The 230,686-nt window shown below is 46.1% G+C and carries 202 protein-coding genes, 2 tRNA genes, 1 pseudogene, 2 riboswitches and 1 other annotated feature (2 of these 208 only partly in view); of the genes and pseudogenes, 52 read left to right on the forward strand and 153 right to left on the reverse strand.

Annotation, left to right across the window (positions count from 1 at the left end):
- Window positions 1–368, forward strand: partial view of a sulfurtransferase gene (locus MNQ98_RS23085; protein ID WP_241930341.1) — the final stretch only. It extends 469 nt beyond the left edge of the window; the window shows 368 of its 837 coding nt (coding positions 470–837); its start codon lies off the left edge, out of view; it ends in the stop codon at window positions 366–368.
- Between the two features lie 163 nt (window positions 369–531).
- Here the strand turns inward: MNQ98_RS23085 and MNQ98_RS23090 are convergent, their stop codons facing one another.
- Together MNQ98_RS23090 and MNQ98_RS23095 are read right to left on the reverse strand one after the other, a co-directional pair.
- Window positions 532–978 (reverse strand): hypothetical protein, encoded by a 447-nt coding sequence (locus tag MNQ98_RS23090; RefSeq protein ID WP_241930342.1) that lies wholly within the window; start codon window positions 976–978, stop codon window positions 532–534.
- Between the two features lie 415 nt (window positions 979–1,393).
- Complete coding sequence (locus MNQ98_RS23095; protein ID WP_241930343.1) at window positions 1,394–2,059, reverse strand: hypothetical protein; 666 nt, start codon at window positions 2,057–2,059, stop codon at window positions 1,394–1,396.
- A 114-nt stretch (window positions 2,060–2,173) separates the two neighbouring features.
- On the opposite strand from MNQ98_RS23095, the gene MNQ98_RS23100 reads away from it, so the two are divergent.
- Window positions 2,174–2,350: a hypothetical protein gene (locus MNQ98_RS23100; RefSeq protein WP_241930344.1), complete on the forward strand. Its 177-nt coding sequence runs from the start codon at window positions 2,174–2,176 to the stop codon at window positions 2,348–2,350.
- Window positions 2,351–2,376: 26 nt separating this feature from the next.
- On the opposite strand, the gene MNQ98_RS23105 is transcribed toward MNQ98_RS23100, so the two are convergent.
- The 14 genes from MNQ98_RS23105 to MNQ98_RS23170 form a co-directional block, all read right to left on the reverse strand.
- The gene (locus MNQ98_RS23105; RefSeq protein ID WP_241930345.1) at window positions 2,377–4,767 is read right to left on the reverse strand and encodes a helix-turn-helix domain-containing protein; all 2,391 of its coding nucleotides are present in this window, start codon (window positions 4,765–4,767) and stop codon (window positions 2,377–2,379) included.
- A 91-nt stretch (window positions 4,768–4,858) separates the two neighbouring features.
- Entirely contained in the window at window positions 4,859–5,737 is an 879-nt protein-coding gene (locus MNQ98_RS23110; protein WP_241930346.1) for a carbohydrate ABC transporter permease, read from the reverse strand.
- A gap of 14 nt (window positions 5,738–5,751) precedes the next feature.
- Window positions 5,752–6,669 carry an ABC transporter permease gene (locus tag MNQ98_RS23115; RefSeq protein WP_481856786.1) on the reverse strand — a complete coding sequence of 306 codons (918 nt, stop codon included), beginning with the start codon at window positions 6,667–6,669 and terminating at the stop codon, window positions 5,752–5,754.
- A gap of 171 nt (window positions 6,670–6,840) precedes the next feature.
- Window positions 6,841–8,463 (reverse strand): type 2 periplasmic-binding domain-containing protein, encoded by a 1,623-nt coding sequence (locus MNQ98_RS23120; RefSeq protein WP_241930347.1) that lies wholly within the window; start codon window positions 8,461–8,463, stop codon window positions 6,841–6,843.
- 280 nt (window positions 8,464–8,743) lie between these two features.
- Entirely contained in the window at window positions 8,744–10,504 is a 1,761-nt protein-coding gene (locus MNQ98_RS23125) for an alpha-L-fucosidase (RefSeq protein WP_241930348.1), read from the reverse strand.
- A gap of 15 nt (window positions 10,505–10,519) precedes the next feature.
- Entirely contained in the window at window positions 10,520–11,707 is a 1,188-nt protein-coding gene (locus tag MNQ98_RS23130; RefSeq protein WP_241930349.1) for a glycoside hydrolase family 88 protein, read from the reverse strand.
- Between the two features lie 889 nt (window positions 11,708–12,596).
- Complete coding sequence (locus MNQ98_RS23135) at window positions 12,597–13,130, reverse strand: hypothetical protein (protein ID WP_241934015.1); 534 nt, start codon at window positions 13,128–13,130, stop codon at window positions 12,597–12,599.
- 358 nt (window positions 13,131–13,488) lie between these two features.
- The gene (locus MNQ98_RS23140; RefSeq protein WP_241930350.1) at window positions 13,489–16,188 is read right to left on the reverse strand and encodes a cohesin domain-containing protein; all 2,700 of its coding nucleotides are present in this window, start codon (window positions 16,186–16,188) and stop codon (window positions 13,489–13,491) included.
- Between the two features lie 50 nt (window positions 16,189–16,238).
- Window positions 16,239–17,426 (reverse strand): cohesin domain-containing protein, encoded by a 1,188-nt coding sequence (locus MNQ98_RS23145; RefSeq protein ID WP_241930351.1) that lies wholly within the window; start codon window positions 17,424–17,426, stop codon window positions 16,239–16,241.
- Window positions 17,427–17,438: 12 nt separating this feature from the next.
- The gene (locus MNQ98_RS23150) at window positions 17,439–19,391 is read right to left on the reverse strand and encodes an S-layer homology domain-containing protein (RefSeq protein WP_241930352.1); all 1,953 of its coding nucleotides are present in this window, start codon (window positions 19,389–19,391) and stop codon (window positions 17,439–17,441) included.
- Between the two features lie 27 nt (window positions 19,392–19,418).
- Entirely contained in the window at window positions 19,419–21,665 is a 2,247-nt protein-coding gene (locus MNQ98_RS23155; RefSeq protein WP_241930353.1) for a dockerin type I domain-containing protein, read from the reverse strand.
- Window positions 21,666–21,885: 220 nt separating this feature from the next.
- Window positions 21,886–23,418, reverse strand: a complete 1,533-nt coding sequence (locus MNQ98_RS23160) for an extracellular solute-binding protein (protein WP_241930354.1) — start codon at window positions 23,416–23,418, stop codon at window positions 21,886–21,888.
- A gap of 63 nt (window positions 23,419–23,481) precedes the next feature.
- The gene (locus MNQ98_RS23165) at window positions 23,482–24,363 is read right to left on the reverse strand and encodes a carbohydrate ABC transporter permease (protein ID WP_241930355.1); all 882 of its coding nucleotides are present in this window, start codon (window positions 24,361–24,363) and stop codon (window positions 23,482–23,484) included.
- 37 nt (window positions 24,364–24,400) lie between these two features.
- Complete coding sequence (locus tag MNQ98_RS23170; RefSeq protein WP_241934016.1) at window positions 24,401–25,312, reverse strand: ABC transporter permease; 912 nt, start codon at window positions 25,310–25,312, stop codon at window positions 24,401–24,403.
- 443 nt (window positions 25,313–25,755) lie between these two features.
- On the opposite strand from MNQ98_RS23170, the gene MNQ98_RS23175 reads away from it, so the two are divergent.
- From MNQ98_RS23175 to MNQ98_RS23185, 3 genes are all read left to right on the forward strand, one after another.
- Window positions 25,756–28,065 (forward strand): helix-turn-helix domain-containing protein, encoded by a 2,310-nt coding sequence (locus MNQ98_RS23175; protein ID WP_241930356.1) that lies wholly within the window; start codon window positions 25,756–25,758, stop codon window positions 28,063–28,065.
- A 735-nt stretch (window positions 28,066–28,800) separates the two neighbouring features.
- Window positions 28,801–29,637 (forward strand): YitT family protein, encoded by an 837-nt coding sequence (locus tag MNQ98_RS23180; RefSeq protein ID WP_241930357.1) that lies wholly within the window; start codon window positions 28,801–28,803, stop codon window positions 29,635–29,637.
- A 190-nt stretch (window positions 29,638–29,827) separates the two neighbouring features.
- Entirely contained in the window at window positions 29,828–30,559 is a 732-nt protein-coding gene (locus tag MNQ98_RS23185; RefSeq protein WP_241930358.1) for an MORN repeat-containing protein, read from the forward strand.
- Window positions 30,560–30,650: 91 nt separating this feature from the next.
- Here the strand turns inward: MNQ98_RS23185 and MNQ98_RS23190 are convergent, their stop codons facing one another.
- The 5 genes from MNQ98_RS23190 to fabV form a co-directional block, all read right to left on the reverse strand.
- Window positions 30,651–31,343, reverse strand: a complete 693-nt coding sequence (locus tag MNQ98_RS23190; RefSeq protein ID WP_241930359.1) for a copper homeostasis protein CutC — start codon at window positions 31,341–31,343, stop codon at window positions 30,651–30,653.
- Window positions 31,340–32,824 carry a leucyl aminopeptidase family protein gene (locus MNQ98_RS23195; RefSeq protein ID WP_241930360.1) on the reverse strand — a complete coding sequence of 495 codons (1,485 nt, stop codon included), beginning with the start codon at window positions 32,822–32,824 and terminating at the stop codon, window positions 31,340–31,342. The genes MNQ98_RS23190 and MNQ98_RS23195 overlap by 4 nt, the downstream gene beginning before the upstream one ends.
- A 17-nt stretch (window positions 32,825–32,841) precedes the next feature.
- Window positions 32,842–33,849, reverse strand: a complete 1,008-nt coding sequence (locus MNQ98_RS23200; RefSeq protein WP_241930361.1) for an asparaginase — start codon at window positions 33,847–33,849, stop codon at window positions 32,842–32,844.
- 31 nt (window positions 33,850–33,880) lie between these two features.
- A complete protein-coding gene (locus MNQ98_RS23205) occupies window positions 33,881–35,065 on the reverse strand; it encodes an ROK family transcriptional regulator (RefSeq protein WP_241930362.1) in 1,185 nt (394 codons plus the stop codon).
- 276 nt (window positions 35,066–35,341) lie between these two features.
- Window positions 35,342–36,532, reverse strand: a complete 1,191-nt coding sequence (gene fabV, locus MNQ98_RS23210; protein ID WP_241930363.1) for an enoyl-ACP reductase FabV — start codon at window positions 36,530–36,532, stop codon at window positions 35,342–35,344.
- A 277-nt stretch (window positions 36,533–36,809) separates the two neighbouring features.
- On the opposite strand from fabV, the gene MNQ98_RS23215 reads away from it, so the two are divergent.
- Window positions 36,810–37,973, forward strand: a complete 1,164-nt coding sequence (locus MNQ98_RS23215; RefSeq protein ID WP_241930364.1) for an MFS transporter — start codon at window positions 36,810–36,812, stop codon at window positions 37,971–37,973.
- A 189-nt stretch (window positions 37,974–38,162) separates the two neighbouring features.
- Here the strand turns inward: MNQ98_RS23215 and MNQ98_RS23220 are convergent, their stop codons facing one another.
- From MNQ98_RS23220 to MNQ98_RS23230, 3 genes are read right to left on the reverse strand one after another with little or no spacing between them, the layout of a single operon-like run.
- A complete protein-coding gene (locus tag MNQ98_RS23220; RefSeq protein ID WP_241930365.1) occupies window positions 38,163–38,741 on the reverse strand; it encodes a DUF4825 domain-containing protein in 579 nt (192 codons plus the stop codon).
- Window positions 38,738–39,412 carry a permease prefix domain 1-containing protein gene (locus tag MNQ98_RS23225; protein ID WP_241930366.1) on the reverse strand — a complete coding sequence of 225 codons (675 nt, stop codon included), beginning with the start codon at window positions 39,410–39,412 and terminating at the stop codon, window positions 38,738–38,740. The genes MNQ98_RS23220 and MNQ98_RS23225 overlap by 4 nt, the downstream gene beginning before the upstream one ends.
- Window positions 39,413–39,760 carry a PadR family transcriptional regulator gene (locus tag MNQ98_RS23230; RefSeq protein WP_208918209.1) on the reverse strand — a complete coding sequence of 116 codons (348 nt, stop codon included), beginning with the start codon at window positions 39,758–39,760 and terminating at the stop codon, window positions 39,413–39,415.
- A 237-nt stretch (window positions 39,761–39,997) separates the two neighbouring features.
- Here MNQ98_RS23230 and MNQ98_RS23235 point away from each other — a divergent pair, with 237 nt between their 5' ends.
- From MNQ98_RS23235 to MNQ98_RS23260, 6 genes are all read left to right on the forward strand, one after another.
- Complete coding sequence (locus tag MNQ98_RS23235) at window positions 39,998–40,555, forward strand: DUF2062 domain-containing protein (RefSeq protein ID WP_241930367.1); 558 nt, start codon at window positions 39,998–40,000, stop codon at window positions 40,553–40,555.
- A gap of 331 nt (window positions 40,556–40,886) precedes the next feature.
- A complete protein-coding gene (locus tag MNQ98_RS23240) occupies window positions 40,887–41,282 on the forward strand; it encodes a hypothetical protein (protein WP_241930368.1) in 396 nt (131 codons plus the stop codon).
- A 130-nt stretch (window positions 41,283–41,412) separates the two neighbouring features.
- Entirely contained in the window at window positions 41,413–41,718 is a 306-nt protein-coding gene (locus MNQ98_RS23245) for a hypothetical protein (RefSeq protein ID WP_241930369.1), read from the forward strand.
- Window positions 41,719–41,778: 60 nt separating this feature from the next.
- The gene (locus MNQ98_RS23250) at window positions 41,779–43,032 is read left to right on the forward strand and encodes a Tle-like phospholipase domain-containing protein (protein WP_481856787.1); all 1,254 of its coding nucleotides are present in this window, start codon (window positions 41,779–41,781) and stop codon (window positions 43,030–43,032) included.
- 48 nt (window positions 43,033–43,080) lie between these two features.
- Entirely contained in the window at window positions 43,081–43,353 is a 273-nt protein-coding gene (locus MNQ98_RS23255; RefSeq protein WP_241930371.1) for a hypothetical protein, read from the forward strand.
- Between the two features lie 266 nt (window positions 43,354–43,619).
- Window positions 43,620–43,961: a hypothetical protein gene (locus MNQ98_RS23260; protein ID WP_241930372.1), complete on the forward strand. Its 342-nt coding sequence runs from the start codon at window positions 43,620–43,622 to the stop codon at window positions 43,959–43,961.
- Window positions 43,962–44,065: 104 nt separating this feature from the next.
- On the opposite strand, the gene MNQ98_RS23265 is transcribed toward MNQ98_RS23260, so the two are convergent.
- Window positions 44,066–45,142 carry a copper amine oxidase N-terminal domain-containing protein gene (locus MNQ98_RS23265; protein WP_241930373.1) on the reverse strand — a complete coding sequence of 359 codons (1,077 nt, stop codon included), beginning with the start codon at window positions 45,140–45,142 and terminating at the stop codon, window positions 44,066–44,068.
- A gap of 116 nt (window positions 45,143–45,258) precedes the next feature.
- Complete coding sequence (locus MNQ98_RS23270) at window positions 45,259–46,401, reverse strand: GntR family transcriptional regulator (RefSeq protein WP_241930374.1); 1,143 nt, start codon at window positions 46,399–46,401, stop codon at window positions 45,259–45,261.
- A gap of 295 nt (window positions 46,402–46,696) precedes the next feature.
- Here MNQ98_RS23270 and MNQ98_RS29940 point away from each other — a divergent pair, with 295 nt between their 5' ends.
- The 3 genes from MNQ98_RS29940 to MNQ98_RS23280 all read left to right on the forward strand — a co-directional run bounded on the left by MNQ98_RS29940 (window position 46,697) and on the right by MNQ98_RS23280 (window position 48,884).
- Complete coding sequence (locus MNQ98_RS29940) at window positions 46,697–46,753, forward strand: hypothetical protein (RefSeq protein ID WP_481856788.1); 57 nt, start codon at window positions 46,697–46,699, stop codon at window positions 46,751–46,753.
- Window positions 46,754–47,195: 442 nt separating this feature from the next.
- Window positions 47,196–48,161, forward strand: coding sequence for a sugar kinase (locus MNQ98_RS23275; RefSeq protein ID WP_241930375.1), 966 nt, complete (start codon window positions 47,196–47,198; stop codon window positions 48,159–48,161).
- 51 nt (window positions 48,162–48,212) lie between these two features.
- A complete protein-coding gene (locus MNQ98_RS23280) occupies window positions 48,213–48,884 on the forward strand; it encodes a bifunctional 2-keto-4-hydroxyglutarate aldolase/2-keto-3-deoxy-6-phosphogluconate aldolase (RefSeq protein WP_241930376.1) in 672 nt (223 codons plus the stop codon).
- Window positions 48,885–49,060: 176 nt separating this feature from the next.
- Here MNQ98_RS23280 and MNQ98_RS23285 read toward each other — a convergent pair whose 3' ends face one another.
- Window positions 49,061–49,657, reverse strand: a complete 597-nt coding sequence (locus MNQ98_RS23285) for a YitT family protein (protein ID WP_241930377.1) — start codon at window positions 49,655–49,657, stop codon at window positions 49,061–49,063.
- Between the two features lie 243 nt (window positions 49,658–49,900).
- On the opposite strand from MNQ98_RS23285, the gene MNQ98_RS23290 reads away from it, so the two are divergent.
- Both MNQ98_RS23290 and MNQ98_RS23295 read left to right on the forward strand, forming a co-directional pair.
- Window positions 49,901–50,821, forward strand: a complete 921-nt coding sequence (locus tag MNQ98_RS23290; RefSeq protein ID WP_241930378.1) for a molecular chaperone DnaJ — start codon at window positions 49,901–49,903, stop codon at window positions 50,819–50,821.
- Window positions 50,822–51,016: 195 nt separating this feature from the next.
- A complete protein-coding gene (locus MNQ98_RS23295; RefSeq protein ID WP_241930379.1) occupies window positions 51,017–51,874 on the forward strand; it encodes a DegV family protein in 858 nt (285 codons plus the stop codon).
- A 259-nt stretch (window positions 51,875–52,133) separates the two neighbouring features.
- On the opposite strand, the gene MNQ98_RS23300 is transcribed toward MNQ98_RS23295, so the two are convergent.
- Together MNQ98_RS23300 and MNQ98_RS23305 are read right to left on the reverse strand one after the other, a co-directional pair.
- Window positions 52,134–52,310 carry a GapA-binding peptide SR1P gene (locus MNQ98_RS23300; RefSeq protein ID WP_241930380.1) on the reverse strand — a complete coding sequence of 59 codons (177 nt, stop codon included), beginning with the start codon at window positions 52,308–52,310 and terminating at the stop codon, window positions 52,134–52,136.
- A 211-nt stretch (window positions 52,311–52,521) separates the two neighbouring features.
- Window positions 52,522–54,318: a S9 family peptidase gene (locus MNQ98_RS23305; RefSeq protein WP_241930381.1), complete on the reverse strand. Its 1,797-nt coding sequence runs from the start codon at window positions 54,316–54,318 to the stop codon at window positions 52,522–52,524.
- Window positions 54,319–54,561: 243 nt separating this feature from the next.
- On the opposite strand from MNQ98_RS23305, the gene MNQ98_RS23310 reads away from it, so the two are divergent.
- Complete coding sequence (locus tag MNQ98_RS23310; RefSeq protein WP_241930382.1) at window positions 54,562–56,868, forward strand: helix-turn-helix transcriptional regulator; 2,307 nt, start codon at window positions 54,562–54,564, stop codon at window positions 56,866–56,868.
- A gap of 348 nt (window positions 56,869–57,216) precedes the next feature.
- On the opposite strand, the gene MNQ98_RS23315 is transcribed toward MNQ98_RS23310, so the two are convergent.
- From MNQ98_RS23315 to MNQ98_RS23340, 6 genes are all read right to left on the reverse strand, one after another.
- On the reverse strand, window positions 57,217–58,392 hold the full coding sequence (locus MNQ98_RS23315) for a GNAT family N-acetyltransferase (RefSeq protein WP_241930383.1): 1,176 nt from the start codon (window positions 58,390–58,392) through the stop codon (window positions 57,217–57,219).
- 67 nt (window positions 58,393–58,459) lie between these two features.
- Window positions 58,460–59,467 (reverse strand): hydroxyacid dehydrogenase, encoded by a 1,008-nt coding sequence (locus MNQ98_RS23320; RefSeq protein WP_241930384.1) that lies wholly within the window; start codon window positions 59,465–59,467, stop codon window positions 58,460–58,462.
- A 15-nt stretch (window positions 59,468–59,482) separates the two neighbouring features.
- Window positions 59,483–60,988 carry a hypothetical protein gene (locus MNQ98_RS23325; protein ID WP_241930385.1) on the reverse strand — a complete coding sequence of 502 codons (1,506 nt, stop codon included), beginning with the start codon at window positions 60,986–60,988 and terminating at the stop codon, window positions 59,483–59,485.
- A gap of 14 nt (window positions 60,989–61,002) precedes the next feature.
- Window positions 61,003–62,643 (reverse strand): extracellular solute-binding protein, encoded by a 1,641-nt coding sequence (locus MNQ98_RS23330; RefSeq protein WP_241930386.1) that lies wholly within the window; start codon window positions 62,641–62,643, stop codon window positions 61,003–61,005.
- Window positions 62,644–62,709: 66 nt separating this feature from the next.
- Window positions 62,710–63,609: a carbohydrate ABC transporter permease gene (locus MNQ98_RS23335; RefSeq protein ID WP_241930387.1), complete on the reverse strand. Its 900-nt coding sequence runs from the start codon at window positions 63,607–63,609 to the stop codon at window positions 62,710–62,712.
- 13 nt (window positions 63,610–63,622) lie between these two features.
- Window positions 63,623–64,588 (reverse strand): ABC transporter permease, encoded by a 966-nt coding sequence (locus tag MNQ98_RS23340; RefSeq protein ID WP_241930388.1) that lies wholly within the window; start codon window positions 64,586–64,588, stop codon window positions 63,623–63,625.
- Between the two features lie 344 nt (window positions 64,589–64,932).
- Here MNQ98_RS23340 and MNQ98_RS23345 point away from each other — a divergent pair, with 344 nt between their 5' ends.
- Window positions 64,933–65,838: a hypothetical protein gene (locus tag MNQ98_RS23345; protein ID WP_241930389.1), complete on the forward strand. Its 906-nt coding sequence runs from the start codon at window positions 64,933–64,935 to the stop codon at window positions 65,836–65,838.
- Window positions 65,839–65,890: 52 nt separating this feature from the next.
- On the opposite strand, the gene MNQ98_RS23350 is transcribed toward MNQ98_RS23345, so the two are convergent.
- From MNQ98_RS23350 to MNQ98_RS23380, 7 genes are all read right to left on the reverse strand, one after another.
- Window positions 65,891–66,430 (reverse strand): RNA 2'-phosphotransferase, encoded by a 540-nt coding sequence (locus tag MNQ98_RS23350; protein ID WP_241930390.1) that lies wholly within the window; start codon window positions 66,428–66,430, stop codon window positions 65,891–65,893.
- A 173-nt stretch (window positions 66,431–66,603) separates the two neighbouring features.
- Entirely contained in the window at window positions 66,604–66,792 is a 189-nt protein-coding gene (locus tag MNQ98_RS23355) for a hypothetical protein (protein WP_241930391.1), read from the reverse strand.
- A complete protein-coding gene (locus MNQ98_RS23360) occupies window positions 66,789–67,547 on the reverse strand; it encodes a hypothetical protein (RefSeq protein WP_241930392.1) in 759 nt (252 codons plus the stop codon). Before MNQ98_RS23360 ends, MNQ98_RS23355 begins: the two co-directional genes overlap by 4 nt.
- 96 nt (window positions 67,548–67,643) lie before the next feature.
- Entirely contained in the window at window positions 67,644–67,802 is a 159-nt protein-coding gene (locus MNQ98_RS23365; protein ID WP_241930393.1) for a hypothetical protein, read from the reverse strand.
- An 88-nt stretch (window positions 67,803–67,890) separates the two neighbouring features.
- The gene (locus MNQ98_RS23370) at window positions 67,891–68,949 is read right to left on the reverse strand and encodes a GNAT family N-acetyltransferase (protein WP_241930394.1); all 1,059 of its coding nucleotides are present in this window, start codon (window positions 68,947–68,949) and stop codon (window positions 67,891–67,893) included.
- A complete protein-coding gene (locus MNQ98_RS23375) occupies window positions 68,936–69,151 on the reverse strand; it encodes a hypothetical protein (protein WP_241930395.1) in 216 nt (71 codons plus the stop codon). The genes MNQ98_RS23370 and MNQ98_RS23375 overlap by 14 nt, the downstream gene beginning before the upstream one ends.
- A 150-nt stretch (window positions 69,152–69,301) precedes the next feature.
- Window positions 69,302–70,135 (reverse strand): hypothetical protein, encoded by an 834-nt coding sequence (locus MNQ98_RS23380; protein WP_241930396.1) that lies wholly within the window; start codon window positions 70,133–70,135, stop codon window positions 69,302–69,304.
- Window positions 70,136–70,373: 238 nt separating this feature from the next.
- On the opposite strand from MNQ98_RS23380, the gene MNQ98_RS23385 reads away from it, so the two are divergent.
- Window positions 70,374–71,765 carry a SpoVR family protein gene (locus MNQ98_RS23385; protein ID WP_241930397.1) on the forward strand — a complete coding sequence of 464 codons (1,392 nt, stop codon included), beginning with the start codon at window positions 70,374–70,376 and terminating at the stop codon, window positions 71,763–71,765.
- Between the two features lie 138 nt (window positions 71,766–71,903).
- Here MNQ98_RS23385 and MNQ98_RS23390 read toward each other — a convergent pair whose 3' ends face one another.
- The 3 genes from MNQ98_RS23390 to MNQ98_RS23400 form a co-directional block, all read right to left on the reverse strand.
- Window positions 71,904–72,062 (reverse strand): hypothetical protein, encoded by a 159-nt coding sequence (locus MNQ98_RS23390; RefSeq protein ID WP_241930398.1) that lies wholly within the window; start codon window positions 72,060–72,062, stop codon window positions 71,904–71,906.
- A gap of 15 nt (window positions 72,063–72,077) precedes the next feature.
- Window positions 72,078–73,115, reverse strand: coding sequence for a globin-coupled sensor protein (locus MNQ98_RS23395; RefSeq protein WP_241930399.1), 1,038 nt, complete (start codon window positions 73,113–73,115; stop codon window positions 72,078–72,080).
- Window positions 73,116–73,377: 262 nt separating this feature from the next.
- Window positions 73,378–75,273, reverse strand: coding sequence for a PrkA family serine protein kinase (locus MNQ98_RS23400; RefSeq protein ID WP_241930400.1), 1,896 nt, complete (start codon window positions 75,271–75,273; stop codon window positions 73,378–73,380).
- Between the two features lie 263 nt (window positions 75,274–75,536).
- Here MNQ98_RS23400 and MNQ98_RS23405 point away from each other — a divergent pair, with 263 nt between their 5' ends.
- Window positions 75,537–76,379: a DUF2161 family putative PD-(D/E)XK-type phosphodiesterase gene (locus MNQ98_RS23405; RefSeq protein WP_241930401.1), complete on the forward strand. Its 843-nt coding sequence runs from the start codon at window positions 75,537–75,539 to the stop codon at window positions 76,377–76,379.
- Window positions 76,380–76,493: 114 nt separating this feature from the next.
- Here MNQ98_RS23405 and MNQ98_RS23410 read toward each other — a convergent pair whose 3' ends face one another.
- Complete coding sequence (locus MNQ98_RS23410; RefSeq protein ID WP_241930402.1) at window positions 76,494–77,708, reverse strand: aminotransferase-like domain-containing protein; 1,215 nt, start codon at window positions 77,706–77,708, stop codon at window positions 76,494–76,496.
- A gap of 100 nt (window positions 77,709–77,808) precedes the next feature.
- Window positions 77,809–78,465, reverse strand: a complete 657-nt coding sequence (locus MNQ98_RS23415; RefSeq protein ID WP_208918171.1) for a response regulator transcription factor — start codon at window positions 78,463–78,465, stop codon at window positions 77,809–77,811.
- Between the two features lie 380 nt (window positions 78,466–78,845).
- Between MNQ98_RS23415 and MNQ98_RS23420 the strand changes: the two genes are divergently transcribed.
- Window positions 78,846–79,259, forward strand: coding sequence for a hypothetical protein (locus MNQ98_RS23420; RefSeq protein ID WP_241930403.1), 414 nt, complete (start codon window positions 78,846–78,848; stop codon window positions 79,257–79,259).
- Between the two features lie 14 nt (window positions 79,260–79,273).
- Complete coding sequence (locus MNQ98_RS23425) at window positions 79,274–80,341, forward strand: phosphodiester glycosidase family protein (RefSeq protein ID WP_241934017.1); 1,068 nt, start codon at window positions 79,274–79,276, stop codon at window positions 80,339–80,341.
- Between the two features lie 299 nt (window positions 80,342–80,640).
- Here the strand turns inward: MNQ98_RS23425 and MNQ98_RS23430 are convergent, their stop codons facing one another.
- From MNQ98_RS23430 to metA, 25 genes are all read right to left on the reverse strand, one after another.
- Window positions 80,641–80,895 (reverse strand): AbrB/MazE/SpoVT family DNA-binding domain-containing protein, encoded by a 255-nt coding sequence (locus MNQ98_RS23430; RefSeq protein WP_208918169.1) that lies wholly within the window; start codon window positions 80,893–80,895, stop codon window positions 80,641–80,643.
- Window positions 80,896–81,093: 198 nt separating this feature from the next.
- Window positions 81,094–81,558 (reverse strand): tRNA (uridine(34)/cytosine(34)/5-carboxymethylaminomethyluridine(34)-2'-O)-methyltransferase TrmL, encoded by a 465-nt coding sequence (trmL, locus tag MNQ98_RS23435; protein WP_241930404.1) that lies wholly within the window; start codon window positions 81,556–81,558, stop codon window positions 81,094–81,096.
- 115 nt (window positions 81,559–81,673) lie between these two features.
- Window positions 81,674–82,762 (reverse strand): 3-phosphoserine/phosphohydroxythreonine transaminase, encoded by a 1,089-nt coding sequence (serC, locus tag MNQ98_RS23440; protein ID WP_241930405.1) that lies wholly within the window; start codon window positions 82,760–82,762, stop codon window positions 81,674–81,676.
- A 448-nt stretch (window positions 82,763–83,210) separates the two neighbouring features.
- Window positions 83,211–84,635 (reverse strand): type I glutamate--ammonia ligase, encoded by a 1,425-nt coding sequence (glnA, locus tag MNQ98_RS23445; protein WP_241930406.1) that lies wholly within the window; start codon window positions 84,633–84,635, stop codon window positions 83,211–83,213.
- Between the two features lie 228 nt (window positions 84,636–84,863).
- Window positions 84,864–85,919, reverse strand: coding sequence for a 3-deoxy-7-phosphoheptulonate synthase (aroF, locus tag MNQ98_RS23450; protein ID WP_241930407.1), 1,056 nt, complete (start codon window positions 85,917–85,919; stop codon window positions 84,864–84,866).
- A 169-nt stretch (window positions 85,920–86,088) separates the two neighbouring features.
- Complete coding sequence (locus MNQ98_RS23455; RefSeq protein ID WP_241930408.1) at window positions 86,089–87,879, reverse strand: sensor histidine kinase; 1,791 nt, start codon at window positions 87,877–87,879, stop codon at window positions 86,089–86,091.
- Between the two features lie 24 nt (window positions 87,880–87,903).
- Window positions 87,904–89,475: a response regulator gene (locus tag MNQ98_RS23460; protein WP_241930409.1), complete on the reverse strand. Its 1,572-nt coding sequence runs from the start codon at window positions 89,473–89,475 to the stop codon at window positions 87,904–87,906.
- 80 nt (window positions 89,476–89,555) lie between these two features.
- Window positions 89,556–91,223, reverse strand: a complete 1,668-nt coding sequence (locus MNQ98_RS23465; RefSeq protein WP_241930410.1) for an extracellular solute-binding protein — start codon at window positions 91,221–91,223, stop codon at window positions 89,556–89,558.
- Between the two features lie 76 nt (window positions 91,224–91,299).
- Window positions 91,300–92,196: a carbohydrate ABC transporter permease gene (locus tag MNQ98_RS23470; RefSeq protein WP_241930411.1), complete on the reverse strand. Its 897-nt coding sequence runs from the start codon at window positions 92,194–92,196 to the stop codon at window positions 91,300–91,302.
- A gap of 34 nt (window positions 92,197–92,230) precedes the next feature.
- Entirely contained in the window at window positions 92,231–93,187 is a 957-nt protein-coding gene (locus tag MNQ98_RS23475; protein WP_241930412.1) for an ABC transporter permease, read from the reverse strand.
- Window positions 93,188–93,397: 210 nt separating this feature from the next.
- Window positions 93,398–94,357: a 4-hydroxy-3-methylbut-2-enyl diphosphate reductase gene (locus tag MNQ98_RS23480; protein WP_241930413.1), complete on the reverse strand. Its 960-nt coding sequence runs from the start codon at window positions 94,355–94,357 to the stop codon at window positions 93,398–93,400.
- A 48-nt stretch (window positions 94,358–94,405) separates the two neighbouring features.
- The gene (locus MNQ98_RS23485) at window positions 94,406–95,866 is read right to left on the reverse strand and encodes a sensor histidine kinase (protein ID WP_241930414.1); all 1,461 of its coding nucleotides are present in this window, start codon (window positions 95,864–95,866) and stop codon (window positions 94,406–94,408) included.
- A gap of 1 nt (window position 95,867) precedes the next feature.
- Window positions 95,868–96,554 (reverse strand): response regulator transcription factor, encoded by a 687-nt coding sequence (locus MNQ98_RS23490; protein WP_208918159.1) that lies wholly within the window; start codon window positions 96,552–96,554, stop codon window positions 95,868–95,870.
- A gap of 117 nt (window positions 96,555–96,671) precedes the next feature.
- Window positions 96,672–98,294, reverse strand: a complete 1,623-nt coding sequence (locus MNQ98_RS23495) for a S1C family serine protease (protein ID WP_241930415.1) — start codon at window positions 98,292–98,294, stop codon at window positions 96,672–96,674.
- A gap of 146 nt (window positions 98,295–98,440) precedes the next feature.
- On the reverse strand, window positions 98,441–99,097 hold the full coding sequence (locus MNQ98_RS23500; RefSeq protein ID WP_208918157.1) for a response regulator: 657 nt from the start codon (window positions 99,095–99,097) through the stop codon (window positions 98,441–98,443).
- Window positions 99,098–100,192: a sensor histidine kinase gene (locus MNQ98_RS23505; protein WP_241930416.1), complete on the reverse strand. Its 1,095-nt coding sequence runs from the start codon at window positions 100,190–100,192 to the stop codon at window positions 99,098–99,100.
- 4 nt (window positions 100,193–100,196) lie between these two features.
- On the reverse strand, window positions 100,197–101,204 hold the full coding sequence (gene liaF, locus MNQ98_RS23510) for a cell wall-active antibiotics response protein LiaF (RefSeq protein WP_481856789.1): 1,008 nt from the start codon (window positions 101,202–101,204) through the stop codon (window positions 100,197–100,199).
- A 192-nt stretch (window positions 101,205–101,396) separates the two neighbouring features.
- Window positions 101,397–101,597 (reverse strand): hypothetical protein, encoded by a 201-nt coding sequence (locus MNQ98_RS23515; RefSeq protein WP_241930418.1) that lies wholly within the window; start codon window positions 101,595–101,597, stop codon window positions 101,397–101,399.
- A 120-nt stretch (window positions 101,598–101,717) separates the two neighbouring features.
- The gene (locus MNQ98_RS23520) at window positions 101,718–102,299 is read right to left on the reverse strand and encodes a 3D domain-containing protein (protein WP_481856790.1); all 582 of its coding nucleotides are present in this window, start codon (window positions 102,297–102,299) and stop codon (window positions 101,718–101,720) included.
- Window positions 102,300–102,608: 309 nt separating this feature from the next.
- On the reverse strand, window positions 102,609–104,546 hold the full coding sequence (gene thrS, locus MNQ98_RS23525; protein ID WP_241930419.1) for a threonine--tRNA ligase: 1,938 nt from the start codon (window positions 104,544–104,546) through the stop codon (window positions 102,609–102,611).
- 380 nt (window positions 104,547–104,926) lie between these two features.
- The gene (locus MNQ98_RS23530) at window positions 104,927–105,865 is read right to left on the reverse strand and encodes a putative sporulation protein YtxC (protein ID WP_241930420.1); all 939 of its coding nucleotides are present in this window, start codon (window positions 105,863–105,865) and stop codon (window positions 104,927–104,929) included.
- A 212-nt stretch (window positions 105,866–106,077) separates the two neighbouring features.
- Window positions 106,078–107,211, reverse strand: coding sequence for a cyclic dehypoxanthinyl futalosine synthase (gene mqnC, locus MNQ98_RS23535; RefSeq protein WP_241930421.1), 1,134 nt, complete (start codon window positions 107,209–107,211; stop codon window positions 106,078–106,080).
- 133 nt (window positions 107,212–107,344) lie between these two features.
- Entirely contained in the window at window positions 107,345–108,517 is a 1,173-nt protein-coding gene (locus tag MNQ98_RS23540) for an aminotransferase class I/II-fold pyridoxal phosphate-dependent enzyme (protein ID WP_241930422.1), read from the reverse strand.
- A gap of 2 nt (window positions 108,518–108,519) precedes the next feature.
- On the reverse strand, window positions 108,520–109,698 hold the full coding sequence (locus MNQ98_RS23545; protein WP_241930423.1) for a PLP-dependent transferase: 1,179 nt from the start codon (window positions 109,696–109,698) through the stop codon (window positions 108,520–108,522).
- 37 nt (window positions 109,699–109,735) lie between these two features.
- Entirely contained in the window at window positions 109,736–110,653 is a 918-nt protein-coding gene (gene metA / locus MNQ98_RS23550) for a homoserine O-acetyltransferase MetA (RefSeq protein WP_241930424.1), read from the reverse strand.
- A gap of 124 nt (window positions 110,654–110,777) precedes the next feature.
- Window positions 110,778–110,909, reverse strand: a riboswitch (SAM riboswitch).
- 438 nt (window positions 110,910–111,347) lie between these two features.
- Between metA and corA the strand changes: the two genes are divergently transcribed.
- Window positions 111,348–112,283 (forward strand): magnesium/cobalt transporter CorA, encoded by a 936-nt coding sequence (corA, locus tag MNQ98_RS23555; protein ID WP_241930425.1) that lies wholly within the window; start codon window positions 111,348–111,350, stop codon window positions 112,281–112,283.
- 53 nt (window positions 112,284–112,336) lie between these two features.
- Here the strand turns inward: corA and MNQ98_RS23560 are convergent, their stop codons facing one another.
- Entirely contained in the window at window positions 112,337–113,344 is a 1,008-nt protein-coding gene (locus tag MNQ98_RS23560) for an HRDC domain-containing protein (RefSeq protein ID WP_241930426.1), read from the reverse strand.
- A gap of 242 nt (window positions 113,345–113,586) precedes the next feature.
- Between MNQ98_RS23560 and MNQ98_RS23565 the strand changes: the two genes are divergently transcribed.
- Complete coding sequence (locus tag MNQ98_RS23565; protein ID WP_241930427.1) at window positions 113,587–113,889, forward strand: DUF3055 domain-containing protein; 303 nt, start codon at window positions 113,587–113,589, stop codon at window positions 113,887–113,889.
- A gap of 465 nt (window positions 113,890–114,354) precedes the next feature.
- On the opposite strand, the gene MNQ98_RS23570 is transcribed toward MNQ98_RS23565, so the two are convergent.
- The 14 genes from MNQ98_RS23570 to MNQ98_RS23635 all read right to left on the reverse strand — a co-directional run bounded on the left by MNQ98_RS23570 (window position 114,355) and on the right by MNQ98_RS23635 (window position 127,062).
- Window positions 114,355–116,286, reverse strand: a complete 1,932-nt coding sequence (locus MNQ98_RS23570) for an ABC transporter permease (RefSeq protein WP_241930428.1) — start codon at window positions 116,284–116,286, stop codon at window positions 114,355–114,357.
- Complete coding sequence (locus MNQ98_RS23575; RefSeq protein ID WP_241930429.1) at window positions 116,276–117,037, reverse strand: ABC transporter ATP-binding protein; 762 nt, start codon at window positions 117,035–117,037, stop codon at window positions 116,276–116,278. Before MNQ98_RS23575 ends, MNQ98_RS23570 begins: the two co-directional genes overlap by 11 nt.
- A 98-nt stretch (window positions 117,038–117,135) precedes the next feature.
- The gene (locus MNQ98_RS23580) at window positions 117,136–118,143 is read right to left on the reverse strand and encodes a sensor histidine kinase (RefSeq protein ID WP_241930430.1); all 1,008 of its coding nucleotides are present in this window, start codon (window positions 118,141–118,143) and stop codon (window positions 117,136–117,138) included.
- On the reverse strand, window positions 118,136–118,831 hold the full coding sequence (locus MNQ98_RS23585) for a response regulator transcription factor (RefSeq protein WP_241930431.1): 696 nt from the start codon (window positions 118,829–118,831) through the stop codon (window positions 118,136–118,138). The genes MNQ98_RS23580 and MNQ98_RS23585 overlap by 8 nt, the downstream gene beginning before the upstream one ends.
- 790 nt (window positions 118,832–119,621) lie before the next feature.
- Complete coding sequence (locus MNQ98_RS23590) at window positions 119,622–120,506, reverse strand: ROK family protein (RefSeq protein WP_277883689.1); 885 nt, start codon at window positions 120,504–120,506, stop codon at window positions 119,622–119,624.
- Between the two features lie 222 nt (window positions 120,507–120,728).
- Window positions 120,729–121,592 (reverse strand): 5'-3' exonuclease, encoded by an 864-nt coding sequence (locus MNQ98_RS23595; RefSeq protein WP_241934019.1) that lies wholly within the window; start codon window positions 121,590–121,592, stop codon window positions 120,729–120,731.
- 377 nt (window positions 121,593–121,969) lie between these two features.
- Window positions 121,970–122,335 (reverse strand): arsenate reductase family protein, encoded by a 366-nt coding sequence (locus MNQ98_RS23600; RefSeq protein WP_241930432.1) that lies wholly within the window; start codon window positions 122,333–122,335, stop codon window positions 121,970–121,972.
- 27 nt (window positions 122,336–122,362) lie between these two features.
- On the reverse strand, window positions 122,363–123,391 hold the full coding sequence (locus MNQ98_RS23605; protein ID WP_241930433.1) for an RluA family pseudouridine synthase: 1,029 nt from the start codon (window positions 123,389–123,391) through the stop codon (window positions 122,363–122,365).
- Between the two features lie 3 nt (window positions 123,392–123,394).
- The gene (locus MNQ98_RS23610; RefSeq protein WP_241930434.1) at window positions 123,395–123,955 is read right to left on the reverse strand and encodes a cob(I)yrinic acid a,c-diamide adenosyltransferase; all 561 of its coding nucleotides are present in this window, start codon (window positions 123,953–123,955) and stop codon (window positions 123,395–123,397) included.
- A 157-nt stretch (window positions 123,956–124,112) separates the two neighbouring features.
- Window positions 124,113–124,376 (reverse strand): aspartyl-phosphate phosphatase Spo0E family protein, encoded by a 264-nt coding sequence (locus MNQ98_RS23615; protein ID WP_208918137.1) that lies wholly within the window; start codon window positions 124,374–124,376, stop codon window positions 124,113–124,115.
- Between the two features lie 118 nt (window positions 124,377–124,494).
- Window positions 124,495–125,700, reverse strand: coding sequence for an aminotransferase class I/II-fold pyridoxal phosphate-dependent enzyme (locus MNQ98_RS23620; protein WP_277883690.1), 1,206 nt, complete (start codon window positions 125,698–125,700; stop codon window positions 124,495–124,497).
- A 13-nt stretch (window positions 125,701–125,713) separates the two neighbouring features.
- On the reverse strand, window positions 125,714–126,214 hold the full coding sequence (locus MNQ98_RS23625) for an Lrp/AsnC family transcriptional regulator (RefSeq protein WP_241930435.1): 501 nt from the start codon (window positions 126,212–126,214) through the stop codon (window positions 125,714–125,716).
- A 179-nt stretch (window positions 126,215–126,393) separates the two neighbouring features.
- On the reverse strand, window positions 126,394–126,777 hold the full coding sequence (locus MNQ98_RS23630; protein ID WP_241930436.1) for a spore coat protein: 384 nt from the start codon (window positions 126,775–126,777) through the stop codon (window positions 126,394–126,396).
- Between the two features lie 39 nt (window positions 126,778–126,816).
- Window positions 126,817–127,062 carry a hypothetical protein gene (locus MNQ98_RS23635; protein ID WP_425298574.1) on the reverse strand — a complete coding sequence of 82 codons (246 nt, stop codon included), beginning with the start codon at window positions 127,060–127,062 and terminating at the stop codon, window positions 126,817–126,819.
- Window positions 127,063–127,212: 150 nt separating this feature from the next.
- Between MNQ98_RS23635 and MNQ98_RS23640 the strand changes: the two genes are divergently transcribed.
- Complete coding sequence (locus MNQ98_RS23640; protein WP_241930437.1) at window positions 127,213–128,436, forward strand: NAD(P)/FAD-dependent oxidoreductase; 1,224 nt, start codon at window positions 127,213–127,215, stop codon at window positions 128,434–128,436.
- A 52-nt stretch (window positions 128,437–128,488) separates the two neighbouring features.
- Here the strand turns inward: MNQ98_RS23640 and MNQ98_RS23645 are convergent, their stop codons facing one another.
- The 4 genes from MNQ98_RS23645 to MNQ98_RS23660 all read right to left on the reverse strand — a co-directional run bounded on the left by MNQ98_RS23645 (window position 128,489) and on the right by MNQ98_RS23660 (window position 133,628).
- The gene (locus tag MNQ98_RS23645; RefSeq protein ID WP_241930438.1) at window positions 128,489–129,694 is read right to left on the reverse strand and encodes an MFS transporter; all 1,206 of its coding nucleotides are present in this window, start codon (window positions 129,692–129,694) and stop codon (window positions 128,489–128,491) included.
- A 319-nt stretch (window positions 129,695–130,013) separates the two neighbouring features.
- The gene (locus MNQ98_RS23650) at window positions 130,014–130,571 is read right to left on the reverse strand and encodes a hypothetical protein (protein ID WP_241930439.1); all 558 of its coding nucleotides are present in this window, start codon (window positions 130,569–130,571) and stop codon (window positions 130,014–130,016) included.
- A 151-nt stretch (window positions 130,572–130,722) separates the two neighbouring features.
- Window positions 130,723–131,142, reverse strand: a complete 420-nt coding sequence (locus tag MNQ98_RS23655; RefSeq protein WP_208918130.1) for a DUF350 domain-containing protein — start codon at window positions 131,140–131,142, stop codon at window positions 130,723–130,725.
- A gap of 116 nt (window positions 131,143–131,258) precedes the next feature.
- Window positions 131,259–133,628, reverse strand: coding sequence for an endonuclease MutS2 (locus MNQ98_RS23660; protein WP_241930440.1), 2,370 nt, complete (start codon window positions 133,626–133,628; stop codon window positions 131,259–131,261).
- A gap of 162 nt (window positions 133,629–133,790) precedes the next feature.
- Here MNQ98_RS23660 and MNQ98_RS23665 point away from each other — a divergent pair, with 162 nt between their 5' ends.
- Window positions 133,791–134,150 carry a phage holin family protein gene (locus MNQ98_RS23665; protein ID WP_241930441.1) on the forward strand — a complete coding sequence of 120 codons (360 nt, stop codon included), beginning with the start codon at window positions 133,791–133,793 and terminating at the stop codon, window positions 134,148–134,150.
- 185 nt (window positions 134,151–134,335) lie between these two features.
- On the forward strand, window positions 134,336–134,725 hold the full coding sequence (locus MNQ98_RS23670) for a cupredoxin domain-containing protein (RefSeq protein WP_241930442.1): 390 nt from the start codon (window positions 134,336–134,338) through the stop codon (window positions 134,723–134,725).
- A 133-nt stretch (window positions 134,726–134,858) separates the two neighbouring features.
- On the opposite strand, the gene MNQ98_RS23675 is transcribed toward MNQ98_RS23670, so the two are convergent.
- From MNQ98_RS23675 to MNQ98_RS23710, 8 genes are all read right to left on the reverse strand, one after another.
- Window positions 134,859–136,682 (reverse strand): cell division protein ZapA, encoded by a 1,824-nt coding sequence (locus MNQ98_RS23675; protein WP_241930443.1) that lies wholly within the window; start codon window positions 136,680–136,682, stop codon window positions 134,859–134,861.
- Window positions 136,683–137,024: 342 nt separating this feature from the next.
- A complete protein-coding gene (gene pheT, locus MNQ98_RS23680) occupies window positions 137,025–139,475 on the reverse strand; it encodes a phenylalanine--tRNA ligase subunit beta (protein WP_241930444.1) in 2,451 nt (816 codons plus the stop codon).
- A 29-nt stretch (window positions 139,476–139,504) separates the two neighbouring features.
- Window positions 139,505–140,539, reverse strand: a complete 1,035-nt coding sequence (gene pheS, locus MNQ98_RS23685; protein ID WP_241930445.1) for a phenylalanine--tRNA ligase subunit alpha — start codon at window positions 140,537–140,539, stop codon at window positions 139,505–139,507.
- 76 nt (window positions 140,540–140,615) lie between these two features.
- Window positions 140,616–140,888, reverse strand: a binding site (T-box leader).
- A gap of 96 nt (window positions 140,889–140,984) precedes the next feature.
- Complete coding sequence (locus MNQ98_RS23690; RefSeq protein ID WP_241930446.1) at window positions 140,985–141,824, reverse strand: nucleotidyltransferase domain-containing protein; 840 nt, start codon at window positions 141,822–141,824, stop codon at window positions 140,985–140,987.
- 102 nt (window positions 141,825–141,926) lie between these two features.
- The gene (gene abc-f / locus MNQ98_RS23695) at window positions 141,927–143,780 is read right to left on the reverse strand and encodes a ribosomal protection-like ABC-F family protein (protein WP_241930447.1); all 1,854 of its coding nucleotides are present in this window, start codon (window positions 143,778–143,780) and stop codon (window positions 141,927–141,929) included.
- Window positions 143,781–144,165: 385 nt separating this feature from the next.
- Window positions 144,166–145,140 (reverse strand): 2,3-diaminopropionate biosynthesis protein SbnB, encoded by a 975-nt coding sequence (locus MNQ98_RS23700; protein WP_241930448.1) that lies wholly within the window; start codon window positions 145,138–145,140, stop codon window positions 144,166–144,168.
- A 3-nt stretch (window positions 145,141–145,143) separates the two neighbouring features.
- Complete coding sequence (gene sbnA / locus MNQ98_RS23705) at window positions 145,144–146,121, reverse strand: 2,3-diaminopropionate biosynthesis protein SbnA (protein WP_241930449.1); 978 nt, start codon at window positions 146,119–146,121, stop codon at window positions 145,144–145,146.
- Window positions 146,118–147,428: an AMP-binding protein gene (locus MNQ98_RS23710; protein WP_241930450.1), complete on the reverse strand. Its 1,311-nt coding sequence runs from the start codon at window positions 147,426–147,428 to the stop codon at window positions 146,118–146,120. Before MNQ98_RS23710 ends, sbnA begins: the two co-directional genes overlap by 4 nt.
- Window positions 147,429–147,661: 233 nt before the next feature.
- Here MNQ98_RS23710 and MNQ98_RS23715 point away from each other — a divergent pair, with 233 nt between their 5' ends.
- Complete coding sequence (locus MNQ98_RS23715) at window positions 147,662–148,441, forward strand: YheC/YheD family protein (protein ID WP_241930451.1); 780 nt, start codon at window positions 147,662–147,664, stop codon at window positions 148,439–148,441.
- A gap of 235 nt (window positions 148,442–148,676) precedes the next feature.
- On the opposite strand, the gene MNQ98_RS23720 is transcribed toward MNQ98_RS23715, so the two are convergent.
- From MNQ98_RS23720 to ilvB, 13 genes are all read right to left on the reverse strand, one after another.
- Window positions 148,677–148,750, reverse strand: a tRNA-Gly gene (locus MNQ98_RS23720).
- A gap of 11 nt (window positions 148,751–148,761) precedes the next feature.
- A tRNA-Pro gene (locus MNQ98_RS23725) sits at window positions 148,762–148,835 on the reverse strand.
- Window positions 148,836–148,949: 114 nt separating this feature from the next.
- Window positions 148,950–151,046: a putative bifunctional diguanylate cyclase/phosphodiesterase gene (locus tag MNQ98_RS23730; RefSeq protein WP_241930452.1), complete on the reverse strand. Its 2,097-nt coding sequence runs from the start codon at window positions 151,044–151,046 to the stop codon at window positions 148,950–148,952.
- 309 nt (window positions 151,047–151,355) lie between these two features.
- Complete coding sequence (locus MNQ98_RS23735; RefSeq protein WP_241930453.1) at window positions 151,356–152,312, reverse strand: aldolase catalytic domain-containing protein; 957 nt, start codon at window positions 152,310–152,312, stop codon at window positions 151,356–151,358.
- A gap of 90 nt (window positions 152,313–152,402) precedes the next feature.
- A complete protein-coding gene (locus tag MNQ98_RS23740) occupies window positions 152,403–153,932 on the reverse strand; it encodes a leucyl aminopeptidase (protein WP_241930454.1) in 1,530 nt (509 codons plus the stop codon).
- 153 nt (window positions 153,933–154,085) lie between these two features.
- Window positions 154,086–155,174, reverse strand: coding sequence for an ATP-binding protein (locus MNQ98_RS23745; RefSeq protein WP_481856791.1), 1,089 nt, complete (start codon window positions 155,172–155,174; stop codon window positions 154,086–154,088).
- 475 nt (window positions 155,175–155,649) lie between these two features.
- The gene (locus tag MNQ98_RS23750) at window positions 155,650–156,057 is read right to left on the reverse strand and encodes a hypothetical protein (protein ID WP_241934021.1); all 408 of its coding nucleotides are present in this window, start codon (window positions 156,055–156,057) and stop codon (window positions 155,650–155,652) included.
- Window positions 156,058–156,326: 269 nt separating this feature from the next.
- Complete coding sequence (locus MNQ98_RS23755) at window positions 156,327–156,866, reverse strand: peroxiredoxin (protein WP_208918116.1); 540 nt, start codon at window positions 156,864–156,866, stop codon at window positions 156,327–156,329.
- A 178-nt stretch (window positions 156,867–157,044) separates the two neighbouring features.
- Window positions 157,045–158,127: a 3-isopropylmalate dehydrogenase gene (gene leuB / locus MNQ98_RS23760; protein ID WP_241930456.1), complete on the reverse strand. Its 1,083-nt coding sequence runs from the start codon at window positions 158,125–158,127 to the stop codon at window positions 157,045–157,047.
- Between the two features lie 629 nt (window positions 158,128–158,756).
- Complete coding sequence (locus tag MNQ98_RS23765; RefSeq protein ID WP_241930457.1) at window positions 158,757–160,295, reverse strand: 2-isopropylmalate synthase; 1,539 nt, start codon at window positions 160,293–160,295, stop codon at window positions 158,757–158,759.
- A gap of 101 nt (window positions 160,296–160,396) precedes the next feature.
- A complete protein-coding gene (gene ilvC, locus MNQ98_RS23770) occupies window positions 160,397–161,389 on the reverse strand; it encodes a ketol-acid reductoisomerase (RefSeq protein ID WP_208918113.1) in 993 nt (330 codons plus the stop codon).
- Window positions 161,390–161,536: 147 nt separating this feature from the next.
- Entirely contained in the window at window positions 161,537–162,022 is a 486-nt protein-coding gene (gene ilvN / locus MNQ98_RS23775; RefSeq protein ID WP_208920108.1) for an acetolactate synthase small subunit, read from the reverse strand.
- A 4-nt stretch (window positions 162,023–162,026) separates the two neighbouring features.
- The gene (gene ilvB / locus MNQ98_RS23780; RefSeq protein ID WP_241930458.1) at window positions 162,027–163,769 is read right to left on the reverse strand and encodes a biosynthetic-type acetolactate synthase large subunit; all 1,743 of its coding nucleotides are present in this window, start codon (window positions 163,767–163,769) and stop codon (window positions 162,027–162,029) included.
- Window positions 163,770–164,366: 597 nt separating this feature from the next.
- On the opposite strand from ilvB, the gene MNQ98_RS23785 reads away from it, so the two are divergent.
- Window positions 164,367–164,810: a GNAT family N-acetyltransferase gene (locus tag MNQ98_RS23785; RefSeq protein ID WP_241930459.1), complete on the forward strand. Its 444-nt coding sequence runs from the start codon at window positions 164,367–164,369 to the stop codon at window positions 164,808–164,810.
- Between the two features lie 10 nt (window positions 164,811–164,820).
- On the opposite strand, the gene MNQ98_RS23790 is transcribed toward MNQ98_RS23785, so the two are convergent.
- The 5 genes from MNQ98_RS23790 to MNQ98_RS23810 all read right to left on the reverse strand — a co-directional run bounded on the left by MNQ98_RS23790 (window position 164,821) and on the right by MNQ98_RS23810 (window position 167,923).
- Entirely contained in the window at window positions 164,821–165,144 is a 324-nt protein-coding gene (locus MNQ98_RS23790; protein ID WP_241930460.1) for a hypothetical protein, read from the reverse strand.
- Window positions 165,145–165,285: 141 nt separating this feature from the next.
- Window positions 165,286–165,645 carry a 50S ribosomal protein L20 gene (rplT, locus tag MNQ98_RS23795; protein WP_208918109.1) on the reverse strand — a complete coding sequence of 120 codons (360 nt, stop codon included), beginning with the start codon at window positions 165,643–165,645 and terminating at the stop codon, window positions 165,286–165,288.
- Between the two features lie 30 nt (window positions 165,646–165,675).
- Window positions 165,676–165,876, reverse strand: coding sequence for a 50S ribosomal protein L35 (gene rpmI / locus MNQ98_RS23800; RefSeq protein WP_046678638.1), 201 nt, complete (start codon window positions 165,874–165,876; stop codon window positions 165,676–165,678).
- Window positions 165,877–165,903: 27 nt separating this feature from the next.
- A complete protein-coding gene (gene infC / locus MNQ98_RS23805) occupies window positions 165,904–166,398 on the reverse strand; it encodes a translation initiation factor IF-3 (protein ID WP_241930461.1) in 495 nt (164 codons plus the stop codon).
- A 286-nt stretch (window positions 166,399–166,684) separates the two neighbouring features.
- A complete protein-coding gene (locus tag MNQ98_RS23810; RefSeq protein WP_241930462.1) occupies window positions 166,685–167,923 on the reverse strand; it encodes a glycosyltransferase family 2 protein in 1,239 nt (412 codons plus the stop codon).
- 777 nt (window positions 167,924–168,700) lie between these two features.
- Between MNQ98_RS23810 and MNQ98_RS23815 the strand changes: the two genes are divergently transcribed.
- Window positions 168,701–169,828 (forward strand): MGDG synthase family glycosyltransferase, encoded by a 1,128-nt coding sequence (locus tag MNQ98_RS23815; protein ID WP_241930463.1) that lies wholly within the window; start codon window positions 168,701–168,703, stop codon window positions 169,826–169,828.
- 107 nt (window positions 169,829–169,935) lie between these two features.
- On the opposite strand, the gene trmB is transcribed toward MNQ98_RS23815, so the two are convergent.
- Window positions 169,936–170,649, reverse strand: a complete 714-nt coding sequence (gene trmB / locus MNQ98_RS23820; RefSeq protein ID WP_241930464.1) for a tRNA (guanosine(46)-N7)-methyltransferase TrmB — start codon at window positions 170,647–170,649, stop codon at window positions 169,936–169,938.
- A gap of 279 nt (window positions 170,650–170,928) precedes the next feature.
- Complete coding sequence (locus MNQ98_RS23825; protein WP_208918104.1) at window positions 170,929–171,111, reverse strand: hypothetical protein; 183 nt, start codon at window positions 171,109–171,111, stop codon at window positions 170,929–170,931.
- Window positions 171,112–171,371: 260 nt separating this feature from the next.
- On the opposite strand from MNQ98_RS23825, the gene mnmL reads away from it, so the two are divergent.
- The 6 genes from mnmL (at window position 171,372) to MNQ98_RS23855 (ending at window position 177,482) form a co-directional block, all read left to right on the forward strand.
- Window positions 171,372–172,325, forward strand: coding sequence for a tRNA modification radical SAM protein MnmL/YtqA (mnmL, locus tag MNQ98_RS23830; RefSeq protein WP_241930465.1), 954 nt, complete (start codon window positions 171,372–171,374; stop codon window positions 172,323–172,325).
- Window positions 172,325–172,915: a tRNA 5-(aminomethyl)-2-thiouridylate-methyltransferase MnmM gene (mnmM, locus tag MNQ98_RS23835; RefSeq protein WP_241934022.1), complete on the forward strand. Its 591-nt coding sequence runs from the start codon at window positions 172,325–172,327 to the stop codon at window positions 172,913–172,915. The genes mnmL and mnmM overlap by 1 nt, the downstream gene beginning before the upstream one ends.
- Window positions 172,916–173,012: 97 nt before the next feature.
- Entirely contained in the window at window positions 173,013–173,981 is a 969-nt protein-coding gene (locus tag MNQ98_RS23840; RefSeq protein WP_241930466.1) for a type I phosphomannose isomerase catalytic subunit, read from the forward strand.
- Between the two features lie 58 nt (window positions 173,982–174,039).
- Window positions 174,040–175,005, forward strand: coding sequence for an alpha/beta hydrolase (locus MNQ98_RS23845; protein WP_241930467.1), 966 nt, complete (start codon window positions 174,040–174,042; stop codon window positions 175,003–175,005).
- Window positions 175,006–175,276: 271 nt separating this feature from the next.
- The gene (locus tag MNQ98_RS23850; protein WP_208918099.1) at window positions 175,277–175,603 is read left to right on the forward strand and encodes an ArsR/SmtB family transcription factor; all 327 of its coding nucleotides are present in this window, start codon (window positions 175,277–175,279) and stop codon (window positions 175,601–175,603) included.
- Window positions 175,604–175,742: 139 nt separating this feature from the next.
- The gene (locus tag MNQ98_RS23855; protein ID WP_241930468.1) at window positions 175,743–177,482 is read left to right on the forward strand and encodes a SulP family inorganic anion transporter; all 1,740 of its coding nucleotides are present in this window, start codon (window positions 175,743–175,745) and stop codon (window positions 177,480–177,482) included.
- Window positions 177,483–177,553: 71 nt separating this feature from the next.
- Here MNQ98_RS23855 and MNQ98_RS23860 read toward each other — a convergent pair whose 3' ends face one another.
- The 4 genes from MNQ98_RS23860 to recQ form a co-directional block, all read right to left on the reverse strand.
- Window positions 177,554–179,023 (reverse strand): chitinase, encoded by a 1,470-nt coding sequence (locus MNQ98_RS23860; protein ID WP_241930469.1) that lies wholly within the window; start codon window positions 179,021–179,023, stop codon window positions 177,554–177,556.
- A 512-nt stretch (window positions 179,024–179,535) separates the two neighbouring features.
- Window positions 179,536–179,700: a hypothetical protein gene (locus tag MNQ98_RS23865; RefSeq protein WP_241930470.1), complete on the reverse strand. Its 165-nt coding sequence runs from the start codon at window positions 179,698–179,700 to the stop codon at window positions 179,536–179,538.
- A 45-nt stretch (window positions 179,701–179,745) separates the two neighbouring features.
- Entirely contained in the window at window positions 179,746–181,518 is a 1,773-nt protein-coding gene (locus MNQ98_RS23870; RefSeq protein ID WP_241930471.1) for a B12-binding domain-containing radical SAM protein, read from the reverse strand.
- A gap of 84 nt (window positions 181,519–181,602) precedes the next feature.
- Complete coding sequence (gene recQ / locus MNQ98_RS23875) at window positions 181,603–183,486, reverse strand: DNA helicase RecQ (RefSeq protein WP_241930472.1); 1,884 nt, start codon at window positions 183,484–183,486, stop codon at window positions 181,603–181,605.
- A 180-nt stretch (window positions 183,487–183,666) separates the two neighbouring features.
- Between recQ and MNQ98_RS23880 the strand changes: the two genes are divergently transcribed.
- The 6 genes from MNQ98_RS23880 to speD all read left to right on the forward strand — a co-directional run bounded on the left by MNQ98_RS23880 (window position 183,667) and on the right by speD (window position 189,037).
- A complete protein-coding gene (locus MNQ98_RS23880; RefSeq protein WP_241930473.1) occupies window positions 183,667–184,740 on the forward strand; it encodes an RluA family pseudouridine synthase in 1,074 nt (357 codons plus the stop codon).
- Window positions 184,737–185,528 carry a helix-turn-helix domain-containing protein gene (locus tag MNQ98_RS23885; protein ID WP_241930474.1) on the forward strand — a complete coding sequence of 264 codons (792 nt, stop codon included), beginning with the start codon at window positions 184,737–184,739 and terminating at the stop codon, window positions 185,526–185,528. The genes MNQ98_RS23880 and MNQ98_RS23885 overlap by 4 nt, the downstream gene beginning before the upstream one ends.
- Window positions 185,529–185,598: 70 nt before the next feature.
- Entirely contained in the window at window positions 185,599–185,967 is a 369-nt protein-coding gene (locus MNQ98_RS23890; RefSeq protein WP_241930475.1) for a VOC family protein, read from the forward strand.
- Window positions 185,968–185,971: 4 nt separating this feature from the next.
- Window positions 185,972–186,376: a VOC family protein gene (locus MNQ98_RS23895; protein ID WP_241930476.1), complete on the forward strand. Its 405-nt coding sequence runs from the start codon at window positions 185,972–185,974 to the stop codon at window positions 186,374–186,376.
- A gap of 169 nt (window positions 186,377–186,545) precedes the next feature.
- Window positions 186,546–188,006: a serine hydrolase domain-containing protein gene (locus MNQ98_RS23900; RefSeq protein WP_241930477.1), complete on the forward strand. Its 1,461-nt coding sequence runs from the start codon at window positions 186,546–186,548 to the stop codon at window positions 188,004–188,006.
- Between the two features lie 218 nt (window positions 188,007–188,224).
- Entirely contained in the window at window positions 188,225–189,037 is an 813-nt protein-coding gene (gene speD / locus MNQ98_RS23905) for an adenosylmethionine decarboxylase (RefSeq protein WP_241930478.1), read from the forward strand.
- 42 nt (window positions 189,038–189,079) lie between these two features.
- Here speD and MNQ98_RS29945 read toward each other — a convergent pair.
- Window positions 189,080–189,197, reverse strand: a pseudogene (locus MNQ98_RS29945) (response regulator transcription factor); the annotation flags it as partial.
- A gap of 192 nt (window positions 189,198–189,389) precedes the next feature.
- Between MNQ98_RS29945 and MNQ98_RS23910 the strand changes: the two are divergent.
- Window positions 189,390–190,439, forward strand: coding sequence for an IseA DL-endopeptidase inhibitor family protein (locus MNQ98_RS23910; RefSeq protein WP_241930479.1), 1,050 nt, complete (start codon window positions 189,390–189,392; stop codon window positions 190,437–190,439).
- A gap of 91 nt (window positions 190,440–190,530) precedes the next feature.
- Here the strand turns inward: MNQ98_RS23910 and MNQ98_RS23915 are convergent, their stop codons facing one another.
- Window positions 190,531–191,328, reverse strand: a complete 798-nt coding sequence (locus MNQ98_RS23915; RefSeq protein WP_241930480.1) for an MBL fold metallo-hydrolase — start codon at window positions 191,326–191,328, stop codon at window positions 190,531–190,533.
- A 20-nt stretch (window positions 191,329–191,348) separates the two neighbouring features.
- Window positions 191,349–191,954 (reverse strand): ArsR/SmtB family transcription factor, encoded by a 606-nt coding sequence (locus MNQ98_RS23920; protein ID WP_241930481.1) that lies wholly within the window; start codon window positions 191,952–191,954, stop codon window positions 191,349–191,351.
- Window positions 191,955–192,154: 200 nt separating this feature from the next.
- On the opposite strand from MNQ98_RS23920, the gene MNQ98_RS23925 reads away from it, so the two are divergent.
- Entirely contained in the window at window positions 192,155–192,670 is a 516-nt protein-coding gene (locus tag MNQ98_RS23925) for a hypothetical protein (protein ID WP_241930482.1), read from the forward strand.
- Window positions 192,671–192,681: 11 nt separating this feature from the next.
- Here the strand turns inward: MNQ98_RS23925 and MNQ98_RS29950 are convergent, their stop codons facing one another.
- The 5 genes from MNQ98_RS29950 to MNQ98_RS23945 form a co-directional block, all read right to left on the reverse strand.
- Window positions 192,682–193,008, reverse strand: a complete 327-nt coding sequence (locus tag MNQ98_RS29950) for a TIGR04104 family putative zinc finger protein (RefSeq protein WP_481856668.1) — start codon at window positions 193,006–193,008, stop codon at window positions 192,682–192,684.
- 350 nt (window positions 193,009–193,358) lie between these two features.
- On the reverse strand, window positions 193,359–194,228 hold the full coding sequence (locus MNQ98_RS23930) for a VOC family protein (RefSeq protein WP_241930483.1): 870 nt from the start codon (window positions 194,226–194,228) through the stop codon (window positions 193,359–193,361).
- 226 nt (window positions 194,229–194,454) lie between these two features.
- Window positions 194,455–194,916 carry an Rrf2 family transcriptional regulator gene (locus MNQ98_RS23935; RefSeq protein WP_241930484.1) on the reverse strand — a complete coding sequence of 154 codons (462 nt, stop codon included), beginning with the start codon at window positions 194,914–194,916 and terminating at the stop codon, window positions 194,455–194,457.
- 95 nt (window positions 194,917–195,011) lie between these two features.
- The gene (locus MNQ98_RS23940; protein WP_241930485.1) at window positions 195,012–195,935 is read right to left on the reverse strand and encodes an AEC family transporter; all 924 of its coding nucleotides are present in this window, start codon (window positions 195,933–195,935) and stop codon (window positions 195,012–195,014) included.
- Between the two features lie 105 nt (window positions 195,936–196,040).
- Complete coding sequence (locus tag MNQ98_RS23945; RefSeq protein ID WP_241930486.1) at window positions 196,041–196,616, reverse strand: GNAT family N-acetyltransferase; 576 nt, start codon at window positions 196,614–196,616, stop codon at window positions 196,041–196,043.
- Between the two features lie 104 nt (window positions 196,617–196,720).
- Between MNQ98_RS23945 and pdxR the strand changes: the two genes are divergently transcribed.
- On the forward strand, window positions 196,721–198,166 hold the full coding sequence (gene pdxR / locus MNQ98_RS23950) for a MocR-like pyridoxine biosynthesis transcription factor PdxR (RefSeq protein WP_241930487.1): 1,446 nt from the start codon (window positions 196,721–196,723) through the stop codon (window positions 198,164–198,166).
- A gap of 81 nt (window positions 198,167–198,247) precedes the next feature.
- Here the strand turns inward: pdxR and MNQ98_RS23955 are convergent, their stop codons facing one another.
- Window positions 198,248–198,757 (reverse strand): N-acetyltransferase family protein, encoded by a 510-nt coding sequence (locus tag MNQ98_RS23955; RefSeq protein WP_481856669.1) that lies wholly within the window; start codon window positions 198,755–198,757, stop codon window positions 198,248–198,250.
- 156 nt (window positions 198,758–198,913) lie between these two features.
- Between MNQ98_RS23955 and MNQ98_RS23960 the strand changes: the two genes are divergently transcribed.
- Complete coding sequence (locus tag MNQ98_RS23960) at window positions 198,914–200,002, forward strand: M24 family metallopeptidase (RefSeq protein WP_241930488.1); 1,089 nt, start codon at window positions 198,914–198,916, stop codon at window positions 200,000–200,002.
- A gap of 390 nt (window positions 200,003–200,392) precedes the next feature.
- Here the strand turns inward: MNQ98_RS23960 and MNQ98_RS23965 are convergent, their stop codons facing one another.
- The 4 genes from MNQ98_RS23965 to MNQ98_RS23980 all read right to left on the reverse strand — a co-directional run bounded on the left by MNQ98_RS23965 (window position 200,393) and on the right by MNQ98_RS23980 (window position 204,858).
- Window positions 200,393–201,787, reverse strand: coding sequence for an L-cystine transporter (locus MNQ98_RS23965; protein WP_241930489.1), 1,395 nt, complete (start codon window positions 201,785–201,787; stop codon window positions 200,393–200,395).
- Window positions 201,788–201,992: 205 nt separating this feature from the next.
- Complete coding sequence (locus MNQ98_RS23970) at window positions 201,993–202,814, reverse strand: ABC transporter ATP-binding protein (protein ID WP_241930490.1); 822 nt, start codon at window positions 202,812–202,814, stop codon at window positions 201,993–201,995.
- Window positions 202,811–203,857 carry a FecCD family ABC transporter permease gene (locus MNQ98_RS23975; RefSeq protein WP_241930491.1) on the reverse strand — a complete coding sequence of 349 codons (1,047 nt, stop codon included), beginning with the start codon at window positions 203,855–203,857 and terminating at the stop codon, window positions 202,811–202,813. Before MNQ98_RS23975 ends, MNQ98_RS23970 begins: the two co-directional genes overlap by 4 nt.
- Window positions 203,854–204,858: an ABC transporter substrate-binding protein gene (locus MNQ98_RS23980; protein WP_241930492.1), complete on the reverse strand. Its 1,005-nt coding sequence runs from the start codon at window positions 204,856–204,858 to the stop codon at window positions 203,854–203,856. The genes MNQ98_RS23975 and MNQ98_RS23980 overlap by 4 nt, the downstream gene beginning before the upstream one ends.
- A gap of 240 nt (window positions 204,859–205,098) precedes the next feature.
- Window positions 205,099–205,305: riboswitch (cobalamin riboswitch) on the reverse strand.
- Window positions 205,306–205,566: 261 nt separating this feature from the next.
- Here MNQ98_RS23980 and lplA point away from each other — a divergent pair.
- The gene (gene lplA, locus MNQ98_RS23985; RefSeq protein WP_241930493.1) at window positions 205,567–206,568 is read left to right on the forward strand and encodes a lipoate--protein ligase; all 1,002 of its coding nucleotides are present in this window, start codon (window positions 205,567–205,569) and stop codon (window positions 206,566–206,568) included.
- 203 nt (window positions 206,569–206,771) lie between these two features.
- On the opposite strand, the gene MNQ98_RS23990 is transcribed toward lplA, so the two are convergent.
- Window positions 206,772–207,485: a metal-dependent hydrolase gene (locus MNQ98_RS23990; protein ID WP_241930494.1), complete on the reverse strand. Its 714-nt coding sequence runs from the start codon at window positions 207,483–207,485 to the stop codon at window positions 206,772–206,774.
- Between the two features lie 224 nt (window positions 207,486–207,709).
- On the opposite strand from MNQ98_RS23990, the gene MNQ98_RS23995 reads away from it, so the two are divergent.
- Window positions 207,710–208,516, forward strand: coding sequence for a Cof-type HAD-IIB family hydrolase (locus MNQ98_RS23995; RefSeq protein ID WP_208918062.1), 807 nt, complete (start codon window positions 207,710–207,712; stop codon window positions 208,514–208,516).
- A 121-nt stretch (window positions 208,517–208,637) separates the two neighbouring features.
- Here the strand turns inward: MNQ98_RS23995 and MNQ98_RS24000 are convergent, their stop codons facing one another.
- The 4 genes from MNQ98_RS24000 to MNQ98_RS24015 all read right to left on the reverse strand — a co-directional run bounded on the left by MNQ98_RS24000 (window position 208,638) and on the right by MNQ98_RS24015 (window position 211,164).
- A complete protein-coding gene (locus MNQ98_RS24000) occupies window positions 208,638–209,411 on the reverse strand; it encodes an MBL fold metallo-hydrolase (protein WP_241930495.1) in 774 nt (257 codons plus the stop codon).
- Between the two features lie 136 nt (window positions 209,412–209,547).
- Window positions 209,548–209,778 (reverse strand): hypothetical protein, encoded by a 231-nt coding sequence (locus MNQ98_RS24005; RefSeq protein ID WP_208918060.1) that lies wholly within the window; start codon window positions 209,776–209,778, stop codon window positions 209,548–209,550.
- Window positions 209,775–210,806: a TIR domain-containing protein gene (locus tag MNQ98_RS24010; protein WP_241934024.1), complete on the reverse strand. Its 1,032-nt coding sequence runs from the start codon at window positions 210,804–210,806 to the stop codon at window positions 209,775–209,777. The genes MNQ98_RS24005 and MNQ98_RS24010 overlap by 4 nt, the downstream gene beginning before the upstream one ends.
- Before the next feature lie 100 nt (window positions 210,807–210,906).
- The gene (locus MNQ98_RS24015) at window positions 210,907–211,164 is read right to left on the reverse strand and encodes a serpin family protein (protein ID WP_241930496.1); all 258 of its coding nucleotides are present in this window, start codon (window positions 211,162–211,164) and stop codon (window positions 210,907–210,909) included.
- A 219-nt stretch (window positions 211,165–211,383) separates the two neighbouring features.
- On the opposite strand from MNQ98_RS24015, the gene MNQ98_RS24020 reads away from it, so the two are divergent.
- Window positions 211,384–211,971 carry a GNAT family N-acetyltransferase gene (locus tag MNQ98_RS24020; protein ID WP_241930497.1) on the forward strand — a complete coding sequence of 196 codons (588 nt, stop codon included), beginning with the start codon at window positions 211,384–211,386 and terminating at the stop codon, window positions 211,969–211,971.
- Window positions 211,972–212,092: 121 nt separating this feature from the next.
- On the opposite strand, the gene MNQ98_RS24025 is transcribed toward MNQ98_RS24020, so the two are convergent.
- The 7 genes from MNQ98_RS24025 to MNQ98_RS24055 form a co-directional block, all read right to left on the reverse strand.
- Window positions 212,093–213,157 carry a sulfate ABC transporter substrate-binding protein gene (locus MNQ98_RS24025; RefSeq protein ID WP_241930498.1) on the reverse strand — a complete coding sequence of 355 codons (1,065 nt, stop codon included), beginning with the start codon at window positions 213,155–213,157 and terminating at the stop codon, window positions 212,093–212,095.
- Between the two features lie 21 nt (window positions 213,158–213,178).
- Complete coding sequence (locus MNQ98_RS24030; protein WP_241930499.1) at window positions 213,179–214,243, reverse strand: sulfate/molybdate ABC transporter ATP-binding protein; 1,065 nt, start codon at window positions 214,241–214,243, stop codon at window positions 213,179–213,181.
- A 1-nt stretch (window position 214,244) separates the two neighbouring features.
- Window positions 214,245–215,042, reverse strand: coding sequence for a sulfate ABC transporter permease subunit (locus MNQ98_RS24035; protein ID WP_241930500.1), 798 nt, complete (start codon window positions 215,040–215,042; stop codon window positions 214,245–214,247).
- Window positions 215,039–215,854 carry a sulfate ABC transporter permease subunit CysT gene (gene cysT / locus MNQ98_RS24040; RefSeq protein WP_241930501.1) on the reverse strand — a complete coding sequence of 272 codons (816 nt, stop codon included), beginning with the start codon at window positions 215,852–215,854 and terminating at the stop codon, window positions 215,039–215,041. The genes MNQ98_RS24035 and cysT overlap by 4 nt, the downstream gene beginning before the upstream one ends.
- 297 nt (window positions 215,855–216,151) lie before the next feature.
- Entirely contained in the window at window positions 216,152–216,745 is a 594-nt protein-coding gene (locus MNQ98_RS24045; protein ID WP_241930502.1) for a TetR/AcrR family transcriptional regulator, read from the reverse strand.
- A 5-nt stretch (window positions 216,746–216,750) separates the two neighbouring features.
- On the reverse strand, window positions 216,751–217,383 hold the full coding sequence (locus tag MNQ98_RS24050; protein ID WP_241930503.1) for a YigZ family protein: 633 nt from the start codon (window positions 217,381–217,383) through the stop codon (window positions 216,751–216,753).
- A gap of 100 nt (window positions 217,384–217,483) precedes the next feature.
- Window positions 217,484–218,839 (reverse strand): glucose-6-phosphate isomerase, encoded by a 1,356-nt coding sequence (locus MNQ98_RS24055; protein WP_241930504.1) that lies wholly within the window; start codon window positions 218,837–218,839, stop codon window positions 217,484–217,486.
- Between the two features lie 217 nt (window positions 218,840–219,056).
- Between MNQ98_RS24055 and MNQ98_RS24060 the strand changes: the two genes are divergently transcribed.
- Window positions 219,057–219,956 (forward strand): NAD(P)-dependent oxidoreductase, encoded by a 900-nt coding sequence (locus MNQ98_RS24060; protein ID WP_241930505.1) that lies wholly within the window; start codon window positions 219,057–219,059, stop codon window positions 219,954–219,956.
- Between the two features lie 156 nt (window positions 219,957–220,112).
- Complete coding sequence (locus MNQ98_RS24065) at window positions 220,113–221,063, forward strand: stalk domain-containing protein (protein WP_241930506.1); 951 nt, start codon at window positions 220,113–220,115, stop codon at window positions 221,061–221,063.
- Between the two features lie 195 nt (window positions 221,064–221,258).
- Here MNQ98_RS24065 and tkt read toward each other — a convergent pair whose 3' ends face one another.
- The 5 genes from tkt to MNQ98_RS24090 all read right to left on the reverse strand — a co-directional run.
- Complete coding sequence (gene tkt / locus MNQ98_RS24070; RefSeq protein ID WP_241930507.1) at window positions 221,259–223,274, reverse strand: transketolase; 2,016 nt, start codon at window positions 223,272–223,274, stop codon at window positions 221,259–221,261.
- Between the two features lie 470 nt (window positions 223,275–223,744).
- Complete coding sequence (locus MNQ98_RS24075; RefSeq protein ID WP_241930508.1) at window positions 223,745–224,791, reverse strand: 2,3-butanediol dehydrogenase; 1,047 nt, start codon at window positions 224,789–224,791, stop codon at window positions 223,745–223,747.
- Window positions 224,792–225,028: 237 nt separating this feature from the next.
- Complete coding sequence (locus MNQ98_RS24080; RefSeq protein WP_241930509.1) at window positions 225,029–228,052, reverse strand: VWA domain-containing protein; 3,024 nt, start codon at window positions 228,050–228,052, stop codon at window positions 225,029–225,031.
- Complete coding sequence (locus MNQ98_RS24085; protein WP_241930510.1) at window positions 228,036–230,045, reverse strand: vWA domain-containing protein; 2,010 nt, start codon at window positions 230,043–230,045, stop codon at window positions 228,036–228,038. The genes MNQ98_RS24080 and MNQ98_RS24085 overlap by 17 nt, the downstream gene beginning before the upstream one ends.
- A gap of 79 nt (window positions 230,046–230,124) precedes the next feature.
- A protein-coding gene (locus MNQ98_RS24090; RefSeq protein WP_241930511.1) for a DUF58 domain-containing protein crosses the window boundary here: on the reverse strand, window positions 230,125–230,686 show its 3' portion. It continues 404 nt past the right edge of the window; 562 of the gene's 966 nt are visible here — the last part of the coding sequence; its start codon lies beyond the right edge, outside the window; its stop codon occupies window positions 230,125–230,127.

Genomic DNA, 230,686 nt, shown 5'->3' on the forward strand with positions numbered 1-230,686 from the left:
AGGACGTCATACAAGCAATCAACAACGGATCGGCTTATCTCATCGATTCCCGGGAACAACGCCGTTATGAGGGCGTCGAGGAGCCCATTGATCCCGTCGCTGGTCACATTCCAGGAGCTGTGAATTACTTCTGGAAAGAGCTTTTGAATGAACAAGGACGCTGGATCAGCATCGAGGAAATTCTGCAGCGCTTCCACGACGTTCCGAAGGATAAGGATGTAATTGTGTACTGCGGATCCGGCGTCTCTGCCTGCCCGAATGTGCTCGCACTGGAAGAAGCAGGCTTCAAGGATGTGAAGCTGTACGGGGGCAGCTGGAGTGATTGGATTAGTTATCCGGAAAATCCGGTGGCTGGTAGGAAGAAATAGAGTTAATAGCCCGCGTCGGACGCGGGCTATTTTGTTTATTAGTGTAAGGGTCTTACTGCCTGCTCCGCTCGCGTATCACCATAGTCATAAACTGACACAACTTACGGGGGACCTAAAAGTGGCGAATATACTAGTAATTGAAGATGAAAAGCCGATCAGCGATCTAATTACAATGAATTTGAAGCTGGTGGGACATCGTTTCTGCAAATCTTTTAGCGGGACCGATGGGTTCAGATTCTCGAACAGGAGAAATTTGATTTGATACATCCCAAAAAGAGTGCGCAAATCTCTGCGCACTCTTTTTGGGTGGACTTATGCTGCAGCTACGCTTAGCTGCTATTGCTTCTTTCATAAGTACAGTCTGCTGTTCTCCTTGATCGCCAGCTATTTGAACTGGATGGTTGAGTCGAAGTTTATTTCGCCCGATATACTCAAAGATTCCATGATAATGAGGATTACCGCCGCCGAAGTCTAGTTCGTTCCCCTTCGCGTAATAAACCGTTTCGAAGCTCCCAGCCACTACAAAACCTATGTTAATGTCCACAAAATTCACAAACGATTCCGTAACAATTTCATCTTGCAATTGCTGTTCCCGATTGGTCAATGCCAACGATCTGATGTCTCTTTTGAGTCAAGGAAAATGAATTGCGACTCAACTATTTACACATCTATTCCCTCCTACCGTTCTATCGGCCTAGCTTTGTTTGCTGATAGAACAAGGGTACTCCATAATTTCGTACATACTCAGCTCAATACAATACAATTGGTTGTAGGAAGTTGTACAGAGTGCAACATTACTTCGTGACTCAGCGCCAAAGGCTACATTGTTGCACTTTGTACAACAATATGGATATTAAATAATTTGTTAGTCTCTCAACAAGGGAAATTACTGTAGAATCTACAACAATATCAGTATAATCAGGCCTTCTTTCAGTCCATTGTTGTATAAAATACAAGATTAAGATGCCATAACCAATATCATGTCAGCGTATACGTGCGATACAGCATCGTTAACCATACTCCTCTTACAACAACTGCTCCGGGATGTTTTCCCTCACTTCATAGTAACAAGTATATTTGCCTTGAATGATCGAACGGAGCAACCCTTTCTCCACTAATGCCTGCAACCATTTGCGGGCTGTGCGAAAGTTTACTTGATAACGGTCGATAACATCTTTTGGGCGCAACGGTTTTCCCATGCTCCATGCCAGCCGGAGTACATCTCTTTCAACTGGTGAGATTGAAGACACAGTCTTGTTGCGAAGTAGATACGGACTTATGATTAATTGCAGTAGCATTCGGCATACTTCGGGACGGTTTTGCACGTCGTCAAAGGAAAAGTGAATCATTTTCCATCCCATTCCTGTAAGAAATGTATCTCGATTCAGAGCGTAGCTAAATCTTTCACGATCCATGTCTTTGACATGACTTTGAAAGCCGTCACACTCTATTCCGAAACGACCAAACGGCGGCATAAACGCGAAATCTAGAAATTGTGATTTGCGGTTCCAATCATAAATCTCATACTCGGGGTGCAGATGATCCAGATTACCGAACATAGGCCACCACACATTTTGGAGCAGTAGCTTTTCAGCATAATTGTGTCCTCTGAGAAGTCGCCCTCTTCTCTCACCTGCTCGAGAGGCGAGGTGTCGGTCGATGAATGCTTGATGCGCTTGCTCAAAGTTCATTCGAATACGCTCCCCTTTCAATAGAAATAAAAAACGCCCTTCAGCCGCTAGGCAAAAGGACGTTCTTCGTCTATAAAAAGTATATCATTGAACGGGATTGGGATGTTACTACAATTGGCAGAGCGCCGGCGCGCGTCTTATAGCGACAAGTCTGAAAGAGAAAATTGCCCTTATCAAGGCAATATCGATGGAATGAAGGAGGCTGTTTCTTTGGGGATTCCCAAGGAAACAGCCTCCTATTTTTTTCTGATCGAAAAAAACGCAACATTGGCACCAAATGGCAGTGAGTAGTATGGTGGTTGAACAATGGCATCCCATTATCCGGCGTCATCGGAAGCATAAGACAGCATGTTCTCACGGTACCTGCCCGGCGTAACCCCTTCAAGCTTTTTAAAGGCACGGATAAAAACAACGTCGCTTGTATATCCGATAAGCTGCGCGATCCGGGCGTTGGTGAGGTCCTTGTCGCACATATGCTGCTTGGCAAGCTCAATTCTTTTTCTGGTAATATAGTCGCTAAGGTTAATGCCGCTATGCTTTTTGTAAAAAGTAGATACATATTGAGGCGTCATCTCAAAGCGTTCGGCCATCATGCCAAGGCCCATATTCGGGTCCGTGAAATGCTCCTCCAAAAATTGCTCCATATCCTGCAGCAGCTGAATGCAATGATCGGTACGATCCGTAACAAGCGATTCGGTCAGCAATTCATACAGTTTTTTGATGCGCTGCTGCATGCCTTCCGCGGTCTCATACGAAAAAACATCCTTTACAAGGTCAATATCCTGTCCTAAAATATCATGCTGGTCCGTCCCGGTTGAATTGATGATCTTCAGGAACGTGCTTGTGATGTTAAAGAACAGGCATCTGCCGAATTCCGGCGTAATGCTGCCTGACTCAAAGTTCATCATGTAAATCGTGTCCAGCAGCTTAAGAACATTTTCCGTGTCCCCGCTGCGGACGAAATTGATCAGCTGCACCTCGATGTCGATCGGATAATAATAATGCGAGTGGACGTTCGTAATATCCTGGAAGTAGATAATCGTCCCTCCGCCTTTAATGATGCGGTATTCAAGCGCCGCCACCGCTTCCGCATAACTCTCGCCAACGCTCTTCGCCCCGGCGTGCGGAAGACCGACGGCCACGGTAATATCAATTTTGAACCGCTGCTCGATCAGGTCTTTCAGCGACTCAGACATCTCCTTGATGACTTGCTCCGCATCCCTGGGCTGTTCCGACGAAAAGTTGTTCAGCAAGGCCACCCGGTCGTGGTCCAGTTCGACGGCAAAAGCCTTATGCGGCCCTTGGATGATATCCATGCCGATGTTGGAGACGATAAATCTGGCGAGCGCCCACATCTCCTCGCTTTGCTCCTCGTTGAACCTCAAAATGCTGTCAAGCTGGACAACGATCACTGCGAAGTAATCGCTTACAAATGAAATGTCCATAAACATCAGCGCTTGCCCGCCCTTCTCCGAGGTATCCACGTCCATTTGCCCCCGGATCAGACGCGAAAGATAATTGGAACGTATGACAGGAGTTTGCTGGGCCAACATGCTACGCAGCGTCTTTTCTTCATGAAAAGAGCCTTCAATGGTTTGCAAAATAAAGTCGTATTCATTTACAGACGGTTTGCCGCTCCAATTTTTCCCTCTGAGAATGGCGTTCACCGCTCTTCGCAGCGGGCTGTAGTTTCGGTATGTAAAGATAAAAGCGGCCGACAAGCCGACGGTAAGACATAAGGCAAACAAAATGATCGTCCAGTTTTTAATCAGAATAACTTGCTGCATAAAAACGCTTCTTGGCGTAACTAAAACATATTTCCAACCTTCCTCTTGGGAAGGGGTATACGAAATAACTTTCGGGTCCCCGTTCAAGGTTTCGTTGAACAGACCTCCATTCCCGTTGATCCGTGACAAAAGCTGCGAAGGGAGTGGCTCCTTATCCGATGCCATGATGGTTCTCCCAGCGCCGTCAACGATATAGATCGAACTGTCGCTTGCGGATTCAATCTGGGCAAACATCGCTTTGATTTGACTTTCATCGATCAAAATGACAAAACTACCCGTAATGTCGCTCCGGTCGCGTCCGGGGAGAGATTGCGTAAACGTAATGACGTTCAGCGGAGTTTTCTGGATGCTTTGCATGGGATCATATTCCGCGCGCCGGAGCAGCGTAGCCGAAGGCAGATATGCCATCGTGTGAAAGCTGGTTAGCATCCCTTCCCGCCACTGATCATATGACATGCCCTGGTAGCTGTAATACATATCATAAAATTTATGCGAGTCCGTCAACAGACCGGACTTCAGTACCAGATCGCTATTGCGGAAGTATACGTAATAATCCAATATAAAGTTGGTAATGTTGCCCGGCCGGGACATCGTGTCCCGCATAAATTCGATAAATTTATAGCGATCCGGGCTGTTTTGATCCTCATTCAGCTTTAATAAATACTCGAGCTTCGGATCGAAAACAATCTGCTGCGCAAGTTTTTTCACTTCGTTCAGTTTGCTGTCCAAAGACAGCTTAAGCTGCTCCAACATCGCTTGGTTAGAACGGTTAGCCTCATTTTGCAGGCTTGCTTCCACTTTGGTATACAAAAAAGCTCCCATCGATACAGGGATCAGCAGAAGAACCAGGTTGGAGATTAACATCGTCATCCATACACTTCTCAAATTGCGGAATCCAAGCGGACGAAGCAGCCGTTTCAACAAGCATCCCCCCTACCATTTCATGCATTTAATGCGTTAAAATGTATATCTAAATTCATTATAATGCAATCGGTAAGGGGTGGGCACCATTTTATTCCTTAATGGCGCCGATCAATACCCCTTTGACGAAGTATTTTTGCAGGAAAGGATACAAGCAAATAATCGGCAGCGTGGAAACGATAATCGTTGCATATTTGATCGTCTCGCCAATCGCATATTTGTCGTCCGCTGCGACGCCCGTTGACATCGAGTCGGTCGAATTGGCAATCAAAATTTCACGCAAAATCAGCTGCAGCGGATACATGGTGCGGTCCCGCAAATAGACCAGCGCCGAAAAGTAAGAGTTCCAATGCCCAACCGCATACCATAAAATCATGACCGCAATCACCGGCATAGACAATGGAATGACGATTCGGAACAGAATGGTAAGTTCCCCCGCTCCATCGATTCTAGCCGACTCTTCCAAGGAAACCGGCACTCCCTGAAAAGCGGTTCTCATAATGATCATATTAAAGGTGGAGATGGCGCCGGGAATCAGCAGAGCCCACGGTGTATTCATCATCCCCAGCTTATTGATCAGAATATAATTCGGAATCAATCCGCCGCTGAAAACCATCGTCAGCACAATCCCGAACATCATCACATTTTTGAAATACAAATTTCGGCGGGAAAGCACGTATGCCCCAAGTGCCGTCATCAACAGATTGATTGCCGTTCCGGCCGTCACGTAGAAGAGCGTGTTCCTGTAACCGCTCGTAATCATCGGATTTTGGAAAACCGCTTTGTATGCTTCCAGGTTGAATCCGAGCGGCTTCAGCAGCATGCCCCGGTGTTGAATAAAACTCGATGCCTCACTTAAGGAGGCAAACAGAACATACAAAAACGGGTATAACGTAACGAAACAAAGAAGCAGCATCAGCAGCGTATTAATAACGCTAAATACTTTTTCACCTGTTGTTTGTGCGCCCATTGTTTGATTCCTCCTTACCACAATTTATTTTCGGATACACGTTTACTGATGGCATTCGCTGACACGATCAAAATCAAACTGATGACGGAGTTAAACAAACCAACCGCCGCCGAGAAGCTGTAACTTGCCTCCAAAATACCTTTGCGGTATACGTAAGTGGAAATCACGTCCGCCGTTTCATAAGTGAGCGGGTTATACAGCAGGAGCACCTTTTCGCTGCCGACCGACAACAGGCTGCCCATATTCAGAATGAACATGATCACAATCGTAGGCATAATTCCCGGGATCGTAATATGGAAAATTTGCTTCCAGCGGTTCGCCCCATCAATTTTGGCCGCTTCATATAACGTCGGATCGATATTGGCAATCGCAGCCAAATATATGATGGAGCCCCAGCCCACACCCTGCCAAATGCCGGACGATACGAAAATAAACCGGAACCAGCCGGCTTCCTTCAGGAAGTCAATCGGTTCAACCCCGATAAAACCTAACAGTTGGTTGATCAGGCCGTCACGGCTCAAAAAATCAAACAGCATGCCCGCAACAACAACGATCGATATAAAATGCGGCAAATAAGAAATCGTTTGAACAACGCGTTTGAACATCATTTTTCGGATTTCATTCAACAGAATGGCCAAGATGATCGCTGACGGGAACCCGAAAATCAGGTCGTAGACATTGATCAGCACGGTATTCCGGATCAGTCTCCAGAAATAGATGCCGTTAAAAAAACTATCGAAATGCTTGAATCCGGCCCATGGACTTCCCCATATGCCGTCGGCAGGCGTATAGTCTTTAAACGCGATTTGCAAACCGTACATCGGACCGTAGTGAAAAATAAGATAATAGGCAATGACGGGCAGCGCCATCAAGTAAATGATCCAGTTCCGGCGCAGGTCCTTCCGTATGATTTGACCTTTGGAAAGATCCATGTTGCTTTTCACCGGCCGCTTGTTCATCCGCCTTTTATTTATTACCTGCCACATTCGTCTCCCTGCCTTTCCATGTCGTAATTCTCGTAAAGTTTTTCCGGAATTTTTGAAAAACCGGGAGATGAACCGCTCATCCCCCGGGCCGAAAAGGCACTTGCCTTGCTGGAACAATTACCGCTTGTTGAACCGGTCAAGAGCTGCCTGTTGAATTTTGATCGCATCTTCGATACCCATGGTCTCAATTTTCTTCACGTATTTATCGAAGTTCTCGAGCGGCTCGGCGCCCATAATAAACTTCAAGAACATTTCATCCCGGTAAGTGTTGATATCCGTCATGAGCGAAGCGTACTGCGAGCTTTCATCTTTGGTTGGCGTGACGAGCGGCATTCTGCGTTCACCTGTCGGCTGAGACCAAACCTCCAGCGCCTCCCGCTGGTTCGGCAAAGCCAGATATTGCATTTGGAAATCATCACTCAGAACGAAAGGCGCGCTCCAGGTTGAACGGTTATGCTTGGCAAACGACTGCTGCAAGCTGACCCCGCTTGGAGGATTCAGCACTTCCGGCAAAAAGACCGCCTTGCCGTTTTCCATTTTGTAAGCTTCGCCTTCCTTGCCGTAGTTGAACAGCAGATCTCCTTTTTCACCATAAGCATAGTCAAGCCATTTTACCGTTTCGATCGGATTCGTATTGCTTGTCGTGATGGCGGCACCAAAGCCGTTCGTGGCGAAATCCTTTTGTCCCCAGATCGCCTTGTCGCCCTTGTTCAGTACCGGATACGGAGCAGCCACCAGATTGAAATTCGGGTCTTTATCCTTCATCAGATTGGCATATTTACCGATACCGCCACCATTATATGTAGGAGCCGCACCAAGTTGGTCGCCTGTCAATTTGGCGTCAAACAGCTTGTCGTTCGGAGCCGCAAAATCCTTATCCAGCAGGCCTTCTTTATACCACTGATTCAACGTGACCAGAAACTTTTTATATTCCGGCTGGATCGGACCGTATTTCACTTGATTATCGATTTGATAGAAACCGTAGTTGATTCCCCAGGCTCCCAGGAAAGGAGCGCCAACGCCCACGTCATCCTTGGTGAGATAAAGCGGAATTTCATCCGCCTTGCCGTTACCGTTCGGATCTTTTTCTTTAAAAGCCTTCAGTACTTCATGCCATTCATCAATGGTTGTAGGAACTTCCAGTCCAAGCTTATCCAGCCAGTCCTTGCGGATCGAAGGTCCATAGAACACCTGTACCTTTTCGCCGCCCCGGAAGAACGGAAACATAAACAAGCTTCCGTCATCCGTCGTCACCTGCTTTTTCCAATCGGGATTCTCTTCCAGCAGCTTTTTCAAATTCGGTGCATGTTGATCGATCAGATCATTTAATTTAATAATTTTATTGTCTTGAATGGCTTTCTCCGGTCCTCCCGGATATCCAATCCATGAAGTTTCGATCACATCTGGTAGCTTTTCGGAAACCATCATCAGGTTAAACTGCTCTTGCGCTTGGGCCGCATCTGTCGGCGGATGCTGGAATTCCACTTTCACGCCGGTAATGTTCTCCAGCTCCTTGTACATGCCCATCTCGGCATATGTTTTCATTTGAGCCGCTACTGCGGAATGCATGCTTACCCAATAGGTGAGATTTGTAAGCTCTTTCGTCTCGCCCGCCTGATTCTCTGCTGATGTGCCCCCTTTGGCTTGTTCATTTCCAGAACTGCTTCCGCATGCCGCAAGCGATAAAACCAAAGTAGCTGCTAATACAACGGTTCCTAATTTTTTGCCTTTCCCCATCATGTAAGCGCCTCCTTTTTGATTGTTACTAAATCGCCGGACTTTGGTTTTATTTCGATCAAGCCGGTATCTAAAGTATAGGGAGTGGTCCCCTTCGCAAGAAACTGGAACATTTTCATCAGCCTTGTATTTTCGTAAGATTTCCGGACTGACGAATCTTCATTTTTCTATCTTTTCTTAAGATCGCTTCATCGCAACCAGGCTGAAATAGCCTGTCGTGTCGGGTTTTTCAGCAATCTGTATCATCTATGTGTATCATCTGATTCATGCGAAGTAATTTTTCCTAATCAGCGACGCGTACAAGCCGTATTGCCCGGAGTTTGACCGAATCGGCATGCCATATTTCTGTAAACCGGGGGGATGGATCCTTCAGTTTGGACGAACCAATCATCAACGTTTGCATTCCAGCCTGTTCCCAGGTGATATATCCGATCCGAGACAAAACGGCGGTATACGGATGCTGGCATGACGGAGAATGCTCATCCACCGCGTCTTCCACAAGATTTTTGACGATACTTTGCCCGGCCGCTTCGAGCAGAATGGGCTCCGTATACAAATCAGCCAATTCCTTGTCATAACGCTTAAAACTGACGAGCATCAATTCGTATGTGCCAGGCGCGATCAGCTTGAAATTCCATTCCGCACACCGCAGCGCGGGAAGTTCCTGCTCTTCGTCAGCAGCCCGGAGAATGCTTATTTGCGCATGCGGGACATCCAGCTGAAAAACGCCGTCCGGCATTTGGGTCAAAGTACGGTCAAAGTCGTTTTCGCCTTCAAGCTCCAGAACGATGACGGATACATGTTGATCCGTTGGATGCGGCGGCAGGTGAAGCTTCAAAGTATGCAAGTTCAGCTTTCTATCGTAGGTCTGCTCGACCTCAAATCCTGCTTGATTCGGATCTGCCAATGGATAGGCGCGCGATACCTTATTTCGGATACCGCACAACCGCAGACTGCCCGCCGGCCACTTGGCATTATGCATATGGAGATACATCCGTCCCGGCTTTGTTGTGATTGCCCCCCAATCCAGCTCACATGGGAAAGGGCTACCTTCCGTACTGTATACCGCTTCCGCATTACGGTGGGTCCACTCGCCGACCTCCCGCAGACGTTCCGCAGACCGTTCCGGGATGGTTCCTTGCGGAGTCGGTCCGACATTAAGCAGCAGGTTGCCTCCTTTCCCGATGACATGGACGAGCTTTTGAATTAATGCATCCGCCGTTTTCCATATCTGATCTCGAGTCGTATATCCCCAGGACTGGTTCAGCGTCATCGGCGTCTCCCAAGGTCTGGTGTCCTCGCCGCTCATTCCGATTTCATTGTCTCCCTTGGACACGTAATCGCCCATTCCCATGTAATGGGACACCCTGGAATTGATTAGACAATCCGGCTGAAGACTGCGCACATGTTCTACGATGTCCTTGCTGTCCTCCTCGGACAAACCTCCGGCCGTATCGAACCACAATAGGCCGACCCGGCCGTATTCCGTAAGAAGTTCCTTTAATTGCGGTTTTGCTTTTCCTTCCCAATATTCAGTAAATCGCTTCTCCTCCAGCTTGTAATCCCATGTATTGTTATGCTCTTTATGAACGGCATGCGGATGATGCCAATCGATCACATGCGAATAATAGAAACATAAGACGATGCCCGCTTCCCGGCAGGCCTCGGCCAGTTCCTTCATCGGATCCCGGCTGAAAGGCGTCGAGTCCACGATATTAAATGGATCTGCTTTCGAGTGATACATCGTGAAGCCGTCATGATGTTTGGCCGTAATGACGATGTACCGCATGCCCGCATCCTTCGCCAGGGATACCCAAGCTTTGGCATCGAACTCCGTTGGATTGAATTGCTTCCCCAGCTGCTCATATTCAAGTACCGGCGTCTTTTGCGCATACATGATCCATTCGCCTTGCGCCGGAAGCGCATATAATCCCCAATGGATGAACATGCCGAATCTCGCCTCGGTCCACCATGCCGTCCGCGGATCCCTCCCGTTTATCCCTGCATGATTGTTCCCGTTCTCCGCGCCACTTGCTTTCCCCATCGTTACCGCTCCCTTCTACCAATATGGCTTCCAGTCTTTGGTGACCCGAACAAGCGCTTCATACATGTAGTAATCGCCCCAGATACAGCACTCGTCCACGCCGTTATCTCCCGGCTTGCTGTACACCGCATGCAGCAGAATGCCGTTGGATTCCGGCGTTTCGCGCGTCATGTAATTGTCGATCAAGGATTCCAGTATGAGCAGGGCTGCGTTTTCATACAGCCGTTTAAGGGAATCGGCCAACGGCAGATGCCCGGCGGTTTCCAGCAGGCCGCAGGCGGCAATGGCGGCGGCGGAGCTGTCCCTCTCTTCTTCGCCCTCCGTAAAGATCAAATCCCAATAGCTGACGTAGTCTTGCGGCAGCCGGTTTAAGAAATAATTCGTAATTTTTTTCGTCAGCTCAATCAGCTCGAAATCATCCGTATAGCGGTAAGATAACGGGAAGCCGTACATCCCCCAGGCTTGCCCGCGCGACCAGCAGGAACCGTCCGCATACCCTTGGGCGGTGGAGCCATACTTCGGTTCACCCGTTTCGGTATCCATATAAAAGGTATGGAAGCTGGATGCATCCTCCCGGATCAAATATTGTGCCGCCATCTGGACATGGGAAGCCGCAGCATCATGATATTTATGTTCACCGGACACTTCGCTGGCCCAATATAACAGCGGCAGATTCATCAAGCAGTCGATAATCATTCGGCCCTGCTGCCTTGGATCGCTTAAATTCCCCCATGCCTGAATGATCCCCGCTTTATCCAAATAGCGGATGTAAAGAAGCTCCGCGGCTGCCAAAGCGAGGTCCTTGGCCTCTTCATTTCCAGTCAATTTGTAAGCGGAGACGCAGGACAATGTGTAGAGAAAACCCAAATCATGCGTATCTGTGTAACGGCGTTCTTCTACCCGCTGCTTGTAGCTGCCCAGCTGATTTTCGGCCGCCAGGCGGTATTTCGCATCCCCTGTCGTCTCATAGGCAAGCCATAGCATCCCCGTCCAGAACGCCGGCGTCCATTCGGTATTTCCAACCTGCCTGTAAACGTTATTCGTACTGGCTTCGGAAGGAAAAGTGCCTTCGAATGTTTCAAGATTACGGTCCACCTGTCCCACAATAAAGTCCATCGCCTCTTTGCAGCGCTCTTTGGTCAGCTGCGGTGCACGATCATACCTGCTGGCATCCTGAATACCTTCATCTTTAATCTGCTTCATGTTTGCGTTCCTCCCCGGTATGGATATGGTCTTACGGATTGAATTGTAACTAGAGAAGGACGAAGACGACAATCGTTATCTTTTCGTATGGACTGCTGTTTTTACTTCGCATGCGTGCAGTTGTAAAAAAGTTGATACGGTTGAATAATCGTTGGTACGATCAAAGCTTATGAAGAGGAGCATAAAAGTGGTTAATAGAGTTACATGACTTATTAATAGATTGTACAATCACCACAGCTATAAACTGATACAACTTAAGGAGGACCTGAAAGTGGCGAACATACTGGTAATTGAAGATGAAAAGCCGATCAGCGATCTAATTACAATGAATTTGAAGCTGCACCGGCTTTGAACATGGGGCAGAGGATGCTGCTATATCGATTGTCAGGATTATTCGCTCAGGAACGATCCTGAGGCCAGAATCCACTTGTTCTGGTTCTACTCGGAAGAACTGGCGAACTGGATGGAAGGATACAGCGAGGACTTTTACGACATCAGCGTGAGCATTGATGCGAAAACGGGAAAAGTACTGAAAGTGTGTGGGCAAGCCGCTGAGTGTTACATCCTGCAAGCTTTAACTACGCACTGATAGTGCTATATCTGGCTCAAAAAATTCGGTTCTACACAATTGGATGTAGAAAGTTGTACAAAGTACAACATCACTTCGTGACTCTGCGCCAAAAGCCGCATTGTTGCACTTTATACAACAAAGCGGATAATAAATAATCTGTTAGCCTCATGTGAGGGGGAATTATTGTAGAATTTACAACAATATTAGTATATTCAGGCCTTCTGCCAGTCCATTGTTGTATAACATACAAGATTAAGACGCCATAATCGTTTAGGTCAGCGTATACGTGCAGATACAGCATCGTTAACCATACTCCTCTTACAACAACTGCTCCGAAATGTTTTCCCTCACTTCATAATAACAAGTGTATTTGCCTTGAACGATCGAACGGAGCAGCCCTTTCTCCACTAATACCTGCAACCATTTGCGAGCAGTACGAAAATTTACTTGATAACAGTCAACAACATCTTTCGGGCGCAACGGTTTTCCCATGCTCCATGCCAGCCGGAGTACATCTCTTTCAACAGGTGAGATTGAAGACACAGTCTTGTTGCGAAGTAGATACGGACTTATGACTAATTGCAGTAGCATGCGGCATACTTCGGGGCGGTTTTGCACATCGTCAAAGGAAAAGTGAATCATTTTCCATCCCATTCCTGTAAGAAATGTATCTCGATTCAGAGCGTAGCTGAATCTTTCACGGTCCATGTCTTTGACATGACTTTGAAAGCCGTCACACTCTATTCCGAAACGACCAAACGGAGGCATAAACGCGAAATCTAGAAATTGTAATTTACGGTTCCAATCATAAACCTCATACTCGGGGTGCAGATGATCCAGATTACCGAACAGAGGCCATCACACATTTTGGAGCAGCAGCTTTTCAGCATAGTTGTGTCCTCTGAGAAGTCGCCCTCTTCTCTCACCTGCTTGAGAGTCGAGGTGTCGGTCGAGGAATGCTTGATGCGCTTGTTCAAAGTTCATTCGAATACGCTCCCCTTTCAATAGAAATAAAAAACGCCCTTCAGCCGCTAGGCAAAAGGACGTTCTTCGTCTATAAAGAGTATATCATTGAACGGACATAAAATGATCCTGGTCACCAGATTTTTGTACGGAAGCCATTAGTCTCAACTATTTTGATTGAACGCAAAACATCAAGCTGAGCAATTGGATTAGCTATCCGAACAATCCGGTGCGGTCAATGCCGGACTTAATTCATAATCTTAAGACCGACAAGTGCCATGTCTGCTACATCGATCTTTCCATCCCCATTCAAATCCATATGGCGGTTATGATCTTGAATCGAAAGTCCAACCTGTTTCGAAATCAGCATCAGATCAAGCACATCAACCTTGCCGTCGCCATTGAAGTCTTCTGGAATTTTCGGTAAACCTATTGAAATTTTTACGGGCTTATCCTGCCCAAGCACATCGATATGTCCTGTCTGATCACCGTCTAAACGAATCGTTTCCGCTCCCTTTAACAGCGTAACAACAGTATCACCTTCAGTACCGATGGCTTTTAATGTAATTTCAGCAAGGCTGGCATCACCGTTAATACTATTCTCTTTTAATTGGGTTCCTACCAGCGTAAGGATGCCGCCTTCATTAGCCCATGTCATGTATCCCTGCTCTTTCCAGGCCTCGGTTGCACTGACATTAACGACTTCCCATTTATCTGTTTCATATTGAATTTTAGCCTTGAAACCATATAATTGCGACGCCTGTTCCATCTGAAGTGTCATGGAAACCGTCTGTCCAGGTCTCGCTGAGGCCGGAGCGGCAAGCTTTAATTGACCGGCATTTTCATATTCAGCATCCGAAATTGGGATCATCATCAGATTCCCCATGCTGGATGCATCTGCATAATAAATATTTTCACTGCCGTTAGCATCTTTCGCTATGTTCATGAATTTCACTTCCATGCTGTCAGGAACTAAACGAACATGATCCATGGTTTTGGGATCGATGATTGTAATCCGGTCGGCAAGATCCATGTACAGCAGTCCGTCTTTGCTCCAGTAGGAATGATAAGGACGCCACATGCCGTAATTGTTAATGTCCGAATAAATATTTTTATAATCGATCAGTTCATAGGTTTTCGGATCCAGCTTAAACAAAATCCCGTTCACGCCGCCCCAAATATTCCCGTCCAGCCCCACCGTCAGTCCGCTGATCATCGGCGGATTGCTTAACCCCGGAATATCCAGCGTAAATTCGGTCACTTTCTTCTTGTTAGCCACATCCCAAACGAACATTTTTGCGGATCGTTCCGATGGCGAAATGCCCAATCCGCCATGCACCGTCGTGGAGCCGTAAATATACCCATCCTTATAGGCGAGTCCAACAATGCTCTGGTTTTTGACGATATCCCGGAATACCTCATGCTTGTCTGTAACCGGATCGTAAATCGTAAGTGCTCCGCCAAGCTGCCCGTAGTCCGGAATGGTCCCGATCATGATTTTGTCTTCCATCGTCTTCATGATATAAGGCCGATCCTGATGATCACCAATGGTAAATACCTTTTCGGCTTTGGGTACAGATTGTGTCGTATCTGCTTTATAAACATGTCCTCCCGGATATACGCCAAAATACATATCATTTCCATGGGCGATCATACCCTCGGCTTGTTCCAAGACAAACATTGTGTATTTAAGAGTTACTGGATCGAATTGGGCGGCTATGCCTCCCGGATAACCGGACATATACAGCTTTTCGTCAGGTCCCTGTTCGATATTGTGAATCGGATTCGGCTGCCCCTGCAGAACGGACGGGAAGTTTTCAATCGTCTCGTCCACGACATTAAAAATGCTGTAGTCGCCGTTGCCCTTCATCGTCGCAAAGGACTGCTCTTTGCCGTTCGTATCGAATTCCACCCATCCTGCGCCCCGGAACGACGTTCCATACTTGATGGCGGTCAGACGCGTTTCGAACGTATCCAGATTGACTTCCGTCACATGACCATTGGCGGGTACATACAATTTGTTGTCTCTCGCAACCAGCTGGTTGAATGAAAAGACGCCTGCACCTGTAACGCCTCCCGCATCCTTCCCGACTTTGTGGGGCAGCCACTCTTTTGTTATCAAATCGTAAAACAGCAGCGTCATGGCCGGATCACCAAACTTAACTACCAATAGTTCATTCACGACTGTCATGTCATAGGCAAAAGGAACAGCACTCGCTTCTACACCGAGTAGGGCTGCCACTCCATCGGAGATGACCTGCTTCTCGCCGGTCTCCACGTTCAGGCGGACCACATCGCCTTTTGTTCCGATTCCGGCATATACATAACCTTCATGATATGCAATGGACCGGACATATTCTTGTCCTTGAACCATACTGCCATAATCACGGAACTTTTTGTTCACGGGATCATACTTAAACACTTTGCCGCTTTGAAAGGTACCGCCATACACATTCCCCTTCTCATCCGTGGTCAAGGTCCAGATCGATTTCTCTCCTTTAATCGGCTCTCCTAAATTTTGTACGGTTTTCGTAAGGGGCGAATATGCCCATAAGTCGCCTTTGGTTTGTCCGGATGTCGTAATCCCGCCGATATACACGGTTCCGTCCGGGGCGATCGTATGTCTCCAGCTTTGCTGGGTTCCGTCTAATGGAAAAGAACGGATTAATTTGTTGTCCATAACATCCACGACATTGAAAATAGCCGTGTCACCATTAACGGTTGTATAAAATACATCTCTTCCATCCTCTTTGCCGACCACAGCATCACTAACGGCTACTCTGGATACAGGCACACCGAGATCTACCGGTTGTCCAAAAGTTTCACCCTTGAAACGAACAGCTTCCCCGCTCGCCGCTCCAGCGGGTAAAGCGCCGGAGAACGTTACAGAAGATATTATTAAGATAGCGAATAATAGCATCATCCATTTTTTCAGCTTCATATGCATCGTATTCCTCCTCAAAAATTTTGTAGCAACCTCGTTATTCCATAAGAAAATTAGTTTTTCATCACTTTAAGAGCAACTAAGCCAACATCCGTGATATCGATAATTCCATCCCCATTCAGATCATAGTGTTGAATAGCTCCATCCGGCTTCTTATCTACGTTTTTTCCGATCAGCAACAAATCAACCAGATTCACCACCCCGTCGCGGTTCAAGTCTTCCTCACTATCCATGATTGTAATCCTGGCTTTGACATCACTCGGCAGCAGGACAAGATCTTGATCAACCTGGGCATTAATAGGTGCAAGAATAGAGTCTCGCTGAATAGTAAGCGTTGTATTTCCTGTCTGGTTCAGTACCTGGAATGTTATATTCGCGATGGTCTTATTACCGTTTAAAGAATGGTTTTTGAGTTGAGAAGCTATAATCCGAAGTTTTCCATTTTGATCCTTCCAAGTCAGAAAAGCCTCCTGACCATCTTCAAATTCGGGATCAAGCTTAACCTCGGTAACCTTCAGAGCCTTTGTATCATAGGTGAGACTCAGGTCAGCCGCATAAAGATTCACGGCATCATTTACCGAAATATTTACCGTAACCGGTTTGTCTTTCGTTGTTGAAGCAGGTGCGAGCAGCGAAAGACTCATATCCTGCTGTTCATAGGTCAATTTGAAGTCATCATAATAAGCGACCGCGGTAAAAAAATTACTAAGTGATGCAAAGACGGATGCATATTTTGCGTTTTCAGGTGCAATCCCCTTTACCTCGCCTTTAAACCACTCATTTTTAGGACTTCGATAATGGAATAAAGCATCAGCGCCTACCTGCTTATTATTCTCATCATAAAAACGAAGGAGCAGTGTTGCCGCTACGGTAGGTTCTTCAAGATACATCATTGCAGAAGCAGTGTATTCTGTTCCCGGTTTGACTGGCAAGAGAGCGCTCTGAATGATTGCTCCTCTTGTTGTTGATGTATCTCTAAATCTCACGCTGCTTTTCCCCGAATAAGCGCGGTCAGTTGTCACTTCATAGTAAGCATCTTCATAAGGCTTCCACAAAGGTGTCCATCCCGGTATAACAGAATCGATAACCTCTTCTTCAAATCCGGCATTTGGAATTTCAATCTCTTTTGTTTGGAATCCACTCGCAGCATCAGCCGTTGGAGCATCAGTGACAGTGAGCACCGTTGTCATCAAGAGAATAAAAGCGGTAAATATAATCAACACTTGCCGTAAAAGTTTCAATAGACTCCCTCCTTATATTTGGTTTAGCCAGCGAAGCAATATGATTGCCGCTTCTGAACGGGAAGCATGTTCCTTTGGAGAATAGTGATGAAGTGCATTACCTTTAATGAATCCTTTTTCCTTAGCGGAATAGATGGCTTCTTTCGCCCAGCTGCTAATCTGATCATCATCCCGGAATTTGTTATGGCCTTCTGAAACCGCGGATTTTCCGGCAGCGCCGGTTGCATTCATCAGCATAACGGCCATTTGCTCCCGGGTCAGTTTCTCATTAGGTTGGAAGCTATTGCCGTTCCCTTTGACGATTCCCGCTTTCCAGGCAGCATACACTTCTCCGGTATACCAAGCCCCCGCTTTCACATCCTTAAATACATTCGGTGTATTTGTTGGAACCTCAAGATTCATCGCTCTTACCAGTAACGAAGTGAATTCAGCGCGCGTTATTTCTTGGTTAGGTGAAAATTTCCCCTCCCCTGTTCCGAACATTAAATGCTTCGCTGTTAATGCTTCAACGGCGTGTTTTGCCTCGTTATATAATTTCTGAATGTCTGTATAATCCACGGAATATTCCATAATCGCATAAGTACCCGGTTTATTGACTCCAAGCTCATACAGCCCATTCGTCTGCTTGGCGTTCCGCATGTATTTCCAAGAACCGGTTTGCTCGTCCCACTCATAAACGCCCAGTTTATGAAGCTGTCCATCAACTGCTTTGAATGGAAGGACAAGGCCCATGATACCCGGCAATTGAGTAACAGATACGTTCTCAGCCCCTGCCACCGTCGACACATCCAGGTTATAGGAAACAAGATGACGCAGTTCATTGCTGTATCCTTTAACCGTTGATGACGAGGAAGAAAGACTTATCCGTACAGCACTTTTCTTCGGAAGCGATTCAGGATAAACCTTCACCTTACTCTGTCCCCACTCCAATACCATCGTCATTCCGTTTTTTTCTAACAGCACCATTTGTTCTGGCGTCATGTGAAGTGACGTCGCCGGTTTTGTATTTGAAGCAAGCGGTAAGATGATAAGCTTGTCTCCTTCTGTTTGCAGGCCAAGCCTCTTGGACAGTGCTAGCAGATCCGATATTGATTTCACGGCAAACTGCAAGGATTCATCGTTTATTGTGGCAGATCCGTCTGAGGAATCTGTTCCCAGGGCTACACTCCGTTGAAGATCTTCGATCAGTTTCTTAAACGTGGCTTCCCACTGCGTCCGCTTGTCGACCGAGAAAGAAGGGATTTCTTTGGCAAACAAGCTGCTGACCGCAGATACCGCCTCTTTCAACTGACGTTTATTAAGCATTTGTTCAATTTCCTTGAGAGCCTTCGTTAAATCACCATGTGCTGTATTCTGACCCCCAGGGTTTACCGGTGTGCTTGGAGATGAGGGAGTATCGGGATTTGAAGGCACGCCTGGATTCGTGGAACCCTGGACGGATATGCTCAATGGACCCTGAACGATCATTGTAATTGCCTTCAAATCTTTCAATCCTGCTTCATTCTTAAAAGACTCCGTTGAAACTGCCTTTATCTCTAGCAGCTCGACAGTTGCCTTACCCGCCTCATGAGCGGTAAAGCTTAGTTCAGCGATGTCTAGAGCAGGTACTTCTGACACATTTGACACTTGCTCCCGCAGCAGAGGCAGGAGAACCGTTCCATTATCGGCATCTGTCTTCTTACCGCCAAAATCGTTATATCCACCAACCGCTACAGCTTCTTTCAATGCCAATTTTGATGCATCATACTTCACGCGGAACTGAATACCATATAAATCTGTAACATGGTGGACCGAAACTTTTATTTTCACCACATCACCTTTGGATACTGTAGAAGTTTCAGCTTTTAGTGAGATAACGCTTTCATTTCCTCCTTTAGTAACAGCATCCGCCTCAGCTGGGGAAGCAACTGCTATGATAAGGCACAGCATAATAGCAGGTATGGTGGTTCGCATCCATTTCATCATTGATCTACCCTCTCCTCATTCTTGGAATCAATTCTCCATCATCGATAAGCCTATTAATCCGACATCTGTCACATCTATCATTCCGTCTCCATTCATATCTAAATAAGAGATTGTATCCGAAACAGGACTGCCAGTATGTTTTGCAACCATCATTAAATCGAGGAGATTGACCTTACCATCGCCATTCACATCTGTGGAAGGTTTAGTTCCGGGTTGTTCTGTTCCGCTATCATTGACTGGAATCATTTTTAGACGGGTTCCTTCAACATAATAGATGTTTCCATCATCTCCGATGGTCATATAGTTGGTTTTAGGACCAGTGTACACAACTTCCATCGTACTGATATCGAGCACTGTTATCTTTCCGTATAGATCTGTATATAACAGTCCATCTTGTCCCCATCGAAGGTGAATAGGATTCCACATGCCGTAATTTTGCGCTTCCGGATATATTGAAGCTTCTTTCTCAATTTCCAGCGTTTCCGGGTTCACCGCAAAGATGATTCCGTCTGCCGCTGCCCAGAGCAACCCGTCAGGACCAAAGGTTAAACCGCTGATCATAACCGGCTTTTTAAGAGCAGTTGCCAGGTCTGGAGTAAATTCGGTTAATTTGCTATCTGTTACCGTATCCCAGACAAACATTTTAGCCTCGGTTGCTGTAGGTTCTACGCCAAGTCCGCCATGAATACTTGTGGATCCATAAACCTTTCCGTCTCTGTATGCCAGACCGACAATGCTCTGGTCCTCGACAACATTTCTGTAAACCGAATATGTAACCGATGTAACAGAGGCAGGCTCGTAAGTAACTAATGAACCTCCAAGTTTACCGTATAAAGGCACCGTTCCGAAAAACACTTTGTCATCCCCTGCCGCAAACACATACGGCCGATCCTGTTCTTCACCAATGCTGAACTTGTAAATCGGATTTTCATTTGGCTTGATAGGAAGGTCAGGAGTGAGTTCATGGATCTGAGCGCCAGGGTATATGCCAATATAAAGCTTATCCCGGTAGGCCCCCATACTCTCCGCCTGATTCATTGTAAACATTTCGCGGGACTTGGTTACCGGATTATAACGTGCACCATTTGCGCTAGGATAAGCACTCATGTACAGATTCCCGTCTGGACCCTTTTCAAGAATATGGAGAGGTGCACTTTGCCCTTCCACAATTGGATGAAGTTCTTCACGAACGCCTTGTTCAGGCTGCATCAAAGTGACAATTCCATTGAATTGGATGCTGGCTAGTTTCATATTTTGAATGTCTGAACCAATCCAACCGGAATTTTTCATAGACATGACCTGGGAAATGCCCGTATCTCTCACTTCATGAGAGGTAAGATCAAAGGACACTAGTTTTTGGCTTTTCAAAAAATAAACTTTTCCGTTCAGTTCAGGAGATACTTTAACACCGTCAAATCCATCTACAGCAGCGTCAAGCCACTCCTTCTTGACCAGATCATAGATAATCAACTGCTTTATAGAACCGCCTGATAAATGGGCAAACAAGTAGTCTCCCGCCACATCAAGATTGTAAACAAACGGATAATCACTTACGCCCGGTATTGGTTTCAGCGGAATTTCTTCTTTCGCGCCACTTGTCGGATCCATCTTAATCAAATGTCCGGTTGAGCCTGTGCCAGCATAGATCGATCCGTTATGGTAAGCCATTGACCGAACATATTGTTGTCCTTCAACTGCGCTGCCGAAATTAATAAATTGTTTTTGAGTAACATCATACTTAAAAATTTTCCCGCCAGGAAAAGTTCCTCCATATACGTTCCCATCATCATCAAGTGTCATAGACCAGATGCCACCTTCTCCTGGTATCGGCGTTCCCAGCTCTTCAATCTTCCCGCTTGATGAGTCATAACGATACAATATGTTGGAGGTCGACCCCACGTAAACGCTTCCATTTTTATCCGCCTTATGTACCCATGCCTGTGCACTGCCCTTCAGTGGTAGTGTATCTACGATTTCATAAGTGCTAAGATTGATTACGTTCAGCACTGCGGGTGTACCGCTCACTGTTGTATACATATAATCATTGCCATTAACCTTGTTATACGCACTATCGAAAATGCTGATCTGTTGTATCGGAGATCCCAGATCAACCGGCTGTCCGAATGTGGTATCGGTGTTGCTTGCTTCTGCTCGTCCGGAACTGCTCAAAAACATAGAGATTGGAATAAGTACCGATAGACACCAGAGCATTGATTTCCGAAATAAGGAATACATCATTTCATCTCCCTTTCTCACATTAGTATTCTGTTTCATCTGCTTTTCCCCAATAACACTCCTTTCACTATTGTTAGATGTTTCGACTTCACATTCATTGGTGTACATTTTGATAGCTGACTTTAATACTAGTAGAGCCTAATTATAACTGTCAACGATTTTACATTTACAGACTTTTTAAGGACACAATATCAATACCTGTGTGTGCAAAAAATACAAAGAGGAGCGCCAAACTATGGCACTCCTCTCTATCAATTACTTACTTCGCAATCTTCTTCTCATATTCCTTGTTCATTTCTTCAGTAATGAGCTGCAAGTTTTTATCCTGCTTCAACTGCTCGATGAATTGATCGTACGCCTCGATCGTCTCTTGGCCGATGATGACCTTCGTACGTATGTCAGCGACTTTCTTCTCAATCTCCGGATAGAGACGGTTATATGCATCTGAATACAATCCTCGCGCTGGCTCCGGCACCGCAATCTTCTTGCGTTCGTTCACGATCTGCACGTTGCGCTCATACAAGTCGTCCGGCATGCCGACTTCGCCGATCGACATTTCGTCACTGATGAGATGGAACAAGCTCGACATATTGCCATCGCCCACCATATCTTTTTTACCCTGTTCCGTAAGTACTTTCTTTCCATTTTCCTCATTGTAGTGAACACCTTGCATGCCATGATACAGCATAACGTTACCTTCCGGACTGTTGCCATAATCGAACACCTCAAGAATCTTCTTCACTTTCTCTTCAGGCACTTTCTTCGGAATGAGATACACCCCATAATACGACGAGCCAGATGGCGTAAATTTGTAGCCGTTCGGGTTCTCTAAATACGCAGTTGGAATAAGTTCAGCTTTCGGAATCGCATCACGGATTACCTTACCGTGTCCCCATACCGCATTCATCGAAAAGTCACTCGCACCCACCTTGCCGCCGCGCACGAGATCAACGACTTGGGAAAACTTCATAATGGCAAAATCTTTTGGTAACAGCCCCTCGTCGAATGCCTTTTTAATCCAGAGAAGCGCGTCGCGGGATGCATCCTCTGTAATGACTGGTACAAGCTTGCCATCCTTCAACTTCCAGTTGCCTAATGTTTCGTTATAAATGCCGTACATGAAGAGAAGCGAAGCTGGTGTCGTTGCGTAAGGGATTTCATCTTTCTGACCATTTCCGTTTGGATCCTTGTCTCTAAACGCCACCAACACGTCGAACAACTCGTCCATCGTTGTCGGCGCCTCTAAGCTCAGCTTGTCTAACCAATCCTTGCGCAGCATCGGGAACATCCCCCCGCCATAGCTCGGATAATAGCGCGGAATGGCATAGTTTTTGCCGCCGACCTTCGAATCCTCCCACATCTGTGCGAGCTGCGGGCTGCTTAGATTCGGGTAATCCTTAATATACGGCGTCAGATCCCAGAACACTCCCTGCTGGATCATCTTCTGAAGCTGCGAGTTGTTGAGGGTTTCGACAAACGTCACGTCCGGCAGGTCACCCGAAGCAAGCATCACGTTCACTTTGTCCTGGATCGTCGTCGGCGTGAGCCACGTAATGTCGAGCTCCGTATTCGTCTTCTTCTCGAGCTCCTGCCAGAGCGGACTGCTCTTGTCCACCATATCCTGCGCGTAGTTCAGTGTCTGCATCGTAATCTTTATTGGGCCGCCTTCGCCTGCTTGACCAGACGCATTGTCCTTACCGCCGCCGCACCCCGACAGCAGCACCGAGCTTGCCAACAGAAGCAGCATCGACGTTTTGAGCACTGATGTCAACTTTTTGTGTTTAATTTGCATGTGTGGACCCTCCCCTTTTTCACCTTGTCATGGTATTTAACCTTGTGCATCCTTATATCATTATCATTCTTTGACAGAACCGACCATCGCGCCTTTGGCGAAATGCTTCTGTAAGAATGGATACACCAGCATAATCGGCACGGTCGCGATAACGACCGCCGCCATCTTGAGCGTCTCTGAAGGCATTTGACGGTTTAAGCGAAACTCCAGCCCCCCTGTTCCTCCACCCATCGTCGACGGATCCACCAACATATTCTGTAGCAGTACCTGCAGTGGCCACTTCGTCTGATCGTTGATGAACATAAGGGCGTTGAAGTACGTATTCCAATATCCGACCGCGAAAAACAGTCCGAACGCCACCAACGCCGGCAGCGACAACGGTAACATAATACGCCAGAAGACACCGATTTCATTGCAGCCGTCAATGCGTCCCGCTTCTTCCAGACTGTCCGGAATGCTGTCAAAGAAGCCCTTCATCAAAAGTACGTACCAAGCGCTCGTGAGAGCCGGGAGGATAAGCGACCACGCGCTGTCTATGAGCCCCAAATTGCGGACAATCAAGTACAGCGGCACCAGGCCCGGCTGGAACAGAAACGTCAGTAGAATAAGAAACATAATCGTTTTGCGGAACGGGAGGCGCTTTCGCGACAAGGCATAAGCCAACCCGCCCGTTACAATAAGGCTAAACGCCGTCCCCACTGTAGCGAGAAACGTGCTCATGCCAAGCGAGCTCATAAACAGACCGTTCGACAACAGATGCTTGTAGGCATCAAGCGTCCAATTCTGCGGAAACAGGATAAACGGCCGGCTGTAATACTCCGTTGGATCCGTAAAGGACAGTACAACCGTATAATAAATGGGAAATACAGTTGCCAAACTGATCAGTAGCAATAACGATACGTTGGTAATGTTAAACAGGCGGTCTTTCCAGCCTAAATCTCTCATGAAGCTCGACTCCTCTCATGCGCATTACTTTCACCCGTCAATACAGGCTGTCTTGCCCGAATTTCTTCGCTACTTTGTTGGCCGTCACGACCAGAATAACGCCGACAAGCGATTTAAACAGGCCGATGGCCGTACTGTAACTAAATTCCCCTTGCTTGATGCCGACTCGGTACACATACGTGTCGAACACTTCAGCCACATTCGACACCGCTGCGTTCATCATAAGATAAATCTGCTCGAAGCCCGTATCCATAATCGTCCCGAGACGAAGAATGAACAGAATCATAATGACGTTGCGCATGCCGGGCAGCGTAATATGCCAAATGCGGCGCATCCGTCCCGCCCCGTCCATGACGCCTGCTTCATACAACTGCGGATCGATACCAGCGATAGCCGCGAGGAAAATAATCGTACCCCAGCCGACTTCTTTCCATATGGACTGCGCAGTCAGCATTCCCCAGAAATAATTGGGGTTGGACAAAATATCTATCGTGTCATTACCCATGGAAATCATAAATTTGTTCACCAAGCCCTCGGATTGAGAGAACATGAGGAACGTCAAGCCATAAATGAGTACCCAAGACAGAAAGTGCGGAATGTAAATCAGCGACTGCACGGTCCGCTTGACGATGGCATTGCGCACTTCATTCAGCATGATGGACAAAATGATGGGTGCCGGAAAGAAGAAAATTAAATTGAGAAAACTTATGGCCAGCGTGTTGCGCAGCAGCATATAAAAATCTTCATTGCTGAAAAAACGGCTGAAGTGTTCGAATCCGACCCATGGACTCCCCGTTATACCGAAATACGGTGAATAGTCCTGAAAGGCAATAACCAAGTTCGTAATCGGAATATACTTAAAAATAATGAAGAAAATGACGCCTGGCAAAGCTAGCAAAAGTAGATACTTCTCCCGCTTGACATCCGCCCAAACGCTCCGTCGCCCCATCCGTTTAGTAGAGACAGAGCCACCCTTCTTCCCCGCGGCGGTTGCGGCGATATCTTGTCGATTCATATAAAAACCTCACTTTCATGTTCATGCTAACGATGTCATTTCCGAAACGGTTAACCACAATGTAAACGCTATCACAATTCCATGCAATTTGACTTTTTTTCCGCTCGGAGCGTCATGGTGCTCCCCATCCGCTTCAACGGCTGAAAGCCTCATCGGACAAGGCTTTTCTATGTTGCTATCGCTGTGAAGCAGGTATCAATTTCCCCGGATTGCACTTTTTTTCTGTAGCGGAAATCGAACGCACCTGTCTTGTGAAATCAATGAAAGCCTTTTCAAGCTGATTCCGATTAAGTATATTTATGATATAAACGAGTTGTACCGAAGTACAGGCATTCGTGGGAGCGACAAGGAGGAACTTATAGATGAGGCATCCTTGGATGAAGCAGTTCACACAGAAAGGAGTGTTCTATTGGCAGAGCATGGTTCTTGCCGTGCTGCTGACATCTCTGCCGATAACAGTCATTAGCGCGGCCTATTTGTATTTCGGCAATCAGCATTTGGTCAAGCAGTTTCAATTGAAGAACGAGGAAGCCCTGATGGATGCGGCCAAGCAAATCGACAATCAGTTCGGACAGCTTATCCAATACGCGGTACAGATGGTCGTGAAGCCGCATTTCAAGCCGACATTGTCCGACATGGACTTCGCCAATCGCTTCGAAGAGACGAATCAGCTCCTGGATATGCTGTCGCTCGTTCAGAACGCTGATCCTCTTATCGACCAGGTGTATTTGTATGTGGACAAGCAAGCCAAGGTGCTGCAGACGTCGCTCGGCGCCCGTACATTGGAGGACACAGTGGAGTTGAAACAGTGGCAGGCACTTATGGATGCCGACACCGGCATCTTCTGGACACATCAGTTGGATACCCCGTTCCAGCAAGGCGGCTCCACCCATGCCATCGTCATGAAACTGCCTTATAACGGCGCAACGCCGTATGGGGCGATCGTCATTTATTTGAATCCGTCAAAGCTGCATCTCTTCACCGATACGGATAAGGTGGCAATCCTGCTCGACAGCGAAGGGCACGTCATCGGCCAGTCCGATCGTGCTGCCCAATCCCCCGAAGCGCTTGATGCTATCCGCAGCAAGCTGTCTGAAGCTGAGGAAGGTAGCTTGCTGCCAGAAGGCTGGGAAGTTCCCTTGAACGGAGATGCGCTGCTCGTTAACGCCGTCACGTTCGAGAAGCTCGGCAGCGGCTGGACGTTCGTCTCCGGCACGCCGCGATCGGTTATCACTGCTCCGACCCAGGCGTACACGCACATTATTCTTATCTGTTTCTCCGTAGTGCTGGTAGCCGCTCTTGTGCTGAGCTGGTACGCAACAAGACGGATTTATAATCCGATCCGGCGGGTCATGGATATGCTTGCCGGCTGGCGGAAACCGGACACGGCCGTGCGCAACGAGCTCGATTATATCGAGCACGAGTGGAAGCAATACCGGTTCGCGAACGAGTCGCTGCAGAGCCAGTTGAATCAGTCCGTGCCTGCCCTTCGCGAGGCATTCATCAACCGCTTCGTCACCGGACAGGCCACGCACTTGACGGAGGCGGAGTTGACGTCAAAGCTGCATAACTTCGACGTGGACATCGAGGGCAAGCGATTCGCCGCCGTCGTCTTCCGCCAGCACCCGCTCGGCGAAGAGCGTACTCCTCTGTCTGACAAGGACGATGATTTACTGGCGTATGCCGCCATTAATGCCGTAGAGGAATTGTCCGAGGATGTTTCTGAATTCACGCATACACTTGCCTTCGACGATGGATCCTTCGGTGTCGTGCTCATTCTACCGCAGCCTGCATCGGAAACGGAGGGGCGGGAGTCGCTCCGCCGACTGTGCAGGCAGTATGAGCGCGCTCTACGCGACGTGCTCCGTCTAAAGGCGACCATCGTAATGAGCGGCCCGACCGAACGATGGACAGACGTGCCGTATGCTTTGGAGCAGGCGCGGCGGGCATTGCGTTATCGTGTCTTCGACGCCGCTAGCCAGCTGCTCGAAGCGGAGCAAGTATTATCTCAGCCAGAGCTGGTTGATCGGGTCCAGTTCCCAATTGAACTAGAACAGGACTTGATACATGCGCTCAACATGGGACTGGAAGACGAGGCAATGAAAGGACTCGAGCGTTTCGTTGCCGCCATGCAAGCAGGTGGAGCGGCCGAATGGCTCGTGCATCAGGGGCTGATGCGGCTTATGGGCAACATTCACCGCGCCATGCTGCAGGCCGGACATAATCCGTATGCCGTCTATGACGGCGCCCGGCTGTACGAGGAGCTGAGCGCGCTCCGCGATACGAAGGCGTGCCTCGACTGGTTCCAGAGTAAAATTATCCGGCCGTATATCGATTCGCTTACCAAGAGCTACAACACGACGATGAAGCAGCTTGTGGAAGATGTCCTTGCCCGCATTGAGGACAACTTCATGAACGAACTGTCGCTCGAGACGATTGCAGCCGAAGCGGGGGTCAGCACTTCGCAGTTGAGCCGTGCGTTCAAGCAAATGATCGGCTCTAACTACGTAGATTATGTCACGGCCTTGAAAATAAACCGCGCGAAGGAAATGCTTGTCAAGACCGATATGATGATGAACGAAATCGCGGAAGCAATCGGCTATCAGCCGTCATACTTCAACCGAACGTTCAAGAAGCTGGAGGGTATAACCCCGGGTCAGTATCGGCAGCGGCACGAGCAAACGTAGGAATAGCGGCGGAATAGGAATGAAGTTAGCAACCGGATAAGACCCGATAAACGTTCTACCCCATTGTTACATGGTGCGACTCTTGTTTCTTCTTGGCTCTCTGATGGATTGAAAAATAAGAGTTGATTGTCCTCTTACAGAAGGTCTTATACTTTGAACCAGAAGGCACCAAGAACAGTAACTGGGAGGTTTTATTCTTATGAGGTCTTTTGAAATGTTGTTAATCATCTTTAATGTCTTATTGCTCGGTTGGTTAATATTTGCTCGGAACAAGTCGCTGCGAAGCCTGCTCATTAGTTTCGGTATTTCCGCCGTATTAGTGCTAACACACGGACTCGTCGAAGGCATGCGTTGGCAGATGATCCCGGCCTATGTAATGACATTCATTCCTATCGCTTTCCTCACTATCAGGCACTACCTTAAACCGAAGGAAGTGAAAAGAAAGCATCTCCTGTTCGCCTTGTACTTATTACGACGCCAGCAGCTCTTTATTCTATCATCGCCGTGGCGCTGCCTCTCCTGCTCAAGATGCTATCTTTCATCTCGAAATACTGCTCTTCTGTTCGCTAGTCAGAATTAACTTATAATCATTTACATTAACTGCATTGTTCATTATAATGAGATTATCAAAAGAGCTGCGCAATCTATGTTTGTTTGCATAAAGCGATTAAAGGATGATTTTTTTCCTTTAATCGCTTTTTTTGTGAGTTTATTGAAGTGATGGAGGTATTTTGAATGAAAAAAAGAGCTTTTGATATGCTTATGCTGCTCATCGGAGGATTTATTTTCGCTCTGGCGGTGAATCTGTTTGTCATTCCCAATGATCTCGGAGAAGGCGGAGTTACCGGGATTTCAATCATTCTGTATTATTCATTGCAGTGGTCCCCGGCACTTGTCAGCATCGTTATCAACGGAATTTTGCTGATCATCGGATACAAATTGCTGGACAAGAGAACGACGTACTATACCATCATCGCTGTTGCTTTTAACGCCCTGTTTTTACACTTAACAGAGAACTGGCAGATATCCTCGAGCGAGCCTTTAATTAATGCTATTTTTGCCGGACTGTTTGCCGGTGTCGGGATTGGACTTATTATCAGAGTTGGAGGCACGACGGCAGGTACAGTAATTTTAGCCCGCCTCGCGAATAAATATTGGGATTGGAATGTTAGCTATGCCCTACTGTTTTTTGATCTCATCGTTGCCGGAATGTCCATCTTTGTCATTGGGGTGGAGAAGGTCATGTTTACGGTTGTCCTCCTCTATATCGGGACCAAAGCTATGGAGTTCATCATTGAAGGCTTGAATCCTAAAAAAGCGGTGACCATCATTTCGGCCCATCACGAACGCATCGCAAATCACGTTACGGAGGTCATGGATCGCGGGGTGACCGTATTACGAGGGTACGGTTATTACACCGGACAAACGAAAGATATACTCTACATTGTGATCAGCAAGCAGGAGGTTTCCAGTCTTAAAAAAATCGTTCGGGCTGAAGATGTAAACGCCTTTGTCACGATCCACGATGTACGAGATGTGTTTGGAGAAGGTTTTATTGATATTTCAAAATAAAAACCGGAAATTATCGCTGAATTCCTGGTCACCTCGATTTCCCAAGGGTTACCGAACCGCCGTTGTTGCCTGCCGTAGTAGTCTGGTAACAACGGATGGAAGCCGGGGGCCTACTTGTATATGATGCTCCCGATCCGAAAGGAGTATAATAATCTAAGACGGAATGAGAACTAAAAGGAGAATATAAACCATGAACAAAATTGCTGCTTTATCCCTGTCATTGGCGCTCTCTGCGTCACTTACAGCCACCTCGTTTGTTTTAGCTTCACCTTCTGCCGAGGCCGCTTCCTCCAAGGAATGGATACATATCTCAGAACGTATGACTTACTATGGCGATGTTGAGAATGGCCAGCCGAACGGACGCGGAACCATTAACTGGGGAGATGGCAAACAATACTCAGGTGACTTTAAATACGGTATGCGTTCCGGTAACGGAAAATATATCAATCAATATACAAAAGAAGGCGAGCAGCACAAAGTGGTATACAGCGGGTCCTGGAGCGGGGACAAAATGGAGGGTACGGGTACACTGACCCATAAAGTGACCCTAGCAGACGGCACCGTACGATGGAACCAGATTCAGACCGGCACGTTCAAAAGCAATCAGCTTCAAAGCGGTTATGACGTCATTCATGCGCTAGCCGATCCGGATTACAGTTTCAGCTATAAAAACGGTACTGAGTCACTAACCATCATGGGTAGTAATACGAACATGAAGGAAGCTTGGAAAACGGGAAGGATGTTTAGCGCGCAGTATAAAAACGGGTCTGTCAACAAGGAATACTCCTTCTTCCCAGGCGACACGAAAGCAGAGCAGCGTAAACATGAAGCGGTGCTGAAATATTTTCAAAGCATCCAATCCAAAGTTACACCGCACCTGCAGCAGTTCGAAAAATTATCCAAGCAGGTTCCATTGAAATAAGCGAGTGTGCATCTCATAAAAATAGAAGAACCCGTCTCTCCATCAGTGAAGAGGCGGGTTGTTTGGTATACCGATTAAAACCGTCAACATCTTAGTTTATTTGATGCAGCTTATCTGCTAAAGACCGAAGAAGCGGTCTGTCAATCAATCCAAGACCCCGGCGTCCTTCCCGAATCGAAGAGCCGAAATGAACCTCCTTCACACCCGTTTCTTCAATAAAGGATAGGATCCCTTCCGGCGTCAAACCGTAACCGGCAAGAATTCGAGGCCCGCCTTCCTGCGAACGTTCTACAAGCCGCTGTAGTTGTGGAACCGACTCTGGTGCAGGCGAAGGACCACCAGAAGTCAAGATACGGGAAATTTGCGGATAGACGCTAAGCACCTCATACGCCGCTAGTTGATCCAATGCTTCGTCAAAAGCCCGGTGATAGGTAACATCCAGAGGTCCCGCCTCAGCCAATAGCTTTTTCAGCGCCGGCACATCAATCGTACCCTCCAATGTCAAAGGCCCCATAACAATTCCTGCCGCTCCGGTAGTTTTAATTCGAGTTATATCTGCCAGCATCGTTTCCAAATCCTCGTCATCCATAATAAATGACCGGCTGTGAGGACGAATCATCACATTAACCGGAATATTAACTCTTTCAGTTACCCGCTCGATTAATCCTATGCTGGGGGTCAATCCCCCTTCCGTTACCGCTGTAATTAGTTCAATTCGATCCGCACCGCACTCTTCTGCAATCAAAGCATCCTGAAGCGTAGTCGCGATTACTTCCAATATCATAACAATACCTCCTTACCATTCTCGTCAAGTGTACCCGTACAATGCCGCGATAAGACATAGTCGGCGAGCAAACGCGCACCATAGCCGGTAGCACCTGATGCCGAATAGCCCGCATCCCCTTTATACTGTACGGTTCCAGCCATGTCGATATGAACCCACTTCATAGGCTTGGTGACGAACCTGCGTATAAAGAGCGCTGCGGTAATAGCCCCAGCCAGTGATGAGGAACCAATATTACTAAGATCCGCATAATCGCTATGCAGCTCCGACTCATATTCATCCATAAGCGGCATCGGCCACAGTCTCTCCCCATTTCGATCACCGATGGAAACTAGGCGTTGTGTCATGGCCTCATCACCCCATATACCCGCAATGCCAAGTCCCAGCGCTGCGCCTACGTTGCCCGTAAGCGTCGCAATATCAATCGCTTCAACCGCTCCAAGTGCTGCGGCGTGTAGCAGTGCATCCGCAAGCACCAGCCTTCCTTCTGCATCTGTATTAGCTGCCTGAACCGTTATACCATTAGGGAATGTAACGATTGAAGAAGGTAGCATAGCATGGGCATCCGGCACATTTTCGGCGACTGCGATCAACGCCACCACATTGACCTTGGCACGTTGTGAAGCAAGAATATCCATTGCACCAGCAACTGCGGCTGCACCTCCCATATCCATTCGCGCATCACTTAGATCTTTACCGCTCTTTACATTCATGCCGCCCATATCAAATGTGATTCCTTTGCCGACAAGACTTATAAGCGGCAGTGACGCATCCCCTTCATACCGGAGCTCGATCATGGCAGGTGGGTAAACGCTCCCTGCCCCCACTTTGAGAAGGCCGTTCATTTGACGTTCCGCTAATTGCTCACCGCTATAAACCGTGACCTTTACGGGTATATCCTTAAAACGAGCTTTTATCCACTCAACCATCCGGTCTGGATGCAAATAATCAGGTGTTTCATTTACGAGGTCCCTCGCAAACACAGTCCCGGCCGCCCGGATTTTAGCCGTTCTTATGACCTGCTGTAGTTCGTTCTCCGTCATCTCCGGCCAGTCTCCCGGATGAATTTGCAGGGTTACCTCCACAGGCAGTGGGAATAAGGTGCGGTATTTATGAAATCCGTACAGCCCGAGCAACCAGCCTTCCAACCAAGCTTGAATCCACTCCGATGATGTCACTGAACTGAATGAACAGCATCCGGGATCTGCCTTTCGAACGAGACAAGCCGACACCAATCCTTCCTTCTGAATCTTTCGTGCGGACAAACCTCCCGCCCGCCGTACGGTTTCCAGATCCAGCCTGTTACGTTCACCCAAACCGACAACGAGGATATCTCTATCTTCCTCACTGCGGCTGAGAAACCAAACCGTATGGCCTGCTTCCCGGTATGCATCGCGGATCGGGTAAATAAACTCTTCTTTCTGATATAACGGGTATATCTGAACATCTGTTTTCCGGTCCGCAATCAACTTAATATGCATATTTATCCCCTCCCTGCTTAACCTTGTAACGAGAATACCGCCTTGCGCTCACCGACTACCAGACCGTTATCATTTACGATCTGGTTCGGAATCAACTCATATAGACTGTCGATCGTATGCTGGTTGCTATATCCAATAAACCTCAGGATAGATGCAATGATACTCGGCCACACCTGCTCCGATCCATCGGATACCTTCAGCGATATTCCGATTCGTTCTTTACGAAGTCCAATTCCATAAACACCTTTTGCGCCGCCTTTAGCTGTCAAATTTGAATCTTTTAATAGCGTGGAACAAACAAACCGGGTATCAGCTATCATGTTCGGATGATTATTCATCAGCTTAGACATCCGCTCTGCCGCAAGGCGTGTCTCCTCATTCGGGATCAGATCAGGACAAGCCAGCTTCAGATATGCTAAAGCAATCGACTTTAACGGTACCGCAAAAATCGGAAGCCCGCAGCCATCTACTCCCAGACCAATCTGCTCTTGCGAAACCCCGGTAAACAGAGCAAGCGTTTCAATGATTTCCTGCTGAACAGGATGCTCCAGTCTGTAATACGTCTCAGAATCCCAACCCATATGTTTGCTAAGGGCGATCAATCCTGCATGCTTACCGGAGCAGTTATGAAATACTCGGCGCTTCTCTTCGTTCCCACGCAGTCGTTGAGACTTAGCATCTTCATTCAATGGATAGGTCGGACAGCAGTGTAATTCTTCCTCCTGAATGCCTGTTTTACGCAAAATGGATTCCAGAGCGTGAATGTGAAAGACTTCACCCCGATGTGAGGCTGCAAATAGCGCGGCTTCTTCCCCAGTTAGTCCGTACTTCTCATCTATACGACGCTTTATTACCGGTATGGCCTGAAACGGTTTAGCAGCAGAGCGGAGAAATGTCACATGCTCAGGATCCCCTGTGCTGTAAAGTACTTTCCCTGTCTCATCCACAACACTAATTGCCCCGTAATGCACATTTTCCAGCAACCCGCCCCGATATTCCTCAACCAAAGCAGTAAATCCAGTCATTTTCAATCCACCTTTTCATCAATTTTTCGTTCTATTCCAATGAAAAAAAATGCGTCTGAGCCAGCAAACCGGAACCGATCATAACACCCACTTCTCCAAGGGCAGTGTATTGCAGGCTGAATGAATTCCGCAGCGGCTCCCACACAAATCGGTTAAAGCACAAATCCTCAATCTCCTGTCGAATCTCTGGAAAATTCTCGATCAACTCACCGCTTAAAATAACAATGTCGGGATTATATACACAGAGTACATTGTTCACAGTAATCGCGATATAAGTGAGTGCACGCTCAATCAGTTGTACAGCCCACATCTCTTTGGACCGCCGTGCTTCAAAGAGCTCCTCCAATGTATCCACCTTGCGGATCTTGTTCGCTTCAAGCAGCAACGCGCTTGTAATGATATACGTCTGCAGACAACCTGCTTTGCCGCATTCACACATCGCACCGTTCGGATCAATGGTCGTATGCCCGATTTCACCGGCACTATTGGATTCCCCCCGGTAAATCTCGCCCTCAATTATAAGAGCCGAACCCACACCTGTTCCGAAACCAAGCAATGCTGTCCGCTTGGACCCAGCAGCAGATCCTCGAAGATGTTCGGCAAGTGCCTTCACCTTAAGCTCGTTATCTATCGCCACCTCATATCCTGTTAACGCTTTCAAACGATGCGCAATGTCGATATTTTTCCAACCCAGCTGTACTGAGAAGACGACTATGCCGTTCTCATTGTCCACGATTCCAGGAAGGCCTACTCCAATTCCGGCGATACGGGCGGAATCAAGACCTTCCGACTCGACGATCTCCTGCAGCATACGGGCAATGGTGGTAATTATCATCTCCACGCTATCCTCGGGCATCCGGCGATAAACCTTGGAGTACATTAACGAGCCATTCACATCCACAACACCAAGACTGATGCGTTGCCTATCGAGCTCCACTCCAACAGACAAAATAGATTTTTCCACCAGTCCTAGCATTGTTGCTTTACGTCCTAGACCAGAAGATACCTGCTCAAATTCCGCTACATACCCCTGCTGAGTCAATTCTCCAACAATCCGGCTGACTGTTGTCGGGCTCATTCCTGTCTTCTTTGCTATGGAAGCTCTGGATATCGGACTGTCATTCTTAATCAACTCATAGACGGTTATTTTGTTTTGCTGTCTCATAAAATCCTTGTCGTGCTTTTTCATTGAAACGCCCCTATTTATTTTCTTCATTGGATTAATACTCCTCATACAATGTCAATAGCAGGCGTATAACGAGCGAATTTCATGATAAAAATTATTCATTTCTAAATTCACCAACCTATTTACTCCAGTCACGATAATAATAATCCGGCTCGAATAGATCGTCAACTATATAACACATTATTGATTCTAAAATTCTCGAAACTTATTTATCTGCCCGAATAAAGTTGGCAATACAAAAAAACGAGAAGATCCCGCTTCATTCGGGATCTTCTCGCCTTATAACTTGCTGCTGTTATGAATAGCTTATCGTGCCTCAGGAATGTCCACAACTGGATTAACATCCGCGTCGTAATCCACGCCTTTGGTTTCAAAACCAAACAACTGGAAGAACTCACGGCGGTATCCTTCAAGATCCGTAAGCTCATGAATGTTCTCGCTGCTCACCTGGTCCCACAACTTGATCACTTCCTCTTGCACATCCGGACGGAGCTCCCAGTCATCAATACGGATGCGGCCCTTCTCATCCATCGGGGTTTCTTGACCGGAGTACAAACGCTCTGTAAACAACCGGTAGGTCTGTTCGATGCAGCCTTCATGAAGCCCTTTCTCTTTCATGACCTTATAAAGGGCAGACACATAGAGAGGAACAACAGGAATCGCTGAACTAGACTGCGTTACCAGTGCTTTGCTGACCGATACGAATGCTCGGCCTCCACCGTCTGAGAGCTCCTCATTCAATTTCTGAGCTGTCGCCTCCAGATGATCCTTCGCCTGTCCGATTGAGCCATCCCGGTAAACGGCTTGTGTGATATCCGATCCGATATAGGAGTACGCAATCGTTTTGACGTTATCTGTCAACACACCAGCTTCGCGAAGCTGATGGATCCACATTTCCCAATCCTCGCCTCCCATAACCTCAACCGTGTCACGAACTTCCTGCTCCGTCGCCGGCTCGATCGTTACTTCACTTACTTCCCCAGTATGGAAATTGACCGTTTTGTTCGTATACGTCGCTCCAATAGGTTTAAGAACAGAGTTTACAGCTTCGCCAGTCTTCGGATTTGTGCGTCGAGCCGATGCCACACTGTACACGACCAGATCCACTTGACCCAGTTCACTTCGGATCAGCTCGATCACTCTTTGTTTTGTCTCATCGGAGAACGCGTCTCCGGTTACACTGAATGATTTAAGGTTGGCTTCCCGGGCCGCTTTCTCAAACGCAGCTGAATTGTACCATCCGGCTGATGCCGTTCTCTTCTCGGTTGCCTGACTCGGACGATACACCCCGACCGTATTGGCGTGCGCCCCAAATGCCGCAGCGATACGCGCTGAAAGACCGTACCCCGTTGAAGCACCAATGACGAGTACATTGCGAGGACCTTTAATCTCAGGTTTGGACTTAATATACTCCACCTGCTCCAGCACCTGACGAGCGCAGCCTTCCGGATGGGCGGTCGTACAAATAAAACCGCGTGTTCTAGGTTTAATAATCATAGGTTTAATATTCCTCTCTTTTAAATCGAATGATATCTTCCTTATTCTTGAGATCCTGCTATTCCTATTCTAACAATTTTTTCGAAAACGAAAACCTTTCATAGCGAAAATGTTTGCGATTTTAGTGTATTACTGGATTTGCCGGGATATGGAGTGATAATCTGCATAGAAATCTAAAACCATGTTATCATGTCATATGCAGACCTATAAATCACTTTTGAAAAAGCCCAACGGATAAATCTCCTCCAAATCTAACAAGTGAGGTTATGGACATTTTATGAAAGCAACTACATCATTACGAGCATTCAACTTCTTATACTTTGCACTGCTGGCGATTTTCATTCCCTTTCTACCTGTATATCTAGCCGAGCAAGGATTAAACCCTGCACAAATTGGATTTATCGTAGGCAGCGGCGGTATTATAACGATATTTGCCCAGCCATTATGGGGGATGATCAGTGACCGGACCAAAACAGTCCGCAAGGTTCTTCTCCTACTGCTTATTTGCTCCAGTGTAATCGGGTATTTGCTGTATGCATCAAGCAGTTATTCCATACTCATTATATTCGCCATGCTGTTATATTTTTTCCTGATGCCGATTGATCCCTTAACAGAAAGTTTAAACTTTCGCGTATCGGAGGCTGCCGGAATCAGTTACGGCTCCATTCGTACATATGGTGCACTCGGCTATGGCGTCATGGCGCTATGTTCCGGCTATTTCATGTCCTATATGGGTGCCCACAGTCTTGCCTATCTGTTCGCTGGAATCGGACTTGTCGGCTTTATCATCATTATAGGAATGCCCGATGCTCCGGTAACAGGGAAGCCGGTTACCCTCAGCAGTCTGAAAAAATTTCTGAGCAACAAAGAGACCTTGCTGTTCCTCGTGCTTGTCTTCATCAGCTCCGTCCCTGCACGAATGAATGACACGTTCCTCGGTGTCTATATCAAAGAGCTGGGAGGGAGTTCAGAGCTAGTCGGGCAAGCCTGGTTTATTGCTGCCGGGAGCGAAATTGCAATTTTTGCCCTAAGCTTCTGGTGGCTTCGGAAAGGAAAAGAGCTTATCATCATTACGATAGCCGGCGCCTTTTATTTCTTGCGTTTTTTCATCTCGGCATGGGTTACAGATCCTTATGTGCTTGCCTACCTGCAAGTTCTGCAGCTGTTTACTTTTCCAATCTTCTACTCGGCCGCAATCCAGTATCTGTACCAAATCGTTCCTGAGGAATGGCGTGCAACAGGCCAGACCGTTCTGGCTCTCCTGTTCTTCGGGGTTTCTGGCATCATTGCATCATATGTAGGGGGAGCTATCTATAACGCCTTCGGCGGACAAACGCTGTACTTATCCGTCTCCGTCATGTCGTTTATCGGTATGCTATTCGGTGTGGCACTCACCTTCAAGTATGGCCGCCGTGTAAGAGCGGGCAGGACAACACAATAATGTAAGAAAAACGTCAATCGACGTACCTCAAAGAAGACAGACCGCACTTAGCAGTAGTTTTTCTTGCGAGATAAGGGTGCTATTTACTCCGAAGTTTATACATCCTTATCTCTAAAGAAAACGGCTCGCCATTGAAACCCCTAGCGAGCCGTTTTTCTAATCCCGAAGCTTGCATCACCGTACTCAACGTTATTGAACTGCTTCGCGTTTCACCAATTGATCATTAAACTTTTGAGTGAACTCTCGATCCTTCATTTTGTCTTGAACGAGCTCACGCCAGTTCTGTTTATTTTGCAAAAGAACCAGACTTCCCTCTCCACCATACCATTCCTCGACTGCCTTTCTTTGAATCGTAAAGACAGCATCTTCGAACGTCAAGCGCAGTGCCTGCAAGTTATCAATCATTGCAAAATTCGCAGTAGCAACATATAAGAGCATTTCCTGTAGCTTCGCAGTTTCAAGCTCAGCCGATAAGACTTTATATTTCAATTCCGCAGTCAATTCATCAGGATACAGCTGGAACGTGTTGTTCATATCGCTATAAGGAAGAGAGTTGTTGAGATTACCAATATTCCCGGCGTTACCCATGTATTTGCTCCTAAACTTCAAAGAGCGCGATATATCGTGAGTATAAGGACTCTTCTGTTCTATTTCATATCGCGCTTCCTGCTCTCTCACTTTTGGCTTCGCATACCCCTCCACAGCAACAATACCGCCTATACCAATGATAACCAGAATAAGAATCCATATATTCTTCTTATTCATCATTCTCTCACCTCATATTTCTGAATAAGTCTGTCCGCCTTATGAAACAACAGTGGAATGATTACAGTAATCAGAGGGATGACAAACTCCAGTACAATAACGTAAAAAGTATAGGGTCCATCGATCCGGATACTTCGTCCGAACCATAAGTCGCTACCAAAGCGGGTCATCAACGTAAAAGCTGTAATTGCGGCTGCATATATTCCCCAGATGACCCACACCGCATAACTCAATCGCTGCACCCTCAATGTATTGATTATGGCAGTGCGGTGATCATCTTTTTGACTATGGGACAGGAAGAAGAAAATCCCTGAAAGAACGATCAATAAAATAAGCAAGTTGTTCGCCATCATGCCCATCGGCATAAGCCGCAGCGGAATGGTCAGAATCCAAGCAATCAACGTGTGCAAGAGCACATTCTGCGCAATGTCATATCGGAATTGGTTAACATATATTTTCTGATGGTCATCAATTAAATTGTCAATCGCTTCAATATCCTCTATAGCAAGACAAACGGCATGCTGATACTCCATTCCGTTATCCATATAATCCGTTACTTTAGCCTCCAAATTACTAAGGACCTCGTTTCGGAGATCTAATACGGCTTTGGTCTTTCTATGATTCGCAAATAAACGGTCTACAAAAATTTCCAAATCATTTCTGCTTGTCATCATTTACTGCTCCTTTCCATAACCAATCAGGACGTCAATAATTTCCCTCGCTGCCTTCCACTCTTCCCAATTCTGAGTGAATCTGTCCTGTCCCTCCGCTGTTAACGTATAATATTTGCGCCGTCCTCCTTGCGTCTCTTCTCCCCAATAGGAAGTAATGAAACCCTGCTTCTCCAATCTTCTTAGACTTGAATACAAGGTGGGCTCCTTCAGCTCGAAGCGATTGTTGCCGCGTAAAGATATTTCTTTAATAATCTGGTAACCGTAATTATCTCCGTCTTTTAGCACCCTCAATATAAACGTATCAATATTACCGCGAACCAGATCGCTGTTATGTAATGACTCAATCATCTATTTTCCTCCCTCATTTTGGGATGAGTACAACTTAACACATATAACTATGCGTGTCAAAGTAATATTCGTGTCACATATCTTTTGTTTTAACGATCCTGTATACTATAAATAAGGCAATATTTAATGAAGGGGCCGCGTTCAACACGGCCCCTTCTTCTGTCTGTGTTTTGTATAGCCACTTTATCATGTAATCATCCATGCCTGCCATTCTGCAACTTCTGGAGGAAACTTCAATTGCTTCGAAAATTCTTGAGAACACTTAAATATTACTTTTTATCGCTGCTTCGTATGAAAAACAGCGACCATCAAATTGCTATCGGTTTTTCTTCCGGTTTTTTTCCTTGCTGGTACCCTACCTTTGGGATCGATATATTAATTGCCATGGCATTTAGCCGGATGGTTCGGGGCAATATGGCAGCCGCTGTAATTGCCGCATCCATCGGCCAATTGCTCTGGCCTCTGCTTTTTTTCATTAATTATAAAATCGGCGTCCTGGTCAGCCATCTCTTCTCTTCTCCGACACCTATCAAACTCCAAGATGTAATCCACATACCTGTTCCGGATAGAAAGTATTCCGTCCTAGCCGATTATTTTAGCAAACTCGGCGATATGGGCTTAAACTTCCTAATCGGATCTATTGTAAATAGTCTTATATCCTCTGTCGTAGTTTATTTTATATTCCGTCTGTTATTGTGTTACTACCGTAAACCCCTACTCTTAAAAATAAAAAGAACATCCAAAAGGAAACGTACCCAAGTAGAGCAAATTAAAGATGAAGAAGCCTCCTGCTGATCGAAAGACAGCGTGAGGCTTCTTTATTTTATTTATTGTTTTACCCTTCAGAGCTTGAAAAGATAATCCTAGCCAATGGATTTGATCTTTACAAATAAATACAACTAACACGTAAAAAACAGAGAAAAAAGCAACTGAGTATTTTGTCATGAGTCCAAAGTTGTAAAAATAACCTAAAAAAGGAAGTCCCCGTTTGAGTCCTGCATTTATTTGAGCATCTATTCCTATAGAAATAAACAATTCCAGATTGTAGAATTCAAGGTTAAACACATCCAATTATTGGATTGATATTTATCATAACCTAAGTAAGGTTACCTCGAAGGGGTTGATCATGATTATAGCCAGATCTCGTTCCATAAATATAATTCTTGGCTTATTCGTAATCGTATTATTGCTTGGAGGATACCAATCCATAGCTAACAAGACCTCGACCAAAAATAGCAGCAATGAGGAAAAAATCATTGATCAAGCCAAGGCTACGACCATCAAACATTTAATAGATAAGTATAAGCTGGATGTCGAGATAACGGGAGAAAAAATACTTCCATCATATAAAGCTGACGAAATAATATTGGAGGGAAATGTAATAGGAAGTGAAGAACACGCTTTTACTATTAGTGTGAATTACGAAAAAAACGAAGTATTTTATTTCGGCATGAGCCCGGAGCTGGTTACAACGATAAGAGCCAAGGTTTATGAACCTTTTGTCGAAAAAAATAAATATTAGAGGGCCACAAACTTGTTTGTTTTATCATCAAACTTCGAAGGGGTTGATCCTTATTAATGCCAGATCTAGATCGTTAATAGCACTGCTTGGTTTTCTCGTTATTATTTTATTGCTTGGAGGATGTCAACAAATGGACAAAAACAATGCCACTAAAAACGATGAAAATGAAGAAATCATTAGTCAGGCCAAGACCACTGCTATCAAGCATTTAAAAGATAAGTATGAGCTAGATGTTGAAATTACGGAGGAAAAAATACTTCCAGCATATATAGCCGACGAAGTCAGATTGAAAGGAAATGTAATCGGAAGTAAAGATCAATATTTCAATATTACTGTCAATTACAAAACCAATAAAACATCAAATTTCGCTATGAGCCCAGACCTCGTTAAAGCGATAAGAGACAAAGGTTATGAACCGTTTATCAAAAAAAAATAATTTCTGGAGGTACGTAACTTGACTACATCGTCCAGAATCGATGATGAGACGTACAAATTAATGTCCAGCTCAGCCTATGATGATCTAGAAAAGGATCAAGAACTTGAAGAACTTCCAGGATGGAAGGTATTAGAAGATACTGAAAGCAAAGCATTTTCCGGATTTGATGCCGTTACTTTCGTAAACAATGATACAAATCAGGCAGTAATAGCTTTTAGGGGGACGGAAGGAAAAGCCGAACTAGCTCGGTCCGGACCGGATTTTATAAACGATATTGATATCGGTCTCAATGAACTAAACAGAAAGTCAGAAATTAAGCTCCCTTGGGATGAACAGGTTAAGAAATTTGAAGATGCCGTAGGTATAACCCAACTAAATAACTGGATGGGCGAAGCTTCAAAAGAAGTAGATAAATTCTTCCAGTTCCCAGGAACAAATCAGCTCTATCAAGCCGAGGATTACGCTAAAGAAATGCAGAGCAAATACGAGCACCTTAACTTCACCTTGACTGGCCACTCTCTGGGAGGAGCAAATGCTCAATATGCATCGGCCTATACAGGAATGGATGCCGTTACCTTCAGTGCACCTTCGGTTGTGGGTAGTCTGACCCCAGAAGCTAGAAGAAAAGCGGAAGAGGGTCATTTTGACTCCCAGATTATCAATTTCGCTCATCCCGGAGACATTATTGCTAGTGGTGAATTTGGCGGTTATGAAGGCCATGTAGGTTCGACCTATTATATTGACTCCAACTATAAAGATGCTAACGATGGTGTCAGTATGAAAGAGAAAATCAACAATACCTTAGACGGCCCTAACTATCATGATCTTGATCGCTACAAGTTTGAAGATGGATACATATCGAATCCATTATTTGACGGAGAAACTGGCGAACCCGTGGATTCACCACGAATCCCTTCTTCCTTCAACCTCTTCGATGAAGTGAAGGATATGATTAGCGGAGTTGGCAGTGCATTGACTGCTTTTCAAAAAATGGCTCTTGCCACCGGAGCATCTGTATCCGCAGCTGGAGGGTCAGCTTCTGTAGGAACCATCCAGGTTACGCCAGCAGAGCTTCGAAGTGTCGCAGAACGGTGGAAGTTAAATGCCCAGCAATGTCATGCTGAGTTGGAAGGAATCCGGCAGCGTCTCTCCAGATACATGTATTCCAGCCATAGCCGGCGTCTTCAGCCGATCGTTCAGCAGCTTGATACCTCCATTGTCTCCATGAGTCAGTCGCATCTCCAGCATACGAATGAGATATTATACTATATCAATCATAAAGCAGACTTGTTCGAACAGACAGACAATAGCTGATTGCGACAGATAACAGAGTATATATAACAATCGGGGGAGGAGTCAGATTTGAACGGGGAAATTCTTCTAGAACTGAACGACCTGCTGCAGGCGGAACGAGAATTGTCAGGTCTACTTGCAGGCATGCGTACAGATGTACAGGAAGCCAGAACACTATACGACCGACTGCACGATTGGAAGGGACATTCAGCGAATGTGGTCAGGAACCAGATCGAAACTTTTTTTGAAGATATGTCACGCAGGATCCATGAGATCGAACAGCAAAAAATGGAACTGGTTCGATATGTTCAACACATGAGGCAAGTAGACGGCATATCGTGACTGACCTGTATTAAATAAAGAAAACATAAATCAATAGATGAATGATATAAAAAGAACAAAGAAAAATTGCACTGTCAGAAGATGACTCCTTAACTCGTTTGGGCTCATCTTCTTTCTTGTTTGTCTTTTTCAACGAATATCTAAAGTTGTATACCTCTTATTTGTGCACCTCTGGGGCAGATTGCTACACTTTTTACAACAACAAGGAAAAGGAGCTGGTTATAATTAAAATAAAGTCCAGAACAATCATGAACCTACTTTTTTTCATGGTCATCATTTTTCTGCTGGGAGAATGCCAACAAATTATCAGTAAAAATATCACTAAAAACGCTAAAGACCAAGAAATCATTGAGCAGGCCAAAGCTACCGCCATCAAGCATTTAAAAAATAAGTATGAGCTGGATGTCGAATTTACGAAAGCCGAGATGCTTCCTTCATATGTAGCTCACGAGGTTATATTAGAAGGAACTGTGATCGGAAATAAAGAACAAAATTTCAATATTAGCGTGAATTACAAAACGAATGAAACATCAAATTTCGGCATGAGCCCAGAGCTGGTTACAGCGATTAGAGCAAAGGGTTATGAACCGTTTATCGAAAAAAAATAAATTTTCTTAATCCCGATGTCTCTCAAAGGCTCGACAAATTGTACAAAGAGCTGTCCGTATGAAGACTAAGGATTGAAGGACAGCTCTTTCTATCCGCTTACAATTTATTGCTCTTGTATGTACTGTTTGTATTCCTCAAACGGAATAAACTGTACCTTTTCTGCTACATATTGTCCGTTATTGAAACCATAAGTGATTTCTAAATCGCCGATAAATGCACTAAATGAAACGTTACCGCCTGTACGTAGTACCAGCTTGTTATTCTCAACAGCATAGTACATCACAGCGCCGAATCCCATCTCGGTCTGATCCACATAATCAAAATCCGGAATATGCATGTTCACATTGTTCTGCGAGCCTTTAATATCAACAGTCACATGAAGCATGTCGCCATCTTTTTTCAGCTGGGTTGAAACCCGTTTCTTAATCGTGTCTTCCAGAGACTCAACAGGTATCTCCTTGAAGTTTACAGGATTGACCACATGAATTTCCTGCACATGCAGCCCGGTTCCCGAGCCTTGATTCAGGATAACCACAACTTCTGATTTACCATCTTTATTCAGGTCCTCCACCGTCATCTGGGGTACATCCTTCCAACTTAACGGTGTCTCCCAATTATACTTATGGCGTTTACCTGCTGCTTCCAATACAAGTCCTTCAAAAACACCGTCCTTCTCATCCATCCCAAAAAGCTTTACATCGGGCCGATTGTCCGCCACTGCAATCGGCCTTTTTCCATTGGACTTCACCATAATCGCTTGAAGATCCTTGTCCCATTCCACTTCAGCACCCGTAATCTGCTCCAGCAGCGAGGCTGGAATCATAGCTCGACCATGAACAATATAAACAGCTGTGTCGAGGGTAATTTTCTTTTCTCCGTTGACTACTGTCCTGCTTCCGTTCTTCATTACATACCGTTCGCCATCTGACCAGACCGTTATGCTTCTGCTCTTCTGATCCCATTTTAGCTTCATTCCCGACCATTCTCTTAGCATATAGACCGGTAGGAAAGGGTTTCCATTCTTAATTACAGGATCTGTATCCAGCTCAACGATCTGCTCATCAGTCCGAAGCGACAATACGGCAGAAGATGCAGCAGAAACAGCAGATGAGCTGTCTGATATGTGAATGACCGATGAAATTAAAGCAGCGGCAATAAATGAGCCCAGTAATTTTTTCATATATATAAAATTCCCTTCTTATATCCCTAGTGTTAATATTTCTATCATAGCTGATCCACTAGGAAAAAGGGTTAACAAATGGACATTATTACAAATTGATTTATAGAGATTACTTATCAAATTACAGACATGGTAGAATCACTCGTCATTAGTTCTGTTTTTAGCCTAATGGTTACTGGATCACCATCCGGATTATCCAAACGATCCATAACCAAGCGGACGGCTGAGCTGCCAAAATCATTCATTGGCTGGCCGACAGTGGTCATTCGTAACTGAGCATACTGCAGCACGCTATGGTTAGAGAATCCGGCAATCGACAGCTGTTCGGGCAGTTTGAATCCAAGACTCAGCGCGGCATTCAACGTGGACATCGCAAGAAAATCATCCGAGCAAAATACAGCTGTAAGCTTACAGTCTGTGTTAAGAAACGTTTGAATAGCGGTCTGCTTGGCTGTTACTCCCGTTAGTCCTGTCTCATTGACTTCCATAAAAAGCATCCGATCTGCATGTATCTCCACTTTCCATTCCAGCAGAGCGTCTATGTATCCTTGATAGCGCTCCTCCCGACTTCTAACCTTGTTCATATGACTCGTAATAAACCCGATTTCCCGGTGACCGGTACGCAGCAGATGTGAAGTCATATCATAGGCACCGCGGTAATGGTCGTGGCTTACACTATCAAAGCCAATTTCATTGAATTGACGGTCCAGAATAACGATCGGGTATTTCTGAAGCTTCAGACGGAGAAGATGATCGCCACATATTTTTCTATCGACCGGAAACAGCAGGATGCCGGTTATATCGGATTGGCGGGAAAGACTTCGGACAGCCTTAGCCTCAGCCGCTTCATCCCCCGTAACTTTGATGACTACTTCGAACCCCTGTTCCTTTGCTGCCAGTTCGACAGAAGTTATGATGCTACCGACATAATCATCGATCGAAGGTACAATCAGAGCAATATAATGACCGGTACGCCGGGGATGCTTGGAGTCATACGCCAGTTTCATACCTGCGGATTGTCTCAACTCTTCCAGTTCCACATCCGCCAGAAAGGTTCCTCTTCTCGGAAGACGATACACGATTCCTTCCTCCTGCAACGCTTGAAGTGCCAGCTTCCCGGTCATTCGACTGACTCCAAAGCGATCCGCTAGCTCTCCCTCGGAGGGTAACGGGTCATGAGGTTTTAATCCGCTCTCCAAGATAATGTTCAGTACCTGGTCCTTCATTTGTTCAAACAACTTGCCTGATCTTGTGTTCATGTGATGCTCATGCCTGCCTTCCTATCAATATCAGTGACATCTATAATATCACATGAAAAAGACACCTGTCCCGTTGATAGATACAAGCTTCTACGTTTTCAGCTGTTTTAAATTTTTATATAACTGCTCAATTTGACGATATTTTCAAATATTTATGAATAAATCGTGAAAGCGCTTCCTATAATTAGTTCTTTTTATGTAAGCATTTGGCATATTATATATTACAATACCAGCTGACAAGTGGGCGGAAGAAAAGGAGGTGAAATCTATGGGCGTGAATGAAGCGTTAACTTTGATGATTTCGTTCGCCACCTTGGTTGTATCGATGCTTGCTTTCCATAATAAGAAATAGATCCTTCCCTTCTTGAATGGTCCTATTTCTTATCGGCTGATTGAAGCACTTTAACCATAATCCGCCCCGTCCCGCTGGCTGTTGTCACCGGAGCCGGCTGCCACCGGCTCCTTTTGCAATGGACTGTCTGCTGCCCAAATGGATGACCCCAATTCGGTACACAAAAATATCCTATTCCCCACAAATTGCAATTATAACTGTCCTTATTTCTTTTTTTGCTGCAGTAAAGGTTTAACTTCACTTAACAGCTGATGCAATATGTCTACCAATAAATTATTCATCAAAAGATATTTCTAAAACAAGTCATTTTTTCCTATATTAAGTTAGAGACAGTGTCAATAAATTATCTTTTATCCGAAAGCGCTTTTTTTCATTGAGTTATCTACTACCGCGAGGTAAAGTGATAAATGTACATAAGTAAGTATGAGGAGGCAGCCTGTTTATGACCACTGAAACACAACGTCCCTATGATGTCATCACTTTCGGAGAGTCCATGGGACTATTATATCCAGAAGGCCCTCGGGGGATTGGACAAGGCGGTACCATGGCCCAATCATTCGGAGGAGCAGAGAGCAATCTGGCCATTGGCCTTGCAAGATTAGGCTGTCCAGTAGGATGGTTCGGACAACTGGGACAAGATCCGATTGCAGAAGGAATTGTGAAGACGCTTCGTGGGGAGGGCGTAGATGTATCCAGGGTTCGATATACTGGTAATGCTCCGACAGGCCTGATGTTACGAGAGTCCGTCAGAGGAAAATCATCCGTTTATTATTACCGTGCAGGCTCTGCAGCAAGCAGGCTGACTCCTGATCAAGTCGATGCTGCTTATATTGCCCAGGCACGAATCGTTCATTTCACAGGGATTACGGCTGCCCTGAGCCAAAGCTGTCTCGATACCATTCGTCACGTGATCTCCCTGTGTAAGGAGAATGGTGTGCAGATCAGCTTTGATCCCAATCTCCGCCTGAAGCTCTGGAGTATCGAACAAGCCCGTCCCGTTCTGTTGGAGCTGGCACAATCGTGTGATTATTTCCTTCCGGGCCACGATGAATGCAAACTCTTGTATCAGACGGATGACGATGATAAGATACTCCAAAATCTCCGTCAGCTTAAAGCTGTAACCGTTGTTAAAAGCTTTCACGGTAACAATATTATCGTTCGAGAGGACGGTGTCCATTCGGTTCCATTTGACAAGGTGGATGAGGTTGTAGATACCGTTGGGGCAGGCGATGGATTTTGTGCCGGTTTTCTCGCGGGACTTTCCAAAGGCTATTCTCTCGAGGAATCCATCCGTTTAGGCGGATTAACAGGCTCTCTTGTCATTCAAGCACCCGGCGATTGGGAAGCACTTCCAACCTGGGAAGAAGTCGAGCTTCGACGCGGAAACACAGAGCATATTGAGCGATAGTTTTGTAAGCAGCAGACACAGTTGTAGACAATTCGACTAGGAGTGAACAGAATGAAAAAAATGAAGCTTATCCAACAAATCCATGAGGCTGGTGTTATTGCGGTTCTTCGCGGCGATTCGCCAGAAGAGGTCGTCAGAATGGCGGAAAAGGCCATCGAAGGCGGAATTAAGATTATGGAAATCACGCTGACGGTGCCATTTGCTATGGAAGCCATTACAGCGTTGTCCAAAAAGTACTCATCAGCCGATCCGAGTGCGGACAATTACGCCATTATCGGAGCCGGTACAGTTCTCGATTCCGAGACAGCAAGACTTGCCATTCTGGCTGGCGCTGAATTTATTGTTTCTCCAGGCTTAGATAAGGAGACCATTATTCTCTGTAACCGATATCGGGTGCCGGTAATGCCGGGAACTTTTACTGTAAACGATATTTTAGCTGCGCTGGAGCTTGGTGTTGATGTGGTCAAGCTGTTCCCAGGAAACCTCTTCTCTCCATCTGTAATTCCTTCTCTGCGGGGTCCTCTGCCACAAGCTAATGTTATGCCATCTGGCGGTGTAAGCTTGGATAATTTGGCTGAATGGGTACAAGCAGGCGCCTTTGCCGTCGGCATTGGTTCCGATTTAACCAAGGAAGCCGTCAAGGCGGGAGACTACAATCTGATCTCCGAGAAAGCTCAGGCTTACATGCGCGCCTTCTATGAAGCTAAGGCAAATCTGAAATAATGCATTTATCATAGTAAATACACAAGAAGAAACACCTTCGGCGTCCTTATTTAACGGGCGATCGCGTTTCTTCGAGAAATATAAGCCAAGTATGCAATATGCAATTTATACTTTCTTATATTTTGAAAAAACCGCAGAGCGCATCCTATATGTGAATGTCGCACACTGCGGTTTTTTTATTTTTTTCTGGACCATCTTTTCATTGTGCATAGACCTGTAGCTATTCCACCTGAAATGATCGTGAAGATCGATAGAACAAACGTACTCCCAGACAGAAGAAGTCCACCAATTCCGATAATGATGGCATCCATCAATAAAATAATGACTCCCACATTTAAGGGAATGCGTCGGGCGAGAAAATGGGCGAGCAAATCTGTTCCTCCCGTGCTTGTCTCAAATCGCAGCATGATGCCGAGCCCCGTCCCGATCAAAAAACCGCCGGCCGAAGCACTGGGAATGGAGCCCCAATCTAAGTATGGATGAAAAATAGGCTGTAATGGGGACAACAGGTCAATAACAAAAGAGGAGATCAACATTCCCGTCAAACTGTTGTAAAAGATGGCACGGTTTAATAGCCAAGCAGCCATGAACATAGGGATGCTGCACAGTATAATAACAAAGCCAATGTGCAAATCGAACAAATAATTGGTGATCAGCGCGATGCCGATGACCCCACCATCAAGCACCTTGTACGGAACGAGGAAGAAGTTCGTCCCGGCGGCGATCAAAATACTTCCGATAATGATAATAAAATACTTGATAATAGACTGCATAATGAACAGCTCCAAAAGTAGGAATGTCTATTCATATGCTTGTCTGAGTAAAAACTGTACTCCATGTCAGATTTAAATAGAAAAAAAATCCAAAATGGTCCTATTTAAATAGTTTTGTAATCGCACAAATAAATCAGGAACTGAGTATCTATGTACTATGTTAAATCGTTTGTATCATGAGGCCGTTACACTATATACTGGTAACTAAGAAACTCTCACAGTATATGAAGAGGTGACATACTCATGGATCAGATGAAAGAAGCGTTTGAGAAGCTGGGACTTCCGAAAACAGCAACCAGAGAAGAACTTGATGACCGATATACCCTGCTCATGCGACAGTCCCGTTCCGAGCAAAGACGGGATCCGGATAAGGCTGATGAAGTAGAAGAACGTTTCACAGAAGTAACACGGGCATATAATTATATTTTGGATGAGGAAAAACGCAATTCCCTGGAAGAAATAAGCCGCAAGAAATATGGCAAATTTAAAGGCATGGCAGGAACTGCGGAGAAGACGGAACATTTCTTTCGCTACTATAGATACCATGTACTTGGCGGGCTCGTTATCCTCGGTATTATCATTTATGCAATCATTAGTATTTTCAACCACCGAGCCGAGCAGGAACGGCTTGCCAAACTACCGCCGGTAGATCTATCCGTCATGTTTTTGGGCTCTTATATGACCCCAGACGGTGGCCAGGACTACAAGCCGATTGAGGATGCCATTTTGGCACAGTTCCCAGAGTGGAAAAGGGTACAGGTTAACATCACGTATGTTCCTCCAATGGACTCCGGTTCACCAAATGATGTCGCCCTTCTCCAAAAAGCAATGCTTATGCTAACTACCGAGCGTCCGGATTTGTATATTATGGATAAGACAGCCTTTAACTGGGTCGGCAATCAAGGCATTGCGCGAAGTCTGGAACCGGAACTTGAGGGCGAGCTCAAGTCACTGGTCACCCCCGATATGCTAGTAAAGACCAAACTGGAAGAAGAAACTGCTGAGAAAGTGTACGCGGTGGATATCATGAACAGTCCCCTCGCTGAAGCTCTGCCCTTAGCCAAAACAGAAATGATAGCCGGAATTCGTGGCGGGTCCGAGAAAGAAACCAATGCATTAGCTTTTATTAAAACCTATTTGGAAGCAGCGAAGACAAATCAATAGAAGGATGAATAAGCTTAAGCCCCGTGATGAGGATATCTGCCTCTAAACGGGGCTTTTTCAGATAAGATGTTCGGGTCCGGTCGCTGTAATGTACAGAACTGTTGGAACTTTTGGACGGGTCTATTTCTATCCTTTGAAAACAAACCTAACCTTGATATAATAAAAGGAATTTAAAAGAGTTAAAGGGAGATGTTCATGTCTGGTAAAATAAAAATATTCGCTGACAGCACCTGTGACTTACCGTCATCGTGGATTGAAGAATACGACATCGGCATCGTACCGCTATATGTTGTGTTTGGGGAAGATTCTCTCCGGGACGGAGTGGACATTACACCTTTAGAGCTATATGCCAAGGTTGAAGAAACAGGTAGCCTGCCGAAGACTGCTGCACCGTCGCCTTCTGATTTTATTGCTGCATTTTCTCCGTTTATCGAGCAGGGAGACGACATATTATTCTTGAGCCTTTCATCAGAGCTGTCCTCTACTTATCAAAATGCCGTCATCGCATCTGAAGAGCTGCCATCAGGTCGGGTAACCGTGATTGATTCGCGCAACCTCTCCTGCGGGATCGGACTTCTGGTTATGAAAGCGGTCCATGCTGCTAAAGAAGGTTCTACGATTCCGCAAATCGTGGATCTGGTAAACAGCTATACGGATCAAGTGGAATGCGAATTTGTCATTGATACACTTGATTACTTGTATAAGGGTGGACGCTGCTCCGGCATGCAAAATGTGATTGGAAGTTTACTGAAGATCAGACCTGTTATTAAGGTTGTTAACGGCGGCATGATACCTGCTTATAAAGTTCGGGGCAAGAAAGAGAAAGCTTTGGAACAGATGTTGAGTAATGCGCTGGATCGCGTTCAAGATATGGATAACGACCTTATTGTCGTTGTACATACTATGGCTGAATCGGAAGCACTCATGCTAAAAAAAGCTCTTCAAGAAAAGACAGGGGCAAGACAAGTCAGTATCTCCACTGCAGGCTGCGTAATTAGCAGTCACTGCGGTCCACATACAGTTGGACTTATGTATACCAAGAAACCAAGCTGATACGCGCTCTAGTTCTCATTAAAGTAAACGGCAGTCTACTGTGGCGAAAGCCTGCAGAACTGCCGTTTTATTATACGTCCGGTTGTTGAGAGATTCGCCAAGTTAACGGTTGTATCTCCTTTGGTATTTTCCACTGCTATATCGGCTAAATAACCTGAGAGGTAAATAAGTCTTGCCTTAAGATGACATTCACATAAAAAAAACTGGACCCTTTACAGATCCAGTCAAAAAATTGTTAATAACGAACCATTACTTTCGCTCACAAATCCTTAGGAAATGTCCCCCTGCACTCATCCCTACCGCACTGGCTATGAATGATCTTCACACCATCCGTCGGCAAAGTGTCAATCAACTCATCGCAACCAGAGCATATGATCAGCCCCATGTCCTTGCTATTGTCTGCATTCCCAGTCACCAGGTTTGTGAGCGTTTTCATCTTATTCCTCCTCAGTTTTTCGCTTTCGTTCCTTCCGGACAGCCGATTGTCAGGATCTTGCTCAGACCTTCTAAGCATAGTGTATTGTCGTAAAAATCAACTTATGAGCAAAAAGTAAAATTGATTCATGTACTAAATAAAACGGCAGGCCGAGAAAATGACATCTCTTGGCCTACCGTAAATTATTTAACAATTAAATCTAACTAAGGACCTATTGGCAGCGGTTAAGGAACTCAACCATGCGCGCATACCCGATTTTCTCATTAGCTTTCTTCGTAATTCCGTGACCTTCATCCTCAAACACAAGATATTCCACATCACGGCCCTTGGCCCGGAGGGCTTCAACGATCTGATCCGATTCTTCCTTTACAACCCGGGGATCATTAGCCCCCTGAATGATAAGCATTGGATTAACCATGTTATCCAGATACGTAATTGGCGAATCCTTGATAAACCGTTCACGGTCCCGCTCCGGATCCCCGATCCATTGCTCCATAATCGGCTTCCAGTTTTCCGGTACTGAATTGTAGAATGTAAACAAATTGCTGACACCTACAATATCGATAGCTGCTCGGAAATATTCCGGATTACGTCCTGCCAGCAGCAGTGTCATGTAGCCGCCATAGCTGCCGCCCATAACGAACAGCTTCTCACGACTGGATATCCCCTGCTCGAACAACCAGTCCATGCCAGCCAGGCAATCCTTGCGCGGACCTTCTCCCCAATCCTGTTCTACCAACTTCACAAAAGAACTTCCGTACCCGGTGCTTCCACGGAAATTCGGACAGAAGATGTTATAACCTTGTGCGATAATGTACTGGAACAAAGCGCGGAACTGCTTTCGTTCAGCTGCCTGAGGCCCGCCGTGAGGCCAGAACACCGTATAACCATTTGCCAGATGCTCCTTAGCACGGAACAACATGGCTTCAATTTCCATACCATCAAACGATTGATATGTAATGACATCGGGAGATACCAAATCTTCTTCGGTCAATCCGGTCATGACATTTCGAGTGAGCATTTTCCATGTTCCATCCTGGTAGCGATAGATATTAAATGGCTTAACCGCTCCGCGGGCCAGAAGATACAGATTGCCCGATTTTGCTACTGTAAGCTGCTCAACGATATCAGATGGAAGCGGAATTGGCGTCAGTTCGCCACTGTCCAGTGAATAAGCATACAGCTTATCCTCAACTCCCTTTTCAGTGACAACGTAGACCGTATTCGAATCTTTATGATATCGCATCAAACTGACGCTCTCCCGATCAATATGACGGAGCGGCATAAATTCTTTATTAGGAATATCATACTTCGCAATATAAGTAAATTCCGAGTCAAAGTTGGTCGCGAACAACAGGGTATCATTATCCAGGAAGATGACATCCCCAGCAGTATGAACCTGTTCCGGTGAAGGAGTCAGACACTGATCATCCTCGCCTTCACGACTCACAAAACTTAAATAATATGTATTGGCGTACATTTTACTATACACAACACTTTTCTCGTCAGGACTTACCGCAACCAGTTCGGTTGTCGTATCCTTCCCTTCGATCAAGAGCTTATTCTGCTTCGATTCCAGGTCATACACGCATGAATTCATATAAGACGGATTGTCCTTGGAAGTACAGTAATACAGCCGTTTCCCATCCTCCGATAAATGGACGAAGTAGTGCTTATCCTCTGGCGAGGCCCCTTCAAACAATGGCATCGGATCGCCGCCGTTCCAGCGAAGCGCATGAAATTGATAGTTTTCATTCCCGTCGCGGTCAAATGCCGTTAAAATATGACGTCCCTCTGGATCCAGTTTAATAAAGCTGCAGATCTGGTCGTTATAAGTGAGTGGATAAGGATACGATGTTTCCCCGTTCATATCGATAGCCCATAAGTTAAATTTGCCGTTCAAGCTGCTGCTGAACACCAAACGCGACTCATCCGCATGGACTCCGAAGGAACGAATAACATACGTTTGAAAGAACTGTTCTACATCCGGTTTCGGAAATTGAATCATCGACAACGCCTCCCCTGTTCACAACTAATTTATTGTCCGAAGGATAATTAATGTGTCCGCTATCCTACAGATAGATCTAATTATAAAGCATCGAACTTGGTAAATAAATCAAACTGTGGGATGATCTCATCTAATTCTTCAGTTGTATGGAAAATTCCTGTCAAGTACAATTGAAAAGGCTTACACTGAATGATAAGCTTAAAAAGCTTCTATTAAAAATGACGAGACTAGGACGTGTGGCCATTGTTACCTTACAACAAGAAAAAAACAAAAAAGAAAAACAGCGTCTATACCATTTTCGTCTTGTCATATGTCTCTATCCTAATTCTTACACTTTCCAGCGCCTTCGTCTATTACGCCAAAATAAATAAACAAATCACGATGCAGACCGAGCTGTCGACAGTTACTTTACTTGGCCAACTCAAGTCTGATATTGAAGACGATATATCCTATATAAAAGAACTGAGCAACGCGATTGTATTTAATTCCAAACTCGAACAGGTGGCCAAAGGCGTTCCATCCTACAGCTATGCTGAGCTGATGAAAGATATGTCCAGCAAGCAAAAGCCCCGCGATTTTCTATTTGACTATTTTGTTTACATCAACTCCACGGATGAAATCATAACGCCTACAATAAAAATGAAAGCCCAGAAATTTTTTGATCTGATGTATCAGTTTGTAGATTTAGATTATGAAACCTTCAATGAAGATTATTTGCATGGTTATCATTTTCAAGAATACATGCCTATTCAAAAAATGAATCAATACGAGAGCAATATAGTGGATGTACTTCCTTACATCCAGTCTTTTCCGATGAATGCCCAATCGGAGCCACTAGGACAAGTCATTTTTCTAATGGATGCTAGTAATATGTTCTCATTAATTAATCAAGTGCATCAGGTCACAAACTCAAATATTTATGTGCTTGACGAGAAAGACCGTCTTATCCTAAGCTCTCCGGACGCGCCAACGCTAAATATCCAAAAACTCGATAGCTTTGATAAAATGACAGAATCTCGTCGTGAAATTTTGAATAAAATCGTATCCGAGAAAAATGGCTGGAAGTATATTGCTTCGACGCCAAAGAGCCTGTACTTTAAAGAAAATCTCAACTACTTGATGAACTTTATCGCGATTTTCTTAATTTATTTAGTGGCTGGTCTTATCGTTGTCCGCTACTTGGCAAAACGAAGCTACAAACCGCTGAAGGAAATCAATGAGCTCATACAAATTCATGCTCAAACCTCGGTAAGCGGAAAAAATGAGTACGAGAATATTAAAAATACGATTGTGGACCAGATTCAGAATGATAAGGAACTGAACGAAATTATCGAAAAACAGCTTCCGATTGTCCGGCGTGATTATTTGCTGCATCTGATCCGGGGGATGGTGACGAACTACGATGATGTAGCTCAGCAGTTATCGTCCATCGGTATCGAGTTCACTTCCAATACGTACCTGATCGGCTCATTGGAGATTGACATGGACAGTCCGTTCTTTATGGACAATACCAATTTATCCGAGAAAAATCTTTCCCTCGCACGTGTCGTAGCGGAAAACGTTAGCTGTGAACTTATGAAGAAGCATTTCACTTGTTATTTCCTGGATTTGGGGCGTAACCAATCTATGTTTCTTATCCAATTGAGGGATGACTTTGATTCGGCTGAAGCCGTGTCCATCGCCAGAGAGCAGGCGAATGCGCTAATCCACTTTACGTACAGACATTATCATTTGAATCTAAATGTCGGTCTGAGCACGGCATATTCAGAGCTGAAAAACATACCCGAATGCTTTGATGAGGCTAAAAAAGCCCTGGAACATAGCAAATTGCGGGATGATTACGAAACTATGGGCTTTGAGGATTTAGGAAACCTGAGCTTTGATTATTTTTATTCCATGGAAAGTGAGCATCAGCTCATCAACTTACTGAAGAGTGGTCATTATGAGCAGGCCAAACAGTTTCTGGACAATATTTTTGAAGTTAACATTTCCAAAAATATCGGAGTCGGTGCGGCAAAACTTCTTTTGTATGAAGTTGCCTCCACTTTAATGAAGGTAATGAACTTCTTCCTGGTAGCCAAAGGAGAAGTTCCATCCACCAACGAACGTGTCATTGAAGAGATGATTCAGCACTCCTCTATGGAGGTCGCCAAACGCAGATTCATGGAAACGATTGACAAAATATCCGTGCTCTCGGAAAATAAAAACGTAAGCAAAACAGAGAAACTTGTTAACCGGATCGCCGAATACATTAATCAACATGCCGGTGAAACCTGGCTGGATCTGAATATGCTGTCCCAGGAGTTTGAAGTTACACCGCAGTATATCTCTAATGTGTTCAAGAAGTACAAGCAGGAGAATGTTAAGGATTACATTGCCAAGTTGAAGCTAAATATCGCCAAGGAATTACTGCAATCTACAGATCTGCCCGTGCGTGAAATCGCCTCTCGCCTGGGCTATGCCAGTGAAGCCGGCATTATTCGTCTGTTCAAGAAGTACGAAGGCATGACGCCTGGCGATTACCGGTTGAAGTGCAAAGCAAAAGAATAGCTTTGTCTCTTGTAAGACGCTTCGTGCTGATCAAAAGATTTGAAAAATGATATCACGATAAATCGTCTCATTCACATTGTCAGTGAAACGGTAATCCAACTAGACAAACAGCTGTTTACTGCCGCCAATCCCGACGGAGGCTGTCACGTTTACCACCCTACTTACCAAGCGTGTTTGGATAACTGAGAAATTTCTTCAAGAAGTACACCATGGATCACAAAAAACAAGCAGGACACCTAAGGATGAATCCTCGGGTGTCCTGCTTGTCGTTTTTTTGAGAGGTATCTCTATTTCTGAGATTTAAAAATCTACTTCCGGGATATCTTCTTTGTTGTATTTCAATCCTTATCAGCAGCAATCCTGCGGCGGTGTAAATAACGGGAGCGGAAACCAACCTTGCGGACAGTTCGGCTGGCTCTCGTCCTCAGCTGAAAATCCGGCATACGAACTAAGCGGTGAGAATAACAGAGCCGTTGCTTCACTCGCCGATAGAATGGCGTCCGGTTGAACATCACCATTCTCTCCGTCAATATGTTCAACTATGACTTCTCCGCTACGCACTTGAATGTCTACGGTTTCCCCACTCTCTATCCGCAATACGAACCTTCCGTCTTGGAGCCTACTCTCTAACGCTTTACACTTCATATACGCCTCTATAACCGGTGAATATTTGAACATGTTATAATTGTGCTGATATCCAACTTTGTACATATCACAAACGCTGCCGAGTCGTCTAATTTTGTCCTTGTCATAGGCAGGAAGCGTGAAATGCAGATCTGGCAGGCCCTTGTAAGCCATCAACGATTTGGAAACTGAAGGCAGGAGATCTATATCCGTAAGCTCGATCTCATAGATCATACCGTTATCCTTGGACAAGCTGAGATAGCCTGCAAACATACCGTTCTGAAGGATAACATAAGGCGTGGCATTCCACGTCCGAAGCAGGTCACTGAACTGCTCTTTGTTCCTTGCTCCGCTCACCTTCCCTTTTTGATACAAATCAAAAACATCATCCAACAGAGTCGAAGCCTCAGTTAGTTCTTCGAAAGTAATATGATCCGCGTCCAGTCCTCTATACTTGTGCCGGACATTATCACTGGTCAGTGTAAAGTCCAGCTTCACCCCTGCTGGCTCATATCCAAAGTATTCATAGCGCTGTCTTTGTCCGCCCAAGAGACTGTAGTCATAGCCTTCGGCTTTCATCTCATCCAATGCGAATGTGAGCAGCTTCTGCATATATCCTTTTCCCCTTGCCCGCGGATGGACAGATACCGTACCTACACAGCCAACCTTAAGCTCTATACCCGCAACTTTAAAATGAATCGGCAGAACACATAACATCGCGCGAATTTTACCGTCTTCCTTCACAAGGTAGTGGTACTGCTGCGTCATCCGACCTTCACCATACAGCTTCGGAATCAGTGAAGCAAAATCATGTGGTGCTGCCGACTTACTGAATATGTAATCTGCAAAATCAATAATATCCTGGGCGTCTTCAAGCGTCCCCTTACTGTAAATTTCCACCCTTGTTCCTCCCCGTTATTACTGGACAGCAATCATGCCATTCCCCATTCCAACTTCTATAGTCGTATTAATGCGTGGACATCTTACCGGCATAAGCCTGATCTATTTCACATTTCAAAGGTTCGCCTTGCAGGTAATGCCTCATATCCGTAATAAGTGCTTGAACGACAACCAAACGGCGGTCTATCGTCGGCCCTCCCATATGAGGCATCAAAATTGCATTATCAAACCCCATCAGCGGATGTCCTTGCGGCAGAGGCTCAACCTCGTACACATCGAGTACCGCGTTGATCTTACCTTCCGCCAACACACGGCAAAGCGCAGGCTCATCAATAACAGCACCACGGGCCGTGTTGACGAGCAGGGACCCTTCTGGCATTAAGCGCAGGAGATCCTCAGTAATAAGATGATAGTTCTCCTTGGTCATACCGCTATGAATCGAGACGATATCACAGGTGGAGAAAATCTCCGGAAGATCGGCTTTTTCCATTTGGTGCTTATCCAGTTCCTCCTGAGCTATATGACGGGAAAATACCTTAATCTTCACATTGAACGGCTTAAGCATTTGCACGACCATTTTAGAGATCATTCCATAGCCTACGATACCAACCGTTCTGTCCAGCAGCCCTTTGTTATAATAGGCGGACGGCCAAATGCCATTCTTCAGGTCTCCGGAAAACCGCGGAATATCCCGTAGGGATGCCAAGGAATAGGCGATTACACTTTCGGCTACCGACTGTGCGAACACTTCGTTCCCGCTAATGACCGTGATCCCTTTTTCGTACACGGCATCAGTTACATATGGTCTTACAGAGCCGCCGGTATGTGCAACCATTCTCAGCTTATTAGCATAGCTCATCACGTCCTCATCAAGGACCGGCGAACCCCAGTCTGTCACACATATATCCACATCTTTAATTTTTTCGCAAATTTCCTGCTTCGTATAATGCGTTGTACTGCTTTCATTCCAAATTACTTCTCCGATTTCTTCCAGCTGCCGAATCAAATCTTCGTTAAAAAAAGTATAGAAGATTTGATTCTTTGGCATCGTAACAAGGATCTTCAATTGTCCCATAGAACGGCCACCCTTCTAAAGTTCATCGCGGATATGTATTTTGGCGGCAACTGCCGTATCCCCTTCGCGAACAATCTCGACACCTTCTGTAAAGTGACAGTCCTGAACTACATTAGGACGCTTGGACCGTGAACTTCGCTGTGTGAATACGAGTTGGTCGGCCGTACATCCGCGTATCTGGGCACCATCCGCATTGATCAGCATGGTACCACACTCGGGGTATTTTTCCGTCTTGGTGATATACACATCCTCTAACGTCAAATCGGTTACTTTCGCAAAAGAAATAAACCAGCAGGCGGAGTGGCGCTTGACCGTAATTCGCTTGGCGCTATCTCCCCATGTAAACCCGCTATTAGCAAAAGATATCAAACCTGAATTGCCTATATAGGTCAGATCATGCTCGAATTGGCCATGGGTTACAAATGCACCGTGGAAATCACCATCACCATGGCAGTTCTCTACCATGCAGTAAGCGCTTCCCGTAAAATCATTCAGATGACGGGCATTGCTTGCGACACAGTCGCGAACTTTGCCATAGAGACAATGAATTTGCTGCGTCAAATAGCCTGTACCGCCAACAACCACTTCAACAGGATTACTGAGGGAGCATTTTTCAGTCACATAATACGTGTTATGCCTTCTCAAAAGGACAGGCCAGTAGGTGTGATAAGCATGTAAGCCAAAGGTGTCGCAGTTCACGGCATATTCCAGCGCCAAAGGCTGTGCTCCTTTGTCTTCACCTCCGTCATTTCCCCAAAACACCATATTGCGAACGTTTACATTTTTAACAGGCTCTACCCTTTGATAGGTTAGCGTCCGTCCTTCTTGAAGCTCCCATCCCATTTTGTAATTGAAGCGCACGTGAGTATCGTCAATTATTTCTGTCACCATCAGCATCTTGTCGATCTCTTTTTCTTCCCTACCTGTCAATCTGTTTACCGTTACGATCCACCAATCATACAGATGAAATGCGCTGCTGTCTTCTACTTCAAATATATCATATAACTCTTCCAAAGAATGTGACAGGTTTAGCTCCTGTTTCTCTTCCATAAGCTGTCCCCTGAAATGCATGACCGCGCCGAAGGGATCGTTGTGTGCGGCCGGCTCAATACCTTGAGCCGTCACGTTGCAATTGTGAAAATCAAGTTCAAGATCACTTCGGTTAAACTTCTGGCGCTTCGTAAAGCGCAAATCCGTATAGGCTTCAATCACTTTAATTGAGGGGTCATTCACCATAGTTGTGAGCGCTTCGTCAGCCGGGAAAGAAGGGCCCATAATCCCAAAATATCTAAAATCACACACCCCATGGTGAATCAGCAGCCATCGCCCACTTTCGCTGTACTCTTCAGGGGCAATCACGGTTCCGCCGTTATGTGTTAATGTACAGTCATTTCGCCACTTATACTGCATCGAGATGTCTCCCGGCTCGTAATAGCCAAGGACGAGGGCTATATCCCCGTCCTTCAGCTTATCTGGTAGTAACTGAGTCATCTCCCGGATACAACTTAGTTGATGTAACACGGTCAGTCCTCCGATTATTTCAATGATTCGTTCCATCTTTTCAGCGCATCTGTTTTGATAGTCAGCAGCTCTTGCAGACCCATTTTGTCCAATGTAGCTATGTAGCTGTCGAAGTTATCCAGACTTTCTTCACCAATAATAAACTTGGTAGTCATCAACGTTACATAAGTAAAGAGATCATTCTCGATAACGTTGCCTTTCTCTGATTCTTTGGCTGTAAAACGGGCATTCACCGGATAAGCATCTCTGTAATAAGGGACTTGTTTCTCTTTTACCTGGGTAACCTTCATTTCCATAAGTGGATTATTGGCTGGCATTGCTGTAAAGTCCAAGTAACCCGGCAGTTCCATGTTTACGGAAATCAACTTGTTAATATCTCCAAAACCCGTAATCGGATCAATCCATTCATATTGAGCTTTCGTATCATCCGTGTATTTCCAGTGTTCACCTTCATATCCGACAAAAACAGTGTTGCCTGAGAAACCATCAACAGCTTTATCTTCTGTTGCGTAGAACATATCCAGTAATCTCATGGCAGCTTCCGGATGCTTGGCTTTATCTGTAATAATGGCTTTACTGGTGTACAAGTTAAACGGAGATCTAACCACTTTTTTGTCATTCACAGGTGAAGTCAAAGGTCCTAGGCTAAGTTGCTCCGACTTAGCTGCCTCTGGATCGAGCACTGTTGGGGAAGCGTTGTAAATACCAACCAGACCACCTTTTACCTTTGCTTGCCACTGCTGAGATGTCTGGGTTGTGAATTCAGGATCGATCAATCCTTCTTTATACAGCTTGTTCGTATATATGAGGAAATCTTTATACTCTTTCATCGCAGGAATATAAACGACCTCACCTGCATCATTAACGTCAAAGCCGATTCCTCCTGTAAGCCCTGTAAATGCAGGCACCAGGAGCTGCTGAAATGCGTTCAGTCCGACTGCAGAGAATGGAATTTCATCACTCAGATCACCATTGCCGTTCGCATCCTTTTCTTTGAATGCTTTCAACATTTCATAGAGCTCATCCGTCGTTGTTGGAGCTTTTTCTATTCCTACATTTTTCATCCATTGAGAGTCAAAGAATCCAAGATGCCCTTGTGTCATTGATGTATTAAAAATATAAGGTAGTCCGTAAATTTTTCCATCCATGGAAGTAATCGAAGCTTTAATGACCGGATCCTTCTCCATCAAGGCTTTCAGATTCGGCGCATATTGGTCAATCAGGTTCGTCAGGTCAAGAAATACACCTTGGGGACCATAAGTTTCTTCATCTGTCTTATCTGCCCCTCTCAAGATGATATCCGCATATTCACCGCCAACGAGAGCTATATTTTTTTGCTCATTAAACGAGTCGCCCTCTGAAAGCTCAAATTCAAGCTCAATATTCGTTTTTTCCGCCAATCTTTTAAAAATCTCCAGCTCGCCCCAATCCGAGCCGCCGGGATCTTTTTTACCCATCACTTTAATTTTGATTTTTTCCTTGGTGATGGGATACTCCCCCACAGGGTTCAAATAATCGGGCAGCCCCGTTTCAACTCCCGGGGTATTCTCCGAATTATTCCCTTCTGCATCTTTCTCTGGAGATGCACAGCCTGATAATAAACTTCCAAACAGGGTAGTGCTAAGTAGTAATGCGAGCATGCTTTTCTTTTTCATGATCCTTCCTCCTCTTGAGTATATATGTAAATTCATTTGTTGCCGGTGTAAGTGAAGCATGGGTTATCAGCCCTTAACAGAGCCCAGCGTAACGCCTTTAACAAAGTATTTTTGCACAAATGGATACAGAGCCATTACAGGCAAGGATGCAACAACAATAAGTGCATATTTGATCTGTTCCGCTGCACGCAGCTCTTCCTGCAGCAATCCGGCAGTATCCCCGCCCTGCTGCAGCAGCTCAGCATTGAATTGACTCTTCAACAGCGTTTCGCGCAAAATGATTTGAAGTGGCTGCCATTGATCATCTCTCAAATAAATCAATGCGGTGAAATAACTGTTCCAGTGATTTACGGCACTGAACAATGCCATAACGGCGATAATAGCCGTGGACAACGGCAGCACCACCTGAGCGAACAATCGGAAATTGGAGCATCCGTCGATCTGTGCCGCTTCCTGCACCTCAATCGGAATTGTTGTCTGAAAGAAAGTACGGCTAATAATAATGTTGGTCATCGACGTTGCTCCCAAAATCACCATAACCCATGGCGAATTATAAAGACCTACACTTTTGACCGTCATAAAGGTAGGGATCAGACCGCCAGAGAAGAACATCGTAATCAGAAACATAATGGTGAAAAACTTATTTCCTACAAAATCTTTCCGCGATAGCGAATACGCAGCAAGCAGCGTAACCGTCACATTTATAATCGTTCCTACCACCGTGTACACGATCGTGTTCAGGTATCCCCTTAAAATGCTAGTATCATTAAAGATGTTCGCATATCCGTTGAAGGAAATGTCTTTAGGAAACAACAGCATCTTGCCGGAGTTCACCAAATCAGGATTACTCATGGAAGCGCTCACAATAAACCAGAGCGGATACATCGTCAGAAGTAGAATCATAGTCAGAACAACAAGGTTGACCGCATTAAACACCTTGTCGGACTTGGTTTCTTTTACAAGCATGCAATCTCCCTCCTTACCATAATGAATTCTCTCCAACTTTACGGGAGAAGCGGTTTACTAGTATAAGAAGTGTCAAGTTTATGATATTGTTGAATAGCCCTACGGCAGAAGATAAGCTATACTGGGCCTTTTGGATACCGAGCTTGTACACATAAGTCGAAATGACCTCAGACACTTCCATATTAATATCCTTCTGCATAAGCAGCACTTTCTCGAAACTGAGGTTCATGATTCCCCCAACGCTAATAATCAGCATGATTATAATTGTTGGCATGATAGCCGGCAGGTTGACATGGATGATTCGTTGAATCCGGCTTGCCCCGTCAATCGTAGCCGCTTCGTGTAACTCTGGGGATACGCCAGCGAGTGCGGCAAAGTAAATGACAGATCCATATCCAGTAGTCTGCCATACGCCTGACCACACATACATATCGTTAAATAGACTATCCTTCTGTAGAAAATGGATCGGCTCCATACCGACTAGAGCAGTGAGCTGGTTTACAAGTCCCGTATTCGAGAAGAACAGATCAATCATCCCTACCAGTACAACCATGGAGATGAAGTATGGCATGTATGTAATGTTCTGTACCAGCTTCTTGAATTTGTTGTTCTTCACCTCGTTGATCAATAGTGCCAGAATGATCGGTGCCGGGAAACTGACGAGTAAATAATAGAATGAAATGGAGATGGTGTTCCAGAATATCTCTGCGAATCGCGTGGAACTGAAAAAGGTAATAAAGTGTTTAAATATGGGGTCCGCCCACGGACTCCCACTGAAACCTTTTGTTGCAATAAAGTCTTTGAACGCAATCTGCACACCGTACATAGGTACGTAGGAAAAAATGAAGAAGTATAAAAATGCCGGCAGTATAAATAGGTACAATACCCAGTTGCGCTTGATCAGCAGCAGCTTCAGATTCTTACCGGTTGCCGTTCGTAGCGGAGCGCGCTGCGGTTTGGGCTTCTTTGCTAATCTCAAGTATATCCCCCTCCTGTTGTGATGAACTAGGCTATCTCTTTCGCCTGCCCTTATTATAGGAGGATGCATCCAAGGCCCGTAAATTGCCTGAATTTAAAGTAACGTTCAATTTTTAAAGGTTGAACACATCAAATTATAAACCTGCTGACAATAATTAAGAAAACGCATTCATATTTTCCCTCATGCCTCTCCCTGTTCACATGATACAAGGATTAGAACCATAATCTTAAACTTTTAAAGTTCACTTTAATATTTGATCATTTCACGCTTTTAGCCCACTGGCTATACTTAATACGGATGTACACGACTTATTATACGGATTTGGATAACTGGAGGAATTGCTGTTGAATACCTTGCTTATCGTAATCACCATCATGCTGTTTTCTACACAAACCTTGTCTATGAAACTTATCAAGGCTGGCCCCCTCAGAGAGCGACTGCTGATTTATGCCGGGTTCACTTTTATAGCATCCGTGGGGCTGCTTCTGTTCAGCCTGTTTCAGCCTGAAGCCCGTCAGTTCAGCCCTGAAACACTGATGTTCGGCATATTATTCGGTCTCGGTTTTATGTTGACCATCATTTTTTATAATTTGGCGATCAGCACAGGGCCACTTTCTTATACAGCGTTTTATTTCTCGGCGAGTATGCTTATACCAACAGTTACAGGCATTATCGCATTTAATGAAGCGATGACGCTGACGACCGTGGCTGCTATTCTTCTGTTCTTAGCTGCATTTTACTTCATTAATGTAAACCCCGATCCGAAGAGTGAGGGTGGTAGCACAAAGCGGAGTGACAAGTGGCTGCTGTATTGTATGCTGACTTTTTTATTCAACGGTTTACTTGCAGTCATTCAAAAATTCCACCAGCATCAAATGGAGGGAACACAATCCTCCGGTTTAATGTTTGTTGGGTTCTGTTCCGCGTTTGTGTTTTACATTCTAGCGTATACCGTTCAATATGTGACTGGGAAGGAACAGGAAAGCCTCACGATCTCTGGAGAAGGCACCGTGCTGCGCCAAAATTTACTGCCCATGTTGCTACTGGCCGCGACATCACTTATTGGGAATATTATCATGACTTTTCTCTCAGGTGTTGTACCAAGCTCCTATCTCTTTCCGCTTGTTCAAGGCAGCATTATCGTCTGCATCACCCTCTGCTCAATGCTGTTGTTCCGGGAAAAGCTTAGCACCTTCGGCAAAATCGGTATTATGCTCGGCGTATTTGCCATTATCATTATCAATCTTTAAGATGCAAAAAACCTTGATCAGCGTAAGCAGCTCATCAAGGTTTTTTAATCGCCTAACATATATAAATGTATCGGGAAGGAACAAAGTCAGAAAGCCATACCGTATTGTTTCCTTGATAAAATATTATACCGTCCTTAGAAGCCATCTCTGCATGAATACCCAGCAGCACCGGTTCGGAATCCTTCCTCTTACCGACCATGATAGCCATATCGGATTCCGCAGCGAGGTGCACATACTGTCTGCCCATGGGCCGTAATCCATCATTCATAATTTGTTCCACCAGATGCCTCGGCGTTCCATGATACACGACAGGAGGAGGAGTTCCCGGAGATTTCTTTATTTTTTGCGGAAACGAGTGACCATACAAGGCTCTAATCTTTCCATCCTTGATTTCATACCGCTTTTTATCGGCAGCATCCAGCATGTTGCTCAGATCTCCGGCTTGAAGTAAATCCCATTGTTTATCCAGCCGTAAAGCCATCACCAACTGCTCCGTTTCCACCCATCCCTCCGAATCCATCTCCAATTCATACTCCCAGGGAGCGTGACGCAAGGCGTGTGCCACCCCTTTGCTTAGCTTTAAATAATCCATTGTTTCACCTTCCATTCTAAAATGTTAGTCGTTAAAGGAATGATAAAACTCTTCGATATACTATTATAAGCGATTATGGGAAAATATGATTAAAGTAGAATTCGAGCGATTTTAAGAGGCTGAATGGTCTGCAGATTCTCGCTTCATCTTGATCTTTAGATACAACGAAGTCATTATTGTGCCGATAGTTCCACATATAATATCGAGCATTGAATGTTCCGAATTTCTTCAACACTTGGTTGATTTACGTTTAACGATTTATGAATGTCGTTAAACGTAATCATGCTATCTTTTCCTGGAATCCGAGAAATGACCTCCGATATATTTCTGTCCGACATTTGCTCATACAACAAACTGTTCATATAATTTCGCCCGCAAAGTCCTCAGCCGCCTCTTTCACTTCCTCGTTTTCTGACGCCAATCCGATTTCAACATATTTTTTTAAAAGATGTGGTATCGCCTCATGTACAAGCTCCAACAGTCGACGAAACTCCCACTCATCTTCAAAATCAATACTTTTTCGGGCAGCTTCGGGAAAAAATGAAACGAGCCAGCTAGAAGGGATCTTTTTAATCTGACTTTGTGCTAATGTGATCGGTCCTATATTTTGACCCTTACACGCATATTCAATAAGTACAACAAGGAGCTTCAAACCGGTTTCTGGAGGGTATTCTGAAATTTTATCCATACGATCGTATGATTCAGGACATATTTCATTTACGTCTTCAGTTACTTGAATTTCATAAGGGTGTCTATGATCCAAATAGCCGTACATCATCATATTACGGTTTCCGAATGACACTTCGCAAAACTCGGCAGGATAAAATTCATCTCCGTTTAAACATCGTTCCAGCCTGCTCATGATATATTCGATAACTTCATCCTCCAGTTGTAGAAACAGGGTAGATTCTTTGTAACTTAATGTATCCTGCTCGTTGCTGCATGAAATCGTCAGACTTCGTATTTGCTTTTGATTTATACGCGATGCATTACTTAACCGGAGATTTGCATGTGCCCCGTTCAAAGCTGCCTTCAAAACTCCAATAAGGTCTTTTGCACCGTAGACATCAAATATTATATCGATAGAATGCTTACCGCTTTTGTTTATACTTATCATTTTTTGATTCACCCTGTTCAAATAAATGATTCGGTCATTGTGACTCGTGTTTAACCATGGTCAAAATCCAAATCATAAATATCCACCCAAGTCATATCAAAAACCAAACGGTTCATCCATGAAAAATACCAGTCTTTCCTCAAGGCCTTCTACTTCAAGACATGAATCCCCACTGCCTTGCAACCAGTAATCCGAATCTTCACTTGGGTTCTCAACTGGCTCACCTATGGGCCCATTGTAAACTAGCATTCTCATATAACTTGGCTCCTAAAAATATGTTGTCTCAGGCAATTCAGAGTCCTCAATCCACTGAGTTTTTTCAGTTCTTTCTCCGGTTTTACTCTTATAATTGTTCTTCAACGAATTTATTCCACGATGGCGTATTGAAAGCAGAACATAAACCTTCTTTTTGGTAAGACGCAATGTCATTTATAATCGGCTTCAATTTGAAATCAATTTCTTTCTCGGCCATTTCATTAATTAACATCATGGTCTTCTCAACCGCATTGGCTTTGATAAAACAATATAAGGAATCCAAGCTGAGCTTTGGCTCTTCCCTTGCCGCATTCTCCAAATAGGTTCCCCACTCATACCAGCCGTCGTCTTCTAAGTCGGTGAAATTTTCAATGGGTGGAAAAGATGAATAAGAGATGTATTTGTTCTCCCACTTAAAACCCAGACTCTCTGCAATGACTTTGGAACCTGAATTGGATGAGACGCAAAGCCACTCAATATGGTTGTAACCTTTTTCCAAGCAGAGCTGGACAACCGCGGACACGACCTTTTTGGCAAATCCCATTTTCCTGTATTTAGGATCGGTATGGATTCCTATAGCAATCCTGTCCCCTGCACAGCAGTCACTTAATGACCAACTGACAATGTGATCGTCCTTGCGTATATAGCAGCCACAGCCTGATTCATCAAACCGCTCTTCGCTTCCCCATGCTTCTGCCCAATCATAGATCCGGTTCGCATTGATGTAGTTTTTATGCTTCAATTCCTTCAGATTGACATATTCTAATACATATCCCTCAGGTAGAGAGTCATCCGCTTGGATAAAATCCATTCTAGTCAGGGTATACCTATACCTTATATACTCTCTAATAAAGCGATTAGGATGTATGTCCGCTATTTTCGCTCTCCACTCTTCCGTATCAGGTGTTACACTATCCCAAAAATCAAGCACTCCAGAAATTTCCCGATTGAAATCTTCATGGGCAACACTGCCTGCCATCAGTTTTGTTTCGCTGGTTTCAATGAACACAGCATTCGGTTGTTGCTCTGAATTAACCATAACTTTACCTGGCAGCTCCCCGTCCAGAACCGAAAACACAGAGAGTTCGTTCTGGCTTTTTACAAGATGTCTTACCTTTCCATAATCCTGTTTTTTAAGAGTAATCATTATTCACTTCTCCTAGTAGAGTCATCCATTCATTTTTCGGATCAGCCGGTACGATCTCAACATATTCAACTAAAGCACCATTACTATCTTCTATTTTAGGAGTAGGATTACCTTTTCTAATCTGTCCAATAAGAATGCCGTCTGAATTGTATTCAAGTTCTTCTTTTACGTTGTTGATCATGTTTTTTAGAGAATCGTTCAATTTCTTAACCTCCTTGCAAAAAAAGCTCATTCCTCCTCATCGTTCAAGTTAGAATAAGCCTTTATCAAATGTAGATAGCAAGTTGTAAATTTTTAATGTTCCTCAAAAATAGCATCTGACACAAGTACATCCAGCTGTTCCGGATTAATTTTAATTTTCGTCTTTATTCATACCTTCGCTTTCCGCTTCCATTCTAATAAGCAGTTCTTTCACGAAGGCCTTCATCGCCTGCCCCATCTTCCCTTGCCGGTAATTTTCTACCTGGACTCCGTCCTCTCCATCACTCTTCGCAATCCATCCTCCGCCAGTTCCAAAACCATAGGTCAGCATCTCCTGCTTCCATACATGTCCCCGCCGCTCGAGCAGTGTCAGCCTGCCATGCTCTGTCGCCTCATCCATCATACTCTTCAGTCGTTTGGTATCTGTTTCGTTCATACTCATGTCCGTGCCTGCTTCTTCCCCATCAGGAAGCAAAGCATCATATACTTCCTCTGAAATTGTAAAAGGGGCTGCGAAACCTTGAGGCCCTTCCGATGAATCAGCAGGAAACACATGCTCCAGGAACATCGTAGCCGACTGGACATTAGCTATAGCGCTAATACGAAATGTATCTCTTTTCTCCTCATCCTCGATCCGTTCAATAACCATCTGCGGCAACATATGCATATATCCGTCATAGACGGGTATACCCCGCCGTATGATTTGGAGCCTCATCGCATAAGGACTGTCCATTACCGCCATAAAGGCTTCCATAACAGGCTCGACTTCGAGTTCATCTTCCTTCTGTATGAGCAGCCCTGCTTCCAGCAAGTTTTGCTTGCACTGCCCCCATTCCTCTTCCAGTTCATCCTTCAGAGAGCCGCGATACGGATCCGCAAAACCCGCTATGCCGCTGCTTTCAAGCATGTGCATCAGAAAGAACAGCTCACGATCTCCGATGACCCGGATCATTTTATCGTTCTCATTTAGTGCCACTTCGGTCATTACTGTACCTCCATAGATTCCACAATTTCCCTTTGGTGAGGTACTCATATTTTGTCACGCTTTCTTGAGCTTTGTCAAAGCAACCTTGGAACTACAGCTCTGTATATTTGAAAAAGCGACTTTATCCCTGCGCAGCCTTCTGAGCTCCATGACTTAAGCCTTATATCCGCATATCGCCGCGCAAACTCCATATATATGATAAGAATCATCTTTTTAACTTACAGAGGGGGGAGTTCTCGTGCATCAAGACGAGATTGCGGAACTGGAACGGGCTATCTCGGAAATAACGGAGATCGCTACAGGCTTTGGCCTTGATTTTTACCCCATGCGTTATGAAATCTGCCCGGCAGACATCATATACACCTTTGGGGCATACGGAATGCCCACCCGCTTCAGCCATTGGAGCTTCGGAAAAACCTTCAACAAAATGAAGATGCAGTACGATTTTGGACTTAGCAAAATATACGAGCTGGTCATCAACTCTAACCCCTGTTATGCTTTTTTGCTCGATGGAAACTCCTTGATCCAGAACAAGCTGATCGTTGCTCATGTTCTTGCGCACTGCGATTTCTTCAAAAATAATGCCCGCTTCTCCGTCTCCAACCGCAATATGGTCGAGAGCATGTCCGCCACCGCCGAACGAATCTCCCGCTACGAACTGGAACATGGAACGGATGCTGTTGAGAAATTCATTGACGCGGTTCTGGCTATCCAGGAGCATGTAGATCCGCAAATACTCAGGCCTGAAAAACTCGATAAGCAGAGATATACGGAAAGGATCATCCAAGGGCAAAAGGATGACGCGAAACGTCAAAAAACGATTGGACCCTATGACGACCTTTGGGAGACGGAACAGGACAGCAACGTTCAACCAGCAGAAGAAATGTCACTCCATCGGAGGTTCCCACCTGTGCCGGAGAAGGATATTATGTGGTTCATTCAGGAGCATTCTGAAATATTGGAGGATTGGCAGCGGGACATCATGAGTATGCTGCGTGAGGAGATGTTGTATTTCTGGCCCCAGATGGAGACCAAGATCATGAATGAAGGTTGGGCTTCGTACTGGCATCAACGCATCTTACGCGAGATGGACCTAACCAGCGAGGAAACCGTGGAATTTGCGAAGCTTAACGCTTCCGTTGTGCAGCCGTCCCGTCATAGCTTGAACCCGTACTACCTGGGACTGAAAATATTCGAGGATATCGAACGCCGCTGGGATCGGGAAAAAATATTCGAGGTCCGCGAATACGATTCCGACATCTCGTTCTTGCGAAATTACCTGACCAAAGAGCTGGTTAACGACCTCGATCTGTACGTCTTTGAGAAAAAAGGACCGGAGTGGAAAATAACCGACAAGTCATGGGAGAACATCCGTGATCAACTTGTCGTTTCCCGTGTAAACGGCGGATCTCCTTACCTTGTCGTACAGGATGGAGATTACCACCGTTCCGGGGAATTAATGATTAAACATCAATACGAAGGAACAGAGTTGGATCTGAAGTATATGGAACGCACGCTGCCATACGTATATCACCTGTGGGGTAAGCCTGTGCACCTGCACAGTGTCATCGAGACTAAACCAATCATGTTCTCCTACGACGGAAAAAAACTTCATCGACGATTTATATGAGTTATTAAGGACCTCACTCGCTCTATTATGCGTCTTCGCCGTGAAGACGTTTCGAGTGTACAAAGAAACCGTTCTTTTCGTAAGTGGTTGGGTGGTACGCCCATTTACTAAAGAACGGTTTGTTTATGTGTAAATCTTTTAGGCCGCAAGCAGCGGAGAGGACGAATCGATTCCGGAAAAGCGGTAGCGGTAAAAGCTTCCCAAAGGAAAGCTCGCATCGAAAGCATACGCTCCTAAAGCAATACCTATGGAAATTCCACTCGCCATCTTATTTCCAGACTTGATTCCGCGTTTCATTATATAGGCTCACCCTTACTTTGATACCACAGCCTCTACCTTTGCAGCAGAGCTCTGCTGCAGAGTTTCCAAATCTTCCGCCAACTTCTCCATCATCTTGACGAAGGCCGCCAGTTCCTGGGAGCTTGCAGCCTGGTTTCGGGCATTAATAGAAGTTTGCTCAGATTCATACTCTACCTGCTCCAGCTTTCGGATGATGCCCGACACCTTGCTCTGAATTTCCTCCATTGCTGTCCGGGAATGCTTCGCCAGCTTACGTACCTCACCGGCTACCACTTCAAATCCCCGTCCGTACTCACCTGCATGTGCAGCTTCAATTGCGGCATTCAGACCGAGCAGATGACTTTGGTCCGAAATTTCCCGGATGAGCGTTCCCATTTGCTCGATATGGAGAATCTCCTGGTTCAGCTCTCCCGTCAACGTATGTGCTTTCTCCTGAGCTTCCGCTGTCTTAGTGGCGTTATCCGCCATTAGCGCTGCACTCTGATCCAGCTCCACGATCATTAAAGTCAGCTCCTGGACTATTGCAGTAATCGCTTTCAACATATTCTCTTGTTCTGCCGCAAGCGCATGAATTCGTTCCTTTTCTTTCATATTGTAGGCTTCTAGGACAAGCTGAGAATCCAGGTTGAACATCTTGCTCAGTGCATGAACAACATATATCCAGCCATCTGGTACGATCTGTTTCAGCAGGTCTGTGGCAATGTCCAGATACACCATGTAGCTTCCCAAATAATAGTCGGTTGTCAGACCAACCCGGGAATGGACTTGTCCAATTTTAATCCGGTTATCGATATATGCGTCATCAACGATTCCATCTGCTAGTGACATCCAGTAAACGCGTTGGGTTTCTTTCAGTCTGTCCACTGTCGAAGTCATACCGATAATTTTCATCAGCTCAGGCTGTGTTCCGATTTGATCATAAAATCGTCCAACGACTTCTTCCACCACTTTTTTAAAGATGTCACGATGACTAGCCAAAAGTAATAGTTCCTTGTCACTGAGCCCGAGATACTCCAACTGTTTGCGTCTTTCAGGGGATACGTCGATCATTTCGAAAATTTTCACTCCCAATTCGGTGATCTATATCACAAAATTTTATACACGATGGGTTCATTATAGACTATTTCTACTATAGACACATAATCCCAAAGGCCCAATTATATGTATATTTGCACCAAGGAACTATCTTTTCTCCCAAAACATGATTACTTTTAGCATGATTCGTTTCCGAAAACGGCCCACATTTCCCACAGAACAATTTTTGTACAGCAAAAGCGGCCTTTTCTAAAGGCCGCTGCTTTCCTATTCGTCATTATCTGTTCAGCAGGCTTCCCACGTACCTCAGCAGCTCATTCGCGCATACCGGGCAATAACCATGCCCCTCAATCAAACGGGAGCTTACCTCATTGATTCGCTTGAGCTGTACAGCGTCCGGCGTTTTGGTTGAGGTGGTAATTTTTACAATATCTTTCAAGTCCGCAAACAGCTTTTTCTCAATGGCTTCACGCAGACGTTCATGATTGTGATACTCGAATTTTTTGCCCTTACGGGAGTATGCGGATATCCGAATCATGATCTCCTCTCGGAAAGCTTTCTTCGCATTCTCAGATACCCCGATCTGCTCCTCAATGGAGCGCATCAGCCTTTCATCCGGATCCATCTCCTCATCGGTAAGCGGATCACGAATTTTGCTCCAGTTACAGAACGCTTCGATATTATCAAGATAGTTCTCAAACAACGTTTTAGCAGACTCCTCGAAAGAATACACAAACGCCTTCTGAACTTCTTTTTTGGCGAGATCATCGTATTCCTTGCGTGCAGCAGAGATAAAATTCAAATATTTATCCCGCTCTTCTTTTGTAATGGAGGCATGCTGATCCAGCCCATCCTTAATGGCACGCAGCATATCCAGTGCGTTAATGCACTGAAGATCTTGTCTGATCAAGGCACTTGATATTCGGTTAATGACATACCGTGGATCTACGCCGGACATGCCCTCTTCCGAATACTCGCTCTGCATCTCCTTCAAATCAGCTTCCTTGTAACCTTCTACTTCTTCTCCATCATACATGCGCATTTTTTTGATCAGATCCATACCCTGCTTTTTAGTTTCCTTCAAACGGGTCAGTATGGAAAAAATAGCGGCCGAGCGCAGTGCATGAGGTGCAATATGAATATGCTTCATATCGCTTTGTCCAATCAGTTTATCGTATATTTTCTCCTCGTCACTCACTCTCAGGTTATAAGGGATCGGCATAACGATCATCCGGGATTGGAGCGCCTCATTTTTCTTGTTCGCAATAAAAGCTTTATATTCCGTTTCGTTTGTATGGGCTACAATAAGTTCATCCGCACTAATGAGCGCAAACCGGCCGGCCTTGAAGTTGCCTTCCTGGGTCAAGGAAAGCAGATTCCACAGAAACTTTTCATCACATTTCAGCATTTCCTGAAATTCCATCAATCCCCGGTTCGCCTTGTTCAGTTCACCATCAAAGCGGTATGCACGTGGATCGGATTCCGAACCATATTCGGTAATGGTGGAGAAGTCGATACTACCTGTCAAATCTGCGATGTCCTGAGACTTCGGATCAGAAGGGCTAAATGTACCGATACCCGTTCGGCCCTCCTCCGAGATGAGCACGCGTTCCACCATTACCGACTCTATATCACCGCTATACTCCGTTTTCAGCCGCATTTGGCAGGAAGGGCATAGATTCCCCTCAATGCGGACGCCGAGCTGTTTCTCCACTTCAGGCCTCAGCTCGAGCGGTATCAGATGCAGAGGTTCTTCATGCATGGGGCAACCGGATATTGCGTATACAGCTCCCCTTTCTGTACGTGAATGCTTCTCAAGCCCGCGCTTCAAGAGTGTGACGAGCGTTGATTTACCACCGCTGACTGGGCCCATCAACAGCAATATCCGTTTACGGACATCCAGCCTACGGGCCGCGGAATGAAAGTACTCTTCTACAAGCTTTTCAACTGCCCGATCCAGACCAAATATTTCCTGTTCAAAAAATTTGTATTTTTTCCGGCCTCCACTCTCCTCAAATCCATAAGATTCGATCATGTCGTATACGCGCGCATGCGCGGTCATGGCGGGAGAAGGATCCTTCTTAATTATTTCGATATATTCCCTGAATGTGCCGCTCCACGCCAGACGATCGCTCTCTGCCCGATACGATGCTATGCGTTTGAAAATATCCATACCGCTACCTCCTATGACTCTGATTATGAGGATTGGCTTCCATTCCACTCGTGTCGTTAACCCTTTAACCACCGAAAAAGTGTATTACATACCTATGCGGCGTACTCGGAATAGTTGACCAGTTTTCGAACTAAAGAGCTTCCTTTTTCTACGAATACGGGTGCTGTCACCTGTACATACGCACATCCGTTCCCGACATGTTATACTGATGGAATAGAGTGCCGCAGGCGCTTTCTGACATGTTAATTACAAAGGAGAAAGCCATGGCGATAAAACATGAATCCGAGCTGTACGCTCCATTGAAAACTTTTTTTGAGCTGCACGGATTTAACATCAAAGCCGAAGTACGTAATTGTGATATGGTCGGCATGAAAGACAGCTTGGATGAGCCGCTGATCGTAGAAATGAAAAAAACATTCAACCTGGCACTTCTGTTGCAGGGCCTGGAACGCCTCAAGATGAGCCCTCTCGTGTACTTGGCCGTAGAAAAGAGCCGGGCTAAAAAAGGGGCGGTTAACCAGCGCTGGTCGGAGCTAAGCAGCTTATGCCGCAAGCTCGGCCTCGGACTAATTACAGTTACGTTCTATAAGACGAAAGCCCCGCTTGTAGAAGTACTATGCGAGCCTGGTGAAGGGAACGGTACAGACCGCAAAGCGCCGAGAAGACGTGAAAAATTGCTGGTGGAATTTCGCGAGCGCAGCGGAGATTATAACACGGGCGGCGTAACACGGGCCAAACTCGTTACAGCCTACCGTGAAAAGGCACTTCGCGTTGCTGTGGCTATACAGCAGTTGAGCGTTATAGATAAGCTTACAGAAGCGCCTGGCTCTGACTCTGAACTCAGTCAGCTTCCGGAGAAGAGCAGAACGAAGACAGATTCCCCTCTCAATTCAGGCATTACACCCGCCGCTATAAGGAACTTAACCGGAGTCGGCAACGCCGCCGCCATTCTTCAGCACAATTATTACGGATGGTTCGACCGTGTCGGACGCGGACGCTATATTCTTACGAAGACTGGCTTACAAGCATTACAAGACTACGCATCCGTCCTTGAATCCTCTTCAATCTCTGGACACATCCCTTATTCCTCATACACAAATAAATGATGACGATCATTACATATGCATTGAACATACAAAAAGGGGCTGTTTACGGTATCCAATACATTGGATACTGTAGACAACCCCTATTTATGATTTAACGCTTCCTGAAATGGTTGACTAGCTGCGGGCGGTAAATTCCATAACCGCTTCACTGATCAGGTTCATGCCAAGGAGCAGCTCATCTCTTCCGGGATGGGTAAAGTTCAAACGTATACTTTCATTAGCCTCATCTCCCGGTGAACACATGGAGCCGGGCAGGAAACCAACCCCCTTCAGCAAAGAGCCTCTCAGCAGCGCGTCTCCATTCAGCCCTGCTGGCAGAGTCACCCACAGGAACATGCCGCCAGATGGAACCTCGTAAGCCGCGTCCTTCCACGCGTTCCGTTTGAGCAGCTCAACCATCAGTTTCAGCCGTGTTCCGTACTCTCTGTTCAGCATCAGGATATGCTCGTCATAATTAAAATGCTTCGAATCCAATAGATGGTGAAGCAGCCGCTGATTTAACAAACTGGACTGCCAATCCGCCATTTGTTTAACTGCCGTCATCATCTCAATAATCTGCCGATTTCCCACTGCCCACCCGGTCCGGAGGGCTGGAGCAACGGTTTTACTGAAAGAGCCCACATACAGAACATGATCTCCTTGCTTCTCCTCCAGTGAAATCAGCGATGGAAGCTGCGGTGGTGATATTCCCCCTTGCGGAAAATACAAATCCCCGACCGAATCATCCTCAACGATTAGTACATCATGTGCTTCACATAACCGCAGCACTTCTTTACGTCGTTCCAGGCTCCACAGCACACCTGTCGGATTGGTGAAGTTTGGGGCGGCCAGCAGCAGTTTCGGATGATTCACCTCGATAAGAGCCTCCAGGGAATCAGGTAAGATCCCATTACAATCCCCCGCCACCGGAATGATGTGAGCACCCTGCAGCCTAAGCACTTGGAGCAGGCCCGGTGAAGTCGGATTTTCCACAAGAACGCTATCTCCAGGATCCACATACCCCCTGATCAGCAGATCCAGTGCTTGCTGGGTTCCAGTGGTCAGCAATATTTGCTCCGGAGACATGTTCAGCTTCTTACGACGGCTCCAGTCACGACTGAGCCATTCACGCAGCGGACCATACCCTTCAGCTTCCCCGTACTGAAGCGAACGACGATCGGCGTTAAGTACGGAGCTGGCGGCCTCAGCCAGTGACGGCAGAGGGAATAGCTCTTCAGCAGGAAGCTCTTCCGCCAGAGAAATAAAAGAATCCCGCTTCGCAAGTTCCCGAATACTGCGCAGCGGGGAAGACAATAAGGCCTGTGCACGGGAAGCAAAGGAATACTGCATCGAAATCCCTCCTTCTAACCGTTTTCAAATCCTCGGTTTAATTCTAGTCAGCCTCTTTAAGGTATTCCTAGTCTTTCACGATTATAACTTACGTCGCTATTTAAGCATACAATTGACGTCCTTGGTGCGTATATAGCGCGTACTTCTCAATAGCTTGAGCTCTTGTGCTTACACCTAGCTTCACATAAATTTTGCGAAGATAATTGTCTATCGAACGCCGGCTCACTTCAATTTCAAGAGCGATTTTATCATAGGTAATCCCCTGAACGATTCTCTCCATGATAAATGTTTCCGTCTCGGAAAGTGGAAGACCTCCTTCAGACATTGCAGAGGCAGTCAGCGGCCAAATACCCTGCTTAACCCATTCCAACGGCAACGTTGTGACACCTTCCCGCAGACCTGCGATCATGTGCATAAGCTGGAAAGGAGACGCCTGTTTCGATAAAAGTCCACTCGCTCCTCGGCTAATTAATGCTTGAAGCAATGAAAGTCCGTCATTATCTGTCATAATAATGACATGAGACTCCGGTGACAGAAGCTTCATCTGCTCCAGCACGGTTTCGGCAGTTGTATCCGGAAGCCGGTAATCCAGCAAAACGAGGTCAGGCACGATTTCTCCTACCATCCTGATTCCTTCCTGAGAGGAAGAAACCATCCCGAGCACACTCAATTGTTTCTCTTCTTCCAAAATCAATTTGGTTCCCAGCATACTCGTAGGATGACTTCCCACAATAACTACTCGCCAAACCTGATTCATGATCCTTTAAACCCCCTATTTCAAACAAGCTAAAATCTTAGTAGAGTTAAGCACAGCTATTCTTAGGAAATCTGCTGCAGCATCCAAAATACGAAACGCGAAATGTCGTTGTTTGCCGCTCTATAGCCCCGCCGGACGTTTTCGAACTGGACATAAGATGAAAGTAATTCTAGAGACTTAGACCCAGGCAGGACAGCATGGCAAACGACTTATATGTATCTCTTTAGATAAACAAATCTATACAGATTGTATCCCACTTTCCTCGTTATAAGCAATCTATTTTTGACAATTGATAGATGTTTTTTCGTCTTTGCGAAATTATTTTTACCATGATAGAATGATTACTGGAAAAAATGATAGGTATTGCAAGGAGTGATGAGATGCCAACGTTGGAAACAGAGACAATACCTCCTTATCCATCACGGGAAACTTCGTCCCGTAAAGGACCAAAAGCACGATGGTTTTGGATGTTTTGGATCATATTTATCGCGCTAGGTGTGGCTGGAGCCTACTCATATAGCAATCATTTAAAAAAAGAAATGATAGCGCAGCTGCAGCAGGATACCCAAAGAGAGATGGCGGCCCTAAAGGCCCAGTATGACAGCCGCTTTACAGAGCTGTCTGAGCAGATGAAAGAAATGCAGAGTATGGTGCAGTCCTTCAATGAACTGCTGACGTTTACAAAAGACCAGGCCAGCGGAAAGACGGACAACAGCAATAAGCTGTACAGCCAGCTGAACGAAGTAAAACAGCAGCTTAACAAGCTTGAACGAAAAATGGAGCTATTAAAGTGAAAACGTTGACCCGCATGACTCCCAAACAAGTCAACCGGTGGTTCATGCTTGCCCTTGCGCCGTTTATAGGCGCCTCGCTCTGCATTTGGCTTTTATCCGAACCACCACGTCTTGAGCTGGATACTTCCGCCTATGTCCCAGACTCCGGTTTATCGGAAGAAACGGGCCACATTGTCCAAGGCCTGGATCAAGCTGCACTCACGGTGGACAAGACCATTGCTTCCATTGAGAAAACAGGCAGATTGTATCAGCAAACAACTGCAGCCATGAGCAGTATCCTTAAGGATGCTACAGCTCAGGCTGAAGTGCCAGAACGAGTGTACAACCGGAGGATTACAGCCAAGCTGGGTGTCCCTACGGAGAGAGTCAGTAGTGACCGAATCAACATCGAACTCTTCAAAGTAAATCCCGGATCGTATCACGGGTACGCCATGAAAGTAAAGCTCAACGATCCGAACGCAATGGCTATGTCACTCGGAAACGACACTGGAAAAAGCGGCTCTACCGAAACGACGTTACAGGCGGTTAACCGCCATGGTGCAGTAGCCGGAATTAATGCAGGAGGTTATGCCGACGGTAACGGAGGCAGACACCCCTTAAGCACAACGTTCATCGACGGCAAATATGTAACCGGATTTCAGCCCTCTTTCAAAGATCTGGCCTTCGTGGGGCTTAATCAATCCGGCCAACTGATCGGCGGCAAATTCTGGAGCCAAGAACAGCTTGACCAGCTGGATCCCAAGTTCGGGGCTACATTCGTTCCTGTATTGATTAAGAATGGCAAAAAAATGCCGATTCCCGAGAAATGGAAAACGGCGCCAGCACGTGCTCCCCGTACCGTCATCGCGAACTATAAAGACGACCAACTGCTCATTATCGTGACTGAAGGTTATGATGAAAAAGGAAAGTCAGGCGCAACTTTACAGGAGTTGCAAAACAAGCTGTACAACCTGGGTGTGAAAGACGCCTATAATCTGGACGGCGGCGGTTCCTCTTCCTTAATCCTGAACGGAAGAGTTGTGAATAAGCCTTCCGATGGAAGACTTCGACCCGTTCCAACGCACTTTTTATTTTTTAAGTAGCCGTAATTTCGCACTAAATCTATGATATACGTCATATTCTCATTTATTTTTTCACCAAGGCTGGGTATAATAAGAAATAGCTTAGCAGGAGGTGGCCTTAAATGTCTTTCTCTTTAACCTTTTGGATCGTCACTCTGGTTCTTGTCTTATACTTGGTCGGCATTTTGACTGCATCGTACAATGAAGATAAAACCAAAGGCCTGTAAGACGCGGCTTCCTCAAATTGAGGAAGCTTTTTCTTTTGTCCGCACTAAACAAAACAAAAAAGCACCGCAATAGCGGCGCCCCATCGCACTTCATTAAGCATGTTTCGGAAGCTGGTTCATCTCGGTCATGCATTGTGCGCATATATAACGTTCTTTAAACTCGCTTACTCCATCCATGGATCCGCAAAATACGCATTTAGGACGATAGCGTTCCAAAATAATATGGTCACCCTGTACTAAAATTTCAACAGGATCGCCCTCGTTCATTTGATATCTCTTGCGCAGTGATTTGGGCAGGACGATTCTCCCCAGCTGATCCACCTTACGTACAACACCAGCAGGTTTCATAACAATGATACACCTCTCCGTTCAACAAGTAATTTCTGCATTATTCCCAGTCTTATGATAAAATGGGCCTAGTATAATAGTTCGATATAGAGTTGTCGAATCCTGCTAGTTTTTAAGAAATTATTTGTTTTTTTACTTTTCTTTAACATCATTATAGGTAGCGTGTCTGAGAAAATGTGTATAACAGTACATTTATTCCTAATTCATATCCGGAAAATCCAGCTGGCGAAGTGCCTCAAATACGACAATTGCTGCTGAATTGGAGAGGTTCAAGGAACGCACCTTGTCCGTCATCGGCATACGGATGCAGTGATCGGGATTCGCAGCCAGCAGCTCAGGAGGAAGACCTTTCGTCTCTTTACCGAATACGAGGAAGTCACCGTCCTGATAAGCAATATCGGTATAGCGTTTATCCGATTTGGTTGATGCGTAGAAGAATCGCCCCTCCGGATAAAGCTCCTTAAGCTCCTCAAATGAATCATGATACTCGATGTGTACAGCGTACCAATAATCGAGTCCCGCACGCTTCAGTGTTTTATCGTCCGTATTAAAGCCCAGCGGCCGCACCAAGTGCAAATGTGTCCCGGTTGCTGCGCAAGTTCTAGCTATATTTCCCGTATTGGCCGGTATTTCAGGCTCAACGAGTACGATGTGTAATGCCATGTTGTAACAATCCACCCTTTTCATCTATTTTCTTCTATTATAACTTAAAAATCAGATTTCATCGCAATCGCACAAAAGAACCTTCCGTCATGACGGAAGGTTCCTCAGTTTGCATTTATCCGTGAGTCCGCTTAAAATGTCCCATAAACTCAACAAGTGCTTTACAGCTTTCCAAAGGAACAGCATTATAAATCGAAGCTCGCAATCCCCCCACACTGCGGTGGCCCTTAAGACCAACAAATCCTTCTTGCTCAGAGGCTTTAATAAATGCCTTTTCCAGCTCCTCCGATTCCAAGCGGAATGTGACGTTCATGTCAGAACGATTGCCCGCATCCACACAGCCACGATAGAAGCCTTCACTTCCGTCGATCATATCATAGAGAAGTGCCGCTTTTTCCCGGTTCAGGTCACGTATTCCCTCTAAACCGCCGCGCTCTTCAATCCATTTGAGAACTTCATTAATCATATATACCCCGAAAGATGGAGGTGTATTGTACAGCGAGTCGTTGCTTGTATGTGTACTGTAACGCAGCATCGTTGGAAGATGCTTCGGCGAGCTTGTAATCATATCTTCTTTTGCAATCACAACGGTTACCCCGGATGGACCTAGGTTTTTCTGTGCTCCGGCATACACCATTGCGAACTGTTTCATATCAAACGGTCGGCTCAAGATGTCACTGGACATATCGCAAATCAGAGGTACAGATCCGGTATCCGGGAACTGCTTGAACTGAGTTCCTCCAATCGTTTCATTGGAAGTGATATGCAAGTAAGCTGGATTGTCAGATAACGAAATATCAGTCAGCTTAGGTAGCGACATGTAATTGTCAGCTTCAGATGATGCCGCGATATGTGTCTCGCCGATCAACTTCGCTTCTTTGTAAGCTTTATCGGCCCAGCTCCCAGTCATCACATAGTTGGCCTGCTGTCCCTGACCAAGGAAGTTCATCGGAATCATGGCGAACTGGGTGCTCGCTCCGCCTTGTAGAAACAAGACCTTGTAACCGTCAGGATTGCCGAGTAGAGCTAAAAGTCGCTCCTGCGCCTCCTTATGAACCGACTCATAGATGGCTCCACGATGAGACATTTCCATGATGGACATGCCGCTCTCCCTAAAATCAACAAATTCCGCCTGCGCCCGCTCCAGTACTTCCAACGGCAATGCGGCCGGTCCTGCGTTAAAATTATAAGCTCTTTTGTTCAAACGACTCTCCACCCTTTCTTTATCTACCTCACTAAAGATTTTCGCTTATCATAGCAACAATCCGGAAGTGCAGCAAGTGCTTTTTTCTCTATTTAAAGACATAGATATTGATTAGAATAAATTGGTAATCACTTCGTTTTATCATATTACTTGTTATTTTACCTAAGGATAAATATAAATATTTTCTAAATATTCTTTTAAAACCCAGCTAATCAAATTTGTGATAAACTTAAGTAAACTTTTCCCGAAAAACGAGGTGGAAAAATGAAGGAATTTAGAAGAACCAAATTTGAACGGTTTGCCGACACCATCACCCTGGTATCCGATATTTTACTCTACATCCCACGATTGATCATCAAACTAATTAACTGACATAAGTTACTTATCTCTAAAAAAGGACGCCTACGATCTCATTCCGCAGGCGTCTTTCCTGTTCATACATGTTGTATTAAATATCGTAGTAGAGCGAGTATTCGTGCGGATGTACCCGGATGGATACTGCTTTGGCTTCGCCGCGCTTCAATTCGATGAAGTTATCGAGGAATTCTTTCGTGAACACGCCGCCTTCAGTCAAGAATTCATAGTCAGCTTGCAGTGCGTCCAGCGCTTCATCCAGTGTGCCTGGTACACTGCGGATTTCTTTTTTCTCAGCATCAGACAGTTCGTAAATGTTCTTGTCGAACGGACCATAACCCAGTGCTATAGGATCGATCTTACGTTTAATACCGTCAAGGCCAGCCATCAGCATAGCGGAGAAGGCCAGATACGGGTTTGCTGTAGAGTCTGGAGTACGGAACTCAATGCGGCAGCCCTTTGGCGTTACAGCTGCAACCGGAATCCGGATCGCTGCCGAACGGTTACCTTTGGAGAATACCAGGTTAACTGGAGCTTCATATCCTGGAACAAGGCGCTTAAAGGAGTTCGTGCTAGGGTTCGTCAGTGCGATCAGGGCTGGAGCATGATATAGAATGCCGCCGATATAATGCATGGCCATCTCACTCAGATTGGCGTAAGCGCCTTTTTCATAAAAGAGAGGTGTGTCTCCATCGAAAATGGACTGGTGAACATGCATTCCGCTGCCATTATCGCCGAAGAGCGGCTTTGGCATAAAGGTAGCTGTTTTACCATATTGACGTGCAGTATTGTGAACAATGTACTTGTAAATCAACAGATTGTCCGCTGTTTTTTTGAGGGTATCAAAACGGAAGTTAATCTCTGCCTGACCTGCCGTCGCTACCTCATGGTGATGACGCTCTACACGAAGACCAGCTTCGTTCAGCAAGCGGCACATTTCACTGCGAATATCTTGCTGTGTGTCAACTGGAGCTACTGGCACGTACCCGCCTTTGACTCCGATCTTGAATCCGAGGTTGCCGCCCTCTTCTTTACGGTTGGTGTTCCATGCCGCTTCTTCTGATTCAACAACATAGCTGGAACTGTTCATCGTGCTTTCATAACGAACATCGTCAAACAAGAAGAATTCAGACTCTGGCGCAAAAAACGCTGCCGTACCTACGCCGCTATCCTGCAAAAATTGCTCTGCCCGTGCTGCAATCCCGCGGGGATCACGCTCATATGCTTCACCATCTGGTGTATAAATATTGCTCATAATGTTAAGTGTAGGATGCGCGGTAAAAGGATCAATGTAGCAAGATTCCGGATCCGGCATCATAACCATATCTGATTCTTCAATTCCCCGGAAGCCTGCAATGGATGAACCGTCAAAGGCTACCCCGTTTACAAACGTTTCTTCATCCACTTCGGATGCCGGCAGGGTAATATGGTGCGCACGTCCCGACAAATCTACAAAGCGAAAATCAACCCACTCAATGTTGTTCTCTTGAATCATCTTCATTACATTTTCAGCCGACATGTCTCTTCCTCCTAATTTCCGAACATTAAACATAGTATCACTAGTGAATGTTCATCATCTTTTGATTTCTTTTCAGTCATTATATTCTGCCATGATTCGTAACGTCAATACTCATGTAAGGTATTTTCGAAATTCGTGTTATATAACCTAACATGATATTCTATATATGCTTACACGCAAATAAAAGACGTCTTTCCTAAGAAAGACGTCTTTATTGAACTGTATGGCCTAAACCCGTTGGAATTCTGCAGCAGGAGCTTTAGTGGTGTTAAAGGTTTTTCCCACGATAGGCGCAAGTTTCTCCAGGTCTTTAAGCAGCTCCGCGAACTGGTCCGGGAAGAGGGATTGAACACCGTCACCCGTCATGGAATTGTCTGGATCGGTATGCATTTCGACGATAAGTCCGTCCGCTCCAGCTGCAACGGAAGCCTTCGACATAGGCTCAACAAGCTCACGTCGGCCTGTTCCGTGACTAGGGTCAGAGATAACCGGCAGATGACTCAGATGCTGCAGGGCAGGGATGGCAGACAAATCAAGTGTATTACGAGTATAAGTCTCGAATGTTCGGATTCCGCGCTCACATAACATTACATTCGGATTACCGCCTGCAAGAATGTATTCTGCTGCATTGAGGAATTCATCATAGGTTGAGCTGAACCCGCGCTTCAGCAGCACTGGCTTGCCACAGGTGCCCAGCTTCCGCAGCAGATCGAAATTTTGCATATTTCGGGTTCCTACTTGCAAAATGTCAGCATATTCTGCGCAGATGTCCACATATTCCGGTGTCATTACTTCTGTAATCGTGAGCAGGCCATGTCTTTCTCCCGCTTCAGCCATCATAATAAGACCTTCCACTCCAATACCTTGAAAGCTGTAAGGTCCCGTACGAGGCTTAAATGCGCCTCCTCGAAGCACCTGACCACCAGCAGCTTTGACCAGCTTAGCAATTTCATCAATCTGCTCTGCAGATTCTACCGCACAAGGTCCGCCCATTACAACCAGATTGCCGCCTCCGATCTTGACACCTTTGATATCAATCACTGTGTCTTCAGGATGGAAATCCCGGCTTGCCAGCTTATAGGATTTAGTAATCTTAACAACATTCTTTACACCCTTCATTTGCCGAAGATGCTCTGAAAGTTTTGGATTCACACTGCCGATGAGACCGATTACTGTGTGGTCAGCTCCTCTAGAGACATGGACTTGAAGTCCTTCTTTCTCGATTTCTCCTACAATTTGACGGAATTGTTCCTCTGGAATTTGATTAGATGTAATGACGATCATATATACAGCCTTCTTTCTAAATTTTTATCTTTTCATTCATCATTTATTTTGATAAATTCGCTTTCGCGCTTGTTAGCTTTTAAGCTTTTACGCAATGAAGCAAATATACTAAAAATATCCCTACTCGTCAAGCCTAAATCACTGACTGACAAATAGGGATCAAATCCAATCAAGTATTTTTTTTTCGCCCCTCAGCTACTTGTCGCCTAACCAATGGAATTATAATTCTCACCGTCGTCCCTATTCCGGGGCGGCTGAACAGGGTTACTCCGTATTGCTGGCCATAATGCAGCTTAATCCGCTGATCGACATTTTTACAACCGTAGCCGGCATTCGTCAAATCCTGGGCGCCAGTCAGATCCTTTATCATTCCAGGTGGAAAACCGACACCGTTATCAATAATTTTAAACTCTAGACCCTCATCAGTAACGCGTCCACTGATCCTAATATAAACGTTGTCCCCCATCCAGGCGTGTTCCAACACATTTTCGATGAAAGGCTGTAGAATCAGCTTCACCGTCTCATAGCGTACAAGCTCTGGGGCGATGTCGTACTGTACCTGCATCCGGCTTTCATATTTGATTTTTTGGATATCGATATAAGCCTGAACCTGCTCCAGTTCATTCTTGATAGGGATAACATTCCTGCCCTCATTAAGAGAAAGACGATAAAACTTAGCCAGATCGAGCACCATCCGCTGCAGCTTCTCCAGCTTTCCAAATTTGGCCAGACGGCTGATCGAAGACAGTGTATTATATAAAAAGTGTGGATTTATTTGCGCATGAAGGGACTCCAGCTCTGCCTCTTTTTTCTGCAGGTCGGCCAAATAAACCTCGCGGATCAGTCTACCGATATTACTGCCCATCTCATTGAGAGCCGAAGCAATCTTTGTGAATTCGTCATTGCCTTTAAAATGGATACGCTTATGGAACTCCCCTTCCTGAAAAGAGTCCACAACCTTCACAATTTTTGATACCCTTTTTCCGAAATAACGGGATACGATAACACTTAGGAAGAAGAAAATGACAACACATCCCAAACCAATAAACAACGTCAGATTCCGAACTTTCACGGAGTCCTTTTCAACGATATCTGCGGGTATTATGGCCACGAGTTCCATATCTAACCCTGGCAAGCTATCACGGATAATAAGGTCATCTTCGTTTCTGCTTAGCTCGTTTAATGCCGCAACTTCCAAAACGCCATCTGATCCGGATGATACAATAACATGGCTGCTGGGGTCCGAAATATATATCGTGGTGCCTTCCCCTATTTTTTGAAAATCCACGCCATCAAACAAATCTTTAAGAGATACGCTGATCCGCATAAATCCAATCTCTTCATAGGGATACTTATCTCCGCCAACATCTATAATTCTTCGAAGTAGTGATATATTGCCATATTTGCGGTCTTCTTCAATTTGCCTCCATTGCAGTGTTGTTCCATACACCTCATCTGATGGAAAATTGATATACCACTCTTTATCTACTAACCGTTTGTATTGATAAATATCGTATAACCTTGCTTTGGTATCGAGCGGGTTCACATTCTCATAAAGGTTATATACTTCAGGGATTGTATTATTTTTAAGGTATACAGACAGCCACATACGCCGGTTTGCCGTCTCCACTGCGGTTTGAAATTTCGGTACAAGTACATTTTTTGTTGAGTCGTAGCTGGACCAGCCTTCTTCATAATGGCGGAGCACTCTTGCAAGATGATAATCAAAATAAAGCATGTCCGATATCCGTTTCGTATCCTCCATCTTAAATGCAATATTGTTTTTCATCTGATGAAGAGTCCCTTGAATAATGCTGCGGGTCTGCTCTCTTATAGATTCCGTGTATATCCGGTTGGCAACGTTGCCAATGAGAATAATCGGGATCAAGATGAGAATGCAGTAAGACAGCATTAACTTATACCCGAACGGCATCTGTGATATTTTGTTTTTAGTCCACATGCTGCACACGCCCCTGCTTATCGATCATGAAAGACTTCGTCTGTATTCCAGCGGGGTCATTCCATACGTTTCCTTGAACTGACGACTGAAATAAGGGAGATATTGATATCCCGTTTGAGATGCGATTTCATAAATTTTGAGATTCGTATTTCGCAGCAAATCCCTGGCTTTCTCCATGCGCATCGTAATCACATAATCACTAAAGTTATGACCCGTCTCTTCTTTAAAGAGAAGCCCTAAATAATTGGGCGAAAAAGAAAATCGGTTTGCTATATCCCGAAGGGTAATGCTCTCATGAAGCCGTCCCCTTACATCCTCGATAATTTCTTGAATCAAACGTCCATTTTTGGAGTGCTTCCGATTGTGCAGCTGCTCCGATATTTCAAAAACGAGTCGCTTTAACCATGAAAAAATATCATCAATCGTCTCAAACTGAAGTAAAACATCAAGGTTCTTGAATTCCATGCCTGATATTTTAAATAAGTCCTCATTAATGGTATGCAGATGCTCGTCGAGCTTTAGGATGATATACATCGCGAAATTGCGAATCGTAAATTTAGAGCGTAAGCTAGATGCCAGCAGCAGCAGTTCATCCAGCTCGTCATAGATACGTACAAGCTCATAATTTGTCATCGCGCTGAGCAATGAATCCAGCCGGATATATAAATTTTCAGCATCCTTTATATCTTCGGAAGGAACATCCCCATAAGGTATCCACTTTCCTTTTCCATGGAACATCTTATAATCCAATGCAGTTACAGCCTGACTATAAGACGGATGCAGGTCCTGCAGCCCGTTTACGGGGTTGCTTACCCCAACGGTTACGGTAAATGGAAATTCCTCTTTCAATTGATCCAGAATCTTGCTTGCGATAGTCTTATCATTTCTTTCATCAAGAAGTATGGCAGTCCGATGATCTGTTACTTTGCATACATGATGAATATCTTGTTCAGTAAGAAGTGTATGCAATCGTGTAAAAAAATGATCTGCCATGTTTCGTTTGTCGGTCTCATCTAAATGATTAAGCTGCCAAGATACATCGTCGATCTCCAGCAATGCTACACACACAGGCCATGCCATCTCATTCAGTCGGTACTCTTTATTAAGGACGTCCAGAGGAACAACCTCATAAGGTTTTTCCAACAGCTGAAGAAGATACTGATTCTTGACTATGGGCACCATCTGCTGATAAGCAAGTTCAGTTATTTGATGTTCCTTGCTTTTATCCAACTCGCGGCGAACTTTATTCAGCGCATCAATCAGTTCTTTGTCATCCATCGGTTTTAGAACATAACTACAAGCATTCAATGCTATGGCTTGCTTAACGTAACCGAAGTCTTGGTAACCGCTTACAAATATAATACGTATTTCTTCCTGCGTTTCAAGCGCTTTTTGAGCTAGCTCCAGCCCCGTCATGTTCGGCATCCGTATATCCGTTACTAATATGTCTATCTCTTGTTTCTCTAGAACTTCACAGGCTGCAAACCCGTTATTCACACTATCTACAACAGACATTCCCAGAGACTCCCAAGGTATGAAGCTCCTCATTCCTTCCAAATCCAAAATCTCATCGTCAGCTAATAATACTTTATACATGAGTTTATTCACCCCTCGCAAAAAACCCTAAGGGTATACTGCAAATGCAGTATACCCAGTAGGTGATAGGGAATCAATAATTAATTCCCTTCCATTTTTTTGAGATTTTCTTGCCATCTCTGTGTTTTGAATTCTAGCAATTTTGCGTAGCCAGCAGTCTGTGCATCTGCTTCTGCTTTATCCAGGACGGAAGTGACTTCCGCATCATCTTTAGCATAAAGGGCTTTAGCTCTTGCCTCTAGGTAAATATCTTCGACACGCTGACGGATAATTCCTTCTTCACTATCCGGCATTGGATCCAAATTGATGAACTCCGTAGCATTTGATTGTGTTTTCCATGTAATTTCATGCTGCCAACGTGTAGACCAGTTACGTTTCTCTTCAGGCAAAGTGCTTTCGAATTTAGCTTTTGCTTGGTCAACATAAATCGTGTTACCAGTCCACTGAATATTGGTTGTGGTCGCTTGCAATTTAGCCAAACCTTCTGCATCGGTTGTATATTGTTCTGTGAACTTTGGTGTTAAGCCATCATCTTCAAGGCCTTGCCAATATTTTCCTTCAGGTCCCCACATCTGGATACGTTGTCCTTCAGGACTTGTATACCAGTCGAGGAAAGCAAAGAGAGCTTCCGGATCTTTCGCTGATTTTGTAATTACGCTTACGTTCCATCCGAGCTGAGTATACGTACCCGGGAAGATTTTGTTTTTATCTAGTCCCTCTTTGTGAATCGGCCAGATCATAAAGTAACCTGCTTCAGGGTCGTTAGCTGTCAGCAAAGGATGAGCGTTCATCGCATTTTCCGTAGGACTTGCAGAAGCATATACAGCCACTCTGCCCGTATTCATCTTTTCTTTTACCTGGTCCGCGGTTTGTGTCATCGCATCTTGGGACATCAATTTCTCACGGAACAATTTAGCAGAATACTGCATAGATTCCCGGAATATCGGATCCGTAAAGATGGAAGTCAGTTTATCACCTTGAGGTACGCCGCGAATACCAATCCAGCGACTTTGCGCATTTTCAGCAAAAGCGGTGTACAATATGTCCAGTCCTTGTCCGTCTTTCGCTAAATGTGGGTCAAACGGAACTACATTGGGATACTTTTCTTTAACCATTACTAGGTACTTGTATAAATCATCTGTTGTCTCCAATTTTGGAGAGCCCAGTTCTGTATAGATTTTTTTGTTAACAACATAACCGGCATTACCGTACGGCTGGCTTGAATACCAGTTCGGGAACTGATACAGTTTGCCGTCTTCCGAACGAAGCATATTAATCCCGGCTTCTCCGAGCCATTCTTTCAGATTCGGATATTTATCAAGATACTCATCGTAAGGAACCAGCAAGCCGGCCTGGCGAAGCTTCTCTACATCCGAGCCGCGGTCCATCCAAATAATATCAGGCAATGAATTCGATGCGATCATCGTATTGAATTTTTGGGCTGCGTTACCACCGGATTGAATCGGTGTTACGTTAACTTTCATATTTTCCTTGATGTACTTTGAGGCATCGTCTCCACCCCATGGAGGCATCGTATACCAATCATAATGACCATATAAAGTAAAATCCAAGGGGTCTTGGCCTACAACGTATTTGCTTTCTGTTGTTGGAGTTTCTGTCTTCTCAGGTTCTTTAGCCCCTTCGCTTGCTGTTTTTCCCCCAGTACCTCCAGCACATCCGGTAAGTATCATTGCTCCCGCCAACAAAGCCGTCATTGTTGACGTCAGTGCTCTTTTTCTTAACCTCATCTCTCTTTTTCCCCTTTCGCCATGCCCATGGTTTTATGTTAAAGCTTTAGCTTTTAACATCGATTATGAAGCAACTCTACTCTTTTAATGAACCTACCAATACACCTTTAACAAAATATTTTTGAACAAAAGGATATACCATAATGATAGGCAATGTGGCAATCATCATCGTAGCCATCGACAGTGACTTAGATGTGACACTCTGCATTTTTTGAAGTTGGCCCTGTGCCGCTGAATCCAGGTTACCAATCTGATCCGATACGATATTCGTATTAAGGATTTGTTTTAGCATGGTTTGTATCGGCAACAGATTTTCATTATTGATGTAAATACTCGGATAGAACCAATCATTCCAATGGTTAACTGCTGTAAATAAGGACAAAGTAGCGATGACTGGACCTGAAAGCGGAAGCACGATCCGGAAGAACGTTCCCCAGTTGCCGCATCCGTCGATTTTGGCTGACTCCTCCAAGCCACCGGGAAGTCCTTGAAAAAAGGTTTTAAATATAATCATGTTCCAGACGCTAACCAGTGACGGTATGATAAACACCCAGAAGGTATCCATTAATCCCAGGCTGCGGATCAACAAGAAACTCGGAATCAATCCACCACTGAAGTACATCGTGATGATGCACAAGATCATGTAATATTTACGGCCGATCAACTCTTTTTTAGTCATGCCATAAGCTAAGATCGCAGTCGTAATGATTGATGCAATTGTACCTACAACGGTCCGCATCACGGAAATATAAAAGCCGTTCAGCAAGCGTTCATCGTTAAATACAATTTTGTAATTCTCCAATGTAAATTCCCTGGGCCAGAAGGTAATGCCGCCAAGCGCTGTATCGGCACCTTTGTTAAATGAGATAACCGCAGCATTCCAGAACGGATAAAATGTTGAGAATGCAAGCAACGCCAGAATGACATATATCATGATGACCATTAGACGGTCTCCAAAACTTAGACGTACCAAGATAATTCGCTCCTTTCAACTAGAGGCCTAAATACTACCATAGACTGTTTCCTGATTTACGTGCAACGAAGTTCGCTATGGTCAACAGCCCGACGCTGATTACGGCTTTGAACAGTCCGACTGCGGTAGCGTATGAGAAACGGGAATTCTGAATACCGACTCGATAAACGTATGTATCAATAACATCAGATACCTCACGGAGAACCGGATTCACACCAAGGAGCAAAATGTCTTCGAAACCAGCAGTAAGCAAGTTACCGATCGCAAGAATCATAAAGATGATAACAACCGGCATAATCGTCGGAAGTGTAATCGTAAAAATCTGACGTAACTTACTTGCACCGTCCATATCAGCCGCTTCATACATAGACGGATCAACACCCGCAATGGCAGCCAGATATACAATCGAAGCAAATCCGATTTCCTTCCAAACCCCTGTCGTCACCAGAATGCCCCAGAAGTATTCAGGAATAGATAGAAAACTTACCGGATCTTCGATAAGATTGAGCTTTTGCAGCAGTATATTGATACTTCCGTTATCTGTGGACAGGAGAGACATTACAAAACCTGCCACAATAACCCATGATAGAAAATGCGGAAGATAGCTGACAGTTTGAACAATTCGTTTAAATGCCATATGCCGGATCTCATTCAGCATCAAAGCGAGTAAGATCGGAGCTGGAAACCCGATAAAGAATTTCAAAAGACTGATGGCAATGGTGTTTCTCATGACATTAAAAAATTCAGGAGACTCGAAGAACATCCGAAAGTGCTTAAGTCCTACCCATGGACTCTCACCCATACCTCCAAAGAGATTATAGTCTTGAAAAGCCATTAGCACGCCATACATTGGAATATAGCTAAAGATGAAAATGAGCAGCATTGCTGGAAGTACCATCAATTGAATATCCCACTGTTGTATAAACCGGATCAGGATGTTGTTTCGTTTCCGTCTTGGAACATGTTCCCTTTCAACGGATATCTGAGCCATGTCTGTTCCTCCCCCGACTGATTTCTTGTATGCTTTAATTCTAGCGAAATGAAACCGCTCTTACTATTTGCCTATTCAACGAAATATGATACTCATCAATCGAGTTGTGAAGCGTTTTCACTTATTGACCATTAAAGGCACACAAAAAAACCCGAAGCGAAAGTGCCGCAACGGGTTATAAATAACGAATCAGATGATACTAAACAATGGTCAACTGGAGGATGTAGCGTTCTTCGACCTTACTGGTGGAAGCAGCTTGCTCATATTGACGGTTCTTTTAATCTCCCATGTATCGGGCTGATCATATTCATATTGTTCCAAATACGCGATAACTTCCTTGGTAATCGGTGTTGGTGTAGATGCACCAGACGTGACCGCAACCTTATTTATGCCTTCGAGCCACTCACGCTTCAGTTCCGTGATATCACCGATTCGGTGTGCCGTTACTCCTGCAATCTCCTCGGATACCTGGGCAAGCCGATTCGAGTTGTTGCTGCGCGGGTCGCCCACGACGATAACGAGATCAGCCTGACCTGCTTGTTCGGCCACCGCTTCCTGCCGGACCTGTGTCGCGAGACAGATTTCATTATGAATTTCGGCACCTGGGTATTTCTCCAACAGCCGTTTCATAATATGTTTGATGTCCCACTGGCTCATCGTCGTCTGGTTTGTGATGATAATCCGGCCAGAATCCACTTGCAGAGTGTCTATCTCTTCTTCCTTCTCTATTAGATGGACGTGATCCGGGGCAATTCCTACTGCGCCCTCTGGCTCGGGATGACCTTTCTTGCCGATATAAATAATCGAATACCCTTCGGCTGCCTTCTCTCGAATTAAATCATGGGTCTTTGTTACATCCGGACAAGTTGCGTCAAGTGTTGTTAGCCCTCTATCACGGGCCAGCTTGCGCACTTCCGGCGAAACGCCATGAGCCGTAAATATGACGGTGCCTTTGTCGACCTGATTCAATATTTCCATCCGGTTCGGACCGTCCAGTGTTATAATGCCCTCGTCCTCGAAGGACTGCGTAACATGACTGTTATGAACAATCATACCTAATATATATATAGGCCGCGGAAGATCCAAATTATTCGCTGCCTGCCGTGCCAGTACCATCGCGTCTACAACACCGTAACAGTAACCGCGCGGCGAGATTTTGATCACTTCCATGGTCTTCACCTACTTTCTGCTTTACGTCACAATCCCTTTCATTATACTCTATTCCAGCGGAGGAGCAAAGATTGTTGGCAGCCAGACGATGAACGTGCTTCCTTCTCCTCGTCTAGTTACGACTTCTACCGATCCCTCATGCACGTCTATAATCCATTTCGCAATAGACAATCCAAGGCCTGTCCCCTCGGTTACCCCCCTGGATTGATCAGCACGGTAAAACCGTTCAAAAATATACGGAATTTCATCCTTGTCCATCCCGATTCCTGTATCCGAAAAGCGGATGCCTACCTGGCCCTTGTACAGGATTACATCTAGTCTGACCTCACCCTCCGGTGTATATTTAAAGCCATTTTCTATAAAAATGAACAGCATCTGCTGCAAATAGTCGCGGTTACCTTCCACGTAAACCCCATTTAGCACCGAGAAGTCGCCAGCATGCCACTCGGCCTTCCGCGGAAGAAAATTGGCCCGTCGAACCACCTCTTCAATTAATGGCTGCAGAGCTATAGGATCCTTCTCGAAGGTCTGACCCGTATCCGCACGCGCAAGGGAGAGCATATCGGACAAAAGACGGCTCATTCGTTTCGCCTCATCAGAAATATCGCCAACGGCCTCAACGACTATCTGCTTCAACGTCTCCTCATCCATATCCGGGCGCTCGGATGGTGATCCGGACCAGATTTTATGAAGCAAATCTACATTTCCCCGGATGGTCGTAAGAGGTGTCCTCAGCTCATGAGACGCATCCGAGACAAATCTGCGCTGTGCCGCGTAGGCATCGTCCAATTCTTTATAGAAACCTTCCGTTCTTTCTAGCATGCCGTTGAATGTGCCAATAAGCCTTCCAATCTCATCCTGCGGGCCATCGTACTCAATCCTGACACTGAGATCTGTCCCTTTCTGAATCTGGTTGGCGGCATCGGCTACCGTTTGAATCGGTTTCATCGATTTTCGAGCCAAGAAAAGACCTAGGGTCGAAGCAATGATGAGTGTAGCCAAGGAACCTGTGAACAGAATGGATTTCAGCCGGGCGAGCGTTTTTTCAATGCTCCCGGTATAGGCTCCGACCTGAAGCCATCCGTATATCTGGTTATCCTGTGTATAAACAAAGTCTTGATACACAATAAATGGGTACCCTGCGACATTCTTCTTTTTGAAGCCCTGCTCCTTTTTCGCTTTGGAGACCGTAGGAACTTCGAATTCAAGCCCTCTAAGCCTCATGTTATCTGACAACCACGTTCGCTCATTTTGATACGTGTAGGATTGAACGTAAAGGTCCGCCTCCTCCATACGCATCGTGGAAGATCGGTCCGGGGTAAAGCCCATACTGCCGTCTTCATTGATGGTGGGCACAGGGCGGATTTTGTTATACTGCTGCTGAATCCGCGATTTCAATTCATCATAGGTGTATAAATGAACAAAACCATACACGGCCAGACTGAATGCAAGCAGCGTTATAAACAGGATACCGGAGTACCATGCTGTAAGACGCAGCCGAATAGACATGTTACGTATCCCCCCGTAAAATATAGCCCGCTCCGCGGATTGTCTGTATCAATCTTTTACCACCGTGCTCTTCTGTTTTTTGACGAAGCATTGCGATATAAACTTCCAGTACATTCGATTCGCCGCTGTAATCATAGCCCCAGATTTTATCCATAATCAAGTCACGGGACAGCACCCGCTTTGGATTCATCATGAACAAATGAAGGAGCTCAAATTCTTTGGCCGTCAGCTCCAGTCTTTTCCCATCCCGGATTACTTCTCTTGCATCGGCATCCATAGTCAGGTCCTCATACATTATTTTCTGCGTACCTGACTCTTCTCCCGTTTTCCGGCGCAGCAGTGCTCGAACGCGCGCAAGCAGTTCCTCAAGTGCAAACGGCTTGACCAGATAATCATCCGCTCCTGTATCCAGTCCCTTAACCCGGTTTTCGACCTCGTCTTTCGCGGTAAGCATCAATACGGGGATCTTGCTTCCACCTTCTCTAAGCCTGCGAAGCGCCTCAAATCCATCGACCTGAGGCATCATGACGTCCAATATTACAACGTCCGGTTCTTCTTTCAGTACCATTCTCAAGCCTTCAGCACCATTTGAAGCCGTATGGACGTCATACCCTTCAAAGGCAAGGCCGCGCCTTAGCATGGAAATAATCTTCTCATCATCATCTACTATTAAAATTCGGGATCGCATTCGGATATCTCCTCTTATTTGTGTTCTATCGTTTCTCTTACAACCCCATTATATCCATGCCCTAGAGAACAGCACAAGCGGAAGGGACTCTCCCTTCCGCTTGTCTCCTTGTTTTCTTTATGGCTGTTGCTGCTGGGAAGTTTCGAATTCATTCCGGTCACCGATCATTAACGGCAGATCCAGTTTCTTCCCGTTCCGAACCACATTCAGCGTAATCTTATCCCCGACTTTCTTCGATTGAATAAACTCAATCAAATCCTGGGATGTAGCGTATTTCGTCCCATCAGCTCCTGTAACAATATCATACTGACGGAGATCCGCTTCATAAGCCGGGGAACGGAATACAATACTATCAACATAAGAACCTTCCGTCACATCCGTACCGAGCTGCTGAGATACTTGCGGTGTCAAGGTTCCAAGTCTTGCTCCGATGAAAGGAATCGGGGTTTTCGGAACCTCTTTATCATTTTTGAGATAATCCAGAACTTCGCTGATCGTCTTGGAAGGGATCGCGAATCCGATACCTTGCGCCTCTGCACTAACCGCGACATTCATGCCGATGACTTCACCCTTCAAATTAAGCAGTGGGCCACCTGAGTTTCCGGGGTTAATTGAAGCATCGGTTTGCAGCAGATGTTCATAGTTCCGATCCTTCTCACCATTCTGACCGGAAATATCTATATCACGCTCTTTGGAGCTAAGTACACCAGCTGTTACCGTATGTTCAAAACCATGCGGGTTACCAATGGCAACCAGCCACTCGCCGACCTTCAGATCATCCGAATCTCCGAGATTTACAGCTGGAAAATCTCCATCTCCTTCGATTTTCAATACGGCCAAGTCCAGCTCATAACTCGAGCCAAGCAGTTTGGCTTCATAAGGCTTTTTGTTATCCTGGAGAGTAACTTGAATGACATCAGCGCCGTGAACCACGTGCTCATTCGTTAAAATATATCCGGACTTGTCAAAAATAAATCCGGAACCGATACCAGATGGCTGCAGCTGAGAAGATTCATTGCTACTTCCTTCATTGCTGCCGTTGCTTCCTTGGTTCGACTGATCACCGAAGAAGTAACGGAATAACGGATCATCCATATTCGAGTTATTTTGTCTTTGCCCATTGCTCTTTACAAGCGTTTCAATCAGTACGACGGCAGGACTCGCTTCATCAACTACGGACGCTACATCGCCGGGGTTCGAAGGGATTTGCGCTGACGCAGTAGAAGCGCTGTTCTCATCTGCAGGTGCCAGAGCCGACTTTACGTTCTCATTTCCGGCTGCCTGGGACATCAATGCTGCTTCCGGAGTGAACAGATTAGCTCTGTCTGCTGCAAACATCAGACCGGTAATAACGAGCATACCTGCAAGGAATGACAGGAGCACTGTTTTAACAGAACTCTTTGGTTTATGATTGAAGTTCCATTGTCCGCTCGAGGTCTTCTCTGGAAGGGAACCCCCTCTGCCGTTTCCACCTCCATCTCCCTGGCCAGAAGCTCCGGCTGAATAGCTTGGAGATGGGACGGGTCTTACCGGCTGTGGAGCTGTGATCTCTACTTCTTGCGGTTCACGTCGTCCATAAGAATCATGCCCTTCATTCCGGTCATCTTCACCACTGATAGACTTAAACGGGCCATACGAATAATAATAAGAAGAGTTGTCCGATGACTGATCCAGACGTTCTTGCGGCTCATTGGTTTGTTCCTCATCGTTCTGACCAAACCGATTTCTCTGATCGTCCATATTTTTACCTCCTATTAGATCACCTGACCATCTGCAGGTGTTTAATGTTTTATCTGTTCTTATTGTGTACTATAAACCTTAATAACACCTTAAAAACAATTAAAAGGGAGATAAAAACGGATAAAACAAAAAAATAAAATTTACAATCAGTTTGTATTAACCCATCCTTTTCGGTGAGCGTAAATAGCCAGCTGTGTCCGGTCATCCAGCTCGCATTTCATCAGCAGGTTACTGACATGAGTTTTGACCGTTTTAATACTGATATGAAGTTCCTCGCCAATTTCCTTGTTGCTTTTTCCTTCGGCTATAAGTAGAAGCACTTCCTTCTCACGTTCCGTAAGTCCCGAGTGATCTTCCTGAACCATATGTTGGCGGATTCCCCGGGTCAAAGCTTCAGATACATCCTTCGTCATAACAGGCATCCCCCGGTATGCACCCTGCAGAGCATAAATAAGTTCATCTGCAGAAACGGTTTTCAGCACATAACTGACCGCGCCCGCTTCAACGCATTCCACCACCAGATTATCCTCCAAAAAGCTTGTTAGGATGACAATCTTCTGCTCTGGAAATTCCGTCATGACCGCCCGTGTCGTTTCGGCTCCGTTCATAACGGGCATCATCAGATCCATCAATATCAGATCAGGCTTGGTCTCCACCTCAACGTTTCTAAGATATTCCAGTACTTCTAATCCATTTGCAGCTTCCCCGATCACTTCAAAAGACGGATCCAGTGACAAATACGTTTTCAATCCCATCCGAACCATATCATGATCATCAACAAGCAGTATTTTGATCACACTCATTTATTCTCCCCCTATCGCTCCTGATGAATCCAGCCCGTCCCGACTTTTTTCACCAGAATCAGCGCTTCCTTCATCCTCACCCAAATTTTCAAACAACGGTATATGTACTCTGACGGTCGTTCCAGCCCCCCGGCGGCTGATGATATCCACTTGGCCTCCTAGTTTTTCGGCCCGTTCACGCATCGTAGACAAGCCATACGAGCCCTGTCTTTGTGTCATTTCATCAAAGCCCATTCCGTCGTCGCTTATGCTTAACACGACCCGTTTATGTTCCTCACGGAGCGACATGCTCACAAGACTCGCACCGGCATGCTTCACAATGTTAGCCACAGCCTCCTGAATAATGAGAAAGAGCTGATGCTCTATCGCTTCGGATAGCCCGTCATACAGCTCAACATCCTTCACACCTTTTAAGCTGTTTTGACGGCAATAGTCAGGAAACCAACGCTCCAGCGCTTCTTCCAATGTTTTCCCCTCAAGCTCGACCGGTCGCAGCTGAGCGATTAAAGCTCTCATTTGTTTCTGGGCTGTATGTGACATCGAGATCAACTGCTCCAACACTTTATCGCCATGCTCCGGATTTTTTTTCATGACACCTGGCAGAGAGGATGCCGACATATGAATAGCGAACAGCTGCTGACTGACCGTGTCATGCAAATCCCGGGCCATTCTTCTGCGTTCTTCCAGAACAGCAGCTTCCGCAGCGATTTCTTTTTCAATAACATCCTGTTCCCCAAGCCGCTGAAGAATTTTCATCTTCTTCTCAAGCGCTTCTGTCATACCATTAAATTCTCCATACACCCGTGCAAATGAAGCATCCTCCGCAGCCGGCATCCGTACAGTCAGATTGCCCTTAGCAACCTGCAGCATATTCAAATGCAGCAGGTCCAGCGGCCTCTGAATACGCTGGCCTGCGATATATCCCGCAATTCCTGTAAACAGAACGATACCGACCGTGTAATAGACCCACAGCCGGTTATCTTCAATTATAATGTACCCTCCTTGGTCTGCGACATATAGAAACACAGCCACCGCAGCTCCAATCAACAAAAAGTAAAGCATTAGCACCCACTTAGTGTTCTTAATAAAACTCATATTCTTACCCTACCTTGTTCACTTTTACATCACCAATAAATACGCTGATGTTGATACGAAGCTTCTTTCCTGCTTCCCTGTAGTGCGGGCTTTCCATCCCAGCGCTGCTCATGAAACCGCTGCGGGTCTGCCCAAGAACCGACATATCGCCGATAAATGAACTCGTTTGTACATATACGCCAAGATCCGAATCATTAGGAACAAACACCTTAACATCCCCGATAAAAGCCGAAATATTGATCTTGGTTTCCCCATAAGGAATTTGAGCTTTGGTTAAATCCAGTACCGTATCCCCAATAAACTGCGAAATGTTAGTCGGTTTGAGGGTGAAATATTCATTCCCCATATGCACGTCGCCGATGAAGGCTGATTTATTTATCGTATCGCCATGATTCCATCCATGGTCATTCCAGCTTTCCTTCCGTTCTCTGTACTCTTTATGATCATACTTATGATGAGCCTTATGATGATGCTGTTCATGGATGATGAATTCCTCCTGCTCTGGTCTAGAATCTTTCTCCCGGTCTTTCTTTTTTCCAAAAGTCCGTTCAAACATTTCATCCAGCGAAGATTCCATTTTCGGTGCTTGCGGAACCTCTGGGATATCATCCATTCTTTCGTCCTCTTCCCTTTTATAGTGCTTGGGTGGATTTGGCGGCTGGTGATTCTTTGGCTTAAAAATGACTGATAACCCATACCCGATTAATATGACAGGAAGCGCATATTTTATCAGGTCCCCAAACGAAAAGTCGACCATGTCTAAGTTTCGTCCCAAAAAATACAGACCGATAATCAGCGGCACTATTGATCCCCACATCGCTCCTCCATGTTTCGGACGAGCCATAAATCCTTGTAGTCCGACCCAAATCAGAATTACAGGCCAATATATGGAAATCAAGTGTCCCAGATTCAAATCAACAACGCCCATTTGTTGAAGTATAAAGTACACTCCCACGCCAATGAGAAGAAGCCCGCCAGTCAGTTGGTTCCATCCTCTTCTATTCATATGCAGCATCCTCCTGCTTTTCATTTCGTATTTTTCCTTTGATTACAGTGTACAACAAGTGATACTGCATGGATAGCGGCGGCGGGATGAAACATGCCTCGGTCTCGGGACCGAGGTAGATGGATCATTATGGAAAAACAAGACCCCCGCATATATTTGCGAAGGTCTTGTTTGCGTTAAGCAATATGATACTGATGTTTAGCGGTTAGCTTTGTTTGTGCTACTCTCACCGAACTCAGCAAACTCAGCGTCAAACTTTTCGTTTGGCGTCTTAAAGTTTCCTTGAACTTTCTGGGAGCCTTTTTGGGAGACAGAAGTACTATTCTCCTCAGCAAACTCTGCATTAAACTTTTCGTTTGGGGTTTTATAGTTTTCCTGCACTTTGCTTTTCTTAGCCACGGTATTCACCTCCCTGTCCAGCAATACCATCATCCTCTTCGGGGAACGTCTCCCCGAACAATAGTATGTGATGGACAGGCGGCCATTATTCCAACGAACCGACGAATGCAATATCCTGCCTTAGATAGCTTCTTCCAACACGGAAGAAGGCAGAAACCGGTACGTTTCAATTGCTTCGCCAAGTCTGTGCAACATTTTTTCAGTACATTTGCCGTTTCCGCGTTTAATTACCTGTACCTCAACGTCCTTTTTGCCCCATTCTTTAAATACCTGCTTCGTGGTGGCAAAATATAGATCGATCTTTTCACCTTTAATAGCAGAGCCAGTGTCAGCTACTACACCGTAACCATAATCAGGAATGTACAAAATACTTCCCACAGGAAACACATCCGGATCAGCTGCAATTGTCGACACCTTGTTTTTATCCCGCTTAACCTTTACGCCAGAGTAGGTGATCCCGTACTGCGGATGTCCCGGGTTTTTGCCGGTTGATTCATAACCTGCGGTATAACCGGTAGCTGTTACTTTTACAGTACGGAGAACTTGATCTTCCTTTGGAGCTGAAACTGCCATGGAAGGCACCCGTTTTTTGTTATGTTGTTTGGCTTCGATGTCCTCATTCTCTGCCGATAACTGAGCCGGTAGCAAGTAGTGATTGATATTTCCAAGTCCTACAGCACTGAATGTATAAAAACTCGACATCTCACTAAAGTTGCTTCCTTCAATGACCTCTTCTTCACCGCCTGCTTGCAACTGATCACGAACACCGATTCCATAAGAATCTGAAGACACCGGCATCATCGTTGAAGCGTTTGTTTCAGATGTGCCAAAGCTATACAAGAACCCTGATAGTAAAATGCATATTAAAAACCTCTGCCATGTTTTCCAATTGTTCATTTGAGAACCTCCCCCTTGCTAGTGAGGTTTCCCATTTTCCAAAAGGTTTATACGTTACATGACAGAGGCCTATGAAGATATCTATATGACTTGTTTCAAAAGATGTCCTAATAATTAAACTACGCGGTTGTTAATCTCTTCTTGGAGCTTGAGAATGACTTCATCTAGACCTTGAGCGCCAAGATCTCCTTCACCACGCTTACGTACGGATACAGCTTTTGCATTCATCTCATTCTCTCCTACGATGAACATGTACGGTACTTTTTCAAGCTGTGCTTCACGGATTTTGTAACCGAGCTTCTCATTGCGCAAATCCGGTTCTACGGAAACGCCTGCCAACTTGAGTCGGTCTGCTACTTCCTTCGCGTAATCTTCGAAAGCAGTCGATACCGGAATGACTTTAACCTGTACAGGAGAAAGCCACAATGGCAATGCTCCGGCAAAATTCTCCAGCAGGAATGCAGTAAACCGTTCCATTGTTCCAAGAATACCGCGGTGGATAACGACCGGGCGGTGCTTTTGTCCGTCGTCGCCTACATATTCAAGCTCAAAACGTTCTGGAAGCAGGAAGTCCAGTTGAACAGTGGACAAAGTCTCCTCCTTGCCGAGCGCCGTACGAACCTGAACGTCCAGCTTCGGACCATAGAATGCGGCTTCGCCTTCCGCTTCGTAAAACGGCATATCCAAGCTTTCCACAACTTCACGCAGCATACGCTGGGACATTTCCCACATTTCGTCGTTCGGGAAATATTTCTCGGTATCCTGTGGATCGCGGTAAGACAGACGGAAACGGTAATCGTTAATACCAAAGTCCTTGTACACGGTCATGATCAGCTCGATAACGCGTGCAAATTCTTCCTTAATCTGATCCGGACGGCAGAAAATATGAGAATCGTTCAATGTCATTGCGCGGACACGGTGAAGACCAGTCAGTGCTCCAGACATTTCGTAGCGATGCTGCATACCGAGCTCTGCAATACGGATTGGAAGGTCACGGTAACTATGCATACTGCTCTTGTACACCATCATATGGTGCGGGCAGTTCATCGGACGGAGCACCAGCTCTTCGTTGTCCATCACCATTCTAGGGAACATATCTTCTTCATAATGCTCCAAATGTCCGGACGTTTTGTACAGTTCCACGTTGCCGAGAACCGGTGTATATACGTGCTGGTATCCAAGACGCTCCTCCATGTCCACAATATAACGCTCTAGAGTACGGCGGAGCTTCGCGCCGTTTGGCAGCCAAATCGGTAGGCCTTGGCCAACCAGTTGGGAGAAGGTGAACATTTCCAATTCTTTACCAAGCTTGCGGTGATCACGCTTCTTAGCTTCTTCCAGCAAATGAAGGTGCTCGTCGAGCTGAGCTTTTTTCACAAATGCAGTACCGTATACACGCTGCAACATTTTGTTCTTGCTGTCACCACGCCAGTAAGCTCCGGCCACATTCATCAGTTTGAATACTTTGATTTTGCCAGTGGAAGGCACATGAGGCCCGCGGCATAGGTCAAAGAATTCACCCTGTTCATAAATGGAGATGACACTGTCCTCAGGCAGAGCATTGATCAACTCCAACTTGTAAGGGTCCTCCAGCTCGCCGAAAATGCGGAGTGCTTCTTCTCGGCTTACCTCTTTGCGAACAATCGGAAGGTTTTCCCCGATAATGCGCTCCATTTCTTTTTCAATCTTTTGGAGATCCTCTGGATTCAGCGGCTCCTCAAGATCCATATCGTAGTAAAAGCCATCCTCGATTACAGGACCAACTCCAAGCTTAACTGCTTTTGCGCCGAACAAGCGCTTTGTGGCCTGGGCCATCAGGTGCGCAGTACTATGACGCATTACCTCAAGACCATCCGATGAATCCTGGGTCACAATTTCAATGAGAGCGCCCTCCTCAAGAGGTGTAGACAAATCAACCACTTGACCGTTCAATTTACCCGCAACAGCATTTTTTCTAAGTCCGCTACTGATGGAAGCCGCCACATCTTCAATGCTGCTGCCTTCCGAATATTCCCGGACGGAGCCGTCCGGAAGCTTAATACTAATAGCCATCCTGCATTCCTCCTGAAAGAATCATTGTTTAATTTCACGTTTGATCCTTATGATCCACACTTGCAGGACAACATAAAAAACACCCGTCCCGCAAAGGGACGAGTGTTATACTCGTGGTTCCACCCTAGTTCGATCTCCAGAAACAGTTACGTATCTACTGCTCTGAGAAGATCCTTCGTTGGCATTGGGTAACGGTAATGAACCGGCGAAGCCTACTCTCTCCAGAACACTTTATACAGTATCCAAGGACATTTCGACAACGCAGCTACAAAGGGGTAAATCAATAGCGTACCGGAGGAAATTACAGCCGTGTTTCCTCTCTCTGGTCGGTCTTAGCCTGCTTGATCCATGTCTTTGTCGATGCTTTTTACGTGAATTTATCAGTTATTATAATCCCGTTTTGCCGGGAACGTCAAGTCATCATTAGCCAAGCTTCCAAGAAAGGGACTGCATTCAGGACAGCTGATGCACACCTCCGCCCGGTTATCAAAAATATGTGCCAGTGTGACAATAACCGGAAGGTCCGGCTCCCGCGTATGAATGATCATACGTGCAGGGGATAGCGAGATCAATGTACTAACGACCATATCCTCAATTTCCATATCCTGATCGAGCCGTTCCATAACCAGCCCTTCGTCCCGCATCTTCTCGATCGGTCTTAAGCTGCCATCCAACAGAAGGAAATCCTCTCCTCCCTTATGGACGACGTGAACTAACGGCATAAGCGGCTCCTGAAAATACACAAAATATTTAAGCAGACTTACAAACTCCTCATATTGCTGATCCAGCATGAACTCATCTACCGCATACTCCGCCATTTCCCTTAGCTCCTGCTCATACGACTGCATCCGAAAGGTCATAAAGCCATCCAAATTCAGATCAGGAGACTCCGACAGGCAGACAAATATACTGTCCTTCAGCTTCCGCCTGCGCTGCTGTGAATAATCACCTGACGGATTATCATCCTTTGCAAGCAACATCAAAAACCATTGCAGAACACGCTCGGATTCTTCATTATCATTGAACTCAAATTCCGAAAGCAGCAGCCGGGCTGCAATATCCTGCTCTTTCTCCTCCAAGATGTAAGCTGCTGCCGCTTCAGATATTAGCCTGCGCACCATCTCAGCGGATGAGGTCCATGCCGTGAGCGGCAGCTTTCCGGAACACGTCCAAATGACCCGATCTCTCGAAGCGCTGAACGAAAACTTCAACTGCCTGCATTGTTTATGTAACTCTTTCTGCTTGTCTGACAAGATACGGTAAAAGGCTTCTTTTTCACCGTCAGTCCGTGTATTGACCGATATGCTGAACAGTTCCATGGAATCGCTCCTTTCGGGTTCCCTGTTTCAGTATATGGGGACCTGAGGGGGGATATACGGAACTGATTTTTGGAAAAAGAAGCAAGTTGATCTCCTGCCTGTTCTGACGGGGTTAGCTTGATGAAGTCACGCAAGTAGAAACGGTTTCACCGTAAAAAAAGCCCTGTCTCCACGATACCATCGGGAGAGAGGGCTTAATGTTAGGATACGTATTAATTCTGCATCACAAAATCGCGATCAACGGTACTATTGTCATTAAACACACGCAGAATATCATACTTCGTGTTCCGCTGGGCAGGGATGTTACCACTCTCGCGGATCAGCTTTAAAATAGACTCGATGTTCACTTTATATACCGCACCCGCGGAAGAAACCACATTCTCCTCCATCATCGTACTGCCGAAATCATTGCAGCCGTATGACAGAGACAGCTTGCCAATTTCCGGCCCCATCGTCACCCATGAGGATTGGAGATTCGGAACATTATCGATAGCCAGGCGACCGATCGCAACTGATTTCAAGTATGCTTCAGGCGTCTCGCGTTCGCGCTTCAGGTTCGTGTTATCTGGCTGGAAGGTAAAAGGTATAAAGGCAAGGAAGCCCTTGGAGTTCCATCCGTTCTGAATACATTCGTCTTGGGCATCACGTATCCGAAGCAAATGAAGAGCTCTTTGCTCCATCGATTCACCCAATCCGATAACCATAGTTGCTGTCGTATTCATTCCAAGCTTGTGTGCCGTCTGCATGACGTCCATCCACTGGCGCCAGCTACCCTTCAGCTTACTGACTTTCTGACGGATACGGTCGTCCAAAATTTCGGCCCCGCCGCCAGGCAGCGAATCCAGACCAGCATCTCGTAGATCACGAACAACTTCTTCCATGCTAAGCCCTGACACTTCCATCATTTTTACAATCTCTGCCGGTGAAAAGGAATGCATCGTAATGTTAGGAAAACGTTTCTTGATGTTGCGAAGCAAATCCGTATAGTAACTGAACGATAGATTTGGGTTGGTTCCGCCCTGCATTAAAATCTCCGTTCCATTCACATCTTCAGTTTCCTGAATTTTTTGGAAAATCTCCTCATCGGACAACACGTATCCTTCTTCATGTCCCGGTCTGCGGTAAAAAGCACAGAATCGGCAGTACACATCACACACATTCGTGTAGTTTACGTTTCGTCCAATAACGAAGGTCGTAATCGGATCAGGATGTAGTCGTTTGGTCATAATATTAGCAGCATGACCGATTTTTTCAATCTCATCACTCTCAAAGAGTGTCACGGTATCTTCCAGGTTCAAGCGCTCACCTCGCAGCGCCTTATCCAGAATACTATTAACAGTGCTCATATATAGGATCCTCCCTTATCACGGCTAAAAGACAGTAAATCTCACTTGCCTACATATAATAACTTTTTCATCGTACCACATAAAGGAAGTAAAAACGACATCCAGATTACTGGATGCCATTCTACAAATTTTGTCATCTGTGCACTCCAAGTGCTCCATCCAAATCAGCAATAAGATCATCAATATCTTCCAACCCGACCGAAAAACGAAGCAACCCGTCGGTGATCCCGCGTTCATGGCGTACTTTCTCTCCCATTGCAGCATGGGACATCATTGCAGGATAAGAGAGAATACTCTCTACTGCACCCAAGCTTACAGCTACCAGAGGCAGTCTAACCGCATTCAGCACTTTCTTGGCTCGTTCACCTGATCCCACATCAAACGATACGACTGCACCATAACCGCTGCACTGCTTCTCATGAATCTCGCGTCCCGGATGATTCAGCAGACCCGGATAGTATACCGCCTCAATATCATTTCGTCCGGTAAGCCATGCAGCAAGTTTAGCAGCACTTTGCTCACTATGTGTCATACGTGCGCCCAGCGTTTTCATGCCACGCATCAGCAGCCAGGAATCCTGTACGCCAAGCACAGTTCCGAGTCCATTCTGAAGCTGCTTCAACTGAACTCCAATGCTCTCGGTTCGGGCAACAGCCAAGCCTGCCAGCACATCGCTGTGTCCTCCAAGAAATTTGGTTGCGCTATGAAGAACGATATCTACTCCCTGTTCAATCGGCCGTTGATAGTACGGAGTCATAAAAGTATTATCCAGTATCGTTAATAGTCCGTGATTCTGAGCCCAAGCCGTTATTGCGCCGATATCCGTTATTTTTAATGTCGGATTCGAAGGAGTTTCCATATATACAGCCTTTGTGTTGGATTTTAATGCTCTCTTCACCTGCTCCAGATCGGTCATATCCACGAATGTGCATTCCATGCCCATTCGGTTCAATATGCTCGTTAGCAATCGATATGTACCGCCGTATACATCCTCTGTCACGATGATATGATCTCCCGCCGAGAGCATCATGAATGTGCTTGAGATTGCCGCCATACCTGATGCATAGGCAAAGCCTTGAACACCGCCTTCCAGCAATGCTATATAATCCTCCAACACTTGGCGTGTCGGGTTGCCGGATCTGCTGTAATCATGAACCGGCGGGGCAAACACATCCTCATGATGGAACGTGGAGGCTTGATAAATCGGAACACTGGAAGCGCCCGTTGTGGGGTCAATTTCTCCTCCGAAATGAAGCAGTCTGGTTTCAAATCTAAGGGGATGTCTGTTCTGGTTGTCTTGGCTCATCTTTATGCTCCTCCTTCTATTTCAGCTGCAGCAGCATTTAAAGCGGCATCCAGATCCGCGATTAAATCGTCTGCATGCTCAATACCTACGGAGAAACGAAGTAATCGGTCATCCACGCCAACAGCTTCGCGAATCTCCAACGGGATGTCGGCATGTGTCTGAACCGCCGGATAGGTCATTAAAGATTCAACCCCTCCCAGGCTCTCGGCAAAAGCAATCAGCTTGATATGACGAAGCAAAGGCTCAACATACCTTGCATCCTTCACTTTGAATGAAAAAATACCTGTATTTCCACTGGACTGCTTCTGCTGAATTTCATATCCCGGATGATCAGGAAATGCCGGGTAGAATACCTCGGATACTGCCGGATGCTCCTTGAGAAACAATGCAATCGCCTTTGCATTGCTTTCATGACGCTCCATTCTAAGCGCCAATGTTTTCATGCCGCGCATCAGTTGGTAAGAGTCCGTCGGACCCAGCACCGCCCCGATCGAATTGTGTAAAAAGGCAATTTCCTCTGACAGCTCTTTCCCCTTGGTAACGATTAATCCTGCTAGCACATCGTTGTGCCCTCCCAAATATTTGGTTGCGCTGTGTACAACGATATCGGCTCCAAGCTCGATAGGTCTCTGAAAGAACGGTGTCAGCAGCGTGTTATCCACAATACTGATCAGGTCATGATGCCGGGCCCAACTACAGACAGCATCAATATCTGTTATCATCATCAGCGGGTTCGTTGGCGTCTCGATAATGACCGCTTTTGTGTTCGGTTTTCTAGACTGCTCTAGCGCGTCCATATCATTCGTATCGACATAAGTTGCGCTTACTCCATACCTGGACAATATTTTTTCGATCAGACGGTAAGTGCCTCCGTATAAATCCAGTGATACGATGAGATGATCACCCTGTCCGAAGAGGGCGAACACAGTCTGTAATGCCGCCATCCCAGAACTGCAGGCAAACCCGGCATCCCCTGATTCCAATGCAGCCGCCGCTTCCTCCAGAACCTGTCTTGTCGGACTTTTCGTACGGGAATAATCGAAGCCTGTGCTTTGACCCAACTTCGGGTGACGAAATGCTGTAGCTTGATAGATCGGAAAATTAATGGCTCCCGTCACCGGCTCCTCTACTGAACCAATTTGAGCCAGCCTGCTTTCAATTCTCAGTTGCTTCTTCTCCATGTTCGCTCCTCCTTTTAACATTACTTTTCTTTTCTCTCTAGATTTGCGGTCCAATATCATAAGGCGTTTCTTGATATACATAGTAATTCAGCCAATTAGAGAATAATAAATTCGCATGGGCTCTCCAAACGGACGGTGGTTTTATAGTCGGGTCATCCTTCGGGTAATAATGGCGTGGAAGTGCAACGTCCAATCCTTTGGCAGCATCCCGTTCATATTCCCACCGAAGCGAATCAGAATCATACTCCGAGTGCCCTGTTACAAACACCTGTCTACCGTCCTTTGAGGCTACCAGATAAATCCCAGCCTCCTCGGATTCAGACAAAATTTCAAGTTGAACCGATTGTTCAACATCTTCCCGGCGCACTTCGGTATGCCTGGAATGAGGGGCATAGAATACCTCATCAAAGCCCCGAAGAAGTTTTACCGTCGGTTCGTTTACGGTGTGGGAGAACACACCGAAGCATTTTTCGGAAAGACTATATTTCGGTACACCATAATGATAGTAAAGACCCGCCTGGGAAGCCCAACATATGTGAAGGGTCGAGGTTACATTCCTCTTACTCCATTCAAAAATCTCTGTGAGCTCATTCCAATAGTTCACTTCTTCAAAATGAAGCTGCTCGACAGGCGCACCCGTAATGATCATGCCGTCAAAGCGGCGATGCTTTACTTCCTCAAATGTTTTATAGAACGACTCCAAATGCTCTGCCGGGGTATTTTTAGAAGTATGAGATCCCGGATGAAGCAGGACAACATCCACCTGAAGCGGTGAATTACCGATCAGGCGAAGCAGCTGTGTCTCCGTCGTTTCCTTGGTCGGCATCAAATTCAGAATGGCAATCCGCAGCGGGCGGATATCTTGATGAAACGCATGGCTTTCATCCATTACAAAAATGTTCTCCCCAGCAAGAACTTCCTTTGCAGGCAGTGTGTCTGGAATTTTGATCGGCATAATTACTCCTCCTTCGGGTTAATAAATAGTTGATTACAAAAAGTCAGAGAAGGCCAAAGTAATGCAAAAATGACCTATCTCTAATGAGAAAGGTCATATGTACGTATACGTAAACTATGCGCCTCTCTCATCTGTCAGAATTTCGCGGTCCTTAACATTAAGGCCGCGTACATCCTGCAAGAATTAGCACCGTGCGATATTGCCGCCGGTTGCCGGGTTTCATAGGGCTAGTCCCTCCACCTGCTCTTGATAAGATTTAGCTGTATGAAGTTGTCATCTGTTAATACTGATTATTACTTTAAATCAAGAACATTTTTTCGTCAAGAAGCTTTGAGCTAAAAAAATGTAACATCTCACCTCCTTCTTCCATACCCTGTACAAGGAAGTATCTTACGCTTAATTCCACCTTGAAAGGTAATAACCCCAGCGTTATACTAGACAAGTGCTAATTAACCATATGAAAGAGGTGACATGGAAGATGGACGGTGACCCGAGCCATAAGCTGGATGTGAGTGACGAAAAACCGCATAGGACCAAGATCAGCTCACCGGTGGCGGGCAGCGTTATTTTTCATGCGCTCTTATAGAAGCCTTTATGCCGAATTATTCAGAACACCTGCCGGTATGCCGGTAAGCTGATACCCTATGCCTTTATTCGAGTATGCGCAAGCAGTGAATTAAAGGAGTGATATCAGATGAAAATCCGGTTGGTGAATTCGGGTGTTTTTACCCCCATCGACGACATTGAAACGACACTTACAGCCCCGGCTGACGGGTTTTACTGGATCGATGCCGATGTGGAAGACTTGGCGGAACTCCAGCCCATGTTCTCTCTGCACGACCTAGCAGTTGAAGACTCCCAGAGTGAAGAAGAGCAACGCCCAAAGATTGAAATATACGAAAACCACTATTTTATCGTAGTGAACAGCATCCGCTTTGACGATGAGGAGATTTTCCTCCGGGCCCTGAACATTTTTCTGGGAAGACATTTTATCATTACTGTAACCAAGCAGAAAATTCATGAGCTCCGGGCTGTGAAGCCCCTTCTGTGGGAAGACGAAGCAAACTCACCGGACCGGTTCCTATACATTTTGATTGACCTGGTCACAGACAACTACTTTACGGTTGGCGACCGGATTGAGGCACGTATCGATCAGCTTGAAGAAGACATATTGATGCATACCAAGAAATCACATTTGAATGAAATTATCGGTTTGCGAAGCGAGATTTTGTGGCTAAAAAAAGTACTTGGACCCCAGAAGGAAGTCATCAACACGCTGAACAAAAAAGACCTGCGCCTGATCGATGATCAATTACAAAAGTACTTCAGCGATATTTACGAGAATGCTGTGAAAATATCCGAGACGTTTGAAACCTACCGCGATCTGATGAGTAACCTTCGAGAAGCTTACCAGTCCAGTATCGCGAACCGGGCGAACGAAATTATGAGAGTTTTTACTGCCATGACCACCATCTTCATGCCGCTTACCGTAATTACTGGAATATACGGCATGAACTTTGACAATATGCCTGAATTACACTGGAAGTATTCGTACTTTGCCGTTCTCGGACTTATGATCTTTCTCGGGTCAGGCATGTACTATCTGTTCCGCAAAAAAGAATGGTTATGAAACGTAGGAAACGGGTGTCCTTCACTTATAGAAGGCACCCGTTTTGTCATAGTCTACACGGCGTCGCGCTTCTCAAAATGCTGCCGACGGAACCGGATCCGGATTAGGCGAAGACGCTCGTACCGCTGCTCCATACCGCCCTCCGCTGCTGGTTCCTGACCATATACACGCTGCATTACCGGTTTAAGAAAAGTATCTCCCAGCTCCTCAAAAGCTTTCCAGATGGCCGACTGTTCCGTATCCGGCATGCTCTCAAGCTCCATACGGATAAGAAGTTCAGTATCGTATCCTTCCTTCTCTAGCCCTTCCAAATGTTCGACCAAATCTCTGCGCGACATTTCCGTATTCTGACTCAGTTGATCCAGTGTCAAGCCATCCGCTATGCCCATCAGCATCGTCCGGCTCATACGATAGTTCTCCAGCTCCTGCTTATACTTATGCTCTTTCTGCTTATAGAGCCAAGACAAAAATTCCTCCTCCTTCAGTTGACGAAATACCCAATCTAGCGGAAACGCTGTCGTTCTTTCCAACTTGGATGTCATTTCTATCCAGTCGGCACCATGCTCAGCAGCCTTATTTGACCCGATCCCCGGCAGCTGAAGCAGCTCTTCCTCTGTCTGAGGCATAAAGGCGCTAATGAGGCGAAGCACGCGGTTACTCGCTATAAAATAAGGGGCTTTACGTCCAGCGGCCGCTTTCCTTCGGCGCCAGGCACACAGCTCTGTATACAGCTCCTCCGATCCGTACAGCTCACTGTAGCATTGGAGCTTCAGGGCCGCGTGATTCTTCCCTTTGGAATCTTCCGGCTCATGAAATATCCCTTCGATCACCGGCCGGTAACCTTCACTTAGTTTCATAGCAAGGCGGTGACGGTATACACACAACAGCTCCTGCCATGAGCTTCCCTCATACCAATCATCATCCTGCGCATATCCATCCGGCTCGATATCTCGCCAACCCAATCGCCACATTCCTTCCTCTTCCCCAACCCACACTTGTGCGCTATTCTCATCACTCGCCCCATCATTTCTAGACATCTGATTCATAAAAACAATCTGCACATCCATTAACCTCCTGTCATTTATTTTGTATCAGTACAACGCAAAAAAAGCACCTTTCCCGCCGTAGCGTCAGAAAGGTGCTTCCCTCGTTTAAAACATCCGTTATACTGTTTACCCATCATGATACCATAATTTGTAACAACGTCAATGGGGATGTTATAAAATCAAAATGTTATATAGGTTGTCTCAACTTTTCTTGTATAATGGACAACAAACATCCTTGGAAGGAGTGAATTGCCGATATGACCGGGGAATCGCAGCAGCTTGATTTTTTATCAGATAGTACTGAGTCCACATCTACCCGTTTCGTCACGTTCATCGGCCCATCACTCAAACGTTTCGATCTGGCCGTTACGACCACGAACCATTTCTATGGGAAGAAGTTAGTTACCGACCTGCAGTTCGGAAGAACTGCTATTCTTGCTGCCGATGATCTAGAGCAGGAAGGGTACCTCGAGCGTACGTTTAGTCTGGAACGGGACCAGGCAGAAGATTTGCGTGAATTTCTGACGCTGGTGCTGGGAGATGCTCATTTTACTGATTAACTGGGGTGTTCCAAAAGGCCCAATGGCCTGGGATGCCTCCCTCGTTTGTTTGTAAGACGCTACGCGTACGAATCATTCCTACAACCGCTCTTGCCCCTGAATTTCTTGATTTATTTCTTAGCGGAAGAAATTCGGGGACAAAATGTTGTATGTTATACAACTTTGGAGCAGCAGAAGCCTGAACTACTGAAATTGTTGTAGATTCTACAACAATTTCTCCTAAGGAAGGGGGAAATCAATGATTCCTCATCCCAATTGTTGTATTTCATGCAACAATTCGTCCTTCGTCGCTGTATCCCGGAATAAAGTTGCATTTTATACAAAATTACTGAATTTCGCACCGCACGCAGCTCCCAGCGAGAAAGTACGGCGCCTGCATGCCGGTGATCAACCACACTGTTGGATTATGAGTAGTCACAAACACACGTAGAGGTTCATTCAAATAGTAGATCTAACAATTATAAATCACAGGGCCTCTTTAATAACTTTTTTGTAAAAGAGCACGGACAAGAATCCAAAGATAGAATACAATGCCGTGTACAACAGCATAACCATGATCATTGGTGCATATAGCTCCGTCCCGAAGAAGAACCACCCGGATTGGACAGCAAAGTAGCCATGAAATAATCCTACAATAAGAGGAATACCAAAATTGAAGAGCTGTTTGGCCTGAATACCCCGTAGTATATTTCCTTGCGTAAATCCAAGCTTTCTTAAGATCGTGTAATTGCCTCTTTCCTCTTCAGCTTCATCCATTTGCTTAAAGTAAAGGATACATCCGGATGTAATGAGGAACGTAAGACCCAAGAACCCGACAACAAACATGACCAATCCCATATTCGATTTTTGCTCTGTGCTGAGATCAATCTGCGACATCGCTTTTCCGTCAAAATTCAATTCCTGAAAAATCTCGTCCGCTTGCTCAATCTTGGTTTCATCCTGAATATCAATACCGAAATACTCGGAATATTCTCTCTGAAGTTCAGGATTCTTATCCTGATCCAGCTGTTGGTAGACCGAATCCTCCACAATCGCTGAAGGTAATCCGAGGCTAAAATTCCAGGACAATATTGCTTTCTTATCGGTTCTAATTAATCTTTGTTCAATCGAGCTGGTGTTGCCATGTAAAGTAATGTTTCCTGATTCTTTTAATCCAACAAACTTATCAATTGCATCACTGGTACCGGCAAAAAGCGTCTCTTTCGGAGTTAGGTCCATTCCCTCTACCTGTTTTTCACTTACTACGGCAAGGGGCATGCTTTCGGCGTCCTTTCCCTCAGCCTCAGATCCTAAAATTTGAGACACATCTACATTCACATACACAACGTTTCTATGAACCTCATCGTAAGCAATATTTTGAGCTGACAAAACTTCTGTAAATTGTTTTTTGTGTTCCGGGCTAGTGACGGTGAAATCGTTAGGTATGCTTTGTTCCGCTGATTTTTCGGCCGAGTAGTAAGAAATATAACTTAGTGACAGCAGTCCTATCGCCAAAGCGGAGACCGTTGTAATAACGGTCAGCAATAAAGCATTCGACTTCATGCGGAACATAATCGATGAGAGGGACAGCACCTCATTCAGTGACAAATACCCGTCCTTGCTTTTACGAATCATATTAAAAATGAAGCTGACTGAACCTTTGTAGAACAAATATGTCCCGATAATAACCGAACCCAAAATCAAAATCATCGTCATAAACAATTCATTTATTTGTGTTAGTCTACCGCTGAACATATCCGTCGATAGATAGTAACCATAAAGGATTAACCCGATTCCTGCCAGCCCCATCAACATCTCGAACATGGACATTTTTTTCACTTTTTCCTGAGTGGTCGAAACGGCACGGAACAAGGATAAAATGCTCTGTCTTTTAATGAACGTATAATTCATGATCATGATGAGAATGTAAACCGCGGCAAACACAATAACCGTTTGGATTAACGCTTCCGTTGAAAACCTTAAGGTAGCTTCTGACTCTACATCTGTTACTTTGAACAAAACCATAAGAATAAGCCGTGAAGCCGAGAACCCTGCAAAAATACCGATCAGCATAGATCCGAAATAGAGCATTAAGTTCTCCAAAGTGAGAATCTTGAATATTTTCCCTTTGGTCATCCCGATTAATTGAAACAGCCCAATTTCTTTACTTCTGCGTTTGATGAAAATGTTGTTTGCATACAGAAGAAAAATCGCAACAATCGCAACGAGCAGGACCGAGGCAGCTTTTAAAGCTGCGGCGCCTTTCATCGATCCTTTCAATTCTTCCATCGCCGGATCATACTGCAGAGTGACAAAGGCAAAGTACAGCGCCACACTAAAAATCAGGGCAAACACATAGAGAAAATAATTTTTTATGTTCTTTTTCAGATTTCTGTAGATGAGAGAGTTAATGCTCATTTTGAACACCACCCAGAACACCTTGTGTTTTTATAATGTCATTGAAAAAGGCTTGTCTTGACTCCTCACCTTTGTTCAGCTGTGTGTAAATCTGTCCGTCTTTAATAAAAACAACTCTGCTGCAATAGCTGGCAGCCACCGGATCATGGGTAACCATAATAATCGTCGCCGCAAGCTTCTGATTTAATTGGCTCAGCTTATTCAATAAATCGGAAGCTGATTTAGAGTCCAGCGCACCTGTCGGCTCATCTGCAAATATAATGCTTGGTTCATGAATAAAGGCACGAGCCGCGGATGTCCGCTGCTTCTGACCCCCTGATATTTCATTGGGATACTTGTCTTTGAGTTCAAAAATACCAAGCTCCGTTGCTACCGTTTTAAATTTTTGATCCGCATCTTTTTTGGATACGTTTTTGATGGATAACGGCAGCAGCACGTTCTCTTTGACAGTCAAGGTATCCAGCAGGTTATATTCCTGAAAAATAAAGCCCAAATGGTGCTTTCTAAATTCAGCCAGCTGCTTTTCTTTCATGCCCGTAAATTCTTTTCCCTCGATTTTAATGGTTCCCTGACTAACTTTATCAATAGACGAAAGTACATTAAGCAGCGTTGTTTTACCCGATCCGGAGGCCCCCATAATACTCACGAACTCGCCTTTTTCTACGCTAATGTCGATGCCTTTCAGCACTTCTTGCTTGTTTAGCTTGTTGCCATAACTTTTATAAATTTTATTAGATTCTAGGATCACCAATTTCACTCACTCCTTTTTTCTTACTTTCATCATAAAACAGCTCTCTGAACAAATCCTTCGATTCTCCGAACAAATCATAAAAGCATGTGACAATCCTGTCACATGCTTGTGATACTCACAAATGCATTCTTTTGGGGAAACGTTAACGTAAATGTTGTGCCAACCCCTAGCTCAGAAGACACATCTATATGAATGAATAAAGAGTTTGCCACCTTCTGTGTTAAATATAGTCCCATACCGGTCGCGGCAGTATCCTGATGCTGGGTTGTCGATGTAAAACCTTTATCAAATATGCGAGGTTGATCTTTCGGATCAATACCACGGCCAAAATCCTTAATCACAAGCTTGGCTTGACCGTCGTCGTCATAATTACTTTCAATGATAATGTCGGAGATTTCGCTGTATTTAACAGCGTTCGTTAACAGCTGCCTGATTATAAAACCAAGCCATTTGGCATCCGTCAGCACTTCAGCTACCTGAAGGGTAACGTCGAAGCCTATTCCTTTTTGCATACACCAAATTTTCAGTTCTTTAATTTCTTTGAAAATGATTGGCTCTAATGCAGCTTGCTCGATATACAAATCATTTTTAATAAAAGGTATGCGCTTTTGGTGCAGCTGCTGATCAAGCAGCAGGTGAATACGCAGCCACTCATACATCAATTGTCCTTTTAAAGTTTCATCATTTGAGCGTTCAATCATTAGCTGCATCGTTGTGAGCGGGGTTTTTACTTCATGAATCCAGGACAACAATTCGTCTTTCTCCTGCTCCACTTCGATCAGGCGCTGGGAAAGTTCGTTTCGGTATAGCTCGTTCTGAGCAATAACACTCTCTTCCACAATTTTTTCAAACGGGCTCTCTGCTTCTGCAAGCGCCGAGAACCCATTCGATTGATCCCATACTTCAATACTTTTATAAAATTTGGTTTCTTTATGATACCTTATAAGGAAAAAACCTATGAAAATAAGTGTGGACAAAAACACTATATATAGGATAGGCATAAAGGGAATTGAAGAATCGACGAAAGAAACAAAAAGAACAAGCAGCTGTAGAAACAGAAATAATATAATCCAGCTTCGTCTCTCCACAACATACTTTTTAACCATACGAGTTTGCCTCTTCCGTAGCCATATACCCTTGTCCAACCTTCGTTTCAATGTAAGGGTCGAGTGTGATATTTTCCAGCTTTTTGCGCAAACGGTTAACGTTGACTGTTAGCGTATTATCGCTTACAAAATGCTCATTGTCCCACAAACTTTTAATAATATCTTCCCGGCTGACAATCTGATTTTTTCGCTCAATGAGCACTTTCAGTATAAACATTTCATTTTTCGTCAGTTCAATGGAGCCCTTCTCATTGGTGATGGTATTTTTTACGTATTCCACTGTTGCACCCCGCCAGGATCTGAGCTCGATTCGCTCGGTATTATAATTATATACGCGGCGAAGAATGGCTTGAATCTTCGCGATTAGTACGTCAAAGTGAAATGGTTTTTGAACAAAATCATCAGCGCCTAGCTGCATAGACATAACCATATCGGTAGGATGATCTCGTGACGATAAAAAAATGATCGGTACGTTGGAATGGGAACGAATCATTCGGCACCAATGAAAGCCATCAAATTTCGGCAGTTGGATATCTATGATAACTAGATCCGGCTTAATCGCGGTAAACTCATGCACGACATTGCTGAAATCATGGATTCCATGCACTTCATAAGACCACTGTGATAGCCTTTCTTTAATCTCCTTAAACAAGGTCATGTTGTCCTCAATTAACATAATTTTAAACATTGTAGTCACCACACTTTTTCTCGGCATTCTTTTAACAAGTGTATAGTATAAGCTTTCTGGATGCTATAGATTTAAACAGGTGATGTCTTTAGAGACGCTGCGAGTACGAATCGTTCCTACGATCGCTCTTGCCCCCAAATTTCTGAATTGTTCCTTAGCGGAAGAAATTCGGGGACAAAGGCGAACGCTACCGCTTCTCCGAAATCGCTTCGTCCTCTCCGCTACATTGAGCGTGTTCATCATTACAAACTTAATCCTTTAAGTAAAGTGATCTATAAGAAGAAGCATACTCTTTTCAAAGAGTATCCTCTACACCAGTGTATCTATTGGCACGCTGCGAGGTCGGACGTTGTTCCCATCGCTGTTGTCTCCAGATTATTCTGAATTGTTTTTTATCGGTAACAATCCAGAGGTACACGCTCTCGATGCTAGTTTTCCTACGGAAAGCTTTTAGGCGATCGCTATCGCTTGTCCACAATCGTCTGTCCTCTCCGCTGCTTCGTGCGTATTCATCATTACAAACCTCTATGTAGGGTAATCCATGGGATGCACTCTCATTTCTATCCTATACGACTTCACCTTCTAACCTCTATAACACTGCAAGGTCAGTCGTTGTTCCCATCGCTGTTGTCTCCGGATTGTTCTGAATTACTTTTTAACTGTATCAATCCAGAGATAGCATGCGCTTTCGATGCTATCACCCAACCCAAACAAAGCCGCCTGAGGATCAATCCTCAAGGCGGCCTATAAATTACTTATGCGACAGTATCCTCTGCCTTACTCTCAAAAATTACTTCGAAGCCTCGTCTACAGCCAGCTTGGCCAGCGCTAATGCGCCACACAGACCTGCGTTGTCACCCAACTGCGGTGGTACGATAAACTGGGCAATGTCCTGGTTCAGGCTTGGATGCGAAACGTAGCCCGCCAGCATTTCCTGCAGCTTCTTATGGATCAGTGGGAACAGTTGCTGCTGCTTCATAACCCCTCCGCCCATCACAATTCTTTCAGGTGAAAGGATCAGCACATAGTTCATCAATGCCTGTGCAAGATAATAAGCTTCCATCTCCCAAGCCGGATGATCCGGTGTCAACTCAGCTCCTGCAACCCCCCAGCGTCTGCCAAGGGATGGGCCTGCAGCCAGACCTTCCAGGCAATCACTATGATAAGGGCAAGTACCTTCGTACTTGTCATCTGGATGACGGCGTACAATGATATGACCCATTTCAGGGTGAGATAAACCATGAATCAGCTTTCCATCCACAACCGCTCCGGCACCAACACCGGTTCCAATCGTGATGTACAAACAGCTGTTAAGACCTTGAGCCGCTCCCCAGGTATGTTCTCCAAGCGCTGCACCATTTACATCCGTATCAAAACCGATCGGTACGTTGAAACGCTCCTCCAGCGCTTTCACAACATTGAAATTGCTCCAGTGCGGCTTCGGCGTTGTTGTTATAGAGCCATATGTAGGGCTTCCTTTTACCGGATCGATCGGTCCAAAAAAGCCTGCACCGATGGCTTCCACCCCTTTGTCTGCAAAAAACGAAAACACTTGCGCCATCGTTTCTTCCGGCGTTGTGGTCGGGAAGCTCGTACGTTCGATAACCGTACCATCCTCCTTACCGATTCCGCATACAAATTTTGTGCCGCCAGCTTCAATTGCTCCAAGTATCATGTGAGTTCATCCTCTCCAAGGTGTATGATGTCATATTCATTATGTTTTTTCGATTCGTTCTGGGTTGGTCGCCCGTTACCTACAGCATGATAAATTTCTACCAGCGTTTTACCACGGAATACAGCAAGGTGCATCCATCGGCCGCTGCTGTTCCCAGTATAAATGTAATTATACTGGAACACAGTGATGTTTTACAGACAGCCACAAGGCATCATCTATCGATCATGGCACCAGTGCAACTCCCATCAGATGACTTAAGCTCTTCATTTCGAGCTCCTCAAGCTTGGGCAGGACACGCTCATCGTCTATCTCAAGAAGGCACAAGTCCAGATCGCAATCCACAGGTACTTCACAATGAATAGCTGCGAGAGATCTAGATAGGTGCAGCATTTCAAGATCCGCTTCAATTTTACCCCGAACACTCTTCGTAAGAGAATCCATATTTGCGAGTATACCTTCGATCGTTTCGTATTCCTGAATCAGCTTCATGGCCGTTTTCTCACCGATTCCACGCACACCCGGATAGTTATCACTCGTATCGCCCATTAGACCTTTGACATCAATAACCTGACGTGGGGAAAGCCCTTTTTCCTGGTACAGCGTCTCCGGGGTGTATACCAAATAATTGCCGTGTCCTTTTTTCATAATGATGACCGAAGTCCGTTCATCTACAAGCTGAAGCAGATCATGGTCGCCTGATAATACCATAACATTCATATCACTGCCGAAACGACAAGCCAGTGTCCCGATACAGTCATCGGCCTCAAAGCCCTCAACGCCAAGGTTCGGAATGCCAAGGCAATCTGTGACTTCACGAATAAGGGAGAACTGGGGAATCAGATCCTCTGGCGCTTCAGGCCGATTGCCTTTATAAGCTGCAAACTGGTCGCTGCGGAACGTTTTTGCAGCCATATCCCAGCAGCAGGCCACGTGTGTTGGTTGAAATGTGTCAATAGCGTCCCACAAATAGCGAAGGAATCCGTAAATAGCATTTGTAGGAACCCCTGCCTTGGTTCGGCGGATATAACCACTAGTAGCCGTAGCATAGTAAGCTCGGAACAATAAGGCCATACCATCGACGAGCATCAGAGAAGGTTGCTTCGTTGTGTTCACTGTAATAAATCGCTCCTTGCTAATATGTTCAAAATCTTGTTATATCATAATCTCAATATGTCATTATACCATATCTGCCTATTTCGTAGTGTCCCGCAAATCATATAATATTTCCATTTAAAAACCTGTTCGCTATATAAGTTGAACTAAAACTTCTTAGCCTGAGCATCACTACGAATGCGGATTATTCTTACGATCGCTCTTGCCCCCACTACCGTTTCTCGAGAATAATTCCGCCTTCTTCGTTGAAGCACTTCCCTTTCTTTAGTTCAATCTATATATGTACAAAAAAAGCCCGGAAACTTTTTAGGTTTCCGAGCCAAATCTTCAATTACTTGATGCCGACACGCTTACAAAGCCTTCCATGCATCCTTGAACAGTTCCTCTTTAAACCCTACGGTCACCCGCGTTCCATCAGATACGATTGGACGCTTGATAAGCATTCCATTGGAAGACAGCAGCTTAATCTGTTCCTCTACAAGCATACTTGGAAGCTTGTCCTTTAAAGACATTTGCTTGTATACCTCACCGCTCGTGTTGAAAAATTTCTTTAGCTCGAAACCACTTTTATCAATTAATTCAGCCAGTTCCTCTGGTGTAGGTGGCTCGTCTTTAATATGCCGGAGTGTGAGGTCATGTCCTTCATTTTGCAGCCATTTCACCGCATTTCTGCATGTGCTGCACTTGGGATATTGATATACGATCAATTGGCTCATTTGATTTAAACTCTCCTTCTACTTTGTCTAGCAGTTATTCTCGTCGGCATCTGTTCCTTCTTCACCCAATCGCTCTAGCAGCCATTTTATATCCTCCGGAATCGGTGCGCGAAAGGTCATCACATCTCCTGTAATCGGGTGGACAAAAGTGAGGAGCTCCGCATGCAGTGCCTGCCGATCAATCCCTTCATCTAGACGAGTTATGTTCGTGAGATCTTCTTCATCAAATAAAGCGCCGGTTTGAATAGGCTTACCGTCCTTCACCAAAGGTGGTGCCGTATAAATCGGATGCCGGTACATCTTATCTCCGATTAACGGGCATCCGATGCTGCTCATATGTACACGGATCTGGTGCGTCCTCCCCGTCTCCAGTTTCAGCTCTACCAGAGACGCTCCGCGATAAACCTCACGAACAGTATAACGGGTTAACGAAGGATAGCCGTCCGGCGTGACAATACGACGGTGAGGCTCCAGCGGATCCCGGTCGATTGGCCCGTCAATATTCCCTTCTGTCGGCTGGGGAACACTGTGAACGAGTGCCAGATATCTTTTATCGACGGTTCCGGCTATCATTTGCTCCGATACATGCTGGTGGATATAAGGGTTTTTGGCGATGGCAAGTACACCCGATGTTTCCTGATCCAGACGGTGAATCGCCCTGAACCGGTAATTCCAGCCCTTCAGCTGCCAATAATGAACAACGCCGTTCGCCAATGTATCGGTGTAATGGCCATGGGTTGGGTGCACAATCGTACCCGCTGCTTTATTGACGACAAGTAAATGCTCATCCTCAAATAATATATCCAAATGCATGGGCTGCGGCAAAATATCGTCCGAGAGCTCCTGCTCCATACGGATTTCCACCACATCACCTGCTCGAACTTTCACACTGATATAAACCCTTGCTCCGTTCAGCATAATTCCCTGTTCGGTCAGCTTAAGCCGGGACAAGAGCTTTCGTGATACACCCATCCGTTTTTGCAAAATGGTTTTCAGAAGCATGCCGTCTTCGCTTACAGGTACTATATAAGCAATTGGCGGGTAATACAATTCCATATATTATCGGAACACCTTTCCGCTTCGTACATATTCTACATCCGGCATACCTGCTCGAACATTAGCCGTACGTGCTGTTACAAAGAAGTAGTCAGATAGGCGGTTCAGGTACATACGTACCTCAGGATTGATCTCAGTCGTTCGCGCAAGCGTCACAGTGAGCCGCTCGGCACGGCGACATACCGTCCGGCATACATGAAGTACTGAAGACAAAGCAGAACCACCTGGCAGAATAAACCGCTCCAACGGCGGATTCTCCAGTTCAAATTGGTCCATCCACTCTTCCAGTCTCTCCACAAGCGGTCCGCTCACTTTGTATTTGTCCTCACTATGCTTCGCATACGCGAGATCCGATCCGCAGTCAAACAGCTCGTGCTGTATCTGCAGCAGTTGTTCGCGAAGCTCCTCAAAACCAGCCTCTTGTGCCAAAAAGACAGCCTGCCCCGTAAAGCTGTTCAGTTCATCTATCGTTCCATAGGCTTCAATGCGCGGATCATCTTTAGGCACTCGGCCGCCGATAATTGACGTTTCACCTTTATCTCCGGTTTTTGTATATACTTTCATTTTTCATTCCTCCGTTTGCAGCCAGCCTTGTTATTCCTCATAGGCCAGTCTTCAATTTTGGTTATGCTTCACTATAACATAACTTGATGTACAGATGAATCTCGCTCAGTAGAACAAAAAGGAGACCTGATCAGGTCTCCTTTTGTATAATTACATTTTATAATTTTTTCTTCGGGTGTGCCTTCATATATTCGTTGATCTTTAAGTCCAGCAAGCTGCTGATCTCAATTACGATCTCCGAAGTAAAAGACTGCTCTTGCAAAAAAAGCTGTTCCATTTTGCGACGGAGCATATGAATCTCTTCTTCCAAGGAAATATCCTGCGGAGTGGATTTAGCTGATTTAATTGACCATTTACCATGCTCTTGGCCTTCGGCTACAAAATCACCACGGTATGGCGACAATTCGTAATCACAATACACTGGCAATCCCTCCTTGGATAAGTGAAATAATGCTCCCAAAACAAAATTATAACATAGATATCTGTAATGAAAAGTAAAAATTTTGTTAATTCAAGGAAATGAAACAACTATCTTCTTCTCAAGTTAATTTCTCCACAAATTTACCCATTCGTTCCAAAGCTTCACTGAGCTGAGAAATCGACGTCGCATAAGAACAACGGATAAAACCTTCACCGCCAAGTCCGAATACGGAACCTGGAACAGCGGCAACTTTAACTTCCGTCAGCAGGCGCTGGGCAAATTCATCCGAAGACAAGCCGGTACGTTTAATGCTTGGAAAAGCATAGAACGCTCCCTGTGGCTCGTGACAGTCCAATCCGATATCACACAAGCCTTGAACGATCAGTCTACGGCGCTGGTTGTAGGACTCCATCATCCGGTCCTTCTCCTCCATACCGTTGGTAAGTGCTTCAAGCGCAGCCACTTGTCCCATAGCAGGCGCACACATTACCGTATACTGATGTATTTTCAGCATAGCACTGATCAGATCCGGGTGAGCACAAACATAACCCATTCTCCAGCCGGTCATTGCAAAAGCTTTCGAAAAGCCGCTGACCAAGATAGTACGATCCTTCATACCTGGAATCGATGCGAAGCTGACGTGTTTTCCATCATAGGTTAATTCAGCATAGATCTCATCCGAAATCACAATCAAATCATGCTTCTCTACAACCTTGGCAATTGGAAGCCAGTCTTCATAGGTCATCGTTGTGCCTGTCGGATTGCTAGGATAACACAAAATCAATATTTTGGATTTCGGCGTAATCTTGGCTTCCAGCGCCTCAGCCGTCAGTTTAAAATGATTCTCCGCGGTCGTTTCAATTCCGACAGAAACCCCTCCGCCAATGGACGTAATTGGTGAGTAAGAAATATAGGATGGTTCAGGTATGAGAATTTCATCTCCTGGAACGATGAGTGCCCGCAGCGCCAAGTCGATAGCTTCACTTCCGCCAACCGTAACGATGATCTCATCCTTCGGGTCGTAGGCAACGTGAAAGCTGTCATGAAGATATCTAGCAATCGCTTCACGCAGCTCAGGCATACCTGCGTTCGAGGTATAACCGGTAAATCCCCGCTCCAGCGAATACACACATGCTTCACGAACATGCCACGGCGTTACAAAATCAGGCTCGCCAACACCAAGAGTAATAATATCCTTATTGCCGCTTACCAAATCAAAAAACTTACGAATACCTGATGGTTGAATATCACGAACCAATGGTGCCAAATAGGAATTCATCGGCTTCCTGCTGTTTTCTTTAAGATGCTCTTCGTTCACAATCATACACACTCTTCCTTTACGGCGAGATCAGGAGACGATTGTCTTCTTGACGTTCTTCATAGATAATCCCGTCTTGTTTATATTTTTTAAGAATAAAATTCGTTTTGGTCGATAACACCGAGTCAATGGGAGACAACTTCTCCGACACAAAGTTCGCGACCTCTCTCAAATTGCGGCCTTCCACTTCTACAAGGAGATCATATGCTCCTGACATCAAATATACGGATTTCACTTGAGGAAATAAATAAATTCGCTCTGCAATTCCCTCAAAACCTCTCCCGCGCTCTGGTGTAATCTGCACTTCAATGAGTGCGGTGACCTTTTCTTCCTCCACCTTACCCCAGTTAACGATCGTCGCATATTTTACGATAACATTGTCATTTTCCAGTTCCGCAATTGCGACCTTCACTTCCTCTTCCTCTACGCCGAGCAAAGTAGACAAAAGAGCCGGAGATCTTCTCGCGTCCTCTTTCAACAGGTCAAGCACTTTCAATTTCAATTCGCTTAGCTCTTCCATTCGTAGTCCTCCAGCGTTTATTTCAGGCAATTCGGCCATAGCCGGATTCCTGTAAAGAGATTAATACTTATATTACAATAATTCGGGCGGTCTGTGCAAAAAAAAACCGACTGCCTTCCGGCATACGCCGTTTAGATAGTCGGTTCCTCTTTGCTAAAATTCAGTACACGGGTTACATCTTAATGTGTAGGTTGAACGTTAGGCTGATGCATAGGTACATTAGGAGTATGTGAAGTAGGAGCCAGTCCGGATGTTTTTTGACTAATGAGCTGACGAGTTTGCTGAACTGTGTTTTGCATCTCCTGCAGTTGCTTGTCTACATCACTCTTCATGGCATGAGGCACAGGAGCAGCATACTGATTCTGCTGTTCAATCAGTTGGTACATTTCCCCTTGCATTTTGAGCGTTTCGGCAGTCAAATTACTGAACATACTGCGAACTGTCGGGCATGCCGATTCCGTTGTTGCAGTCGTGTATTCACTTACAGTACGTTTCAACCCATCCAAGATGGTGTTGAGCAAATCCTCCTCCGGCAGGAAGGAACCCTCATTTGGGGATGGCATATGAACTTCCTCCTTAAACATTACTTATTTGATGGAATCTTACTGAGACTGGGTAGGTGCGACGCTTTGATGACTCTGTAACGTTTGAATCAATGTATCCATGTGGTTTTCATGCTTGTGCAGTAATCCCATAATTGTCTGCTGTACAGTCGGATTCTGAATGGATGCTGCTGTTGCAGCGCAATGCTTGGCGAGCGAGCTCTCATTAGAGATACAATCAACGATGTAATCCAATTCCTTCGAAGTAAGAGGCTTTAGTTGGTTATTGGATGGCATAGTATTCATTTATTATCCCCCTTCCATATTAGGTGTACATGTGTAGTATGGCTTGTTCGTTTATTTCTATGTCACGCAATAAATGTCTGAAGGAAGATCATACTGAGGATACAGTGTAATGAGTTCACTTCGAAGTCTATATACGGGAAGGTGCATTTCATGAAGTTAACCGGAGGCAATACGCCATGGAGCGGTCAAGATATTCAGCGCTTCTCTCAGCTGGAGAGCAATCTCTCATGTGATGTGCTGGTCATAGGAGGCGGTATGAGTGGTGCGCTCGTATCTTATATTTTGTCCAAGCAGGGAACAGATACAATTCTGCTTGAAAAAGGTTGTATCGGAAATGGCAGCACTTCAGCCAATACCGGACTTCTTCACTTTATGAACGATGATACATTGACAGAGCTTATTCAAACGTTCGGAGAGCATAAAGGAACTGGCTTTTACAGAATGTGTGAAAGAGCAGTGAATCGCTTGTCTGAAATCGCCAGCAGCCTTTCTATCGATACGGAATTCAGGCATCGCAGCAGTCTCTATTATGCCAGCACGGAGGATGATGCGGGAAAAATACGCAATGAATACGATACACTTACTCGCCACGGCTTTAACGTCCAGTATTGGGATCGACAGACCATCAAGTCACACTTTGCGTTTTCCAAACCTGCTGCTATATATACGCAAAGAGATGCTGAAGTGAATCCGTATAAGCTGGTACACGGGCTCATCAGTGACGCTGTCCACCAAGGACTACGGGTATTTGAGCACAGCGGTACCGAGAATATTGAATACTCGGACAACGGCGCCACTGTAAAAACAAAACTCGGTAGCATCCACGCCAGGATTCTGATCTGGGCTGCCGGGTATGAAACACAGGAGTGGAAGCCAGACCGCATAGCATCACTGAAAAGTACCTATGCAATCATGACCGAGCCGATACAGGATTTATCCTCATGGTATGAACGTGCCTTAATTTGGGAGAGCAGCCGTCCTTATCTTTATATGCGCACAACGCAGGACAACCGGATCATGGCAGGTGGACTGGATGAACCACTTCATGAGTCTGGATGTCCTGATGTGAATCTTACAATCCGAAGCCAACGACTTCTGAAGGATATCCATGACCTTTTTCCCGAATTAGGAAAAATTTCAATGGCTTGTTCTTGGGCCGGTGTTTTCGCTTCCACTCAGGACGGAATTCCTCTCATTGGCCGGCATCCCCATTTCCCTCACAGTTATTTTATTGAGGGATATGGTGGTAGCGGGACTGTGTACAGTATGCTAGCTGCTGATCTGCTTGCGGAGGCGGTTAATGGCAGCGAGCCTGAAGAGCTGAATTGGTTCTCTCTTACCCGTTCATTAAAGACTAATGCTTCATGTAATTAAAAAAGGAACATGAAAGAAAGCCTCCGCAGCTTTGCCGACGGAGGCTTTCTTGTTAAGCGGCTGGCTGCCGGCTTTTCATAACTTTTCGCATAAACACCCAAGTTCCTATAGGTGACATGCCCAGCACTAACAGTAGCAGCGTGACGGTCAAGGGATCCTGCCGGAAAGATAACACGCTGATGAATATAAGAAGACCAGCTATTCTTCCGACCATTAGGCTGATTTCTCTTACAACAACAAGCTCCACTCTTTTCTCCGCATTATTGCGGTTCGTTCCCATCAGATCAAAACTGACCGAGATCGCCGGGAGCATGTACAATGGTATAAATAAAGATGTGCCTACGCCCAGAATAAGAAGGGTCGTGTAGTTTACCTTCCACAGCAGCGGTAAGATCACAAGCAACATGATTATGGCCCCCACCAGCATTCCGTAGCTTCGGTAAGCCGGCTTAAACCATTTCCCTGCAGCCCAGTAGCTGACCAGTGATACTGCAGAAGTGATGAGCATAAATTGTCCAACTTTGGCTTCCTGACTTGTTGCTGAATACACAAGTAGAAAGATGAGAAAGGAGAACACGCCCTCTCGAATTCCCTGCATGACCAACCCGCCCATGGCAAAGCGCCAGGTTCCGTCAACTTCCTTTAATCGTTTAATTCCTTCAATCCAGTCATATTGGCCGCTGACTTCTCTCTTTTTGAGAAAAAAACTGAGCAGAACTGTGCAACCGAATATAACCATAGACATGGTGAAAATTAACCGGTACCCTTTCTCACCATGCAGCAATGTGATCAGCCAGCCAGATACCCATGGACCCAATATTCCGATCATAGATCCAAGCAAACCGACCCAGCCATTGAACCAATCGCGATTCCCAGCGTCTGTCACCTCAAAATAAACAACGTTGAATGCAAGCCAAAATAATCCCAGAGACGTTCCCAACAGCAGGCCCAGCGGCCAAATATAATGAACCGCATTCTGTCCGGTGCCCAGAATAAACAAATAAAACAAACCTGACACGGCGATTCCCAGCCGAAGTGCGTTCATTTTATTACCTTCCTTCACCCACTTGCCAGCAATCCAAAACGTCAATCCCAGCGCGATCTGCTGCGCCATCGTGAACCAGGCGATCATCAAGTAATCCTGTCTGCTTTTCCAAAAATATATGTTCAGAAAAGTTCCTGACAATGCGCCGGCTAGTACAAACATACCGTTTACCGCCAACAAGAGAACCACTTGGCGGTCCTTAGGCGCTTTCATAAACTCGCCCTCCTCAGCAGCCGACTTGTTATTCCAGGTTAAGTTGCCCAACCTCGGAATGGTTCATAACCTAAAAAGCGGAATTGGTAACTTATTCTTTAAGACTATTGTCTGTTATAACTTGAATTATTCCTTGACGGAAGAAATTCGGGGACAAAGGAGCGTATGCTTTCGATGCGAGCTTACCTTTGGAAAGCTTTTACCACTACGTTTTTCCGGAATCGTTTCGTCCTCTGTCGCTACTGGCGAGCGAAAAAGCTACGGAAGACCACAAAAAAGCCACTCCAAGGATGAATCCTCGGGTGGCCTCTTGAGACTGCTATTTATTTTTCGTCAACCCTTCAATCAACCGCAAACGGTCATCTTCTGAGAGACTATACTGCACTTGGAAGCATCCTGAACAAATATATACATTCATATTAAACGGAGGTTTCAGCAAAGGCCCCTTCATGAATGGGATTAATGTAGGATCAAAACCTTCTCCACTTACACGCTGTGTTCCCGCGAGCATCATATACTCCCGGCAATGGAAGCATTCGGGTGTCTCATCCTGATAATCCAGCACCTGCTCCACAGACTCCTCGTATGCCATGAGATCATGGGCTTCCCCATACTTGTCCAACGTTCGTATAGCTGGTACCTCTCCATCTTCAGATCCCCAGAACGGTTTGTTTAATATGTCGCTGCTATCAAAATCATTGTAAGACTCATCAAACTCTTCCTGATGCCCATTCTCCTCATCATCCCCATCAAGTGGGATGCTGAGCGTACGATAGCCCTTTAATTCATTATCACAGTGCGGACAGTTCTCTTCTGGACCAATCTCCTCATCCCATACAATCTCAGTCTGGCACCATGGACATACAATTGGTTCCATAAACTTATTCATCCCTTTCATTATTCAAACGATCCAAAAAGATCGTATACATTAATTCCACATCAAGTATACAATGCCTGACAGGAAAAAGATCAAGGCTGCCGCGAACAACACCCGCGGTAAATATTTCATGGCCATGTTCCTCCAAAATTTACATAATGCTCGCGCCTATTACATATGACAAGGACACGGTAATGATCAGAACAATCAATCCAACCGCCCGATTATCTTTGCCTATTTCTTCATCTACTGAAAACACCGGTGTCAAAAACTCAAGCAGTAAATACGCAGCTAACAGCAAAATGAACCCCAAGAAGGACCATTTGATCATATCATAAACGGACGTATTGGACTCAATACTATACCGCATTACATTACATATGCCGAATATTTTGCCGCCGGTAGCCATCGCTGCAGCAACATTTCCTTTTCGAATTTCATCCCAGCAATTGTATTTTGTGACCACCTCAAAGCAGGCCAAATATACGATCAACGCTAAAATCGCAACCGAGAAATAGCCGACAAGAACACCCACCGGGTGTTCCAGCAACTGATCAATACTCTCCATCATTCCCCGCGTTCCTCCCCGAAGTCGGCATCACCTAAAGATAAACGGTTCACCGGCCGTAATGCAGATGCTATAGTTGTATACGAGTTAGAGAAACCATCGGTTCCTAATATATTGCGCTATTTCAGTTCCGCAATCGTAACCCCTGTTCCGCCTTCCCCGTAATTTCCAAGACGGTAGGTTTTTACATGCTTATGCTTCCGCAAATAATCCTGAATACCGGTCCTTAAAATCCCCGTCCCTTTGCCGTGGATGATGGAAACTTGGCCCAGATTACCCAAAAACGCTTCATCCATAAAGCGGTCCACTTCGATGAGAGCTTCTTCCAGGTTCGCCCCGCGAAGATCAAGCTCTTTACGGATATTTTCGTCGCGGGTACGCTTCAGTGTCGTAACATGACGCTGACCTTGGGTTTTCTTGGCAGATGCCGGAACGGACACAAGCTCCAGATCATCCAGAGATACCTTCATCTTCATAATGCCCAGCTGGACAAGAGCTTCTTTAGAGCCAGCCAGTTCAACGACATGGCCTTTCTGATTGAGGCTGTATACCATAACCTCGTCACCAGGTTCGATCGAACGTCTCTCTGTGGCGCTGCGCTTTCCAGCCGTCTTCCGTTTCTGCTCAGGCTCTGCTTCATCCAGACGTTTACGCGCCGCAATAAGTTTATGTTCTTTAACCGAAGCACCCTCTTCTTGAGCGAGTTTACGCAGATCTGTAATAATATCTTCTGCTTCGCTCCGGGCTTTATCCACAATCTTCTTGGCATCCTGACGGGCTTTTTCAACCCATTTATCTCGCTGTTCCTCAAGCTTTGCAAGTTCGTGATTATGCCGGCTTCGCAGTTCCTCCATTTCTTTACGAAGAACCTCTGCCTTCATACGCTCGGTCTCAGCTGCATGACGATTCTCTTCAAGAGATGCAATCATATGCTCTACCCGCTGATCTTCTTCTTTCACTTCACCGCGGGCATAATCCAGAATCATCCCCGGAAGCCCAAGTCGTTCTGCAATGGCAAAAGCGTTACTTCGACCCGGAACACCGATCAGAAGGCGGTAGGTTGGACTCAGTGTATTAATGTCAAACTCCATGCTGGCATTAATGATTCCTTTTCGTTCATAAGCATACGCCTTCAACTCAGAGTAGTGAGTTGTGGCAATCATCCGGCATTCCATCCGGTGAATGTGCTCCAGAATAGCTATAGCCAGAGCTGACCCTTCAGCGGGATCCGTTCCCGCACCGACCTCATCCAGCAGCACCAGACTTTTCGGAGTCATATTTTTCAAGATCCGAATAATATTCGTCATATGGCTGGAAAAGGTACTTAGGCTTTGCTCAATGCTCTGCTCGTCACCGATGTCTGCGTAAATCGCATCAAACACACACATCTGGCTTCCTTCCTCGGCCGGTATGAACATGCCGGACATCGCCATCAGATTGAGCAATCCAATGGTTTTGAGCGTAACGGTCTTACCGCCCGTATTCGGACCAGTAACGATGATGGACGTGTATGAGTTACCCAATTCCACATCAATCGGAACGACCTGGTCAATCGGAATAAGCGGATGCCGTCCTTTTTTAAGTTTCAAATAACCACGGTCATTCATACGCGGCAAGGAGGCCTTCATGACATGAGCCAGCCGGGCTTTGGCAAAAATAAAATCAAGCTGACCGGTAATATCGATATCGATACTGAGCAAATCGGCCTGGTCGCCAACCAGAGCGGTTAATTTTTGTAAAATCACTTCAATTTCACGTTCTTCTTTCATACGCGTCTCTCGCAGCTTGTTGTTCATCGCTACGATGGACTCCGGTTCAATAAACAAAGTTGCTCCCGATCCGGACTGATCATGTACAATCCCGCCGAAATAAGAACGATATTCCGCTTTTACCGGGATAACAAAACGATCTCCCCGGATCGTTATAAGTTGATCCTGCAGCATCTTGGATACCGACTGTGAGCGGATCATACCGTCGAGCTTTTCACGGATACGTACCTCTCCATTTCTCAGTTCTCGACGGATTTGAGACAGTTCCGGACTGGCCGAGTCCATAACTTCGGCACTTTCGTCTATACATGCCTTGATGGCATCTTCCAACGATTTTTGTTCCGAAATCAAATCACTCAGGTTATATAAAATTTCAACGGGTTCGTCTTCATGGATCTGCGCAATAAATCGCTTCAGTCGGCGCGACCCCATGATGGTATTCGCTACAGCCAGCAGTTCATGCGGACTGAGTGTTCCGCCGATCCGGGCACGTTTCAGCGAGTCTGTAATATCCGTTATCCCGCCAAACGATGGGCTTCCTTTCAACCGGTCTACCGTGTAGGCCTGGTCAGTAGCCGCAAGCAGCTGTTTAACGTCGTCAAGTTGGACGGATGGCTTCAGCTGTTCCGTTGTTGCCTTACCCATGGAAGTTTGGGTGTATTGTGACAATGTATTTAAAATTTTCCGATATTCTAATGTATGCAAAATCTTGTCATCCAAGAAGTTCACAACTCCTCTCAATCAATGCCTTTATTATAGCCGAGACCTTGAATTTTCGCCATTTATAGGGATTATTTCAATAAATCCTTCCACACATAACTCAGAGTACATCTGAACAAAATAATTTTGCGCATGATTGCAGCATATAAGGAGGTACGATCGATGCAGTTTCTCGGGCATGTCGTTCGATTTATCGTTTCCGCCCTTGTTCTAATGCTTGTCGGGTGGATCGTTCCCCAATTCAGCGTTGGCGGATTTGGTAGCGCCCTGCTGCTGGCTCTGATTATTGCTGGTTTGGGTTGGATTGTTGAAAGTGTGTTCGGGACACGGGTCACACCATTTGGACGGGGAATCGTCGGTTTTCTGATCAGTGCCCTGGTCATTTACGTTGCCCAGTTCTTTATTCCCCATGTCAGAGTAACGGTCTTGGGAGCTCTTCTTGCCGCACTCGTCATTGGAATCATTGACCTGTTTATCCCTATCGCATGGCCTTTCGATGAGACCAAAAGCGAACAGAAATAATCTGGCTTTCAAAAAAACAACGCCCCTGTTCCTTTATGAACAGGGGCCTGTTCATGTCAAGAGTAATCTCTTCTATTCTTGTAAGTTCACTAATTATTCATATTCATTTCTGCGCACAAACCATTTTTTTACGTTATCATATAGAAGTAATTGACACAAAATATTAATAGTTAGGAGAGGATGATATGAAAAAAACGCTTGCATTAATCACATCCTGCATGTTGCTTCTTCTTTTGGCGGCCTGCGGCGGAGATAAAGAAGCTGCTCCAACCAACGGAACCGGAGTAACAGATACAGGCGTCGCACCTGAAGCAGAGCTTGTAATTAGCGGATCAAACTACCAGTTTGATCAGCCTGAGTACACACTTAAAAAAGGTGTTCCTGTAAAGATCACTTTCAAAAATGAAGAAGGCAATCATGGTGTACTGATTCCTGTACTTAACCTGCAACTCGACAGCAAAAATAATTCAGCTGTTGTAACACCAGATAAAACAGGCGAATTCGATATCTCCTGCTCCATCATGTGCGGTCCTGGACATACAAAAATGATCTCCAAACTTATTATCGAAGAGTAGGACACCTCTTTTCGATCATAAGCACGATAATAACCTCCAGAATTCCAAGGGAAAGTCACTTGTGAATCTGGAGGTTTGTTTTATCCTGAAACGAATTTCACAGCAATGTTTCCCGTGACAAAGTTCTCGGGTGTCAACGGTGATCCTGCTCAATCAATTCAATCCATTCATTATATTCAACCTGAAGCTTAGAATACTCTTCCTGAAGCTTCCGGTGTTCCTCCTCCAGCTTGTCCGACTTCTCACGCTGAATTTCAATTTCTGCTTGCAACAGTCGATGTTGATGCATTACCAACTCATACTGCTCACCTAGCTGAGAAAGCTCCTCTGACGTGGCTTTCTTCTCATCTTCCAGCAGTTCACACGTCTGACGGGACGCTGCTACTTCCTGACGCCAGGAGTCCATCTCCTCCTTCAGTGTCCCCTCCGTCTGCTCCCATTGTTCCCGTTCATTGACCAGAGTCTCGTATTTACTTCGCCACATAGCCAACTCTTCCTCTGCCAACCTTAGAAGCTCACTGTGTTCTTGTTCACGGTTTTCTCGTTCAGATGCCGACTTGCGTAGCTGGTCCAACTGACCGGATACGGTATCATATTCTTCTTCCAGCATGGCGTACAGTTTACGGGTCTCTGCCTCCTGGGTCGAAGCCTCTCGGCTACTCTTCTCCAGCTCTTCGACTTTGAGTTGAAGTTCACGCCGCTCCTGTTCAGATGACTGACGCCGGGCCACGTCACGTGCCGCTTCGTCTTTCAGAACATTCAATTCTTCCTGAAGAGTCTTCATGCCCTCTTCTAAAGTTTCAGAAACCTCAAGCGCTTCAACCATACGCATTTCTAAATCTCCGATTTCCTCTTTACGCTGCTCAGCAAGAGTACTCCATGATTTGACCTCAGCATTCAGACGCTGAATATCATCATGCAGCTTGCGGGAACTTTGGTTCGCATCTACAACCAACTTCTGGAGCCGGCGTCGTTCTTCCTCCGACTTCACAGCCTCCTGCTTTAGAGAATCCCGTTCTCTAGCTAACTGTTCTGCATTATCCTTGGAAGTCTTCAGCTCCTTGGTGGAACTTTCAAGCTGCTGCCGTGAATGTTGAAGATTCTCCTTCAGCTTGGATGACTCTCCCTTTAGTGTGGAAAGCTCTTTCTCCGTTACAGTCAGACGGGATTGCAGGTTGTTCGCGTTACTTTGTTGTTCCGCAAGTTTCTTCTCGAAGGCCTGAATAGCCGTTTTATGCTGCTGATCCTGCTGTGCAGAAGACTGCTTATAGTTCTGTTCCAGTTGTTGAACAGACTGAGCATGCTTCTGCTCCGCCTGCTGGAAAGAACGCTTGTAATTTTGCTCCAACTGCTCTGTGGATTGCTTATGATTTTTTTGCATCTGCTGGATCTGCACTTCATGCTGACGCTTCATTTCCTCCAACGCCTGTTTATGACGCTTCTCCAAATCACTACTCTGTTGGGTAAGTCTCTGCTCCAGCTGCTGTTTCTCCTTCTGGATATCTGCCACCCGCGCAGTTTCTTTTTGTAGAAGCTCTTTCATACGCTCGGATTCCGCAGTTAAATTCTCTTTTACAGTTCCAAGCTCTGATGCAAGCAGGGTCTGTTCATTAAGTTTGCGTTCAAGCTCTTCGTTCTTCTTCTGGTAAGATTCCTGTTGCTCTAATTGCAAAGTTTGAATACGGGCCAATTCGGAGCGAAGTTCACTCCGTTCAGCCGTAAGAAGTTTAACCTCATTCTGGAACTGCTGCATTTGAACAGCTTCCTCAGCCATATGCACGGCAGCAAGTACGGCAATCCTAGGCGTATCCAAGCGGGAATGAGCCTTCGATATAGTGCGCATACGATCATCGACATAATTGGCTACCTGTTTCATATAATCACTGCTGCTGCCAACTAGTTTATAGGAAGTTCCGTAAATTTCTACGGTAACACGTGTACGATCCGGTGTAGTCACTGTTGTGCCCTCCTTCTATTGTGTGTTGATTCTAAGGTGTCTTTACGGTCTTTCCTCTTTCTACATTATATATGAGAAAGTCTTTCTAGACGAACTCCAAGTAAGCTAGACCGTATTTTCAAGTGTATATTTATCGATCAGGTAGTATGTTCTCCTGACTATCAAGATATCTTAAATGTAAAAGAAAAACGTCATCGACGTACCTCCAAAAGAAGACAGACCGCATTTAGCGGTAGTTTTTCTTGCGAGATCAGGATGCACTTTACTCCGGTGTTTATACTTTCTTATCTTAAAAAAAACCGCATCGAATGTGTAATTCGATGCGGCTTTCCCCAATTCCTTCTATTTTCTCAATTCCGCGCCAAAAGTTTGCTCTAGCGCCTGAACTGCTTTTTCATTTGCTGCCGCAACTTCCTCATCGGTAAGCGTCCGCTCATGATGACGATACGTGAGGGAAATAGCCACACTCTTCTTTCCTTCACCCAATTTGCTGCCGGTGAAGACGTCAAACACCTGTACATTCTGAAGCAGCTCGCCTGCATGTTCGTGGATAACTCTGATAAGCGATCCAGCTTCTACCGCTTCATCGACTACTACCGCTAAATCTCGTTCCATAGCCGGGAATCGCGGAAGATCACGGTATTGTACGCGGCTGCTAGCGAGTTCGTAAAGCGGATCCAGCAAAATTTCAGCTACATACGTATCTTCGAGATCTTTATCTTGCTGAAGCTGAGGATGAACCTGGCCGAGTGTTCCAAGCTTCACTTTGGTACTTCCGTTCTGAACATATACGGATGCAGAACGTCCAGGATGAAAGCCGTCAGGCTGGTCAGCCGCATAAGTGATCTGCTCGCCATCCAGACCAAGCATTTCAAATACCGTTTCTAACGCACCTTTCAGATCGAAGAAATCAACCTTTTCAGGCTGCATATTCCACTGTTTGCTTCCAAGGCGTCCTGTCAGAAGGAGTCCAAGCACAGGACGTTCCAGCGGTTGCTTTGTTAATGTATCTTCATGTGTATGGAACACGTTTCCGATCTCAAACATCGCAAGATCCGGATGTTTGCGGTTAGCATTGTAAACAGCGATATCCAGCAACTGTGGAATCAGGCTTGTGCGGAGTACGCCACGATCCTCGCTCATTGGCATCGCCAGCTTCACCGCTTTTCCTCCGTCCCCGAGTGACGTGAACGTTTCCGACTGCTGAGGGTGGATGAATGAATATCCAAGTACTTCCTGCCATCCAGCGTGAGTCAGCATACGACGGATTCCACGGCGGATAGCCTGTGATTTCGTCAATGTCCCCGGTGTCGTCGGTCCTTCAATTGCAGTTGTAGGGATATTGTCGTATCCGTAAAGACGGGCAATTTCCTCAATAAGATCTACATCTAACTGAATGTCACCGCGACGAGTTGGAACTTCCACCTCAATCAAACCGGTAGCCGCGTCACCACATGCGAAATGCAGACGGGCAAAAATCGTTTTGACTTCGAGCAGGGACAGGTCAGTGCCGAGACAAGAGTTCAGTTTCTCAAGAGAAAGCTCAATCAATTTCGGTTTGGAATTAACTGCTCCAGCTTCTACAATCCCTTGATGCACAGTTCCTCCGGCATATTTGGCTATTAAGGCAGTCGCACGATTCAGTGCCGGAATGACTCTGGCTGGATCTACTTCTTTCTCAAAGCGGGAGCTTGCTTCAGAACGGAGGCCCAGCTGACGTGATGTTTTACGAACCGTTCCACCATCGAATTTTGCCGATTCCAGGAAAATGTTTACCGTATTGTCTGTCACTTCAGAATCCAGTCCACCCATAACGCCTGCCAGAGCTACAGGTTTACCGCCTGCTGTAATGACCAGCATATGCGGCTCCAAACGTCTCTCCTGACCGTCAAGTGTCGTCATCGTTTCGCCGGCTTTAGCCATACGGACAAGTACAGAACCATCAGTCAATTGATCACCATCAAATGCATGCAGCGGCTGTCCGTATTCCAGCATAACGTAGTTAGTAATATCAACAATATTGTTGATCGGGCGAACGCCGGCAGCCATCAAGCGATTTTGCATCCAAAGCGGCGAAGTGCCAACTTTAACGCCTGTAATATAACGGGCAGCATAATGAGGACACTGTTCTTCCGCCTCAATCGATACGGAAATATGTTTCGCCGCCGGATCACTAACTTCTACCAGTTCCTTCTCAGGCTTAGGGAGAGTGATTTCTCTTCCCAGAATCGCACTCACCTCATACGCAGCTCCCAGCATGCTAAGACAATCGGACCGGTTCGGAGTCAAATCCAGTTCAAGCACTTGGTCATTAAGTCCAAGCACATTTACAATTGGTACGCCGACATCTGTTCCTTCCGGCAGCACTAATATTCCTTCCTGCAGCTCTTTAGGGAGCAGCTTATCATTCATGCCAAGCTCTTTCGCGGAACAAATCATGCCTTGTGAAAGGACGCCGCGCAGCTTCGCTTTTTTAATATCCAATCCTCCAGGAAGCTTTGCACCAACCATAGCGACAGGCACCTTTTGACCTGCATCCACATTCTTAGCGCCGCACACGATCTGCAGATCTTCTTCTTGTCCAGCATCCACGATACAAATGTTCAGTTTGTCCGCATCAGGGTGCTTTTCTTTGCTCTTTACATATCCAACAACTACTTTATTAATTCCCTGATTGCGATCCTCGATCACGTCGATTTCGATACCCGCCGAGGTGATACGACTTGCCAGCTCTTCAGCTGGTACACCTTCCAGAGAAATATAATCAGACAACCATTCCGTTGATACTCTCATTACCGTTCACTTCCTTCTTTTGTTTAAAGTTATATCCGTGCGAACTGTTTCAAGAATGACATATCGTTATTGAAGAAATGACGGATGTCATCAACACCGTATTTCAACATCGCAATCCGTTCAACACCCATTCCGAAGGCAAAACCGCTATACTGCTCCGGATCATATCCACCCATCTCCAGTACCTTTGGATGAACCATTCCACAGCCCAAAATTTCTAGCCAGCCTGTGTGCTTACATACACGACAGCCACTGCCCCCGCATCTCACACAAGATACATCCACTTCTGCACTCGGTTCTGTGAACGGGAAGAAACTCGGACGAAGACGAATTTGTGTATTGTCCCCGAACATTTCGCGTACAAATTGCAACAGAGTACCTTTTAAATCACTCATGCGAATATTGCGTCCGATCACAAGCCCTTCAATTTGGTGGAACTGGAAGGAGTGTGTTGCATCGTCATCATCACGACGGAATACACGACCAGGACATATAATTTTAACAGGCGTTTCGCCCTTCATGTCCAGCATCGTGCGAGCCTGAACCGGCGATGTCTGTGTACGCATCAGCAAGTCTTCAGTCAAATAGAAGGAGTCCTGCATATCACGAGCAGGGTGGTTCTTAGGAAGATTCAGCGCTTCGAAGTTGAAATAATCAGTCTCTACTTCAGGGCCTTCCGCTACACGGTATCCCATCCCGATAAAAACATCCTCGATATCTTGGATAACTCTGCTCAGCGGGTGAACCGCACCTTGAGCAAGCTTGCGTCCCGGCAGTGTAACGTCCACTTTCTCCGCGCGCAAGCGCTTCTCGGTTTCCTTACGCTGAAAAGCCTCCTGTTTACTTGTAATGACTTCTTCGATGGCTCCCCGCACTACATTTCCGACCTGGCCGATAACCGGACGCTCTTCAGCGCTAAGAGATCCCATCCCTCTTAAAATTTCAGTCAAGGCACCTTTTTTTCCCAAGTACTTGACCCGCAGATCATTCAAACTTTGCGGATCTATTACCTCCTGCAGTTGGGCCAATGCCTCCTGCTTCAATGCTTCCAATTTTTCTTTCATAGCCTCTCATGCCCCCTTCTTTCATCTCAGTGACGTACAAAGTAGTTCAACTCAACAAAAAAAAGCCTTTTCTCCCGAAAGGGACGAAAAGACCGTGGTACCACCCTTGTTAGCACGCTAATACATAACCCGAACAACTTCCGTTATTCAGCAGCTATCAAGCCGCATGCTCACTTTAACCGACATAACGTGTCGGAACCCGTTATCCCCTACTGAACAGCCACAACCGCGTTCAGGGAACTGCTCCGGAGCGAACTTCAACAGCCTGTTTCCATAGAAACGCTCTCAATCTGTGGCGTCTCCTCCCTGTAAAGAGGCACTGCTTACTCTTCTCCATCTACGCATTTACATTTTTCAGCATATATAGTCTATATTATATTCAATTATGCCTCTCATGACAAGTTCATATGCCTATTTTATAGATGAGTAAAAAGTACTCAGTGGATCAGTGTCGATCAATCAGCATTTCAGTTTCTTGAACGAGCTGACCCAGCATATTTACACCTTCTCTGGTGCGGTCTTGCTCTGAAGACAGGAGCGTCATAATTTTATCAATACGCAGCTTGTAATCCTTCGGTTTCATTTGAAAACTATCCACTAAGGCAACCGCTTTTTTCTCATTGATACAGTATTCCTTATTCTTTGCGAACAGCACCTGATTTAAGCAGGATATCGTCCGGAAGCAGCACCCCGCTACATATGAGATATCATCTTTGTTAACATTGCTGTCAGCGTGCATCAAGGAAAAAGATGCTTCGAACCTGAAATATCCGATTATCGCATCCTGCAATGCTTTGGGGTAAGGTGTCGTTTTGGCTTTTAGATTTCGTATTTTACCGATTGGGTCCACCAGTACTCTACATATCGATATTTCCCCCATGTACATTACATTTAGAAAAGCATGTGGATGGCCAGCATGATAATGTGTTGATACTACGCCTGACATACATTCATCAATGACGCCCGAAACTCTGTGAATATCTCTAAGAATCAGGTCGACATGATACCCCTGGACAGCAAGCCAGCCCCCGGCATTTACCCATGGACCCCAGCCGCCTAATGGCGTAACTAATTTCCCTCTTTGTTCATCATCCAATTTTTCAGCTACTCGATTCATCTCTTCGATATCAAAACCAGCCTGTTCATCGTAATAAATACCGATATCGATATCTGAGGTCGGCTTATGGTTGCCCCTGGCTCTTGATCCGCCAAGAACGATACCGATCACCCCGGGTATATGTTCCAGTTCGCGGCTAACATACTGTACGATTTCATCTACAGTCATTGTTGTCATCTCCTAAACCAGATTACTCATGCGAAAATAACATCAGTTAATCAATGACCCCGCATCATGCTGGGTTCATTCCCAATCATGATGCGGGAGAGCTTAGCCACGCAACTGTTCCAGCTCATGTCGCAGCACACGTATTTCCAACAATTGCTCTGCTTCTTTATCATTGCTGTCCGGCGTGGTTTCCAAAAGCTCCTGAATTCGGAACTCCAGCTCCATCCGCCGGTTCTCCTTCTGACTGTCCCCCCTGATAACATGGGTTCGAGACATCTGCTCCTCTTCCTCTTCAGCACTGCCTTCATACCATACGGGATCTTCTCCCGGATTCAGTGTAAGCAGTCGATTCGCCAGCTTCCGAACGAGAAAACGGTCATGGGACACAAGCGCAATGGTACCAGGGTAATCTCCAAGCACCGCTTCAATCACTTCCCTCGTATCCACATCGAGGTAATTGGTTGGTTCGTCAAGCACCAGGAGATGAGCACCGCTAAAATACAATTTCAGAAAAGCGGCTCTGCATTTCTCACCCATGCTTAAATCGCCTATCTTTTTGAATACATCATCCCGACTGAACAAAAAGCATCCCAGTAGTGTTCTCGCCCGGCTTTGCGTCATGTCGGGGAGCATCAACAAACTGTCCAGCAGGGTCGTTTCTAAACTTAAGCCTTCCAGCTCCTGTGAGAAATATCCGATTTTTAATGCCGGATGATGCACCACCTTACCTTCAGACGGCTCGATCTCACCCATCAGCAACTTGAGCAGCGTTGTCTTGCCACTTCCGTTAGGACCGCGAACCGCCAAGCGATCACCACGGGACAATTGAAAAGAAAGCTTGTTAAAAAGAAGCCCTTCTCCAAATCCAAAGCTTAGATCTTCTACACGAATCAGCATTCGTGCACCCAACGTTTCCCCGCCAAGCTTCATATTGAGTTTAGAATCATTCCGTGGCTTATCCACACTCTCGGCTTCAAGACGCTCCAGCGCCTTCTGCTTCGCATGATAGCGGGAAATGTTCTTTTTCGCTTTAGCCTTGTAGAAACTCGCTGTGATTTTCACTTCGTTGTTGTCCCCAGCCGAATTATGCGCCTGATGAAACCACTCTTGATACCTCCGGATGGATTCTTCCAACGCTTTGCGGGCGAGCTCCTGCTTACGGTGCAGCGCCTCCTGTTCACGCAGTTCTCGCTCCTTCTCCTGCCGATATGCGCTATAACCACCTTTATACCGTTTCAAGCCCTCGGAAGATAATTCACAGATTGCAGTAGCTACCTTATCCATGAATACCCGGTCATGAGATACGAACAAAACGGTTCCTTTATAGGAAAGCAGCCATTGTTCCAGCCACAGGAGGCTCTCCCCATCCAGATGGTTGGTCGGCTCATCCAACAGAAGAAGCTGTGGCTCTGATACTAACAAGGCAGCGAGTTGAGCCCGGGTCTTTTGCCCTCCGCTTAATTCTCTGAAAGAGACGGTCCACAGCTCAGAATGAATCCCGAGCATGGTCATCGCTTTTTCAACCTCGGTTTCCCACTGAAAACCATTTTTTGTCTCATATTCGTCAAGCAGCTGACCGTATCTTACCAGCAGCTCTGCACTCTGGTCCTGACTGGCCTGTTGCATTAGCTGCTCTAGCTCGGCTAATTCGTGCTTCAGATGCCATAATGCTTCGTTACTGCCTCGCCGAACCGTGTCCAGCGCCGACATATGATCCTCCGGCCGGTCCTGCTGCTTGAGCCAGCCCCAACGATTGCGTGATAAACGTGCTTCAACACGTCCAGTTGTTGGTTCCGTATCCCCTGTCAATATGGACAAAAGTGTCGATTTCCCCGAGCCGTTTCTGCCAAACAGAGCAACCCGTTCCCCTTCAGCTACCTCTAATTGAATATTTGAAAACAGTGGAGTTCCTTGCAGTTCAATGCTAATGTCGGAAGCCTTTAATATAATGGTCATATTCCTCATCCTTTCCATGTGAAAACTCACGAAAAAACCGCAGACGATGTCTGCGGCGGATGATTGGAAAAGTGTATATCTGAAATAAGTGCGAGTTTACAGGGAATAAGTACTTATGCTGTTCATTCCGCACACAGCCACTTCATTGGTACACCAAAGAAGCAATTACCCCTATCAAATCTCGCCGATTCATACGAACGAAGTTCACCGTATCATCTTTTTCAGACACACCAAGTCTTTCCCTCTACCGCCGTAGAGAAAACGCCTGCATTAACGCTTGCAGTTGTCGAAAGAAAGGGTGTCTTACTTCATCGTATAGGTTACCTCACAGTTCTTGGAATGAATTGGTCTCATTATAACAATAATCTTCCCGTCATGTCTACATTTATTCCCCTTGATCGAGCTTCACACCGCTGCCAAGCCTTTGCGCCTTAGCCCAATAATAACCCGCAACCCCTATGTCGAAGATCGCTAGACCCATCGGGTTAAAAAACACCGTGTTTTCCGTCCCTCTGTGAATGAGTGCGTCACGGCATACGACATCTGCGAGCGTACAGACATCCGATAACTGCAATCCATACTTGAGATGCAGCTGCTCTACATCTGTATTTTCACGACAAACTTCATTCCAGTCGTCAACTACGATTGTTTTGACATGTGCAACGGACCGGGGTATATAATCACGAAGGGATACGCCTAGCAGCAGCACTCCCTCCTTCGGGACCTCATCGATGTACCGGTTAGCCGATACAGTGCAGGTAGCGATGATGTCGGCATGACGGTATGGGATACGCCAATCATCCGCTATAATCGTAATATTCCGCAGTTCGGCGGGAACGGTTGCCGGATCAATTCCTCTCAGATCGTACAAGGTAACCTGCTTCAGCTTATCACCAAGGATCGCGGCGCACATATCAAGATGGAGTCGGCCAATTGGCCCCCAGCCGATAATCCCGAGCCTAATCCCTGCGGGCTGCCGAGCCTCCACATAGGCTTTTAGCATCACACCACTGACGGCTGCCGTTCGGAGTCCGCTCAGTAGTCCGCTGTTTAGGAAAGCTAGCGGCTCCCCGGTTGCCGTATCGTTCAAAATTATCGTATTATGTGCCCTTGGCAGTCCGTGGAGATGGTTTTTCGGGAAGCTTGCAATCCATTTAATCCCGGCCAGGTTGAAGCTCCCTCCCACATAAGCTGGCATCGCGATGATCCGATTCTCCGGATTTCTGAATCTCAAATATGGCTTTAACGGATGCACACAGTCACCCTCATCCTCAATCCGGACAACATCCTGAATGATGCCAGTCAACACACGCCAATCTATTCCTAACTCCTGAATGTGGCTGTCGTTCAGGTACAGCATAGACTACTCCTCCTGTAGTAAACGGGGGGCGAAGCCAATCTCCCGCTGTACCCAATCATCGTTATATATGGTATCCATATACCGTTCGCCACGGTCTGGCAGGATCGCTGCACATACAGCTCCTTTCGGAATATGCGCTTTCATGCGAAGAATCGCTGAAATGACACCACCGGATGATGCACCTGCCAAGATGGATTCACTGATAACCAGTTGACGGCAGCCCTCAACACAGTCCCGATCGGATACATACTGTACCTCATCCGCAATCCCCTGGTGATAAAGCCCCGGAACGATGCCTGCACCGAGACCCGGAAACTGACGAGCACCTTTCGTTCCTCCAAAAATAACGCTTCCTGCGGCATCAACCGCTACGATTCTTGTACTCAACCGCCTGAACCTGATATAATCCGAGCAGCCTCGAATCGTACCACAGGAGCTGACACCGCAAAATAAATAATCGATAGAACCAAGCTTATCGCAGATTTCCCTCATCGTCATCTCGGTGTGAGACAGACTGTTGTCCAAATTCCCATACTGATTCGTCCAATAGGCATTCGGAATTTGCTTGACCAGCTCACTGACCCGGCGAATTCGAGCCGGCAAAAACTCCCCCGTCTGCTCGTCAGGCTCAGTTACAAGATCGATTTCCCCACCGAAACTGCGGATGATGCTCTTGTGCTGCTCGGTCGTCCGGGGATCAACAACACATATAAAGCGTAAGCCCAGATAGCGGCATAGCTGGGCCAAACTTATGGCCAAATTCCCTGAGCTGGATTCTACTATGACACTATCCTCCGTAATATCGCCGCGACGGATCGCTTCCTTCAACAAATAGAGCGCAGGTCGATCCTTGGCACTTCCCCCGGGATTCATTCCCTCCAGCTTTCCGTATACTTCAAACGGCTCCCCGCTAAACAGTCGCGACAATCGTATGAGAGGTGTACCGCCAATCGCGTCAACAATTCCTCCCTCAAGCTTCATTCAGATCCCTCAACTTTGTCATAGTAGATTTTTTTATGTTTAACCCTACTTCGCTGCTCTTCATCTTGAAAGCTACCGTACATGACCTGAATCCGACCGAGAATTCCTGAACGAATCATCGCTTCAATCTCCGGTATGCGTTCCTCCAATTCTTGTCGAACGGCCTCCAACAGCTGTCTCGACGCCTTTGATTTGTTCGTATGTTTCTGTCCATTTAACTTTTCTGATCTGTGTCCGTTCGAGCAGTTCGGATCGTCGAGACTGTACACAACCACCTTAAGCTCATTTCCATCCATATAAACACGAACACTGCTCAATCGCCCCATGTGCCGATTAACGACATCTTCAATATCGTAGATACTTATTTTCTCGCCGTGCTTCAAATCCGGTCCGATTCGTTTGACAATGCTTTGAAAGCTCATTCGCTCCACACCATCCACGATGATGGGACGCAAATCCCGAACCACGTCATACGTCACATAACGAAGTGCAGGGAAAGATTCCCTTGCCGTCGATGTCAGAACGAGTACTTGTTCCTGTTCGGGTAACGGCTCCCCGCCTTCTCCGAGCACTTCCGTCCCGACTCCTTCAGCAATCAAGCCTTCGGTTAGCAAATAACGTCCATACTGGGGTGAGTAATAGGCCAACGTCCCCATTTCAATAGATCCGTAAGTATCCGTAATCCGCTCCACAGCAATGCCCAGACGTTCCGCGGCTCGCCTTATCCAGCCAGCCGGGGCCATCTCCCCTACGAGAATGACATGACGGATTCCATACGACTCGGGATGCTCGGACGATAGCAATATACGATCCAAAATGGATGGCATTGTGTAGAGCACTTCTGGCTGAAAGCTCTGCAATCGAGCCAAATGCTGCTCAATAGGCAGGGTATAGGGAATTGACGTAACCTCCATCCCCAATTGTCTAAATACCCGGGCAGCCGTCGCTTCCGCATGACCGGTTCCCATATCCGCCAAAGCGGTTCGATAACCGGCCGAGCCCATAATTGTACGGAACACATCCAGCTTGATTCTCATATATGCTGCTTCATCGGTTTCGGAATAATAAATTGCTTTGCGCCTGCCTGAGCTCGTGCCAGAGGTGCGGTATTCGTAAAGACCACTCGATCCGGCAAGCGGATTCTCAGAGGAGTAATAGTACCTTTCCAAAACAGGAGCGGTTATAAGTGGCAGTTGTTCTAATTCAATTCTCTTATCCTTCTGCAGTGATTCGAGCCATTGGACATACCAGGGACAGTACACTTTAATTCGTTCAATAATCCGATGTAAATCTTCAGACGAGATCATAAACAGACCTCCTCTCTCATTAGGCAAATCGCCCTGCTTTACAATCCACTGTATGCAGCGTGAGTTGGCGATGTTCTTGCGTCTATGACGGGATTAATCCTGTAATTAGGGCTATATTTAATAATTGCAGCTATATTTCCGCAATGTAGGCAGCTAACCATACCATCCCGTTCCCTTCACCATATCATAGACTGTTAAGTACCAGCGCCTAGAATGAAGGGAAGAATACAGACATGTTAAAAAGCATTCTAGTAAGTAAAATGCACAAAACAAATCTGATGCTTAACAGCTCAAAATTAGCTAAGCATATCCCACTCACCAAACGTTTGAACCGGCAGCTTTTATCCCGCATGCTTGAACAACACGGTATGATATATGTAAAACCTGACAAAGGCTCTCAGGGAAAGGGAGTCATCCGGGTAGAGAAAATAAAGCAAGGTTACCGTTATCAAAACGGAGTGAAAGTATTTACCTTTATAAGCTTCAGCTCCATGTTCTCTTCCATATGCAAACACTTTGGCCATCGGCAGTATCTGGTTCAAAAAGGCGTTCATCTGCTCAAGTATAACGGCCGCCCTTTCGATTTTCGCGTCATGATTCAGCGCAATCCGAAACGTAAGTGGGAATGTACCGGCACAATCGGACGCCTTGCTCACCCAGGTAAAGCCGTTACTAACGGAAGCCAAGGAGGTACGATCTATGAACCTTCCGTGCTGCTTGCCCCCTTCGCGAACAAGGGAAAGACTGCAGCTGTGCTGCGTAGTATGAATAGAATCACCCATGTGACTGCAGCCAGATTAAGCCAAACGTATCCACACTTGAACGAGCTCGGGCTAGATATCGGCTTGGACCGGAGGCTTAAGCCGTGGATTTTGGAGGTCAACACCTATCCCGACGCAGCTCCGTTCTCTCTACTACCGAATCCCAAAGTCATTCGCACCATTGTGGCGTATGGCAAAGCTTACGGAAGACATCACAGAACGACATGCACCAAGGCGAAAAGGGCTCCGTAATCTCAAAAGCCTAATCACAGATAGTCTCTTAAAAATGATCAGGAAACGGAGCTCATTCGTCTACACTTTCTGATATTTTAACAAAACGGCTGAATAGGAATCGAAACTTCGATGATTCCTACTCAGCCGCTATTTATGTGTTATGAACCACGAAAAACAAATAAATTTCTTTTCCTTAACAAAAAAAGCCTCCGCCGCTATAGTTAGCGTGCCAGAGACTTGGTTATGTATATAATGGAGCGGGTGATGGGAATCGAACCCACGCTACCAGCTTGGAAGGCTGGAGTTCTACCATTGAACTACACCCGCATATATGACAATCGGGATGACACGATTTGAACATGCGACCCCCTGGTCCCAAACCAGGTGCTCTACCAAGCTGAGCTACATCCCGTCAACAACATGCTGTCTTGAAGACAAAAATAAATATACCATGTGTGTTAAACAATTGCAACTGGTATTTTCATACAATGAGTGGATCAGGGGAGACTAAAACTCCCCTGCGTCTTCATTGAATCAAAAACGATCTCTCAAAATCCCGTGCCCCAATCGGGCGGCTGAAATAATAGCCCTGACCTTCATGGCATTGCTGATTCCTAAGAAAGCTAAGCTGATCCTCCGTCTCGACACCTTCAGCGGTAACCTTCAACTTCAAGTGATGAGCCATTGTGGCAATGGTAGAAACAATAGCTGCATTCTTGTTGTCCCGCAATATTTCATTAACAAAGGATCTATCAATTTTAAGTCGGTCAATAGGCAAATTTTTCAGGTAATGCAAAGAGCTATACCCTGTCCCGAAGTCATCGATACTGATCTTAATGCCTAATTTCTTCAATCGGTGAAGCTGATCCAGAGCTGCCTCCTTATCGAGCGTCATCGACTCTGTAATTTCAAGCTCCACATATTGGGGTTCCAGCTGTATCTCTTTTAAAATAGCGGCAATCCGTTCCGGAAGGTTAGGTTGAATAAACTGTCCCAAAGAAAGATTGATCGAAACACAAAGCGGCCTATATCCTGCCATTTGCCATTGCTTGTTTTGCTGACAAGCCTGTCTTAGAACCCACTCACCGAGCGGTACAATGAGTCCGCTGTCCTCGGCAATCGTAATGAATTCACCCGGGTATACAATTCCCCGTACAGGGTGGTTCCAGCGGACCAAAGCCTCCATCCCTACAACCTGGTTGGTTTGCAACCATACCAGTGGCTGATACTCAAGGAAAAACTCTCCTCGCTCCAAACCACGCCGTAATTCAGTTTCCATGATGAGCCGTTCCTGAGCCTTCAGCTGCATAAAGGGAGCATAACGCCGTATACGGTGCTCTCCTTTAGTATCATGGACAGCCGTATCTGCATTCTGAACCAGCTGGTCCGCCGCAGTCCCGTCTTCTGGATAAATGGCGAAGCCTGCCGAAAGTGATAAATGATAGTCACCTAACTCATACTGTAATGGTTTATTAAACAGATTAAGGAAGCTTTCAATCCGATCAATCATCTGTTCTGAGGTGCCACCATCCGTTAAGATAATGGCAAATTCATCTCCTCCCATACTATAAACCTCTTCCCAGATTTTCGCTTCATGTACAATACGTCTAGATGCCATTTGTAAAATACAATCGCCAGCATCACGGCCCAATGAATCGTTAATGGTCTTAAAGCGTTTAATATTCAGAACAGCCACCGTTAACCCTTCTATCCCATGACCTTTTTCGATAAAGGTTTCCAAACGCAAAAGCAGCTTCCGTAAATTCGGAAGACCTGTCAGATCATCATGATAAGCAAGGTAGCTGATCTGTGCCTCTGCCTTCCGCTGCTCATCCAGAGGATCCTGAATCGAAAGGCGGTAACCACCGCGGAGAATCAGGAAGCTGCCAATACAACCGCAGGCGAGCCCCAAGAGATGGTCCACATCGGTGATATAGGAAGATTTCACAAATAAAATCTGACCCAGGATAAAAAAGATAAGTCCCCGGACGATAATTAGAAGAGAGGGAGGTTTTTCAGCATGTCCCTTATATATAATCATCCCGACTGCTAACAGTAAGAGGGCCAAGATGCCTGTATCCGCTGCTTTCTTAACCATAGTCATGCCTTGCTCATTGATCAAAACCGGCCGTGATTGCCACATGAAAAATAAAGCCACTGCTGCACAACTGCCTAAAATACTGATCATAAGAATAATACGCTTATACAATGTACCTACAGCCCGGTCCCGAAAGCTGAACGTAAACAGAATACCGAGAGCCACGGCATATTTCGATAATAACAGCAGCCACAGTGATTCGTTCATGGATAGAGTCCAGTGGAACAAAGGAAACCCGATAGCACCCAATGTATGAATCAGATCAAAGATAAGCACGAACAAAAACAACATGCCTGTATAAAGCCGCTGACGCGAAAGCTGATTGGAAAAATAAATCCATCCCTGTGTAAAAATCGAAAAACAAATAGCCACATTCGCTACACCAGCAGCCAAATATAAAGGAGCGTATTCGCTCCAGTCATGAAACCGGTAAACCGGATTTTGAAAAAACAGGAGCAGGAGGACTGCTACAACAACGGCTATGCCCGTTCTTACGGTCTTTCTCTCTTCTACATTGTTCAGCATGTTTAGCTGTACCCCCGTCAATTTTGTGTCATTTCAATAGATTTACTAAATTATGGATTCCACGTAGATCTTCAATTTCCTGCATCACTTCCTCGTAAAGCGACATTGTGCATGACATCGTTCGACAATTTGTCGTTTTATTCAATTTTTATCAACTAAAAATTTAATTAATATTGTTTTTAATCCCTTGTTTTTATCGGTTTTGTGCAAAAAATATGTGAATAAATTCAAATAAAAAAGCACTTTCCCATCAAGGAAAAGTGCTATTAGTCATGTCATTTCATTTCAACTTGATATGGCATGGAAATGTTATTTTTTAAACGTAACTTCCGGTGTTGTCAGCTTGTCATAAAAGTCGACAGTCTTGTCTTTGTCATCCGAAGCTCGTAAAGCCATCGCAGAACGAGGATGTTCATCAAGCGTACCTGTGATCATGTATGGAATGAGGTAGCCCCATTCTTCTTTTTCACGAAGAGGGATCATAAAACGCTCAATGATGTCCAATACGGGACGAAGTTCGTACTTGGTTCCCTTTAAATGAGTAACCAGAAGCTCTGTCGGGCAGTTGCCGGCAGCACGCCCCATACCGTAAACAGACGCATCGAGCAGCTCAACACCGTTCTCGGCTGCCACCAAGGTATTTGAGAACGCCAGCTGCATGTTGTTATGCGTATGCACGCCCAGACGTTTGTTTGGCAAATGAGTCTTAAATTTATCCACTAAATATTTAATATCTTTATGATCCAGACTGCCGTAGGAATCAACGATGTACACAACGTCAACTACGCTGTCTTTAATCAGCTCAAACGCTTCAAGCAGTTCGTTCTCCATGACGTTCGATAAAGCCATAATGTTGATAGTAGTCTCGTATCCCCGGTCATGAAATACTTGGATAAGATCCAATGCTTTGTCCACGTCCTTGATATAACAAGCTACTCGGATCAGATCCAGCAGACTCTCTTCACGCGGGAGAATATCATCCTCATCAACACGGCCGATATCGACAAGTGCTGACAATTTAGTTCTGCCTTTTTGCGGGATCACTTCGCGCAGGAAGTCATCGTTGAGAAAGCGCCATGGACCTGATTGATCGGCACCCTTCAACAACTTGGGTGAATTTTTATAACCGATTTCCATATAGTCCACGCCTGCCTCATTCAGGCCGGCATATAAATTTTGCACGAATTCTACACTAAAATCCCAATTATTGACCAATCCACCATCGCGGATGGTACAGTCTACGATTTTGGTTCTACTACTTTTCATCCAAGTTAAACTCCCTTCATCCAAGTTTTCTCTTCATCATACTTGAACGACTGACGAAAAGTAAAGAAAAAAAGTCCGCGACAGCGGACTTTACCCAATAGTAGCTAATTCAGTTGTTTCTTGGGTGAGAGCCCAATCCGTAATGGTGCGAACTAAAGCTCCTGTCGCTCCTTTTGGGTCAACACCCCGTTCTTTAGGTAAAAATGCAGTACCTGCAATATCAAAATGAACCCAAGGAAGGCCGTCGGCAAAGGTACCTATGAACAATCCCGCCGTAATGGTTCCTCCCAAGCGCCCGGTTGAGTTTCTTACATCGGCCACATCACTCTTCAGCATGTCCCAAAACTCTGGATACGCGGGAAGAGGCCATACCTTTTCTCCAGCTCGTCTAGATGATGCAACAAGCTCCTGAAGAAAGGTTTCGTCGTTGGTCACTGCGCCTGTCGCGACATCGCCAAGAGCAGTGAGCACAGCACCGGTCAAAGTTGCGACATCGATAATGCGCGATGCGCCGAGTTCCTTCGCATAAGTAACACCATCTGCCAGAACCACGCGGCCTTCCGCATCCGTATTCAATATTTCAATTGTGCGACCACTCAATGTCGTTATTACATCTCCAGGCTTCACCGCATTTCCGTTTGGCATGTTCTCCGCCGATGGGATCACCATCACCACATTAATTTTAGGTCGTATCCGGCCCAAAGCCTCCATCACACCCAATACGGTTGCTGCTCCACCCATATCACTGATCATTTCTTCCATACCAGCTGCCTTTTTAAGGGATATACCTCCGGTATCAAACGTGATGCCTTTACCCACAAGACCAATGACATGATCCCAAGTCTCAGTTCCTTGATATTTGATCACGATCATTCTTGGGGGATTAACACTACCTTTTCCGATGGCAAGCAGACCTCCCATACCTTTTTCCTCGATCTTCTTCTCATTCAGCACATAGCCCTCCATGCCGTGGCGCTTTGCTACACCCATAGCCGCCTGTGCCAAATCGTCAGGAACAAGCATATTTCCCGGCAGGTTGGTAAGGTCACGGGCCAGACATGTCGCTTCTCCGACTGCTTCTCCGCGGGCAAATCCACGTTCCCAAGACTCCTCGGTACCGGCATCGCTATGACTGTCTTTCGTAAAAAAGACAACTTCCTGAATGTTTTCCTTAACGCCCTCATCTCTCTTGTACCGTTTCGCTTGATATCCGCCTAGCAAAAAACCTTCCGTCAGAGCTTGAGCCGCTTCTTCTATATCTTGTTCCACAGTAAACTGCATCATCGTCGCAGGAACTTCAAGCGAAAGTTTCTTTGCGCCGATTTTCACAGCCGCTTTAGCTCCCTGTGCTGCAGCCAACCGCAGCTGCTCCGATGTCATCGGCCCTTCTGTTCTACCCGTCAAGATCAAAGTTCGAAAACCACCTTCATTATGTATCGGCAGCACATATGTCCGATTCGCCGCCCCCTGAAATAACCCTCTTTCATTCAGCTCTTTTAGAAGGTGATCCCATTCAGGTGCTACCCCTCCTTCTTTCATCTGCTGTTTGGTTACCAGAACAATGAGTGCATCACTGTTTACTTGATCGTAAGTGACCCCACTTTTCCAAGTCCATAACATTCAAATTCCTCCATTCTACAGATATATTTATGTCGTGAACAAGTGTTTTTATAAATACTATGTAATATTGTAGCACAACCACTTGCATCATTATAAAAGGGAACAGCCCGTTCATAAGAACGACGACTATTCCCTGTCGAATTCATTATTGTGTTAAAAGCTTGTCCCCTCCATTTTAGGAAGCATTATTTCAAACTCTGTTCCCGTACCGACATGACTTTCCACGGCAATCGAGCCTCCGTGATTTTTTATGATACGGTAACTAACCGACAGGCCGAGCCCTGTCCCGCCTTCTTTTGTTGTAAAGAACGGATTGAACAGATGATTCAATGTATTTTGATCCATCCCGCCACCGTTATCGGATACAAGAATACTAACATGTTTTTCATGATGCTTCATTCCGATTTCAATCATACCCACACCGGGGTCATCCAGCTTCTCATCAATCGCATCTAAAGCATTTTTTATCAGGTTTAAAAGGACCTGCTTGATCTGTTTAACATCCACCGATATATAAGTAGGATCCCGCTCATCCAGATGTAAACTAATCTGACAGCCCTTCATCAGAGCCTCGCTTTCAGTCAAAAGAACAACTTCCTTCAGCAGTGAAGTCACCGGAATGACTGTGGTTTGCGGTGCGGATGGCTTGGAAGAGTTCAAAAACTCATATATGATATCGTTCGCCCGATCTATTTCCGTTAGAATAATACGTGCGTATTCATCTTTCCCAAGGCTCATCAAATGCGGCCGGAGCAACTGGATAAATCCCCGGATAGAAGTGAGAGGATTTCGGATTTCATGTGCAATGGATGCTGAAATTTTGCCCAGCATGGCCAGTTTGTCATTCTGATAAGCGGTCTGCTCAATCTGCTTAAAATCAGACACATCCTTAACGCTGATCAGAAAATCTCCTTCCATTTGATCACCATATGTCATCGTGATCAACCACGACTTACCGTATTCGTCCAGAAGCTCATGAAATCTTTTGCGATGAAAGATGGTTTCCCGAAAGAGCCGCAGTATTTTTTTCTTCTTGAATCTGGTGAGCTGGGGATGACGCAAAAGCTCAGTTAGAGTGCAACCCGCAAGTGATTTTCGTGGCACGCCTAACAGCTTGGCCATTTGTACATTCACAAAGGCCAGAACCCCATCGCTATCAAAAAGGATGATACCGCTGTCGAGATTTTCCAAAATATTCTCATACTTTGTTCTTACAAGCTGATTCGGATGAAATGATCCCATTTCCTCCAGCTCAGTTCCTCGGATTTCACTCAACAAGATGGCTCCCCCCTTTTCTCAAAAAGATGAACTCGCCAAAACACAAGTTTCATGCAGACAAAGACATATGGGTACAATCTCTGCAAAAAGACCAGCGCCTGTTTTTACACGTTTTCTTCATGATAGTCACGCCTGCAGAGAAACGTCAATCAGAGATACTGTCGAATAACATCAGATCTCAACAAAAATAAATTTAACGTTTACTTTTTCGCAACTCACGCCGTGTTGGCATAGCATCTTAGCGAGATAGGGATTTCACCTGTTGCCTAACGAGTTCAATCTATCTCATCATGAGAAAAACATCTATCGACGTACTTCAAAGAAGACAGACCGTACTTAGCGGTTGTTTTTCTTGCAAGATAAAGATGCACTCTACTCCGATGTTTATACTTTCTAATCTCTTGAAAAAGCCCTCTTGTCGGAGGGCTTAGCATGTGGGTTACGCTTTTTGCTGAAGCCGAATACGACGTTGACTCATAACCGCAAGCCTTCTTTTTAATTCGTTTTGCCACTTTTCATCCTGCATCCACTTTGCTACAGCCAGCAAATCAAGCGACATATCAATTTGGCTTTGAACGACCTCAAGGTCATCTTCCGATTCCCGGTTTACTACATTCTCAAAAATGGTTTCTTCGTCTTCCATCACATAATCCTGAAAATCCACATGGTCTGCACCATCGCCGTGTGCGTATTCCGCTAAAATTTCATATTCATTCTCCACCCGATAATGGACTTCCATTCGATGGCAAACCGGACAAAACAACAGGGGAACATTATGCACTTGAGTTCGATAATGCTTCAACGTACCTTTTGATCCCACCATACTAGCCCCACAGCAAAAACTCATATCGTTCACCTTCCCCTGCTTTCAATATTGTTTAGACATTGTATTCGCTTTCATTGTCCCTAATTCCTTCAATTTGAATACCATTGTAAAAAAATGGGTCATTTGTCCTGAGATGCAAGTATAAAGGCCTACACATATATACGTTATATATCTACCATTACTGGCTAAAATAAACGTCCGTTAACAACCTGTTGTTGAAAAAAGCCCCCACTGCCTGCAACCTGACAGGCAATGAGGGCTCAATCCTATATTAGATCATTCGCTTGTACTTACAGGTTGGTATCTCCTGGCTTCCAGTTCATAGCGCACAGTCCACCGGATTGCAGAGCTTGCAGAACACGAAGCGTTTCTTCAACGCTGCGGCCTACATCGTTATGGTTAACAACTTGATATTTCAATTCGCCTTCTGGATCGATGATGAACAGACCACGCAATGCAATGCCCTCTTCTTCAATCAAGATACCATAGTCTCTAGCAACATTTTTCGTGATGTCGGAAGCCAGTGGGAAGTTAAGTGTTCCCAGACCGTTAGCATCCTTGGATGCGTTGATCCAAGCTTTATGGCTGTGTACGGAGTCAATGCTGACACCCAGCACATCAGTATCCAGTGCTTTAAATTGATCGTATGCATCACTCAAAGCTGTGATTTCAGTAGGGCATACAAATGTGAAATCAAGCGGATAGAAGAAGAATACAAGCCACTTGCCACGATAATCAGACAAGCTTACTTTACCAAAATCTTTACCATCTCCGGATACCATTTCCATTGTGAAATCCGGTGCTGCTTTACCAACCAAACGTTCTGCCATGATTGATTTCCTCCTTAAATATATGTAAGAAAATAAGTTATTCTCTCATATAATGTAGATTGATGCTCCTATGAACATGATGTTATCATTGAGGCTTGTCAAAGTCAACATTATAGAAGTTATTTATTTATAATTATTATAAATAAGGAGATTACTCGAACAAAATCACGGTTTGCGTCTATTGCTTGCGGATGGCTGCAGCAATCAAATCACCCATTTGAGTTGTGCTCAGCGCCTTGCTCTTATCGACTGCTATGTCAGCTGTGCGGTGACCCGCATCTAGTACCTCTGCCACAGCGCGCTCAATCGCATCTGCCGCTCCTGCGTATCCAAATGTCAAACGGTACATCAGTGCAACGGACAGGATAGTGGCAATCGGATTCGCCAGACCTTGTCCCGCAATATCCGGAGCTGATCCGTGAACCGGCTCATACAATCCATAATCTCCTTCACCCATCGAAGCTGATGCCAACATGCCGATGGAGCCGGTAAGCATTGCTGCTTCATCACTCAAAATATCTCCGAACATGTTCTCCGTTACGATAACATCGAAGCTGGACGGCCGACGAAGCAGCTGCATCGCGCAATTGTCAACAAGCACATGCTCCAGCTCAACATCCGGATATTCAGGAGCGATCCGGTTTACTGTTTCACGCCACAGGCGGGATGTTTCCAGCACGTTTGCCTTATCGACCGAAGCAAGCTTCTTACGTCGTTTCTGTGCAATTTCAAACGCTTGCCGTACAATACGTTCCACTTCCGTCGTGTTGTAAACGCAAGTATCTACCGCCTCTTCTCCGTTCGCTCCCTCACGTCTAAATTTCTCACCGAAGTATATACCGCCCGTAAGCTCCCGCACTACCATCAGGTCCGTACCTTCCAAAACTTCCGGTTTCAGCGTAGATGCATCCTTCAGGCAATCAAATATTACAGCTGGTCGGAGATTAGAGAACAGTCCCAACTCTTTACGAATGCCTAGCAATCCGGTCTCCGGGCGAAGTTCTTTCGGATTGTTGTCCCACTGAGGTCCGCCAACCGCGCCAAGCAATACCGCATCCGCACTTTTACACACATTCAATGTTTCCTCAGGCAGCGGGGTTCCCTTTTGGTCAATGGCGATTCCGCCAAACAAAGCGTGCTCAGTCGTGAAAGAATATCCGAATACGTCTTCCGTCCGTTTAATAATCTTTTCCGCTTCTGCCACCACTTCCGGACCAATTCCGTCCCCCGAGATAACAGCGATCTTTTTCGTTTGTGTCATGGTAAGTCACTCCTTATCGATATCTACATACGTCCGGTTTATCCTAGTTACTGTTGTAACATATATCTCGCTCGTTTGACCAAGATATAGAATCTATGAACTTTATAAGTTTTTCCTATAAGTCAGTTTACTTCCTCCTGGCCCACCCTTTCTTCGTTGTAAGACGCTACGAGTACGAATCGTTCCTCCAATCGCTGTTGCCCCCGAATTATTTTGAATTATTACTCATCAGTAAAAATTTGGGGACAAAAGAGCATATGCTTTCGATGCGAGCTTTCTTTTGGAAAGCTTTTACCGCTATCGCTTCTCCGGAATCGATTCGTCCTCTCTGCTGTTTCCTGCATACATCCACTTTAAAACAGTTATACATGAAGAAACCATTCTTGATCAAAATGGTAATTCGACCCTTTACTTACGGACAAATCATATGTTGCTCAAATGAATCGCGCACCGTGTATGTCAGCCATCTCAGTCTTATACTTGGTAGTTGTTATCAGAGAGAGCTAACAATAAATCCCCAGCAACAGATTGCAATTGAGTTTATAAATACACAAAAAAATAGGCGCCCGGGTACAAAACCGGATGCCTGTTTTAATTATAAAAATAGACTAATAAAGCAATTCCCAATGTTACAACGTGACGCGGTCACGACGTCCGAACGTTTTACGTTTCTCAATCAACTGGTTAACCGCATCCACATAAGCGCGGGCACTCGCTTCCAGAATGTCCGTGCTGAGTCCGCGGCCTTGGGCTGCGACATCATTTTGAGACAGAACCACGTGTACCTCACCGAGTGCATCCTTACCGCGGGATACCGACTTGATCGAATAATCCGATAGCGTAACCTCTTCAGCCGTCACTTTATCAATGGCATTATAGATGGCGTCGACTGATCCGTTGCCTTCAGCCTCTTCCTCAATCGTTCCATTCTCCGTCTCAATCGTAACTCGAGCTGTAGGTGTTGAGGCATTTCCGTAAACAACAAACATCGTTTCCAACTTGAATACTTCCGGTGTATCCGTCAACCTCTCTTCGAGCAATGCGAGCAGATCGTCATCGGATACTTCCTTTTTCTTATCAGCCAGCACTTTGAACTTGGAAAAAGCCTCATTCACTTGTTCTTCATTCAACTCATAGCCGAGATCCAGCAGCTTCTCGCGGAATGCATGGCGTCCGGAATGCTTTCCGAGGACCAGCTTACTTTCTTTTAGACCTATAGATTCCGGTGTCATAATCTCATAGGTTGTTTTCTCTTTCAGCATACCGTCCTGGTGAATACCGGATTCATGGGCGAACGCATTCGCACCGACAATTGCTTTATTCCCAGGGACTACCATACCTGTTAGCTTGCTGACAAGGCGGCTCGTACGTGCAATCTCCGTCAGATGCAGTCCAGTTTTGGCCTGGAAAAACTCCTGGCGCGTCTCGAGAGCCATGGCGATTTCTTCAATGGCCGTGTTACCGGCACGCTCCCCGATTCCGTTCACCGTGCCTTCAATCTGATCCGCTCCATTCATAATAGCCGAGAGCGTATTAGCTGTCGCCATACCAAGGTCATTATGGCAGTGAGCGCTCAGTTGCACCTTCTCAATATCAGGAACGTTCTCCTTCAGAAATTTAAAAATAGCACCATATTCCGATGGGTTCAAATAACCGACCGTATCCGGGATGTTAACCACATTAGCGCCTTCGCGGACAGCCATACCAACCATCTCAGCCAAAAACTCACGCTCTGTACGTCCGGCATCTTCAAGAGAAAACTCAATCTTGGAGAAATATTTTTTTGCGTACCGGATAGCAGCCTGTGCTGTTTCCAGTACTTGCTCCTTCTCCATCCGCAGCTTGAACTTGCGATGAATCGGCGATGTTGCAAGGAACACGTGAATACAAGGATCCTGCGCTCCCTGAAGTGCTTCGCGGACGGCGTCGATATCCTGCTCCCGTGAGCGGGACAGACCGATCACTGTCACATTTTTCACAGCACGCGCTACAGCGTTAACAGCGGCCAGATCTCCGGGCGAAGCCGCAGGGAAGCCGGCCTCCATGCGGTCGATTCCCAACTTTTCAAGCTGATGGGCAATCTCTACTTTTTCACGGGTGTTTAAGTTTACGCCGGGTGATTGTTCTCCATCCCGCAGCGTTGTGTCAAAAACATAAATCTTACGCATGCTGACACCTCCTTGAAGTTTTTGCTCTACATAAACCTCCGGCGGCAGGAACATGAACATCCCATACCGCCGGCAGTTTGTTATTTAGTACATTATAAGTCTTACTTCTTGATCCAATGCATCATTTCACGCAGCTGAGCACCGACAACTTCTACCGGATGCTCTGATTCGTTGCGGCGTGTTGCAGTCAGGAATGCACGGCCAGACTGGTTCTCCAAAATAAAGTCGCGGGCGAATTTACCCTGTTGAATGTCGGACAATACTTCTTTCATCGCTTTTTTCGTTTCTTCCGTCACAATGCGAGGTCCGGTTACATAGTCACCATACTCAGCCGTGTTGCTGATGGAATCGCGCATGGAAGCCAGGCCGCCTTCATAGATCATGTCAACGATCAGCTTCAGTTCATGCAGACACTCGAAGTATGCCATTTCAGGAGCATATCCAGCTTCAGTCAGTGTTTCAAAACCAGCTTTGATCAGCTCGGAAACGCCGCCGCACAGTACAGCTTGCTCACCGAACAGGTCGGTTTCGGTTTCCTCACGGAACGAAGTTTCGATAACGCCTGCACGAGTACAGCCGATACCTTTAGCATAAGCAAGACCGATTTCTTTTGCTTGTCCTGTTGCATCTTTCTCAACAGCGATCAGACCAGGTACACCAAATCCTTCAACATAAGTACGGCGCACCATGTGGCCCGGGGATTTAGGAGCTACCAACAGAACATCGTTTTCCTTTGGAGCTACGATTTGTCCGAAATGTACGTTGAAGCCGTGGGAGAACATAAGAGCCGCGCCTTTTTTCAGGTTTGGTTCAATATCGTTCTTGTATACAGAAGCTTGTGTTTCATCAGGCATTAAGATTTGAACTACATCTGCGCGACTTACAGCTTCACCTACCGGAAGCACTTCAAAACCGTCATTTTTGGCTTTATCGAAGGATTTACCTTCGCGAAGGCCGATAACAACGTTAATTCCGCTGTCACGCAGATTTTGCGCTTGAGCATGACCTTGGCTTCCGTAGCCGATTACAGCAATCGTTTTGTCCTTAAGTACGTTGAGTTCTGCATCTTGTTCATAATAAGTAGTTACTGGCATTTTATAAGTCCTCCTTTGATTTTAAAGACCCTTCATGAATGAGCGGGTATTTCAATAGACCCGAAACTCCCTCCGATCTCCTGAAACACCCGCTCATCACGTTCCGGGTGTGTGCCTCATTACAATCGTTATAAAAATGTTTAAGTATTACGCGTTGCCGCGGATCATTGCGGTAGCGCCGGTCCGGGTAAGTTCCCGGATTCCGTATGGCTTAAGCAGTTCGATCATTGCATCGATTTTTTCTGTATCACCAACAACCTGTACCATCATGTTTACAGCGCCAATGTCAACAACCGATGCTCGGAATGTATCGACAACTCCAAGTATTTCCGGCCGTGATGCAGGCTCGGCCTTAACTTTAATCAACGCCAACTCTCTGGCTACCATTGGCTTGGAACTTAGATCGATAACTTTGATAACATCAATCAGTTTGTACAGCTGCTTCTCAATTTGTTCCAGAGTCGTGTCATCACCTGTTGTAACGATGACCATACGGGACAAACCGGCTTCTTCCGACTGACCTACCGTAATGCTCTCAATGTTGAAACCTCTCCGGCCGAACAATCCGGCAACCCGCTGGAGGACGCCAGGCTGATCGTTTACGAGTACAGCTATGGTATGTTTTAAACTCATCATCTTACGCATCCCCCATCAGCATTTGATCAATTGTTGAGCCCTGGGTTACCATCGGATATACGTTTTCGCCTTTCTCTACCACGAAATCGATGAGTACAGGTCCCGGAGTTTCCAATGCCTCTGCCCAAGCGGCGCGTGCTTCTTCCTTGGTTGTAGCTCTCAAGCCCTTTACCCCGTAAGCTTCAGCAAGTTTCACGAAGTCAGGACTTCCTGACAGGTCGATGTGACTGTAACGGTTGTCGTAGATCAGTTCCTGCCACTGACGAACCATTCCAAGTACTTGATTGTTGATCACGACAATCTTTACAGGAATGTTGTTGATGGCACAGATCGCAAGTTCCTGCGAACACATCTGCATGCCGCCGTCCCCGTTAATCGAAATGACCAACCGGTCGGGATGCGCCATCTGGGCACCAATCGCTGAAGGGAAGCCGAAGCCCATCGTTCCAAGGCCGCCCGAAGTAATCCATGAGCGCGGCTGGTTGAACTTGTAATACTGAGCAGACCACATTTGATGCTGACCCACGTCCGTTGTTACAATCGCTTCGCCGTCCGTCGTATCGTTCAGCATTTCGATAACCCACTGCGGCTTCAGAACTTCATCCGAATCCGTATACCTATACGGATATTCCTCTTTCCACTTACGGATCTGGTCTCTCCAAGCGTCGGCTTTCATTGCAGCTGGTACATCCGGGTTGATCATTTCAAGCACTGTTTTACAATCCCCGACAATTGGAATGTCGGTTGGAACATTCTTGCCGATTTCAGCAGGGTCAATATCGATATGGACGATTTTCGCATTCGGCGCAAAACCGTCAAGTTTACCCGTCACCCGGTCATCAAATCTGGCGCCGATATTGATCAGCAGGTCACATTTCTGAATGGCATGATTGGAAGTGTACGTCCCGTGCATCCCCGGCATTCCCGTCCACAGCTCGTGTCCGCTTGGGAAGGCACCGAGTCCAAGAAGCGTGGTTGTGATCGGAATTTGTGTTCGCTTCACGAATTCATGCAGCGCTTCGTGTGCTCCCGAGTAGATAACGCCGCCGCCGGCAATGATCATTGGGCATTCCGCATCCTCAATGGCCCGGCACAGTTTATCAAGCTGCAAACGGTTAGGAACCGTTCGAGGATTATATCCTCTCAGGTTAAGGCTTTCACCTGGTTTGAACAGTGTCTTGGCCGCCGATACGTCCTTCGGAATGTCAATCAGTACAGGTCCCTTACGTCCTGTGGATGCGATATGAAAGGCTTCATGGATGACCCGCGGCAGATCCTCCACATCCCGGACCAGGTAACTGTGCTTCGTTATTGGCATTGTAATGCCAGTAATGTCGGCTTCCTGGAAGGCGTCCGTTCCGATCAGGGTTGTTGCTACGTTACCGGTAATGACTACCATTGGGACCGAATCCATAAAAGCTGTAGCAATACCAGTCACGAGGTTTGTTGCTCCAGGGCCTGACGTTGCAATACATACACCGACTTTGCCGCTTGCACGGGCATATCCGTCAGCCGCATGAATGGCGCCTTGCTCATGACGGGTCAGGACATGCTTGAAATCCTCAAATCCATACATGGCGTCGTAAATATACAGTACGGCTCCTCCCGGATATCCGAAGACGCACTCGACACCTTCCAAAAGAAGGCTCCGAAGCAAGATTTCCGATCCGGTAATCACTTCGGGCTTCATCCATTTCTCTCGTAATTGTTCTGTAGACCGCACTTCTGGAGTTTGCGCGCTCATCAGTCATCCTCCTCTCAAATATTGGATCTCTCCTATGGCATTTACAACAAAAAAACCTTCCGTCCTCCACACCGGATTTCTCCGTGTGAGGGACGAAAGGTTTAGCTTCCGTGGTACCACCCATGTTTGCTTCACATTTCGCAATGCAAAGCCTCAGCAGGTATGAAGCCGCCATCTATAAGCCACAGCTTCAATATCTGCGGTTCGTAACGAGAACCAGACGATTTCCCCTAATAGACACTGTCCTATTAATGTGCTGAAGTATCAGACTAGCGTTTTTCAGGGAAACAGCTCCGAGGTGAGCTCGTATAAAAGGGATTTTGGTGGAGGTTGCAGCTGTTCCGTCCACTCTCTGAGCAAAAGAGCCCTTTAAACTTCGTCCTCATCATTGCCGATTGAATTATTCGTTAAAATGTTTAGAAACATTATATGATTCATTGATTCGAGAAGTCAACACATTTATTTTACTTCATACGTCAGCTTTTCATTCTTTGCCTGCCTATCCCTCTCCCAATCATTCCCGTTAACACCCTCTTAGCCCTTGCTACATATGATAAATCGAGATCTGTTTAACGGCAGCGAGGGGAGGCAGGATTTATGATTCGCTACCGCAAACCCGGACAGGATGATGCGGCCATTTTACAATTAATTGAATCACAACTGGTCCCTTTATCCAACCTGAGTCCCAAGGAATTGGACACCATTCGTAAAGATATACCGACAAGACTCCGCCGAGGAGTTACACTGGTTGCTTCCCCCAATCAGGAAGGGAACATAATCGCTTTTATCCATTTCATGCTTCATGGTGAGTTGTTATATATTGACATGCTCGCCGTTGCACCCGCTGCACAGCGGAAGCGCCTCGGAATCTCCTTGATGAAGCATGCTGAAGGTTTCGCATTATCCCGCGGATGCAAACGGGCCAAAGTTATGGTGGACTTGGGAAACCAGAAAGGGCTCTCTTTTTACCAAAAGCTTGGCTACAGCATCATCCGTATTATTACACCTAACCAATGCTATGAAATGGAGAAGATTTGGTAATTTAGGTTTATCAGAAAAATCCGCCAAAGCCTGGACCGAACCCTGGACCGAATCCTGGACCGAAGCCTGGACCGAATCCTGGACCGAAGCCGCCAAAACCTGGACCGAAGCCGCCGAAGCCGAATGGAGATGTTCCGACTGCCAGAAGATCAAACAGTACGAGTGGTAAAATGGCTTTTGTTTTCAGTTTTTTTCCCTTTTGTGCTTCCAGAATAAGACGGTTTCCAGAAATCCGAATCAGTTTGCCCGTTACAACACCCCCGTCCTTCTTATACGCTACGATGTGCTTGCCCACATATTGCTTAACAACTGCCTTGCTAACAGACTTATGCATAAGATCCCTCCTTCGGTATATACAGTTCAGTTTATTCCCGGCAAGGTCTTGATGCTTGTTTCATCGCCCTTTGTCAGCAATATAGGTATGATGGCAAAAAAAAGAACCGCCGAGTTATCGACGGTTCTTCTTGCGCTTATCTTAAGCGTTCACTTTATCTTTTGCTACAGTTGCCAAAGAATTGAACGCAGTCAGGTCGTTTACAGCCAGATCAGCCAGCATTTTGCGGTTGATGTCCACACCAGCCAGTTTCAGGCCGTGCATCATTTTGCTGTAGGACAAGCCATTCAGGCGTGCAGCAGCATTGATACGTACGATCCACAGTTTGCGGAAGTTACGTTTCGTTTGACGACGGTCACGGTATGCATATACCATGGATTTCATAACTTGTTCGTTAGCTGTTTTGAAAATACGGTGTTTGGAACCGAAATAACCTTTAGCAAGCTTCAATACTTTTTTATGTCTACGACGAACTACAAATCCGCCCTTAACTCGTGCCATATTAAAAGACCTCCCAATAATTGTTGTTTACTATTTCAAGTTAGCCAAGCCTTGCTTCAAACGTTTAACATCTCCAGGTGCCATAACCGGGCTAGTCCCGAGGACACGCTTTGCACGCTTGGATTTGTGGGAAAGCAAGTGGTTTTTGTAAGCTTTGTAACGTTTTACTTTACCAGTACCGGTAATTTTAAAGCGGCCTTTCAGGCTGCTGTGTGTTTTCATCTTAGGCATAGTACAACTTCCTCCTCATAATATCTCTTAGGCTTTAGGAGCCAAGATCATAATCATGCTGCGGCCTTCCAGCTTAGGCTGGCGCTCCACGATGCACAGTTCGACAACTTCTTCTTTTACGCGCTCCAAAATCTTCTGGCCAATACTGGCGTGTGTGATTTCACGACCGCGGAAACGTACGGAGCATTTCACCTTGTCGCCTTCTTTAAGAAACTTCACGACATTGCGAAGCTTCGTTTGGTAATCGTGCTCCTCAATGTTAGCTCGGAACCATACTTCCTTGATATCAACGATCTTCTGGTTCTTGCGGGCTTCCTTCTCTTTCTTCTGCTGTTCATAACGGAATTTACCGTAGTCCATGATGCGACATACAGGCGGCTTTGCCTGCGGGGCCACGTTCACCAGATCAAGATTGAGATCAATCGCCATTTGCAATGCTTCGCGAGTCAGCTTAATACCGATTTGTTCGCCTTCTGCACCGACCAAACGTACTTCCTTCACCCGAATTTCGTCATTGATCATATGTTCCTTACTGATAGTCCTCCACCTCCGATTATAATAATTCATACCTGTCATAAAACAAAAAATAAAGGGATACCGATTCAACCACCGGCATCCCTATTTGATACACATCTCAAAAAATGAAATTTATTCATTCGTAGATTTCGTGATCAAACCAGCCGACTCCAGTCGGACAGGTGAGAAGCGGCATGCTTCTGCTTACAATCAGTATTCAGTTCAACACCAAAATAGTGTATCACTTCATTTCACTTGTGTCAACAAATTAGTTTCATTTTTTTCAAAAGACTTAGCCCTGCTTGCTCTGCACTTCTTCCAGGCGTACCACACGTGTATGCTCTGTATGACTCCACGTCTTGTTATTTTGCGTGAAGAAAGCATATAAGGTGATCGGATACCAGGATAGCAGATATATCGGGAACAGCACAAGATAAGCGTAAACTTTCTTGAACGTCACCTTCTCCAAGATCAGAGCCATCATGAAAGTGAAGACATTCGCAGCGATCGCAGCAAAGCTGAGCCAAAATGGCAGATAACCAAACAAGTTAGCGATATTCGGACCATCAAAGAAAGAGTTGTCAACCCATATCACGGCAGTCAGAATGAACGTGAGCAGAGCAACATATACGTTGATTCCGTACAGTGCGAGATCCAGCTTTACGATGCTGCGTTCTTTAATAGCACGCCAGAGCAGTGGAAAGAAATAACGGCGCGCAACCGTAAAGTGTCCCTGCATCCAGCGCAGACGTTGTCTTGCCGAAGCCTTGAATGTCAAAGGCTTCTCATCAAAAACTTTGGCATCATAGTTAAACTTTGGATAAACGCCGCGCATGACACTGCGCATTGTAAACTCCAAATCCTCAACCAAGCTGGTTGCTCCCCAGCCCATTTCCTTCAGCAGATTAGTTTCAAAGCACATACCAGTACCGCCGAGAAAGTTCGCCATGTTTAGATTGTGACGGGACATCTGCCACAGACGGTTAATGTACCAATAGGAAACACCGTAAGCAGCCGTAATCCAAGAGTCCTCAGGATTCTTGGTATCGATATATCCCTGGATAACTCTCGCTCCAGAGCAGAGATCGTCGTTCATTTCAATCAGGAAATCCGGATGTGCCAGATTGTCAGCGTCAAACATAACGACCGCGTCGTACTGACGAGGCATTGCCCACAACTCTTTCAACATCCATTCGATTGCATAGCCTTTCCCACGGAGATTCTGGTTCGTGCGGACACAGGCATTCATTTCGTGTTCACGGACAATGGCAGCCGTCCGGTCTGTACAGTTATCGCAAATAACGAACACTTCGTATAGATCTTTAGGATAGTTTAGCTGCTTCAGGTTTTCCATCAAAGCTCCAACAACCTGTTCTTCATTATGGGCCGCTACGAGCACTGCAAATGACTTTGTCGGTTCAAAATGCTTCTTTTTCTTTTTCTTGACCAACCCGAATAAAGAGAATGTAAACTGGTACACACCAATCACGACCAAAAACAATTGGAGCGCGACAAAAATGGCGTCTATCATGATTCTCCGTAACCCCCTTTTTATACCCTGAGAATATTTTGATGTTTTTTCTCTCTCTTATTTCTTTTGTGTGTTTCATGACCCTTTGTTACTGTCTTTGTCTCTTGTTCCTAATCTTTGTCTACTGTTTTTTGACCCTGGTGTCACAGGATCGTTTCGCGCGTCATATCGATTTTCCACACTTTAAGATGATTTGTCAAAAGCGTGAATAGCTCTAATTTCGAAGTATCTTGTTAAAAAGAGCTTCGCTTGCTTTCAGCATGCCAGCAAGCTTCGATTCAAACGGCATTAGTTCTTATTTTCAGCTGTTTTCTTACTTTTTATTTACTCTGCCTGTCCATTTTCCTTAAAAAAACTTTGTCCACTAACTTATAGACGTAATGAAACGGAAAAAAGTTTAATTTAGGGCTCCAATTTCCTTTAAACTTTTTGCCACTCATTTGAATCATTGTAGCGGTAACTTTTATTCAAGTCAAAAGACCACAGACCCTTATTTCCGTCAAAGTCCGTAACAATCTCCCTTGCTCATTGATACAGGAAAAACGCATTCGTCCACTCGCTGTATAGAAAAACGGGAATACAGGACAAAAGTCCTCCAACCTTATAAAATCATATTTTTTTCCATAAATTAGCGGATTCTGGCGATTCTTGCAGCTATCTTGCAGCTATAGAATATAGCCCTTTCTTCAGCAAACCCGGCTCTAGTCTGTTGCAATATCCTCTCAAAGTCGATATGTTATGGATATTGAATAATGCTGCAGGAACGGGTGAAAAAGTGTGGTTAAGAAAAGAGTATTGCTGTTATCAGAGGGCTTCGGCGCTGGCCATACGCAGGCTGCTCACGCGCTCTCCAGCAGTCTACGTCAGTTATCTCCGAACGTTCAGACAAGAGTCATGGAGCTCGGAAGCTTTCTGAACCCCAAAATGGCTCCGTTGATTATTTCGGCCTATCGTAAGACCCTTACGTCCCAGCCGCGGCTGATTGGTTACATGTACCGGCATCAAAAGTCCTTTAACCGGTTTACTACCTTGGCACTGCACCGGATTTTTTATACAAGCACCAAAGATGTTGTTCGGCAACTACGGCCCGACATCATTGTATGCACCCATTTTATTCCCAGTGCTGTTATTTCACGGCTAAAGCGTTTAGGGACGAACATCCCCTTATGTACAGTCATAACAGACTATGACGCCCATGATACCTGGATCAGCCCGGAAGTCGACCGCTATTTCGTCTCTACACCGGAGGTCAAACGTAAGCTGCTAAACCGTGGTGTCTCCCATGCTAAAATCCAAGTCACCGGCATTCCTATTCATCCAGACTTCTGGGAACATCCTAGCAAAGAAGAAATCAGGGAGAAGTTTAATCTGGCTGCGATGCCTACAGTTCTCGTTATGGGAGGCGGCTGGGGCATAATGAATGACCAAGTCGTGCATGAATATCTAACCAGGTGGCGTGAAGAAATACAGGTCATTTTTTGCTTCGGTAACAATGATAAGGCACGAATAGAAATGGAGAGCAACCCACGTTACCGCCATCCAAACATACGAATATTCGGCTTTACCCGTGAAGTAGATAAACTGATGGAGGTTTCCGACCTGCTGGTAACCAAACCAGGTGGAATGACCTGCACGGAAGGTCTTGCGAAAGGAATTCCGATGCTGTTTCACCATCCGCTACCTGGGCAGGAAGAAGAGAACTTCCATTACTTCATCGCACAAGGTTTGGGAGAGCCAATTTCATCCCTTGAAGTACTCGGTAAATGGATGAATATGCTGCTCAACCAGTACGATGAAATCCTCATGCGGCGTTCGCGAAATTTAGACAACATTCAGCGCTATCATCCACTGCAAAGTGCGAGGAGTATAATCGACATGCTGGAAAATGAAAAGGTGCACTCCTGATATGGAGGCACCTTTTTTTCAATGGCTGAAGAAATAATATCTTCTATTATAATGGTTGCAAGCGCTGTCATTGCCCTACTTTCATTAATGTTGCTTCTAAATACCGCTTAGATCCCGTATTTTTTCAAGCGTTCAACCTTATACTCTGACAACGCTTCTTGTCCAACAATGACCTCGCAACGGTGAATTTTAATTCCTTGTCCGACAAATTTTGTTTCATACTCCGTCATTACAAATTCTTCATTCAGCCCTTCCCGGTGAAGATCAAGCGAAATGTTGGTCATTTGCAGTCCATAATCCGAAAATGCATTTAGGGAGAATTCAAATAAACTGACGGAATCTGTCTTAAAATGGATCTGACCGCGCTCATTCAGAATTGTTCTGTATTTATCAAGAAATCTTGGATGAGTTAACCGCCGGCGACCGTGCTTGGTTTTTGGCCATGGATCACTGAAATTCAAATAAATCCGCTCAAGCTCCCCAGGTTCAAACACTTCCTCCACATTCTCAATATTCATCAGAGCGAGCTTCAGATTGGGCGGTGTAACTACGTCCTCAGCTGACCAAGCATTGCGCCCCTTCTCACTTGCCCGTCGAATCAGCTCATCGTACATATCCACCCCGATAAAATTCACATCCTGGTGCTTGTAACTCATTTGGCTGATAAACTGCCCTTTGCCCATACCGAATTCCACATGAATTGGTTTGTCATTACCAAACAGAGAAGCCCACTTCCCTTTATATTGCCGGGGATCCAGAACAACCAAATCCTCCTGCTGCTCCAGATTTTCCCGGATTCCTTTTCTTCCGCGTAGACGCATGATATACCTCCGAAACTTATCCTTTTAGTTGACCTATACTGAAATATTGTGACGAAGTTACCTCTAAAAGTAAAGAGCCAATCAAAAAGAAACGCCTTCGTCGTCCTTTTTAAAGGGCGGCGGCGTTTCTCCAGAAATATAAGCCAAGTATACAATATTAAATTTATATTTTCTTATATTTAGAAAAAGGAACCTCTTTCTTTTGCACAAGGCAAAAGCAGGGTTCCTTTTTCGTTATATTTGGAATTGGGGTTCCGCGGTAGTTAAACTGTGAATAGTCTACCTTTCTTCAACTGCAAAATCAAATGTCTTTTCGAAGGCAGCCCGGATTTTACGTTGTGCCGAAGCCTTGATTTCCTGATTGGCGTTAAATTCTACTCCTGTCAGGGCCAAAGCTTCATCCGGGGTAAACTCCACAGTGATTCGTTCGTTAGTATATGTCTTTGTAGGCGTTGAATTCATTCTAATCACCTCACGGTAATAGTATATCCAAAACATCAGATGAATATGAATTCCACTTCATAAATTATTGATTACCCATAGTTTGTCACAGTGAAACAGTTACTTACATAAATAAATATAGCAATTTCATGAAAAACGATCAAGAGAGGTTATGGTGAAAGTTTGCAGTGCATGACGCCATGACCTGTTTTTTGATACAATATACAAAGAACCTGATTCATGCTATGAGAAACATCCCATAGATTACAAAAGGAGAACAAATGAATACATCTCTTACATCTGCTCCGCTCATGTGGGGCGATAAACGATTTCATACATGGAATTATGAAATGCGCAACCAGTTTCAGGATAAGGTGTTCAAGGTCATGCTTGACGCCGGCTTTACTTGCCCGAACCGAGACGGCACGATTGCCAAAGGTGGCTGCACTTTCTGCAGTGCCCGAGGTTCAGGGGATTTTGCGGGACGAAGACGGGACGATCTGGTTACCCAATTCAATACCATTCGGGACAAGCAGCATCAGAAATGGCCTCATGCGAAGTATATTGGCTATTTTCAAGCTTATACTAACACCTATGCCCCTGTAGAAGAACTTCGGGAATATTATGAGGTCATCTTGGAGCAGCCCGGCGTGGTTGGATTATCCATTGCTACCCGGCCTGACTGTCTTCCTGATGATGTCATCGAATACTTGGCCGAACTGAACGAGCGAACCTATCTGTGGGTAGAAATGGGGCTGCAAACGATCCACAACTCAACCTCTGAGCTCATTAACCGTGCTCATGATACTGAGTGCTATCTGGAAGCTGTAGAGAAACTCCGCAAACATAACATCCGGGTGTGCACCCACATTATTTACGGTCTGCCCCAGGAAAGCCATGAAATGATGCTCGACACCGGCCGAGCTGTCTCTAAGATGGACGTTCAGGGTATCAAGATCCACCTGCTTCATCTTATGCGCAAAACTCCAATGGTGAAGCAGTATGAGGCTGGGCTTCTGCGTTTTCTAGAGCAGGATGAGTACATCAAGCTGATTGTTGATACATTAGAATTTTTGCCGCCGGAAATGACTGTTCACCGCCTGACTGGAGACGCCCCGCGCGATCTGTTGATCGGACCGCTGTGGAGCTTGAAGAAATGGGAAGTACTAAACGCCATTGATGCCGAGTTAAAGCAACGTGATACATGGCAGGGTAAAATGTGGAGGCAGTCCTGATGGGCTTCCTCTCCGTTTTAAGTTATGCCCATAAACTGGCTACTGAGCGTCTTCAGCCCGGAGGTATCGCAGTCGATGCTACAGCAGGTACCGGAGCAGACACATTGTTTCTTGCCAAAACGGCCGGTTCCCGTGGCCGTGTCTTCGCTTTCGACATTCAAGAGGAGGCCTTGGCCCTAACCCGTCAAAGATTAACAAAAGAGCCTGCCGAACAACTAGCCGAAGTATCTTTGCACCTTGCCAGCCATTCCCTCATGAAGAACTCCATCCCGGCCGAATATCACGGCAAGGTGTCTGTCATAATGTTCAACCTTGGATATCTGCCAGCCGATCGGTCAGATAAACAAATCATTACTCTGCCGGAAAGCACTCTCTCGGCACTGGAAAACTCTCTAGAAATGCTCGCTCCTGGCGGCGTTGTAACGGTTGTTCTTTATCCGGGACATGAAGGCGGCAGACAAGAAGCAGCAGCGGTGGAGGATTGGGCGTCCGCCCTTTCCTCGCGCACTGCTCAAGCTGTTATGTATCGCGGTATTCAACGTCCCGATGCACCTTATCTCATTGCACTGGAGCGAAAAAAAACGTTATGATAGAATCTTAGCAGTACGCTGAGAGGTTCTATCTTGGTACCTGCAAGCGTTGATAGCTATCCTATACTTATGGTTTATGAAAGGTAGATGAAACAACATGACAAAACCGTATCCGCTGTTATTTCAACCTGAATTTAAAGAACGTGTATGGGGCGGGCGTGCCCTTGAACAATTCGGTCTTAACATACCTGAAGGCCATATCGGCGAAGGTTGGATGATCGCAGACCATCCGAACGGAACGACTTCCGTTGTCAGCGGGGAGCTGGCTGGACTCGGTTTGGATCAGGTTCGCGAACAATTCGGTGCTGAATGGTTTGGCAAAAAGGGCTTCTCTGAAGTTAACGGCCGCTTTCCACTGCTGATTAAACTGCTGGATTGCAATGATGATCTGTCCGTTCAAGTACATCCGACAGATGATTATGAAGGATTGCCAAAAGGCGAATTGGGAAAAACAGAAATGTGGTACGTGCTGGATGCTAAACCGGACGCCAAAATTATTTACGGGCTGAAAGAAGGCGTTACCCGCGAGGATCTCAGAAAAGCGCTGGAAGACGGTACAGTTATGGATTCACTCCAGGAAGTACCTGTGAAAGCTGGTGATACATTTTACATTCCGGCTGGAACTGTCCATGCCCTCTGTGCCGGCGTCGTCGTAGCCGAAATCCAGCAAAATTCCGACACAACTTACCGGATATTCGATTATAACCGTCCAGGACTCGATGGCAAACCTCGTGAACTCCATATTGAGGATTCATTGAATGTCACTGCATATGAAGGATCGGGTGCCTCAACCATGAGCACAGACAATGCGGTGCCTGGAAAATGGCTGGAATTAGCCAAGTCGCCATATTTTATCGTTGAAAAAGGCATTGTAGAGGGGCCTTGGAACCTCACTACGACCGAAGATAGCTTTACGATTCTGGTTATGTGTAACGGAGAAGGCACCCTTAAATGGGATGGAGGGTCCCAAGCTTATACATCTGGACAATGCTTCCTGCTGCCTGCAAACCTCGGATCCTACACACTGGAAGGAAATTCAACGGTTCTTCGTTCTTATCTGCCTTAATTGGATTAAATATGAAATAGATCTGATAAATTATCGTTTTGTGGAGGTGCGGAAAAGCATGCAATCCGAGACGTTTACCATGTTGAACACCCAGGCGATGAACATATTTGTATATCAATGGCTTCCAGATCGGGACACGGATATTAAGGCAGTTCTTCAAATCGCTCACGGTATGTGTGAAACGGGAGCGCGTTATGAGGGTCTGGCCGCCCTGCTTACAAAGCATGGATATGCCGTTTATGTCCACGATCACCGTGGTCACGGTAGAACGGCTGAAAATCTCGATGCTTTGGGTGATCCCGGCGAGAATGGATTTGAAGGGATGATCGAAGATTTGGTCCTCCTTTCTACCGTTATTAAGGAAAGACACCCTCAGCTTCCGCATTATTTGCTCGGGCACAGTATGGGATCTTTCATTTCGCAAAAGATTATGTGCACACACAGCCACCATTTTGACGGGTTTCTCCTCTCTGGTTCCAATGGCCCTCGGGCCCTGCTCAGCGTCGGTGAAAATCTCGCTGCTGCTCAGGTCAGAATAAAGGGTGCCTCCCACCGGAGTGTATTGATCAATGCGATTGTGTTCGGGCCTTACAATAAAGGCTTTGGCCCTGTCCGAACTCCTTTCGACTGGTTGTCCAGTGATCCGGAAGAGGTAGACCTCTATGTGAACGACCCATACTGCGGACAAGTGTGCTCTGCTCGTTTCTTCCAAGAGTTTTTCGGTCTGCTGCGGCAGATTCACAAGCCTGCACTGCTAAGCAACCTTGTGAAAGACAAACCGATATATATCTTTTCCGGTGATGAAGATCCGGTCGGCCTGCGAGGAAAAGGTGTACGCAACCTCATTGAGTTGTACCAGAAACTCGGAGTTGAGCAATTGGAATACCGTCTGTACCCCGGCGGTCGCCATGAAATGCTTCATGAAGTCAACCGGGATGAAGTTGCTGCACATGTGCTGGATTGGTTGGAACGGCATATAGCTAATCCTGATAAAGAGTCTCCTACTGCAGAACCTGTTTTGTAACACAGCAATTTCTATAAGGCCTCATTATTGTTGAAATTTCCCACAATAAGCGGCTGTGATCCATATGGATCGCAGCCGCTTTTTCATATGCCTCCCCCACTTTCACACACAGTTCCATAACTTAATATAATATTTACACAGATACTGAAAGCCAGCAGAACTACAGTACATTTATCATATACAAGAACAATTTGTCATGATAACATAATTGCTGACTCAAATATTCAAAAGTTCAGATATATGAATATAGTAAATCAAGGAGATAACTGCGATGGACCGAAACATTCAACAGTTTAAAGCCGATTTTTTCAAAGCGCTCGCTCATCCAATGAGAATCCGTATCCTGGAAATATTAAGCCAGGGGGAGCGAAATGTTAATGAGCTTCAGGTAATGCTAGGATCGGAGGGCTCAGCCGTATCCCAACAGCTTGCTGTACTACGCGCTAAAAATTTGGTTAACAGCGTAAAGGAAGGAACAACGGTGATCTATTCACTACGAGATCCACTGATCAGCGATCTGCTCGGAGTAGCCCGGCAAATATTTAACAATCATTTGGTGGAGTCGATTTCACTCTTAGAGGATATCAGTAAGCAATGATAGGAATTATGAAACAGACTATTTAGCTAAAATGAGCTAATCAACTTAACAAGCTGAGTTGACTGTAATTTCCCCGCCTGACGGCGGGGTTTATTGAAGTTACAGGGCAATGAAATACAAGAGAAGAAGGGTAGAACAAATGAAATGGACGGGTCAATTTAGTGGTTACTCGGCAAGTGCTTTTCGCAAGGATTTGATATCTGGTTGTATCGTGGGGATTGTCGCCATTCCTTTAGGGATGGCTTTTGCCATAGCTTCAGGGGTAAAACCGGAGTACGGGCTGTATACAACGATTATTGCAGGCATACTGATCTCCCTGCTCGGCGGCTCAAGATTTCAGATCGGCGGACCGACCGGGGCTTTTATTCCAATTTTGCTCGCTATTGTCATTCAGTATGGTTATGAGAACCTGCTGATCGCCGGATTTCTAGCGGGAATATGTCTCGTGCTTATGGGGCTTCTTCGTCTGGGTTCCCTGATCAGATTCATCCCCAAGCCAGTAACCGTTGGATTTACATCAGGGATTGCCGTCATTATTTTCAGTGGGCAAATATCTAATTTCCTTGGACTGCAAGGCGTAGAGCGCCATGAATACTTCTTTTATAACATGAAAGAGATCGTCTTACGGATTTCCTCAATGAATCTGTACAGTGTGCTAATCGCAGCCATCTGCCTTGCCACACTAATTATAACTCCTAAGTACTTGCCTAAAGTTCCAAGCTCGCTCGTAGGCATCATCGTTTCCACTTTGATTGCTGCCTGGCTGTTCCCGGGCAAAGTAACGACAATAGGATCCGCTTATGGAATCATTCCTGGAGGTCTGCCCCAATTTGCACCCCTGGAACTAACCTGGGATCGCGTCGTTATGATGCTTCAGCCTGCTCTAATTATCGCTATGCTTGGAAGTATTGAATCGCTGCTGTCGGCTGTTGTAGCTGATGAAATAACGGGTACTAGGCATAACAGCAACCGAGAATTAATCGGACAGGGCGTAGCCAACATGGTGACCCCTCTGTTCGGTGGAATTCCAGCTACGGGCGCCATTGCACGTACAGCAACGAACATTAAAAGCGGCGCAGTGTCTCCAATTTCGGGAATTATTCATGGTGTCGTAGTCTTGATGATTGTTGTCCTGTTCGCCCCTTATGCCTCCAATATTCCGCTGGCAAGTATGGCCCCAATTTTAATGGTTGTAGCCTGGAATATGAGTGAATATAAAACTTTTACTCATATGCTCAGAACACGGACCGCAGACTCGCTTATTCTGCTTGTTACTTTCCTACTGACGGTGTTTACTACACTAACGGTAGCCGTTCAGGCCGGGCTGGCTTTGGCTGTTATTTTGTTCATCAAACGAATGAGCAGTATGCTAGCGGTAAATAAAGTATTGCCGGACCACTCCTCCAATAAAGAAAAGGTACAGCCGCATATGGTAACCGAAGATCGCGACTGTCCGCAAATTGGCATATATAATGTCGAGGGCACTTTATTCTTTGGCGCTTCCTACACTTTTGAGAGCTTCGGACAGAAGCTTTTGGCAGCCCCCGATCTTCGAGTCGTTCTGCTTCGCATGGGCAAGGTACCGTTTATGGATACGACCGGCGAATCCAATTTTTCCAGACTGATCAATCGCCTAATGGAACGTGGGGTCGTTGTCATCATCTCCGGGATACGTCCGCAGCCCAAGAAACTGCTTCTGAAGACTGGATGCTATTCCATGATTGGTGAGGATCGCTTCTTCGAACATACGGGGGAAGCATTAAATTACGCTTTGGAAAATATTCAATATAACAAATGCCTGGGGTGCACACAGTATGCGTTCCGTGAATGTACGAAGTTAAGCACCAAGGAAAATTTGAATGACAAGCATATTTCTTAAACCCAGGGAACTCTGCAAAGTAGAATATGATAAAGCCTCGGCCACATCGACCGAGGCTTTTACTTCTATGATCAAGGAAGTGTAATCAAGAAAGGCTTCACCGTGTTGGCTAGACTATAGTTCGTGGTCGCATCCCAGTTGATTGACCATGTCATTGCTCCCCGGATATCCGGGTACTTAGCAACTGGCTTATAGCTTCCACAGCTGTTGCCGGTCGCCAGACAGTTCAGCGCATTATTAACGACCGTTGGAGAGACATATCCTCCCCCTGCTGCTGAAGGTGTAGCTGGAACACCTATTCCCAATTGGGAAGGTGACACCCACTGCAATGTCAGATCCGAGAGAGCAGTCAAGAAATCTACGCTACCCTGTGTATAACATTTTCCATCACGACCCAGCATACACCCAGAATTGTAATACTGCACATTAATCACGGTTGTAATATCCTTCAAGTTGTCATAGAGCTGTATGTAGGATGTATTCTGATTCTGCATGTCTATCGTTTGCGGAGCCATTGTCAGAATAAAGTCATTTCCGACTTTTTGCTGTAACTGACGAATCGCATTTGTTAGATTAGGTACATTCATGCCATGCTCTAGGTCGATATCCACACCATCCAGCCCAAATTGAGTAATGATAGAATACATACTATTCACAAAATTCGTCACATTGGGTGAAGCGTTATTCAAATTAATGTTGCCCAGTTCTCCTCCAATAGACAGAATGACCTTCTTTCCTTGCGCACGTTTAGCCTGAATATCCGAAATCAGATCGGCATTCGAATACCCGCCCAGGGCTGCAGACAATGAAGTATTCACATTAAAAGTGACACCGCCTGGATTAGCAGGATCCATTTCAGCAAACGACAATACAATAATATCGTACTGGTTTGGTATATCTCTCACTTTCAAGTTGCTGGCGTTATTGATAAAGTTCTGCCAGTATCCTGTCAGTATATGCTTCGGTAGCTGACCACCACCTCCGCCTGTCCCTCCCGTTGTTATCGCATTCACAGTCTCACTTGCCGGGGAGAGATTTCCGGCAGCATCTTTGGCCACGACCTTAAAGGAATATGTCGTGCTGGCAGAAAGTCCAGTGATCGTAGCAGTAGTACCGTTTACTGATATAGCCAGCGATGTACCCTGATACACATCATAACCTGTCACACCTACGTTATCCGTAGACGCCAGCCAGGATAACGTTACACTAGAGGAGGTGACTCCACTTACAGTTACGTTCGCTGGAGTTGTCGGAGCTACGGTATCACTACCACCTTCGCTTCCACCTTGAACAAGCTCCCACATCGCAGGTACGTTAGGCGGTTCCCATCCTGTTAATGAAGTGTGAGTTTGAATAGTCTTATAGGTATTTCCACTATACGTAGCCGTGTCGTCTACGGTATAGGATACATTTGGTGCCCATGGGCCCCGATCGGCTGCAGAAGCTACCACAGGCAGCAAGCTCATAATCAACGCCACAACGACCAATAACGGAAGAATTCTTCTCGGCTTGCCCAGCATTCCCAATAAACCTTTTCTCATAAATTAATCCCTCCTATAAAAATGATCAGTAAAATTTCTGTATCTCCACGTAAAACGACATCAGCTCCTTTCAAAACTAAAGGAATGCCTAGCTATGATAGCGCTTACTTAAATGGGTTAAGAAATCTCTCAATTCGAATTTTTTTAGGCCCTATATCATTAAGCATAATCTACTTTATATGTAAAAAACTCTCAATAGAGCTGTAGTATCAATTTTAAAACTATCAATATCAGAAAGATGCATATTCGGGAAAATATTACGCAACAAAAACGGGCTCTACACGCGAATAATGTAAACCATGAGAAAAACACTATCGACGTACCTCAAATGAAGACAAACCGCACGTAGCAGTAGTTTTTCTTGCGAGATAAGAATGCAATTTACTCCGAAGTTTTACTTTCTTATCTCTTAACAACAAACAGGCCACCCAAGACTAAGTCTCGGGCAGCCTATTTCTGACTCTTTTTTTATTAAGCACCATGCTCATGGGGTGCGCCTTACGCCACATGTTCTAATCTTCCGGAGTTCGGTCAATGCTCAGCTGAGTAACCTCGGTAAAGTCACCATGCTCAACTTCTTCCTCGGTTGCTTCTTCCCGCAGCATTTCGTTATTACCCTCCATACCCTCTGCAACGGTCGGTTCATCTTTGTGTTTAGGATTCTGGCCATCTATCATGTTTATCACTCCTCCATCCGTTAGATTGCCGGATGAAGTTGATTTTTAAACAGCTTTTGTAAAATATAACGGACGACCATCCTCTGATTGCTGATACAGCACGACCAGCATCGTACGGGAAGGCGTTAGTCCACTTTCCCCGTTGGCAGAAGTCCCAGAGTCGCCATGATGTATAACTTCTTCCAGATTAAACGGAAGCACCTCAATCATTGCATGCTTTTGCAATTCACGTTCACCCAGTCCAAGCTCGGCAAAGCCACCCGTGAAGTCACCTTGTTGATCGACAGCCCGTTTCAATTGGGCAGACCATTCGTTCTTATCCTGAACGAAATCCCACCAAATTTTGCGCGGCTTATACTTATGCCCCAGGAAATAATCGAATTTCATTAACCCTGTAATGATCTCCATATGCGGGGTTTGCCGGTTTTCGAGGAATGCTGTCAAACGTGTGAACAGATCCTCCAGCTGATGCCCGATTTTTTGCCAGCCTTGACCCTCCCAGTAATCTCCGAACTCCTGAAAGAAATCGAAAGGCGACGGAAATTCATGTGTCATTAAATAATTCAGCGTATGGTCCATGCGGTGTGCATTCCAGTATTTTTCCAACACATCCTCCAGCCGCTTCAATCTGACAATGTCTGAGAATGGCAAAACATCACTGCCCAAAATTTCGTATGGAGCATGATCCATATACGTGTAATTGTATTTATGTGCATCGATTCGCATTCCGGTACCGCGCAGCATCTTCAGGAATCCGAGCTGAAGCTCCTCCGGTCCAAGCGCGAATACGTCATTAAACGTCTTGCGGAACGTATCGTAGTCTTCAAGTGGCAGGCCTGCTATTAAATCCAAATGCTGATCAATCTTTCCGCTCGCCTTAATCATGCTGACGGTACGCGACAACTTGGAGAAATTTTGGCGGCGCTTTACAAGCTCGTTCGTTGGGTCATTCGTGGACTGCACACCAATCTCGAATCGGAAGATGCCCGGAGGCGCATTTTCGGCCAAATATTCAAGCACCTCGGGGCGCATAATATCTGCCGTAATTTCAAATTGGAATACACAGCCCCGATGATTCTCAATCAAGAATTGAAACATTTCGAGAGCATAATCCCGCTTAATATTGAATGTACGGTCCACAAATTTGATCAGCTTAGCACCATGATCGATGAGATATAACAGATCAGACTTCGTCCGCTCAATATCAATATAACGGACGCCCACCTCAATGCTCGAAAGACAGAACTGGCAGTTAAAAGGACAGCCTCGGCTTGTCTCAAAGTAGACGACCCGCTTGCCCAAATGAGGGATATCCTCCACAAACCGGTGTGGTGACGGCAGATCGTTCAGATCGTTTTTCGGACGCGGAGGATTAATGATCACCTCACCGTTCTTACGATAAGCGGTTCCGTAAACAAAATGATATTTACGGTCGCCTTCGAGCTCCTTCAAGAGATGATTCAGCGTTTCCTCGCCCTCACCTATAATGATGAAATCTACGTTATGCAGACGCTCCATCCAGTAAGTCGTATCGTAGGAAACCTCCGGACCTCCCAAAATAATCGTAACCTCAGGCATAACCTTTTTGACAATATCAATGACTTTAATTGTCTCTTCGATATTCCATATATAACAGGAAAAGCCGATAACGTCCGGCTTCCGTTGAAACAGATCGGAGACGATATTCATCACCGGATCCTTGATTGTATACTCTGTCAACTCAATATCAAAGTCCTTCTCGCTGTAAGCCTTAAGACAGCGGATAGCAAGGGATGTGTGGATGTATTTGGCGTTTAATGTGGACAAAATGACTTTCATGATTCACGACCTTCGCTTGATTTATTCCAATATCCGTATTTATCGTTCCGATAATCCTTATAATCGTTATTTCATAAATTCCATCTATTCATACTCGTAATGATCATACTCTGTGCCTGAGTCTCCCGATTGATTAAGAAAAAAATCCAGGAACGGCTTTCCGTATTTGCGGAATTTCACTTCGCCGACTCCCTTGACTCTAAGCATTTCATCCTCACTCTGCGGACAGACCACACTCATCTCGCGCAAAGTCGCGTCATTAAAAATAATATAGGACGGCACATGCTCACGGCTGGCCAGTTCACGGCGGATGAGGCGCAGCTGCTCGAATACGGTCTCATTAACCGCCGACGGTGAAGAATCACGACTGCTGCTACGGCGCATTCCCGCGGATGTCTTGGTAGGCCGCGGAACCCGCTGCATCACTTCCCGCTGTCCTCTAAGCACCTCGGCTGCGGCACTCTGCAGCTTCACGACCGGATATTGTCCTTCCGAAAGTGCCAGTAATCCCTCAGAAATGAGTACATTAATCGTCTCCGAAATTTCCTTCTCCGTGCGACTAGACATGACACCGTAAGTGGGCAGACGGTCAAAGCCGTATTCGAGCACTTTTTTGGCACGCGAGCCTTTCAGCACTGACGCTACCATTGAAACGCCAAAGCGCTCACGCATCCGGTGAATACAAGAGAAAATCTTCTGTGCATCCACCGTTATATCGATCAGTTCCCGATCATCTGTGCAAGAGCTGCACGTACCGCACGGCTTATCCTCGTGAGCCTCTCCGAAATAATCGAGCATGGCGCTGCGAAGGCAGCGTGTCGTATAACAGTAGTCAATCATCTGCTGTAACTTCCGGTATTCATTATGCTTACGCTCGGAATCTTGGGGATTCTGTTCAATCAGAAATTTCTGGGTCATAATATCCTGCGCGCTAAACAGCAAAATACACTGGCTCGGCTCGCCGTCACGGCCTGCACGACCCGCTTCCTGAACGTAGGACTCCATATTCTTCGGCATATTGTAATGAATGACATAGCGTACGTTCGATTTATCGATCCCCATGCCAAACGCATTGGTCGCTACAATAACACGGATATCGTCATACAAAAAAGCCTCTTGGCTGGAAGCACGCTCCGCATCACTCATCCCCGCATGGTAACGTCCTGCGGATAAGCCTTGCTGCTGCAGCCGCTGGCATAAATCATCCACTTCCTTACGGGTAGCCGCATATATGATGCCGGATTGGTGCGTATGTGATGCTGCATAATCAAGTACATATTCCCGCTTGTTCTCACCGCGAAGCACAGACATTTCCAAATTGTCACGGCCAAGTCCCGTAACAAACACCTGCGGTTCCTCCAGCCTGAGAAGCCGCTGCATATCTTCCATGACTTCCGGTGTAGCTGTAGCCGTAAAGGCCGCCAGGATCGGGCGAATCGGCAATCCCTTTACAAAGGGAGCCACTGACAAGTAGCTCGTCCGGAAATCATGTCCCCATTGGGAGACACAGTGTGCTTCATCGACAGCAACACAGGAAATCTGAAGCTCTGCCATCTCATCCCGGAACCAATCCAACTCCAACCGCTCCGGAGCCACATACAGCAGCTTCAATTCTCCTCGTCTCGCTTGTCGGATCCGCTCGTTTACTTCCTTACCGCTCAATGTGCTATTGATATAGGCGGCTGAAACGCCGGCTGTTGTCAGAGCATCCACCTGATCCTTCATCAGCGAGATCAAGGGGGAAATCACGAGTGTCATCCCCGGGAGCATCAACGCCGGAATCTGATAACAGATCGATTTCCCTCCGCCGGTCGGCATAATCCCCAGCGTATCACGGCCTTCAAGGAGGCTCGCTACGATCTTTTTCTGTCCTTCACGAAAATCAGGATAGCCGTAATACTTCTGTAAATATTCCCGAGCTGTATTTAAATTCATCGATTCCGGATGACTCAATTCCCTATTTAACATATAAAAACTCCTAACTCTAACCTCTTTGGCTCTTTCGACAGATTATCTCTATCCTTTAAGTTTACCGGGGTTTGGTTCAATGGGCAACCAAGAACCGTTCTACATAATACTGATACATGGAATTGCCCGGCGGTGCATGGTATAGTTGACTGGAAATCTACTTCAGGATGGAGAATGACCATGGATAACAAACGACGTCCCGCCAAGGGAACGAAGTCATATAAACCACAGAATACACGTTCAGGAGCCCCGGCAGAAAGAGGTAGTGACTACCAGGCCAACAAGCCGCGCAGTTCATCGGATCAAGGTCGAAAATCCGGTGGCCGTCAGCATACTCTTAAAACAAGCAATGCCAAAACCACCTCCAAACCGGCTCCAGCGAAAACTTATACCGTCAAAGAAACTGCGGAATTACTTTCCTTTTTGTTAAGCAACATATCAAATATGAGCCGTAACTCGATCAAATCACTTCTCGCACGCGGGCAAGTTATGGTGGATGGTCAAGCTGTCACGGCGTATAACTATGCTCTTAAGCCTGGACAGACCATCATGCTGAGCAAAGATAAAGCAGCTGACAAGCCAGCGCTTGTCGGACTGTCTATTTTACATGAAGATGATGATGTTATTGTTATCCAGAAGGATGCCGGCCTCCTGTCGGTTGCTTCCCCTAAAGAGAATGAGATGACAGCTTATCGTCAGCTGACAGCCCATGTGCGCAGTCAAAATCCAAATGAACGGATCTTTGTCGTTCACCGTCTGGACCGTGACACTTCTGGTGTGATGATGTTCGCCAAAAGCGAGAACGTACAGCAAGCCCTACAGAACAACTGGCAGGACACCGTAAAAGAGCGTACCTATGTAGCTCTGGTTGAAGGAGCTGTCAAAAAGTCCGAGGGTACAATCACGTCATGGCTTAAAGAAAGCAGCACCCTGAAAATGTATTCCTCTCATTATCCGAATGACGGTCAACATGCGGTAACCCACTATAAAACGATTGAGTCCAACCGCAATTTCTCACTGCTGGAGGTCAATCTGGAAACCGGTCGCAAAAATCAAATCCGCGTACATATGGAAGACATTGGACATCCCGTTGTAGGCGACAAGAAATATGGCTCGAAAGCCAAAATCCTCGGCAGACTCGGTCTTCATGCTAAGGTGCTCGCCTTTATCCACCCAACAGACGGTCAGCTTATGCGGTTTGAGAGCAACATTCCCAAATCATTCATGAACCCGTTCCGGAAAAGTCATCCATGAACGAGAGCCATACGGAAGCGGTAGAGAAAGCTATATTGTACATGAAAGACCGGTTGAACGAAGATATCACTTCACGGCAGCTTGCCGATTTTGTCGGGTACAGCCCTTACCATTTTACAAGAGTATTCAAATCTGTCACAGGGATCACGATCCGCCAGTACCTCTCGGCACTGCGGATCGAGTCCGGCAAGTCCCATCTGTTAAAAGAGCCTTCTTTGCTTGTAAAAATACTTTATTCTATCGGTTTTAGCAGCATGGGATCATTTCATACGAGATTCAAGCAGTTTGTAGGCCTGTCGCCCAAACGGTTCCGTTCCTCCTCTGAATCGCTTCACAGCTATGTAAGCCAATATGAATCCACACCTCTGTCATTACCTCAAGAGCAGGAAAGCCTGCTCCCCCGCATAGAGTGTCACATAAAAGCGCCGGAATCCTTTCGCGGGTTAATCTTTGTCGGTCTGTTCCCACGGCCTGTTCCTGATCAGAAACCGATCGCTGGAACGGCTCTGAACCTTCGGAACAGAACATGTCAGTTCTCCGGTATCCCGCATGGAACTTATTATCTGCTAGCTGCCGGAATCCCCTGGAGCCTGAATCCGAGGGATTATTTTTTGCTGGACTGCTCTCTTCGGGGAAAATATGAAACTTCCATTTTGGTTGACGAGACAACAGATATGAACCTGCAACTTACGCTTAGGGAACCTCTCCCCTTTGATCCTCCGATTGTCATCAATCTCCCTCTTCTATTATTTGAAAAAACAAACGAAAAACGAAATAGCGCAAAGTAGAAGAATTTCCCACCCTCTCTTCAAGGTATACTCTCATTAGTTCTCAAAAAATATAAGGAGGATCTTTACCATGCAGAGTATTTGTGTCATTTCTATTAACGTCACTGATATGAAAGAGGCCATATTCTTTTATTGCGATATACTCGGTTTCGAAATATCCAAGGTATACGACGATGAATGTATTGTCGGTCTGAAACACGAAGCTGTACCTGTCATCCTGAACAAGGTCGACAACGTTACAGCGGTGGATTATCCCCGCGAAGCTCAAGTTGTTTTGGGGATTCAGACACAGGATCTGAAGGCATCTATCGCTGATTTTCAGGCAAAAGGAATTGAAGTTATCTTTGATACACCGCAGTTCTGCCCTCCCGGCACTTATAGCGCAATTAAGGATCCCTTTGGCAATGTGATCGAACTACTGGAATTCCAGGAGACTTAATTCCATGATATATGAAATGACGGTTCAGGTACGGGTAGCGGATATCAAAGACGGACAGGCTTGGTATGAGACACTGCTAAGACGAGCGCCAGATTGCATTCCACATGAAGGATTTACCGAGTGGGAGCTCCTTCCCGGTTGCTGGCTGCAGGTTGCGGAGGGAACTCCTACTGTTGGAAACGGACCTCTGCGGCTAGGCGTGAATGATTTAGATGAAGAGCGGGAGCGGATCGTGCAAAAGCTGCAGGTGGAGCAGTTTGAAATACATTCCCGCGCAGAGGTTACCGTCCGATGGGCCACGTTTGCCGATCCTTGGGGTAACCGTCTGGGGCTGTTTGAATATCACAGTGAGGCTGACAAAACAGAGCGAATTCGGACGGTATTAGGGAACAGGAATGTGAACACTTAGATTTTAAGCATACAAGAAGACTGCCCAAAAGTGATTGATCGGGCAGTCTTCTTTATGGTTCGGTTTAGCACATGTGTTTTTGAGACACCCCGTGTGTTTTTATGTATTGTAAAGCGCTTCCTTCTGCGATAGCATAAAATCATCTTACATCAAAAGGAGCGATAATCTTATGACCCATTCTTATTCTTTGCCGCGAAGCACACCGGAACAGCAAGGGATATCATCGGCCGCCTTATCTCGGTTTCCAGACACTGTACGGGAGCGCGGCATTGAGCTTCACAGCTTTATGGCTCTGCGCCACGGTCATGTCATCGCAGAAGGCTGGTGGGCACCTTACCGGAAAGACTTGCCTCATACAATGTTCTCTCTGAGTAAAAGCTTCACTTCTACTGCCATCGGACTCGCCGTCCATGAAGGTCTGCTCTCTTTGGACGATCAGGTCATTTCCTTCTTTCCAAACGAAACACCGGATACGGTCAGCGATCATCTTGCCGCGATGTCAATTCGCCATCTCCTGATCATGGGCTCCGGCCATCATCAGGACCCGCTCGCCTCGCTCAACCGGACGCATGGTGAGAACTGGATTAAAGTCTTTCTGCATGCACCGGTAGAACACGCGCCGGGAACCCATTTTACGTATAATAGTGGTGCTACTTACATAGCAGGAACTATCCTGCAAAAATTGACAGGCGGATCCTTACTGGATTTCCTGCTGCCACGGATTCTGGCGCCGCTTGGCATTGAAAATGCCACTTGGGAGAAGTGCCCTCTCGGCTTTGATTGCGGTGGCTGGGGGCTTTCCGTTAAAACCGAGGATATTGCCAAGTTCGGTCAATTGTATCTTCAGAAGGGGCTGTGGCAGGATAAGCAGCTCATTCCCGCTTCCTGGGTAGAGGAAGCCACTTCAAAACAAATATCCAACGGAGATGATCCGAACAATGACTGGAACCAAGGATACGGTTATCAATTCTGGAGATGCCGTCACGACGTATACCGGGGAGACGGTGCTTTCGGGCAGTTCTGCATCGTTATGCCACAGTACGATGCCGTTATAGCGATTACAAGCGGTACGATGCAGCTGGATGCTGTCTTAAATGTAGTTTGGGATGTCCTGCTCCCTGCCTTTCAACAGCCTGTGTCCCCTATCGATTCCGATAGTGAGGCTTCTGGGGCTCTGCAGGATAAGCTAAAATCACTGTCACTCGAACCACCTGTTTATGAGTGCGAATCTCCGCTTGGACAGGAGTGGTCAGGATTGACCTATCAGTTAGAAGAGAATAAGCTTGGATTTAACACGTTATCCTTCACCTTAGAATCAGGCAGTATTACCGTAACCATTCAGAACGCTGCCGGAGAGCATCAGACTGTCTATGGATCTAACAGTTGGAACGTAGGATCAACCTCCTTGTTGAGGGGTGTTACGGAGACTGTGGCAGCAAGTGCCACCTGGAAAGAGGATAATCTACTCCTGCTTACACATCAGTTGGTAGAGACTCCATTTTGTTTGAGTATGGCTCTTACCTTTGAAGAGGACGGATTGCAAATGTCCATCTCCCAGAACGTTGGTTTTGACTCTATGGAATCCAGCGTTATTAAAGGCGTCGCACTCGCCGGAACGAAGGACGTCTGAGCACATCTACCCTTATTGAAGTAAATATAATAACAGCTTCACTTGATAAAAAGGCTGCTTCTACAGTGAATTCCACTGCAGGGCAGTCTTTTTTTGGATTACAGCGAATAACGGGACCCTATATGTATTCTTCATTCCAAGAGTAAGAATATGCACTGTTGGAAAAGATAGGATGTATCATGACTTATCCAATATTTGATCATAAGGGGAAATGGCATATGAAACCAGAACCGGAACAGCGTATCACCCTCCACGGATTCAACAATCTCACGAAATCACTCAGTTTCAATATGTACGATATATGCTATACGAAAACCAAGAAAGAGCGCGAAGCGTACATTGAATATATCAATGAGCAGTATAATGCCGACCGTCTCACCAAAATATTAAAAAACGTGTCCGATATTATCGGGGCCCATGTGCTGAATATCGCTCAACAGGACTATGTCCCGCAGGGGGCCAGTGTAACCGTGCTCGTATCCGAGGGACCTGTCGTTGAGGTTCCAGACGCATCATACGATGAATCGCCCGGACCGCTGCCTGACAATGTCGTTCTCCAGTTGGACAAGAGCCATATTACTGTTCACACCTATCCCGAGTATCATCCAGATGAAGGCATCAGCACCTTCCGTGCCGATATTGATGTGTCTACCTGCGGGGAGATTTCACCGCTCAAGGCGCTGAATTACCTCATCCATTCCTTTGATACAGATATTATAACGATTGACTATCGGACGCGTGGTTTTACCCGGGACATCAGCGGACACAAGCTGTTCATCGATCATGAGATCAGCTCCATCCAGAACTATATTCCGGACGAGGAGCAAGACCTGTATGACATGATTGATGTCAACGTCTATCAGGAGAACATTTTTCACACCAAATGCAAGCTCAAGCAGTTTGACCTTGATAACTATCTGTTCGGCTACACGAAGGATAAGCTGTCTCCGCAAGAGCAGCAGGAAATTACGGAACGCCTGAAGCTCGAAATGGACGAAATCTATTACGGCAAAAATATAGATCGAAGCTAACAAAAGGGTAGAGTGTTCTATTCCATACAGGTAAGGCTGGACTCACATGAGCCCAGCCTCTTTTGTTTTCTTTACGGATTCTTCTGTTGCGTACGCCCAGTTTGGCATACAGTGTTGAATCATAATTTCTCACGGTACCATCCGATAGATACAGCAGGCTCTCTCTTTCATCCGACTTCCGAACTGAACCAACCTATAAGTCGAACCATCAATAATAACGTAACAAGGCTGACGGAAAAATTCCGAATTTTTTTACAAAACCTGTAACGTTTCAACCAGCTTGATCGTTTCTAAAGTAGAAGGCGGCAGAGTTGCAGCTGTCGTATATATCAGGAGACAAGGAGTGATAAGCATGAAAACAAATCATTTCAAAACAGCGGCAGCGGCCCTACTGGCGGGAACAATGATGTTATCTGGGGCAGCATACGCATCTGAAGGAGAACATTCCCCAGCAGGGAACAATCCACAAGCTGCCGCTAAACCGGCCAAATCGAACACAATGACAGACAACACAACGGCGGCGACGCCAACCAAACCGGCTCAAGGTCTCATTCTTACTGATCCTTTTCAAGCAGCGGAACTGTATATCTTCGGCCTGCAGAAACGCAATGCACACATCCAGTACGCAACGTTCTCCAAATCAATGCAAAAAAGGATGAAGCCGAAGTTCCATGAGCTTAACTGGGTTACCGGTGTATCAAGTCCTTGGATTACAAAGTGGACCATGACAAAGCATACGAAAGTAAACACCAGTAGGGAGATTATTGAACTGCGTTTGGATACGGCAACATCCATGGGCCCGGAGGCACCTATTATTTTGAGGATCACGGTTGTTAAGGCTGGCAACTCATGGTTTGTAGACGCTGTTTCAGTGAAAGGAGATTTACCGCACAGCGGACTGCCGGAATCGACCGAGAATAAAGTGACGGCTTTGGGCGTACAGGAAGCAGAACAGCTTGCAGCCAAGGCCGCAGCGCATTATTGGCATATCTCTTCAGGAGGAAATGCAACAAGCGATGGGGAAATCAAAGAGTTTTCCATTAAGGGAAAAGGTGATCATTACCGCTGGATGGGCAAGGATCTCAGTACGAAGGGAAAATGGACCGCTTATCTGCTGGAAGTATTCACTCCGGAGAAGGTTCGGCAGTATTGGGACGCTCAAGTGAAATCGGTAAGTCTTGTTGAAGTGAACGGAAGACTTGCTCAGCCTAATGCGGACGGCGGCAGTCTGACAGACTGGTCTAAAGCGAAGGCGAAATTACTGGAGAACGGAGATACGGTGAAAAAATTCCGTTTTAAAGTTCCTGACGGTGATCATGACAGCCAAACATATGATGTAACCTTCCGCTATTTGGCGGCCAGTGGCTGGAGGATTGATGAAGAGGTTACCAAGATCAAATAATAATATTTAAGAGCGTTTTCCAGACAGTATGTTTATCCTGCGGTGGAAACGCCCTATTTTACTGTATACAGATTCAGTTACTCTCTACTCATTAGAATTGGATGCGCAGTCCTTCATATGTATGTATACCAGTACCATGGCGGACGAGATCTTTTTCCCGTAAATCCTTTACTGCGCGCTGAGCAACTGTGAGCCAATCTGGATCCAGTCCAATACTGTTGTGGCTGCCAAATATTTGTTCCACTCTGGAAATTCTTGATATTTTATCCAGTGAATTCACAAGATCCACAGGGTCCGTTGTCGGATAAAAAGCATATACCGGTGTCTCGTCGTACAGCAAATCTCCTGTAAACAGAAAGCCTCGGCTCGTATCGAACAAGGCGATATGGCCCGGTGAATGACCCGGCGTATGGTAAACCGTTAGGCTCCGTCCCCCAAGCTCAATCACATCCCCGTCACGCAACAATCCTGCTGGTTTGCCTTGATATGGCTTGTAGGACATCGGATTAAACGTTTCCGGAACCGGCCTTGTAATATCCCTGGATATGTCTTTTCGAATCTGATCGATCCCTAGTCCCTTAATCCCGTTTACCAGCCAGTCCTCTTCGGCTTCATGCACGTAAATCTGCTGGAACTGGTCGTGGCTTCCGATATGATCTGCATGCACATGCGTGGTTAGAACGATAATCGGTAAGTCTGTGAGCTGATCGGTCATACGTTTAATCTTGTCTATGCCGAGTCCTGTATCAATAAGTGCCGCTCTTTCCTTTCCGATCAGTAGGAAGGAATGGACCTTCTCCCAATGGCCGAACTCGCTTATCGCAAACGTTCCATCGTCAATTTTGGATACAGTGAACCATGCATCATCAATAATAATCTCATTGTTCATAGGTATTCCCCACCGTTTCATTATTGAATTGTGATGTCTTCGTCATCGTCTTGAAAGCTGATTAAAGACAAATAATAGCTCGTATCCTCTGTGTTCTCACCTGAACCCTCAGGAGCTGACTTCACAAAATGCTTATCAAGCAGAACTTTGAAGTCCTCGATGAAAGCCGTAAAGCTCTCTTCGTTCCCACGTAAGGAATACGTTGACGCGATATTTTTTCTCAACGTCTCGTTACTAGAATTCAGTGCAAAAGATGACGCCGGCGCATTCACAATCTTCGCTCGTGTGACCTCTAATGTTTCCATAAACACTTGCCTGGACGTTTCGATGAGATCCTCACTTGGAAGCAGATGCTCGTCCGGAATAAAGCGGCTTGCTACAGCGCGATAATATTTCTGAACGATTCCGTTCTTCTCTTCTTTCCTGACCACTTGGATCACATTATGCTTCTCCAGCTCTTTCAAGTGAAAATATATATTGTTACGGGTAATGCCCAGCATTTCTGCCAACTGTTGGCCGGTATACTCATTCTTTACAAGATTCATCAATATTTTGGTTCGAAGCGGATCGGCAATGGCTTTCAACTGCTCATGTGTCTTGATTTTATACACACCAGTAATTTTCACTTTATCACCTCACAATTATTTACCGGTAAAATTTATTTTACTGTTAGGCAAAATCTTATCATGATCTTTTAAACAGGTCAATCCATTTTCCTCATTGTTGGCATAGTAAAAATAGCTTATGTTGTTTCCTCTCTATAACGGGTATGGTATATTATCCACATTCATGTATTTACTCATCATTGTCAGAAGGAAGTGTCTGTATGTTCGATCCAACCATATTTGAAAATTTGAAAGTTGCCGTGGAGAATGTGGTCTATGATCTGGATAATCTGGACGAGAGGATTCTAGTCACAGGCCGGACAGACCGGATGGATATGGCCGTCATGTCTCGAGCTTTCAGTCTCAAATTCGAGCTGGTCCCACGAACTGGAGCAGAAGCTGAGATCCGACTTGAAGCTTTTTTAAAAGACCTTGCTGCTGAATTATTGGAAACACCCGGAGAACAACCAGGCTGCGCGCTATCCCTCCGATTCTATACAGAGGTCAGGATTGTACCCGAGCAGTGCCGGCGTATTTCAGAGCTGATGCAGGTCATATGGGAGCCTCAACTCACTCCAGTGCAGACGCTTAGCTGTGTTTACGGCGAAGATCCTATCGTTTATAAAAATACGATTGAACTCAAATTCCCGCACAAAATCAACGAAGACAACATGTCGGATATCCCCAATCTAGTGGAACATATGATCCGGACGCTTGAGGGGTTAGCTCAGCTGTAAACGTAAACAGGCTAAAGCATCGGCTCATCTTCGTTACTGAGCATATAAAGAAATGGCATACAAACAATCAGTAAAACATATAGAATCAATGCATACATCAAAATATAACCGATGCGCATACCCATGGATACCATAGGGACCATCATGCTAGTGGATAGTAATGAAATCAGTCTTATTCGTTGTCTCGATTTCTTTGAGACATATTGAAGTGACTTGCAGGAAGGGCATATTAACTTATTTTTAAATGTGAGTATTTTGAGGAAGGTCTCTTTCCAGTTCCAAGAACAGCCGCATTTCTGACAAATTGGCATAACATCACCCCCTCTAAATGTTAACATATATCCTTCTTTTAATTGGTAAATTAAACAGGTTAAGTTGCGGAAACATAAAGCAGGGTGTCCCAATGGTTATTAGACCAGCGGGGCACCCTTGTTTTGTTCTAATGGTCGCTGCGCGTACGAATCATCCCTCCAATCGCTGTTGTGTCCAGATTTTTTGAATTTTCCTTTAGCGGTAAAAATCCGGACACAAAGGCGACCGCTAAGAAATCATTCAGGAAATTCGGGGGCAAGAGCGATTGTAGGAACGGTTCGTACACGTAGCGTCTCGCAACAGACAAAAGGGATGCCCTTAGGTCAATGGACCTTTTTGAACATCCCCTTCTTGATTTGCAATCTTGCGGTTTTATTTATTGGTTAGCCGACTGCACCACGAACCTAACTTCAATATCGGAAGGATCTTTTACATAAAATGCTCCGTCCCGCTCTTCCAATGTTAATCCTGCCGCATGAATTCTGCCGCTCACCACTTCAAGCTCTTCTTCGTTTGGAAGAACAACCGTAAAATAATTCATACCCGCCGCATGACGAGGGGTATTCGGCACGCCAACGCCAGCCCACACGTTTAACCCAATATGGTGATGATATCCACCCGCAGAGATGAACATTGCAGCACTGCCATAGTGTGCCGTCAGTTCAAATCCGAGAACGTCGCAGTAGAATTGCTTCGCCTCCTGAAGATTGGATACATGGAAATGAACATGACCGATCACGGTTCCTGCCGGAAGCCCGTTCCATTCCAATCCTTCGGATACAGACAGCAAACCATCAACGTCTACCGGATCAGTAGTCATCATGATTTCGCCTTTCTCATCCCGTTTCCATGTGTCACGCGGACGGTCACTGTAAATTTCAATGGCGTTATTGTCCGGATCGCTGAGGTAAAGAGCTTCACTGACGAGGTGATCCCCCTGACCAACCGGGATGTTATGGGAAATCAGATTTCGGATAACAAGCCCAAGGCTTACCCGATCCGGCACGAGAATCGCAAAATGATACAGGCCTGCTGCTGTCCGCTCCGGCTGTTGAATTAATCCCTCCACTTCTTCAAGCACGAGCAATGTATGCTTGCCGTCTGCCGTCAGTTCGGCAACTCTTCCTTGCTGCCGAAGCATTTTCAAACCAATGACTTCTGTATAAAAACGAACGGATCTCGCCAAATTGCGGATACGTAGAGAAACATGTCCAAGCTCTGTGGACGGATGCAGCACTGCTGACATAATAACCACTCCTTGTTTGTTTAATTATTGAATAAATGTATTTTTTCTAAATAATGAACGACGAAATTGAGGTATGACATGTAACGATAACAGTTACAACTTGTATATAAATAATTATAGTCACTTACAAAATGAAAGTCAATTGCAACTTGCATAACAAATCTAAATAAATTGAGCATCCGTACTGGTGTATGGTTTTCACTTCTGAAAATGACGATAGACGCCTTTAACCTTCTAGGTTACAAGCGTCTATATCCTTCCCGGAATCCTTATGTGAGATACTCTGCACAATATCTTGAAGCGTCACTTCCTGAAGCACTCTCTCCATCGCATTTTGTGCAAGTGAGAACACGGGTACGATTGCATCCTGAATATTCTTGCCTACAGGACATTTCACATTCGGATGTTCATGAACCGCAAACAGACTATTCTCTTGCACCACATCAACCGCACGGTATATATCCAGCAGTGATATTTCTCCAGCAGATCCCTTGAGCTTGGCGCCGGCCACTCCTGGGCGTACTTCAACAAGTCCAGCCTTATTGAGCATGCCTATAAGCCTCCGAATTACTACTGGATTCGTGTTGACACTCCCTGCAATGTAATCGGAAGTGCTTAGCCCAGACTTGTTCAGCTCCAGTACAGACAATATATGAATGGCGACGGAAAAACGGGTACTAATATTCAAAATGCTCTCCTCCATCGTTACAACTTTTCCAATCGAAGAATGTAACTATCATAGTTACATCCAGTAAGGAAGTCAATACCGCCGAATGCCTAGATTCACAGCACACCAATCAGAACAGGCAGGAAAATGAATGATGCCAGCGTCGTCCACAAAATGCACATGGACACAAGCCGGGGAGCTGCATCATACTGCTCCGCAAGGATAACCGCATTTACAGCTGCCGGCATTGCAGACAGAACAAGAATAACCGCAAACAAAGTTCCCTCCACCGATAATGCCGTCAGAATACCCCAAGCAACAAGCGGAGCAATAACCATACGCATCGCCATCCCTGACCAAAATCCTCGGCGGGAGACCGTCGATATTTCACTGCCATCACGTACGCCCATCATCTGAGCCCCAAGTATAACAAGAGCCAGTGGAGCGTATGCGGCGGAAAGCATTCCTATCCCTGTCTCCAAGCCATCAGGAAGAGCAGCATCCGTCATCCGGATCAGTACGGCAAGCAACGCTGCATACACGGATGGAAGCGTAAAAACAGATTTAACGGCCTTCACTGCCGAGAAATGGGATCTTGCCGCCAGATACACACCTAGCGTGTTGATTATAATGATCTGCACTATAACGTACACGGACGCTTTATCCAATCCAGCTTGCCCAAAGGCGAGCAGCACCAACGGCAGGCCATAGTTCACACTGTTGGTGAACATCGTCGTTAATCCAAGCCCGGACCGTTCCGGCTGGGACAGTCCCAGCATTTTACTGACACAAGTGCTTAACAGCCATAAAATAATGACATTCATGATGCAAAATGCGACCGTCACCGCCACATCACCCGATGTAACGGTTGCCTTCTCCAGTGTTTCAAATATGAGAGCCGGACTCATTACATAAAGAGATAAAGCCGATAACGTCTTCGTCTCCAGCCCCTTAAAGCGTTTCAATAGTCCACCGGCAATGACAGGAAGGGAGATTGGAAGAAACACACTATACAACGTCATAAAAAAAGAAGATATCATGTGGTAAAATACTCCTTAACGTTCAGACTCGTTGATGCTTTCATCGTAACGTATAACGGTGTATTTCGTCCAAGACCACATAACTATAGACGTTATAGGATGCCATTATTGCTTATGATAAAGCGCCCTATACTCATCTGCCAAAATACTCATCATAATCGAATCGTGATACTGGTGGTTATAATATAACGCGTCCCGCTGTACGCCTTCTCTGCTGAATCCGACTTTTTCGTAAGCCTTGATCGCACGTTCATTATACGCAAACACTTGCAATTCGATCCGATGCAGATTAAGAACCCCGAAACCATATTCTATAAGAAGGCGGATTGACTCTGGTCCATATCCCTTACCCTTATGATTATCCGAATCGATAGCAATTCGAACATTGGCATTCCGGTTAACGTGATCGATATCCTGAAGGGCAATATCCCCAATCACTTCATCAGTATCCGATAAAGCGATTAATAGCAGTACTGTAGAGTCATCAGCCGACTTGCCCTCAATAAAACGACGAACACCTTCCAATGTGAAAGAATGCTGCGTTCCGGTCAATCTCCGAACTTCCGGATTAAACAGCATACGAAAATATCCTTCCGCGTCGTCCTGTCCAATCGGCCTCAAATATACTCGCTCCCCCTCCAAAAAGCGGAGTGGCAGCAGATTCCATAATGTTGTATCCATAATGACCTCCTATTTTCATTCCCAATCAAATCCCATATAATATACCAAATAATTGACCATATCCATATGTACAGATTTCAATAATTTAAAAGGACAGATGAACCATGAAATATGTGAGCATTAACCTGACCGAGATGAACTGGTCTGCTGAGAATTCTTCTTTCCCTCTGTACGTGCAGCTGTACCAATACATGAAAAAAGAAATATCCACCGGGCGCTGGCAGTATCAAGCACGACTTCCCTCGGTACGCAAACTAGCCGATTTCCTCGGCATGAGTACAACTCCGGTGGAGATGGCGTATCAACAGTTGCTAGCTGAGGGTTTCATCCTGAGCCGACCACGCAGCGGTTATTTTGTGCAAAAGCTGACGGATAAACTTATATCCGTACCGGCCGAACCACCTCCCCCTCAAGGGAGGCAGCTGCCGCGGCACCGCTCCTACCGCTACGATTTTCATATGTCCAAAAACGATTATGAACATTTTCCGTTGACCGAATGGAGAAGGACTTACAACCGTGTTCTACAGGAGGAAAAAGTCTCAGACCTGCTCTTCTATGGTGACCCTCAAGGTGAGGAAGGACTTCGTTATGAGATTGCTAAGTATGCACGCACTATGCGGGGTGTATCCTGTTCACCGGAACAGGTCGTGATTGGATCAGACCCATACCCGCTTCTGGAACTATTATGCCGCCTGCTTCGCCCATACGGGAAAAATATCGCCGTTGAGAATCCCGGTTACCCGCAGTACCCCGAACTGTTCCGCCAGAGTGGATATTCCATCCATCCGATTTCTCTGCAAGCGGGTGGGCTGGATCAGCAATCTCTTCGGGCTAGCGGAGCAACACTTGTAACCGTATCCCCATCACATCAATTCCCAACCGGCATAATCATGCCCGTGTCTCAACGGCTTGATCTGCTTCAATGGGCTAAAGAATGCGGCGGTTTTATTATTGAGGACGATTATGACGGAGAATTCCGGTATTACGGCCGGCCCATTCCCTGCCTGCAAGGCCTTGTTCCCAACAGCCGGGTCATTTATCTTGGTGGATTTGCACAAGTCCTGTCACCTTCACTCGGTATACAATACATGATTATTCCATCCATTTTAATGGAGCAATACCATCATATAAAACATCATTTATTTCTCGAATGCACGGCTTCCCGGATTCACCAACGCACACTAGAGCACTTTATGCAGGATGGCTTTCTCGACCGGCATTTACGCAAAATGGTAACCATACTGCGAAAAAAACATGATACTCTCATCTCCTCCATCCGCAAACATTTCAGAGATCGGGCTGTCGTATCGGGAACAGGCGCCGGATTCCATCTGATTCTGTCTTTGCAACACCCCTCCTCTGAAGCGGAACTGCAGGCTGCTGCCGAGAATCAGGGCATCCGTGTTCATTCTGTTGCCTATACGTATGACCAAACACCGGATCATTCCGGAAGTACAGACCATAAACGTGAGTTTATTGTGGGATTTGCCGGAATCAGGGAAGAAGATATCGATGATGGAATCAGGCGGTTGGCGGATTGCTGGCTCTAACTTCAGGCAGGCTCTGATAATTCCTCAGCACAAAAAAGAACGCCCGTAGCATACGGACGTCCTTCTGTTTAACATATGTGACTAAACCTGTACCGCCCGGCCTACAATGGCGAGGTCACGCTTCACCCCATCCAGCTCAGCAACATCAGGAAACAGGCCCCATTGCTGGAATCCGAATTTCTTAAGCAGTCTCAGGCTTGGCTCGTTGTGTCCAAAGACAAACCCAACCAGATTACTGATTTCCAGACGAGGACATTCCTTCAGTGCTTTTTCGATCAGTATGCTTCCAGCACCAGAGCCTCGGTACTTCTCACTCACATAAATGCTGATTTCTGCAGTCCCCTGATAAGCAGGCCGTCCGTAAAAAGATTGAAAACTCATCCAAGCTGCGATTTCATCATTAGCTCGCAAGACCCATAAAGGTCGGTGTTCCGGATTATGGGCTTCGAACCAGGGAATCCGGCTCTCTGGTGTGACGGGTTCCAGGTCTGCGGTGACCATTCTACCAGATATAGTAGAATTATAAATGTCTACAATGGCCGGTAAATCTTCTTTGACGGCATACTCAATCTGATAATGATGCATTGCCATGTCTATTCCTCCGAATGCTGTGGTTATTAGTATATCTATTTTAACGGAGGAAGATAAAAATCGCTTCAACTTTTTTTATTTACATCAACATCGGAAAAAGCTACGCTAAATATGAAGAGCACCTCCCAAGATGCAAGGTCGAAAGGAATGAATAGGATGAATGTCAGAATGGAACAACTAACTAACGCTATGGACAGTCAAGGTTGGGACCTGTTATTAATTACAGATCCCAAACATGTGTATTACTTAACAGGCTTTGCCAGTGATCCGCACGAGCGTTTTCTCGGTCTTTTGCTGATCCGTGGAGAAGAACCCCTGCTGATCGTTCCCGCCCTTGATGGTGACGCAGCAGCAGCGGCTTCATCGGTAAACAACATCGTTACCCATCAAGATACGGACAATCCGTATGAACTGCTCAGCAAACAGATTCAAGGCTCGATCGGTACTATGGCACTTGAGAAGGATCAACTCACCGTATCCCGTTACGAGCAGCTGCAGCATTTTTTACCGGCTCGTGCCTTTCAAGACGCAGGTCCGGTATTGCGTGAGATGCGTGTGCGGAAGTCCAAGGATGAAATCACGAAGATGAAACGGGCCGCTGTTCTCGTTGAAGAGGTGCTGACTCAAGGTCTGAAGCAGGTCAAGATCGGAATGCGTGAAATTGAGCTTGTTGCCGAGCTGGAATATTTGATGAAAAGGCTGGGCGCAGACGGCCCTTCCTTTGATACGATGGTTCTGACGGGTACCAACACAGCCCTGCCTCACGGCGTACCGGGACTGCGGCAGATTGAACAGGGTGACCTGCTCATGTTTGACCTCGGTGTGTATGCGGGCGGATATGCTTCAGACATTACCCGAACCTTTGCAGTCGGGCATATCGGTACCGAGCAAGAAACTATCTACAACACCGTTCTGGCCGCTAACGAAGCAGCTATACGTGCTGTAAAGCCTGGCGTTACATACGGTTCAATCGATCTAGCTGCAAGGGAAGTAATTGAGGAAGCCGGCTATGGACCTGCGTTTTTGCATCGTTTAGGTCATGGTCTGGGTATGGATGTGCATGAGTACCCATCGGTTCACGGTCTAAATGAAGATATGCTGCAACCAGGAGCTGTATTTACAATCGAACCCGGCATCTACGTGCCGGGTGTAGGCGGTGTCCGGATCGAGGACGACGTTCACGTTACAGATAGCGGTGTCGAAGTACTGACCTCTTTCCCTAAACAACTTACAGTCATCGGTTGACTGTTCTGATTCACAAAAAACGGCCGCTTTCCCGAACCATATCGGTGAAACGGCCGCGCTTGTCATTTCCCCCTATGTACGTTCATTAATTCTCCGATTTATGAACGGGTGCCCCAGGTCCAACGGTATACATATGGGGTTGTGGCGACTAACTCTTTCGCCACGTAAAATGTATGAAGTCGTCAAGAACAAGACGCTAAAACATTTGAGCAAACAACCTGTCTCATCTGGTAACAGGATGAGAGCCTAAGATGCTATATGCACTGTCTTAGGAGGGGCGATGACACGCCCTAAACTTGAGAGTTGCCCAAAACAGAAATGGATTGAGGGCGTTAACTACTCAAGAATCCTATCTGCGCCAGCTGACTTGCCCCTTTAGGGGTGGGAGTGTCAAGTCTGCATCACATCAATATCTTGATTACGGTCCTTATACACGTCGGTATTAACTTCCTTCATCACTTTACCCGTAACCAGACCTGCAGTTATGGATCCGTTGACATTAAGCGCCGTCCGGCCCATATCAATCAGCGGTTCAACCGAGATCAGAAGTCCTGCCAAAGCTACAGGCAGATTCATCGTGGACAGCACAATCAAGGAGGCAAACGTCGCTCCGCCGCCTACTCCGGCAACACCGAAGGAGCTGATCATTACGACAACAATAAGTGTGAGTATAAATGTCCAGTCCAACGGATTGATACCTGCGGTTGGTGCAATCATAACCGCCAGCATGGCGGGATAGATACCTGCACAACCATTCTGTCCCATGGTGGCTCCCAAGGAAGCGGACAGATTCGCAATGCCTTCCTGAACACCCAGTTTTTTGTTCTGGGTTTGCACAATCAGTGGAATAGATGCGGCGCTGGAGCGTGATGTAAACGCAAAAGTCAGGACTGGCAGCGCTTTTCTGACATAAATCATCGGATTAAATCCGAACAGGGACAGCAGAATCAGATGGATAATAAACATGACGATTAGCGCCACATAAGACGCCAGAACAAAATCGACAAGGTCTAGGATGACCTGAAGATCCGTTCCTGCTATCGTCTTGGCCATAAGTGCCAATATCCCGTACGGTGTCAGTCTCAGAATCAAGGTTACAATTCGCATCACAACGGCATAAAGGGCGCGGACCATACCGCGAAACGTTTCTGCTTGCTCCGGATACTTTCGGTCAATCCCTAGTACAGCAATGCCGATAAAAGCAGAGAATATCACAACTGCAATCGTGGACGATCTTCTGGCACCGGTCATATCTGCGAACGGATTTGACGGAATAAACTCCAGTATTTGCTGTGGCAAAGTCTGCTCTTTCACATCTCCCAGTTTTTCTTCCAGCAGCGCCCCCTGTTCGTGCTCAGCAGCACCGGCCTGAATATTCTCAGCAGACAGGTCAAACGTAAGCGTTGTTGCAATACCTACCGATGCGGCTACGCCCGTCGTTAATATCAGAACAGCGATGATAAGTCCGCTCATTTTGCCGAGATTGCGTCCGCCCTTCAAATTCATAATGGCAGAGATGATCGATACCATAATTAGCGGTATAACCATCATTTGCAGCAGACGAACATATCCGTACCCCACCAGGTTAAACCATTGCGACGATTTCGCTATGATATCCGAGTCAGCCGAATAAATGAACTGCAATATTGCACCGAACAGCACACCGAGACCGAGCCCGGCAAACACCCGCTTGGTAAACGAGTAGTGCTTTTTTTGCATCCAGTACAATATTCCGATAAGCAGAAGCAGCACAAGGACATTGATAACGATCCAGAGTGTTTCCATCGCCTGATGCCTCCCTTTTGTTTGATAAGTGCTACTACGTATTCATTTCCAAATACGGATACACTTTAAACATTACCCGTGAAATCCGATCCGACATCTATTTTTTCTTTTTAAAAATATGCTCCATACATGCAAAAAAGACGGCTTTCAGCCGTCTTAAAATTTTGCTTACATATAGAATATTTCCATTTTTCCCGGACTAGATTCATCTTCCAGCTTCCGTATGGATCTCTGCCTGACCGCTTGAATCGGAGACGTTTGCAGTCAGAAGAACCTGGGGAGCGCCATTTTCAGGATGGCTGACGACTGCCGGATCCACTCGGAATACTCGCCGGATAAAATCTTCGGTCAGTATCTCAGCCGGGGTTCCCTCTCCCGCGATCTTTCCATCCTGAAGCACCAGAAGCCGGTCACAGAACTGAGCCGCCAAATTAAGATCATGGAGCACGCTAATTACCGTTATACCGGTATCTTCGCGCCACTCTGCAACCATGTTCATAAATTGCAGCTGATGACGGATATCTAAATAAGTTGTCGGCTCATCAAGCAACAGAAGTGTAGGTTCCTGAGCCATCACTTTGCCAAGAGCTGCACGTTGGCGCTGTCCCCCGCTTAATTGATCAAGTCGTCTGGATTCGAAATTTTCCAGTTCCAGCTTTCGGATAATACGATCCAGAAGCGGTCCGGAATCTTTCTTCTCCCGTCCCATCCAGTCTTGAAACGGGTAACGTCCCATTTCAAGAACCTCGCGCACTGTAAAATCAGACGGAGCGAGCCCCTCCTGCTGAAGAACCGCTACAGAGCGGGCAAGCTCCTTTCTGTTATAACTTGAAACTTCTCTGCCACGAAACTGTAAATGTCCAGACGATGGCAACTCCACACCTGATAAGAGATGCAGCAGCGTGGATTTACCGCTTCCGTTCGGACCAATAATGCCCCACCATTCCCCAACGTTTACGTTCCAATCGATACCGGTCACCGCGTTCACCCGGTCAAAGCGCTTGCTTACGCCTTGAAGTGTAATCATACACTTCCCTCCCTACGCTGCTTTTTGTTCCGGTACAGCAAATAAGCAAAGAACGGAGCTCCAACAAATGCAGTTACTACCCCGATCGGAATTTCGGTCGGCGACAGTATGGATCTGGCAGCCGTATCGGACCAGACCATGAAAATCGCTCCGCCCAGTGCCGATAATGGAATGATGATCCGGTAGTCAGAACCGGTAATGAGACGGATCATATGAGGAACAACCAGTCCCACGAAGCCGATCACACCGGATACAGACACGGCCGCAGCCGTTAGAAAGGTGGCAACAACAAGCACACTGGTCTTCAGACGATCGACGTTAAGCCCCATATGGGCCGCCTGACGTTCACCTAAAGACAACAGATTCAGTGTACGCGCCCGGCTCCACAAATATAAGAAGCCTACAGTAAAATACGGGAAAAGGACAGCAATATACGACCATCCCCGCATGCTTAAACTTCCCATCGTCCAGAATAGAATGTCCGTTAGCGTATCTCGTGACATTACCGTTAAGAATGAAACGACCGCTCCTAAAAAGGACTGCATAACCACACCTGACAAAATCAGTGCGTTAGTCGGTATCTTACCGTGATCTCGGGCGAGGAGCAGCACAATCCACAGCGTGATCGCCCCGGTCATAAATGCAACGATCGGCAAGGTCCAGGCACCCGCAAAAGAGTACTGCAATCCGTAGAAGATCAGAAACGCAGCACCAAGTGATGCACCGGAGGATACACCGAGTGTAAAGGGATCGGCGAGCGGATTTCTAAGTACCCCTTGAAAAGCAGCACCGGCCACCGCAAGGGATGCCCCAACCAGCATACCGAGCAGTATACGGGGAAGTCGTACCTTCATGATGATCTGCTCGGAAGCTACTTCCCAGTTGGGAACAATAGAGTCCCCGATCCAGGGCAACCGGTGAAGAAGCATGGCTCCAATTTCCTTAACGGGCAGATGGACGGAACCGATGCCGAGGCTGACGATCAGCGTCAGCAGTAAAAGCAGGAGCCCCACCGTTCCATAACCCGCAAGTTTTTTACTCATGGGGTCATCAGTTCCGGATAGACCGCCTTCGCTACTTCAACCAATCCTTGAGTTACACGAGGTCCCGGGCGGCTGATCAGATTGTCATCAATTTTAATCAGCTTATTGTTTTTCACAGCTTCGATTTGGTCCCAGCCGCTGCGTTCTTTAATGATTTGATCCAAAGTTTTTTTGGTGGATTCATCCACTACATTGCTGGAATACAGAATCACATCTGGATTCGCTGCAATAATCTTCTCTTCACTGATTTCGAACCAGCCTTCGCTGTCGCCAGCCACGTTGGCTGAATTGCTGATATTGAGCATCTCATCCAGATATGTGCCCTTTCCTACCGTCCAACCCGGTGAGAACTCAACATACACTTTTTTCTTATCCTCATCTTTTACGGATTTAACCGCTTCCTTCACAAGGTCCAGATCCTTCTGCATTTGATCTACGATGCCTTGAGCTTCCGCCTGACGGTCCGTAATCTCTCCAACTACCTTAATGTTGTCCATGACTTCAGCAATCGTCTTCGGGTCGTTCACGAACAGCTTTATTCCGAGGTCACGGAGCTTCTGTACGTTCTGTTCATTCATCGCTGCTGTAAATATAACATCCGCGCCTGAAGCGACAATGGCCTCAACATCCATTTCATAACCGCCCATTTTCGGCTTGGATTTGGCTGCCTCAGGGTAGTCGTCCACTTCGGATACGCCGACAATTTCTTCATCCAAGCCAAGTGCGAACAGTTTTTCCGTCTCGGAAGGAGACAGCGACACAACTTTTGCTGGAGCCTTATCAAATGTCATTTCCTCTCCAGTAGCATCCTTTAAAGTTAACGGATACACCGTTTTAGCGTTTTCAGCGGCAGGTGCTTCCGGTTTCTGACCTTGTTCAGCCTCCGGTGCAGGTGTTGGTGTTGCCTCCTTCGGAGCTGTTTCTCCTCCACAAGCAGCCAGTGACAGGACCAGCATCAGCACCGCCAACATGGCGGACCATGATTTCATTATTTTTTTCATCGATTTTCTCTCCTAACCCTAGTTTGAGAACAACTTGCTTGCCTTAGGTACTCAATAAACCTGATTTCTGACGGAAATCCTTACATCCAACCACAAAAAAGCCCCTGATTTCTCCGCAGAAGAATCAGGGGCTACGTTTCGGAAACAATGAACCTTATCCAATAAATAGGAGTTTTGCTCTAGTACAGCACCTCACCCACATTAGGTCCGCCAAACGTAATCCTTTCCTCGAAGGACCGTCAGATCATTACGCGGGCAGGTCTCCTGACTTACAGGTTGAAATGACACCTCCGCCTTCCCGACCCTGTTTAGACCAGTGGCAGTAATGGAGGATATCCCTGATTCACAGTGGCGGGACCGCGCCGGACTTGCACCGACTTCCCTTTTAACCCGGGAGCAAAACATATGCTTTGCTTATTCTCCAGGACCTCGCGAGTATTGAATATTCTTTTTGCCAAGCTTACTTCTCTTTTGACGATTATATGAGATATCCTCTCGGCTTACAACCTGAAACTTCACAGAAAAAAACTGAGTAGCCGCTCCCCGCTTGCCGTGAACCCTATTTCTGCCTATATAACCATTATGGATATCTCACTTATTTATCGTACGCGTCTGTGGATTTGCCTCTCACCCTTTGCCCTGAAGCCGGACATTGGTTTACAATAGATCTGAAGCTTTATACCCGAAAAACTATGCGGAGGCGTACATATGCTCTTTATCGATAATCAGGGGATCCATGATCCCGCCATTAATCTAGCGATTGAAGAATACGCTTTGAAACACTTGCCTATGGAAGACAGCTATTTGCTCTTCTACATTAATCAGCCGTCGATTATCATCGGCAAACACCAGAACACGATTGAAGAGATCAATCAGGAGTTTGTCCGTGACAATAACATACAAGTTGTTCGGCGATTGTCCGGAGGCGGTGCTGTATACCATGACCTCGGCAATCTCAATTTCAGTTTTATTACAAAAGACGACGGCCAGTCATTTCATAATTTCCTGAAGTTCACCCAACCCGTTATCGATTTCCTTCAAAAAATGGGTGTTCCGGCTGAGCTCAGCGGCCGAAATGACCTTCAAGTCGGAGAGAAAAAGATTTCCGGCAACGCCCAGTTCTCCACACGGGGACGCATGTTCAGCCACGGGACTCTTATGTTTGACCTGGATCTGGACAATGTACAGGCCTCGCTTAAAGCTAACCCAGAGAAGTTCAAATCGAAGAGCACGAAATCAGTGCGCAGCCGTGTGGCCAACATTAAGGAGCTGCTCGGTACAGATATGACAATTGAACAGTTCCGTGCAGAGCTTCTGCGTTCGATCTTCGGAATGGAGCCAGATCAGGTTCCACAGTACGTTCTTCAAGAAAAGGACTGGGAAATGATCAATCAAATCTCCAAGGAACGTTACCAAAACTGGGACTGGAACTATGGCTTATCACCAGAAAGCAATGTGAAACACGCGAAAAAATTCCCAGTCGGCATTATCGATATCCGCATGGACATTAAAGATGGACATATCGGCGAGATTAAAATTTACGGTGACTTCTTTGGCGTAGGCGATGTAGCCGATATTGAAAACGCGCTTCGTGGCAAACGTTACGAGGAAAGTGAAGTAAGAGAAGCCCTCTCATCCATTGACGTCAAGCATTACTTCGGTAATCTGGAGTTTGATGATCTGATCGGTTTGATTTTTTTAGAGGAATAGAGTAACAGTACTGAGTCACGATTTTAACAGAGATATCTTTCAAAAAAAGCAGGTCACTCGAGGATTCATCCTTGGGTGACCTGCTTGCTTTTATAGTCCATTGTTCACTTCTTGAGTAGGAACGATTTCTACACGTAGCGTCTTACAACAGACATGAGGGCCGTCCCAGGTCAATGGACCTTTTGGGACACCCCCCGTTCGTATTATTTGGATGCGATGAATACATACCAGAGCAAGACGAGTGTGAGCACGATACACATGTTCTCTACTGTGTTCCCCCATTTGCTACCAGTGCTCATTAGTTTGAACTTCACTCTGAATTTCAGTGGAGGTAATGGCCGTATTCCCCTGTTCGTCAGCATATCGGCCGCCAAATGAAGGGCATAAGACATTCCACCTGCAATCCATAAGCTCTCCCCTCCCGCTGTTCCTTTTGTTGCGAAATAGAGCAGCATAGTCCAGCCTGCCGCAGCATATGCAGTATGCGTCAAACCACGATGGGAAACGAGCGTGGAAATCATCAGTACGCATCCGGCAATCGTGTTCCACGGGCTGAAGGCTTGGCCGAACTGAAGAAGTCCCAGACCAATCATAAACATCACGATATGACGCAGCGTCCGTCCGGGCAGAAAGGATACGACGGCAATCAGACCTGCCAGTGCCAGATTCCACGGAGCATAATCCTGGCTGTAGTAAAAAATAAATACGGCTCCAACAACCAATGCCAACTGCAGCACACGCAGCAGTCCTGTTGGGATGACCGTTCTGACCAAAATGGAGTTCGGCTCATCGATGTCAGGAAGCAGCGAACTGACTGCGGCTGCAGCCGCAGCCGGGAGTGTAACGGGAATTCCGGCCAGCCCCATGACCGACAAGGTGACGCCGGTGCTAATAACCAAATGGGCTCTTCCCATCATAATAAATAACTTCCTTTCATTCTCTAGTTGTCTTGTTTGAGCCCGTTCACTTCTTTCAGCCGTAATATGCACGGGAATGTATGTTCGGCATTTTAGTATAGCAAAAAAACCCTCTTTTTGTCTACCCTTTCCACTCTATGGACAATATGATCCTGTCCCAATTGAAAACCGTGCCACAAACGGTACAATAGAGTTAAGACAGAGATAAAAGGAGAGAGACAACCATGACCGATTACAAATTGATTGCCATCGACATCGATGACACACTCATCAATGACGATAAAGAAGTAACCCCGGGTGTCCAGCAGGCGTTGGAGCAGGCTGTCGCAAAAGGTGTTGTAGTTACATTGGCGACCGGCCGAGCCTATGCATCCGCACAAGCGATTGCCCGCCAAACCGGACTAAATGTGCCAATCATCACTTATCAAGGGGCTCTGATTAAGAATTTGTTGGACGAAGAGGTTCTCTATGAACGCTATGTTCCCGTTGATGCTGCCAGAAAGCTGTATGAGTACTGTGTAGAGCATAATCTACATCTGCAGACTTATATTGATGACAAGCTATACTCCCGGGAAGAGAACCAGAAACTGATCGATTATTGTGCACTGAACCGCACGCCTTATTATATTGAGCCTGATTTCATCAAAATGATCGAACAGCCTACACCTAAAATGCTGATCATCGATGATCCTGCTTATCTCGACGAGCTGATTCCGGTATTCCAGGAGCTGCTTGGCGATCAAATGCATATCACGAAATCCAAACCTTATTTTCTAGAATTCATGCATAAAGAAGGTACGAAAGGCCATGCTTTGACGTTCCTTGCGAATCATTTTGACTGCGCTTTGGAACAAACCATTGCGATTGGCGACTCCTGGAATGATCACGAAATGCTGGAATGTGCAGGCCTTGGTGTTGCCATGGGCAATGCTATTGAGCCGCTCAAGGAATTAGCGGACTATGTAACGCTTAGCAATAACGAAGATGGCGTTAAACATGTAATCGAGAAATTTGTGCTGAACGCGGAATAAATATTTTATGAACAAAAGAGGCTCGTATCCAAGGTTTTGAATGCCTAGGTTCGAGCCTCTTTTATATTGGGTAGCTATTTAATAATCGTGGAGCCTTCTAACTACTATGATAAAGCAATCCTTAGCGTGACAGCTTCAGACTCATACCGGCAGCGGCCAGAACCGTCCCTGGAGGAAGATCAATCTGCTGATTAACATCCACACCATGCGACATATGAGTATATACAGTCTTCCGAGGTTTTACCTCAGCCAACAGTTCAGCCGCTTCCTTCATGTCATACACAGACCGGGTTGAAAACTCCGCCGTCTCATGGACAAAGCTTGTACCGAGCACAAGGAGATCCAAACCGTATAGCGGCTTCTTTTCCTCGTCGTTCAAGTTGATCGAATCCGAGTTATACACCCAGGAGAATCCATTCTTTTCCAACCGATACGCATAAGAATAGCCATTCTTTCCATGATTCACTTTCCAGCATGAAATATCCCAACCGCAAAGTGTGATGCCATCATCTACCTCTGTTATTATCATATGATTCGACAGCCAAGGATACTGCCGCTGGATCTGTTCCAACACTTCCCGAGGAGCATATAGGCTTCCTTTGACCCTAAGCCATCGGCAGGCATCAGCCCATTCGGGAAGTCCTCCGATATGATCGAAATGTGCATGGGTGATCAGCATATGCTTCACCTGCCGTATTCCGTTTGTTTCCATCATATTCCGCCAATCTGGACCACAGTCGATCATAAACCTATTTTGTCCGTCCTCTACCATGACAGAAGAACGCAGTCGGCGATTGTTCCCGAAGAAGCGAGCTTCAGTACATACCCCACAATCGCAGTACACACGCGGTACCCCCATAGCATCTCCCGTGCCTAAAAAAGTTAATGTATCCATGATGTTCCCCTTCTCCCTATCCGTGAGAAATGAAGTTGATACCTTCTTATATCTCAATAAAAGCCGCCGGCAGCATGCCGAACGGCTTATCATCTAATCTATGATTACACCGGAAACCCGGCAGTTTCATTACGAATTATGCAAATGAGGGCTTCTTGTCATCTACCGCTCCGCTGATAACTTTAACATACTTCTTGTCTGTACCTTCTACGGAAGGACCGATATAAATGCTTGATTTCTTCTGTCGTCTCCCAGAACGCTCGCGCGGTTTCAAAGCACCTTCCACTGGAATACTTCCGCGGACCACCCAATGACTGCTGGCGGACCCAAGATTTCCTGCAATCTTCTTTTTCTCATTCCTGCTCATATGGAATCCCCTCCAACTAAATGCCTGATGGTTCGAAGCAGTTCACGATTATGCTCAACGACTTCTCCAAGTTCTTCGTCGGATAGCGTTTGTTGTCCTGTTAAATGAACCGATAAAACATGATTTACACCTAAAGGATAGCAGAACACATACACCTGCGCAACTTCCTCTTCGTGATAAAATGCCCATTTACCGCTGTTATAGACGTCTATCACGTAAATGGACTGCTGGGTACCCCTATTACTGTCATTTGCGTTAAACGAAAAAAAACGTCCTCTTCCTACATTACCTCCGAGTTGAGCCATTCCATCATTTCCGGATTTCGCCCAAAATGCGGCTCCGGTAACCCGGAAGTCTCCTCGTGTAGGCGGAAGCAAAGAATTGCGCACCGCTTCGCTAAGTGCGTGATATTTCTCAGAGAGATCCGTTACATTCACATTACGATTATACTCCCAAAAAAAATGGAGCACACTTTGCTTACGCTTCAGCTCAGCTTCCTTCTGCTCAATGACTTCGGTCGGGTTATTAAAAAATGACTCTGCTTCAATCGCGTTTATGATGTGTCCGCAGGCGACATCCACCGCCGACTTGTAATCCTGATCACTCCGCAGCTCGTATTCCAAGAGCGTAAGTCCTTGCAGATCGGATAGAAGATGATATTCTTTGATCGTGACATCCTGAATTAATTGATCGTCAGGCTCCACCTGATCAGGCACGATGCAAAAGACTCTCCGCCTTCCTAACCTTCCCCAGAACAACCCCATCTCAAACAGGGTGTTGTCCCTCGTTATGAAAACATGCTTTCCCCGAATAAGAGCCACATCGTCGGGAGAAAATACGAACACGCCGAAGTCACTTTGTTCCAGCTGCCGCTCCAGTGCTTCCATCGTATACGCATTGGCCCCGAATGTTCCACCATACCACGGTGTTACCTGAGCCGTCCTCTTGATTTGTTCATGAATGGCGCGGGCATACTTGATGGCTTCTCTGGATGAACCAATGAATAAATTCGGCTTTGGAATGGACATAGGCACATCATATACTCCCCTTGTTGTTCAATTTACTATTATTCGATCATTATAACAAAGTTACCTATTTTATGGGAAATATTTGATCATTTATTATATGCTAGGGATTGGTGACGGACCCCATGAACAGCCAGGTTTCCGTGTCCCGGTCTTCAATCGCGAAAAAAAACGGTCGGTCTACAATCATCTTAATCGGGTTTTGTAGCGGTGCTGCACTGGTTGGCATACCAATCGATGTGACTGCATCCGCCTCTGTCCCCTTTTCCTTTACATCCACTACCACTTTATGCTGTACTCTTCCGATATATAATGACGATTCAGCCATGGCGCTAAAATCAGCCGTGCCCATAGAATCCATTTTCTATTCATAAAAGTCTTTCTCCTTCCCTTCTTCCATAACATGCTCTTTATATTTTCATATATTTATTAACGTTATTTTTTTCAAGGAAGTTGTCTCCAGACTGAGTTTATTTACATCGCCTGGAAATAAAGGAATGGAGCTGATGTATATTGAAATAGGAATAGCTGACATTTTAAGCAAATGGATAACGATATGATACGGAGGATTTTTCACACAATGAAAAAAGTATTGTTACAAGGAAAGCGGGTTACCCTGCGGACACGCGCCATGGAAGATATGCCGGTGCTGTACGATCTCATTTACGGATGTGACCAGCCGGAATGGAAAAAGTATGATGCTCCTTATTTTCCGCTGGACCACAGAACGTATGAACAATTTTTAAAGCAATGGGGGACGGATTTTTCCTCGGATGACCTTCCGGATGACCTGCTCATCGAGGTAAATGGCCAGATCATTGGAATTGTCACTTATTACTGGGAGAGCAAGGGCACTCGCTGGCTAGAGGCAGGAATCGTCATCTATTCTCCTGATTATTGGAGCGGCGGATACGGTACCGATGCCCTCTCTTTATGGATGGGTTACCTGTTCGAGGCTCTGAACATAGGCCGGGTTGGGATTACGACTTGGTCGGGGAACCCCAGAATGATGCGCTGTGCTGAGAAGGTCGGGATGCAGCTAGAAGGCCGTATGCGCCAGTGCCGATACTATGAAGGTGTATATTATGACTCCATTCGGATGGGGATAACACGGGAAGAGTGGGAAAGTAACAACAAACTTAGCCTGACGGATTCAGCTCTCATTTGAAAAATATCATCCTTTTAGTTGTCGGTTAAGTAAATAACGCCCTCTGCGCATACTCGGCAGAGGGCGTTATTGCTTTAGTAACTTTAGGAGGATTAACTGGAATTTACCCTTACACGCATCATCATATCCCGGCGAGTACCTGGTACCAGATTCCCCGCTTCGAATAAAGTGTTTCACGCGCATGCTCCCAGCCACCGAGATACTGAATATCAAAAAGCCCGGGAGGATGAGGAAATTGTTGTTTCCCTTCACGGTACACCGATTCTTCTACCGGACGGAAACCGTATTTCATAAATACACGCTGCGCTTCCGGTGACTGCAAATATTCCACAAAAGCCTCTGCTACATCAATCGTTCCATGCTCTTCTGCGTATTGGTGAACAACAGCGGCGGGATTTTCGATCAGCATCGTATATTTCGGAATAACAATGTCATACTTTACACCTTGGGCAATCCGGGCCAGCAGCTCATTTTCATACGTGACGATCACATCACCCACGCCGTATTCAAACGCCGCCATCGAGGCACGACCGCTTTTGTCTAGCGACTCCACGTTGCGGTGCACTTGCTTCAGAAATGCCTTTGCCGCAGCGGGATCCTTGCTTCCCTTCTCTTCGGAACGTTTAAGGCCCGCACCATATATTGCATTAATATCCCACTGCGCACCGCCGGACGTCTTCGGATTCGGGTACAGCACTTTCACATCAGGCCTTACAAGATCATCGAAATCCTGTATCCCCTTCGGGTTGCCTTCCCTTGTTCCAAGGACTACAATCGAGCGGGTAACCATACCGCCATAAGGCTGCTGGTTCCAGTCCTTTTTCACAAGACCGGATTTCACCAGCTTATCCACATCCCCTTCTAGCGCCAGCAGAGTAACATCTGCTTCAAAACCTCCTGTAATGGAGCGGGCCTGTGTACCGGACGCCTCGTAAGATTCCTGAAAGTTAATTCGCTCGCCAGTTTGCTCAAGCCACTTCTCCCGAAAAGCAGGCACAATTTCAGCCATCGCATCCCGGGCCACGCTGTAAGCGCCAATGACTAGTAAACGTTCACCGGGTTGTGCAGATGCCGTCTTTTCATTCACATTACTGTCTGCACAACCTGCCAGCAACGGGAGAAGCAGGAGAAGTATGCCCATCCCAATGCTATGGGAAACTTTCACTAACCGATACCGTTTCCTCATCTTCTCCCTCTCCCTCATATATCAGATCATAATCGGCATCGGATCAACCTTGAGCCGGTTCTCCTCAATCCAGCTGTTCTCATCGTTAAACAAATAAGCACGATGTACAAGCACACGAACGTCTTGTCCGGGCTGCAGAGTTTCTTTCTCCAAGGAACGATAAGTAATTAGCTTATATTCGTTAACCTCTACTTCAACAAGCCATTCACTTCCGCGAAAATGCAGATGCCTGACGATACCCTTTTCGGTGGCTGAAAGGATAGGAAAGTCATGCTCTCCGCCGATCTCGATATATTCAGGACGGATTAACGCTTGAGCTTGCGGTCCGTTCGCGGTAGCATCAAATCCTTTCAAATTCGATGCATTCTCAACTATGGTAGATTCGCCGATAAAGGTCGCAACAAATGGTGTTGTCGGCTCCTTGTAAATATCCCACGGTGTCCCTTTCTGCTCTACCCGACCCTGATTGATAATCATAATCTCATCAGCAACCTCAATCGCTTCATCCTGGTCATGAGTCACAAAAATTGATGTAATGCCTACCCGTTCAATCAATTCCCGGAGCCATGAACGAAGTTCCTGGCGGATCTTTGCATCAATGGCGGCGAAAGGCTCATCGAGCAGAAGTAACTGCGGCTCTGGTGCCAATGCCCGGGCAAAGGCAACTCGCTGACGCTGTCCGCCGGACAGTTGGTGGGGATAACGACGTTCAAATCCACTGAGTCCCGTCAATTCCACCAGCTCCATCACCCGGTCTTTTATCTTGGCCTTGGGAGCTTTCTTCACCTTCAATCCGAATGCGATATTATCAAATACCGTCATATGCTTGAATAGCGCATAGTTCTGAAACACAAACCCGATGCCGCGTTCTTGGGGCGGTATGTCGTTCACGACCTGACCATGGAAACAGATTTGACCGGAATCAGGGGTTTCGAGTCCTGCCAACATGCGTAGAATAGACGTTTTGCCGCCGCCACTTGGACCGAGAAGTCCGATTAAATGCCCCTTCTCAATATCAAAGCTGACATCCTTCACAGCATGAAAGGTACCGAAATGTTTGTTCAGATCACGAACTTGCACATGCATATCAATGCACTTCCTTTCTCTTTTTGACCCATTCCATCAAGAGCAAGAGGCCTGCTGAAAAAGCAACCAGCACCAAGGCAACCCCACTCGCCGCCGCAACATTAAAATTCTCAACATCCTGATATACGAGGGTTGTTGCGGTTTGCGTCTTATTCATGATGTTTCCTGAAACCACAAGAACAGCACCGAACTCTCCCAGTGAGCGGGCAATCGTCAGTACCATCCCATAAACAACGGCCCAACGGATCATAGGCCAGGTTACCTTCCGGAAGGTCATCCAGCCATATGCTCCAAGCGTCGAGGCTGCCTGCTCCTGATCCGAACCTATTTCCTGCAGAACAGGCATCACTTCGCGAACCATCAGTGGGAAGGTAACAAACAGCGTCGCAATGACCATACCGGGGAAAGCATACACGACCTTAAAGCCGGCTCCTTCAAGAAATCCTCCGATAATACTGTCCGGTCCCAAAATAAGTACGATCATCAGACCGCCGATGACGGGTGACACCGCATATGGAAGATCCACAATACTGTTCAGCAAGCTTTTGATCTTCACGCTGAGCCACGTCGCCCGAACGAGATAAAGAGCCAACATAATGCCGAAAAGGGCATTCAGCAATGTCACAATGACCACGATAGACCCCGTCATCAGCAGTGCGTGGATCGCCTCGGGTCTTCCTAGCGCCTTACCCAATCCGACCAACCCGCCGCTGAATGCCCCTGTAACAATTTTGGATAGGGGAGCAACCAGAAGAATGAAGAACACAGCATACGTAAGTCCAATCGTTAACTTTCTCACGTCCGTCCCCTCCTCTGCTGCACCCGGTTCATAATCCATAGAACGATAAAAGACAGGGTAAGGAGCAATACAGATACCGCCGCCGCACCGGCTGGATTATCACTTTCTATTTCACCATAGATGAAGACAGACGCCACTAACGTTCGTCCCGGAATGTTGCCAGCTACCAGCACAACGGCGCCGAATTCCGCGATTGCCCTGGACAAAGCCAGCATCCCACCACTAATAATTCCCGGGCTCATGGATGGAAGAATCACACGAAAAAAAGTACGAGCCTTCGAAGCCCCCATCGTGTAAGCCGCTTCTTCCTGGGACGGCTCCAGCTCCTCAAGGAGTGGCTGAACTGCACGTATAACAAATGGAAAAGTCACAAAGACCATGGCAATCACAATAGCGGGCTGGTGAAACACAATTTCAAAACCAAGACCTTCCGCAACCTGCCCAATCAGGCTGCCTGGCCCCAGTAGAAGCAGGATCATCAGTCCCCCCACCGCCGTCGGTAAAGCGAACGGTAAATCAACGAGACTGTTCAGCAGCGTCCTGCCGGGAAAACGGTATCGGGTCAGCACCCATGCAACCATTGTGCCAACCACAATGTTGATCAGCGCAGAGATGAATCCCAGCTTCAATGTTAGTAGAACAGCTTTCCAGGCGATCGGATCCAGCAGACTGGCCGCAAAATGCTCCCATCCGGCGGAAAATGACTGCACATACACTCCTAAAACCGGAAGGACAACAAGTACGCCAAAATAGAGCAAAATCGTGCTTCTAAATCCCCACTTCCAACCTTTATGACGGATCAGCGCTGTCAAGATTCGTACCTCCTGCCTCCGGACGGTCCGGTCAACTTCGTAAACTTATATTTCCTATTAGTATACTTGGTATTAATGTTATAAATACTTTACCAAAAGAAGATTATGATCGTCAATCCATCTTTTGGACTTATTCGGGTAAAATAATCTAATGAAGACAAAAAAAGACAGGCAGCGATTTCAAAGCTGACACCTGTCTTTCATTCATTAGGAAATTGACGTTTCAACGCTACAACGAAGTAATTCGGTGAAGTACAAGCTTGAAAAAATTCGCCCCATTGCACATATAAGTGGGGATTACACTCTGCTGTATAAATTTCGGCACAGTACTTTTACATGAGAGACGGCGGCTGGCTTAATCTCCTCAAAACTAATCCTGTCCTGAATATAAAACGAAATGAAGCCGTGTATCGACAAAAACAAGGTGTGGGGCAAGTTACGTCTCTCCTCCTCACAATAAACATTATCAAGCAAATGCTGACGAACCAGTGCCGAGAACATATCGAAGCACCGACTTTGCTCGGAACGACAGTAAGCAAGCAGCTCTTCATCCCTGATCATAAACATGATTTCATATTGATAGGGATTGTTCAGTCCGAACCGAACGAATTCAAGCAAAAGCTGTTCCAGCTTAGATACTCCATCACTAGGTGCTTTTCCGGCTGCTTTATTCAGTAATAAGGCAAGATCGTTGAAGTCTTTCATGACAATGGCGTAGAAAAGCTCCGCCTTTTCCTTAAAGTGATAATATAAGGACCCGTGGCTGTAACCCAGGTGCTGCCCGATGCTCCGCATCGAGATGGCCCGGTATCCTTTAGTAATAAACAAATGCCTGGCCGCTTCCAATATACGCTCCCTTGACAACTCCCGTTCTACCGCTCTTCTTGCCATATCATTTATTCCCCTTCAATAAAATAGAACCGCTCTCCCTCCGTAATCACGGACTGTCCCTGAGTCAAATCCACCATCCATTCGATAAAAGTGTCTTTTTCCTGATTCAGAGGCAGACAAGTCAGTGTAACCTTATCTGCAAACATCGTCTCACCCATTCGGGTGTTCCGACTCCGTAGTTCGTTCTCCACCTTACCCAGCCAAGTATAATCCAGTTCGACAAATACTTCCCTGTGAAGCACACGGGTGATGGAATCCCCAGCCTCAATGGCTGCGACAGCACCATCGGTATAGGCTCTGATTAATCCACCTGCTCCGAGCATAATACCGCCAAAATAACGCGTCACAACAATGGCTACATTTTTAAGCCCCTGGTTTCGGATCACCTCGAGAATCGGCTTACCTGCCGTTCCGCTTGGTTCTCCGTCGTCTGACTGCTTCTGGATCTCATCCCGTTCCCCAATCATATAAGCGGAACAGTTATGTGTTGCATTCCAATGCTTCTTCTTCATTTCCTCAATGAATGCGACCGCGGACTCCTCGGTCTCCACTGGCATAACATGCCCGATAAACCGGGATTTCTTGATGACGATTTCTTTCGAACCCGTTGACCTCACCGTTTTGTAACGTTCCAGCATATGCCGATTTCAACCCCTTATTGCCAAGAAAGCAGTTCCCGGCATAAATAAACCGGAAAACTGCTTCCTTCAGCTGTTCTGTCTAATGTGTTAGATGGTGTTATTCGGAAAGTCTGGCTTCGAGCTCTGCTTTTTCTTTCTCGTAGCCCGGCTTGCCAAGCAAAGCGAACATGTTCTTCTTGTACGCTTCCACGCCCGGCTGGTCAAACGGGTTCACACCTAACAGATAACCGCTGATTCCGCAGGCCTTTTCGAAAAAGTATACCAGATATCCAAAAGAATAGGGAGTGAAATCTGGAATTGTAACAATCAAGTTAGGAACCTGGCCGTCTGTATGTGCCAGCATCGTGCCTTGGAACGCTTTTTTGTTTACAAAATCCATTGTTTTTCCTGTCAAGAAGTTGAGGCCATCGAGGTCATCTGGATCGGACTCAATCGTAATGTGGCTCGATACGTTGGCCACCTGAATGACGGTTTCGAAAATATTTCGGCTGCCTTCCTGTACAAATTGACCCATGGAATGCAGATCCGTGGAAAAGTCCACAGACGCCGGATAAATACCTTTATAGTCCTTACCTTCGCTCTCGCCATACAGCTGCTTCCACCATTCAGAAACAAAATGCAGGGATGGCTCATAGTTGACGAGAATTTCGATACCTTTACCTTTGCGGTACAGAGCGTTGCGGACAGCTGCATACTGATAAGCTTCGTTCTCTGCCACGTTCGGGTTGCTGTACTCCTTGGAAGCATCAGCTGCACCCTGCATCATTTCTTCAATATTGATACCTGCTGTAGCGATCGGCAGAAGGCCAACAGCGGTCAGAACGGAATAGCGTCCACCAACATCGTCAGGAATGATGAAGGATTCATAACCTTCTTCATTCGAAAGTTTCTTGAGCGCGCCCTTCTCTTTATCGGTTGTTGCATAGATGCGCTTACGTGCTTCTTCCTTGCCATACTTCTTCTCAAGTGCTGCACGGAAAATACGGAAAGCAATAGCCGGCTCTGTAGTCGTACCGGATTTAGAAATAATGTTAACGGAAAAATCCTTGCCGTCAACCAGCTCAAGCAGGTGGTTCACATAAGTGGAGCTGATATTGTTACCTGCAAAATAAATTTCCGGAGTCTTGCGCTTGTCCTTCGGAAGAATGTTATAGAAGGAGTGGGACAGCATTTCAATAGCTGCACGAGCGCCGAGGTAAGAACCTCCGATACCAATGACGATCAGAACTTCAGAATCACTTTGGATCTTCGCAGCAGCCTTCTGGATCCGTGCGAATTCCTCTTTATCATATTGGGTCGGCAGGTCGATCCATCCAAGATAATCCGAACCTGCGCCGGTTTGGTTATGTAACTGATTATGAGCCGTACGAATCGGCTCAGCCAAATAATCGATTTCATGCTGGTTAATAAAAGATAGAGCCTTGCTGTAGTCAAACTTAACTTTTTTCGACATTAGTTTACAGCCTCCTGTTTTATCTTGTAGAGAGAGTCAACATTTATAATAGAATACTTTAATTTGCTGGAGTGATCAAGTTCCGCCTCCGAACTGTCAAGTTTAGCCCTTATGGTATAAAACACCTGCCCGCTCCGCAACAACGAGGTGTAGAATATACCATAGTCGCGTGTTAAGATTAACGCGTTCGAAGAAATTACATATGAAGGTGATATTTATGAAAAAAATCGCATTTGTTGGCCTTGGCACCATGGGCGCCCCCATGGCTTCCAATCTGCTTAAACGAGATTATGAAGTAACGGTATACAACCGTACAGATGAGAAATGCCGCCCGCTCGCAGAACAAGGGGCTTCTACTTCCCCAACCCCGCGAGAAGCCTCGGAAGGAGCAGACGTTGTCATTACGATGGTGAGCAACGATGGCTCCGTACGTGACGTTTTTTATGGAGAGAACGGCATCCTCTCCTCATTAACTGAAGGCATGACCGTTATCGACTGCAGTACCATCTCACCGGACCTCGTTAAGGAAATCGCTGCGGCGGTATCAGCTCAAGGCGCTTCCTTCCTTGACGCTCCTGTCACGGGCAGCAAGCCAGCGGCTATCGACGGCACCCTCGTATTTATGGTCGGTGGAGATGCAGCCGTGATTGAAGCCCAAGCTGATGTGTTCGATACCCTCGGCAAAAAGGTCATTCACATGGGACCAAACGGCAGCGGTGCTGTAGCCAAGCTAGCCCATAACACGATGGTCGGGATCAACAACCTTGCCCTGGCCGAAGGGTTTGCCATTGCAGCCAAATCCGGTATCCCGGCTGACAACTTCCTGGAGCTCGTCCAGCTTGGATCGGCAGGAAGTAAAGCCGCAGATCTGAAAGGCCGTAAGATCATTGAAGGTGATTTCAGCAACCAATTCTCTCTCGCCCTGATGCTCAAAGATTTGAAGCTTGCCTCTTCCCTCACGGATGGAATCGGCATGCCTTCGCCCATGCTGAACCTGGCGAAAAGCTTGTTCCAGGCAGGTGCAAGTGAAGGCTACGGGGAAGAGGATCTTTCAGCTGTCGTGAAATGTTACGAAGCTTGGATCGGTCAGACCATCGGCGGACAAAAAGAGCAGTAATACATGACAGGATTACACCTGCTTTTATCGATGTCACTCCTTGTATTTCAAAGGATTGACGTCGGGAAGGTAGGTTTTTTATATCCGAATATATATCAATGCTGCAACTTTTTCTGGTATATAACGTTAAACACACCGAAGGGAGGAATTACCATCATGAAATTCAAAGGACTCAAAATACTGGCTACAGCAGCCGTCCTAGCAGCAATTTTGACGCCCTCGTTCAGCACCCAACAGGTGAAAGCTGCCTCAACCACGGTTTCCGTTTCGGCACCTATAGCCTACATTAACAGCGATAAAGCCTATGGAGAGGTGTTGGTCCGAGAAGGAAACATCTTCGTCACTCTAACCGACCTTAAAGGGCTCGGAGACTACAACTACCAGTACGACAAGGTGAAGAAACAGGTAAGCATCACCGGAAAAGGTACAACAGTCATTGTGTCCGCCGGCAGCAAAACCATACAAAACAATGGTAACAAACAGCCGCTAAAGGTCGCACCGTTTCTCCACAAAGGAAAGATGATGATTCCGCTGCGGGCCGTAGCTGATGCATTCAACGCAAAGGTATACTGGAATGGTCCTGCCAAGGCCGCATATGTAACCAAACCCCGTTCCGAGACGATTGCCGATTTGAAGAGCAAGGATCTTTCCACCGCACGGAATGCAGCTATAACGGTTCCGCACATATCGAAGCTTCCTCAAGCCCAGCTTGAGATGACTTATATGGAAATGCAGGGCATGAACTATTATTTCCCTAAAGGTAAATGGGACAAGTACTTTATTTTGGACAACGATCTTGCCAGTTATTATGAAATTCACAACAATACAGCCGAACTAAAATGGCAGGCCAAGCTTGGTAACGAAAGCAAGAAGCACAGCAACTTATTCTTTCTGACGGCCACTTTCAAGAACGAAATCGGCACACAGCCCAACGTTAAGAATTGGACCATCGCCCAATTTATTTTCCGCTATCCTGTCGGTGCGACCTATTACGGTCTGATCAACAGCAAGGGTACACTCGCTAGCGGTGAGGTCGAATTGGACAATCATGATCCGTCCTACAAAGGAGTTATCGTCGAGATTCCCGAGGAGTCCGGCAGCAAATAACACCTCTAAATATCGTAGCATAAATACGGGTTCAGGGTTCTTTGTCCTGAACCCGTTTATACTGTCGAGAAAGCGATCGTAAGCCCACAAATCATGACCGACTCTCTCCCCTCAAAATATGTATATATAGATCGACACCCGCAACATTTGCGGGTGTCGATATCTATCCAATCATGATGTTGAACGTTATGGTGATTAGAGCAGCGATTTCACGCGGCTAACCACATTTTCTACTGTAAAGCCATATTCTGAAATCACGCGATCGCCAGGAGCCGAAGCACCGAACGTGGAGATGCCCAGAATAACGCCTTTATCGCCGACATAACGCTCCCATCCGAACGGATGAGCCATTTCCACAGCAAGGCGGGCCTTCACGTCAGGCAGCAGGACAGAATCTTTGTAAGCCTGATCCTGCTGATCAAAGAGATCCCAGCTTGGCATGCTGATCACACGAACCTGAATGCCTTCCTCAGCAAGCGCTTCTTGTGCTTTCACAGCCAGTTGAACTTCGGAACCTGTCGCAATAATCTGCGCCTGTGCCTTGCCTTCCTTCGCATCAGCTACAACATAAGCACCACGCTTGATACCTTCACGCGCGTTATCAGCCGTAGCATCAAGAATCGGCAGGTTTTGACGAGTCAATACGAGGGCTACAGGGCGATCCTGGTTCTCAGCTGCATAAGCCCATGCAGCTGACGTTTCGTTCGCATCCGCAGGACGGATAACAGTCAGACCTGGAATAATACGCAGGGATGCAAGCTGCTCGATCGGTTCGTGAGTCGGGCCGTCTTCCCCAACTGCAATACTGTCATGTGTCAATACATAAGTTACAGGCAACTTCATAATCGCAGCCAAACGTACAGCCGGACGCAAATAATCCGTAAATACGAAGAATGTGCCGCCGAAAATTTTGAGTCCGCCGTGCAGAGCAACACCGTTCATGGCAGCTGCCATTGCAAATTCACGAACCCCATAGTAAACGTTACGTCCTTCGTAGCTGTTAGCTGTGAAAGAAGCCAGACCGTTCAGATGTGTCATTGTGGAGCTCTCCAGGTCGGCAGAGCCGCCCAATAAATTCGGTACGCCTTCAATCAAGCCATTCAGAGCTTTACCGGAAGCAATACGGGTAGATACCGCTTTATCTTCCGTCGTGTATTTCGGCAGATTCTTGTCCCAGCCTTCGGCCAGCTCGCCGGATACAGCTTGTTCAAATTGTGCTGCAAGCTCAGGATAAGCTGCTTTGTACTTCTCGAACTGCTCTTCCCATGCTTTAAAGGATGCAATTCCACGTTCTTTTACAAGGCCGAAATGCTCACGAACCTCTTCTGGAACATGGAAATCCTCTTCATAAACCCATTTGTAGAATTCTTTAGTCAGCTTGGCTTCCTCAGTTCCGAGCGGAGATCCGTGAGTACCGCCGTGACCGCCTTTACCTTGCTTGTTCGGGCTTCCGTAACCGATAACGGTCTTCACTTCGATCAGAGTCGGACGGTTCAGGTCAGCCTGGCCTTCAGCAATAGCTTTCTCAATCGCAGGTAGATCGTTACCGTCTTCTACGCGGAGTACTTGCCAGCCGTATGCTTCAAAGCGCTGTGCTACATTTTCGGAGAATGCAAGATTCAATTCACCGTCAAGTGAAATATCATTGGAATCATAAAGCATGATCAGCTTGCCCAGCTTCATGTGACCTGCCATAGAAGCTGCCTCAGCAGACACACCTTCCATCAAATCGCCGTCACCACAAATGCCATACGTGAAATGGTCAACGACCTTAAAGTTATCTTTATTGTAGACTGCGCCCATGTGAGCTTCAGCCATAGCCATACCAACAGCCATTGCAATACCTTGTCCCAGTGGCCCTGTCGTTGCGTCAACGCCAGCAGTGTGACCAAATTCCGGGTGACCCGGTGTTTTACTACCCCATTGACGGAACTGCTTCAGATCTTCAATAGAAAGATCATATCCGCTCAGGTGAAGCAAGCTGTATAGCAGCATTGAGCCGTGACCAGCGGATAATACAAAACGGTCGCGGTTGATCCATGTAGGTTGGTCCGGGTTATGGTTCATCGTTTTGGCAAACAGCTGGTAACCCATAGGTGCTGAACCCATCGGCATACCGGGATGACCGGATTTAGCTTTTTCGATGGCATCAATAGCCAGTGTCCGGATTGTAGCAATGGACAAGTTGTCAATTGTCTGATTGGTTGTCATGATTCGTCCTCCTCAAATACGGTGCTTTTTCCGTTCTACCTGTGATGATTCTTGGATATAAGGCAGTTAGGAATGTTGAGAATATCATTTTGACTCTTATTGTATCATCTGTGCGGTTTCATTTCCATAAGACAATTTTCATTTCTTATATTGAGTCGATAGTCCTTCATGCATTATGTCCCTTATATGAGAGGTTATAACCGGAAGAAGTCAGCTTCAAGCATGTTAAAATAAGGCGGTTACATGAATATTATGTATGTAATGATAACAAAATAAGAAAAACGTTATCCATGTACTTCTAAGAAGAAAGACCGCATTTAGCAGTAATTTTTCTTGCGAGATAAGGTAGCAGTTTACTCCGATGTTTATACGTTCTTATCTCTAAAGAAAAACGTTATCGATGTACTTCTAAGAAGAAAGACCAAAAACCGGAATCCCATTTTTTCATGGAATTCCGGTCCGTCATTTCTTTATTCAGCTTTGACGAGAATTTTCACTTGATTTCTTTCTCTGAGCAAACCTTCAAAGCCTTCATCGATCACTTCATCCAATGTGATTCGCTTGGTCACCAGTTTATCCGCAGGGAAATAACCTTGTGCCATCAGGCTAATCACAGCCGGGAAAACATCCCGATATCCGATAATCCCTGTTACGGTACGTTCTTTTAGCACGATATCTTGCGGGTGGATGGATGCTTCCTTTTCAAAAATGCTGACGATCATCGTTTCGCCGCCGATTTTAGTTGATTTGATCGCCTGAGTCAGTACCGGTGGTACGCCGGTGACTTCATAGGAAACATCAACTCCGCCGTTTGTCCGCTTATGAATTTCCTCAACAGCATCATATTGTTTCGGATCGATGATGATTGCACCGAGCTCAGCTGCTTTTTGCTTACGTTCTTCTGAAAGTTCAACCGCATAAATCTCGGATGCTCCGGAAGCTTTCAGCGCTTCAATGAGAAGTAGACCGATAGGGCCTGTGCCAAATACAACCGCTTTGTCGCCAACCTTCAATTTGCTGGAGCGTACCGCATGAAGAGCTACCGCAGAAGGTTCAACAAGAGCTCCCTGTTCATAAGATACAGACTCCGGAATTTTATGAATCATCACCTCAGGTACAGCTGCGTATTCAGAAAAACCGCCGCCACCGCCGGCCAGTCCATAAAAGCCCATTTTGTCACACAGATTATAATGTCCTTGCTTACATGCCTGACATGTTCCGCACGCATAAATCGGCTCGACAACGACCCGATCTCCAACATTCGCTCTTGTTACGCCTTCTCCAACTTCAACCACTTGTCCGGAAAACTCGTGACCCATTACAATAGGGGCTTTATCACCGCTGAGGGGGTGAGTTTCCAGAGGGATAAAGATCGGCCCTGCCGTATATTCGTGCAAATCACTACCGCATATACCGCACCATTCCACTTTTATTTTAACCTCGCCCTTGGAAGGCTTAGGTTCCTCAATGTTTTCCAATCTCAAATCTTTGACAGCATGCCATCTCAACGCTTTCATCAAAATCATCTCCCGATGGGTATTTGTTGGAACGCTTGCCTAAACAAGTCTACTCTCTAATTCAAATTTTAACAAATGCAATTCTTTATACTTATGTTATATAACTCAGTAGCTGGAATTTACTTGATACTAAGCAAATAATAACAAAAAGCTCCCGTCTTTCAGGTTTATGACCCAAAGACGGGAGCGGAAAACTTCCATTATACTGCAGATAACAAAGGAGTTAGTCTATCTATACTAGCGTGAATTACGGTTTTTCGCCTTGAGCAGGCGGTCCATTGCGGAACCGCTCTGCTCTTCAGCCTCCAGAGCCTTGCCGCCGGATGATTTCGGCGGCGGCGGTGGAGGCGGCGGGCCTGCGGAGCGCCCGCCCGTGCCCCCGGCCGGCTTCGCCGAGGCCGGGGTTTTCTCCCGCTGCGGCATCTTCGGCCGCTGCGGTACACGCGCCTCCGGCGGGGCCTTTCGGCCCGCCGCCGGAGCAGCCCCGGGAGCCGGGGCGGTTCCCCCGCCCCCGGCTTCCCCGGTGCCCGCGCCGCGATCACGCGGCTGCTCGGGCACGGGCCCGTCGGCAGCAGGCGGCTTGGCGGAGCCGCCGCTGCTGCCGTAGAAGCTCGCGGCGCGGTCTTTGCGCGCCGCGAGCCGATCGAGACCGGCGTCACGCCCGGTCTCGGCGGCTGGCGCCGGCCGCCTGCGGAGCGGGGCGGCCAGGCGTGCGCCGATGGCGGCCCATGGCAGGGCCAGGCGCCGCACGGCGATGTCGGCGACCCACAACAGGAGGGCCGCCACAAGCAGCGAGTAGCTCCAGTCATGGAGCACCTTCCGGGATGTGGCCTCGCGGTCGAATACCTCCTCCGGCTTATCCCAGGAAAGAACGCGCCCGCCGGTCATCTCGGCCAGCTTCTTCAGTCCATCTTCCCCACTGCCTGAAGAAATCCGGTACTCCGGCGAATAAGGAACAACAAAACCTGTGCCTGGCGCCGCTTGAACCGAATTTCCTCCACTGGCATCTTCAAGAGACATCAGGAATGCACCAGGCTTCGAAACGTTTACCTGTCCCGTATAACGCCCAGGCGCTTCCTGAATCAGCTCCACCGTCTGTTCCCCGGCCTCATCACCAGCAACTTTGGCAATGAGCTTCTCTGGCGGGTTATCGCTATCTGACTCGACCTGCAGCTTGACCTGATTACCCGCTGCTGTCGTTGTTACCTCATAAGGGGAGGAAGCAAATTGCGGGAAAGTCCACTTCACAATTTCAGTTAATGTGTTAGCAAACGCAGGCCAGGACACCCACTCCTTGGACCATTTTCCGCTCAGATCACTCGTCCATGCTACCGTTCTACCTGAACCGTATTGCCATCTAGCAAGAACAGGATCCGGTTCCGGGCTGGTCAGCACGGTCTGTGCTGAAGCTTTCGGTGTCGTTGCTACATACCCGTACAATCCCGGTACCCCTTGATCGAACAGGGAGGCCCAATCACCCGCATTTTGCATGGCAGGTACAAATGGTTTATCCACGATATATGATTTCGCCATCAACACCGCCTCACGGCTGAATACGGCAGGAAGCGTCGTTTCATCCTCAACATAGTAATATCGGCCTTTGGCCGCATCCGCGAGCGATTGCAAAAGGTTCGTGTCCGAGTCCATCCCGACCGCGACCGATGATAATGTAATTTTATTGTCCACCATGGTTTGGGTCAGTTCATCATAACCGGATTGGACAGCAGACTGCCCATCAGTCATGAGAATAATATGCCTTCTCTGCGTTTTAATGGACAACATCTCATCCAGAGCCGAAGAAACGGCGGGATAAATATTCGTCCCTCCCGCACTCGGAATGGAACTGATGGCGTTCAGCACTTCCTCCTTATCCCCAAGCTTCTGAGGCGGAACGACCCACCATGGACTATCGTCAAAGGCGACCACACCCACCGTATCTTTGGAACGCATCAGCTCTACCGTGCGCATGGCGGATTCCTTGGCCAGTTCTATTTTATTACCAGCCATACTGCCAGAACGGTCAATGACTAGGATAAGTCCCAGTGATGGAATTTCCCGTTTGCCTTCAAGTTCCATCGAGACAGGTAGCGCCTTTTCGATCGGGGTTTTGAAATAACCACCCATACCGAAGCTGTCGTCTCCCCCGGCCATCATAAAACCGATACCGAAGCTTCGAACCGCCTGTTCGATCATGTCCATCTGCTTGCCGCCGACATTGCTGCCGGACACGTTATTAAAAATAATACTGTCATAAAGAGCATATTTGGCTGCTTCCAGTGGCAACATATGGGGCGAAATCACTTCGGTCCCGATCATGCCGGACTCAAGGGCTGCTGTAATGTTGCCTGAAGTTCCCGGTGTCCCCTCAACAATCAACACCTTCGGCGGTCCGTCCACGCGTGTGAAGTCAAACCCTGCGTTGTTGGCAGAGGACTCATCACCATCCATGAAAATTTCAGCCCTATACCTGTGAAGCCCCGGTGACTTAGCCAATCCCTTTACAGCAAAGCGATTCTCACCAGGCGATACTTCAACCACTTCCCGACCAATTTCCCGATTGTCCTCATAGATACGGAGTTCACCGGCCGTCTTGAACGTGCTCTTGATCATCACTTCAACATAAAAAGATTCTGCCTGATACAGCTTATCCGGTACACGCAACTCCTCAACTGCCGCATCCCGTATTTCTCTTTGAGGAACTGGGAGAACGTCCACTGCTATACCACGGTCCTTCAGCAGCCTTCCTGTTGCCGCCATACTCCCGACATTCTCCTCCCCATCGGAGAGAAGAACAATTCGGGAATCAGCCGTACCTTCAAACAGATTCCCTGCCAGCTGAAGACCTGATTCAAGGCCCGTGAATTTCCCCTCGAGTGCCGCATTAAGGGATGCTCCTGCTTCCCCGGAAAGGGAAAGCTTCCGTTCTACCGCACCTTCAAGACCGGTTGAAACAATAGCCGTACCGTCCTTCTCCCCTTTGGCATCCATGGACTTTCCAATCCATTCACTGAGTCTGGCCGTGTCTCCCATACTGTCAGACCGGTCTGCCAAATATACAACCTGTTTATCCCGCAGGATCGTAAATCCGTGAAGTCCCGATAGCACAAAAATAAGTAATATGATGACACAAGCCCGTAGAAATAGTGCCAGCTTCTTGCGAAAACCACCCAGCCGGAAATCCGATTTATAAGCATAGTAGAGAAATGCTCCAGCTGGAATCAGCAGCAGAAGAAACCACGGACTACTAAATTGAACGCCCACGCTGGTACACCCCCCATTCTGCCGCAATCACGGCAAGTGCCAACGCTGCAAGCCAAGGCATAAGCTGAGCTGCAGAAGCACCTACATCTTCTGTAGCGCTTGCTGCTTCACTGTCTTTCTCCCCATCTGGCTGTCCTGCAGCGGTACGGCTTACGCCAGGACCTTTATCTGCTGACCAATCTCCTTCAAAAGGATCAGATGTTACTGCCAGCCAGTGGCTCACCTTCTCCCCTGCTTTATTCTCCTGTTCAAATGCATATAATCCAGGTATTTCAGGCACGGTTTGGGCTGGAGAATACCCCTTCTCGGTACGTATAGCCTCAGATGGCTGGAAGCCGGACTTGAGCGCCAGTCCGCCCTTCGGAACCCAGGCTGCCTTCACGGTATCCGCTGCAACCGGAATATCGGACGTAGCTCCGGCCATGTACCGTCCCAATCCGCTTCCCTTGCCTGATGTCATCCACTTCAGAGCGTTATTGACGAGCACCGGAAATTCAGATGATAACGGGAGATCACTGTCCTGCAGCAGAAATCCAAAGGATAGCCGTGGATGCCCTCCCTCCTTGCCCGCATAAACGAGAGGTGTATCCCCAAACTTGATGACTGGCTCGCCCCATGCCGGATTTTCATCCAGCAGAGTACCGATGTATACACCCGACAAGGAAACGTAGGACGTTACCGGGTGGCTGACCATTACCGGCCGGCCTCCGGGATTCGCCATTTTCTTCCCTTGCGTGCCGATTGTCCACAGCGGAGTTTTGGCTATTAGCGTTGACCATTCCCCCTGACGGTAAGCTTCAGGCATCGGACCATCCATCACGATCAGATTGTAATTGCCTTCCGGTACGGGTACCGCATTGCTCTGATCTTCAGCACCCTTCTCTTTACTATTCGTAGAATCGGAATCACCGCTATTGTTCACGGTAACCCGGGTAACTTCAGCACCGCTCAGCTGCAGGGCCTTTTCCAGAAACAAATTGCCTGGTGTGAGGAGCAGCACCCTTGAGGTTCCATGCTTCATCCCAAATGCATACGTCTCATTATCAGCGGTATAGCCGTCTTCTCCCGCCAGCTCCAGACGATACACTTCGGCAAAAGGAACATCGGCAAAAGATATGGTTGCCTTAGCCCCTGATTGTACTTCAATCTCCCTGCTTGTCAGGAGCTTGTCATCGCCGTACAAGCCCACTTCCACCGGCATCGGCTGTGCCGAATTGCTGCTGATAACAGCTACAGCTGTATTGGAACCCCCTGCTGTATCTTTGTTTGAAATACCGAACTGTTCTATTGCGAAATTAAGAGGAGTTCCCCCGGTAATTTTCTCAACCGAGACCGGAACATTGAACACCGTTTGAGTCGCATCTTCCTTCCACTGTCCGTCCGTGAACACGACAACTTCGACGTCACTTTCTTCTCGGGTCAGCGCTGAAGCCAGCGAAAGTGCCTCCCGATAGGAAGCCTGTCCATAATAAGGCTGCATTTCATCTACGGCCTTCAGAAATTTATCCTTATCCCCTTCACGGGACAAAAGAGTGACCGGCCTTGCCCCTACGGTCAACAGGGTAATATCTTTGCTCTTACCTTGATCTTTCACGTATTCCTTCATCCGATCCTTAAGCAAGTCCATTCTAGAAGAGCTGTTCTGCTCCTCTTTCTGATTCGTTACACCGCCCAGAGGCTTTACCTTCGCGCTCATGCTGCCCGAGGTATCCGCGACGATAACGATATGCTGGCTGCCGTTTCCGGACACCCGCAAGAAGGGCTGCATCAGTGCGAAGATGAGTAGAGCCGCTGCCAGCAGCTGAAGCCACAACAAAAGCCGGTTTTGCAGCTTCTGCCAAGGCCGGTTTGCCTCCAAGTTGCGGAGTACCCGGTCCCACAACAGATGGCTCGGTACTGTCGTATCTACATATTTCCGCTTGAACATATACATCAGTACGATAGCCGGCAAAGCAAGCCCGAACCATAGACTGAGCCATGATTGAATCCCCAAAAAGTCCTCCTCCTTAAACCCACTGCTCCCGGTAAAGCCTGCAAACCCCTACAAATGTAAACAACAAGCTCACAGACACCTACCCTTTAACTAGTCCCGCACCAGCAAGAATGCCGAACACCGCTTCCTGCAGTGGCATATCCGCTGGAATGAGCACATAGGTCACACCGCGCTCCGCGCATACCCTAGCTAGCATTTGGCGATAGTTCTCCAATTCCTCCCGGTAAGCATCCAGCACACGGCCGGTCACAGCCACCTCTTTACCGGTCAAGCTTTCGCTATCCACCAGACGTAAATCCCCGGAGAGGCGCGGCTCTAATTCTTCTCTCGACAGCACATGCACAAGTACGGTTTCCTGACCGGCTCCTGACAATAGTGACAACGATCTTGACAGTTCCTCTTCGCCGCCTTCCAGCCAGAAGTCCGAGAAGATCCAGGTCATGCCTGACAGCCTTGGCAATGCTCCAGGTACCGACAGTGCCGCTGCCAAACTTCCGTCACCACCGGTAGGGGTCTGCTGCAAATGCGCAAACAATCGATGCGCAGCACCCTTTCCACGGAGAATCGGCAGGCGTGAATCCAGTGTACGGCTGTAACACGCTACCTGCAGTCTGTCATAAGACGAGAGTGCCATATAGCCA

The sequence above is a fragment of the Paenibacillus sp. N3/727 genome, assembly GCF_022637315.1.
GTDB lineage: Bacteria > Bacillota > Bacilli > Paenibacillales > Paenibacillaceae > Paenibacillus_AQ > Paenibacillus_AQ uliginis.

Bases quoted from the DNA above. Each gene is read 5' to 3' on its own strand.
- MNQ98_RS23855 (WP_241930468.1), top strand. From the start codon at position 175,743: ATGAAATGGACGGGTCAATTTAGTGGTTACTCGGCAAGTGCTTTTCGC.
- MNQ98_RS23990 (WP_241930494.1), bottom strand. From the start codon at position 207,485: ATGATGGGAAGAGCCCATTTGGTTATTAGCACCGGCGTCACCTTGTCG.
- MNQ98_RS23860 (WP_241930469.1), bottom strand. From the start codon at position 179,023: ATGAGAAAAGGTTTATTGGGAATGCTGGGCAAGCCGAGAAGAATTCTT.
- ilvN (WP_208920108.1), bottom strand. From the start codon at position 162,022: ATGAGTTTAAAACATACCATAGCTGTACTCGTAAACGATCAGCCTGGC.
- MNQ98_RS24055 (WP_241930504.1), bottom strand. From the start codon at position 218,839: ATGTCGAAAAAAGTTAAGTTTGACTACAGCAAGGCTCTATCTTTTATT.
- MNQ98_RS24010 (WP_241934024.1), bottom strand. From the start codon at position 210,806: ATGTCCATTCCAAAGCCGAATTTATTCATTGGTTCATCCAGAGAAGCC.
- MNQ98_RS23160 (WP_241930354.1), bottom strand. From the start codon at position 23,418: ATGCAAATTAAACACAAAAAGTTGACATCAGTGCTCAAAACGTCGATG.
- MNQ98_RS23500 (WP_208918157.1), bottom strand. From the start codon at position 99,097: ATGAGTGTGATCAAAATACTGCTTGTTGATGATCATGATATGGTTCGG.
- MNQ98_RS23750 (WP_241934021.1), bottom strand. From the start codon at position 156,057: ATGAGTTTTTGCTGTGGGGCTAGTATGGTGGGATCAAAAGGTACGTTG.
- MNQ98_RS23690 (WP_241930446.1), bottom strand. From the start codon at position 141,824: ATGACTGTAGATGAAATCGTACAGTATGTTAGCCGCGAACTGGAACAT.
- MNQ98_RS23670 (WP_241930442.1), top strand. From the start codon at position 134,336: ATGAAAAAAACGCTTGCATTAATCACATCCTGCATGTTGCTTCTTCTT.
- MNQ98_RS23395 (WP_241930399.1), bottom strand. From the start codon at position 73,115: ATGATCGACGTATCCCCTGAAAGACGCAAACAGTTGGAGTATCTCGGG.
- MNQ98_RS24050 (WP_241930503.1), bottom strand. From the start codon at position 217,383: ATGCTGGAACGTTACAAAACGGTGAGGTCAACGGGTTCGAAAGAAATC.
- MNQ98_RS23785 (WP_241930459.1), top strand. From the start codon at position 164,367: ATGATTCGCTACCGCAAACCCGGACAGGATGATGCGGCCATTTTACAA.
- MNQ98_RS23140 (WP_241930350.1), bottom strand. From the start codon at position 16,188: ATGCATATGAAGCTGAAAAAATGGATGATGCTATTATTCGCTATCTTA.
- speD (WP_241930478.1), top strand. From the start codon at position 188,225: ATGAAACCAGAACCGGAACAGCGTATCACCCTCCACGGATTCAACAAT.
- MNQ98_RS23220 (WP_241930365.1), bottom strand. From the start codon at position 38,741: ATGATGAATAAGAAGAATATATGGATTCTTATTCTGGTTATCATTGGT.
- MNQ98_RS23420 (WP_241930403.1), top strand. From the start codon at position 78,846: ATGCCAACGTTGGAAACAGAGACAATACCTCCTTATCCATCACGGGAA.
- MNQ98_RS23475 (WP_241930412.1), bottom strand. From the start codon at position 93,187: ATGGCTCAGATATCCGTTGAAAGGGAACATGTTCCAAGACGGAAACGA.
- thrS (WP_241930419.1), bottom strand. From the start codon at position 104,546: ATGGCTATTAGTATTAAGCTTCCGGACGGCTCCGTCCGGGAATATTCG.
- MNQ98_RS23865 (WP_241930470.1), bottom strand. From the start codon at position 179,700: ATGATAGATGGCCAGAATCCTAAACACAAAGATGAACCGACCGTTGCA.
- MNQ98_RS23230 (WP_208918209.1), bottom strand. From the start codon at position 39,760: ATGATTGAGTCATTACATAACAGCGATCTGGTTCGCGGTAATATTGAT.
- MNQ98_RS23305 (WP_241930381.1), bottom strand. From the start codon at position 54,318: ATGATTCAATTTCCGAAACCGGATGTAGAACAGTTCTTTCAAACGTAT.
- rpmI (WP_046678638.1), bottom strand. From the start codon at position 165,876: ATGCCTAAGATGAAAACACACAGCAGCCTGAAAGGCCGCTTTAAAATT.
- glnA (WP_241930406.1), bottom strand. From the start codon at position 84,635: ATGTCGGCTGAAAATGTAATGAAGATGATTCAAGAGAACAACATTGAG.
- MNQ98_RS24000 (WP_241930495.1), bottom strand. From the start codon at position 209,411: ATGGATACATTAACTTTTTTAGGCACGGGAGATGCTATGGGGGTACCG.
- trmB (WP_241930464.1), bottom strand. From the start codon at position 170,649: ATGCGTCTACGCGGAAGAAAAGGAATCCGGGAAAATCTGGAGCAGCAG.
- MNQ98_RS23425 (WP_241934017.1), top strand. From the start codon at position 79,274: ATGACTCCCAAACAAGTCAACCGGTGGTTCATGCTTGCCCTTGCGCCG.
- MNQ98_RS23790 (WP_241930460.1), bottom strand. From the start codon at position 165,144: ATGCATAAGTCTGTTAGCAAGGCAGTTGTTAAGCAATATGTGGGCAAG.
- MNQ98_RS23975 (WP_241930491.1), bottom strand. From the start codon at position 203,857: ATGAGTAAAAAACTTGCGGGTTATGGAACGGTGGGGCTCCTGCTTTTA.
- MNQ98_RS23215 (WP_241930364.1), top strand. From the start codon at position 36,810: ATGAAAGCAACTACATCATTACGAGCATTCAACTTCTTATACTTTGCA.
- MNQ98_RS23430 (WP_208918169.1), bottom strand. From the start codon at position 80,895: ATGAAACCTGCTGGTGTTGTACGTAAGGTGGATCAGCTGGGGAGAATC.
- MNQ98_RS23320 (WP_241930384.1), bottom strand. From the start codon at position 59,467: ATGGGACAATTGAAGATCCTTGTTACGATGCCAAAGAATCAAATCTTC.
- MNQ98_RS23175 (WP_241930356.1), top strand. From the start codon at position 25,756: ATGAAGCAGTTCACACAGAAAGGAGTGTTCTATTGGCAGAGCATGGTT.
- MNQ98_RS23895 (WP_241930476.1), top strand. From the start codon at position 185,972: ATGATATATGAAATGACGGTTCAGGTACGGGTAGCGGATATCAAAGAC.
- MNQ98_RS23665 (WP_241930441.1), top strand. From the start codon at position 133,791: ATGCAGTTTCTCGGGCATGTCGTTCGATTTATCGTTTCCGCCCTTGTT.
- MNQ98_RS23185 (WP_241930358.1), top strand. From the start codon at position 29,828: ATGAACAAAATTGCTGCTTTATCCCTGTCATTGGCGCTCTCTGCGTCA.
- leuB (WP_241930456.1), bottom strand. From the start codon at position 158,127: ATGACACAAACGAAAAAGATCGCTGTTATCTCGGGGGACGGAATTGGT.
- MNQ98_RS23650 (WP_241930439.1), bottom strand. From the start codon at position 130,571: ATGGAACCAATTGTATGTCCATGGTGCCAGACTGAGATTGTATGGGAT.
- MNQ98_RS23115 (WP_481856786.1), bottom strand. From the start codon at position 6,669: ATGGATCTTTCCAAAGGTCAAATCATACGGAAGGACCTGCGCCGGAAC.
- MNQ98_RS23350 (WP_241930390.1), bottom strand. From the start codon at position 66,430: ATGGATTATTTAAAGCTAAGCAAAGGGGTGGCACACGCCTTGCGTCAC.
- MNQ98_RS23530 (WP_241930420.1), bottom strand. From the start codon at position 105,865: ATGGAACTGTTCAGCATATCGGTCAATACACGGACTGACGGTGAAAAA.
- MNQ98_RS24020 (WP_241930497.1), top strand. From the start codon at position 211,384: ATGAAAAAAGTATTGTTACAAGGAAAGCGGGTTACCCTGCGGACACGC.
- MNQ98_RS23200 (WP_241930361.1), bottom strand. From the start codon at position 33,849: ATGACTGGATTTACTGCTTTGGTTGAGGAATATCGGGGCGGGTTGCTG.
- MNQ98_RS23275 (WP_241930375.1), top strand. From the start codon at position 47,196: ATGACCACTGAAACACAACGTCCCTATGATGTCATCACTTTCGGAGAG.
- MNQ98_RS23240 (WP_241930368.1), top strand. From the start codon at position 40,887: ATGATTATAGCCAGATCTCGTTCCATAAATATAATTCTTGGCTTATTC.
- MNQ98_RS24065 (WP_241930506.1), top strand. From the start codon at position 220,113: ATGAAATTCAAAGGACTCAAAATACTGGCTACAGCAGCCGTCCTAGCA.
- MNQ98_RS23625 (WP_241930435.1), bottom strand. From the start codon at position 126,214: ATGGAAGAGCTAAGCGAATTGAAATTGAAAGTGCTTGACCTGTTGAAA.
- MNQ98_RS23265 (WP_241930373.1), bottom strand. From the start codon at position 45,142: ATGAAAAAATTACTGGGCTCATTTATTGCCGCTGCTTTAATTTCATCG.
- MNQ98_RS23120 (WP_241930347.1), bottom strand. From the start codon at position 8,463: ATGATGGGGAAAGGCAAAAAATTAGGAACCGTTGTATTAGCAGCTACT.
- MNQ98_RS23290 (WP_241930378.1), top strand. From the start codon at position 49,901: ATGGATCAGATGAAAGAAGCGTTTGAGAAGCTGGGACTTCCGAAAACA.
- MNQ98_RS23740 (WP_241930454.1), bottom strand. From the start codon at position 153,932: ATGTTATGGACTTGGAAAAGTGGGGTCACTTACGATCAAGTAAACAGT.
- MNQ98_RS23390 (WP_241930398.1), bottom strand. From the start codon at position 72,062: ATGAAACGCGGAATCAAGTCTGGAAATAAGATGGCGAGTGGAATTTCC.
- MNQ98_RS23125 (WP_241930348.1), bottom strand. From the start codon at position 10,504: ATGGGGAAAGCAAGTGGCGCGGAGAACGGGAACAATCATGCAGGGATA.
- MNQ98_RS23765 (WP_241930457.1), bottom strand. From the start codon at position 160,295: ATGCGTAAGATTTATGTTTTTGACACAACGCTGCGGGATGGAGAACAA.
- MNQ98_RS23330 (WP_241930386.1), bottom strand. From the start codon at position 62,643: ATGAAAAAGAAAAGCATGCTCGCATTACTACTTAGCACTACCCTGTTT.
- MNQ98_RS23150 (WP_241930352.1), bottom strand. From the start codon at position 19,391: ATGATGAAATGGATGCGAACCACCATACCTGCTATTATGCTGTGCCTT.
- MNQ98_RS23270 (WP_241930374.1), bottom strand. From the start codon at position 46,401: ATGAACACAAGATCAGGCAAGTTGTTTGAACAAATGAAGGACCAGGTA.
- MNQ98_RS23370 (WP_241930394.1), bottom strand. From the start codon at position 68,949: ATGATTACTCTTAAAAAACAGGATTATGGAAAGGTAAGACATCTTGTA.
- MNQ98_RS23610 (WP_241930434.1), bottom strand. From the start codon at position 123,955: ATGAAAGTATATACAAAAACCGGAGATAAAGGTGAAACGTCAATTATC.
- MNQ98_RS24075 (WP_241930508.1), bottom strand. From the start codon at position 224,791: ATGAAAGCGTTGAGATGGCATGCTGTCAAAGATTTGAGATTGGAAAAC.
- MNQ98_RS23465 (WP_241930410.1), bottom strand. From the start codon at position 91,223: ATGAGGTTAAGAAAAAGAGCACTGACGTCAACAATGACGGCTTTGTTG.
- MNQ98_RS23890 (WP_241930475.1), top strand. From the start codon at position 185,599: ATGCAGAGTATTTGTGTCATTTCTATTAACGTCACTGATATGAAAGAG.
- MNQ98_RS23195 (WP_241930360.1), bottom strand. From the start codon at position 32,824: ATGCATATTAAGTTGATTGCGGACCGGAAAACAGATGTTCAGATATAC.
- MNQ98_RS23095 (WP_241930343.1), bottom strand. From the start codon at position 2,059: ATGAACTTTGAGCAAGCGCATCAAGCATTCATCGACCGACACCTCGCC.
- MNQ98_RS23600 (WP_241930432.1), bottom strand. From the start codon at position 122,335: ATGAGCCAATTGATCGTATATCAATATCCCAAGTGCAGCACATGCAGA.
- MNQ98_RS23495 (WP_241930415.1), bottom strand. From the start codon at position 98,294: ATGGACGATCAGAGAAATCGGTTTGGTCAGAACGATGAGGAACAAACC.
- MNQ98_RS23410 (WP_241930402.1), bottom strand. From the start codon at position 77,708: ATGCAGTATTCCTTTGCTTCCCGTGCACAGGCCTTATTGTCTTCCCCG.
- MNQ98_RS23585 (WP_241930431.1), bottom strand. From the start codon at position 118,831: ATGTTTAAAATTATGTTAATTGAGGACAACATGACCTTGTTTAAGGAG.
- MNQ98_RS23955 (WP_481856669.1), bottom strand. From the start codon at position 198,757: ATGGCAATGCATCATTATCAGATTGAGTATGCCGTCAAAGAAGATTTA.
- MNQ98_RS23930 (WP_241930483.1), bottom strand. From the start codon at position 194,228: ATGTCAGCAGTGCTGCATCCGTCCACAGAGCTTGGACATGTTTCTCTA.
- MNQ98_RS23205 (WP_241930362.1), bottom strand. From the start codon at position 35,065: ATGAAGAAAATAAATAGGGGCGTTTCAATGAAAAAGCACGACAAGGAT.
- abc-f (WP_241930447.1), bottom strand. From the start codon at position 143,780: ATGACCATTATATTAAAGGCTTCCGACATTAGCATTGAACTGCAAGGA.
- MNQ98_RS23225 (WP_241930366.1), bottom strand. From the start codon at position 39,412: ATGATGACAAGCAGAAATGATTTGGAAATTTTTGTAGACCGTTTATTT.
- MNQ98_RS23710 (WP_241930450.1), bottom strand. From the start codon at position 147,428: ATGATCTCGTCTGAAGATTTACATCGGATTATTGAACGAATTAAAGTG.
- MNQ98_RS23715 (WP_241930451.1), top strand. From the start codon at position 147,662: ATGTTAAAAAGCATTCTAGTAAGTAAAATGCACAAAACAAATCTGATG.
- MNQ98_RS23505 (WP_241930416.1), bottom strand. From the start codon at position 100,192: ATGAGTTTTATTAAGAACACTAAGTGGGTGCTAATGCTTTACTTTTTG.
- MNQ98_RS23165 (WP_241930355.1), bottom strand. From the start codon at position 24,363: ATGAGAGATTTAGGCTGGAAAGACCGCCTGTTTAACATTACCAACGTA.
- mnmM (WP_241934022.1), top strand. From the start codon at position 172,325: ATGGGCTTCCTCTCCGTTTTAAGTTATGCCCATAAACTGGCTACTGAG.
- MNQ98_RS23570 (WP_241930428.1), bottom strand. From the start codon at position 116,286: ATGAGCATTAACTCTCTCATCTACAGAAATCTGAAAAAGAACATAAAA.
- MNQ98_RS23940 (WP_241930485.1), bottom strand. From the start codon at position 195,935: ATGATATCTTCTTTTTTTATGACGTTGTATAGTGTGTTTCTTCCAATC.
- MNQ98_RS23295 (WP_241930379.1), top strand. From the start codon at position 51,017: ATGTCTGGTAAAATAAAAATATTCGCTGACAGCACCTGTGACTTACCG.
- MNQ98_RS23755 (WP_208918116.1), bottom strand. From the start codon at position 156,866: ATGGCAGAACGTTTGGTTGGTAAAGCAGCACCGGATTTCACAATGGAA.
- MNQ98_RS23885 (WP_241930474.1), top strand. From the start codon at position 184,737: ATGAACGAGAGCCATACGGAAGCGGTAGAGAAAGCTATATTGTACATG.
- MNQ98_RS23260 (WP_241930372.1), top strand. From the start codon at position 43,620: ATGGTCATCATTTTTCTGCTGGGAGAATGCCAACAAATTATCAGTAAA.
- MNQ98_RS23995 (WP_208918062.1), top strand. From the start codon at position 207,710: ATGACCGATTACAAATTGATTGCCATCGACATCGATGACACACTCATC.
- aroF (WP_241930407.1), bottom strand. From the start codon at position 85,919: ATGATCGTCATTACATCTAATCAAATTCCAGAGGAACAATTCCGTCAA.
- MNQ98_RS23520 (WP_481856790.1), bottom strand. From the start codon at position 102,299: ATGTCGAGTTTTTATACATTCAGTGCTGTAGGACTTGGAAATATCAAT.
- MNQ98_RS23545 (WP_241930423.1), bottom strand. From the start codon at position 109,698: ATGGAGAAGAAGCAACTGAGAATTGAAAGCAGGCTGGCTCAAATTGGT.
- MNQ98_RS24060 (WP_241930505.1), top strand. From the start codon at position 219,057: ATGAAAAAAATCGCATTTGTTGGCCTTGGCACCATGGGCGCCCCCATG.
- MNQ98_RS23825 (WP_208918104.1), bottom strand. From the start codon at position 171,111: ATGAATTCAACGCCTACAAAGACATATACTAACGAACGAATCACTGTG.
- MNQ98_RS24015 (WP_241930496.1), bottom strand. From the start codon at position 211,164: ATGGATTCTATGGGCACGGCTGATTTTAGCGCCATGGCTGAATCGTCA.
- MNQ98_RS23565 (WP_241930427.1), top strand. From the start codon at position 113,587: ATGACCGGGGAATCGCAGCAGCTTGATTTTTTATCAGATAGTACTGAG.
- MNQ98_RS23155 (WP_241930353.1), bottom strand. From the start codon at position 21,665: ATGAAACAGAATACTAATGTGAGAAAGGGAGATGAAATGATGTATTCC.
- MNQ98_RS23655 (WP_208918130.1), bottom strand. From the start codon at position 131,142: ATGATGGAGAGTATTGATCAGTTGCTGGAACACCCGGTGGGTGTTCTT.
- MNQ98_RS23910 (WP_241930479.1), top strand. From the start codon at position 189,390: ATGAAAACAAATCATTTCAAAACAGCGGCAGCGGCCCTACTGGCGGGA.
- MNQ98_RS24030 (WP_241930499.1), bottom strand. From the start codon at position 214,243: ATGCATGTGCAAGTTCGTGATCTGAACAAACATTTCGGTACCTTTCAT.
- MNQ98_RS24025 (WP_241930498.1), bottom strand. From the start codon at position 213,157: ATGAGGAAACGGTATCGGTTAGTGAAAGTTTCCCATAGCATTGGGATG.
- MNQ98_RS23190 (WP_241930359.1), bottom strand. From the start codon at position 31,343: ATGATATTGGAAGTAATCGCGACTACGCTTCAGGATGCTTTGATTGCA.
- MNQ98_RS23380 (WP_241930396.1), bottom strand. From the start codon at position 70,135: ATGACCGAAGTGGCACTAAATGAGAACGATAAAATGATCCGGGTCATC.
- MNQ98_RS23960 (WP_241930488.1), top strand. From the start codon at position 198,914: ATGAATGTCAGAATGGAACAACTAACTAACGCTATGGACAGTCAAGGT.
- MNQ98_RS23335 (WP_241930387.1), bottom strand. From the start codon at position 63,609: ATGCTTGTAAAAGAAACCAAGTCCGACAAGGTGTTTAATGCGGTCAAC.
- MNQ98_RS23280 (WP_241930376.1), top strand. From the start codon at position 48,213: ATGAAAAAAATGAAGCTTATCCAACAAATCCATGAGGCTGGTGTTATT.
- MNQ98_RS23845 (WP_241930467.1), top strand. From the start codon at position 174,040: ATGCAATCCGAGACGTTTACCATGTTGAACACCCAGGCGATGAACATA.
- MNQ98_RS24045 (WP_241930502.1), bottom strand. From the start codon at position 216,745: ATGGCAAGAAGAGCGGTAGAACGGGAGTTGTCAAGGGAGCGTATATTG.
- MNQ98_RS23915 (WP_241930480.1), bottom strand. From the start codon at position 191,328: ATGAACAATGAGATTATTATTGATGATGCATGGTTCACTGTATCCAAA.
- infC (WP_241930461.1), bottom strand. From the start codon at position 166,398: ATGATCAATGACGAAATTCGGGTGAAGGAAGTACGTTTGGTCGGTGCA.
- corA (WP_241930425.1), top strand. From the start codon at position 111,348: ATGAAAATCCGGTTGGTGAATTCGGGTGTTTTTACCCCCATCGACGAC.
- MNQ98_RS23355 (WP_241930391.1), bottom strand. From the start codon at position 66,792: ATGAACAGTTTGTTGTATGAGCAAATGTCGGACAGAAATATATCGGAG.
- MNQ98_RS23490 (WP_208918159.1), bottom strand. From the start codon at position 96,554: ATGCGATCCCGAATTTTAATAGTAGATGATGATGAGAAGATTATTTCC.
- MNQ98_RS23460 (WP_241930409.1), bottom strand. From the start codon at position 89,475: ATGTATAAAGTATTATTAGCTGACGATGAGATTTTGGATTTGGAAGGA.
- MNQ98_RS23170 (WP_241934016.1), bottom strand. From the start codon at position 25,312: ATGGGGCGACGGAGCGTTTGGGCGGATGTCAAGCGGGAGAAGTATCTA.
- pheS (WP_241930445.1), bottom strand. From the start codon at position 140,539: ATGAAAGAAAAATTGGAAGCATTGAAGCAGGAGGCATTGGCCCAACTG.
- MNQ98_RS23870 (WP_241930471.1), bottom strand. From the start codon at position 181,518: ATGAAAGTCATTTTGTCCACATTAAACGCCAAATACATCCACACATCC.
- rplT (WP_208918109.1), bottom strand. From the start codon at position 165,645: ATGGCACGAGTTAAGGGCGGATTTGTAGTTCGTCGTAGACATAAAAAA.
- ilvC (WP_208918113.1), bottom strand. From the start codon at position 161,389: ATGCCAGTAACTACTTATTATGAACAAGATGCAGAACTCAACGTACTT.
- MNQ98_RS23415 (WP_208918171.1), bottom strand. From the start codon at position 78,465: ATGAATCAGGTTTGGCGAGTAGTTATTGTGGGAAGTCATCCTACGAGT.
- MNQ98_RS23300 (WP_241930380.1), bottom strand. From the start codon at position 52,310: ATGAAAACGCTCACAAACCTGGTGACTGGGAATGCAGACAATAGCAAG.
- MNQ98_RS23880 (WP_241930473.1), top strand. From the start codon at position 183,667: ATGGATAACAAACGACGTCCCGCCAAGGGAACGAAGTCATATAAACCA.
- MNQ98_RS23730 (WP_241930452.1), bottom strand. From the start codon at position 151,046: ATGCTGAACAATGTAGAAGAGAGAAAGACCGTAAGAACGGGCATAGCC.
- MNQ98_RS23640 (WP_241930437.1), top strand. From the start codon at position 127,213: ATGAAGTTAACCGGAGGCAATACGCCATGGAGCGGTCAAGATATTCAG.
- MNQ98_RS23180 (WP_241930357.1), top strand. From the start codon at position 28,801: ATGAAAAAAAGAGCTTTTGATATGCTTATGCTGCTCATCGGAGGATTT.
- MNQ98_RS23700 (WP_241930448.1), bottom strand. From the start codon at position 145,140: ATGCTGTACCTGAACGACAGCCACATTCAGGAGTTAGGAATAGATTGG.
- trmL (WP_241930404.1), bottom strand. From the start codon at position 81,558: ATGGCATTACACATCGTACTCGTTGAGCCTGAAATACCGGCCAATACG.
- MNQ98_RS23645 (WP_241930438.1), bottom strand. From the start codon at position 129,694: ATGAAAGCGCCTAAGGACCGCCAAGTGGTTCTCTTGTTGGCGGTAAAC.
- MNQ98_RS23365 (WP_241930393.1), bottom strand. From the start codon at position 67,802: ATGAGAATGCTAGTTTACAATGGGCCCATAGGTGAGCCAGTTGAGAAC.
- MNQ98_RS23630 (WP_241930436.1), bottom strand. From the start codon at position 126,777: ATGCCATCCCCAAATGAGGGTTCCTTCCTGCCGGAGGAGGATTTGCTC.
- MNQ98_RS23620 (WP_277883690.1), bottom strand. From the start codon at position 125,700: ATGATTGTGAACGAAGAGCATCTTAAAGAAAACAGCAGGAAGCCGATG.
- MNQ98_RS23540 (WP_241930422.1), bottom strand. From the start codon at position 108,517: ATGAGCCAAGACAACCAGAACAGACATCCCCTTAGATTTGAAACCAGA.
- MNQ98_RS23580 (WP_241930430.1), bottom strand. From the start codon at position 118,143: ATGGTTAAAAAGTATGTTGTGGAGAGACGAAGCTGGATTATATTATTT.
- tkt (WP_241930507.1), bottom strand. From the start codon at position 223,274: ATGACAACCAATCAGACAATTGACAACTTGTCCATTGCTACAATCCGG.
- MNQ98_RS23360 (WP_241930392.1), bottom strand. From the start codon at position 67,547: ATGATAAGTATAAACAAAAGCGGTAAGCATTCTATCGATATAATATTT.
- MNQ98_RS23945 (WP_241930486.1), bottom strand. From the start codon at position 196,616: ATGGATACAACATTATGGAATCTGCTGCCACTCCGCTTTTTGGAGGGG.
- pdxR (WP_241930487.1), top strand. From the start codon at position 196,721: ATGAAATATGTGAGCATTAACCTGACCGAGATGAACTGGTCTGCTGAG.
- MNQ98_RS23735 (WP_241930453.1), bottom strand. From the start codon at position 152,312: ATGAAAAGTAGTAGAACCAAAATCGTAGACTGTACCATCCGCGATGGT.
- MNQ98_RS23850 (WP_208918099.1), top strand. From the start codon at position 175,277: ATGGACCGAAACATTCAACAGTTTAAAGCCGATTTTTTCAAAGCGCTC.
- lplA (WP_241930493.1), top strand. From the start codon at position 205,567: ATGCTCTTTATCGATAATCAGGGGATCCATGATCCCGCCATTAATCTA.
- MNQ98_RS23590 (WP_277883689.1), bottom strand. From the start codon at position 120,506: ATGATACTTGGAGCAATTGAAGCTGGCGGCACAAAATTTGTATGCGGA.
- MNQ98_RS23635 (WP_425298574.1), bottom strand. From the start codon at position 127,062: ATGAATACTATGCCATCCAATAACCAACTAAAGCCTCTTACTTCGAAG.
- MNQ98_RS23250 (WP_481856787.1), top strand. From the start codon at position 41,779: ATGTCCAGCTCAGCCTATGATGATCTAGAAAAGGATCAAGAACTTGAA.
- MNQ98_RS23595 (WP_241934019.1), bottom strand. From the start codon at position 121,592: ATGCTCGTCGATGGTATGGCCTTATTGTTCCGAGCTTACTATGCTACG.
- MNQ98_RS23455 (WP_241930408.1), bottom strand. From the start codon at position 87,879: ATGTGGACTAAAAACAAAATATCACAGATGCCGTTCGGGTATAAGTTA.
- MNQ98_RS23745 (WP_481856791.1), bottom strand. From the start codon at position 155,174: ATGGGATCATTTCATCCGAATCAGCTTGTAAGAACAAAGTATGAGAAT.
- ilvB (WP_241930458.1), bottom strand. From the start codon at position 163,769: ATGAGCGCGCAAACTCCAGAAGTGCGGTCTACAGAACAATTACGAGAG.
- sbnA (WP_241930449.1), bottom strand. From the start codon at position 146,121: ATGAAGCTTGAGGGAGGAATTGTTGACGCGATTGGCGGTACACCTCTC.
- MNQ98_RS23810 (WP_241930462.1), bottom strand. From the start codon at position 167,923: ATGATAGACGCCATTTTTGTCGCGCTCCAATTGTTTTTGGTCGTGATT.
- MNQ98_RS23980 (WP_241930492.1), bottom strand. From the start codon at position 204,858: ATGAAAAAAATAATGAAATCATGGTCCGCCATGTTGGCGGTGCTGATG.
- mqnC (WP_241930421.1), bottom strand. From the start codon at position 107,211: ATGAGCACTGTTAATAGTATTCTGGATAAGGCGCTGCGAGGTGAGCGC.
- MNQ98_RS23965 (WP_241930489.1), bottom strand. From the start codon at position 201,787: ATGGAAACACTCTGGATCGTTATCAATGTCCTTGTGCTGCTTCTGCTT.
- MNQ98_RS23400 (WP_241930400.1), bottom strand. From the start codon at position 75,273: ATGGATATTTTCAAACGCATAGCATCGTATCGGGCAGAGAGCGATCGT.
- fabV (WP_241930363.1), bottom strand. From the start codon at position 36,532: ATGATTATTAAACCTAGAACACGCGGTTTTATTTGTACGACCGCCCAT.
- MNQ98_RS23405 (WP_241930401.1), top strand. From the start codon at position 75,537: ATGGCGATAAAACATGAATCCGAGCTGTACGCTCCATTGAAAACTTTT.
- MNQ98_RS23970 (WP_241930490.1), bottom strand. From the start codon at position 202,814: ATGATTACACTTCAAGGCGTAAGCAAGCGCTTTGACCGGGTGAACGCG.
- MNQ98_RS24005 (WP_208918060.1), bottom strand. From the start codon at position 209,778: ATGAGCAGGAATGAGAAAAAGAAGATTGCAGGAAATCTTGGGTCCGCC.
- MNQ98_RS23110 (WP_241930346.1), bottom strand. From the start codon at position 5,737: ATGGGCGCACAAACAACAGGTGAAAAAGTATTTAGCGTTATTAATACG.
- recQ (WP_241930472.1), bottom strand. From the start codon at position 183,486: ATGTTAAATAGGGAATTGAGTCATCCGGAATCGATGAATTTAAATACA.
- MNQ98_RS23925 (WP_241930482.1), top strand. From the start codon at position 192,155: ATGTTCGATCCAACCATATTTGAAAATTTGAAAGTTGCCGTGGAGAAT.
- MNQ98_RS23605 (WP_241930433.1), bottom strand. From the start codon at position 123,391: ATGGAATTGTATTACCCGCCAATTGCTTATATAGTACCTGTAAGCGAA.
- pheT (WP_241930444.1), bottom strand. From the start codon at position 139,475: ATGAGAGTATCAACGGAATGGTTGTCTGATTATATTTCTCTGGAAGGT.
- MNQ98_RS23245 (WP_241930369.1), top strand. From the start codon at position 41,413: ATGGACAAAAACAATGCCACTAAAAACGATGAAAATGAAGAAATCATT.
- mnmL (WP_241930465.1), top strand. From the start codon at position 171,372: ATGAATACATCTCTTACATCTGCTCCGCTCATGTGGGGCGATAAACGA.
- MNQ98_RS23485 (WP_241930414.1), bottom strand. From the start codon at position 95,866: ATGTCTATTCGGCTGCGTCTTACAGCATGGTACTCCGGTATCCTGTTT.
- MNQ98_RS23900 (WP_241930477.1), top strand. From the start codon at position 186,546: ATGACCCATTCTTATTCTTTGCCGCGAAGCACACCGGAACAGCAAGGG.
- MNQ98_RS23130 (WP_241930349.1), bottom strand. From the start codon at position 11,707: ATGAAGCAGATTAAAGATGAAGGTATTCAGGATGCCAGCAGGTATGAT.
- MNQ98_RS23840 (WP_241930466.1), top strand. From the start codon at position 173,013: ATGACAAAACCGTATCCGCTGTTATTTCAACCTGAATTTAAAGAACGT.
- MNQ98_RS29950 (WP_481856668.1), bottom strand. From the start codon at position 193,008: ATGTTAACATTTAGAGGGGGTGATGTTATGCCAATTTGTCAGAAATGC.
- metA (WP_241930424.1), bottom strand. From the start codon at position 110,653: ATGCCGATCAAAATTCCAGACACACTGCCTGCAAAGGAAGTTCTTGCT.
- MNQ98_RS23480 (WP_241930413.1), bottom strand. From the start codon at position 94,357: ATGGAAGTGATCAAAATCTCGCCGCGCGGTTACTGTTACGGTGTTGTA.
- MNQ98_RS23285 (WP_241930377.1), bottom strand. From the start codon at position 49,657: ATGCAGTCTATTATCAAGTATTTTATTATCATTATCGGAAGTATTTTG.